The following is a 228,494-nucleotide window of genomic DNA, read 5'->3' as shown; positions in this document are numbered from 1 at the left end:
CGGATGGTAGACGGGCCGGAAATCGCTGCCCGCCATCACCTCGTCCCGGGCGACGGGCGGCGACGGCGGCCCGGTCGGGCGTGTGCTGCGGTGGTCCTGATCATCAGTCCTCGGATCGCATGGAGGGTGGGTCGATCCGGTGCTCGGCCGCCGCGCTGCAGCCTTGCCCGGTGCCAGGGATGCGTGAACCATGCGAGAACTGTTCGGCGAACCCCCGCCGTTGACCCACGGTCGATGTCGCTGCCCGTTGATCGGCGATCACTATAGAGCGATCGTGAGCATTCGCACCCAGAATCTTGTTCGAACGCAAGTATCAAGCCAGGAGCGAGATGTGATTATGCGTCAGTGGCGCGAAACCGGCGCAGGACTGTCGCGGGCGGATCTTGACGGGCGACGTCCGCTGGTGAAGGCTTCCGACCGATGTTCGATCACGGTGACACCAGGGACGGAGCGGTGATGACGGGCCCGGTGCTCGCTGTCGATCAAGGTACCTCGGGGACCAAGGCGCTCGTCGTCTGTCCGGTACGCGGGGTCATCGGCTCCGGATCCGCCCCCGTACGGCCCCGCTACCTGCCGGGCGGCCGCGTCGAGGTCGCCCCCGGCGAGCTGCTGAACTCGGTCGTCGACGCCGGACGCGCCGCGCTGGCGGCGGCCGGCGAGCCCGTGGTGGCGGTGGGCCTCGCCAACCAGGGCGAGACCGTACTCGCCTGGGACCCGGCGACCGGCGAGCCGCTGACCGACGCGATCGTCTGGCAGGACCGGCGCGCCGAACAGCTCTGCACCGAACTGGCCCCGCACGCAGCGGCATTGCGGGAGACGACCGGCCTCCCGCTCGATCCGTACTTCGCCGCCCCCAAGATGGCCTGGATACGCCGCCACCTGACCAGGCGCGGCGTCGTGACCACCAGCGACGTGTGGCTCGTGCACCGCCTCACCGGCGCCTTCGTCACCGACGCGGCGACCGCCGGCCGCACCCAGCTGCTCGACCTCGACACCACCCGCTGGTCGGACGTGGCACTCGACGCCTACGGCCTCACGGGCGAACGGCTGCCGGAGGTCGTCGACGCGGACACCCACGTCGGCACCACCACCGCCTTCGGTCCCGAACTGCCCCTGACGGGACTGCTCGTCGACCAGCAGGCCGCCCTGCTCGCCCAGAGCGTCACCGAGACCGGCACCGCCAAGTGCACCTACGGCACCGGCGCGTTCCTGCTCGCGCAGACCGGCCCGCGCCCCCTGCGCAGTACCTCCGGGCTGGTCGGCTGCGTCGCCTGGCGGCTCGCCGGCCGGACCAGCTACTGCCTCGACGGGCAGGTGTACACGGCCGCCTCCGCCGTGCGCTGGCTCACCGACCTCGGGGTGATCTCCGGCGCCGCGGACATCGACAGCGTGGGCGGGAGCGTCCCGGACGCGGGTGGCGTCACCTTCGTCCCGGCGCTCGCCGGGCTCGCCGCTCCGTGGTGGCGGGGCGACCTGCGGGGCTCCGTCACCGGTCTGGGCCTCGACACCACCGCCGGGCACCTGGTGCGCGCCCTGTGCGACGGCGTCGCCGCCCAGGTGGCGGAACTCGCGGACGCCGTCGCCGCCGACCTCGGCGCCCCGCTCGCCGCCCTGCGCGTCGACGGCGGGCTGACCCGCTCCGCGCTGCTCATGCAGGCCCAGGCCGACCTGCTCGGGATCCCCGTCGAGGTGTCGGCGCTGCCCGACGTCACCGCGCTCGGCGTTGCCGCCGTCGCCCGGCTCGGACTCGACCCCTCGCTCACCCTCTCCGAGGCCGTCCCGCAGTGGAAGCCGTCCGCCGTCTACGAGCCGCGCGCCGACCCGGCGGACGCGGCCGGGCGCCGTACGCGGTTCCGCGCGGCGGTGTCGGCGCTGCTCGCGGAAGCACCGGCGTGAGCGTCACCGCCGTCACCACCGCCGCGACCACCTCCGCCGCAACCACCACCGTCACCACCGGCGGCGCCCTGCCCGGCGGGGAGTACGACGTCACGGTCGTCGGCGCCGGCGTGGTGGGCTCGGCGATTGCCCGCGAACTGGCCCGGCTGCCCCTGCGGATCGCCCTGGTCGACGCGTCCGACGACGTCGGCAACGGCACCTCGAAGGCCAACACCGCCATCCTGCACACCGGTTTCGACGCGGTGCCCGGCACCCTGGAGTCCCGGCTCGTCCGGGAGGGACACCGGCTGCTCTCCGCGTACGCCGCCGAGAGCGGCATCCCGGTGGAGCCGCTCGGGGCGCTCCTCGTCGCCTGGGACGAGGAGCAGCGGGCCGCGCTGCCCGGCCTCGCCGACAAGGCCGTCCGTAACGGGTACCGCGCGGCACGCATCGCCCCGGCCGAGGAGGTCCGGGCCCGCGAGCCGGAGCTCGGGCCCGGTGTGCTGGGCGCGCTCGACGTACCGGGCGAGTCCGTCATCTGCCCCTGGACGACCACCCTCGCGTACGCGACGCAGGCCGTGCGCGCCGGTGTCGCCCTCCACCTCGGCTGCCGTGTGCACCACATCACCCCGGGCGACGTGCACACCCTGGCCACGAGCCGGGGCCCGCTGCGCACCCGGCACCTGGTCAACGCGGCCGGCCTGTACGCCGACGAGATCGACCGGCTCCTCGGTCACGCGGACTTCACCGTGACACCCCGCCGCGGCCAGCTGATCGTCTTCGACGAGCTCGCCCGCGGCCTGGTACGGCACATCCTGCTCCCGGTACCGGGCGCCCTCGGGAAGGGGGTCCTCGTGGCGCCGACGGTGTACGGGAACGTCATGCTCGGTCCGACCGCCGAGGACCTCGACGACAAGACGGACACCGGATCGACCGCCGAAGGGCTCGCGCTGCTGCGGGAGAAGGGCCGGCGGATCCTGCCGGCCCTCCTGGACGAGGAGGTCACCGCCGTCTACGCCGGCCTGCGGGCCGCCACCGGCGACGACGACTACGCGATCCGGGCCCACCCCGCGCAGCGGTACGTCACCGTGGGCGGGATCCGCTCGACGGGCCTGACGGCCTCGATGGCGATCGCCGCCCACGTGGTGGAACTGCTCGCCGACGGCGGTCTGCCGGTGGCGGGCGCGCGGGACCTGGAGCCGGTCCGGATGCCGAACCTGGGCGAGGCGTTCCCCCGGCCGTACCGCGACGCGGAGTTGATCGCGCGGGACCCGGAGTACGGCCGGATCGTCTGCCACTGCGAGCGCGTGACCCGCGGGGAGATCCGCGACGCGCTGGCCCAGACCGTACCGCCCGGCTCGCTCGACGGCCTGCGGCGGCGCACCCGCGCACGGGGCGGCCGCTGCCAGGGCTTCCACTGCGGGCCCGCCGTCCGTGCGCTGTTCGAGGAGGCCCGCAGGTGAACCGCGACCGCACGGTCGACGTCCTCGTCGTCGGCGCCGGCCCCGCCGGGCTGGCCCTGGCCGCCCGCCTCGCCACCGCGGGCGCGGGCCACGTGGAGGTCCTGGAGCGCGAGGAGGACGCGGGCGGGGTGCCCCGGCACTGCCACCACGGAGGCTTCGGGGGCCCCGTACGCCCCTGGCTCACGGGACCGGCATACGCACGGCGGGCCGTGCGGGCGGCGGTCGAGGCCGGGGCCACCGTCCGTACCGGTGTCACCGCCACCGGCTGGGCGGGCCCGCTGTCCCTGGAGACCACGAGCCCGGCGGGCCCGGAGCGGATCACGGCCCGGGCCGTCGTCCTCGCCACGGGCGCCCGGGAGCGCCCCCGCAGCGCCCGGCTGGTGCCGGGCTCCCGCCCGGCCGGTGTGATGACCACCGGGGAGCTCCAGCAGGCGGTGCACCTCTACGGCCAGGACGTCGGCCGACGGGCGGTGGTGGTGGGCGCCGAGCCGGTGGCCCGCCACGCCGTACGCACCCTGCGCCGGGCGGGTGCCGAGGTGGTGGCCGTGGTCACGGAGCGCTCCCGCGGCGCCGCCGTGCCGGGAGTCCCGCTGCTCACGGCCACGACGGTGGGCGAACTGCGCGGCCGGGGCCGCCTGTCGGGCGTGGCCGTGCGCCACGAGGACGGCCGCTCGGGGGTCCTCGCCTGCGACACGGTCGTCTTCACCGGCGACTGGATCCCGGACCACGAGCTGGCGCGCCGCGGCGGCGTCGCCCTGGACCCGGGGACGCGCGGTCCCTCCGTCGACGCGTCCTTCCGTGCGTCGGTGCCGGGGGTCTTCGCGGTCGGCAACGCCCTGCACGGCGTCGAGCCCGCCGCCGCGGCCGCGGCGGCGGGCGCCGCCGCCGCGGTCCCGGTCCTGGACCACCTCTCGGGTGCGCCGTGGCCGGAGCCCGGTCCGCCGCTGACCGTCCGGGCCCCGCTGCTGTGGGTGGCCCCGAACCGCCTCACGTGCCCCACGGACCTCGCGGGGCGGCCGCTGCTGCTGCGGTCCGGGGAGCCGCTGACCAACCCGGTGGTGACGGCCGCCCAGGACGGCCGGCTGCTGTGGAGACGGCGCCACCCGGGCCGGGTGTCGCCGTCGCGGTCGCTGCGGCTCGCACCGGGATGGACGTACCGGGTCGATCGGGCGGGCGGTCCGGTCGTGCTGGGCCTCGGCTGACGGCGGCCCGCCCGGTGCGCCCACCACGCGGCGACGGCCACGGGGGCCGATGATGGGTGGTGTCCCGGTACCGATCACCGGAACCGATCACCGGGACCGAGGTGGGTTGCCGATGCGCCGCAGCACCCCCGACGACGCCGGGCGCCGAAGCCGACGGCCTCAGCTCCTGCGACGACCGCTCGGTACGTGGACGGCCGTGGGGGTCACGGTGGGCGTCCTCGCCGCCGCCAATGTGGCCGTGCACCTGTGGTCGGGCCTGTGGGGCGTACTGACGGCCCTCGTCGTCAGCGGCCTGCTGCTCGGTGTGCTCCGCGCGGCGGGCGGGACCCTCGCGGACGCCGGCCTGGCTCCCGGCACGTACGCCCGCGGTGCCCGGTGGGCGCTGGCCCTGATCGGCCTGGTCGGTGTCGTCTACCTGGCCGGGGCCCTGCTGCCGGCCACCCGGGGGCTGTTCGAGGACCAGCGGTACGCCGGGATGGACGGGGGCGAGGTGCTGCTGCGCGCCATCGTACTGGTGCCCCTCGGCACGGTTCTGGTGGAGGAGATCGCCTTCCGCGGCGTGCTCTACGGTCTGGTGCGCCGCGCCCGCGGGGCGGTGTGGGCGACCGTCGTGTCGAGCCTGCTGTTCGGGCTGTGGCACGTGCTCCCGTCGCTGCATCTGGCGACCGCGAAGCCGGCCGTGGGCACGGTCGTCGGCCAGTCGGCGCTCGGAGCCGTTCTGGCGGTGCTGGGTGCCGTGCTGTTCACGACGGCAGCGGGCGTCCTGTTCTGCGAACTGCGCCGCCGCAGCGACAGCCTGCTGGCTCCGATCGGCCTGCACTGGGCGGTCAATGCGCTCGGCTACCTCTTCGGCTTCCTGCTCCGCTGACCGAACTGCGCCGGCCGCCCGCGCTCACTGCGGCGGCGAGACGATGTTCCTCAGCCGGTCCAGGTCCTGCGCCGTGAACCCGTCGGGCCGCATCACGGCGTTCCACGCATCGACGTACGCGGCCTTGTACGTGTGACCGTGGCCGTCCGGCACACCCGTGGAGAACGGCAGGTCGGCGGTGACCTGCCAGAAGGTCACGAACGGGATCCACACCATCGCGCCGAGCACGTCCGAGCCGGGCGCCTCCCCGATCCAGTCGGGCTCGGACAGGGCCAGTCGCGGGCTCCACCAGACGATCGGGTCGGACGGGTGCATGAGGTAGAGGACCCGCGTGCCGTCCCACGGCCGGTCCGCCGGAGGCATCCCGGCGGCCGGATCGTCGGTGAACCGCACGGTCCGGCCGTCCCGGAAGACGGGCTCGATCTCGGGACTGCCCGGGTCGCGGTCGTCGCTGAACTCGCGGAACAGGGTGTTGAAGTTGGGCGGGCCGGCGAACAGCGTGCCGGCGGTGCGGTTGCGCAGGTCGTACTCCCCGCTGAAGGCCGTCTCGCCGCCGAACGACCCCAGGCTCTCACCCGCCACGAACAGCCGCGGGCGCCGGTCCTGCGGCAGCTTGGACCACTTGTCGTAGACCGCGTCGAAGAGGTCGCGGCCGGCCTCGCGCGCCTTGGACTGGTCGACGAGGTACGACATCCACGAGGGCAGGTACGAGTACTGGATCGCCACGCTGGCGGAGTCGCCATTGCCGAGGTACTCGAACGAGTCCACGGCGGCGGGATCCACCCAGCCGCTGCCCGTGGTGGTCATCACGAGCAGGTTCTCGCGCTCGAAGCCGCCCGCCCGTTCGAGGTCCGCGACGGCCCGCTCCGCCCGGGTCTCCGTGCTGTCGGAGGTCTCCAGTCCGGCGTAGGCCCGGACGGGCTCCTGCGCCGTGCGGTGGGTGAACGCGCCGATCTCCTGGGCCGTCGGTCCCTTGCCGGTGAACGCCCGGCCCTCCCTGCCCAGCGAGTCCCAGGGCACCAGCGAGCCGGGCCCGCCCGAACGCAGGGACGACGTGGGCTGGTGCACGCCTTCCGGGGTTTCGGTGTCACGCAGCGAGAAGGCCTCGTTGGCGGCGTTCACGAAGCCGGACAGCAGCAGCCCGGAGAACGCGGCCCACGCCAGCCCCACCACCAGAATCCAGCCGACCACCCGTGCCGCCCGCCGGCCGATCCAGCGCCCGAGCAGGTCGGCGGCCCAGTGGTAAAGGGCCCGTAGTCCCCGCCCGGCCATGAGCAGGAGCAGGAAGACGAGAGCCGCGACGAACGGGCAGGCGACAACGGTGAGGACGTTGTGGTCGGTGACCCCCATGAGTCGGCGGATCTCGTGCTGCCAGTACTGGCCGAGCCCGAAGGCGACGCCGAAGAGCACGACCGCGCCGACCGCCAGGACCGGCCAGGACCGGCGCGAGGGCGTACGCGCGTCCCGGTCGGCGAAGGCGCGCCACACGAAGGCGGCGACCAGGCCCAGCCCGTAGCCGATGGCCGCGCTGATGCCGCACACCAGACCCTGGAGTACGCCGCCACGGGGGAGCAGTGACGGGGTGAAGGACAGGCACGCCAGCAGGAGCGCGCCCCAACAGCCGGGCAGCGTCAGGCGGGGCAACCAACGGTACGTGCGCGGAGCCGGTCCGTCCGAGGAAGGAACCGGCTGGTCATCGGTCATGGCGACCTCCGTGGACATCGTCCCCCCGCCCGGTCCCTCCTGCCATCCGGAGCCGGCGGCCCCGGCCGTTCACCCCTCGCCGGGGGGCCGTTCGGACGGAGCGGGAGGGGTCCACTGCGCTCCGGTGCGCAGCCGGAACGCGGCGACGGCGGCCTCCACGGTGGGGAAGAAGTGCCGGGGATCGATGGTCCGGGTGAGTTCGTACCGCTCGATCTTGTGCCGCACGGGGTCCTTGAGCTCGGCGAACACGAGGTGCACGTCCTTCGCGTTGAGCGCCTCGTCGAGCTCCTCCAGGATGTCGGCGGCGGTGGTGTCCACATCGGTCATCGGCTCGGCGGCGACCACGATCCAGCTCGGCCGCGGATCGGCGGCCGCCAGCCGGCGGACCTGGTCCCGGAAGGTCTTGGCGTTGGCGAAGAAGAGCGGTGCGTCGAACCGGTAGATCACCAGGCCCGGCAGCCGGTCGGCCCGCGGGTACGAACTGACGTCGTGGTAGCCCTCCAGGCCCGGCACCCGTCCGAGCACGGTGGCGTACGGCCACCAGGCGCGCCGGAAGACGTTGAGGACCGACAGGGCCACGGCGATGGCGATCCCGGGCAGCACACCGAGCAGGGCCACGCCGGCGAAGGCCGCGAAGCACAGCAGGAACTCCGCCCGGCGCTGGCGCCACAGCCGCACGGCCCCCGGGATGTCGGCCAGCGACAGCGACGCGGTGATGACCACGGCGGCCAGGGCCGGCTGGGGGAGGTTGCGGAACAGGCCCGGCGCCAGCACGAGCATGAGGACGATGAGCGCCGCTCCGACGACGCCGGTGAGCTGGCTCCTGGCCCCCGCCCGCTCCGCCACCGCCGTCCGGGACCCGCTGGTGCTGACGGGGAAGCCCTGGAAGAGCGCGGCCGCCAGGTTGGCCGCGCCGACGCCCGCCATCTCCTGGTTGCCGCGTACCTCCTGTCCCGTACGCGCCGCGAAGGCGGACGCGTTGGAGATCGTGTCGGCCAGGGACACCAGAGCGATGCCCAGCGCACCGCCGAGCAGCGGCACGAGGTCGGCCGCCCGTACGTCGGGGATCGTGAACGGCGGGAAACCCTCGGGCAGTACGCCGACCAGGCCGACGCCGTGTGCGCCGAGGTCGAGGACGGTGGTCGCGGCGATCGCCAGGACCACCATCACGAGCACCGCCGGGATCTTCGGCAGGAAGCGCTGCAGGACCAGGATCAGGGCGATCCCGCCGAGGCCCACGGCGGCAGCGGCCGGCACCGTCGCCCCGTCGGCGAGTTGCTGCACCAGGCCGACGCACTCGCCGATCAGGCTGTCCGCCTCGACCTTGAAGCCGAGCAGCTTGGGCAGCTGGCCGACCAGAATGGTCAGGGCCAGCCCGTTCATGTAGCCGATCATCGTGGGTTTGGAGATCAGGTCGGCGATGAAGCCGAGCTTCGCCACCGAGGCCAGGATCATGATGGCCGCCACCATGAGCGCGAGCATCGACGCCAGCGCGACGGCCCGGTCGGGGTCCCCGTCGGCCGCCACGAGCGGCAGCACGGTCGCGGCGATCATCGGCCCGAGCGAGGAATCCGGGCCCAGCACCAGGATCCGGGACGGACCGAACACCGCGTATCCGAGCAGGCAGAGGATCGTCGTGTACAGGCCGGTGATCGCCGGCAGGCCCGCCAGCTCGGCGTACGCCATTCCCTGCGGCACCAGCAGCGTGGTCAGGACGACCCCCGCGACCAGGTCCTTGGACAGCCATGCGCGCCGGTACGACGAGACCGCGCGGATCCCCGGCACGGAGCGCAGGCGGGCGAGCACCCCGTGGCTGTCCGCCTGTCCGGTCACGGACCTGGTCACGGACCCGCCTTCCTCAGGCGGCCTTCGACCGGCGGGCCACGAGCTTGCCCAGTTCCCACACGAGCAGCAGCGCGAGGGCGGCCAGCAGCGCCCAGCCGAACTGCCGCGCGTCGATCTCGGTCGTCCCGAGGATGCGCCGGAAGCCGTCCAGCTGGGTCACCAGCACGGACAGCGCCACCTGGGCCAGGGCGACCCAGTTCATCTGCTTGCTGTCGAAGGTCGACGTCGTCAGCACGGAATCCGTCTCGCTGCGGCACTCGAACGCCGCGACGATCAGGCACAGCGAGAAGGCGGTGAAGGCGATCGACTGGCCCGTCGCGGTGCTCCCGTAGCGGCTCTCGCCGAGCTGGATCAGCCCGAGCAGGAGGACGGTGATGGCCAGTCCGCCCAGCCCGACCGTGACCAGCACGGGCCGCGTCAGCACCGATTCCCCGCGCGGCCGCGGTCTGCGCCGCATGAGTCCGGCGCTCTCGCGGTCGAAGCCGAGCGCGAAGCCGAACGAGGCGTTGACGACGAAGTGGATCCACAGCACCTGCGGCGGGGTGAAGGGCTCGCCCGCGGCGATGTTGAAGACGGTGGCCCCGAGGAACGTCAGCACGAAGGTGACCAGCAGGAGCAGGACGAACCGGATGTACTTGGTCAGGTTGTCGTAGATCGTCCGGCCCTGCTCCACGGCGTAGACGATGGTCGCGAAGTTGTCGTCGGAGAGGATCATGCGACCGGCGTTCTTCGCCACGTCCGTGCCACTGCCCATGGCGATACCGATGTCGGCGGCCTTGATGGCGGGCGCGTCGTTGACGCCGTCCCCGGTCATCGCCACGACCTCGCCCTTCTTCTTGAGCGTGTTCGCGAGCAGCACCTTGTGCTCCGGCGCGACCCGCCCCACCACCCCGATCCCCTCGATGCGGGCGAGCTGTTCCTCCTCGCTCATGGCGGCGAACTCGGAGCCGAGCACCGCCTCGCCGGGGATGCCGATCTGCCGGGCGATCGCCGCCCCGGTCGTGACGTCGTCCCCGGTCACCAGGCGGACCCGGATGTGTGCCGCCTGCGCGTCGGCCACCGCGGCCCGGGCCTCCTCACGGGGCGGATCGACCATGCCGACGAGACTGGTCATCCGCAGCCCGGTGACGTACGCGAGCAGGTCGCCGTCCGGATCGAAGCCGTCCGGGTCCAGGTCACGCATGGCCGCGGCCATCACCCGGCGCCCCTCGCCGCCCATCCGCTCGCTCTCCTCCTCCGCCCGGCGGAGCAGATCGGCGTCCCAGGGGACGCTCTCGCCCGCCGCGAGCGCGGTGGCGGCCCGCGCCATGACCGCCGGGCCCGCTCCCTTGACGAAGCAGCGCACGACCGGCCGCCCGGAGGCGTCGACCGCCGAGTGGAAGGTGGCCATCAGCTTGTACTCGGGGTCGAACGGGAGGGTGGCGAGCCGGGGCAGCGCGTCCCTTGTGGCATCGGTGTCCAGGCCGGCCTTGTGCGCGAGCACCAGCAGCGCGCCCTCGGTGGGATCGCCCACCACCGCGCCGTCCACCAGCTTGGCGTCACTGGCCACCACATAGGGCAGGATCGCGTCCTCGATCCCGGCGGCGGACCCGGCGGCGTGATGGACCTTGCCCTCGAGTCCGTAGCCCGTGCCCGAGACCGTGTACCGGTCGGTCGGGCTCAGCACCTCCACGGCGGTCATCTGGTTCATCGTCAGGGTGCCGGTCTTGTCCGAGTTGATCGCCGAGGTGAACGCCAGTGTCTCCACCGACGGCAGCTCCTTCACGATGGCGTTCCGCTTCGCCAGGTTCAGGCTCCCGACGGACAGGATCGCCTGGGTCACCGTCGGCAGGGCCTCGGGGATCGCCGCGATGGCCAGCGAGACGGCGCTGACGAACAGCACGTCCCAGGCCTGGTCCCGCTGGCGTCCCAGGGCGAACATCACGACCATGGTGAGGCCCGCCGCCGCCGTGATCCACAGGGTCAGCCGGTCGAGCTCCCTGGTCAGCGGCGGCACTTCCTTCTCGGTGGCCGCCAGCATCCCGGAGATCTTGCCGAGCTCGGTGTCCGCACCGGTCGCGGTGACGACCATGACACCGCTGCCGTGGGTGACCGGGGTGTTCATGAACGCCGTGTTGGTCCGGTCGCCGGGCGAGAGACGGCTGCCCGCCAGCGCGCCGGTCTCCTTCGCGGCGGGCACGCTCTCGCCGGTGAGCGCCGACTCGTCGATCTGCAGGGCGCTGGCCTCGACGAGACGTCCGTCGGCCGGCACCTGGTCCCCGGCGGAGATGAGCACGACATCTCCCGCGACGAGCAGTTCGGCGGGGATCTCGGCCTCCGTGCCGTCCCTGCGCACCCGCGCCGTCGCCTTCATCATCGACTTCAGCGCGTTCATGGCGCTCTCGGCCTTGCCCTCCTGGCGCAGACCCACGACCGCGTTCAGCAGGGTCAGCACGATCAGCAGGATCGCGGTGGTCCACTCCTGGATGACCAGCGAGACGATCGCCGCGGCCACGAGGACGAGCTGCATGTAACTGCGGTACTGCGCGAGGAACCGGCGCCAGGCGGGAGTGCGCTGCTCCTCGGGCAGCGCGTTCGGGCCGTGCGCGGCCAGGAGTTCGGCGGCCTGCGCGGCGGACAGGCCGACCGCGGGATCGACACCGAACGCCGCCACGACCTCCTCGGGGGAGCGCGCGTACCAGTCGGCCCCGGCATTCCGGGACCGTTCCGCCGGGGAATCCGACCGCACCGTCATGGTTGTGCCTCCGATCCGGGGCCGCGGACGCATCCGGGCCGGCCGTGCGCAGTCCGAGGGCCGCTAGCGACGCTTCTTCCTGCCCCTGCCCCTGCGCCTCCCCCTGCCCCTGGCCCTGCCCTCGTCCCCGTGCCCGCCGGACCGGGCCCCCGACGGATGCCGGGCGGCGTACGGATCGGCCGGCGCCCCGGCGGGGGCCTCCCGCTCCAGGCCCCGTTTCGCGACGAGGAGGTCCTTGCGCGCCTCCTCCGCCACCTCGGGGAACTGCGGATCGATCTCCATCAGGGTGTGCGCGAGGATCGCCGCCGCGGAGATGCGCGCGAACCACTTCCGGTCCGCCGGTACGACGTACCAGGGCGCCCACTTCGTACTCGTGGCCGACAGCATGTCGGAGAAGGCGTCCTGGTAGTCGTCCCACCGGCGCCGCTCCCGGACATCGGCGGCGGAGAACTTCCAGTTCTTCTCCGGCAGGTCGAGCCGCTTCAGGAAGCGGGTGCGCTGCTCCTCCTTGGACAGGTTCAGGAAGATCTTCACCACCTTGAACCCGTTGTCCGTGAGGTAGCGCTCCCAGCGGTTGATCTCGCGGTAGCGGCGGTCCCAGAGGCCCTCGCCGAGCGCGCGGTCCGGCAGTTTCTGGCGCAGGAGGACCTCGGGGTGCACCCGTACGACGAGGACCTCCTCGTAGTGCGAGCGGTTGAAGATGGCGATCTCGCCGCGCGAGGGCAGCCGCCGGGCGTAACGCCACAGGTAGTCGTGGTCGAGCTCCTCGGCGGACGGCACTTTGAAGCTGCTGACCCGGACTCCCTGGGGGTTGACGCCGCTCATCACGTGGCGGATCGTCCCGTCCTTGCCGCCGGCGTCCAGCGACTGGAGGCAGAGCACCACGCCGTACGTGTCCTGGGCGGCCAGCCGTTCCTGGTACTCGGCGAGCAGCGACACCCCGGTCCGCAGCAGCTCGACGCCCTCCCGCTTCTTCATGCCGGCCTTGTAGCGGGGGTCGAAGTCCCGCGCCAGGTGCACCTTGGATCCCGGTGGTACCCGCAGCGGCTCGATGAAGTCAGCGATGCGTTCGGCTCTGTGGTCCGCCATCAGCCCTCGGCCTCCCCATTGCACGCCGGGCCGGGAACGGCGCGGAAGGCGGCGGCGAGCGCCTTCCGGGACCGGCGCTCGGCCAGGATCGGGACGTAGTTCCTGACCCGGGCCCCGCGGAAGAAGTCGTAGGCGGCCTTGACCGCCGCCTCTACGGCGGCCTGGTCGGCCGCGGGGTAGGCCGTCCTCAGCCGCAGGACCGTGTCCCGGACGGACGCGAGTTCCTCGGGCGTGGGCTGCACCTCGGCCGGTGCCGGTGCCGGCACCGGTGCTCCGGGGTCGTCGAGGGCAAGGCCGGTACCGGCCCGTTCCGCGCCGCCCTGGAGCGCTTCAGATGGCATGTCCCACGACCTTCGGACCGTCGATCCGCACATTCCCGCCAACGGATGTGTCTCGTGGTCATTCTCTGCTCAACCCGACAAGATCGCCCTCTGTCGCAGCGAATGTGTACTCAGCGTGCGGCGAGCCGCTCCATGAGGGCGGCGCTGCGCGCCAGCACCTCGCGCTCCTCGGCGGTGAGCTCCAGCTCGATGGCCTGGGCGAGCCAGCCCGCACGGCGCCCGCGCTCGGCGGCCCACCGCCAGCCGCTCTACCGCTACCTCGGCGGCGCCGACGCCCGCCTTCTCCCGCTGCCGATGATGAACATCGTCAACGGCGGCGCCCACGCCGACAGCCCGCTGGACTTCCAGGAGTTCATGATCGCGCCGATCGGTGCGCAGACCTTCGCGGAAGCCGTCCGGATGGGTTCCGAGGTCTTCCATACGCTCCGTCGCGATCTGCTGGCCGCCGGGCATGCCACGGGCGTCGGTGACGAGGGCGGCTTCGCGCCCGCACTCCGTACCGCCGAGGAGGCACTCGACTTCGTCATCGCGGCCGTCGAGCGCACCGGCTACCGGCCCGGCACGGACATCGGCCTGGTCATGGACCCGGCATCCTCGGAGTTCTTCCGGGACGGCATGTACGTGTATGCGGGTGAGGGGGTGCGCCGCACCCCCACCGAACACGCCGACTACCTGGCCAAGCTGATCGACGCGTACCCGGTCGTCTCCATCGAGGACCCGATGGCCGAGGACGACCTCGACGGCCGGCGGGAGCTCACCGCCCGCGTCGGTGACCGCTGCCAGCTCACCGGCGACGACGCGTTCTGCACCAACGAGAATCTGCTGCGCGAGGGCATTCGTACCGGTGTCGGCAACTCCGTCCTGGTCAAGGTCAACCAGATCGGCACCCTGACCGAGGCCCTCGCCACGGTCGCCACCGCGCACCGCGCCGGCTGGACCGTCGTCATGTCGCACCGTTCCGGCGAGACGGAGGACACCGCGATCGCGGACCTGGCGGTGGCGACGGGCTGCGGCCAGATCAAGACGGGCTCGCTGTCCCGGTCCGACCGTACGGCGAAGTACAACCAGCTCATCAGGATCGAAGAGGAGCTGGGCGCATCCGCGCGGCGGGAGTCCCGCCGATCACTCCGCCGTGGCGGCGGTGTCGCACTCCGCGGCGCCGCCTCGGATGACCTCCGTGCACAGGGCGGCTTCGACCTTGCCCAGCAGGCGGGTCAGCTCGGTGCGTTCGGCGGCGTCGAGGCCGTCCAGGGTCTGGCGTTCCAGCTCGCCCCAAGCCCTGCGGACCTCGACCAGCAGCCCGCAGCTGGCATCCGTCGCCTCGACCAGCGAGGCCCGCCGGTCCGCGGGGTCCGGGCGGCGTCGCACGTGGCCGGACTGCTCCAGGCGCTGGAGCATCTTGGTCACCGTCGACGGGTCGAGACCGACCGCCTTGATCAGTTCGGACTGGCGCACGGCCCCGCTGTCCCAGAGGTGCATCATCAGGAACTCCTGCCCCGGGTGCAGCCCCAGGTCCCGCAGGACCCGGCCCGCGGCGATCCGGTGGAGTCGGGCGACCCGACTGATCGCATGACTCACCGGCCCGTCCAGCACCGCGCTGGGCGCCGCCGCGCACTGCGAGACGGCGCGCGGCTCCTGTACGGATTCCGCGGTCATGGGGGTGCTCCTCCTGGTCGGTCCGTCCGGCAGGTCCGGAGGGGGTTCTCGACGTGATTCTACCTACCGCCCACATTTTACTTTGGTCGGCCAAGTAATGAGGTACGCTGCTGTCCGGAGCCAATCATTGGCCGGCCAACTATCAATGTGAGGCAAAAATGACCAGCGCTTTCGAACCGGTTCACGTCGCCGGCGCCGCCCTCTCCAACCGGATCGCCCTGGCCCCGATGACCCGCAGCCGCGCGGGAGCGGGCGGCGTCGCGACCGGCCTCGTCGCCGAGTACTACACCCAGCGCGCATCCGCCGGTCTGATCATCAGTGAGGGGATCCAGCCCTCCGTCGTCGGACAGGGCTACCCCTTCACCCCCGGCCTGCACAACACCGAGCAGGTCGCGGCCTGGCGCGAGGTCACCGACTCGGTGCACGCGGCAGGCGGCCGGATCTTCGCCCAGCTGATGCACTCCGGCCGCATCGGCCACCCGACGCTGCTGCCCGACGGCCTCGTCCCCGTGGCCCCGTCCGCGGTGGCCGCCCAGGGGCAGCTCTTCACCGGCGAGGGCATGAAGGACTTCGTGACACCCCACGAACTGACCGGCGCCGAGGTACGGCAGACCGTCGCCGACTTCGCGGAGGCCGCCCGCAACGCCGTGGAGGCCGGCTTCGACGGGGTCGAGCTGCACGGCGCCAACGGCTACCTGATCCACCAGTTCCTGGCCCCCGGCTCGAACCTGCGCACCGACGAATGGGGCGGCCCGGTGGAGAACCGGATCCGCTTCGCCGTGGAGGCGGTCAAGGCCGTGGCCGCCGCGATCGGCGCCGAGCGCACCGCGCTGCGCGTCTCGCCCGGCAACCCGTACAACGACATCTCCGAGCCCGACCCGCAGGCCGCCTACGAGGCGCTGGTCAAGGAGATCGACGGACTCGGCCTGGCCTACCTGCACGTCCTGGAGTACGGCCCCGAGGCACGCGAGGCCACCCTCGCCCTGCGCAAGCAGTTCTCCGGACCGTTCGTCCTGAACCCGGCCACCGAAGGCCCCACCGACCACCGCGCCCTCACCCTGATCGAGGACGGCGTCGCCGACCTCCTCGCCTTCGGCGCGCTCTTCCTGGCCAACCCCGACCTGCCCGATCGCCTGCGCACCGAGGGCCCGTACAACACCCCGGACCCCACCACCTTCTTCGGGGGCGACGCCCGCGGCTACACCGACTACCCGACGCGCTGAGCCGTCCCGGGGCTCCGGCAGGATGACCCCGTGAAGCTCATACCGGGAAGCCGTGACAGCGCAGCCCGCCTCGCGGCGGCCGCGGCCGCGCTGGTGACCGTGGGCGCGGGGCTGGGACTGCGGTCCGTGGCCACGGGGAACGTGGCGAAGTACGGCGGGGACGCGCTGTACACCGTCCTGCTGCTGACCCTCGTCGTTCTCGTCGCGCCCCGGCTGACGCCCCTGCGGGCGGCCGCGACCGCGCTGGCCGCCAGCTGGGCCGTCGAGTTCCTCCAGCTCACCGCCCTGCCGGCAGACCTCTCCCGGCACAGCACCGCTGCCCGCCTGGTGCTCGGGTCCACCTTCAACGCGCCCGACCTGTTCTGGTACGTGGCCGGCGCGGCGGTCGGCTGGCTCCTCCTCACGGCGCTGCGCCCGTCAGGAGCGCGTGAAGAGCCGGCCGGCGGGACACTCGTCCCGCCGGCTCCGGCCTCGCGCTCCTGGCCGGCGCCTTGAGGTCGGTGTTCAGCCGGAGGACGTTGACGCGGGGCTCTCCCATGAAGCCGAGCGTGCGGCCCTCGGTGTGCTGCTGCACCAGCTTCTCGACCTGCTGGACGTCGAGGCCGTTCTGCTCGGCGACCCGGTGGACCTGGAGCTCGGCGTAGGCCGTGGAGATGTTCGGGTCGAGGCCGGAGCCGGAGGAGGTGGCGGCGTCGGCCGGGACGTCCTGCGGCCGCACCGTGTGGCCGGCCGTGGTGTTGTCCGCGATGACCGCGGCCTTGGCGTCCTCGACCAGCTCGACCAGCTCCGGGTCGATCGAGGCGAAGCCGAGCGAGCCGGGCAGGATGCCCTGGGCCCGCTGGAGGGCGTAGAGGAACAGGACGCTCACCGCCGAGAAGGCGAGGACGCCGCGCAAGTAGGCGGGCCAGCGCATCTCCGCCGACGGGTTGGCTCCGATGGCCCTGTAGATCCGCTTCTCCGGCCTGTAGTGCTTCTCGGAGGAGTGGACCCGGGCCATGTGGTCGCCCGGTGGACGGTAGGCCGGCGCGAGCGCGGCGATCAGTGCGAGGAGCTGGAGCACACCAGCGATTTCGGGGCTCATAGCGGTGCTCAGAACATCTCCGGGTACACGAGGGCGAGGATGAGATATCCGAGCAGGGAAACGGCGACCGCGAGACCGACGATGTTTTCGACGTTCACAGCTTGGCCACCCCTCGGGCGATGAGAGCCACCAGTGCGAAGATGACGAGATGGAATCGGCCGTGTGGCCGAAGATGAGCAAACCGCGGGTCCGGCCGGGCCTCAAGACCCTTTGACGCACTCCCTGAGGGGCTCGCGCGTGCTACCCGTCAGTGGGACAGGAGGGCGTTGAGGCGGGCGGCCTGGCGCGTCAGGTGATCGCGTTCGGCCAGGTTGGGGGCCCTCCGGGCCGCCTCGGCGTACAGCAGTGCCGCCGTCGCCGGGTCGCCGTCGCGCTCGTGGAGGTACGCCGCCACCGCGGCGTGGCGCGGCACGGAGTCGTCCAGCGCCGCGAGCGCGGCCAGCCCGGCGCGCGGGCCGTCGGCCTCACCGACGGCCACCGCCCGGTTGAGCCGGACGACCGGGCTGTCCGTCAGCCGGGCGAGCTCGTCGTACCACTCGACGATCTGCACCCAGTCGGTCTGCTCGGCGGTGGGCGCGTCGGCGTGGAGCGCCGCGATGGCGGCCTGGGCCTGGAACTCGCCCAGCCGGTCGCGGGCGAGGGCCATCTGCAGGATCCCGATTCCCTCGGCGATCGACGTGGTGTCCCAGCGGCCGCGGTCCTGCTCGGCGAGCGGCACCAGGCTGCCGTCGGGCGCCGTCCGGGAGGCCCGCCGGGCGTGGTGGAGGAGCATCAGCGCGAGCAGCCCCGCCACCTCGGGGTGGTCGATCGAGGCCGCGAGCTGCCGGGTGAGCCGGATGGCCTCGGCGGCGAGGTCGACATCGCCGGAGTAGCCCTCGTTGAAGACCAGGTAGAGGACGCGCAGCACGGTGGCCACATCACCGGGCCGGTCGAACCGCACGCCGGAGACCGTGCGCTTGGCCCGGCTGATGCGCTGCGCCATGGTCGCCTCGGGCACCAGGTAGGCCCGGGCGATCTGACGGGTGGTGAGCCCGCCGACGGCGCGCAGCGTGAGCGCGACCGCCGACGACGGCGTCAGCGACGGGTGGGCGCACAGGAAGTAGAGCTGGAGGGTGTCGTCCACCGCGGGCGCGGGCCCGGGCGGCGGCTCCTCCTCGGCGAGGTCCTCGCGCCGGCGCCGGGCGCTGTCCGACCGGGTCGCGTCGAGGAACTTGCGCCAGGCCACGGTGACCAGCCAGCCCTTCGGATCCCGCGGCGGGTCGGCGGGTCGGCTCCGGACCGCTTCGATCAGCGCTTCCTGCACGGCGTCCTCGGCCGCCGCGAAGTCGGCTCCGCGGCGGACGAGGACGGCGAGGACGCCGGGCGTGAGGCTCCGGAGCAGTGCCTCGTCCATGGCCGAGGTCACTCGGTGATGGTGGGATGCGATCCCAGGAACGGACGCAGCTCGAGCCACTCGTGGATCGGCTTCCCGCCCGCGCCCGGCGCGGCCGAGAGCTCTCCGGCCAGCTCGACTGCGCGCTCGTAGCTGTCCACGTCGATCACCATCCAGCCGGCGATCAGGTCCTTTGTCTCCGCGAACGGGCCGTCGGTGACCGGCGGGCGGCCCTCGCCGTCGTACCGGACGAAGGTCCCTTCCGGGGCGAGGGCCTGGCTGTCGACGTACTCGCCGGTCTCTTCGAGCCTGGCCGCGAAGTCGTTCATGTACTGCACGTGGGCCGAGATCTCCTCGGGCGTCCACTTCTCCATCGGCACGTCGTTGACCGAAGCCGGGGCGCCGCGGTAGTGCTTGAGCATCAGGTACTTGGCCATGATGGTTCTCCTCGGTACTGGTGCGACCACCATTGTGGTGGCCTTCACCCCGGGGACGAAGCCGGCCACGGGTTCTCGACATCCCCGTCCGAAGTTTTTTCGAGGAAGATCCGAAAGAGACGGGCTAGCCGCCGATGTCCCGGCTGTGGAAGTCCGCCAGGGTCTCGCGCCGCATGAGGAGGCGGGCCCGGCCGTCGTCGACCGCGACGACCGGTGGGCGGCCGACCATGTTGTAGCCGGAGGCCATGGACACCTGGTAGGCGCCCGCCACCGGTACGGCGAGCAGGTCGCCGGGGTGGACGTCCCCGGGTAGTTCCACGTCGGCGGCCAGGATGTCGCCCGCCTCGCAGTGCCTGCCGACCACCGTCGCCACGCACGGCTCGGTGGGGGAGCGGCGGCCGACGAGGCGGGGCGCGTACCGGACCCCGTACAGCGCCGGCCGGGGGTTGTCGCTCATACCCCCGTCCACGGCGACGAACACGCGCTCGCCCGTGCGCTTGACCGCGAGGACCCGGTACAGCGCCACCCCGGCCGGACCGGCGACCGCGCGGCCGGGCTCGATCGCCAGCCGGGGGACGGCGAGACCCGCCGCCGCACAGCTCTGGGTCAGCTCCGTACGGAGTCTGCGGGCCAGGGCGGTGAGGTCCAGCGACGGGTCGCCGGGACGGTACGCGATGCCGTGGCCGCCGCCCATGTCCAGCTCGGGCAGGACGATGCCGTGGGCGTCGCGGACGCGGGCCATCAGCCCCACCATGCGGCGCACGGCGGCGACGTACGGTTTGACCTCGGTGATCTGGGAGCCGATGTGGCAGTGCAGCCCGGTCAGTTCGAGCTGCGGCAGGCCCAGGATCCGGGCGATGGCGTGCTGGGCGGAGCCGTCGGACAGGGCCAGGCCGAACTTCTGGCCGTCGGTGCCGGTACGGATCTTCTCGTGGCCGCCGGCCATGATGCCCGGCACCACCCGGACCATCACCTTCTGCGCACCGCCCGTGCCCACCGCCGCGGCCAGCCGGGCGATCTCGGACGGGCTGTCGATGACGATCCGGCCCACCCCGAGCCGGAGCGCCGCCTCGATGTCGTGCGGGGACTTGGCGTTCCCGTGCAAGGCGATGCGGTCCGCCGGGAAGCCCGCGGTGACGGCGAGTTCGAGCTCGCCCGCCGAGCAGACGTCCAGGCCGAGGCCCTCCTCGTCGACCCAGCGGACCATGGCCCGGGACAGGAAGGCCTTCGCGGCGTACAGCACGTCGGCGTCGGGGAAGGCGTCCCGGTAGGTGCGGCAGCGGGCCCGGACCTCGCCCTCGTCCAGCACGTACACGGGGGTGTCGAAGCGGTCGGCGATCTCGGCGAGCGGCACCCCGCCGACGGCGAGCCCACCGTGCGGCAGGCAGTGCGCGGAGGCCGGCCAGACGGACAGGTCGTCCGCGCCCGCGGTGACCTCGGACGGAGCGGCAGTGGTCATGGAGTTCCCCCTCAGGCGGTGCGGACCGGGAACCGGTCCGGCTGGTGAGTCGCAGCGGTCGCAGCGGCCGCGGCCGTCGTCGTCGCGGGAGCCGACAGCGTCGGATCGACGGTGATCAGCTCCGCGCCGAGCGGCTCGCACAGGTCGCGCAGCAGGGACTCGGACAGCCGGATGTACCTCTGGCCCCCGCCGAGGGTCGCGGCCAGCCGCTCCGGGCGGGTGAAACCGACGGCCGTACGTACCCCCAGCGGGGTGCGGAACAGCCGGACCACCGCGCCGGCGCCGGTTCCCGGCCGGACGGGCACGTACAACAGCCCGGCCGGGGTCCGTTCTTCGGGCTCGGGGTCGTCTTCGTACTGGAACAGACACATGGGGCTCTCCCTGGGGAACCGCGAACGATGGACGGGCCCCGGGCGGCGCGGGGAGGCGGTCCGGGGCACGTGATCGAAGCTATCCCCGTCCACGGGCCTTCCGTGCGGTGTCCTGACGCCACCTTGACGGACATCGGCCGACTCCATACACATCGCTGACGGCGGCCGGGCCGCGGCGTCAGGAACCCGTACGGGTTTCCCGTCGCGGCGTCAGAAGCGCGTCAGCGCACCGCCCGCCGGTCCGCCACCGCCGTTTCATGGACTGCGGGAGCCGACAGGAGCAGAGGGGCGGGCAAGCGTGCGAGGACGAGTGGTGGCGGGGACCTGCGGTTCCCTCGGAAGCCTGACGGCACTGCACCGGGCGGCCGCCGAGGCCCGGGCTCGGGACGCGGAGCTGTGGGTCGTACTCGCCTGGCAGCCGCCGCTCGGCGGACCGGGTTCCAGGGGTTCCGCCGGCGGTACGCCGCTGCTCGCAGGCTGCCGCGACGCCGCGGTCGAGCGGCTGCGCGGGGTCCTCGACACCGCCTTCGGCGCGAGCCGGCCGGGGGTGCACCTGGCCGGGCTGACGGTCCGGGCCACCCCGGGCGCGGCGCTGGTGGACACCGTCCGCGACCCAGGTGACCTGCTCGTCGTCGGTACGGGCTCACGCGCCCCGTTGCTCCGCGCGCTGCGCCCGTCGGTGGCGCGCTACTGCCTGGCCCACGCCCCCTGCCCGGTCCTCGCCGTGCCGCCCAGCCCGCTCCAGGCCGACCTGGACGCCGTACACCGGCGCAACGTGTGGCGCCGGCCGCTGGACGCCGGGGACCTGGCCGGGTGAGCGCCGGGCCCCGGCGGCCCCTCGTACGGGAGACCCCCTGGAAGGAGACCCCCTAGAAGCGGCTCGCCCGGTGACGGGCGCGGCGGTTGCCGCCGCGGTGGACGAGCAGCAGGGCCAGCACCATGGGTGCGATCAGGAGGGCCATCGTGGTCATGGGAGTGCACTCCTCTCCTCGTGGTCCGTTGCTCCTGCACGTGTGACCGCTCGGGGGTATCCGAAACCCCTGGATCACCCCGATGCGCGCGGAATCAGCCCATCCGGATATCGGCGTCCCGCCGGGTTCCACGGCGCTTCCCGGACACCTGCCGAGGTGGGAGGGCCACGAGCGGCCCAGGGGTGGCACGGGAGGAGCGCCGGGGTCAGGCCACGCGCCCCCGCACGCCTCCCGCGGAGACGTTCCCGCACGGTGGTAGCTGGGCAGCCGCTTGATGCTGATCGATCGTCACGTGAGGGGAAGCCGATGACCAAGGTCCTGGTGCTGCACAGCGTGTGCCTCGTGAGGTCCGCTCTGGCCGCGTTGCTGAGATCCGAAGGCGACTTCGAGGTCACCTCCTCCGGCTGGCGGGCCGCCGCGCGCCAGGCGGAGTTCTTACGACCCGATGTGGCGGTCGTGGACCTCGACTGTCCGGGGGTCTCGGCCGCCCTTCTCGCGGACGCCGGGGCCACCCGCCTGCTGCCCGACTCGTCCGCGCCCCTGCTCGTGCTCGCCCGGGCCGACACGCCCGGCTCGCTGCGGCGCGCCTTCCGGACCCGGGCGCGCGGCTACGTCGACAAGGACGGTTCGCCCGCGCGGCTGATCCGGGCCATCGGCAAGGTCGCGGCGGGAGAACGCTTCATCGACGCCGCACTCGCCTCGGCCTTCATGGAGGCCGACCCCATGCCGCTCAGCCCCCGCGAGCTGAGCGTTCTGTCGCGGGCCGCCGAGGGGGACTCGATCGCGGAGATCGCCCACGCCCTGCACCTCGCCAGTGGGACCGTACGCAACTACATGGCCGCCGTGACCCGGAAGACCGGCGCCCGCAACCGGATCGACGCCATCCGGATATCCCGGCGGGCCGGCTGGGTCTGATCCCCCGGACCGGGTTCTCCCGGATCCCGCCTCACCGTTGCGCGTTCCACACACCCACCAGATCCCGGTACAGGGGTGACCTGGCCGGGAGTTCCGCATGCGTGCCGCACACCGCCCGGGTCCCGTCGAGTACGAGGACCCGGTCGGCCCTGGCGGCGGAGGAGATGCGGTGGGCGACCACCACCAGGGTGCTGCCGGGGCGCTCGGCGAGCGCCCGCTCGGCGCGTTCCTCGGCCCGGGGGTCGAGGTGACAGGTGGCCTCGTCCAGCAGCAGCAGGGGGGCGGGGGAGAGGTAGGCGGCGGTGAGGGCGAGGTGCTGCCGCTCGCCCGGGGAGAGCCGGCCCGGGTCGACGGGTGCGTCCAGTCCGCCGAGCCGGGCCACGAGCGCGTCGGCGCCGAGGGCGGCCGCGGCCCGCTGCACCTCGCCCCCGGTCACCGGGCCGGGGCACAGGTGGGTCAGGTTCTCGCGGACCGTGCCGGTGAAGACGTACGCCTGCTGGGGCAGGAGGGTCCGGCGGACGTCGGGACCGTCGGGGCCGTACCCCGGGGCGCCGCGGGCCGGGGCGCCCGCCACCCGGACGGTGCCCCGGCCCGGCGGCAGCATGCCGGCGATCAGCGCCGTGAGGGTGGACTTGCCGATCCCGCTCGGCCCCACCACGGCCAGGTGTTCGCCCGGCCCGACCACCAGGTCGAGGTCGTCGATCACCGGGTGGGCCCGGGGGCCGTAGGCGAAGCGCACCCGATGCAGTTCGACGGCGGGCGTGGGCGTGGGCGCGGACATGGTTGTGGGCGGGGGTGTGAGCGGGGCCTGCGCCGGCTGCGCGGGGACCGGGGCCGTCCGTGCAGTGCCCGCATCCGTCCCCGTACTCGCCCCCGCCCCCGTGTCCGCCGGTTCCGGATCGCAGAACCGGTCCAGCACCACCAGGAGCCGGGTGCCCGCCGCGCCCACCGCCGTCATCAGCGCGTCCAGGGCGGGGAGCAGCGACTGCAGGAGGTAGGTGAGGGCCCCGGCCACCGCCCCCGTGCTCACCCCGCGCCCGAGCAGCCAGGGCGTCGCGGCCAGCAGCACGACGACCGGCAGCCGGCCCGCGACGCCCAGGGTCAGGGTGCGCAGGGCCGTCCACCGCGCGAGGCGCCCGGTCAGCCGCTCCTGCTCGGCGACCAGCAGTTCCACCCGGGCCCCCGCGCTCGCCCCGCCACCGCACGCGACGATGTCGCGGAGCCCCGCCGCCAGTTCGCCCGTGCGCGCGGCGAGCGCCTCGTCGCAGTCCAGCGCCGCACGCTGCACCCGTGCCATCGGGCGCAGCGTGGCCAGGAAGGCGACCGTGCCCAGGAGCAGGGCGGGCACCACGAGGGGCAGCAGGACGGGATCCAGCGCGGCGAGTCCGAGCAGCGCGCCCAGGGCGGTGAAGACGAACGACCGGGCGATCAGGACCAGTCCGGCGAAGGAGTCGCGGGCCATCTCGGTCTGCTGTGTGAGCCGGGAGACCGCGCCCGAGTCACCGGCCCGCCCGGGATCGGCGACGGCCCGCCCGATCGCCCGGCGCACGGAGCGCCGCACCAGAGCGTCCCGCAGCGGTTCGACCAGGTCCGCGAGCCCGCCGAACACCCCGCGCAGGGCGAGGGCGCCCAGCAGGGCGCCCGCCGCGGCCACGGCGAGCCAGCCGATGCCGGTTCCGGTACGGCCGGCCAGGAAGCCGTCGTCGAGGGCGCGGGCCACGGCGTACCCGCCGAGGAAGGTGTGCGCGGACTCCAGCAGGGACCAGAGTGCGAGCCGGCGCAGCGGCCGGCGCCGCCCGCGCAGGAAACGGCGGCCCTCGCGGGACACCCGGCGCCAGGAGCCGTCCCCGCTCATCGGACCGCCTCCCGGCCGGGCGGTTCCGCGGCCGGTTCCGCATTCGGTTCCGCGACCGACTGCGCGGCCGGTTCCGCATTCGGCTCCGCATTGGGCTCCGCGACCGGCTCTCCGGCCGACTCCGACACGTCACCGAACACCGCCCGGTAGTCGGGGTCCCGCCACAGCTCCGCGTGCGTACCGGTCGCCCGGACCCGCCCCGCGTCGAGCCACACCACGAGGTCCGCGCGGGCCGCCGAGGAGACGCGGTGGGCGACGACGAGACGGGTGCCCGGGCGGACGTCCCGGGCCAGGGCCCGCTCCACCTCCCGTGCGGTGACGGTGTCCAGGCTCGACGTCGCGTCGTCCAGCACGAGCAGCCGCCCGGCACGCAAGAACGCCCGTGCCAGGCCTAGGCGTTGCAGCTCGCCACCGGACATCGGGGCGTCCGCGAGCGCGGTGTCGTACCCCTCGGGCAGGCGGCGGACGAAGGCGTCGGCCCCGGCCGCCCGAGCGGCGGCGCGCACGGCCTCCGGGCCCGGCGCCGGACCGCCGCCGAACGCGATGGCGTCGGCGACGCCCTCCCCGAACAGGGCCGGTCGTTCGAAGGCGTGGCCGACCTCGCGGCGCAGCTCCTCGCCCGATAGTTCGTCGAGCGGCACGCCGTCGAGCAGGACGCGGCCCTCGTCGCACGCGGTGAGCCGCCCCGCGACGGCGGCCAGCGTCGACTTGCCGGAGCCCGAGCGGCCGACGACGGCGGCGGTCACGCCGCCGGGGATCCGCAGGTCCACGTCGCGCAGCAGCACCGTGCCCGCGCGCACGACCCGTACCCCGCGCAGCTCCAGCGTCCCCGGCCCGCTCCCCGGCAACCGGCGTTTTCCCTGCGGGAGTTCGGGCAGCTCGAAGAGGGCGGCCGTCCGGCGGGCGGCGGCCCGGCCGCGCACCACGGCCGCGAGCCGCCCCGTCACGGCGCCGACGCCGGCCGCGAGGCCCGCGTAGCGGACCGCGGCCAGGAGCCCTCCTACCCCGAGGGCCCCCTCCGCGAGGCGGACCCCGCCCACGCCGAGGACGACGTAGAGCAACAGCGGCATGAGGGCGCTCGTCCGTGCCATGGTCGCTCCGTAGATCCGCCACGTCCGCCGCCCCTCGGCGCCGAGCTCCGGCAACCGGTCCAGTACGCGCGCCTGTTCGCGCTCGGCGGTGCCCGCGGCGGCGATGGTACGGGCGCCCCCGAGGGCCTCGACGAGGCGGCCGGCCATGGCGAGCTGCACCTCCTGGTAGCGGCTGACGCTGGCCCCCGAGTCACGGGCGAACGCCCTCAGCAGCAGCGCGAGCAACGGGATCCCGGCGAGGAAGGCCAGCGCGGTCCACACGTCGACCAGGATCAGCGCCACGAGTCCGCCGAGCGGGGCGAGCAGGGCCACGAGCGCGCTCACGGCGGCCGCCGGTACGGCGCCGGCGGTGGTGGCCTGCGCTGTCAGCCGCGCGGAGAGGTCACCGGCGCGGTGGCGGGCGGCGTGGTGCGGCGCGGTGCGCAGCAGCCTGGCCAGTCCCAGGCGCCGCAGCCATGCGGTGGAGCGGACGTCGACACCGCCGGCGAGCCGGGCCGTCGCCGCGTCGAGGAGCACCTCGGCGGCGATCACCGCCGCGCACCACACGGTCCAGCGGGCGCCGCCGGGGTCCTGTCGCAGCAGGAGGTCGAGGGTGTGGCCGAGCACGGCCGGTTCGGCCAGGGCCGCGCCGGCGGCGGCCACCGAGCAGACGGACACGGCGGTGAGGCGGCCCGCGCTGTGCCGCGCGGCCGCCCGCAGAGCCCGGTCGGCGCCGCGGGCGGCCGCCGCCTCGCCGGTGGGATCGGGCGCAGTCATGGGCGCAGGCTCCAAGGGTGTGATGCGGGCCCGGGCGGCGAACCGCCCGGGCCCGGGAGGACCTGATCAGTTACAGGTCGTGATGCTCAGGCTGCTGTCACCGCAGAGGAGCAGGCTGGCGCGGCTGCCGCCACCGCCACCGTGCGCGGCCTCGGTGGTCTCTTCCTTCGGGGTGTCCATCGACTGCAGGTCGAGAAGCGTCATGTCCGTTTCCTCTTCACTGTTGTGTTCCGATGGGTCACGGCCCCCGCGAGGGGGACCGGCTCTGGGGCCGCCGCGGCCGACCGCGGCGACGGGAGGAACGGCAGGTGCGCGCGCCCGCCGGGCGCGGCGCTGCCGAGGGCGAGGAGAGCGCCGGCCGTGCCCGTGGACAGGTCCATGGACAGGCGCATCATCTGCTCGCCGGGGAAGGCCAGGAAGCCCCGGTACGGGACCGCGTGGCGGGCCAGGGCCTCCACCTGCCGGGCGATGTCCTCGGGGGCGGAGCCCGGGCCCGGCGTCGTGGTCCGTGCCAGGTGCAGGATCATGCCGGCCGCGCCGCGGAACAGGCCGGGCTGCGCGTAGAAGGTCGCCTGGGCGGAGCGGACGATCTCCGGCCGGGCCCGTTCGAAGCGGTCGTCCCGTGCGTGCTCCAGCCAGTCGTCCAGCACCATGCCGATGCCCACGCTGCCGCCGCCGAGGTAGGGCATCGTGCGCCACCCCTCGTCGACCTGCAGGGTGCCGAAGACACTGGTCACGCAGCGGTCGAGATCGCGGTGCAGCGCCCGGCCGGCCCGGAGCAGGAACTCCTGGTCGCCGGTGCGTTCGTAGAGCCGCAGATGGAGCAGGGCGGGTCCGCTGTGACCGTGGAGCAGGCCGGCCCGTTTCGTCCCGGCGGAGCCGGAGCCGGAGCCGGAGCCGGAGCCGGAGGTCGAGTCCGCGTTCTCCGCGAGGAGGTCGGCGCAGCGCAGGGCCGCGGCGCGTAGCTCCCCCTCGCCGGTGGCCCGGCCCAGGGAGTCCAGGGCCAGCCCGATGCCGGCGAGGCCGCCGTGCAGGTCGGGTCCGGCCGACTCCCACGGCTGGCCCAGCAGTTGCTCGGCGAGGGCGAGCGCGCGGTCCCGGTGCCCCAGCCGCTCCAGGGTCCACGCGAGACCGGCGAGACCGTCGTAGAAGCCCAGCGGCATGCCCGAGGCCGGCTCCTTCGTCCGGGCCAGCAGCCATTCCTCGGCCTCGGGCCACGGGTCGGCGCCGGTCTCGGCCAGCGCGTACAGCACACCGGCCGCTCCGTGGCCGAAACAGGTTCCGCCGCCCGCGGCCGCGAACTGGGCCGGGTCCCCGGGGAAGAGGCGGTCCTCGCGGTCGAAGGTGGCGCTCGCCCGCAGCGCGGCCGTCATCGAGGCGCGGGCGGCTTCCCCGTCGCCCGGCTCGACGGGCAGGTAGGGGCGGCGGAGCAGCACCGCACGACCCGCGGCACCGGTCCCCGCACCGGCCCCGGAAGCGCCGTCGCCACCGGCGAGGATCTCCCGTACCGCCTCGTCCAGGAACTCACGTGGAACGGGGAACTGCTGGGCGGCGATGTCCGCGAGGTGCGCCGCCTTCGCCCGGTCCATCACCAGCAGGCTGGTCAGCGGCAGGAACAGGGCCAGGCGCAGACAGGCCAGGGCGTACCGGTCGACGGCGAATCCGCGCCGGTCGGCCGGGGCGACGAAGGCCGGGTTGGCGACGGTCTGGCGGAGGTTCTCGTCGGCGTGGGCGGCGGCCTCGAAGTCGAGCAGTGCGACCGAGGGTTCGCCGGTCTCCTCGTCCTCCGCGACCATGATGTTGAACAGGTGCAGGTCGTTGAAGACGATGCCGCGGGCGTGCACCGCCCGGACGGCCTCCGTCACCCGCCGATGGACGTCCAGTGCCCACCGGGTGTATTCGGCGAGTTCCGCAGGGTCCGGGTCCGCCTCGATCAACGGGTGCCGGCGGGCGAAGTAGGTGTTGAGGGGCTTGCCCTCCAGGTGCTGCATCACCAGGAAGTGGTGGTCGCCGACGGTGAAGGTGCCGTGCACCGAGGGCACGCAGTCCAGTCCGGCCAGTTGCTCCAGGGCCCTGCGTTCGCGGTGCAGCCGGGTCACGGCGTCCGCCCCGTCGGCGGCCAGCCCCGCGAAGGGGCGCCCCTCCTTGAGGACGACCGGTTCGCCGGTGCGGACGTCCCGGCCGGCGTAGACCCCGCCCCCGTTGGAGAAGTGCAGGGCCCGTTCGACCGTGTACGGGAGACCTTCGAGGGTGACGGCGGCCCGCCGGGCCAGATGGGGGGCCAGGAACGCGGGCAACTCGACCCATTCCGGCGGCTGGAACACCGGACCACGTGCGTCCGGTACGAGCCGGCCGTCCGGGGCCTCGATCGCCGGGACCAGCTCGCCCCGGTCGTCGTAGCAGTGCCGCAGGGTGAAACTGCCGTAACGCAGGTGCACGGGACCGTCGTTCCAGCGCAGGTCGCTCAGGATGTACGGGCCGGGCTCGCCGGTGAGCAGCGCGTCGAGCTCCTCGGCGATCAGGCGGCACTGCGCCTCGTCCGCCGGGTACACGGTGAGGAACTTGCCGCTCGCCGCGCGGTCGGCGTACTTCGCGTTGCGCAGGTGCAGCAGGTAGCGGCTCGGCACGAACTTGAAGGCGATCCGACGGTCCACGCAGTAGCGGTGGACCCGTTCGAGGACGGACTCGGCGTTGTCCAGGCACGCCGAGACGTGGATCTTCCAGCCCTGGGAGGGCAGCCGGGCGTCCAGGGGCCGCAGCGCCAGCCAGTCCCCGCTGCGATGTGTCTGCCACCCCGCCGGTACGGGGGCGAGCGCGGCCGGGTAGCTCTCCTCGGCCCGCCGGTACGGCGCGTCGTAGAACCAGCGGTCGGCGTCGCAGAAGGCGGCGTACCCCTTGTTCACTCCTGCTCCCTCGGTCGGTGACGTCCCAACGCTGTCACGCGGTGCGAGGGCCGCGACAGTCACGGCTGTCACCGATGGGGTGTGCAGTACGCACGAGTCAACAAGCCCCGGACGAGGGCGGGCGGGTCAGTCCTTGCTCGCCGGCTGCCAGCCCATTCCCCAGCCGTACTCGAGGTCGGCGGCCTGCTGCTTGAGGATGCCGGGCGGCAGCAGGAGGTACTTGGCCTCACGCCGGACGATCAGTTCGCCGCGCACGTTCTCGATCAGGGCGATCGCGGCGACCGGAGAGGGAACGGTGCACTCGTCGAGGAGCACCTCGATCGGCGGACCGACGGGCGGGTACAGGGTGGCGACCCCGCGAAGGCCCGCGAAGCTGGTGGCCCCGGAGTAGATGACCACGAACACCAGGAGCCGCTTGATCTCGGCCGCGTGATCGAGGTTGATCATGAGGTTCTCGCCGGCCTCGCTCGCACCGGTCCGGTCGTCGTGGTCGAGCTGGACGTAGGGCGGCTGGTCGTACGAGCCGAACTGGTTGTTGATGGGGTGGACGATTCCCTTCGTTCCGTTCTGGAGCTCCCAGAGGCAGGAGAGGTCGAGGTCGACGTCCTCCAGCCGGACGGCGTCCCTTCCCTTCCTCATCCAGCCGCGCGGCGGCTGGGCGGTGCTCCATGTGAGATTGACCCGCATGCGCCCGGTGGTGGCCCCCTGCTTGGTCAGCGAGACAGCGGGCGCCGCCTTCGTCAAAGTGATCTTCGACAGCTGCACCGGCCGGGCCGGCGCGGGCACCACGGGTGCGGGTGCGGACGGCAGGGGAACGGGCACCACGGGCGCGGGCGCGGGTGCGGACGGGGCGGGATCGTCGACCGTGATCCCGAAATCGGTGGCGAGCCCCGCGAGGCCCGAGGCGTATCCCTGACCCACCGCCCGGAACTTCCATGCACCACCCCGCCGGTACAGCTGCCCGAGCACCAGCGCGGTCTCCGTCGTGGCACCCGTGGCGTCGAACCGCGCCGTCTCGGCGCCGCTCTGCGCGTCCAGCACGCGTACGAAGAGGCCGGACACCTGGGCGAAGGTGCCGTCGGTGGAAGCCGCGAGCACCACTCTGCCGATCTCCTGCTCCACTGCGGTCAGTGCGACCCCGATCGTCTCGATCGCTGCTGTGCCGTCCTGGCGCCTCCCCTCGTGGCGCACGGCTCCACTGCGGTGGACGGGCTGGTTGTAGAAGACGAAGTCGTCGTCCGACCGCACCTTGCCGGCCGCCGTCAGCAGCAGGGCCGACACGTCCACATCGGGCGCTCCGGTACCACCGCGCCAACCCAGTTCCACCCGGACCGTGTCACTCGGCACCGGTACGTTGGCACCCTTCTGCAAGGACATGTGGGTCCCCCTTCCGAGACGTCTCCCACTCCCGCAGCGTACGAGGATCGGGCGCGCCTGCCGCCCCGAAGGCGGCGATTGCCTCTGTTCCGGGGGAAGTTGTGGGGTTCGGTTCGTCCGGCGGCCTCAGGCCTCGCGGTCCATGACGCGGCGGGCGGCCTCGGCCTCCGCCGCCGGCGGAGACAGTTCATCGAGCGTGTCGAGCTCGTCGTCCGAGGCCAGTTCCCGCTCCCAGGCCGCCGCGAGTCTCTCCTGCTCCTCCTGTGGTCGGCCCGTCACGGCCTCCCGTCGGTGCGGTTCCAACGCCGCGAGGAAACGCCCGACCGCATCCGTCGGCATGCCGTACTCCTTCTTGCTGTGGGGGAGGGGCAGCGGCGGTCGCGATGCCGTGCCCGGCCCAGAATGGCGAACCGGCGCGGCGCCGGCGGCCCGACACGGCGGGCCGCCGCCCTAAACTTCACTCTCTCCGGCCCCCGGATCAGCCCCGGCCGATGAAGGCGAGGCCCGCCGCCCCGGGGCGCAGGTCCGGCGGAAGCGCCAGGTGGGCCTGGCGCAGGGCCTGTGGCAGGGGCACGCCCCGGCGCAGGTGCCGGTCGTAGGTGTCGGCCAGCAGGCGTCCGGCCAGTTCGTCGTCGATGGCCCAGAGGCCGCCGACGACCTGCGAGGCTCCGGCCACCAGGCAGGACAGCGCGGCGGCCGTGGTGTCGGCGCGCTCGGTGGACTTGGCCGACCAGCAGCAGCCGAGGACGACCACCCGGGGCAGCCCGAGCCGCAGCAGCGCGGCCGGCGAGGAGGGGCCGTCGGGCAGCAGCATGCGGTACTCGAAGCCGTCGCTCTGCGTGCCGTGCACACTGACGGTGAGGATGTCGTACGGGGCCGCCTCCAGCGCGTCGTGGAGCTCGGCCAGCGAGTGCACCCGGGTGAAGCGGATGTGCCCCTGGGCGTCCAGCTGTTCCAGGGCCCGGGCTTCGAGGCGGGAGCCTTCGAGCTCGGTCTCGTCGAAGATCCCGATCACCCGGGGAACGACGACCGCCGGGGCGGGCCGGGTGCGCAGCGCCGCGCCCGCGGACATGCTGATCGTCAGGTCCGCGGCGCCGTGCGGCGCGAGTTCGTTCCAGGGCATCGCCCACGTGACGGAGTCGGGGACCACGAGGATGCGGGCGCCCGCGGCATCGGGATCGAGGTCGGCGAAGAACAGGCCGGAGATCCGCCGGACGGCCTCGGCGGGAGCGTCCTCGGAGTCCTCGCCCAGACACTGGGCCAGCGCCTTGCCGTCGGCCGCCGAGACGCGGGTGCGCCGCACGAGCGGAACCGGGTGCGAGGGGCGGAGCGTCACGACCGTGAGGCAGTGCTCGCCGACTTCCGCACCGGTGACGTTCACCCAGACCACGTGATGCCCCGGGAGGGCGTGCGTGATCTCGGCCGGCGTCACCGGCGCCGTGGTCCGCGCCAGGAAGTCCACGAGCGTCATGTCCGCGCGGGCGTCGGTGTCGTAGGCACCGCTGTCCTGGGGGCGGCCGACGGCGGTGCCGCCCCGGAACTCGCCGCGGAAGTCGGCGAGTTCGGCGACGATCTCCGCGTCGTGGCCCGCCTCGTGGAGATCGACGGCCCTCATCAGCAGACCCGTGAGGAGCAGCTCGACGTCGGTGACGGTGCGGGCGGCGAAGAGATTGTCGGCGCAGAGCCGGGACAGGCACTCCCGCAGGGCGTTCGCCGAGGGCAGCAGGCCGCCGTTCACCCGTGCCGCCTCGGCGAACAGGCGCATCGCCGACCTGAAGGGGCCGGCGGGCAGCTCCTCGGCGCTCTGCCCGTACCATCCCGACGCCCCGACGTGGTCGCCCCGGAGGGCGGCCTCGGAGGCGTGGGCCATGGCGCTGTCATGCGGTGTGGTGCTCGCCAGCGCGGAAGCCACCATCTGATGCGCACGGTCCTTCGGGCCGATCACGGCCGCCGCCCGGGAGAACTCCCGCTCCGCGGCCAGCCCCTCGTCGATCCGGCCGCCGGCGATCAGCAGGCGGGAGCGGTAGAAGGTGACGAGGGCCCGGTAGCCGGGTGTGTCGGCGGCCGCCGCCAGCGCCTCCACCGCGCCCCGGAGGCGCTCGACGTTGCCCGTCGTGTGCGCGGCGTAGGCGACGGCGCCCAGGATCTTCGCGCGGCGGATCCGCCGGCCGCTGCGGCCCACCTCGTGGAGCAGCGCGCGCAGGACGGCGTCGACCGTGAGGGATCCGAGGACGTGCAGCTGCTGCTGGCTGGAGATCGCGGACACCAGGTACAGGATCGTCCGGTCCGGCCCTCCCGGCGTCAGCGCGGCGGCGATCCGGCGGCACTGCGCGGCTTCCTGCGCACGGCCCAGTTCCTCGAAGTGCCCGCCGGTCTCGTCCAGGAGCGACGCCAGGAGGCGGCGGGTGAGCGGCTTGGGCGAGGCGCGGGCGTAGTGCTGATCGACGGTCTCGACGATGTGGTCGAGTCCGACCGAGTACACCGGCCGTCGGTCCAGCACCTGGTAGAGCCTGGTGATGGCGCGGACATCGGTGGCGTCGACGTCCGCCAGGTCGGTCACCAGGTCCACTTCCAGGTGGCGGCGGACCGCGGTGACGACCAGCGACTCGAAACGGCTGCGCCAGGTACCCATGGCGTGGCGGTCAGACTGCGTCGGTGTTGGTGTTGGTGTTGGTGTCGGTGTCGCGGAGTGCGGCCCGGTCGACGCTCTGCGCGGGAAGGATCGTCCGCCGGAGCAGTCGCTCGATCTCCTCCACGGTCGCCTCCCCGTCGAAGCGGATCTGGCCGTGCGGGCCGATGGCCTCGACATACATCCTGGCGCGGTCGTCGGGGCGGCCGGCCCGACGCCGGGACGCGAGCGAGCGGATGGCTCCGGCCAGGTAGGCGATGGTCTGCGGGGCCTGCAGCAGGGCGATGACCGTCGCGGTCCCACCGATGAAGTCGCCGTCGAGCCCCCACTGGGAGCTGCGCCGGCCGCGGGTCGGCGTGGCGTGCCCCTCGGTGACCAGGAGCTCCGCGAGCTCACCCGGAACGCTCATCTTGATGGTGTCGCTCATGTACGCCCTTTCACCGAGCGGGCCGACCGCACCGATCGGGGTCCGGGGCGGATCCCTCAACCGGCTTGTTCCCAGTGCAGTATGGCCCGGCAGCCGTCCTGTCATCCGGCATTCCGGAATTCCCGTTCCGCCTCCCCGGCCGCCGCCGTGGCCCGCACCGCACGCACCGGGAGAGGTGCCCGGGCCGTCCCGTCCGGATCCCGGTGGCCGAGCCCGCGGCGACTCTCGGGCCGTCCGGTGGGCCGTACACTCGGCCCATGGGTCGCACACATTCCTCGAGGCAGTGCCTGCAGCAGGCCGCCTTCCGGATGCGCCCGGCCGCCGGGGTCACGACCGTCGTCGACCCGGCCGGAACGGCCCTCGCCGCGGCGCCCAAGACGCGCCGTACGGCCCTGCACGGCCACGGCTAGCGCTTCGCGCCTCCGTCTCCTCCGCTCCACATCACCACAGCAGCTTCCCGGCATGCCGCCGGCGCTGCCGCCTGGCTACGGCCGCACGCCCGGGCCCGAGCCCCCTCGAAGGGATCATTGTGAAGCTGAGCGCATTGCTGGCCGGGCAGGAGTACCACGTTCTCCAGGGTCATCCGGAGACGACGCTGATCACCGCGGGAACCACCTTCGACGCGGACCGGGTGATGCCGGGCTCGCTCTTCATCGCCGTACCCGGACACCGGGAAGGCGGCCCCGGTGCCGTCTCGCCCGCCCTGGCCCGGGGCGCCGCCGCCGTACTCGTGGACGGCGGTGAACCCGGCCTGCCGGCCGCGGCGTGGCCCCCGGGCACCTGCGCCGTTCGGGTACCCGATACGCGGACGGCCGCCGCGGTGGTGAGCTCCCGCTACTTCGGCGAGCCCGGGCGGCACATGGACATGGTGGCGATCACCGGTACCAACGGGAAGACCTCCGTCTCGTACATGGTCGAGTCCGTCCTGCGGATCGCCGAGGGCTCCAGCACGGGGGTGATCGGAACCGCCGGAAGCAGGATCGGCGACGAGCCGATCCCGATGCCGCCCTCGGTGCTGACCACGCCGGAATCTCCCGACCTGCAGTACCTGCTGGGGTGCATGCGTGACCGCGGGGTCGCCGGCGTGGTGCTCGAGGCCACCTCGATGGCGCTGCTGACGCACCGGGTCGACCGTACGTTCATCGACGTCGGGGTCTTCACCAACCTCACGCAGGACCATCTGGACGACCACGGGACGATGGCGGACTACCGGGACGCCAAGCTGCGGCTCTTCCAGGGCCTGTGCCGGCGTGCGGTGGTCAACGCCGACGACCCGGTGGGCGCGGGCATCGTGTCGATGATGCCGGGTGCGGTGACCACGTACGCCCTGGACCGCCCGGCCGACTACCGGGCCACCGACCTGGTGGTGACCGCCTCGGGTACGCGGTTCACCCTCCACCACGACGGACGCGCCTACCCGGCCTCGATCCCCGTCCCCGGCCGCTTCTCGGTGGCCAACGCACTGGCCACCGTGGCCGCCTGCCACGTGCTGGGGCACGAGCTGGGCCCCCTGGTCGACGCGCTCGACCGGATGCCGCCGGTCCCGGGCCGGATGGAACGCTTCCGGACCCCGCTGGGCACGTCGGTGATCGTGGACTACGCCCACTCGCCGGATTCCCTGGACAAGGTCCTGACCACCATCCGGGGCTTCGCCCGCGGCCGGGTGATCACGGTCTTCGGCTGCGGCGGGGACCGCGACACCACCAAACGGGCCGAGATGGGCCGGATCGCCGGGACCCATTCCGACCTCTGCGTCCTGACCTCGGACAACCCCCGCAACGAGGACCCCGAGGCCATCCTGGACCAGGTGTCCCGCGGCCTCACGGCGACCGGCACCCCCTTCCGGCGCTACGCCGACCGCCGCCGGGCGATCGCCTTCGCCCTGTCCGAGGCGGGCCCCGACGACACGGTCCTGATCGCCGGCAAGGGCAGCGAACCACACCAGATCGTCGGCGAAGAGCTGCTTCCCTTCAGCGATATGGCCACGGTGCGCGAGCTGGCCCAGATCTAGGTTGTCGACTTCCAGCCCTGCTCGTGGAGACGTTCGAAGCCGTCGAGGAGGAGGTCCAGCGCGAACTCGAACTCGAACGCGTCGTCGCAGCCCGGGCCGATGACGGAGCCCCGGTCGTGGGCCACCGACCGGGCCAGCTCGGTGACGTGGGGGTAGCGCCGGGCCATCTCCTCGTACGCGGCCGCCTGCGCCCGCTCGTCCTGCGGTGCGGTGCTCGCCGGGTCGTCGAACAGCTCCTCGGTGAAGCCCAGCACCCGGCTGCCGAGGGCGTGCATCACGTGGTGGGTGAGGTCGAGGGAGAAGCCGCCGGCCCGAAACATCGCGATCACGGAGTCCAGGTACGCGAGTACGGCCGGGGTCGGGCCGGTGCGTGAACGGATCACCTGGGCCGCCCAGGTGTGCGCGAGAAGGGCGCCGCGCGCGCCGAGGATCCGCCCGCGGACCGCGCTCTTCCAGTCGGATCCCGGGGCCCGGCCCCCGATCCCGGCGACGACGACCTCCACCATGCCGTCCAGCAACTCCTCCTTGTTGGCCACGTGCTTGTAGAGCGCCATCGGTACGACACCCAGCTCCTGGGCGAGTCGGCGCATGCTCAGCGCCTCGATGCCGGAGCCGTCGGCGAAGGCGACGGCGGCGCGCAGCACCCGGTCCCGGCTCAGGGGGGTCCGGCGTGGTTCCTGCGGCAACTCGGGCATGTGGGCTTCTCCCTCGATCCGTTCCCGGGGCGGCGGCGCGGGTGGTATCCCGCCTTGACGAGTGTACGGCGTACACCTAGGGTGGGCGGCAGCTGCCAGGTGTACGCCGTACACCTTTCAAGGGGGTCTGTTCCGCATGAGCTCAACCAGGAGAACCGCGGTCGTCGCGGGTGTGCTGTTCCTCGTCACCGAGGTCGCCGCGATCGGCGGCCTCGCGCTCTACCGTCCTGTCCTGCACGACGCCGGATACGTCATCGGTCCCGGCGCCGACACCCGGGTGTTCCTGGGGGCGTTGTTCGAGTTCGTACTCGTCCTGGCGGTCATGGGCACCGGGGCGGTGCTGTATCCCGTCCTGCGGAAGCGGAACGAGGGGGCCGCCGTCGGCTACGTCTGCGGCCGCCTGCTGGAGGCCGCCGTCATCGTCATCGGCACCATCGGCGTGCTGTCGGTCGTGACCCTCAGGAGGCAGGCCGAAGGGGCGGTCGGCGCCGACGACGCCTCCCTCGTCACGGCCGGCCGGGCGCTGGTGGCCTTCCACGACTGGACGTTCCTGTTCGGGCCGAACTTCGTACTGGGCGCCAACACCCTGGTGCTGGCCGCCCTGATGTACACCGCGCGTCTCGTGCCGCGGTACATCGCGGTCCTCGGACTGGTCGGCGGGGCGATGATCTGCGCCTCGGCGACGGCCGTGCTGTTCGGGATCTACGAGCAGGTCTCGGTGGCGGGGTCGCTGGCCGCCGTGCCCGTGTTCGCCTGGGAGCTGACGCTGGCCGTCCGGCTGCTCCGCAAGGGCTTCGACGAGGGCGCCGACGAAGGCGCCGGCACCTTCGCCGACGAACGCGCCGGCGAAGGTGTCCGCGTCGGGTGACCGTTCTCAGGACATCCGGGCCACGTTCCACAGCGGCAGGCTCCGGAAGAACTCCACCGCCTCCGCGCGCCAGTACGGTCCCCAGGACGCGGCCTCGGCGGAGGCCTCCTCCGCGTACCGCCGGATCTCCGCCTTGAGCCGCCGGTCCACGCCGGCGCCGCGGGCGATCTCCCTGATCCGGCCGAGGGTGGCCTCCGAGCAGCCGGGATCGCCGAGCGCGGCCTCGACGAGGGCCGCCTCGGCCCCGGTCACGGAGGTCAGGAGCGCGCGGACCGCGTAGGTGCGGCGGCCCGAGCGGATGTCGGACCCGGTGGACTTCGCCTCGTCCGCCGGGTCGTCGCCGAACGGGCCGAAGAGGTCGAGGAAGTCGTCGCGCATCTGCTCGCCGATGCCCACCAGCCTCGCGTACCGGTGCAGTCGGGCACGGTGCGGTGCCGGGTCCCCGCCCGCGGCCAGCAGCCCCATCGTCAGCGGCGCGAGGATCGAGTAGCGCGCGCTCTTGAAGTCCGTGACGGTGTGCAGGAACTCCTCGTCGGGCAGCGCGTGCGAGTCCCGCTCCAGGTCGGCGAGCTGCCCGGCCACCGTCTCCGCCGCCGTGCGTGTGTGTACGGCGAGCAGCGCCTGGCGCAGCTCGGCGGGAGCCTCGGCCTCCAGCAGGACCTGGGTGGACAGGAACGCGGCGAGGTCCCCGGCGAGTATCGCGAGCCCGAGGGCGGTTGCGCCGTGGTCGGGGAACTCCCGGCGGTAGGCGTAGTACGTCGAGGGCCCGCCACGGCGCAGCGGCGCGTCGTCGATGATGTCGTCGTGGACGAGCCCGTGCGTCTGGAGCAGTTCGATGCTCAGCGCCGCCTCCGCGAGCCCCGGCACCTCGTCGGTGGTGACCAGCCGGGCCGCTTCGTACAGCAGGACGACCCGCAGCCGCTTGCCGCCGCGCATCGAGAACTCCCGCAGGAGCTCCAGGCAGCGGGGAACGTACCGGCTCGGCACCGGGACGTCGAAGCGCTCGCCGAGGCCGTCGAAGTACTGCTCGAAGCGGGAGTCGAAGCGCGTCCGGTGCAGGGCGGCGCGTTCGAGGGCGGCGGTGACGTTGGCATGCATGAAGATCAGTATCCCTACGGCTCCCGGCGGCGGAGCATCGCGAGGTGACCGGCAGGGTCGCACAATGGAGGCCGGTGAGCGGGAGGGGTGCGGCATGGCGGACGAGCAGGCCTCGGTGCGGGTGGAGCGGGACGGCCCCGTGTACACGGTGATCCTGAGCAGGCCGGGGGCGTGCAATGCCGTGGACGGTCCGACGGCCGGGCGACTGGCCGAGGCGTTCCGGGCGTTCGAGGAGGACGACGACGCCGCCGTCGCCGTGCTCTGGGGCGAGGGCGGCACGTTCTGTGCGGGAGCCGACCTCAAGGCCATCGGCACCGAGCGCGGCAACCGGGTCCTCGCCACCGGCGACGGGCCCATGGGGCCGACCCGGATGCGGCTGAGCAAGCCGGTGATCGCGGCCGTTGCGGGGCACGCGGTGGCCGGCGGCCTGGAACTGGCGCTCTGGTGCGATCTGCGCGTGGCCGAGGAGGACGCGGTGTTCGGCGTGTTCTGCCGCCGCTGGGGCGTCCCGCTGATCGACGGCGGTACGGTCCGGCTGCCCCGCCTGATCGGCGAGAGCCGCGCCATGGACCTGATCCTGACGGGGCGTCCGGTCGGCGCGACCGAGGCCTACGGGATCGGACTGGCCAACCGGCTGGTCCCCACGGGCCGGTCGAGGGCGGCGGCGGAGGAACTCGCCCGCGAGATCGCCGGGTTCCCGCAGATCTGCCTGCGCCACGACCGGTTGTCCGTCCTGGAGCAGCACGGTCTGCCCGAGGCGCAGGCGCTGGAGGGGGAGTACCGGCACGGCCTGGTGCCGCTGGAGGCGGGCGAAACGCAGGCGGGCGCGGGCCGGTTCGCCTCCGGTGCGGGTCGGCACGGCGTGTTCGGGCAGTGACCGGCCGGCCGCGGCGTCATCCGTAGCCGCCCCACGGCTGCCCCGCAGAGCGCCCGGAGTGTGACCCGGATCACCGTCCGGGGAAAACCTGCTGCCCCGGCCGCGCGTCTAGCAGGTGTGAAACGGGTTGGGGCGGCAGCGCCGCAGGAACTGGACGAGGAACGTCTCCTACGACGGGTGGCCCGGGGAGACCGGGCCGCCTTCGAGGAGCTGTACCGGCGCACGTCGCCGTGGCTGGCGGTGCGGCTGCGCCGCCGCTGCGCCGACCAGCAGATCGTCGCCGAGGTCATGCAGGAGACGTACCTCGCGGTGTGGCGGGCCGCCGGCTCCTTCGCCGGGAGCGGGAGCGGGACCGGCGGAACAGCCGTCGGCTGGCTGTGGACCATAGCGGCCCGCCGCCTCGTCGACGCGTTCCGGCGCAGGGCCCACCACGCGGAACCGCCGCCCGCCGCGGCCCCCTACGCCGTCGCGCCCGCGGCCGAGGAGGAGGCGCTGGTCGCCACCGTCGGCGGTGACGTCGGGGACGCGCTGCGGCGCCTCGCGCCGGAGCTCAGGGACGTACTGCAGGCCATGGTGCTCGACGGACTCTCCGTCCGCGAGACCGCGGTTCTGCTCGGACTGCCGGAAGGAACGGTCAAGACCCGCGCCCGCCGGGCCCGGACGGCTATGCGGGAGGCGCTGGCATGAACGTGGAACACGCGTCGGCACGGCTGATCGACGGGTACGCGCGCGGCGGGACGGATCTCGCCGCCGACGAGCTGTGGGCCCTGGAGGACCATCTGGAAGGCTGCCGGGTCTGCCGTGACCGGCTCTCGGACGCCGTCACGGCCGGGGCGCCCGCCGTGGCCGCCCTGACCGAGGCCGTCTGGTCCGACCTCCGACACGACATCGCCGCGGCCACCCCGGCGCCGCCGCGCCGGCTGCGCGCACGGCTGTCGGCCTGGACGACGCCCGCCATGACGCCGTGGCTCGCCATGGTGCTGGCCGTCACCCTGCTCGCCCTGCTGCTCGACGTGACGGGGCCCGGCTCCGGTGCCGGCTCCGCTGTCGGCTCCGGCCAGGTGTCCCTGATGCTGCTGCTCGCCCCGGTCCTGCCCGTGTGCGGAGTGGCGGCCTCCTGGTCGCGCGGCCTGGACCCGGCGTACGAGCTGACGTCCTCCACCCCGAGGGCGGGTCTGCAACTCGTGCTGCGGCGCACGGCCTCCGTACTCGCCGTCGTGATCCCCACGCTGCTGGCGGGGGGATGGGCGACGGGGGTGACGGCCGCTCAGTGGCTGCTGCCCTGCCTGGCCTTCACCTCGGTGACCCTGGCGCTCGGCGGGATCATCGGCGTGAGCCGCGCCGCCGCCGTGCTGGTGGCCGTGTGGGCGGCGGTGGTCGTGGCGCCGACCCTGGCCACCAGCCGTACGGCCGTCGCCCTCGGGACGGACGGCATGCCCGTGTGGGGGCTGGTCCTCGCGCTCGGCGTCACCGTCGTGATCGTCCGCAGGAGCGCCTACACCACGCCGGGAGCCCACCGTTGACCCCTCCGAGGACAAGGAACCGCATGAAGCCCACAGTCAGCAGGGCCGACCTCGCACCCACGGCCTACGCCTGGCAGATCCGGGCGACCGGACTGAAGGTCAGGGCCGGCAGGAAGCGGATGGCCGTCGACGGGCTCGACCTGTCGCTGGGCACCGGAGTGCACGGTCTGCTCGGGCCCAACGGCGCGGGCAAGACCACTCTGATCCGGGCGCTGGCCACCGTGCTGCGTCCCGCCGGAGGCGAGCTGGAACTGCTCGGCGAAGCCGTCGGCGGACTCGGTGAGCACCGCGCGCTGCGCCGCCGGATCGGCTACCTGCCGCAGGAATTCGGCTACTACAAGCGCTTCACCGTACGGGAGTTCGTCGAGTACATGGCATGGCTGAAGGAGGTCCCCACGGCCGACATCCCCGGCGCGGTGCAGCGCGCCGTGGAGCGGGTCGGCCTCGCCGACCGGGCCGACGAGCGGATGAAGGCCCTCTCCGGCGGGATGGTGCGGCGGGCCGGCATCGCCCAGGCCATCGTCAACGATCCGGCGATCCTGCTCCTGGACGAACCGACGGTCGGCCTGGACCCGGCACAACGCCTGCGCCTGCGCGAACTGCTCCAGGAACTGGGCACCGACAGCTGTGTGGTCGTCTCCACCCACCTGGTGGAGGACGTCGCCGCAGCCTGCACCGATGTCGTGCTCTTCGCCGAGGGACGGCTGGTCTTCCAGGGCACCCCGGGCGAGCTGGCCGCGGCCGGCGGCCCGGAACACGAGGGCGACAGCCCCCTGGAACGCGGCTACTCGGCGCTGCTGGTCGACCCCGCACGGACGAGGGGCGCCTGGTGAACCTCCGTATCCTGGGCATCGAGCTGAGGCGGTCCGTCGCCCCCTGGGCCGGCATCGTCTTCCTGGCGACCGCACTCGCCTTCCTGTACCTCGTTCCCGGACCGTGGTGGACGGGCACCGCGCTGTGGACGGCCCAGTGGACCTCCATGGCCCTGTGGACCCGGTACCCGCTGGTCTTCCTGTGGCCGCTCGCCGTGGGACTCGGGGCGCTCCAGGGCCTGCGCGACCACCGCTCGAAGATGTCCGAGCTGCTGATCAGCACCCCGCGGCCGGCCCGGCACCGCGCCGCCGCCCTCGCGGCTACGACGGCCTTCGCCCTGGTGTCGTCCTTCGCACTCCTGGTCCTGCTGGGCGCGGTGCGGGTGCTCGCCGGCGACGCCACGTACACCCACCTCGGCTGGCTGCCCATCTCCCTGGTGGGGGCGCTCGCGCTGACCGCGGGGGCCGTCCTCGGCATGGGGATCGGGCGGACGGTGCCCTCCGCCCTCACCCCACCCGCGCTGGCCGTGGGCGCCTTCCTGCTCACCAACCTCCTGCGGCAGACCTCGGACACCGCGACGCCGGCCGCAGCCGTGCCGAACCGCCTCTCGCTGCTGTCACCGGCGGTGGCGGAGGCGCGCGAATCGCTGCTCACGCTCTCCGCCCCCGTGCACCTCGGGCAGACGATCTGGCTGCTCGGCATGGCCGTGACGGGCTTCGTGCTGCTGGCCGCGGCCACCCCGCGCGCCCGGCTGCTCGCCCTCACCCCCCTGCTGGCGGGCGCGGCCGTCGCCCTGCTCCAGTTCCCGGCCGACCCCCGCGCCACGTACGTCGTCGACCGGGAGGCTGCGAGGCTCGTGTGCGAGGGTCCGGTGTGCGTGACGACGGCCCGGCGGGCGCGGATGGAGACCCTGGAGGGTCCCGGCGCGCAGGCGCTGCGCCTGCTGCACGGGGTACTGGGCGACCGGGCGCCCGCCGGCCTCCGCGAGACCACCGTCCCGCGGGCGCTCGGCGACCCGCCGCAGCGGTCGCGCGAGTACGTGCTCGTCGACTTCGACGACGCGGTGATCGGCGACGCCGAGGGCGAGGAACTGACCCGGGCCCTGGTCGGCCAGGGCATCGCCCCGCTGTGCCGCCCCCGCAGCGACACCGAGAGCGGCACGCTGGAGGAGGCCGCCGCCCAGAGCATCGCGGCCGCCTGGGTCCTCGGGGAGCTCCGGCCGCTCGAACGGACCATGCACGACACGAGCCAGCAGGCCGCCGTGGCCGACCCCGTGTGGAAGAAGTTCATGGCGCTTCCCAGGGCGGAGCAGCAGCAGGGGATCAACGCCCTGCACGCCGCTGCCGTCTCCTGCACGGGCGACCCGCTCGGCGCGCTGACCGGCGAGGCCTCCCGGTGAGATGGCTGACGCTGTACGCCCGCTCGCGGCGGGTCCCCGCCTCGTTCGCCGCGGTGCTGATCAGCGCGGTGGCCGTGGGGGCACTCGCCCGGATCGGGGGCGGGCCGTTGGATCCCCGGCTGTCCACGCTCGCCCTCGCCGCGGGCGCGACGGCGCTCGCGGTCGGACTCGGCGGGCAGGACCTCGCGCTGGACCGCACGGCCGCGATCCGCTGGATACCCCGCAGGGCGGTGCACGTGCTGCTCTGCGGGGTGCTGATCGGCGGGGTGCTGCTGGCGGTGCAGACGATGGGTGGGCAGCCGGCCTCCACCGCATTCGTCGTGCGCAACAGCGCGGGGCTGATGGGGCTGGTCGCCCTGGGAGCGGCCTGGTGCGGGGGGCCGTACGCATGGATCCCGCCGTTCGCGTCGCTCTCGCTCTCCTTCGTCGTCCCGCTCGCTCCCGACCCGGCTACGCAGGTGCTGACCTGGATGCTGCTCCCGCCCGGCACGACGGCCGGCGCCTGGACGGCTCTGGTCCTGGCCCTCGCGGGTACCACGGCCTACGCGGTCGCGGGCCCGAGGCGCTAGGCCGTCTCTTCCGGATCTTGCCGGGCCCGCGCTGCCCGGCACCGCACCTCGCCGCACTGCCGGGGCAACCGAGTACGTCCAGTACACGGCAGCCCCGGCAGCACGCCGAGGCACGGCACCGGACGACGCGGACCTGACCGACAAGATCCGAAAGAGACGACCTAGGCCGGTGGGCGGCCGGGTTCCCGGGCCGGGCGGGGTGTGGTGCCTGCCACAGCCCGGCCCGGGAACCCGGCCGCCCACGGCCCCGACTCCTGGTGCGCAACGGCTGCCGGCCCAAGTCATCGGAAGGGACCATCGGATGAATCGCAGGAACGTGCTCCGCGCCCCGGTCGTGGTGGGGGCCGCGGCCACCCTGGCGGGTGTGTCCGGGGTGGCCGCCGCGGCGGAACCCCGGTCCGCCGGGAAGCCGGCGGGGCCGTTGCGCGTGCACGTCGTGATGTACGAAGGGGTGGAGGAGCTCGACTTCGCCGCGCCCTACGAGGTGTTCTGCGCGGCCCGCTTCTTCACGGACCGGGAGGTCGAGGTCCGCTACGTCACGGCCGGTGGTCCGGGTACCGTACGCGCCGCCTACGGCACGAGGGTGGCTGTCGACGGCGCCTGGGATCCGCGCACGGCCGACGTCCTCCTGGTACCCGGCGGAGGTTACGCGCGCCCCGACGCTCCCGGGGTCCGGGCCGAGATCCGCAGCGGCGTTCTGCCCCGGAAGCTGGCCGCGGCGGTACGCCCCGGCCTCACCATCGGCGCGGTCTGCACGGGCACCATGCTGCTGGCCGCCGCCGGGCTGGCCACGAACCGGCCCTGCACCACCCACCACAGGGCCCGCCCGGACCTGGAGAAGCAGGGCGGGCTCCTGAAGAACGCCCGGGTGGTCGACGACGGCGACCTCGTCACCGCGGGCGGCATCACATCGGGGCTGGACCTCGCGCTGTGGCTCGTACGCCGCGAACTGGGCGCCGACGCGGCGACGGGCGTGGAGGCCATGCTCGAGTACGAGGCCCGCGGCACGGTGTGGACCCCGCCCCCGGTTCCACGGCGGTAGCGGTAGCGGTACCGGCAGTCGCAGGTCAGCGGTGGAGGCGCAGGGTCCAGTCCTCGGGGACCCGGTCGGCCGGGCCCGGGGACGGCTGGTCCGCCGGGCGGTCGCTCGGCGGTGTCAGCCGGGGGCCGGAGTCGTACAGGGCGTCGGTGTCGTAGTTCCAGAACCACTCCTCGCCCGGCTCGAAGCTCTGCACCAGCGGGTGGCCGGTGGACTTCCAGTGGGCGGTGGCGTGCTGGGCGGGGGAGGAGTCGCAGCAGCCGATGTGGCCGCACTGGGCGCAGCGCCGCAGGTGGAACCACCAGCCGCCGAGCTCGTCGCACTCGACGCAGCCGGTGCCGGTGGGCGGGGCGCTCGGGTCGATACCGTTCATGTCGGTCATGCGGGCTCCTCGGCGGTGGCGGTCGCGGCAGTCTCGGTTGCCGCGGTCTCGGTTGCGGGGTCCGGGGCGGTCAGCGGCAGCAGCACCTGGAAGCGGGTGTCGCCCGGGGCGGACTCGACCTGGAGGCTGCCGTGGTGCTTGTTGACGACGATCCGCCAGGAGATGTCGAGGCCGAGCCCGGTGCCCTCGCCGACCGGCTTGGTGGTGAAGAAGGGGTCGAAGATGCGGCTGCGGATGTCCGCCGGGATACCGGGTCCGCTGTCTCGGAACTCGACCAGCAGACGGTCGCCCTCCCGCGCCGTGCGGACCGTCAGCGTGCCCTCGCCGCCCGTGCTCCCGATGGCGAAGACGGCGTTGTCGATGAGGTTGGTCCACACCTGGTTGAGCTCCGCCGGGTAGGCGGGCACGTCGGGCAGGGAGCGGTCGTAGTCCTTGACCACCCGCACCCGGGAGCCGATCTTGCCGGACAGCATCAGCAGGGTGCTGTCGAGGAGTTCGTGGACGTCGACGACCCGGTACGGGGCGCGGTCGAGCTGCGAGTACTGCTTGGCCGCGTCCACGAGGTGGGAGATGCGGGTGGTGGAATCGTCGATCTCGTCCATCAGCAGCTCGGTCTCGACCGTGTAGTTGAGCCAGCCGATCGCCGACGGCAGGATCTCCTCGGCCACGGTCGCCGCGACCTGGTCCAGCCAGTCCGTGTCCAGTCCGGCCTGCACGAAGGCCGGCGCGATCCGCCAGCCCTCCGCGATGTCGTGGTCGTCGAGCCAGTCGGCGAGCTCGTCCTCCCGGTCGGAGGCCTCCAGGGGGCTGAGCGCCGTCGCCTTCGCGACGCGTTCGACGGTGCGCTCCTGGATCTCGATGAGGTCGGCGATCACCTCGCGCGAGTACTGGCCCTGGGAGATGTGGGCCAGCTTGTGGCGCATCTTGCCGACCCGTTCGCGCAACGTCGCCGTGGCCCGGACGGCCGCGGCCGCCGGGTTGTTGAGCTCGTGGGTGAGACCGGCGGACAGCGATCCGAGCGCCAGCAGCCGTTCACGCTGCCCGATCGCCCGCTGGGTGTTCTTGGAGCCGAAGAACAGCCCTTCCAGCAGGTGCGCCGCCATCGGGAACCACTCCTGCATGATGTCCGCGAACGACTGCGCGGGCAGCACGAAGAACCGCGTCGGCTCGGTGACCCGCATCGAGTTGGTGTACGTCTGCGGCACCTGGTCGCCGAGGTACGCCTGCATGGCTCCCGCGTACACGCCGCGCTGCGAGGTGCGGCTCACCTCGACGTCGTCGCCGCCGACCCGGCGGAACAGCACGACGGTGCCCTCGATCATCACGTAGAAGCAGGTGGCCGGGGAGCCCTCGGTGTACACGGGGCCGGCGTCGAACCGCTCCACCCGCCCCTCGGCGCACAGCCGTCCGAGCTGCTCCGGGGTGAGCTTCTCGAACAGGAACAGTGAGGCGATCTCCTGCGGGCTGCACGGCATGACCTGTGCGCTCATGACTGCTCCAGATACCGGTGGACGAGCATCACGGCCATGGCTCCCTCGCCGACGGCGGACGCGACGCGCTTCGCGGACTGGGCGCGCGCGTCGCCCGCCACGAACACGCCGGGAATGTTGGTTTCCAGGTGGTAGGGCGGCCGGTCCAGTTCCCACTCGGCCGGCGGCCGACCGTCCGGGGTGAGGTCCGGTCCGGCCAGGATGAAGCCGTGCCGGTCGCGCAGCACCGTCCCGTCCAGCCAGTCGGTCAGCGGAGCGGCGCCGATGAAGACGAACATCCACTGAGCGTCGACGAGTTCGGTGGCACCGCTGTCCACGTCCCGCAGCGTCAGCTGCTCCAGGTGACCGTCGCCGTGCGCGGCCTCGACGACCGTCCGGGTGCGCACCGTGATGTTCGGCATCTCCTGGATCTGCTGGATCAGGTAGTACGACATCGACGAGGCCAGGGACTCGCCGCGCACCAGCAGCGTCACCGACTTGGCGCCCCGCGCCAGGTACATCGCCGCCTGCCCGGCCGAGTTGGCACCGCCCACGATGTAGACGTCCTGGCCCTGGCAGGAGGCCGCCTCGGTGAGGGAGGAGCCGTAGTACACCCCGCAGCCGGTCAACTGGTCGCAGCCCGGAGCGTGGAGCTGCCGGTACGACACACCCGTCGCCAGGATGACGCTGTGGGCGGCGATGGTCGAGCCGTCCGAGAAGTGGACGACGCGGGCCGCGCCGTTGACCTCCAGCCCCGTGACCTCGCGCGCCGTGAGGATCTCGGCGCCGAACCGGCCGGCCTGGCGGCGGGCGCGGTCCGTGAGCTGGGCGCCCGACACGCCGTCCGGGAAGCCGAGGTAGTTCTCGATGCGGGAGCTCTGGCCGGCCTGACCGCCGGTCGCCGACCGCTCGACCAGTACGGTGCGCAGCCCCTCCGAGGCCCCGTACACCGCCGAGCCGAGCCCGGCCGGGCCGCCGCCGATGACCACGAGGTCGTAGAACTCGGCCGTCGGCGTCGTCGCGAGCCCCACGTGGGCGGCCAGCTCGGGCGCCTCCGGCTCGATCAGCGCGGTGCCCTCCGGCGTGACCACCAGGGGCAGCCGCTGCCCGTCCGCCCCGGCCGCCTCCAGCAGGCGCTGCCCCTCCGGCTCGTCGGAGGAGTACCAGCGGTACGGCACCTGGTTGCGGGCCAGGAACTCCCGTACGTCCGAGGAGCGCGCCGACCAGCGGTGCCCGACCACCTTGGTCGCGGGCACCGGCCGGTAGTCGCTGGTGCGCCAGGCCGTGATCAGGTCGTCCAGGACCGGGTAGAGCTTCTCCTCCGGCGGGTCCCAGGGCTTGAGCAGGTAGTGGTCGAGGTCGACGACGTTGATCGCGTCGATGGCCGCGTTGGTGTCGGCGTAGGCGGTCAGCAGCACGCGCCGCGCACCCGGGTACACCTGGAGGGCCTGTTCGAGGAACTCGATGCCGTTCATCTGCGGCATGCGGTAGTCGGCCAGGATCACCGCCACCAGGTCGCCCCGCAGCTTCAGCTCGCGCAGCGCCTCCATCGCGGAGTCGCCGGACTCGGCGCGCACGATCCGGTACTCGGCCCCGTAGCGGCGCCGCAGGTCACGGGCGATGGCCCGGGAGACCCCCGGGTCGTCGTCCACGGTCAGGATGACGGTCCGCGCTGTGTCGGCGGCCTGTGCCATACGTCGTCTCCACCCCGAGTGCTCTGGGCGGGCGGCACGGCGAGCCGCCCGGCGCCGGTTCCCGCCCATCGTATGGTCGATCCTGCGGGAGCGCTCCGGGACGGCGCGGGTGGTGCGCTCCCGGTACACACCCGGTCGCTCCTGGTCAACAGCCTGCGGCGGCCTGCCTCGGGCCGGGCAGGGGCCGGGGGACGCCCGGCCACCGGCTCACGCGCCGGCGTCGACGATGCGGCCGTCGCGCAGCTCCACGACCCGGTCGGCGAGTTCGATCAGGTTCGGGTCGTGGGTGGCGACCAGGATGGTGACCGACTCGCTGCGCACCACCGCGCGCAGCAGTTCCATGACCGAGCGGCCGGTCTCCGAGTCCAGCTGGCCCGTGGGTTCGTCGGCGATGATCAGGTCGGGGTCGTTGGCCAGGGCGCGGGCCACCGCGACGCGCTGCTGCTGGCCGCCGGAGAGTTCGCCGGGGCGCTGCTCGGCGTGGTCCGCGAGCCCGACCAGGGCGAGCAGGGTCCGGGCGCGCTCCTCGCGGAGCCTGGCGGGGACGCGGCGCAGCCGCATCGGCACGCCGACGTTCTCGGCGGCGGTGAGCACGGGTATCAGGCCGAAGGACTGGAAGACGAAGCCGATGCGGTCGCGGCGCAGGGCGAGCAGGCCCGGCTCGTCGAGGTCCGCCAGGTCGGTGCCGTCGAGGGTGATCCGGCCGCCGGTCGGGGTGTCGAGGCCCCCGACGAGGTTCAGCAGGGTGGTCTTGCCGGAGCCCGACCGGCCCCTGAGGGCGGTGAGCTCGCCGCGGCGGACCTCGAAGGACACGCCGCGCAGGGCGTGCACGGCCTGCGGCCCGCTGCCGAAGCTGTGGTGCACGTCGTCCACCACCACGATCGGCGAGCCGTCGCCCTCCCGCACCGCCGTCGCGACCGTGGCCGGTTCCTGTTCCTGGTGGTCCCTCATCGCGTCTGTTCCCCCGTCGCGTTGTCCGTATGGGGCGCCCGGCCCCTCGTCCCGCACACCCTGCTGTTGCAGCTTCCTGGTCGCATTTGCGCATCTGTCGCACCAATCACGCAAGACCCTTCCCTCAATCGAGCATTTCTGAAAACATCGTCCGCTATCCGGTACCGAGGGTCCGGACGGGGGAGGAATTCAAGACGTGCTCGGCTTCGTCGTGCGCCGACTGCGCGGGCGATGGCCGCTCGCGGTCGCCGTACTGCTCACCGTACTGATCACCGCGACCACGCTGACCGCGCTGACGGCGTTCACCCGAGGGGTGGGCGAGGAGGGGCTGCGCAGGGCCCTCACCGGCGCCGAACAGCCACGGACCACGGTCGTGATCACCAGCGGCCGTCCCGCCTCCTCCCGCGCCAAGGACGACGAGTCCGTACGGACCTTCGCGCACGAGGTGTTCGGACGGCTGCCGGTGGCCGCCGAGAGCGTGGCCCGCAGCCGGTCCTACGGGCTCCCCGGCGCCGCCGGATCCGGCCGCGACGCCGACCTGACCGTGCTCGCCGCCCTGGGCCGGGACCACGTACAACTGCTCGCCGGCGAGTGGCCCGCTCCGGTCGCCGCACCCACCGGTACGCCCGCCCCCGCGGCCCCGACCCAGGTGGCCGTGCCGCGCGCGGCGCTCGTACGGCTCGGCCTGGCCGAATCCGCACTGCCCGCACCGGTCCGCCTCGACGACCGGTTCGGCGGGCCGCCGTTGACCGTGCTGGTCACCGGCGTGTACCGGGCCGCCGACCCGGACGCCGCGTACTGGCGGCTCGACCCGCTCGGCGGCCGTGAGGTCCAGGCCGACACCTTCGCCATCTACGGCCCGCTGCTGGTGGACGACAGCGCCTTCACCACCGGCGGCCTCCTGCAGAACCACCGCCTCACGCTGCTGACCCCGGACCTGCGCACGGTCAGCGGCTCCGAGGCCGAGGCCGTCCGGGCCGCGACCGAACCCGCCGGCGCCGCCCTCGAACGCGCGAGCTCCCTGCGGACCGCCACCGAACTGCCGAAACTGCTGGCCGAGCTGCGGGCCGGCACGGTCGTCGCCCGGTCCACCCTCCTGATGGGCGCGCTCCAGCTCGCCGTACTCTCCACAGCCGCCCTGCTGCTCGTCGCACACATCCTGACCGTCCGGCAGGAACCGGAGCGGGTCCTGCTCACCGCGCGCGGAGCCTCCCGCCGCCGCCTCGGCGCGCTGACCGCGGCCGAGTCACTGCTGCTCGCCCTGCCCGCGGCCGTCCTGGCCCCCCTGCTCACACCGCCCCTGCTCCGGCTGTTCGGCCGGTTCGGCCCGCTCGGGCGGGTCCACCTGGAGATACCGGGCACCTGGCTGGTCTGGCCGGTGGCCGCCGGCTGCGCCCTGGCCTGCGTCCTGCTGACCACCCTGCCCTCCGTCCTGCGCGGCGCCTCCGCCGCCGTACTGCGCCGCGTGGGCAGCCGGCAGGCCCTGGTGACCGGCGCCGCCCGCTCCGGCGTCGACCTGGCCGTCGTCGTCCTCGCCGTCCTCGGCTACCAGCAACTGGCGCAGTACGGCGGTACGGACGTCCCCGCACCCGACGCCTCCGGGCTCGGCGTCGACCCGGTCCTGGTGGCCGCCCCGGCGCTGGCCCTGTGCGCGGGCACCCTGCTGGTCCTGCGGCTTCTGCCGTTCGCCGCGCGCGCCGGAGGACGGCTGGCGGCGCGCGGCCGGAGCCTGGCCCCGGCCCTGTTCGGCTGGCAGCTCGCCCGACGGCCCGGCCGGGCCACCGGGCCCGTGCTGCTGCTCGTACTCGCCGTCTCCAGCGGGATCCTGGCCCTCGGCCAGCACGCCGCCTGGTCCGCCTCCCAGCGCGACCAGGCCGACTTCGCGACCGCGGGCGGCCTGCGGATCTCCGGCAGCAGCATGTCCCCCATGGGGCAGGGCGGACGCTATGCGGCCCTGCCCGGCGGCGACCGCCTCGTCCCGGTGGTCCGCCGCGAGCAGAAGCTGCCGGACGGACAGCCCGCCGACATCGTCGCGCTGGACGCCGCCAAGGTGGGCGAACGGGTACCGCTGCGCGCGGACCTGCGCGACGGCCACACGATGCGCGAGCTGTTCGCACCGCTCGCCGCGGGAACCGAACCCGCCCCCGCCGGCCCCGGCGTCGCCCTGCCCGGCTCTCCGCGCCGCATCGACCTCGCCGTGTCCGTACGGTCCTCCGGCATCAGCTGGGCGGCCGTGAGCCTGCTGCTGCGCGACCGGTTCGGAGCCACCTACGGAACGGCCTCGGTCACCCTGCCCGCAGGCGGCGACGCCACCCTGCCCTTCCTCCTGGACGCGCTGACCGGCGCCCCGGTCGGATCCGCCGCCACCCCGCTGACCCTGGCGGGGATACGCCTCTCATACGCCGGGGACGGCGACCATCCGGGCGACGGCAGCCAACTGACCGTGCGCGGGATCGCCGCCTCCGACACCGCCGAAGGGGCCGCCGCGAACATCGCCGTACCCCCCGCCACCGGCGGCTGGCGCTCCTCGCCCCTGCAGGGGACGGGCTCCCCGCGCGCCCCCGAGCCGACCCCGGTACCCGACGGCTCCACGGAACTGCTGCGACTGCGCTACTGGGGCGGCTTCGGCACCCTGCAGGGCGTGAACACCGTGCTGTTCCCGGCGCCGGCCGCGCCGCCCGCCGACGCCGTCGCGGCCGTCGCCACCACCCGCTACCTGCGGTCCCTGGGCGCCTCCGTGGGCGATACGGTCCCCGTCACGCTGGACGGCGCCAACGTCCCGATGCGGATCACCGCCTCCGTGGACTCCCTCCCCGTGGCCGGCCGGTCGGCGCTCGCCGTCGACCTGCACGTACTCGGCCGGTTCCTGCTGGAGTCCACCGGCCGGCAGCCCGCCTCGCCCACCGAATGGTGGCTGCCCGCGGCCTCGGCCGCCGACCCGGTACCGGCCCGCGCGGCGGCCCGGCTGCGCGAGGGCGCCCGTATCGAACGCGTCCAACTGCGCGAGGAGATCACCGAGCGGCTGCTCGACGACCCGCTGAGCGCCGGCCCGCAGAGCGCGCTGGCTGCCCTCGCCGCCGCCTGCGCGGTCCTGGCGGCCATCGGCTTCGCGACCTCCACCGCCGCCGAACGGCGGGTGCGCGGCCGGGAGTTCTCGGTCCTGCTCGCCCTCGGCACCCCGCGCCGCTCGCTGGCCCTCGCGTCCGCCGCCGAGGGCGGGGTACTGATCGCCATCGGGACCGCGGTCGGGACCGGGCTGGGGATCGCCCTCATCCATCTGATGGCACCCCTGGTCGTACTGACACCCGCCGCCGGGCGGCCCTTCCCGCCCGTACATGTGGACATGCCGCTCTGGCAGACCGTACTGACGGTCGCCGCCATCGCAGCCGTACCCCTGCTGTCGGCCGCGCTCAGCGGCCCCCGGGGCCGCGACATCGCCGCCCGGCTGCGTCCCGTGGAGGAGATGTGACCACCCCGCCGTCCGCCACCCCGCCGTCCGCCACCCCGCCGTCGTCGAGCGCCGCGACGTCGTCGGCCGCTGCGTCGTCGGCCGCCGCACCGCGGCCCGCGCCCTGGGTCCGGACCCGGTTGCGGGCGGCGCCGCTGGGCACCGTGCTCGGGGCCGCACTGGCCTTCGTGGCCGTGCTGCTGGCCGCCGCGCTGCCGCGGGCCCAGGACCGGGGCGCCGACCAGGCCCTGCGATCCTTCCTCGAGCACAGCGGATCGGCGAGGACCAGCCTGCAGGTGACCGCGCCCGCCCCGGAGACCGGCCAGAGCGCCCAGGCCCTGGACGCCACCCTGGAGAAACTCCTCGCCCCCACGGGCTCCACCTTCCACGTGGACCCCGACGAGACGGTCCACGGCACACGCACCACCAAGCGGCAGCCGCTGCTGAATCCGGAACTGTCCCGCCCGTCCGGCATCCCGCCCGCCATGGACCTCCTGCACGTCCGCGAGGCGGAGTCGCACGTCGAGCTGGCGCAGGGGCGCTGGCCGAGCAGCACACCCACCGCCCCGCCCCGGGGCGCCCCCGGGGAGATGGCGCCCCTGGAGGTCGTCCTGTCGCAGAAGGCAGCCGCGACCCTCGGTGCCCGCGTCGGATCGGTCCTGAAGAGCGCGACCCGCGTCGACGGCACACCGTCCGTCGAGGTCGTCGGCCTCTTCGCGGTCCTCGACGAGACCGACGACTTCTGGGTGGACAACCTGGGATGTATCGCCCGCGCCTGCGAGCACTACGACGGGGAGAACCTCTCCTGGCACGCCGACGCCCTGGTCGGAACCGGGGATCTCGACCGGATGGCCACCTGGAGCCGCACCGCCGAGGACTTCTGGCGGCTGCCGGTGGACGTCGGCCGCCTGCGGGCCGACCGGCTCGACGCCACGCGGGAGGAGGTCGCCTCGTACATCGCCGGACCCACCGCCGCCGGCCTCGCCCGGGAGACCGGCCGCGCCCGGCTGCACACCACCTCGTGGCTGCCCGAGCTGTTCGAACAGGCCCGCGTCCGCACCCAGGCCGCGGCGCCGCTCGCCGCGATCGGACCCGCCGGGGTCGGCGGCGTCGCCTTCGTCGTCCTGTGCCTGGCCGGCGCGCTCGCCGCCGACCGGCGTGACGCCGAACTGCGGCTGCTGCTGGCCCGCGGCGGCTCGCGCGCCGCCATCGTCGGCCGGCTCCTCGGCGAGGGCGCCGTCACCGTGCTCCCGGCGGCCGCGGCCGCCACCGCACTGGCCGTCCTGCTGCTGCCCACGCCCCGGCTCGCACCCGCCCTGCTCTCGGCCGCGGCCGTCGCCCTGCTCGCCCTGCTGGCCTTTCCCGTACGGGCGGCCGTACTGCTGTCCCCGGCCCGCCCGGCCGGGCGGTGGCGCAGGCCCGTGGCCGAACTGCTCGTCCTCGTCGCCACCGCCGCCGCCGTACTGGAGGTCCGCCGCCGCGGGGTCGCCCCGCCCGGCAGCGACCTCGACCCGCTGCTGATCGCGGCCCCGCTGCTGCTCGCCCTGTCCGGGGGGCTGCTGCTGGCCCGGCTCCAGCCGGTGGTGACCGGCCGGCTCGCCCGGGCGGCCGGCCGCCGCTCCGGACTGGTCGGCTTCCTGGGACTGGCCCGGGCCGCCCGCGGCCCGGCGTCGACCGGCACCCGGGCCCGCGGCCGCACCGGCCCCTCGGTCCTGCCGATGGTCGCGCTGCTCCTCGCCATCACCACCGGGGGATTCGGCGCCGCCGTCCTGGAGTCGGTGGACTCCTCCCGGCTGGGAGTGGCCCGGCTGACCGTCGGGGGCGACGCGGCGATCTCCGCCTACGGCAAGTCCCCGCTCCCGCAGGGGCTCGCGAAGGCCGCGGGCGAGCTGCCGGGCGTACGGACCTCCGTACCGCTGTGGATCGACCACGACTCTTCGGTCCTCGGCACGGCCCAGCGTTCCAGCCAGGTCACCGTCGTCGTTGCCGAACCTGCCGCGTACGCGGAACTGTCCCGGGTCCTCGGCTGCGGTTCCTTCGACCCCGCCCTGCTGGCCACCAGTGGCACACAGCCCGCCGACGCCCCGGTGCCCGCCCTGTTCAGCGCGGGCCTCGCCGGACAGGCCGCGCAGGGCGGCACGTACACGGTGCTGCCCGGAGAGGGCGGCCAGCTCCGGGCACGGGTCGTGGGCGTGATCGACTGCACCCCGGCCCGTCCGGCCCGGGACGCCGCGACCGTGGTCCTGCCGGCAAGCGCCGCGACGACGGCCCTCATGGGCGGCGCCGACCGCCCCAACCGGTGGTTCGGCCTCGGCCCCGTCGACGGGGACCGGCTGCGCGCGCTGGTCCGCTCCAGGCTCCCCGCGCCGTCCGCGACTCCCGCCCCGGCCCCGGCGCCGATCCCGGGTTCCGGTTCCGCCACGGGCCCGGCCCCGATCCCGGCCGACGAGGTGTACCCCGTCAGCACCAGCGCCGACGCCGTCACCGAACTCGGCGCCGATCCGCTCCAGCGCTCGGCACAGCGCCTGTTCTGGGCCGCCGTCGCCGGGGCGGCGGGCTTCGCGCTGCTGGCCGTACTCCTGACGCTGATGCGGACCGTCCCGGAACGCGCGGCGCTGCTGGCCAGGCTGCGCACCATGGGGCTGCGCCGCAGGCAGGGCGTGGCGCTGATCCTCGCCGAAACCCTGCCGCAGACCCTGGCCGCGACGCTGGGCGGAGCCCTGGTGGCGGCGGCCGCCGTGGCCCTGCTGGGCCCGGCGATGGACCTGTCCACGCTGGTCGGCGCGCAGGTGCCGAACGGAGTACGGCTCACGGCGGGGCCCGTACTGACCCAGGCCCTGGGCCTGGCCGCCCTGGTCGCCGCGGCCGTGTGCGTCGAGGCGGCGACATCCGGGCGACGGCAGATCACCACCGAGTTGAGAGCGGGAGACCAGCGTTGAACACCGACCAGCCGACGTACGAGGAGCTCCGCCGCCGGGCGACGGCCGCCGCGGAGCCCCGCACCCCGGCGGCGGACGCCGCGATCGCCTGTGACCGCCTGGTCCGCATCTTCAGCCAGGACGGCATCGAGGTGCAGGCCCTCCAGGGGCTGGAGCTGACGGTCGACCAGGGCGACCTGATGGCCCTCGTCGGCGCCTCGGGCAGCGGCAAGTCCACCCTGCTGAACATCCTGGCGGGCCTGGACGTCCCGACGGCGGGCAGCGCGGCGGTCGCCGGCTACGACCTGCTGGAACTGTCGGCGCGGGACCGGCTGCGCTACCGGCGCGAGGCGGTCGGCTTCGTCTTCCAGCAGACGGCCCGCAACCTGCTCCCCTTCCTGACGGCCGCCCAGAACGTCGCCCTGCCCATGCAGTTGAAGGGCGACAGCCCCCGCCGCGGCGCGGGCGCCCGCCGGGCCGCCCGGGTCGCGGAGATCCTGGAGGCCCTCGGGATCGGCGACCTGGCGCACCGGCGCCCGGCGGAACTGTCCGGCGGCCAGCAGCAGCGCGTCGCGATCGCCGTGGCGATGGCGAACGACCCCAAGGTGCTGCTCGCCGACGAACCCACCGGCGAACTGGACTCGGAGACGGCCGGGGCGGTCTTCGAGACCTTCCGCACGGTGAACAAGGAACTCGGCGTGACGGTGGTCATCGTGACGCACGACCCGATGGTGGCGGGCGAGGTCCGCCGCACCGTCGCGATCCGCGACGGCCGCACCAGCAGCGAGGTCCTGCGCCGGCTCGTCACCGACGAGCACGGCGAGGAGTCGATCAGCGAACGCGAGTACGTCGTCCTGGACCGCTCGGGGCGCGTCCAGCTCCCGCCGAAGTTCCTGGAGGCCCTGGGCATGGAGCACCGCGTGGCGGTCGACCTGGCCCCGGACCACATCGAACTGCGCCCGGACCGGAGCTAGGTCGTGTCTGCCTGGAAGATCACGCCGGATGCCGGCGTACGGCCCGTGCGATCAGGTCGTGGATCAGGAACTCCCCGGGGAGACGGTTCTCCTTGAGGCGGTCGAGGTCGTCCGGGCCGAACCAGCCGTAGGCGCAGTGCTTGGACCGTTCAAGCGCGGGACGGTACAGGTCGCCCTCGACCTCGACGAGATAGTCGGCCTCATGGCGGAGTCCGGCGCCGTCGTCCCCGGTCCAGGTGGTGGCGCCGAGGGACCGCCGCACATGGCGCAGGCGCCAGCCGGTCTCCTCCTCGACCTCTCGTGCGAGCGCCTCCAGGAGCGTCTCCCCGGCCTCGACATGGCCGCCCACGATGTCCCAGGAGTCGGGGAAGAGACGGCGGTCCGGGCTCCGCTTCTGCGCGAACGCCTCGCCGTCCTGGTTGAGGATGACGGCGCCGACGGTCCAGATCTCGCCGGGTGCGGGAACGGGCAGCACGATGGCGGGGTCCACGCTGAACGACGGCTGACGGGTAGGCATGGGCGACAGCTCAGGGTTCCCGGCCGGCGCCGGTGGTGGACGGCCGGGTCTCGAGGGCCCAGGTGTGGTGCCGGACGGTGTCGGGCTCCGCGCGGCCGGCGAGGATGTCGCAGAGCAGTTCCGCGCAGGCCCGCCCGTACGCCGCGGGGCGCAGGTCGACCGCCGTGACGGGCGGGTTCGCGCCCCGGTTCGCGACACCGTCGACGCACGACGCGACCAGCAGGTCGATGCCGGCCGTGCGGCCGAGGGCGGCCGCGGCGCGCAGGGCTCCGGGGGCCGCACCGTCGGGCGCGCACAGCACGGCGTCGATCCCGGGGTCGGACGCGAGCAGCCCGCGGGTGGCGGCCTCCGCGTCGGCCGCGGTCGCGGCGAACGGCACCGTACGCAGGGCGACTTCGGTCCCGTACGAGGCACCCCAGGCGGCAGCCGTCCCGCGCAGGGCCGCCGCCCATGCTGAGGCGCCCGCGGGGGCCAGGAGGGCGGGGCGGCGGGCGCCGCGATCGCGCACGTGGTCCAGGAGGGCGGTCAGCGAGGCGACGTTGTCGCAGACGACCGCGCCGGCGGGGGCGGGGGAGGGGCCGAGGTAGCGCTCACCGGTGACCACCGGGACGCCCGCGTCGAGCAGCCCGGGGACCGCGCTGTCGCCGACCTCGGGGTCGATCACGAGCAGCCCGTCGACGCGCGAGGCGAGGGGGCCGGAGGCGGCGCCGGCGGGGGCGAGCAGGACCACGTCCAGGCCCTCCTCCTGGGCACGCTCGACGGCCCCGAAGGCCAGGTTCATGTAGTAGTCCAGCCGGGTCGCGGTCTGCGGCAGGTGCAGTCCGATGGCTCCGGTGCTGGCGCGGCGCAGTCGGCGGGCGGCGCTGTTGGGCCGGTAGCCCAGCTCGTCCGCGATCCCGCGGACCCGGTCCCGGGTGGCCTCCGCGACGCGCCCGGAGCCCTGGAGTGCGTCGGAGGCGGTGCTCTTGGAGACGCCGGCGGCGCGGGCGACATCGAGCAGGGTCACGGCAGGTGGGGTCACGCGCCGCATTCTAGAGGGTCGCCCCGACCTTGCCGGAACGTTCCGGCAAGGTCTACATTCATGCGGTGCCGGAACGTTCCGGCGTACCCCCCTTGACTCGTCGACTCCGACGGCAGGCTGATCGCCCGGACCCGCAAGAACCACATCCCCGCCTTCCCCGGCTACCGCGAGGACCTGTGCTTCCGCCCCGGCGACAGCGGATTCCCCGTCGTCGCCCACGAGGGGGCCCGCTTCGGCTTCCCGACCTGCTGGGACGAGTGGTTCCCCGAGCTGGCCCGCGCCTACGCGCTGGCCGGCGCCGAGATCCTCGTCCACCCCACCGCCATCGGCTCCGAGGTGGACCTGCCGGACTTCGACACCCGGCCCATGTGGGAGCACGCCATCAGCGCCAACGGGCTGGCCAACGCCCTCTTCATGATCGTGCCCAACCGCGTCGGAACCGAGGGGCGTTCCACCTTCTACGGGTCCTCCTTCGTCTCCGACCCGTACGGCCGCGTCGTGCTGCGCGCCCCGCGCGACCGCGAGGCCGTCCTCGTCGCCGACCTGGACCTCGACCAGCGCCGGGACTGGCTGGAGTTCGGCCTCATGCGCACCCGCCGCCCCGAGCTGTACGGTCGCCTCACCGAACGCCTCGATGCCCCCCGCGCCCCCCTGCCCCGGAGCTGACGCGAAGCCCCCGGGCGCGGGGCGGGGGCGTACGGACCTCCTTGCGTGAACGGAACCGCCGCGGACCGGGGTCACTGTGGTGCGACGGCTCCCGAGTCCGGGGACTGCTGGAGTCCGGACGCGTCGACCGCCTCGAAGTCCGAGCCCTTGAAGTTCTTGAGCCCGTCGAGTTGGGAGTTGTCCCAACGGGGGCTCTCCTCGCCGGTGATGTACCAGGGTGATCCGTTGTCCGCGACGATGGCCCCGTACTTCTTGAGCGCCTCGGCCACCGCCCTGGCCTGAGGGGCCAGCTGTGAGGTGTCCACCGAACTCTTGAGGCGCAGCCGCAGTCCCATCGGGGGCAGTGAGCTGTCCGAGGCCGCGCCCGCCTGGTGCCGCGCGGGCCAGAGGTAGCTCCGGTCGGAGCGGGGGACGGTGATGCGGATCGCGTGGTCGATCCGCCCGCCGGCGGCCTCGTCGTAGCGCACCAGGCCGGGGAGGACGGCCAGGCCCGCGGCGTCGGCCGACGTCCACCCGTCGGGCCGCAGGGCGTTCGACCGCAGGTCGAAGATCGCACCCGAGCCGGCGTGCCAGGCGTTGCGGCCCTGCCGCTGGGCGTCGAAGAGCTCGTAGGACTTGCACCGGTCCCGGTCCCAGACGATGACATGACGGTCTCCGTCGCTCGCCGGGCCGTTCTCGATCCTGGCGTCCGGCGGGATCCGGTACCCGGACGTGTCGCTCTCCTCGGCGTAGTCGAGGGTCACCTTGGATTCCGGCACCGTCGTGTCCGAGACGGTGACGGGGATGCCGAACGGCAGGCCTTCCACCAGTCCCGATCCGAAGTCCGGGTGGAGCGGTTCGGCCGCACCGATCGAGGCGACGTACCGGTCGGAGCCCGGGTGCACGGGGAGGCTGTCCACGGGCGCGTGCCAGAAGCTGTCCGGTGGCGCCGTGGGGCATGAAACCGCCTGTCTGCCCGGATCGGCGGCCCCGGACAGCAGGCACGCGGTGGCGGCCGCCGCGGCAGCGGTGATCGCGGGGATTCCGTGGCGTGAGTGCCAAGCCCTGGTGTGCTTCATCGGCATCGATCGTCCTCAGGCCGGTCGAGCGACTCGGTCCGCCCGAGCGGGATGTAAAGAAATGACCCATTCGGGCCGTTCTGTCCATGCTACGGCCGGGGTGGTCGGGCCGCCCCGGCGCCGCCCGCCCCGGCCCCTCCGGGCTCGCCCGGTGGTGACCTACGGCGAGGCTCCGAACGTGATGGGCCCGCCCCGTGCTCCGCCCCCTGTACGGACGTGCCGGGATGGATCGCCATCACGTCGGTCCCCCTGTCGAACGCCGTGCTCGGCTCCGCCGGTTCGCGCCGCGGGCGGTGTGCGATGCGCCACTTGCGGGGGTGGCGGCGCCACGGGCCGACGGGCTCGCCGGCCCGTCGGTGTGGCGCAAACCGGCTGGTGGCCAGCGCAAACGCCGATTCCGGCCGGATTGGCGGGCGTATCCAGCGAAAGCGACAAATAGGGCAATCTCTGAGCATTTCTAGCGCAACCGGCTTTCCCGTCATTACCGACTTGATGGTGTGTCAGCCACAAACGGGCGGGACATAATCGGCCCCGGTCGTCTCCGGAAGCAGTGGAGCCATCGGGGCACCGACTGACCTCCCGGCGGAATCCCCGTACCGGACCGACCACCCCCGAGGCGCCGTACATGTCCCTGGCCAGCCGCACCCGACTCGCGGCCCTGCTCGCCGCGTTCTCCGTCGGCGTCGGCGGCGTGACGACCTGGGCCTACGGACAGGGGACCGGGACCGGGGCCGAGGTGCAGCCGACGGCCCCCGAGGTGGTGCTCAGCCCGAGCGTGACCGAGGGCTCCGCCCTCCAGGTCGTCGCACACCCCGACGACGACCTCTTCTTCATGAACCCCGACCTGAGCCGCTCCATAGCGACGGGCATCAAGGTCACCACCGTCTACCTGACCTCCGGCGAGTCGGACGGCAGGAACGAGGCCCACAGCCCGCACCTGCAGGACGCCGCCGGACCCGCGGACCGCGCCGCCTACGCGGAGGCCCGGCAGAACGGCATACGCGCCGCCTACGCGCAGATGGCCACCGGGGACCGTACGAGCGCCTGGCAGCGGAAATCCGTACCCACCGCCGGGGGCGGCAGCGCCGAGGTGGACGTCCTGGTCTCCCGGCCCCAGGTCAACCTGGTCTGGATGGAGCTGCGCGAGGCCCGCAGCATCTCCGGGGACAACCCGGACAGCCTGCGCGGCCTGTGGGACGGCCGCATACCGGCCCTGGGGGCCCAGCTGACCTCCGGAACCCCGGTCAAGGACCCGTTCACCTACACCAAGGACCAGGCCGTGGCGGCGATCGCGGGCGTGTTCGAGGCCTACCGCCCGACGACGATACGCACGCAGGACCCGACCCCCGGCCGGGCCGAGGGCGGCGGCGCCTTCCTCGACCACCAGGACCACATGTACGGCGCCCGCTTCGTGCAGGCCGCCGCCGAGCGCTACGCGAAGACCGCGGACCGCCCGCACTTCTCGGTCCAGAACTACGTGAGCTACCCGAACAGCTCGCTCCCCCCGACGCTCGACCCGCAGACGGCCGAGGAGAAGCTCGGCTACCTCGAGACCTACGCCTGGATGGACCACCAGGACTGGTGCGGCAGCCCGGCCGGCTGCGGCGACCGCAAGACCGCGACGCGGCCCGCCGGGGCCGGCTGGAGCCAGACCATCCGTTACAGCCGCGGCGACGGCACCTCCTGGATGGCGGAGGGAGTCTCCGGGCGGCTGTGGGCCTTCGCCGCCCTCGACGGCCGGATGGCGTACTGGTCGCGCAGAGGCCCGCAGGCCCCCTGGCAGGGCCCCGAGTTCCTGACCGGCGACGGCATCGACTCCGGCGCCTCGGCCGTCCGGCTCTGGGACGGCCGGATCGCGGTGTTCGCCACCCGCACCACCCTGGGCGCGACGCCCCAGGACTACGGCCGGGAGATCGTGTACGCCGTCCAGAGCGAGGTCGACGGCGGATTCGGCCCGTGGCAGTCGCTGGGCACCCCGGACACCGTGGACCGGTCCGGCACCTCGGCGATCAGCGGACCGTCCGTCGCCGTGGATCCGGAGGGCCGGATGACGGTGTACGTACGCGACTCGCGGCGTACGCTCCGGGCCCGCGAGCAGACGACCCCGGGCGGCGAGTTCGGCGCGTGGCAGGCCCTGGGCGGCGCGGGCCTCCAGGGCGACCCGGTCACCGCGACCGACGCGTCGGGCCGGCGCCACGTGTACGCGGCCACGGCCGGATCGGTGCTGGCCTGGGTCCGGCCGACGCCGGGCGCCCCGTACGGCGGCCCCTTCGCGACCGGACTGCCCCAGACCACGGGATCGCTCTCGGTGCGGCCCGAGGGCGACGGCGTCCGGGTGTTCTTCCGCCGGCCCGGCCTCGGTACCGTCGCCACGAGCCTGACCCGTGTGGACGGGGCGGCCGCGCCGGAGTCCTCCCCGGTCGCCGAGGCCGGCGGCCTCGGCGGTTACGGCGCGGTGGGCATCGCGGGCGACCTGCTCGCCGGCCGCGCGGGCGCGGGGACGGTCGGCGTGGCGGGCCTCGGCGGTCCGCAGGCCTGGCAGGAATCCCGGATGCTGTACACGGGAGCCCCGGCGGGCATCGCCGAAGGGGCCGGTACGGCCGTCGCGGCGGCCCTCGGCCTGGACGCCGATCTGCACGTCATCACGACCCTTCCGGCGGGCGGCTCCGGGCCGCTCGGCAGCCGGACCCCCGACCCGTGGCACCGGGCGGTCCAGCCCCGGACGCTCGCCCAGGCCGGACGCCCCGGCTCGGCCACCGCCGGGGGCCAGCCCCCGCGATGACCTGCGCCGCCCGGTGGCAGGGCGGATCGGGGCGGGTGAGGATGACGGTCGGACCACCTCGCGGATCGGGGCCGTACCCTCCCGGGCCGACGGACGATCGGGCTTCCATGACCCTTCTTCGCCTTCCGTGCCGCTGCGTGCGCGGGAGATCCACAAGGAACCGTTCCGCGGCCGCCCTGACCTGCATAGCCGCCCTCGGCGCCCTGACGGCCGGGTGCAGGAACGACACGGCGCCCGCCTGGGAGTACCCGGAGCTCGGGACGACCCTGAGCTCGCTCTCCCGTGATCTCGACGAGCGATGCGGCCCGACTGCGACCCCCGCGGGCTGCGCGAAGCATCTCGACGCACTGACCGTGCCGACGGAGCGGGCCTTCGGCGAGGTCCTGGATCACAAGCTGCTCGACGTCCGGACCGTGGCCGCGATGAACGACCTGGACCGGGCGCGGGAGCAGCGCTTCACCGCCGGACGTGAGGCCCGGTCCCGGCAGGAGCCGCACTACCTCCCCTTCCGGCGCGCCGTGGCGGCGGAAGAACTCGCCTACCAGCGCCTGATCACCGAGCTGGAGCGCCTGCGCACCGCTCCGCCGCCCGCCGACGGAACGGATCCGGTCTGATCGACAGGACCTCCCCTACGACCGCGACGGCGGCGTGGGGAGCGGCTTGCCGTCCAGTGCCACCAGGGACAGGACGACGATCGAGCCCGTCCAGGCCAGCGGTGCGACCGACGAGGGCAGGCCCGCCCGGTTCACCTTCTCGGGCAGCTCCCCGAGCGAGTTCCGCTTGGAGAGGACCCAGTCCAGCACCCGCCCGGCCTTCGCCGGCTGCCCCGTGCCCGCCCACGCGAGGGCGAAGAACGCGGTACTGGGCGTCCAGGCGTACGCACCCCAGGGCGCCGTCGGATCGTTGCCGGGGGTGAGGCCGCCGCTCGGCAGGAGCAAGGCCTCGTAGGTGCTGTCCAGCGCCCGGGGCAGGTCGGCCGGGGCCGAGTTGAAGGGCGGCGCCATGAAGGCCACCGCACTGTCCCGTCCGTGCTTCCCGTCGACGGTGCGCTGATAGCCCAGCGGGGCGAACCGCTTCGCAATCCCGGCCGAGAGGCGCCCGGCGGCGCGGGTCCAGCGGGCCGCGTCCCCCGGCCGGTTCTGCTCGTCGGCGAGGTCCGCGGCGGCGTTGAGCCCGGCCAGCAGGGGCGCGGCCGTACCGATGTTCGCGGTGGTCGTCATGACCTCCCAGTAGTCCGGGGAGGCCGGAGGCAGGCCGTCCGCCCCCAGCGAGGCCGCGGCGCGGTCCGCCGCCTTGCGGATCATCGGGTACAGGCCGGCCAGCCGGGCACCGCGGGTGGGGACGGGCGCCGTCCGGTACCACTGCCAGGTCGCCCAGGGGACCCAGCCATTGGCGTCGAGCTGCCACCTCCTGGCGTCCGGCGGGCCCGATCCGTCGAGCTTCGTCCGCGCCTCCCAGGTGCCGTCCTCGCGCTGGGTCGCGGCGCTGTAGCGCAGGATCCGGTAGGCCTCGGCATCGTGCCCGGTGTGCGCGAACGCCGCGGAGGCGAAGCTGGCGTCGCGCGGCCAGGAGTACATCCAGCCCTGGGACCACCCCGCCGCCATCGCCCCGTTCGGCCGGAGCAGTCCTCGCATGGCCAGCAGGGCCCGCTCGGCCGCCGCGCGCTGCCCGGGCGAGCTGCCCGGCACCCGGCCGGCGGCCAGCCAGGCGCGGCTCTCGGCGATCTGCAGCCGGGCCGTCGGATCCTCCGCGGCCACCACGGCGGACGCCGTCCGGCCGGCGGGGAGGTACCTCCACCGGCCGGAGAGCAGCCGCAGTACATGGCTCCGCCCGACGTACCGGGCACCCTCGGCGACGGCCGGCGGGACCCCCTCGGCAGCGGTGGCGTTGGCCAGGAGGCCGACGCTGGGGGCGACGAGCATCGACAGCGGCGCGTAGTTCCCCTCGGCATCGCCGTGGCTCTGGTGCCCGACGGGCCGGACGAGGAACACCGGCCGGTCCTCGCCCCCGGGGCGGCCGACCGGGCTGCCGGCGACGCACACCGGGAGGGCGACGCTCGCGAGGGACGCGATGACGGCCGCCCACCGCACGAGCCGGGCAGCAGGCATCGCCACTCCTTCTGTCGGGCTTCCGCGCACGGCCCCCGGGGCTCCCATCGTGGGACAGCGGAGCGGAGCCCGCCACGACACACCCGCCGCCCGGGTGACCGCAGGGCCGAGGGGCCGAGGGGCGGCGGCGCGGCCCCGGGTTCTCGCACGGAGTAGTGGAGCAACGGTCCCGGCGGGGGGCGAACACCCCCCGTGCGGCAGGGGACGAGGAGCCGGGTACCCGTTCGGGCGAGCCCCTCGCGGATGCCGACCGACGGCGGGCCGTGCACATTGGGGTGACCGGAACGGCCGCGCGTCGCTGCGAAGGACAGGTGAATGAGCACTGCTTCGACCGAGGGCAATCGCCGGTTCGTCCGCCGGCTCCTGCCGGTCGCGGGCGGCTGCCTCGCGGCGGCGGCCGGGGCGCTGATCGCCGTCGGCTGCTTCCTCGGCCTCTACGTGCGGCCCACCTCGGACGACTGGTGCGCCGCCTGGAAGTCCCGGGACCTCGGGGTCCTCGGCATCACGCACGACTTCTACACGACCCAGAACGGCCGGATCACCAACGCCTTCCTGAGCGGCATCGTCTACGGAGACGGACTCGCCGGCGTGAAGATCCTGCCGACCGTCATCGTCGTCGCCCTCACCGCCGGTCTGGTCCTGCTCGGGATCCGGTTCTTCCGGCAACTCGGTCGCCCACCCCGCGTGCTGTTCCTGATCGCCGGCTCCCTGGCCGTGCAGGCGCTGGTCTACTTCGGCGGAACACGCACCTATCAGGTGCTGCTCTGGGCGCCGGCCACGATCTCCCACACCCTTCCGAGCGTGATCGGAGTGTGGGCACTCCTGCTGGCCGTGTGGACCGTCCGCCAACCGCGGGCCGGCATACGCGCGGGCGGTTTCGCCACGGCGTTCCTCATCGGGTTCGCGATCGGCACCCTGAGCGAGTCCTTCGCCCTCGTCAGCGGCCTCCTCGCGGGCGCCCTCGCCCTGCTGACCCTGCCCCCCTTCAAGCTGGCGCGGACCTGGCACCCGTTCACCTGGTGCCTGTTGTGGTGTGCCGGGCTCGTCTGCGGTCTGACCGTGCTCTACACGTCCCCCGGCGCCCGGTGGCGCCGGGCCCAGCAGCCGGCCCGGGAGTCCATGCTCTCCGCGGGCGAACTCCGCGCCACCTACGAGGACTGGCTGCGCATGTGGGACTCCGTCACCGGGCAGTGGGCCTACCTGGGAGCCGCCGCCGTCGGGATCCTGCTGGGCCTCGCGGCGGGGATCGGCGCGTCCGCGTCCGGGAAGCGGGAGGCGGGCCGCGCCGTCCCGCGGCGGGGCGTCCCGCGGGGGATGCTCGTAGCCCTGTTGCTGCTCCCGGTGCCTGTGATCGTGCTGGGGTCGTTCGCGGTGGTGCTGGGCCTGCGCAGCGGCTACGGACCGACGGGGTGGACGTACGCCCGTACCTGGACGAACTACCTCGTACCGATGGAACTCGCACTGTGCGTCTACGGCGTGCTGCTGGGCGCGTGGGCCCGCCGGTACCTGGCGCAACGCGGCACCGCGGCCGTGGCCCTGCCGGTGGGCGTCGTGGCCGCGACCGGACTGGCGCTGGCCTCGCTCGCCGTGCTCGTCCCGAACGTCAAGCAGCTGACCACGGTCACGGTCACCCGGGCGGTGGTCTGGGACGCCCAGAACTCCCGCATCCGGACCGAGGCCGCGGCCGGCGCCACCGACCTCGGCTACCGGCCCATGTACATCGGAAACCTGGCCGAGCCCTTCTACACCTCCGACTACGCACGGGACTGGGTCGCGGCCTGCATCTCCGACTGGTACGGCATCGACCGGATACACCGCCTCTGAGCCGCCGAGCAGGTCGCCGGGATCGAGGGAATGCGCATGCGTCCGCACAGCGGTTTGCGCATACTCGCCAGGCACCTGAAGCGTGCTTCCGGGCCGAACCGGGACGCGCGCCCACTACGACGGAGGGAAGCCCTCGTGACGGTCAGGACGACGGACACGCCGGAGGACCGGCGCGTCCACGGGCTGGTGGCGGCGCAGGAGAAGGCCATCGCACTGTTCGCCGAGGTGGAGGCGCGCGGGCTCGTGGTGCCGGGGCGCGGGGAGCGCGAGGTCAGCGACCTGATCCGCGATCTGGCCAACGAGATGTTCGGCACCACGAAGCACTGGCACAAGCGGATCATCCGCTCCGGCCCCAACACCCTGCTCCCGTACCGGGAGACCCCGCCGGACCGGCTCATCGGCCCCGACGACATCGCCTTCGCCGACTTCGGACCGATCTTCGAGGAGTACGAGGCGGACTTCGGCCGGACCTACGTCTTCGGCGACGACCCGCACAAGCACCGGATGCTCGCGGACCTGCCGCGCATCTTCGACGCCGGACGGGCCCACTTCGCGGCCCGTCCCGGCATCACAGGCCGGCAGCTGTACGCCGAGGTCGAGCGGCTGGCCGCCGAGGCCGGCTGGACCATCGGCATCTGGCACGCCGGCCACCTCGTCGGAGAGTTCCCCCACGAGACCAACGACGGCGCCGAGGCCGACTCCTACATCACCCCGGGGAACGACACCCCGCTGCGCCGCACCGACCGCGCCGGCCGGCCCTGCCACTGGATCCTCGAACTCCACCTGGTGGACCGTGAGCGGGGCTTCGGCGGTTTCCACGAGCAGCTCCTCGACCTCGCCTGACGTTCCCGCACGCGTTCAGTACACGTCGCGGGCGTACCGCTTCGCCGCGGAGAGCTGCTTCAGATACGCGGCGGCCTCGTCCGGGTCGAGGCCGCCGTGCGTCATCGCGATCTCGCGCAGCGCCCGGTCCACGTCCTTCGCCATCCGGCTCGCGTCACCGCACACGTAGAAGTGGGCGCCGTCCTGGAGCCAGGACCAGAGCTGGGCACCGTGCTCGCGCATGCGGTCCTGTACGTACACCTTGGCGCGCTGGTCGCGGGAGAAGGCGAGGTCGAGCCGGGTGAGTGTGCCGTGCCGGTGGAGTTCCTCCAGTTCCTGACGGTAGTAGAAGTCGGTGGCGCGGCGCTGTTCGCCGAAGAACAGCCAGTTGCCGCCGCGGTGACCGAGCGCCCGGCGGTGTTCCAGGAAGGCCATGAACGGGGCGATGCCGGTCCCCGGGCCGACCATGATCGCCGGGGTGTCCGCGCCCGCGGGCGGGCGGAAGTGCGCCGAGCTCTGGACGAACAGCGGTACCGGCGTGCCCGGCTCGGCGTCCGCGAGGAAGGCGGAGGCCACGCCCTTCCGGGGGTGGCCTCCCGGCCCCTCGTAGCGCAGGACCGAGACGGTCAGGCCGACCTCGCGCGGGTCGACGAGCGGGCTGGAGGAGATGGAGTAGAGCCGCGGCCGGAGGCGCCCCAGGCGCTCGGCCCACTCCTGGGCGCCCAGCCGGACCGGGTACTCGGCCAGCACGTCGACGGGCCCGCGCCCCCACGTCCACCGGGCGAGGCCGTCCTTGTTGTCGGGGCGGGTCAGCTGCTTGAGCCCGCGGTCGCCGGTGTGCTCGGTGATGAAGCGCAGCAGGTCGGGAGTGAGCCGGGTGATGTCCAGGTGCCGGTGGAGCGCCTCGGCGAACGGCATGGGGTCGCGGCCGGGTACGACGACCTCAGCGTGCGGGGAGAGGCCGGTGGCGGCCAGCCATTCGGTCACCAGGCCGGGGCAGTTGACCGGCTGGACCCCGAGCGCGTCGCCGGGCTCGTACGCGGGACCGTCCTCGCCCAGGCCGAAGGTGAACCGGCGGACCTCCTTGGTGGCGCCGGGCAGGCCGAGCAGCCGGTTGCCGGACAGGCGCGCGGTGTACGGGGAGTTCCGGTCCGCCGCGCGCCGCGGCCGCTCTGCGGCCGCCGGAACGGGAGCGGCCGCGAGCGCCTCGCGCACCTGCGCCAGCCACCGGCCCGCGGGTTCCTCGTAGTCGGGCTCGCAGTCCACCCGGGGCAGGAGTCGATGGCCCCCGAGCTCTTCGAGGCGCTGGTCGAGCCGGCGGCCGTGGCCGCAGAAGGCGTCGTAGGAGGAGTCGCCGAGCGCGAGGACCGCGTAACGGACGTCCTGGAGGCGGGGTGCGTCGGCGGCGCCCAGGGACTCCCAGAACGCGGCGCCGTTGTCCGGTGCGTCACCGTCGCCGAAGGTGCTGGTGACGACCAGCAGGTCCGTGCCGGGTGTCAGGGCGGCGGGCGTGCGGTCCGCCATGCCGTGCACGCCCGCCGGGGTGCCGCCCTCGGTCAGGGCCGCCGCGACGGTGGCGGCGAGGTCCTCGGCGTTGCCCGTCTGCGAGGCCCACAGGACCACGGTCTGCCGGGTCGGCCGGTCCTGGGCCGCGGGGACCTCCGTCGCGGCGACGAGGGGAGCGGTGACCGGGGGAGCGGTGGCCAGGGCGGTCGCCGTACGCGCGTACGTGCCGGCGAGGACCCCGTCGACCCACAGGGCGTGCCCGGCCTCGAAGGGGGCGCCGGCGGGAAGCGACGGGACGCCGCTGCCGGGCGGGGCACAGGCGAGTCCGGCGAGGAAGCCGGCGAGGTACTGGCGCTCCCGGTCGGAGAGGGCGGGCGGCGTGCGGTCGTCCAGCCCGAACAGGGAGCTGAGGGCGGCGGCTGCCGGGGCGGCCGCCGCCGGCGGGCGGGACGGCGTCGTGACGGCCCCTTCCGGCGGGGTCGGGGCCGGCGCGGCGGCAGCGGGCCGGGCCGCCGCGGGAGCCGCGACCGGGCCGGCCGGGGGCGGCACGGGAGCCAGCGTCCTGGTCAGGGTCACCGCGCACATCTTGAGGCCGGGCTGGAAGGAGATCGGGTCGACGGCGTCGTCGGTGACGGCGTTGACGCTGAGGTACTCCCCGAACAGGTCGTTCCAGTGGAAGGGGGCGAAGCAGTTCCCGGGCCGTACCCGGTCGGTGACGACGGCGGGCAGCACGGCCCGCCCGCGCCGTGAGGCAACCTCCACCCCGTCGCCCTCCGCGATCCCGAGAGCGGCCGCGTCCTGCGGGTGGACCTCCACGAACGGCCCGGGATTGAGCCTGGCCAGCTTGGCGACCTTGCCGGTCTTGGTCAGGGTGTGCCACTGGTGCTGCAGACGGCCCGTGTTGAGCACGAACGGGTAGTCCTCGTCCGGGAGTTCGCCGTCCGGCAGATGGGGGCGGGCGAAGAACACCGCCCGTCCCGTCGCCGTCGGGAAGACCAGCCGCGGGCGGCTGCCGTCCGCCCGCTCGGCCGGGGTCCGGCTGACGCCGTCATTGAGGTAGCGGACCGGATTGCGGTCCGGCCCGCCCGGGCCGGCCGGCCACTGCACCGGCCCCGAGCGCAGCCGCTCGTACGTGACCCCGCGCAGGTCCCAGCCGGTGTTCGGGTTCCAGGCCTGCCGCAGCTCCTCGAACACCTCCTCGGCGCACGTGTACGTGAAGGCCTCGGCGAACCCCATCGCGCAGGCGACCTCGGCGATCAGCCGCCAGTCGGGAAGGGCCTCGCCGGGCGGGTCGACCGCCCCCTGCACCAGGGTGAGACTGCGCTCCGAGTTGATCATCACTCCGTCCGCCTCGGCCCAGAGGGTGGCGGGCAGCGCGATGTCGGCGTAGGCGTTGGTCTCGGTCTCCGCGAACACGTCCTGGGTGATGACCAGTTCGGCGGTCTCCAGCGCCTTGATGACGGTGCTGCGGTTGGCGACGGAGGCCACCGGATTGGTGCAGATGATCCAGCACGCCTTGATCTCACCGGCGGCCATCTTCTCGAACATCTCGATGGTGCCGCGCCCGACGTCGGTGCGCAGCGTCCCCTTCGGTATGCCCCACAGCTCCTCGACACGCTCACGGTCCTCCGCCACCAGGACCGAGCGCTGCCCGGGCAGCCCCGGCCCCATGTAGCCCATCTCCCGTCCGCCCATCGCGTTGGGCTGGCCGGTGAGGGAGAAGGGGCCGCTGCCCGGGCGGCAGATGGCGCCGGTGGCGAGGTGCAGGTTCACCAGGGCGTTGGTGTTCCAGGTGCCGTGCACGGACTGGTTGAGGCCCATGGTCCAGCAGCTCATCCACTCGCCCGCCTCCCCGATCCAGCGGGCGGCCAGCCGGATGTCGTCCTCCGGGATGCCGGTGATCGCGGCGACGCGCGCGGGCGCGTAGTCCTGCAGGAAGGCGGGCATGTCCTGCCAGCCCTCGGTGTGCTCGGCGATGAACCCGGGGTCCGTCCAGCCGCCCTCGACGAGCAGGTGCAGCAGGCCGTTGAGCAGGGCCAGGTCGGTGCCCGGCCGGACCTGCAGGAACAGGTCGGCCTTGTCGGCGGTGGCGTTGCGCCGGGGGTCGACCACGATGAGTCTGGCGCCGGCCATCTTGATGCGGTCCATCATCCGCAGGAAGAGGACGGGATGGCAGTCGGCCATGTTGGAGCCGATGACGAAGAAGACGTCCGCCCGCTCGAAGTCCTCGTACGAGCCGGGTGGCCCGTCGGCGCCGAGCGAGAGCTTGTAGCCGCTGCCGGCGCTCGCCATGCACAGCCGTGAGTTGGATTCGATCTGGTTGGTCCGCAGGAAACCCTTGGCGAGCTTGTTCGCCAGGTACTGGGCCTCCAGGGACATCTGGCCGGAGACGTAGAGCGCCAGCGCGTCGGGACCGTGCGCGTCGAGGATCTCCTTGAGGCGCGAGGCCGCCCGGGCGACGGCCGCCTTCACCGGGGCGGCCGCGGGCCCGGCGCCCCGCTCGCCGCGGACCAGCGCCGTCTCCAGCCGGCCGGGGGCCGCCAGCATGTCGGCGTGCGTGGCGCCCTTGGTGCACAGGCGCCCGGCGTTCGCGGGGTGCCGCTTGTCGCCGACCGCCCTGGACACCGTACGGCGTCCGTCGCCGCCCGTGGTGATGTCCAGGACGATTCCGCAGCCGACGCCGCAGTAGGAGCAGACCGTACGCACCTGCTGCCCCGTCGCGGCCTTCGTCTCCGCCACAGCAGACCCCCTCGCGCCACCGGCCGACACCGCTTCGTTCCGGCCGCCGCGGCCGTGTGCAGGTCGATCCCGTTGCGGACCAAGGTAGGAAGTGCCTGTTGCGCGCGTGTGACGGGCGGTGCCACCCGGGGGTTACAAGCCGCTGCGCCAAGATCGCGTCGGACGGTGAGGGACGGTGCTCAGCAGCTCAGCAGCTCAGCAGCTCAGGGCGTGTCGAGGCCGGCGGCTTCTCCTCCTGGGGTCACCGGATCCACTTGTCGCAGTACTCGACGCGGATCTCGCGCGCGTTGCCGAGGATGCCGGCGTGGGCATGGAGTTGGGTGCAGAAGCGGGGGTAGCGCGGGTGGACCGGTACGTAGCCCGGGCCGTTGCGGGCGACATCGATGAAGTGCCGGGCGGTGTCCCGGAACACCTTCGCGCTGCCCGTCATGAACAGGGTCTCGGCGTGGACGTGCTGGTGGAACAGGTCCCGGTTCTCCCGGTAGCGCCGTGACTCCTGGTAGATCAAGGGGTCGTCGGCGAGAGTCGGCGCGGGCAGCGTCACCGTCTGCCGGCGCCCCGGGTCGAGCCGGGCGCGGACGTCCTTCCAGCGGGACGGGGCGAACTGCAGCGAGTGGTGCAGCAGTACGAGGTCCAGCTGCCGTGTGCCGGCTTCCGGCGGTTCGTGCGCGGGGGCGGGGTTACCGCGCATCGGCAGGTGGATCAGCGAGCGCGGGGAGGAGGCGGCGAGCGTCCACAGGCCGCCGAACAGCTTCGCCGCCGGCTGGTCGAGGTAGGCGTCCAAGTGGCTGTCGTGATCGACGAGTACGGCGCCGAGCAGCGCCCGGGCCGGTCGGATGACCTTGAACTCCACCGGGCCGAGCCGGGCCCGGTGGATGGTGACCGGCAATTTCACGCGCCACGTCGCGTCTTGGCATCGGCGCCCGCCCGGGGGACGCCGTCGACGGCCAGGCAGATGCCGAAGACCCGGTCGTGGCCGGTCCAGCCGTTCACCCGGCCCCGGTTGTTGCTGATCTGGACCCGCTTCCTCGCCGGGTCCACGGAGGACACCAGGTGCAGATACACCGTCCCGGCGACACGGGCGAGCACGATGTCCCCGACCTCCAGCTTCGACGGGTCGGCCGGAGCGACCACCACCCGCTGGCGACTGCGTATCAACGGAACCATCGAGGAGCCGGTGGGCCGGAACTCCACGGTGGCTCCGCCGCCGACCCTGCCGGCCACTGCGTTCATTGCACCCATTCGAGGATGCTGGCAGATCGGGCCGCAGGGGCCCATCGATTTATCTCCCGGTCCGGGTACGGCCGCTTCCCGGTGTGTCTGCGGCGGTCCCCTCCGGGCGGGCGGTATGGATGGTGGGCCGGTGTAGGGGACAAGAGTGGGGAGTGGCGCGTGGCGGCCATGGTCGGACTGTTCTGGGTCACTCCGGACGCGGTGTACGTGGGCTCGCCGCCGAACGCCATCGGGGTCGGCGTCCGGCTGACCGCCGACGGGCTGGAGGCCCTGGACCCCGACGGTCACCGGGCGTGGACGTGGGAAGGGCTGCGTTCCGCGGTGGTCGAGGGCGTGCCCAGCGAGAGCCCCGCGGGCCGTACGTCGAAGCTCCTCGGGTCGGTGGTCTCGGCCGCGATCGGTACCTTCCTCGGCGAGGGACCGCCGGAGATGACGCTTCGGATGGAGACGGTCGACGGTTCGCAGGAGGTCACGGTGTACTCGGCGGCGGCCGGAGGCTACATCGCCGAGGAGGCCCGGCTCTCCCAGGACCTGCTCGACCGCTTCGTGGCGGGCACCGCCGACCCGCGGGCCGTTGAGGTGTGGGGCCGGGAGCACTCCCTGGAAGGCACCCCCGAGCCGAGTGCCCGGCAGGCCCTGCTGAACACGTGGGCCCAGGTGTAGCCGGGACAGGCCCCGCGGTGGCGGGATGACCCGCCTGCTCTTCCGGTCGATCGGGGCGTCCTGACCCGCGTACGTCAGGGCGCGGACGACGACTCCTGGAGGTAGGCGGCGATCAGGGCCAGGTCGTTGGCGATGGACAGTACCTCGGTGGGGTCGGCGCCCGGCGTGGAGGCGCCGTTGACGCCTGCGTAGAAGGTGTCGAAGCGGCCGCCGCCCTTGTCCAGGTAGCCCGCGATCGTGATGGCGCCGACGGCCAGCCGGTCGTTGAGGGCGTCCCCGCCGACGGCCGCGCCGGTCTTCGCGAACACCTTCCCCCGGGCCGGACAGCTGCGGCAGTTATCGGCCAGCAGGCCGTCGACACCCAGGACGGGCAGGGCCTCCCGGAACATCCGCGCATCGGGGCCGTGCTGCCAGTACGTCAGCATCTGCACCAGCACCTGCGGTGTGGCCCGGTCGGCGGGGTTGCCGCCCCGGCCGTCCATCAGCTGCGCCTGCTCGCGGTCGACGCCCGCCCGGTCGAGGAAGTCGGCGAGCACCGGGAAGCCGGCCGGACACTGGTTGCTGTCCGCCGTGACGGCCAGCAGACAGATGCCGAGGTTGGCGCCCAGGTTGTGGCTGACCTTCAGGATCAGCTTGGCGTACTGGGCGTACGGCGGCGAGGTGTACGCCGCCACCCGCGGCCGCCCGTCGTAGTCGCGCGGCAGTCGCGCGACCGGGTTGGGGCCCGAGGGGTCCGCCGTGACGTGCACTCCGGCGCGTTCGAGCGCCTCGATCAGGGCGACGCGTCCGAAGGCGGCCGGGTCGCCGATGGGAGAGGTGCGCAGCAGCGGCTCGGCGTCCGCGGCGATCGTTCCCGACAGCCGGATCCGGGTGCCGCCGTCGGTGGCCGTCACCGTGACCGCGGTGGGCTTCCCGGCCGCCACGGTCTTCACCGTCGAGGTGACCCGGTACGGGGCCACCTTCGGCCGCCAGTCCAGCCCGGCGGCCGCGCCGGCCCGGTCCCCGGGAGTGGTCATCAGGTCGATCAGGTTGTCGTTGATGATCAGGGGCGTCGGGGTGGGCACGAGCTCCGGGTCGGGGAGGAACAGCCGGCTGTCGACGATCACGTCGCCGTCGACACGGGTGATGCCGGCGTCGCGCACCTGCCGGGCCAGCAGGTCGATTCCGGCGAGGGGGTTCTCCGGTGTGAGGGTGGCGCCGGGGAAGTCGTTGGCGTAGGTGTGGTCGAGATCGGTGTACGCGACCGTGCCGTCGGGGCGCGTCCTGCCGCCCATGGTGAGGTCGCCCTGGGCCACCAGGTCGAGGTCGCCGGTCAGCGTGGCGCCGTCGCGCTCGCCGACCGCGTAGACGGGGGTCACGAAGCGGTGGTCGGCGCCGAGCGTCTGCCACGGGCCCGAGACGCTGAGCAGTTTGGCCGTGGATCCGGGGATGAAGAACTGCTCGGGGAACAGGCTGTGCACCACGCGGCCGGTGTCCGGATCGGTCTGCAACAGGCCCCACTGGGCATTGCGGTACTCCGGCTTCCGCATGATCGCCGTGATGCGCGGGTCGAGCCCGCCGAGGCCCGTGTCGCCGGACGCGGAAGGCGAGGACGGCGCCGTCGGGGAGGACGGCGTGGTGGTCGGCGGGGGCGGGTCCGTGCCGGCCGCCGTCCCTTGGGCGAGGGCCACGAACAGCAGGGCGGCTCCGGCCGCGGCTGCGGCGCGCCGCAGCCGCGCGGGGTGGATCGGTCCGCTCACAGCGCGCTCCGTTCGTCGCGGCTGTCTCCTCCCGAGGCCAAGCAACAGGGTGGCACGGCCGGGGCGCCGGGGCGCGTCGGGCGGGATTCACTCCTCGGTGGGCAGCCAGCAGCCGTGCAGACCGAGCGGGACCCGGACGGGGATGCGGGCGCGCGCCACCGGGCCGGAGGCGGGGTCCTCGGCGGGGACGACCAGGAACCAGCTCGAGCCGTCGGTACGGTCGGTGGCGAAGGTCAGCCAGTGGCCACGCTCCTCGGAGCCGGAGGAGCCGCCGGGCTCGGGGGCGAAGACCGGCTCGCCGACCGAGAGGTTCCCGGCCGACCAGAGGCGGGAGGTGCCCGTCTCGCTGTCGTACCAGCGCACGGCGTCGTACTCGCCCGGCAGCAGGTCCGTCCGCCCGGTGTCGGTGGCCAGTGCGGTGTACCGGTGGCGTCGGCCGATGCGCCGGTCGTCGACCCGCGGGAACTCCACCCGGGAGTCGTCCAGCAGGGTACGGGCCATGCTCCCCGCGACCGGGTCGATCCGCGCGCGTACCAGGCCACCGCTGATCGGATCGTTGTCCTCCTCCGCACCGCCGACCATCAGCCGGCTCCACTGCACGAAGTCGAGGACCACCGGGGCGTCCGCGCCGGGGCCGTCGTCGTACGCGTTCACCGTGTGCCACACCCAGAACGCCTCGTCGGACGCCCAGCGCAGCGGCCCGCCGTCGCGCGGGATCAGCGCCACGCGGGTGCCGCGTTCGGGGCGCCAGGCCAGGAAGGAACCGCCCGCCATCGCCGCGCCCAGATCGAAGAAGGCCGGAGCGAGGACGAGGACGGCGTAGCGGTCGGTCAGCGCCATGTCGTGGATCATCATCGGCTCGTCCACCCCGTCGACGGGGGTGGGCCCGCGGCCGACCGTGCCGTGGCGGTCGATGACGGACCAGGTCAGGTAGGGCGGCTCCAGGCCGTAGCAGAAGACCACCATCTCGCCCGTGACCGGGTCGATCTTGGGGTGGGCGGTGATGCCCGCGGGCAGGGCCCCGCCGAAGGCCTCGCGGCCGAGCGTCGCCAGCTCGCCGTCGACGCGGAAGGGGCAGGCCGATTCGGCGAGGGCCAACAGGCGGCCGGCGTGCCGGACCACGTTGATGTCGGGCATGTCCCGGAAGGTGCCGGCGAGCTCCGGTCCCACCTGGTCGGCGTCCGGCATGATCATCGATTCGATGCCGCCCCACAGGGCGCGGCCGGCCCGTTCCTCGGCCACCAGGGCGGGGGTGCGTACGAAGCGGTTGCGGTAGCGGGCCCGCCCACCGGAGAGCCGCACGCCGTGCAGCATGCCGTCCCCGTCGATGGGATACAGGTACGAGCCGATCGGCGTGAAGCGCGGATTGGGGCCGTTGCGCAGGTACAGGCCGTCCAGGGTGTCCGGCAGCTCGCCCGTCACCTCCAGGTCCGCGACGTCGACCTCCTCGGACACCGGCGCGAAGGCCCCGAGGAGGTGGGGAACGCGGGTGGGGTCGAAGCGGGGTGGCACGTACGTGTTCACGGGGCCTCCCGGGGTGCGCGGTCCGTCCGCCGGCGTGCTTGTACGCCGGCTTCCAGTGAAACGCGCGTCGGGTGGGCCTGCCAGGCGGTCCGGAATGCGGCCGGTCGCGGGCGCACGCAGGATGGGGAACGAGGCGGGTACCGGCCCGGCACGCCGGGTGGCCTGAACCTCAGGCGGACGTGAAGAGTTCCGCGTGCGCGCCGTCGAGGAGGAACCCGTTGTCGAAGCGGACGCGGACGCTCACGCGCAGCTTCTGCTCCTGGTGGGCGATCCACGCCGGTTCCAGGGAGGCGACGTTCTCCTGAAGTTGCTTCCTGCTCCCTTCCGGCATCTGGTGCCCGAAGGAGTCGAGGAGCGACTTGAGCCGCTCGTACTCGAGGACGTCCTTGCCGCTCTGCCGCTGGTGCTCGTCCACCCGCTCGACGGTGCCCTCGGTGCCGGCCGCGAGGGCCAGGAAACCGGCGACGGTCTCCCCGTCCGGTGTGACCGGACCGGTCGACAGCCTGAGGTCGGCGGCCAGCCGCACCCGGATGCCCACCCGGAGGCCTTCGTTCAACGTCATCGATCCTTCATCTCCCCGCTCGGGGCACGAGCCTATCGGTGACCCCGCCTGGTCGTCAGCCGCGGGCCGTGAGGTGGTCGGCGACGGCCTCGTGGGTCAGGTGGAGGCCCGCGCGCAGGACGGCGTCGTGCCGGGTGGGGTGGGCCGCGCGGTGGGCGAGGTCCAGGCCGCGGGCCCGGTCGAGGTCCGCGGCCACCGCGGCGCGGTCCTCGCCGCGCAGGGCGCCGTCCACGGTCCGGGCGGTGGCCCGGACCAGCGGGGCGAGGTCGGGCAGGGCGGTGTCCGACCCGGGGGACGCGGCGGCTTCCGGCGCGGGAGGCGGGGCGGGGCCGTCGGTCCGGGCGCGCTCGCGGAGTTCCTGGGTGAAGTACTGGAGGGTGAGGGCGGTCCGGGCGGCGAGCCTCAGCCGCTCCTCCAGCCCGTCCGGCGGCCGTGCGGGCGTACGGAGGTACAGCCGGGGGAGCCGGGTGCGTCGAGCCGCCCGTTCGCAGGCCGCGAGGCCGTTCCGCGGTCGCAGCCACAGCTCCGCGTCCTCGGGCGTTCCCCGGGCGGTGGGCGGTCCGCCGGCGCCGAGCCGGGCGGCGACCGTACCGAGGAGGCCGCCGAGGTCGCCCCGGTACGCGTCGAGGCCTGCCGCGGCCGACCGGTACGGGTCCGGCGGCCACAGCAGCGGCCCCAGCAGGACGACGGCGGCGATGCCGACGGCGCTCTCCGCCAGCCGGGCGAGGGCGTAGCCGGGGACGGCGGTCGCGTAGATCACCAGCGCGGTGATCAGGACCTGCTGGTTGGGGGCGCCGTCCCGGTACATGAGGTACATGCCCGCGCAGCCGCAGGCCAGTACGGCGAGGAAGGACACCGAGGCGGCCCAGGACACCGAGGTCACCGAGGAGGCCGTGGGCGGCGGCAGCCAGTGCAGCACGATCGTGGTCAGCGCCACGCCCACGACGACGCCCACGAGCCGGTCCCACCCCCGTCGCGGGGCGTCGTACACGTCCTCGCGGAGGATCAGTACGGCCGGCAGGGCGGCCGGTACCGGGACCGTGCTCGTGCCCCACCACAGGCACAGGAACCAGGGCACGGCGGCGCATACGGCCAGGCGGGCGGCGGAGCGCAGTCGTGCGCGGGGCGGTGGGTCGAGCGGGACGGAGACCGTACCGGGCATGGCGGACATCGTAGGCCTGTGCGGCCGGCCGTGGCGCCATCGACGGGACGGCCGGGCCCGCCTATGATTCCGACGCGCCACGCACCTCGAACACTCATACCCACAACGGGTGATGGCGGCCTCCGGGACCCGTACCGGGAACGCCGCCCTCGCCCGACGAGTTCGGAGGTCCTGTTGAGCACATCCACACGCACCTCGCGCACCTCGCGCAGACTGGCGGCGCTGGCCGTCGGCCTGACCGCCGTCCTGGCAGCGTCGGTCGGTCCGTCCTTCGCCGCGCCGCACACGTCGACCGGCCCGGCGGTGACGCGCACGGCGGCCGCCGCCGCCCCGTCCGTGGTCAACCCGGGCAATCAGGTGTCCCTCCAGTACGACCACGCGTACTTACCGATGACCGCCACCGGCGGCGCGGCCCCCTACACCTGGTCGGCGGTCAACCTGCCCACCGGTGCCTCGATCAATTCCTCGACCGGCCTGATCTCGGGCCTCCTGCGCGGCAGCGGCATCCGTACGGTCACCGTGACCGCCAAGGACGCCGCCGGCGCCGCCGCCTCCACCACCTTCACCTGGCGCGTGATCCGCGACGCCTGCCCCCGCTGCTGACCCGGCGCCCGGCGCCCTCCCGATCGCGGGCAGGGCGCCGGGCGGTGTTCCTCGGGCAGGATGGGCGGATGCGTACGACGGAACCGGTGACGAGGGCGGAGGCGCTGGCCGCCTCGGGCGAACGGCGCATCCTGGGCATCGCCGGGCCCCCCGGAGCCGGAAAGTCGACACTGGCCGCCCGGATCGCGGACGCGCTCGGGCCGGATCGGGCCGTGGTGGTCCCGATGGACGGCTTCCACCTCGCCCAGGCCGTGTTGGACCGCCTTGGCCGCGCCGACCGCAAGGGCGCCCCGGACACCTTCGACGCCGCCGGCTACGTCGCCCTGCTGCGGCGGCTGCGCGCACCGCAGGCGCTCACGGTGTACGCGCCCGCCTTCGACCGCTCCCTGGAGGAGCCGATCGCCGGCAGCATCCCCGTCGCCCCGGACGTACCGCTGGTGATCACCGAAGGGAACTACCTGCTGCACGACGCGGGGGAGTGGGCCTCGGTACGGCCGCTGCTGGACGAGGCCTGGTATCTCGCCCCCGCCGAGGACCTGCGCCTGGACCGGCTGATCGACCGTCACGTGCAGCACGGCAAGGACCCCGCGTACGCGCGTGCGTGGGTGGCCCGCTCGGACGAACCCAACGCCCGGCTCGTCACCCTGGGCCGCCACCGTGCCGACCTCGTCCTCGACGCCGGCTGACGGCGCGACGCCGGGCGCACGCGGCGGCGGGCGCACACGGCAGTCGGGCGCACACGGAGGGTCGGGCGCGCCGTGTGCTCTCGTGCCAACACCCGTGCACGGTAAGGAAAGCGGGGCGGCCGGGGCGTTCGACGTTCACGCCTCCGGGGCGTCAGCCCGACCGAACCTTCTCAGCTGGAGGACATCCGCCGTTCGTACACAGGGGCGGACGGCACTCCGGCGAGCACAGCCGGGCCGCGCCATGGTTCTGACCAGGCGTCACGGTCCACGGTCGGCCCGGGCGCTCGCGGGTGTCAGGGGCCGCGCCAGATGTTGGCGAACGCCGCGTTCTCGATGGTCCGCCTCTGGCGTACGGCCTCCAGTTCCATCACCGCGTCGTTGACGACGGCCAGCACGGTCGTCACCGCCTCGTCGCCCGGGCGCGGTTCGGCCTCGGGGTCGTCGCTGCGGATGCCCACGACCGAGGCGAGGGCGGCGAGGACGGGCTCTTCCTCCTCCTGGCGGCCCAGCGCCCGGCGGCGGGCGGGCGTATCGGCCACCTCCATGCGGTCGGTCCCGAAGGGCAGCAGGCCGCGCCGTCCCCGCGTCAGCTCACCGGCCTCCTCCAGAGCGGCCTGGTACGCCGCGGACAGGTCGCGGCCGCGGCGCCACAGCCACTCGTCGACCCGCTCGTACGGCGTCCGGCGGGTGAGCGCCGCCGCGGCCTCGCCCAGCAGGGGGTCGTGCAGTTCCGGCTGCGTGCCCGGAACGATGCGGTCGCCGTCCAGGGAGACGGCCTGCGCGTCGAGGAGGTCGATCAACTCGGCTCCCGCGAGGGCGAGCGACAGGTCGCCCTGCCCGACGGAACGGTCCGGCGGCGGGTCCATCGCGATGATGAACAGGTCTTTCGCCGTACTCATGAACGGCTCCCCTCGGAGTCATCGGAAGGCGCGGATGCCGGCGGGGCCAGCCGGCCGGTGGGACCGGCTGATCACCTTCCTATGGTCGCACCAACGCCCGCGACGGCCTTCTGGTTCCCGGAACCACCCGGTAGGCCTACAAAGGGCAGTCGAGCCGGCCGCCCCCTCCGCGAGGGAACGCGGGGCCCGCGCCACCCCTCCTACCTGGTGCGCTACCCACTGGTAGCGCTCCGGGCCCGGCGTCCGGACGGGGACGGTGCGGGGGTTGGCTGATTCATGGGTCTGACGAGTGGCACGCTCATGGTGAGCGTCGCGGTGTGCACGGTGCTGCTGTTCGCCCTCACGGTGTGGGTGTGGCCCCGGCTGGGACGGCCGGGCGCCCGGCGTGTGCTGGGGCGCGTCGGGCTGCTCGTGCTCGTGCAGTTGACGGTTCTCGCCTCGGTCGGCGCCGCCGCCAACCGCACCTTCCTCCTCTACGACTCCTGGGCCGACCTCGCCGGTACGAAGCAGCACGCCCCGGCCGCCCCGGGCGGCGCCGTCGTGGAGGTGCTGGGCCGGCAGGCCCCGGAGGTGCCCGGCGGTCGGAACCCGCAGGTGGGTGGGGTGATCGAGAAGGTGACGATCCACGGCGAGCGGTCCCGGGCCGCCGCCGAGGCGTACGTGTACCTGCCGCCGGAATACTTCGACAAGAGCGACGAGCGGCGCAGGTTCCCGGCCGCCGTCGTCCTCACGGGCTACCCGGGCATGGCCGAGAACCTCATCAAGAAGCTGCACTACCCGCGGCTGGCGTGGAGCCTGGCGAAGCAGAAGCGCATGCAGCCGATGATCCTGGTGATGATGCGGCCCACCATCGCCGCGCCCAACACCCAGTGCGTCGACGTCCCCGGGGGCCCGCAGAGCGAGGCCTTCTTCGGCGCGGATGTCGTCAAGGCGGTCTCCAGTACGTACCGCGTGGGCACCTCGCCGCGGAGCTGGGGCATCATCGGCGACTCCACCGGGGGCTACTGCGCCCTGAAGATGGCGGTGCAGCACCCGGAGGCGTATGCGGTCGGCGTGGGCCTGTCGGCGGAGTACAGGCCCGAGATCGACCAGGACTCCGGTGATCTGTTCAAGGGGAACAAGGACGAGGAGAAACGGTCCGACCTGCTGTGGCACCTGGACCACCGGCCGCAGGGGAACTCCTCGTTCCTGGTGACCTCTTCGCTGCGGGGCGAGCCGAACTACGGCGAGACGCAGGAGTTCATCCGCAAGGTGAAGGCGCCCGCGCACGTCTCGTCGATCATCCTCGACAGCGGCGGCCACAGCTTCAACACCTGGCTGCGGGAGATTCCGCCGGCGCTCGTCTGGACGGGCGCACGGCTCGCCGCCGAGTGAGCGCTCCGGCGGGCGGGAGCGAGCCGGGGCGCCCGGGTGCGTCCGCAGGCCTCCGGGTGAGCCGCGTCTCACCTGAGCGCTGCCGCTTGTCTATGCAACGAGTTGCATAGAAAGATCGGAGCATGGCGCTCGACCACGCGATCCTCGTCTCCCTGCTGGAGAAGCCGGGCTCCGGCTACGAGCTGGCCCGCCGGTTCGACCGGTCCATCGGCTACTTCTGGACCGCCACCCACCAGCAGATCTACCGCGTCCTGGCCCGTATGGAGGGCGACGGGCTGCTCGCCGTCCGCGAGGTGCCGCAGCAGGGCCGGCCGGACAAGAAGGAGTACTCCGTCGCCGGCCCCGGCCGCGCCGCCCTCGCCGGGTGGCTGCACGAGCCGATCGAACCCGAGAGCCTCCGCCACGACCTCGCGGTCAAGATCCGCGGCGTGGCCTTCGACGACCCGGCCGCGCTCGTCCAGGAGGTCGAGCGGCACCACCGGGCACACAGCGACCGGCTGGCCCGCTACCTCGCCGGTGAACTGCGCGACTTCACCGGGCCGGAGGCCCCCGCACCGCTCGACGCCGGTCAGGAGCTCCAGCACGTCGTGCTGCGCGGCGGCATCGCGTACGAGCGGATGACGATCGCCTGGCTCGATGACGTCCTCGCCACCCTGCACCGGCTCGGCGGGGCCCCGCCGACCGCCACCGGCTGAACCGCACCCGGCACGACGGCGGGCCGGCACGGCACACGCCACCGCACCACGGCACATCCCACCGCGCACCCGCCCCATCGCCCCTCCACGCGCCCGACCCCAACCCCTCGGAAGGTGAACCTCCATGGCAGACGCCCTGCTCTTCAATCCGCACACCTATGACCCGGCGCACTTCGACCCCGAGACCCGCAGGCTGCTGCGCGCCACCGTCGACTGGTTCGAGAGCCGCGGCAAGCGCCGGCTGATCGAGGACTACCGCTCCCGCGCGTGGCTGGCGGACTTCCTCGCCTTCTCCGCGAAGGAGGGGCTGTTCGCGACCTTCCTGACCCCGGCCACCGCCGCCGGCGAGGGGGAGTCCGACAAGCGCTGGGACACCGCCCGGATCGCGGCCCTGAACGAGATCTTCGGCTTCTACGGCCTCGACTACTGGTACGCCTGGCAGGTCACCATCCTCGGCCTCGGCCCGGTCTGGCAGAGCGACAACGCCGAGGCCCGCGAGCGCGCCGCGCAGCTCCTCGCCGAGGGCGAGGTGTTCGCCTTCGGCCTGTCCGAGAAGACCCACGGCGCCGACATCTACTCCACCGACATGCTGCTGCAGCCCGATGGCGACGGCGGATTCCGCGCGAGCGGCTCCAAGTACTACATCGGCAACGGCAACGCCGCTGGCCTCGTCTCGGTCTTCGGCCGCCGCACCGACATCGAGGGCCCCGACGGCTACGTCTTCTTCGCCGCCGACAGCCGCCACGCGGCGTACCACCTGGTGAAGAACGTCGTCGACTCCTCCAAGTACGTCAGCGAGTTCCGCCTCGACGACTACCCGGTCCGCGCCGAGGACGTCCTGCACACCGGCCGGGCCGCCTTCGACGCCGCCCTGAACACCGTCAACGTCGGCAAGTTCAACCTCTGCACCGCCTCCATCGGCATCTGCGAGCACGCGATGTACGAGGCCGTCACCCACGCGCACAACCGCGTCCTCTACGGCCGCCCGGTCACCGCCTTCCCGCACGTCCGCCGGGAGCTGGCCGACGCGTACGTCCGCCTGGTCGGGATGAAGCTCTTCAGCGACCGCGCCGTCGACTACTTCCGTACCGCCGGCCCGGACGACCGCCGGTACCTGCTCTTCAACCCGATGACGAAGATGAAGGTGACCACGGAGGGCGAGAAGGTCATCGACCTGATGTGGGACGTCATCGCCGCCAAGGGGTTCGAGAAGGACAACTACTTCGCGCAGGCGGCCATCGAGATCCGCGGCCTGCCCAAGCTGGAGGGCACGGTCCACGTCAACCTGGCCCTGATCCTCAAGTTCATGCACAACCACCTGCTGAACCCGGCCGAGTACCCGCAGGTGCCGACCCGTCTCGACGCGGCCGACGACGCCTTCCTGTTCCAGCAGGGACCGGCCCGGGGCCTGGGCTCCGTACGCTTCCACGACTGGCGGACCGCCTACGACGCGTACGCCGCCGTGCCGAACGTGGCCCGGTTCCGCGAGCAGGCCGACGCCCTCTGCGCGTTCGTGGCCACCGTTGCGCCGGACGAGGAGCAGAGCCGTGACCTCGACTTCCTCCTCTCCGTGGGCCAGCTGTTCGCACTGGTCGTCTACGGACAGCTGGTCCTGGAGCAGGCCCGCCTGACGGACCTGGACGAGTCCGTGCTCGACGAGCTGTTCTCCGTGCTCGTCCGCGACTTCTCCGGCCACGCCGTCGAGCTGTACGGCAAGGACTCCGCCACCGCGGCCCAGCAGGACTGGGCGCTCGGCGCGGTCCGGCGCCCGGTCGTCGACGAGGCGCGCGCGGCGCGCGTCTGGGCACGGGTCGAGGCGCTGTCCGGCACGTACGAGATGGCCCCGTAGGAAAGCGGCTCCCGGGGGACCGGCACCGGCACCGGCACCGCGCATCGGCACCGACGTCGGCGCCGCGCGTCCGCCCGCCGGCCGGAGCCGGTTCCCCTGCCGTCAGGCCTGAGCCGTGGGACGTACGACGATGTCGCCCACGTCGACACCGTCCGGCTGCTCGATGGCGAAGGCGATGGCGCGGGCCACCGCGTCCGGCGACAACGCGGTCTCCATCATCCGGTCGATCCGCTCCCGGGCCCGGGGGTCCATGCGCTCCGTGAAGTCCGTACGGACGGCGCCGGGCGACACGACCGTCACGCGCAGGCTGTCCCCGGCCTCCTGGCGCAGGCCCTCGGAGATCGTGCGCACGGCGTTCTTCGTGCCCGCGTACACCGACTGGAGCGGCACGACGCGCAGTCCGGCGGTGGACACGGTGTTGACGAAGTGCCCGGAGCCCTGCTCCCGGAAGACGGGGAGCGCCGCAGCGATCCCGTAGAGGACTCCCTTCAGGTTGACGTCGATCATCTCCTCCCAGTCCTCGACGCGCAGGTCGTCGAGCGGGGAGATCAGCCCGACCCCGGCGTTGCTGACGAGCACGTCGAGCCTGCCGTAGCGCTCTCGCGCCAGGTCGACGAGGCCCAGCAGGTCGGTGCGCCGCGTCACGTCCGTACGGATCCAGGCGGCCTGACCGCCGGCCTTCTCGATCCGGGCGACCAGAGCCTTGAGGCGTTCCGTGCGGCGTGCGCCGAGGACCACCTTCGCGCCCCGCTCGGCGAGCAGGAGAGCGGTGGCCTCGCCGATCCCGCTGCCTGCGCCGGTGACGGCCACGGTCTTGCCTTCGATTCCCGACATGGCGGGAGTCCCTTCGGAAGAGGAATGGGCAGGCCGACGCATGCCCTAGAGTGAAAGTGGAGGCGCCGCCACTTCAACTCAGACTAAGCGGAGGCTCCTCCACTTAACAAGCGGGGGCATGTGAGGGGGAGGAGAGAGCTTTTGATGCCGGCAGACGCAGAACGCCCGCTGAGGGCCGACGCACAGCGCAACCGGGACAAGATCCTGGCGGCCGCGGTGCGCGTGTTCACCGAACAGGGCCTGGAGGCGCACTTCGAGCGCATCGCCAAGGAGGCCGGCGTGGGTACGGGCACCCTCTACCGCAACTTCCCCACCCGGGAGGCCCTGATCGAGGCGGCCTACCGGAACGAGGTCGCCCGCCTGTGCGACTCCGTCCCCACTCTCCTGGAGACCATGCCGCCGTACGAGGCCCTGCACGCCTGGACGCGCCGCTTCATCGACTACGCCACCGCCAAGATGGGCATGGCCGACGCGATGCGAGCCGTCCTCGCCGCGGGGTCCAACCCCTACGCCGACAGCCGCCGGTTGATCCAGGACGCCCTCGCCTCCCTGATGGAGGCCTGCACCGCCGCGAGGGCGATCAGGTCCGACATCACCTCGACCGACATGTTCGCCGCCCTCGCCGGTATCGCCCTCACCTCGGCCGGCCCCGAACAACGCGCCCAGGCCGAACGCCTCCTCGACCTCACCCTGGACGGCCTGCGCCTGCGACGGGAGTAGCGGTGCGGGTCCGGAGGTTGCGCTGCATGCGGCCGTAACCCGCTTGCGGTTGCCTCGGTCGCCTGGACGAAGATGCCTGCGTGAGCAGAGAGACCGACGAGGTAGGCGCTGCGATCGCGGGTGAGTTGCGCCTGATGGACCCCGGCGTGCGCATGTCGCAGTCGCTGGTCCGGCAACTCCTTGACCCGCACTTCGTGGAGGTGGGCGCCTCGGGCCGGCGGTGGACGTACGAGCAAATGCTCGCCGCGCTGCCCGATATGGACGGTTCGACGGAAGAAGGGCCGCGCTACGAGCCCTCGGAGATGACCGGTGTCGTGCTGGCGCCCGGGCTGGTGCACCTCACCTACGAAACCGTGATCGACGGAAATCGGGCACGGCGCAGTTCGCTCTGGCGCCGGCAGGGCCCGGGAGCCCAGTGGCAGATGTACTACCACCAGGCCACACCCTGTCCGAGGCCATAGGCCGGGCCCGCCGAGGCCGACCGGCGTCGGCGGTTCAGCGCCGGTGGGCTCGGTGGGCTCGGCGGGCCGCGCGGTCGCGCCAGCGGCAGAACGTCGCCGCCGGGTCGGTCCAGTACTTCCACGGGAGCGCGTACACGTAGCCGTCGACCAGACGGAACTGCTCCAGCGCCGCGTCGTACCGCTTCTGGCGGGTCAGGAAGTAGGCCAGCAGGTGGCGTACTTCGGCCGTGTTCGGATGGTTCGAGGGGGCCGCGGCGACGTCGGCCAGAGCGGCGTCGACCAGGGACACCAGGTGAGGTGACCGGAAGGCGGCGGAACGCGCGTCCGTGTCACGGTGTTCGTACCAGGCGATCAGCGGCAGCGCGGTGAGCAGGCTGCCGAGCGGTGCGTCGGCCGCTGCCCGCTGGGCGAAGGACATGGCGCGCTCCTCCGAGCCGCGCCACTTCGCGCACCAGTACTGGAGCGCCGCGTAGTGCGCGTCGTAGTGGTGCGGGTCGCGGGTGGTGATCTCCTTCCAGATCCGTTGCATGCCCTCCTCCGGGTAGCCGAGGCCCAGCGCCGCCCATATCTCGTTGACGTAGGGCGTGGGGTCGTCCGGGTTCAACTCGGCCGCGCGTGCGTTCTCCTGCGGTACCCGGGCCAGGGTGGCGTGGAACCCGGCGAACTGCTCGGCGCTGGTGTTGTTCGCCCGGCCGCCGCCGCGCCGGTGCCAGGCCAGATTGACCATCGACTTCGCCCGCACCAGCGCGAGGTCGGCGTCGTCCGGCCCGGCCGTGGCCTCCCACTGGTACAGCCAGCTGTCGGGGCGCGCGGCCCGATGGGAGCCGAGGGCGGCGGCGTAGGCGGAGCGGCGTGCCCAGTCTCCGCGTTCCCGGGTCCCGGCCATCAACCGCGCGGCCGGTTCCCAACTGCCCCGGGCGGCCGCGGCGGCGGCCCGCTCCAGCTCGGGGTCGGGCGCCGCCCGGCCGGTGTGCTGCCTGGACTGCGGAACAAGCCCCGACTTCCGGGCGGCACGGGACGAAGTCCCGCCCGGCGCATCGACGGTGGTGCGGCGGTAGAAGAGGACCGCCACGGCGACGACGAGCCCGATGACGACGATGCGTGTGACTTCCACGGTGGGAGCCCCTGAGGGAGGAGTGATCGAACAAGTGGGGACTCGGGAGTATGACCCGGGGGCGTGGTCCCCCGCAAATACGTTTCCGCTGGTGAGGGCGGCAGCAGGGTCGACGGTCAGGGTGTGCTGGTGGAGCCGTTCCCGAGTGCCTCGGCGAACGCGCGAGCGGCGGTCAGGTCGGCCTCGTCCGGACGCCGCCTGTTGATGCCGCCGATCACCTGGAACGGCGCCCAGGTGTCGAACGCGCGGCAGGTGAAGGTGCCTTCGACCTCGAATCCCTTGCCTTCGAGGAGCCGCACCAACGGACGGGTGAACGGCGCGAGCGTCAACTCCGGCAGGCCGCTGGTCGCGAAGACGAACGCCCGCCCCGAGGACGCCGGCAGAGCGCGGACGTACCCGAGCAGCTCCGGATGCATCCGCTGCGAGAAGACACCGGAGCCGAAGCCCACCAGGTCGTAGCCCGCCGGCTCCGCGGCCGACACCTCCTCCGGCGCGGCCACGCGGGCGTGGAGCACCCCGGCCATCGCCTCCGCCACGCGACGGGTGTTGCCGTGGGATACGGACGTGCATACGAGCAAGGTCTTCATCGGGGTCCCCTTCGGTTGTCGCCTTCCGTGGCTGAGACCGAACAGACCCCGCCGGATGTGACAACCCGCGCCGACCCGGCAGGGTCCTGAGGAGTTCGAGAGGCCTGCGGATCCGGGCCGCCGTCAGACGAGCGCGTCCGCCAGCAGCTTCGCGGTGCGGGCGATCAGCGTGTTGTCGCGCGGCGCCGTCGCCTCCGGCCGGGTCGAGAGGACGGCCAGGACCACCGGCGGGCGTCCCGGCGGCCAGGCGACGCCCACGTTGTTGTTCGTCCCGTACGATCCGGCGCCCGTCTTGTCCGCGACGGCCCAGTCCTTCGGCAGGCCGGCCCGCAGGCGGTCGACGCTGGTGGTGTTGGACAGCAGCCACCGGGTCAGCTGCTCCCGGTCCCCGGAGTCCAGCGCGTCGCCGAGCGCGAGCCGTGCGTACGTCCGCCCGATCGCGCGGGGGCTGGTGGTGTCCGTCACCCGCGACGGCTCCGCCGAGTTCAGCTCGGGCTCCCACCGGTCGAGCCTGGTCGTGCGGTCGCCCAGCGAGCGGCAGAAGCGGGTGATCGCGGTGGGGCCGCCGAGCTCGCGCAGCAGCAGGTTGGCGGCCGCGTTGTCGCTCTGGGCGATGGCGGCGGAGCAGAGTTCCGCCACGGTCAGGCCGCCCGCGATGTTCTCGGGCCGTTCCGTGATCGATCCGCCACCCGCGTCGGTGACGTCCTGGAGCGTGTAGTGGATGCGCTTCGCGAGGTGGGCGCCGTCGTGGTCGAGGTCCCGCAGCACGGCGGCCGCGGCTGCCGTCTTGAACAGCGAGCACATGGGGAACAGTTCGTCGGCCCGGTGGACCACGGTGCGTCCGGTGGCCGTGTCCCGTGCGTACACCCCCAGCCGCGCCCCGTACTCGCGCTCCAGTTCGCGCAGTCGCGCCACGACCTCTCCCTCGCCGTGCGGGGACGCGGCGTCGGCCGCCCCCACCGGCAGGGTGGCGGCCAGCGCCGCCCCCGCCCCCACGGTCAGCAGTGCGCGGCGGGACGGTGATGCGCCCTGGGTCTTCACGTCAGGTTCTCCTCTTCCTGGCCGGCCATGTGAGACCGAAGACGCAAACGTGATCATTTCGGTTCCCGGGCCGAGCGATCGAGCGAGGGAGGGAGGGAGGGAGGGAGGTGTACGAGTGGTTCACCCCGATGGTGTGGACCCCGGCTCGTCAGGCTCCCTGGTGTGCCGCCTCGTGCACCGCTTTCGGCCGTGTTCGTGAACAAGGCCGAATATCACCCACAACCCCGGCAAACCACCTACGGGGCAAGATCACCGCATCGGGGTAATGCCAACGGTTTTCAGGCTCAAGTGGGCGTACCGGCCGTTACTGTTCCCACGGATCTGGACGGATTCCCGAATATTCGCCCCCCTTTTTCCTCGTTCTCCGGTGACGCGCGCACGCGCCGATCACCACCCTTACGAAGGAGAGCTCGCCCGATGACCGTTGACACCAGCCCGGAAGCGCAGCTGGAGCCGCCGCGGCAGTCCAGCCTGAGCACGGCGGCCGCCCGCAACCTTGCCAGTACGACCAAGTCCGCCCCGCAGATGCAGGAGATCACCTCCCGCTGGCTGCTGCGGATGCTCCCCTGGGTGGAGACCAAGGGCGGCACCTACCGGGTCAACCGCCGACTGACGTACACCGTGGGCGACGGGACCATCGAGTTCGTCCAGGACGGCGCGAACGTCCGCGTGATCCCGCGCGAGCTCGGCGAACTGGCCCTGCTGCGCGGCTTCGACGACGACGAGGTGCTGACCGCGCTCGCCGGCCGTTGCGTCCAGCGCGACTTCCGTGTCGGTGAGGTGATCGTCGAGCGCGGTACCCCCGCCGACCAGATCCACCTGATCGCCCACGGCCGGATCAGCCAGACCTCCGTCGGCAAGTACGGTGACGACGTCGCCGTCGCCGTGCTCGCGGACGGCGACCGGTTCGGCGAGAACGCCCTGCTGGACGCCGACGCCACCTGGGACTACACGGCCACCGCCGAGACCCCCGGCATCCTGCTCACCCTCTCCCGCGGCGACTTCGCCTCCGTGCTCGCCGCGGCGCCGCAACTCCAGGCCCACATCGACCGGTTCAGCATGCTCCCGCAGCAGCGCCAGAACCGGCACGGCGAGGCCGAGATCGCGATGTCCGCCGGCCACACCGGTGAGGCGGACCTGCCCGGCGCCTTCGTCGACTACGAACTCAAGCCGCGCGAGTACGAACTCTCCATCGCCCAGACCGTGCTGCGCATCCACACCAGGGTCGCCGACCTCTACAACGGGCCGCACAACCAGACCGAGGAGCAGCTCAGGCTGACCATCGAGGCGCTGCGCGAGCGCCAGGAGCACGAGCTGATCAACAACCGGGACTTCGGTCTGCTCCACAACGCCGCCTTCAAGCAGCGGATCCAGACCCACTCCGGCCCGCCCACCCCGGACGACCTCGACGAGCTCCTCTGCCGCCGCCGCGGCTCCAAGTTCTTCCTGGCCCACCCCAGGACGATCGCCGCGATCGGGCGCGAGTTCAATGCCCGCGGGCTCTACCCGGACCACGTCGACGTCGGCGGGCAGTCGGTCCCGGCCTGGCGCGGGGTCCCGATCCTGCCCTGCAACAAGATCCCGATCAGCAAGGAGAACACCAGCTCGGTGCTCGTCATGCGAACGGGCGAGGACAACCAGGGCGTCATCGGTCTGCGTCAGACCGGACTCCCGGAGGAGTACGAGCCGGGCCTGTCGGTCCGCTTCATGGGGATCAGCGAACAGGCGATCATCTCCTACCTGGTCACCACCTACTTCTCCGCCGCCATCCTGGTGCCCGACGCGCTCGGGGTGCTGGAGAACGTGCAGATCGCCCGCAGGCGGGACTAAGAGGACCAGCCCGACGGCCACGACAGCCAGGACCCGGCCTGTCCTGGCCCGCCGAGCATGCCCGGGATCCGGGACAACCCGCTTACGTCACCAAGGAGTCAAGGATGCCCGATCCTGGGCCTTCCCCTCTGCAGTCGAGCCTGCCTGCCGCCGCGGCCTCCTTCGGGGCCCACATCCTCGCCAACACCCTCGCCGCCGGTGTCGAACCCGCTGCCGGCGCCGGGTCCGTCCAGCCCTCGCCGCCGTCGCCGCCCGCCCTGCCCACGGGGCCGCCCGTACTGACCCCCGCAGCCGCAGCCGCAGCCGTGCCCGTACCCGACGAGAGTGCTGCCGCTGCCGCTGCCGCTGCCGCTGCCGCTGCCGCCGCGCCGGAGCCGAGTGCCGCCGCCCTGGAGCGGATCCTGCGCGGGCCCAGCGGCCTGGGGACGGAGAGTCTGCACTGGGCCCGCAGCGAGGTGGTGGCCGCGTCAGGCGCCGCGCCCGCGGCGTCGGCGCCCGTCGCGGGCAATCCGATCCCGGGCCTCTACTACCACCCGGTGCCGGAGCCCGATCCGGTACGGGTGGAGGGGCTCAGCCGCAGGATCAAGGCCTGGGCGCTGGACGAGGTCTCCTTGTACCCGGAGGACTGGGAGGACCAGTTCGACGGCTTCTCCGTAGGGCGCTACATGGTCGCCTGCCATCCGGACGCCCCCAGCATCGACCATCTGATGCTCGCCACCCGGCTGATGGTCGCCGAGAACGCGGTCGACGACTGCTACTGCGAGGACCACGGCGGGTCGCCCATCGGCCTCGGCGGGCGCCTGCTGCTGGCCCACACCGCCCTCGACCCGCTCCACACGGCGAAGGAGTACGCGCCGCAGTGGGAGGCGTCGCTGCTCTCGGACGCTCCCCGGCGTGCCTACCGCTCCGCCATGGAGTACTTCGTCCAGGCGAGCACCCCCTCCCAGGCCGACCGTTACCGGCACGACATGGCCCGACTGCACATGGGCTACCTCGCCGAAGGGGCCTGGGCGCAGACGGAGTACGTCCCGCAGGTGTGGGAGTACCTGGCGATGCGGCAGTTCAACAACTTCCGCCCCTGTCCCACCATCACCGACACGGTCGGCGGCTACGAACTGCCGGCGGACCTCCACGCGCAGCCCGCCATGCAGCGGGTCATCGCGCTCGCCGGCAACGCCACCACGATCGTCAACGACCTGTACTCCTACACCAAGGAACTGGCCGGTCCCGGACGGCATTTGAACCTTCCCGTGGTGATCGCCGAGCGCGAGAAGTGCTCCGACCAGGACGCTTACCTGAAGGCGGTGGAGGTCCATAACGACCTCATGCGCGACTTCGAGGCCGCGGCCGCCGAGCTGGCCCTCGCCTGCCCCGTCCCGAGCGTGCAGCGCTTCCTGCGGGGGGTGGCCGTATGGGTCGACGGCAACCACTACTGGCACCAGACCAACACCTATCGCTACAGCCTGCCCGATTTCTGGTAAAGATGGGAATTGTCCATGACTAGCATCGATCTCACCGCCGCTGCCGGTACCTCCTCCGTGTTCATCCCCGGCCCGGCGACCCCCTATCAGGGAGACATTGCCCGTTACTGGGACCACGAGGCCCGGCCCGTCAACCTCCGCCTCGGGGACGTCGACGGCCTTTACCACCACCACTACGGCATCGGCGACATCGACCACGCCGCTCTCGGTGACACCGCCGACAGCGCTTATGAGAAGAAGCTGATCGCCGAGCTCCACCGCCTGGAGTCGGCGCAGGCCGAATTGCTCCTTCAGCACCTCGGCCCCATCGAGCGCGACGACACCCTCGTCGACGCGGGATGCGGCCGCGGCGGTTCTATGGTCATGGCCCACCAGCGCTTCGGGTGCAAGGTGGAGGGCGTCACCCTGTCGGCCAAGCAGGCCGACTTCGCCAACCGGCGCGCCCAGGAACTCGGCATCGAGGACCACGTCCGGGCCCGCGTCTGCAACATGCTCGGCACGCCCTTCGAGACCGGGCAGGCCGCGGGCTCGTGGAACAACGAGTCGAGCATGTACGTCGACCTGCAGGACCTGTTCGCCGAGCACTCCCGCGTCCTCGCGGTCGGCGGCCGGTACGTGACGATCACCGGCTGCTGGAACCCGCGGTACGGCCAGCCCTCGAAGTGGGTCTCGCAGATCAACGCGCACTTCGAGTGCAACATCCACTCCCGCCGCGAGTACCTGCGCGCGATGGCCGACAACCGTCTCGTACCGCAGGCCGTCATCGACCTGACCCCCGAGACGCTGCCGTACTGGGAGCTGCGGGCCACGTCCTCCCTGGTGACCGGCATCGAGGAGGCGTTCATCGAGTCCTACAAGGACGGCTCCTTCCAGTACGTCCTGATCGCGGCCGACCGCGTCTGAGCGGACGCCCGTCGGACGCCCACCGAACGCCGGCCGAAGGGGCCGGGACCGTCGCCCGACGGTCCCGGCCCCTTCGGGGTGTCCCGGACGGCCCGGCCCCGATCAGTCCACGAGCACCCCGGGGTTGAGGATGCCCCGCGGATCGAGCGCCCCCTTCGCGGCCCGCAGGGCGAGGGCGAAGGGCTCGGGGCGCTGGCGGTCGTAGTCCGGGCGGTGGTCCCGGCCGACCGCGTGGTGGTGGGTGATGGTGGCCCGGTGGCGGTGCAGGACCTCGCTCGCGACGGCCTTGAGTTCGTCCCAGACGGCCACCTCGTCACCGGCCCGACCGGCCGCGAGGACGGTGAAGTAGGGCGCCGCTCCGTCCGGGTACACGTGCGTCAGACGGCAGTTCACAGTCGCGGGATGTCCGGTGGCCTTGACCGCCGCCGCGCCGACCTCCCTGCGCACCTCGTCGATCAGCCCGGGGATCCGGTCCCAGGTGGCCGCCGTCTCGAAGGTCTCCGCCACGGCGCCCATCCTGGCCAGACCGTCGCGGAGGTAGGGCATCCGCAGGAAGGCCGAGCGCCACGCGCCCACGGCCCCGTCGCCGTCCGGGGACCCGTCCCGGTCGCCGCCGGCCCCGTCCGCTCCGCCGCACCGGCCGCCGTGCGAGCGGGCCAGCGCGACGGCCCGTTCGAGCCGGGCGGCCACCGGTTCGTCCGCCGACTCGAACCCGAGCACCAGTACGGAGCTGCCGTCGTGCGCCGCACCCGACAGCGCGGCCTCACCGGCGTCCAGCAGACGGCAGTTGGCGGGGGAGAGGTCGGACTGCGCAAGGGCGCGCACCGCCCGGAGGGCGCCCTCGAAATCCGCGAAGGCGACCGCGGCGGACGCCTTGTGGCGGGGGCGTTCCTGCAGCCGGACCCAGGCTTCGGTGATGACGCCGAGGGCCCCCTCGGAGCCCAGGAACAGGCGGTCGGGGGAGGGGCCCGCCCCGGAGGCGGGCAGCCGCCACGAGCTGCTGGTGCCGGCCGGGGTGACGACGCGCAGCGACTGCACGAAGTCGTCGATGTGGGTCCGGCCGGTGGCGTAGTGCCCGCCGGCCCGGGTGGCGAGCCAGCCGCCGAGGGTGGAGAACTCGAAGCTCTGCGGGAAGTGCCGCAGGGTGAGGCCGTGCGGTCGCAACTGGTCCTCCAGGCTCGGCCCGAGGGTGCCTGCCTGGATGCGGGCCGCCCGGCCCTCGGTGTCGACCTCCAGGACGCGGCCCATCGCGGTCAGGTCGAGGGACATCACGGCCCGGTGGGCGTTGCCGCGGTACTCGACGCCCCCGGTGACCGAGGAGCCACCGCCGTACGGGACGACGGCGACCTGCCGTTCGCCGGCCCAGTCCAGCAGATCGGCCACGTCCCGGTCGTCCGTGGGGCGGGCGACGAGGTCGGGGATGCGCCCGGGGCGGCCGCGCAGGGCGCGCGCCACGTCCCGGTACGCCTTGCCCATGGAGTGGGCGGCGCGGTCCCCGCGATCGGTGCTCACCAGGTGGGCGAGGCTCCGCGGGGGCTCGGCGGCGGGGCCGGCGATCTCCAGGTCGCTCACGCGGGGCACCGGGAGCGGGCGGCCGAGGGTACCGGGGAGCAGGGCGCCCATCGCGGTGCATTCCGCGTCGTCGGGGTGGGCGTCCGTCCAGCCCCAGCCCCACCAGGAGCGGGTGCGGGAGGTGGGCTGCGGGGTGGTGCCGGCCATGGCGGCGCTCCAGGGGTCGAGGTAATTTACCTAGTGGTAAATTACCTACTGATAATATCGGCTCATGGCAACCCCTTCCTCGAAAGCCGGCACCAAGGGAGTCCCGCGGGAGCACCGTCGCCGGCAGATGCTGGAGGCGGCCACGGAGGAGTTCGGTACGCACGGCTACGCCGCCGCCTCGCTCCCCGCGATCGCCGCACGCGTGGGCGTCACCAAAACGCTGCTGCACCAGTACCTGGGCACCAAGGAGGACCTGTACGTCGCCTGCCTGGTCCCCGTCGGGGACCGGCTGCTGGGCGCGGTCCGGGAGGCGATGGGCGAGGGCGGGACCGCGCCCCACACGCCGCTGCGCGTCCTCCACGGCATCTTCAGCGCTCTGGAGGGCCGGCGGGAGGCGTGGTTCGTGCTCTACGACACCACTCTGCCGCCCGGTGGTGAGGCGGCCCGCCGGGCCTCGGAGTACCGGTCGGCCATCGACCGGCTGGCCGCGGGCGGCACCGCGGAACTGCTGCGCGCGGCGGGCTCCACCGATCCGCTGGACGCGGACGCGCTCAAGTACGTCTGGCGGGACCTGGTCGCCACCCTCGTCCGCTGGTGGGTCAAGCACCCGGAGCAGACGCCGGAGGCCATGACGCAGCGCTGCGCCCGCCTCTTCGCGGCCGCCGCCACCCTCACCCCCGACGGCCGATCCGGCTGACGGGGGCACGCGGCGGGCCGACGGGGTCTACCTGGTGCGCTCCTGCTCGGCCTGCGCGGCCTTGGCGGCCTTGAGCTTGCGCCACACGGTGCCCAGCGCCTCCAGGTCCGTCTCGTCGAGGAGCTCGGTGAAGACCGGGGCCAGGGCGTCCCGCCGGGTGGCGTCGGCCTCGGCGAACACCGTACGCCCCGCAGCCGTGAGCGCGACCTCCACCGACCGGGCGTCGCGCGCCGAGGGCGTGCGGGTGACCAGGCCCCGGGACTGCAGGGCGTCCACGACGCGGGAGACCTGGCTGCGGCTGAGCAGGGTGCTGTTGCCGAGGACGGAAGCGGGCACCGGCTCGGGGCTGGAGGCGAGCCACAGCATGACCTCGAACCAGGACACGGGGAGGTCGTGTGCCTTGACCAGGGCCCGGTCGACGCGATCGGTCATGACGGTGCCGGCCCACACCAGCCCGTAGAAGGCGTAGTCGGCCGTCGGCATCTCGGCTTCGGTGAGCTTCTTCGGCATGTCGGCAGTCTAGAGCTTGCGTGCGCACGCACATAATTTTATGGTGTGTGTGCACGCACATAAATCCCCCGTCGTGAAAGGCCCCGTCATGTCGACCCTCCCCACCACCCCCGGTACCTCCACCCCCACCGTCCTGATCACCGGCACCTCCTCCGGTATCGGCCTGGCCGCCGCGATCGCCGCCGCCCGGGCCGGTTGGCGGACGGTCGCCACCCTGCGTGACACGGGCCGGGCCGACGCCCTGCGCAAGGCCGCCGTCGAGGCGGGCGTGGAACTCGACATCCGGCAGCTCGACGTGGTCGACGAGGCCTCCGTCGCCGCCGCCGTGGACGGCGTGATCGCCGACTACGGCCGACTGGACGCCGTCGTGAACAACGCCGGCGCCGGGCACGTGGGCACCCTGGAGCTCGAAACCGTCGCCGACGTCCGTGAGGTCATGGAGGTCAACTTCTTCGGCGTGCTGAACGTCTCCAAGGCGGCCCTGCCGCACCTGCGGGCCACCGGTGGCCGCCTGATCACGGTCACCAGCGTCGGCGGCGTCGTCGGCCAGCCCTTCAACGAGGCCTACTGCGCCGCCAAGTTCGCCGTCGAGGGGTACATGGAGAGCCTGGCCCCCGTCGCGGGCGCCGTCGGGGTGAGCGTCACCGTCATCGAGCCGGGCGCCGTGGCGACCGAGTTCGTGAACAACATCGACCTCGACCTCGAAGCCCGCATCGCCGCGGCCGGTCCCTACTCCGACGCGCTGCGCCACTACGTCGAGCGCACGGTCGGCCAGTTCCTGACCGGCGCGCAGACCCCGGCCGGCGCGGCCGAGTCCGTCATGGAGGCGCTGACGGCCGAGCGGCCCGCGTTCCGTATCCAGACCTCCGAGTGGGCCCGTGACTTCACCGGGAACAAGCTGGTCGACCAGGACGGCTCGGCGGTCGTGGGCATGACCGCGACCTGGGTGGCCTGAGGGGGCCGGCCCGCCGACCTGTGCTCCGTGCGGAACCGGGTCATCATGGCCAGAGGTGGGCGAGTCCCCCCGTGCGCTCCCGGACCCGGACCGCACGCGGTGGGCCCGGGCCCGCCCGAGCCGGGAGGTGACTCGTACGCATGGACGAATCGCGCAAGGCCTGGATCATGATCGGCGCCGTCGTCGCCGTCATCCTCCTCGACCTCATGGCCATCATCCTGATGAACATCCTCTGGTGATGACCGTGTGACGCTCCGCCGCCGCTCCCGGTCGTACCCGGTGCGGCGGCGGCGTTCGTCCCTACGCCCGCCCGAGCCGCGTACCCATCTCTGACATTCCGTCAATTTCCCTTGCGTACAAGGCCTTTCCGGCCTTCGGTCGCGCAAGGGACCAAGTCTGCCCGGCCTCTTGCCGCGCCACACCGGTTCGCGAATGATGCTCCCGGCGTGTCGGTCGACGGCGTTCCGTCGCGATGCGTCCGTCACCCCTCGCACCCGGTCGGCCAGGAGGCCCGTTTTGCGGACGAACCGTCACATACGGAGATCATTAGTGGTTCTCGGCGCCGCCCTCACGGTGGTCGTCGCCGTTCCCCAGGTGGCCTTCGCGGCGCCGCCCCCGGCGCTCCCCGGCAAGGCCGAGGCCATCGAGCTGACCTACCAGCCGGCCTACGACTACGACACCGACGGCTGCTATCCGACACCAGCCATAGGCTCGACCGGAGTGCTGAACGGCGGACTCAAGCCCACCGGCGCCCTCAACGGCAACTGCCGGGACGCCTCGGACCTCGCCAACACCAACGGCTACTCCCGCTGGACCTGCAACAACGGCTGGTGCGCCGTGGTCTACGCACTGTACTTCGAGAAGGACCAGGCCCTGCCCGGCATCGAGCTCGGCGGCCACCGCCACGACTGGGAACACGTGGTCGTGTGGATCCAGGGCAACGAGGCCAAGTACGTCGCGACCTCCGCCCACGGCGACTTCAACATCCACTCACGCGACCAGATCCGCTGGGACGGCAACCACCCCAAGATCGTCTACCACAAGGACGGCATCGGCACGCACTGCTTCCGCGCCGCGAACACGAACGACGAGCCGCCCGAGAACCACCGCGGTACCTGGCAGTTCCCCACGCTCGTCGGATGGTCGGGCTATCCGGCGACCCTGCGTGACAAGCTCACCCAGGCCGACTTCGGCAGCGCGCACTTCGGCCTGAAGGACGGCTCCTTCGCCTCCCACCTGGCGGAGGCCAAACCGGCGGGCATCCCCTTCGACCCCTACCAGTAACAGCAGCCGACGGGCACCGGCCCCGGCCCCGTACCGCGCGGGACCGGTGCCCGTTCTGCCGTGCCGTCAGCCGGCCCAGATCCTGCGGTACCCCTCGCGGTAACCGGAAGGGTCCCAGGACGTGGCGCCGTCGCTGTTCTCGGCCGTGGCGATGTGCACGGGTGCCACGTAGCCGCTGGCGGGCTGCCCGGCGAAAGCCCGGTTGAACTCGTCGATGATCTGCCAACCCTGCTGATTGAGCGGCTCGGGAACGGTGGCGGCCTGGAACTGCTCGCTGTTGATCCGCTGGAAGGCGGAGGGGTCGCCGTCACCCGCACCGATGTTGAACGGCGGCCCCGCACCCGGTTCGCCGGCCGCCCGCAGGGCCGGGGCCGCGTCGGCGAAGTAGAGGTCGTTGATGGCGACCGAGTACGTCCACTCGTCCTGGAAGCGCGAGAGCAGCGAGGAGACCGCCTGCGGGGTGCGGCTCGCGGCGTCCGGGATGGGGATGTTCTCGTAGGAGAGCAGCCGTACGCCGGGACAGGTGGCGAGCTCCTTGCGGATCAGCTCCGACTTGTTCCGGGCGAACGGGATCGAGTCGTCGGTGAAGAGGACGACACCGGCATCGCCCTTTGACCGGGCGATGATCCAGTCCGCGCTGATCCTCGCCACGTCCTCCACCTTCGTGGTGACGTTGGTGAACAGCCTGGGCTGCTCGCTCGGGCCGGGGGAGCCCACCGCGTGCCAGCCGATGACCGGGATCTGCGCCGCCTCGGCCCGGGCCATCTGCTGCGAGGTCAGCTGGGGATCGAAGCCGCCGATGACGATGCCCGAGGGCGCCAGGGTGATGGCCTGGCTGAGCGCCGCCTGGATCCCGGCGGGGGTGCCGTCCCCGTCGATCACCCGGACCCGCCAGCCGATGGCCTTCGCGGCCTCCTCGACGCCCCTCGCGACGCCCGCGACGCCGGGGTTGGTCATGGTCTGCGCGACGTAGACGATCGACTTGCCGGGCACCGCCGCGGGGCCGGTGGCCGGGCCGTGCCAGGAGGTGTCGGCCTGCTCCGCCTGCGCCACGGCGGCCCCGGCGCCGGCGAGGACGGTGGGGCAGCCCGCCTGCGGTGGCGCGGCGCCGGTGGACGGGCCGCCGCCCCCGCAGCCCGCGACGAGGGCGGCGGTCGCGGTCAGCAGGGCGGCGGCCCGGCGGGTGGTCCTGCGGTGCGGGTCCTTGGGGTACACGGTGCTCCTGACGCGGTGCGCGTACGGACTTTTCTAGGGGGTGCGCAGCCGGCGGCGGGCGGAGTAGCCGGCCAGGCCGACGGCGATGAGCAGGGTGGCGCCGTTGAACAGCGGTGTGGCCCAGAAGTCGGCGCCGAGCTGGCCGATGCCGGCCAGGCCGATGGCGAGGACGGCGACGGCCACGACGGTGCCGAGTGCGTTGACGCGGCCGGGTTTGATCGTGGTGGACCCGAGGAGGGCGCCGACGAAGGCGGGCAGCAGGTAGTCCAGCCCGACGCTCGGGTTGCCGGTCTGCTGCTGGGCGGCGAGGAGGACCCCGGCGAGGCCGGTGACCAGGCCCGATCCGGCGAAGGCGTAGACGGAGTACCGGTGGCTGGGGATGCCGATGATGTCGGCGGTGCGCCGGCTGGAGCCGATGACGTACAGGTAGCGGCCGAGCGGCAGCCGCTCCAGGACCACCCAGAGCAGGGCCGCGAGGGCGATGACGTAGTAGGCGGGAAGGGGCAGGCCGAGGAACCGGGAGTCGTAGAGGCCGGTGAAGGAGGCGGGCAGGCCGTCCGGGCCGGGGACGATCCGGGAGCCGTCGGTGATCCAGCCGGTGGCGGCGTACATCATGCTGCCGGTGCCGAGCGTGGCGATGAAGGAGTCGATCCGCACGTACTCGACGATGACGCCGTTGAGGACGCCGACCAGGGCCCCGCCGAGGACGACGGTGAGGCAGGCCAGCGGCCAGGGCCAGCCCGTGTTGACGATCAGCTGCAGCACCATCACGTGGGCCAGGCCGAGGCCGTAGCCCATGGACAGGTCGAACTTGCCGGTGGCGATGGGGATCGTCGCGCCGAGCGCGAGGATGGCGGGGATGGACTGGTTGGAGAGGATCGAGGAGATGTTGTCCCGGGTGGGGAAGGTGTCCGGCAGGACGAGGGAGAAGACCAGGAACAGCAGGCCGGCGAGGACCAGCAGGCCGTAGGTGCCGATGTGGTGCCCACGCAGGTGGTCCAGCAGGGATCGCGGCGAAGCCGAGGGCGAAGGCGGAAGCGGGGGCGTGGGCGGAGGTGAAGTGGTCATCGGTCCGTAGCGGTCCCGGTGATCGCGGGCATCGCCGAGGCGGTGCGGGTGAGTTCGGCAACGGTGAGGGACGCACCGCTCAGTTCGGTACTCACGCTCCCGCGGACGAACACCAGCGCGCGATGGCACACGTCCGCGACCTCCTCGAAATCGGTGGAGATGAGCAGGACGCCCAGCCCGGAGTCGAGCGCGTCGTCGAGCAGCCGGTGGATGGTGGCCTTGGCGCCGACGTCCACCCCGGCGGTCGGCTCCTCGAGGACGAGCAGGCGCAGGTGCCCCCGGAGCCACCGGCCCACCATCACCTTCTGCTGGTTGCCGCCGGACAGCGTGGCGATCGGCACCTCGCTCCTGCGGGGGTGGACCGAGAACCGGTCGATGAGGGCGAGGGCCTCGGCGCGCTCACGACGGGGGCTGATCCAGTGCGCGGCCGGCGTGCCGGACACCCGGGGGTTCGCCAGGAAGTTCTCCCGCACGGTCATGTCGGCGGCGCAGCCCTCCTCCTGACGGTTGGCCGCCACGAAGCCGACGCCGGCGTCGAGAGCGGCGTGGACCGAACGCGGGTGGTACGGCCGCCCGTCCAGCAGCACCCGCCCCTCCAGGATCGGCCGGGCGCCGGCCAGGGCGCGGCCCAGCTCCATGTGGCCGGCGCCGGTCAGGCCCACCATGCCGAGGATCTCACCGGCCCGCAGGTCCAGGCCGACCCGCCCGGTGGACGCGGTCCGCACCCCGGCGAGGCGCAGCAGGGGCGTGCCTGCGGCGGGCGGTGCGCCGGGCTCCCGGCCGGCATGTGCGGGTCCGGCCGGTGCGTGTTGACCCTCCGGTACGTGACCCACGATCGCCCGCACCAGACGGTCCGGGCTGTGACCGGCGAGCGGACCCCGGTCGACCAGCCGGCCGTCGCGCAGGACGGCGAAGGTGTCGGCGACCTCGTACACCTCGTCGAGCCGGTGGCTGACGTAGAGGATGCCGTGCCCGCGGTCGCGCAGGGTGTGCAGGACGTCGAAGAGCCGCGCGCAGTCCGCGGCGGGGAGGGTGGCGGTCGGCTCGTCGAGCACGATGAGTCCGGCCCGGGTGGCGAGCGCGCGGGCGATGGCGACGAGCGAGCGCTCGGCGGGGCCGAGGCCCGAGATCCTGGCGTCGGGGTCCAGATGGCCGGCGACGATGCGCAGGGCGTCGTCGCAGCGCTGCCGGGTCCGTCGCCAGGAGATCAGTCCGCGGCGGCGGGGATAGCCGGTGCCGAGGGCGATGTTCTCGGCCACCGTCATCCACGGGACGAGACCGAGGTCCTGGTGGATGAAGGACATGCTCCGGGTCGCGGCGTGGCTGCCGAGCGGATGCCCGGACACCGTGACATGGCCCTCGTCGGCGTGGTGGACACCCGCCAGCACCTTGATGAGGGTGGACTTTCCGGCTCCGTTGGGGCCGAGCAGGGCGAGGACACTGCCGCGGTGGATGTCGAGGTCGACCGAGGCCAGCGCGAGCGTGCCGCCGAACCGCTTGCTCAGGCCGCGCATCCGGACGAGTGGTGCGGCACCGGAGCGCGGGGGTGGGCCCGCCCAGGTGTCGGGAGCGTCATGCACAGACTTCTCCGGGGGTCGGCCTCCGAGTTCTTCCCGACGGTACGGGGCACTCTACGGGGACCTGACGGTCCGTCCCCGGCATGTCGCCGCACCCTGTGACCCCAATGGCGCAGCGGCCGGGGGTCATGCCGCTGCCAGGGAGCACTCGGCCCAGATGACCTTGCCGTCGGTGGTGTAGCGGGTGCCCCAGGCCTGGGCGAGCTGCGCGACGAGGAACAGGCCGCGCCCGCCCTCGTCGGTGGTGGCCGACTGCCGCATGCGCGGGGCGCTGCTGCTGGCGTCGTGCACCTCGCAGATCAGGTTGCGGTCGTGGATGAGGCGGACCCGGATGGGCGCGGTCCCGTACCGGACGGCGTTCGTGACCAGCTCGCTGAGCAGCAGTTCCGTGGCGAAGGCGGACTCCTCCAGCCCCCACCGGTTCAACTGGCTGACGCAGGCACCGCGGATCTCCGAGACGAGGGCCGGATCGGCGGCCATGTCCCAGGTGGCGATCCGGTCCGCGGGCAGGGCGTTGGTGCGGGCGACGAGGAGCGCGATGTCGTCGGCGGGGTGCTCGGGCGCCACGGCGTCGAGGACCGCCCGGCAGGTCTCCTCGGGGGCGCGGTCCGGGTGGGTCAGGGCCCGGTTCAGGGCGTCGAGGGCCACGTCGATGTCGCGATGGCGGTCCTCGATGAGCCCGTCGGTGTAGAGGACGAGCTGGCTGTGCTCGGGCAGCCGGATCTCGACCGACTCGAAGGGCAGGCCGCCGAGACCGAGCGGGGGACCGGCGGGCAGGTCCAGCAGGGACACGCTGCCGTCGGGCAGGACCAGTGCGGGCGGAGGGTGGCCGGCGCGCGCCAGGGTGCACTGCTGGGAGGTGGGGTCGTAGATGGCGTACAGGCAGGTGGCTCCGACGATGCCGGTGCTGGCGGAGTCGGGGCCGTCGCCGCCCTCCTCCCGGTCGAGGCGCACCATCAGGTTGTCCAGATGGGTCAGGAGCTCGTCGGGGGCGAGTTCGAGCTCGGCGAAGTTGCGGGCGGCGGTGCGCAGCCGGCCCATGGTCGCGGCGGCGTGCAGCCCGTGACCGACAACGTCGCCGACGAGGAGGGCGACCCGGGTGCCGGACAGCGGGATGACGTCGAACCAGTCGCCGCCCACTCCCGACTCGGCGGGCAGATAGCGGTGGGCCACTTCGACGGCGCTCTGCTCGGGCAGGCCGCGGGGGAGCAGGCTGTGCTGCAGGGACAGGGCGAGGGTGTGTTCGCGGGTGTAGCGGCGGGCGTTGTCGATGCACAGGGCGGCGCGGGCGGCGAGCTCCTGGGCCAGCGAGCGGTCGTCGTCGCCGTACGGGGCGGGGTCCTGCGAACGGTAGAAGCTCGCCACGCCCAGGATGGCGCCGCGGGCGAGCAGGGGGACGGTGATGAGGGAGTGGATGTTGTGCGCGAGCAGCAGCTCGGCGTGCTCGGGATCCTGGGCGAGCCAGCCGAAGGCGGCCTTGAGGTCGGGTTCCAGCACCGGCTGCCGGGTGGCGATGCAGCGCATGTGGGGTGTGGTGGGCCGCAGGCTGATCTGGTCGCCGACCGGATAGAAGGGGCAGTCCTCGCGGATGCCGTGGACCACCGTCCGGTGCATCTCGGTGGTCGGGTGGGGGGACTCCTCGCCCCGCAGCACGGCCTCGGGCAGGTCGATGGTGACGAAGTCGGCCAGCCTCGGGACCGCCGTCTCGGCGAGCTCCCACGCGGTACGGCTCACGTCCAGGGTGGTGCCGATCCGGTTGCTGGCCTCGGCCAGCAGTTCGAGGCGGCGCCGCGCGGCGACCGCGTACTTGCCCACCTCGGGCTCGCCCACCAGCACCAGCCCTCTGACCCCGGCACGGCCGCCCGGATCGCCGGCCGGGGCCGGGGCGGCCCGGGTACGGAGCCCGGGCGGGACGGCGGACGGAGCGGCGTCCGCCGCGCCGGACGGGTGGTGGGTGGGGGCGGGGGCGTGCCGTTCCGTGTCCTCGGGGAGCAGCGCCTCGACCACGACGCCCTGCACCCCGGAGGCGCTCGTCACGGGGCGGCTGACGAGCGTGACCCACCGGCCGCGGGACAGGGGCACCTCGGCGACGGCCCGGCGGTCCGCGGACATCAGCTCCGTGGCCCTCTCCTTGAGGGTCGTCTGATCGCTCTGCTCCAGCTCGCTCTGGAGGAACTCGACCATGCCGACCGGGTGCCCGTCGATGCCGTACTCGCTGGACCGGGCCAGGCTCGCGGCGTCGAGATAGGCCTGCAGCAGACCGCGCTCGCGCGCCGAACTCTGGTCCATCAGCCGCCGCTCGATGGCTTCGGCCGCCTTGCGCACCACGGGGATCAGGGCCGGGTCCGCCTCGGTGTACGGATACCCGAGGCACAGGACGCCCTCGATGTGCCCGCTGAGCTGGTCGCGCAGGGGTATCGCGGTGCAGGCGCTCGCCTGGGACCGCTCGGCGAAGTGCTCGGCGCCGTAGACCTGGCACAGGCGCCGCTCCGCGAGGGTGAGGCCGATGCCGTTCGTCCCGGCGAACTGCTCGGCGAAGACGAACCCGGGGACGATCTGGATCGGGGGGAGGTGCCTGACCATGGACTTCTCGCCGAAGCGGCGCGCGAGCACCATGCCGTGACCGTCGGCGAGGGAGATGTTGGTCCGGCTGCCCGCGAAGATGACCTGAAGCCGGTCGAGCACGGGCTCGGCGGCGCGCAGCAGTGCGGCGTCCGGGTCGACGTCATCCTTGAACGGGAGCTCGGACTGGTCCGGTGACAGCCCCAGCAGCCGGCTGCGCTGCCAGGAGCTCAGGATCGGACTCCGCACGCTCCCCTCGACGGATTCGCCCTGCAGGAATCGGTCACGGGAACGCACGGGGCCGATGCGGTCTCCGACGACCCCCATGTGCATCACTTCCCCTCGCCGGAGCACCCTCGGTCGCCAGATTTGAGTATATTCCTCACATTTCGGCGATGAGCGGGTGGGCAGGCGGGAACCGGTCGGCGGACCCGGCCGTCACAGGACCGCGACGGGATTGACGGGCGAGCCCGTGCCGCCGGGAACGTTCAGCGGTGCCACGACGAACAGGAACGCGTACCGGCCCGCTTCGGCGCAGGCCGCGGACAGCGGTTCGAGGTCGAGGTTGTCCAGCAGTGGCACTCCCATCGCCGTCACCGCGAGGGCATGGACGGGGGAGTGCACCCCCTCCACCGGCGAAGGCCGTACGTCGCTGTCCCCGTCACCGCCGAGCAGCGCGACGGCGCGCTCGGCCAGCAGCGGCAGGGCGTCCACGTGCCAGCCGGCGCTCGCCTCGCCGGGGTTCCAGGGGCCCCGTTCCCGGCGCCGGCGCAAGGCCCCGGAGCGCAGCAGCACCGCGTCTCCGTCCCCGACCGTCACACCGAGCGCCTCCTCCGCGGCGAGCAGGTCCTGTGCGTGCACCGCACGGCCCGGTTCGAGCCATTCGATTCCGAGGACGGCGGGCAGATCGATCAGTACGCCCCGGGTGACCAGGGGGCCGAGCGACGACACGGCGCCGAACCGGGCCCCCGCCGCACCGACGACCCCGCGTGCCGCTCGGCCGTCGTACAGTCGCCCTCCGTAGGCCACATGTGACAGCGCGTCGAGGTGGGTCACGGCCTTGCCGTGGTAGTCCGCGCCGAGGAAGTCCTTGTGCACGGAGGGTTCCGGAGCCTCCACGTCGCCGAGGTCGGACATGAAGTGCAGCGCGGGTCTGGCGTTGTCCGGGCCGGGACGGGTGTCCCAGGGCCGCGCCATCGGTACGGTCGTCCCCGAGCGGACCGTGGCGACGGCCCTGCGCACATGGTCCGCCGTCACCCGGTTCCAGGCGCCGCGGTCGGCCGCGGCCCACCGGCCCCACGTACGGACCGACTCGAACAGCGCGTCGAACTCCCGGCGGGAGACGGCGGGCCCGTTGCCGGGAGTGCCGGCGGGTCGGTTGCCCATGGGGCCAGTGTCCGGCCGATCGCCTCTCCGCGCTGGCCGGTAGGCGATCACCCGGGCCTGGCGTGTCGGTCGCTCGCGCTAGTGTGCGTCCGTGAGCTTTCAAGTCGTCATAGGTTTTGGACCCGCGGGCGCCGCCACTGCCCGGCTCCTCGCCGAACAGGGCCATACCGTAAAGGTCATCACCAGATCGGGCCGAAGCCCGGAACCCGGAATCGAACACATCGCGCTCGACGCGACGGACGCGGAGCGGTTGACGGAGGTCGCGCAGGGCGCGACCGCCCTGTACAGCTGCGCCGCACCCCCCTACCACCGCTGGACCGGCGAATGGCCGCCGCTGGCCGCGTCGCTCTGCGCCGCGGCCGAGGCGACCGGGGCGGTCCTGGTCATGCTCGGCAACCTCTACGCCTACGGCCCGGTGGACGGCCCCCTGACCGAGGAGCTGCCGCTCGCCGCGACCGGCCCCAAGGGGCAGGTGCGCGCCGCGGTCTGGGAACAGGCCCGGACCCTGCACGAGCAGGGCCGGATCAGAGCCGTCGAGGTGCGCGCCTCGGACTTCTTCGGACCCGGCGTCACCGACGGCGGCCACCTGGCCGGCCGGGTCCTGCCGCCGCTGCTGCGCGGCAAGCCGGTCACCACGCTGGGGGACCCGGACGCCCCGCACAGCTGGACGTACCTTCCCGATGTGGCCCGGACGCTGGCCGAGGCCGGGGGCGACGAGCGGGCCTGGGGGCGGGCCTGGCACGTCCCGACCCAAGGAGCACTGTCCGTCAGGGAGATGGTCGACCGTCTGGCCGCCGAGGCGGGAACGGGACCGGTCGCGGTGCGCAGGCTCCCGTCGGCCGTGGTCGCCGTGGCCGCGCTCTTCTCTCCGCTGATCCGCGAACTGAAGGAAGTCCGCTACCAGTTCGACCGCCCGTTCGTCGTCGATTCGAGTGCCTACGAGACGGCGTTCGCGGCGCGGCCCACGCCCGTCGACGAACAGGTCAAGGCGACCGTGGACTGGTGGCGCGAGCGACTGACCACCGACGAGTGACATGGGTGACAGGACAGGGATGGACCACATAGAGGACCCGACGGGACCGCGGCGCGCGGACATCGCCGTCGTGGGAATGGCGTGCCGGTTCCCGGGGGCGCGCGATGTGAATCAGTACTGGCGGCTCCTGACGGCCCCGCAGGCGCAGTTCTCGAGGATTCCGGACTCGCGGTGGCGCACCGCGTCCTTCCTCAGCGACAACTTCCGTGACACCTCCGCGGCGTACACGGACACCATGGCGCTGCTGCCGGACGTGGGCCACTTCGACGCGGCCCACTACGGCATCCCGCCGCGCCGGGCCAAGGCGATGGACCCGCAGGCCCGGCTGCTGATCGACCTCGCCCGTGAGGCGATCCAGGACGCGGGGTGGGAGGCCGACGGCTTCGACCGCGAGGAGACCTCGGTGATCACGGCGCTCACCGAGGGCGGCTACCGCGAACTCAGCACCATGCAGATCCGGATGCGCCAGCTGGCCGGGGGCGAGTTCGGGGCGCGGGCCGCCCACCCCCGCCTGCCGGAGACCGTCCGGGCGGTCGACGGGCTCAACGGCACCTCGGTGGCCGGGCTCCTGCTCAACATGGGGCCGAACACGATCAGCTCGGTCTTCGACCTGCACGGCGAGAGCTACGCGCTGGACTCGGCCTGCTCGGGCGGACTCATGGCCGTGGCCAACGCCGTGCACGCACTGCGTGCGGGCCGCTCCCGCATCGCCCTCGCCGGCGGTGCCCAACTGGTCCTCACCCCCGACCTCCTGGTGGGGCTCTGCCGGATCGGCGCCATCTCGCGCAGCGGCCGCTGCCTGCCCTTCGGCGCGGAGGCCGACGGCTTCGTCCTCGGCGAGGGCGCCGGGGTCCTGGTGCTGCGGCCCCTGGCCGACGCCCTGGCGGCCGGCGACCGGGTCTACGCGGTGATCCGGGGCGTGGGAACGGCCAACGACGGGACCGTGCAGGGCGGGATGCACCCCCAGGCGGCCGGTCAGCTGCGCACGCTGCGCCGGGCCTACCGCGACGCGGGCCTGGCCCCGGGCGCGGTCGGCTACCTGGAGGCGCACGGCACCGGGACCACGGTCGGCGACCCCGTCGAACTCGAGGTCCTGCGCGAACTGCGCGGCGAGGCGGCCGAACCCGCCTACCTCGGCGCCGTGAAGGCGGTGGTCGGGCACTCGCTGAACTCCGCGGGGATCGCCGGGCTCATCAAATCGGTCCTGGCCGTGCAGCGGGGCGTGATACCCCCGCAGCCGGAGAGCGAGGGCGGCCTGTCCGATCGCTCCGCGCTCGAAGCCGCCCGGTTGACCGTCCCGACGGCGCCGACCCCCTGGCCGGAACGCGAAGGGCCCCGCCGCGCGGGCGTGAGCGCCTTCGGCTTCGGTGGCACCGGCGTCCACCTGGTGGTCGAGGAGTGCACCACGGCCGCGGCGGCCCCCGCGGCACCCGAGGAGGGGCCGCACGTACTCCTCCTCAGCGCGCGCGACCGGATCGGACTGGCCCGCTACGCCCGGGAGCTGGCGGACACCCTCGCCGCGGACCGGCCCCCGCTGGCCGCGGTGGCCGACACGCTCGCCCGCCGCGCGCCCCTGACGGAACACCTCGGCGTGGTGGCGCGGGACACGGCCGACGCCATCGCCCGGCTGACCGAGGCGGGCCGTACCGAAGGGCTCGCGGCGCAGCCCGCCACCGGCCCGGTGCCCCGGCCCGCGACGGTGCGGACGCCCCCGTGCACCCTGCCGCCGAGTCCGCTCGCCCCGCGCCGCCACTGGGTCGTGGACGACTCGGCGCGCGACGTGCCCGCCCACGAGGCCGGCACGGCGCCCGCCGCACCCGCCGCCGAGGTCGCACCCGCCGTGCCGCGGCCCGACGGCGCGCCCGCGCCCGCCGTGTCCGCTGTATCCGCCGTATCCATAGCCTCCGTCGTGCTCGAAGAGGTCTCCCGGACCGGTGTCTTCCCGCTCTCCGAGCTGAGCGAGCAGATGCTCCTGGTGGACGATCTCGGCTTCGACTCCCTGATGCTCCAGGAGCTCGAGGTCAACATCGGCAAGCGGATACCCGGCGCCCGGGCGGAGGAACTGTTCTCCCGCGAACTCACCGTCGGCCGGCTGATCGAAGCGCTCGATCCGGACCGGCCGCGGACGGTGGCCCCCGCCGAACCGGCCGTCCCCCCGCCGATCGCCGAATGGGATGCGGGGACGGCCTGCGTGGACGTCTTTCCCGAGGTGGGCGAGCTGGAGCAGCGCCTCGGTTGGATCACCGACAGCGGCGCGCAGAACCCGTACTTCCGGGTCCACGAGGGCAACATCCGCGACACGACCGTCATCGGCGGCCGCCCCTGCCTGTCCTTCGGCAGCTACAACTACCTCGGGCTCTCGGGCCATCCGGCGGTCAACGAAGCCGTACACCGCGCGGTGGACCGGTACGGCACCTCGGTCTCGGCGAGCCGGGTGCTCTCCGGCGAACGGGAGCTGACCGTCGAACTGGAGCGGGCGCTGGCGCAGTTCCTCGGCGTGGGGGACTGCCTGACGTTGGTGAGCGGCCATGCCACCAACGTCACCGCGATCGGACACCTCGTCGGCGCGGGGGACCTCGTCCTGCACGACTCCCTGGCGCACGACAGCATTCTCCAGGGGTGCGCCCTGTCCGGCGCGGCCCGACGCCCCTTCGCCCACAACGACATGGGGCAGCTGGAGCACATGCTGCGGATCAACAGGTCCCGGTTCCGACGGGTACTGATCGCCGTCGAGGGCGCCTACAGCATGGACGGGGACCTCGTCGAGCTGCCCGCCGTGATCGAGCTGAAGAAGCGATACGGCGCCCTGCTGCTCGTCGACGAGGCGCACAGCATCGGCACCGTCGGCGAACGCGGGCGGGGCGTAGGCGAGTTCTTCGGCGTGGACCGGTCCGACGTGGACCTGTGGATGGGCACCCTCTCCAAGGCCTTCGCCAGCTGCGGCGGCTACCTCGGCGGCTCGGCACGGATGGTGCGCTGGCTGCGCCACACGCTGCCCGGCTTCGTCTACAGCGTCGGTCTGACCCCGGCCAACGCGGCCGCGGCGCTGGCCGCCACCGAGCTGCTCACCGCGGAGCCGCAGCGGGTGCGCGCGCTCCGGCGCAACTCCGAGCTCTTCCTCGGCCTCGCCGCCGAAGCCGGTCTCGCGACGGGCGCCAGCGCCGACACCCCGATCGTGCCCTGCATCCTCGGCGACTCGGCGAGGACCCTGCGCGTCGCGGACGCGCTGTTCGCCCGGGGCGTGATAGCCGACCCGATCTTCCACCCCGCCGTGGCGGAGGGGCTGACGCGGCTGCGCTTCTTCGTCACCAGCGAGCACCGCGAGGAGGACATCCGACGGGCCGTGTCGATCCTGGCCGAGGAGGTGGCCGACGCCTAGGCCGTCTCTTTCGGATCTTGTCGGCCGAGTCCGCGGCGTCCGGTGCCATGGGGTTTCCCCAGGCCCGCAGGGCCGAGGGGAAGCATCGCAAGGCGGAGGGTCGTCCTTGTACTGGACGTACCGGGGCGGGCCCGACAACGCGGCGAGGTGCGGTGCCGGGCGTCGCGGGCCCGGCAAGATCCGGAAGAGACGGCCTAACCGATCCACGTCAGATCAGGGTCCGTTCGATGCGGCTGAGCGTGGCGCTCCTGGCGGGATTGCCGTCCCCGCCGGGCTCCGCGGCCGGCTCCGCGCCGTGCCGGTGCTCGGCATCTCCCATCCGCTGGGACAGGAGGTAGGCGATGATCTCCGCCTCCTGCTCCTGGACGTCGTCGTAGGTCGCGCGCAGGAGCATGTCGCGTACGAGTTCGGGGTCGAGGTTGGGGAAGAGCAGGCGCGCAGCCGCCTCGTCCAGCCCGCCTGCGCCGCGGTGGCAGCAGATGATGTGGCCCAGCTCGTGCAAGATGATGTGCTCCTGATGCGCGCCGGTGGTGTTGGCGTCGTAGAAGATGAGGTCCTCGTCGCGGGCGGCGACCCACATGCCGCACGGATGCGACGAGGGCATCTGCATCGGGACCAGCGTGATCGGACGGTCGCGCACCTCACCGAGGTGGCGGCACAGTTCGGCCACGTCGGTCACCTGCGGCAGGCCGAGCTCGGAGATCCGCTGCGCGCCGGCCTTGCGGAGCTTCTTGAGCTGGCTGCGGCGGTCGTGGTCGGCCGACCGCTCCTTCCGGGCGCCCCTCATCCCGACTCGGAGGGGTCGGCGACGGGCGGCAGGCCCTGCATCTGCCGGTACTGGTCCATGATGGCCGTGATGGCCTGGAGGTTCTCCTTCTTCATCCCGGCCGCCCGCATCGCCACGGCGCGGACCCCGGACTGCCGCAACGCCTCGATGGCGGCGAGCTCGCCGAGCACGGACTCGGCGACCTTGTCGTCGAAGAAGTACGCGACCGAGACGCCGAAGAAGCGGGCCAGGGCGGAGAGCAGGTCCGGTGACGGGTTGGCGCGCTTCCCCGTGCGCAACTGCGACAGGTACACACCCCCGACCTTGAGCTCGGGGTTGACGCGCTTCAGCTCGTCGGCGACCTCGGCGTTGGTCCAGTGCTTGCCCTTGGGGCGGACCGTCTTGAACAGGTCGTCGAGGCGCTTCGCGAGCAGGGGGCGTTCGTCACTCCCGCTCTCGGTGCCGTTGTCGGTCCCGGTCATGGTGAACCTTCCTCCCGTCCCCTCCTCGGTATAGCTCTCAGCTATACGCCAGTTTCACAGATTAGCGGCCAGTTGACAATTGACCAGGACTCGGCCAACGTGGGGTCCGGCCGATAGCTGGCAGCTAACTTGGCTCACGGGGGACGCCAAGTTGGTTGCCGGTGACATCGGACTGGCCCGGCCCTCGGGGGATGGGCCGGGCCAGTCCGGGCGGGAGCCACCCGTCCGGCCGCATGCAACAGCGGGGGAAACGGGGATACCCGCCCGGTTTGACGGGGGATGCAAACCGGGCGGGAGTTCTCAACTCGCCTTGCCGAGCTTACTGTAGGCGGCTGCCACTTTGGTGAGCCATGCGAGCTCTGCCGCGAAGTTGTTCGTGTCGCGGTCGTCGAAATCGCCGGCGTCCTTGTTGTCCTGGGGGACGGTGTCGGTCAGTTTTGCCTGCAAGGCCTGCTTGATCTGTGCCGCTTCGGTGAACGCCTGCCGCAGTTCCGCGCTCACCTCCTTGTCCGGATCGCACCCCCCGTTGGTGCTGCGGTCGATGTACGGACGCAAGTCCCGCCAGCCGTCCCGTATTTCGACGACCCGGCGGTGCAGCCGGTAGTCGAGGTCGGACACCGAGGCGCCGGGCGGCTCCAGGGCGATGTCCGGGGAGGACTCGTACAGGTCCCGCCAGAGCGGGTAGAGCGCCCGGTACGACCGGTACGTGCGCGCCCACTCCAGGAGCCGGGTCGCCCCGGGGCCCCACGAGGAGTTGGTCAGGCTCAGCGAGAGCATGACGATGCCCGCGGCGCTGAAGACCGAGGCGGCGACCTTCCAGGCGCCGATGTCCACCCCGCTCGCCGCCGTGAGGATGTTGACCGTCCTGGCCAGGCAGTAGAGGAAGAGGACCACCGCGGTCACCGAGAGCAGCCGCAGCGCCTGGCGCAGCGAGGCGTTGTCGGTCATCCGCGCGTACGGGCCGCACTGGAGGTAGATGGTGACGCACGGAATCGCCTGGGAGACGATGAAGGCCAGGAGATAGGTGAGGAGCAGCGGCTCGCTGGTGCCGTCGAAGTCCGAGGCCGGCCGGGCGGTGCCGTCGGCGAGGAAGAAGAGGGCCGTCAGCAGCACGTCGAGGGCGATGCCGGTGATCAGCCAGTAGCGGGTCTTGCGTACGGCCACCTCGTCCGCCGCGGCCCACCGCAGCAGGATGATCTGCGCGCTGACGCAGAAGGCGACCGCCGACAGGTGCATGAGGAGGACGGCGAGGTTGCCGACCCCCAGCAGGGGCCCGCCGCCCATGGCCAGAGCACCCATGGTGAAGGTGAGGCACTGGAGCAACAGGGTGGCTATCAGCGTGCGGTACGCGCCGTCCTTCCAGCTGCGCCGCGCCTGGCACAGCCGGTAGACGAGCGCCGCGTACGAGGAGAGCGCCGCTATGACGAAGCAGAGGGTTCTGGTGGTGTTCACGTCCTGGATTCCTGCCGGTGCCGCGTGGGGGCGGACGGTTCAGTCGGTCTTCTCGGCGAGGGGGACCTCGAGCCCGATGCTCTCGGCCGCCACGGCGATGGCGTAGTCGAAGAACGCGACCTCGTCGCGGACGCTGTCGTGGGTACGGCTGAAGACCTGGAAGACCAGCAGGCCGATCAGGTTGCTCCACAGCACGATGCCGCGCTCGATGATGTCCGAGAACGGAGCCCCGGGCACTCCGCCGAAGAGCAGCGCGGCCTCCGGCAGGAGCAGCGGCGGACCGGGCACCGCCCGCCGCGGCGGGGCGAGTTCGCCGGCCTCCAGCGCCGAGCGCACGATACCGGCGAGGACCGCGGGGGTGCGCGAGGCCGACGGGACCGTGTCCTGGGGGGCGTGGTAGTCCGGCACGGGCGAACCGTAGATCAGGGTGAACTCGGCGGTGTTGTCGAAGGACCACTGCCGCAGCGCGCGGGTGACCGCGAGGAGCCGGGCGCCGCCGGACGCGCCCGCCCCGATGGCGGCCGCGTCGGCCTGCTCCATCGCCTCGGCCGACGCGTCGTAGGCGTCGATGACCAGGGCGGTCAGCAGATCGTCGCGGTGGGGGAAGACGGCTTCGACATCGGCGACGGGGATACCGCTGTCACGGGACACGGCCTCCAGGGAGAGCCCCGAGGCGCCCAGCTTCACCAGCTGGTGACGCGCGATGTCCTTGATCACCACCGCGGGCGTGATGTCTTCGTCGTCGTTCGAACTGATTGCGGAAACGTCCATGCGGGAACCGTACCCGTCGGCAACTGAGGCCGTGCGTGCGGACTCTGGAACCCCCTGGTCATGCGCAGGGATCCGGCCACCGGGCGGGTACGGAACGTTCCGGGCGAATGCGGTCGACCGGGCGGCTTCAGGTGTCGGACAGCGTGCTGGGCCCGCCCGCCAGGGCGATGCGCAGCCCGTCCGGCCGGACCTCGGCGGAGGTGGCGGCGAGCCCGAGCGGGTACTCCTTCGGTGCGCCCGCCTGCGGTCCGAGGCCGCCCTCGCCGATTCCGAGCCGGTCGGTGGGAACGGAGCGGCCGAACAGGGTCAGTCCGTCGACGGCGAGGGTGACTCTGCCGTCGGCGAGTACGGGGCGCAGCGCGAGGCGGCCGACGCCGCCGGGGCCGACCTCCGCGAGGACCGTGCCCTTCGCCGGGTCGGTGGTGACCGGGCCCACCGCCACGGACGGTACGGCGTCGCGGATCGCGGCGGAGAGGGACTGCGTCGAGACGGTCACCTCGACCTCGGAGCCGCCGACGGTGGTCGTGGCGCCGAGGCGGACGTCGTCCAGCCGGGCCCGGACGCGGACATGGGAGAGCCGGCCGACCCGGGCCTCGTCGCTGCTGATGTCCAGTCGGTGGATGTTCTCGTGCGCCAGGTCCCACAGGGCCCAGCCGCCGGCGACACCGACCGCCACGTCGTCGCCGAGGCCCGGGGCCGCCTTCGCGACGCGGTTCTGGATGACGCCGCGGACCGCGTACTCGGCCACGCCGGTGGCGGCGACGGCCAGCAGGAGCACGGTGGCCGTGACCGTGAGGACCGGATGCCGGCGCAGGGCAGCCGCCCAGGACTTCGGCAGGTTGCCCTTCACCGGCGATCTCCTCGGGCCTGAGCGGGGGCGAGTTCCGATGCGGGACCCGGTACGGCAGGGGCGTCCGGCCCCGCAGCAGCGGGTTTTTCCGGGTCGAGGTGCGGCAGCAGCCGGTCCAGCCAGCCGGGGAGCCACCAGTTGGCGCGCCCGAAGAGGTACATGGAAGCCGGTACGAGCAGCAGGCGGACCACGGTGGCGTCGATGATCACGCTGACGCCGAGGCCCAGCGCCAGCATTTTCACGGCGACGTTCGTGGACAGCAGGAAGGCCAGGAAGACGCTGGTCATGATCAGCGCCGCGCAGGTGATGACGCGGGCGGTGGCGGCGAGGCCGGTGGCGACGGCCAGGTGGTTGTCCTCGTACTGCAGCCAGGTCTCGCGGATCCGGGAGAGCAGGAAGACCTCGTAGTCCATGGAGAGTCCGAAGACGATCGCGAACATCATCATCGGTACGTACGACTCGACGGGCACCTTCTCGGTGACGCCGAACAGCTCGCCGCCCCAGCCCCATTGGAAGACCGCGACGACCACGCCGTAGGCGGCGGCGATGGAGAAGAGGTTGAGCACGGCGGCCTTGAGCGCCACCAGCAGGCTGCGGAAGACGGTGAGCAGCAGCAGGAACGCGGCGGCCACCACCACGGCGATGATCAGGGGCAGTTTGGCCGTCAGGGTGTCGGTGAAGGTCTGCGCGGCGGCGGCCGTGCCGGTGAGGTAGCCGGTGGCTCCGGTACCCGACAGCGCCTGCGGCAGCGTCTCGTCCCGCAAGGTGTGGATCAGGTCGGCGGTGGCCCGCTCCTGCGGGCCGGTGGTGGGTATGACCGTCGTGACGAGCAGGGCGTGGTCCGGGCTGGGGACCGGGGGAGTGACCGAGGCGACGCCCGGTACGGCGGCCAGTTCCTGCCGGAGCGAGCCGGCGAGGTCCTCGCGCAGACTTTCGCTCGCGACCCGGCTGCTGTCGAGATGGGTGACGACGGTGAGCGGGTCGTTGGCGCCGGGGCCGAAGCCCTCGGTGACCAGGTCGTAGGCGCGGCGGTCGGTCCTGCTGGTGGACTGGGCCCCGGCATCGACGTGGCCGAGCTGCATGGACGCGACCGGGATCGCGAGGACGCCGAGCACCAGCAGACCGCTGACCAGGAAGAGCCACGGGCGTCGGCTGACCCCTTCGGCCCAGCGGTGCCAGACGTCCGCCTCGCCGGTGGGCTCGGCGACCGGCTTGCGTACGTGGAGGCGGTCGATCCGGCGGCCGAGCAGACCCAGCAGGGCGGGCGTCAGCGTCACGGACGCGGCGGCGGCCACCAGGACACCGATCCCGGCGGCGACCCCGAGGGCGCCGATGAAACCCACGCCGGAGGCACAGAGCCCGCCCAGGGCCATGGCCACGGTGGCGGCGGCGACCAGCACGGCGCGGCCGCTGGTGGCGACCGTACGGCCGACCGCCTCGGCGGGTTCCGTTCCGGCGTGCAGCAGGGCCCGGTAGCGGGTGGCCAGGAAGAGGGCGTAGTCGATGCCGACACCGAGGCCCATCATGGCGGCCAGGGTCGGGGCGGCCTGCGCGAAGTCGAAGTGCCCGGCGAGCAGACCGAGTCCGGCGAGACCGACGGACAGGCCGATCACCGCCGTCAGCAGCGGCAGACCGGTGGCGGCGACGCTGCCGAAGCCGATCAGCAGCACGAGCACGGCGACGGCCAGCCCGATGGCCTCCGAGGCACGGTCGGCGGACTTGGGCGTGGCCAGCTGCCCGAGCGGGGCCCCGTACTCGACGGTGAGGCCGTCGGCGCGCAGCGGCTCGACGGCGGTGTCGACCCCGGCGAGGTAGGAGGGGGCGAAACTCGCCGGGTTGCCGTCGAAGCGGACGGTCACCTGGGCGGTCCGTCCGTCCGCGGAGAGCGCCCCGGGTGCGGTGAACGGGTCGGCGACCGACAGGACGTCCGGCAGTCCGCCCAGGTCGGCGACGGTCGTGTCGACGGCCGCCCGGTGATCGGCGACCGCACCCTCGCCCGCCTTGATCACGATGGCGGAGGCCGTGCCGCCCGAGCCGGTGGTGTGGGCCGCCAGCAGGTCGCCGCCGGTCTGGGTGCTGGTACCGGGCAGGGAGAAGCTGTCCGCGAAGGTGCCGCCCCAGGTGTGGTTGGCCAGCCCCAGCCCGACCAGTGCCAGCACCCACAGCGCGACGACCCGCCAGGCGTGCTGGCCGCACCAGCGCCCGCTCCGGTGGAGGAGCCCCGGCCCCTCGGCCGATTCAGTGTTCATGGGGCCACTGTGGCCGGTGTGTGTAAGGGGGTGGTGGGCGCATTGTTCGGGGAATGTACGGCCGGCAGGATCCGGAAGGGGCGGCCTAGGCCACGGGTGCCGACGGGAGGGTGACGGTGAAGCTCGCGCCGCCCTCGGGACCGTGCCCCTCGACGCTGATGGCGGCGCCGAGCCGGCGGGTCAGCCGGTGCGCGATGGCCAGCCCCAGGCCGCTGCCGACCGGGCGGGTCCCGCGGTAGCGCTCGTGCAGGGCGCCGTGGTCGAAGGCGATCCGTACGTCGTCGTCGGTGAGGCCGGGCCCGCCGTCGCGGACCTGCAGCTCGGCCCCGCCGCCCGTCGCGGCCGCGTGGACGGCGAGGACCAGGGGCGCGCCCTCGGGCGTGACACGTAGCGCGTTCTGCACCAGGCCGTCGATCAGCTGCCGGACCCGGAAGGCGTCGGTGGCGACGACCAGCGGCCCGTCGGGCCGTTCGAGCCGGAGATCGACACCGTGGCGGGCGCACAGACCGGTCCAGAACGCCGCGGCCTCCGAAAGGACCGCGCACAGGTCGGCCGGGGCCACGTCGAGGCGGAAGTCGTCGGCCTCCAGCCGCGCGAGGTCGAGCAGGTCCGCGAGGAAGCGGTCCAGCCGCCGGGTCTCGTCGGCCAGGATGCCGCCGACCTCGGGTACCCGGTCCGGCTCGATCAGTCCGTCCGCGAGTGCCTCCGCGTAACCCTGGAGCGCCGTCAGCGGGGTGCGCAGGTCGTGGGAGACGGACAGCAGGAACTCCCGCTGCCGGTTCTCGCTGTGGGCCAGCGCCTCGTCCAGCACGTTGAGGGCGCGCCCGATGTCCGCGGTCTCCCGTGGGCCGTCGACCGGGGCCGGTACGCCGCGTTCGCCGTCGGCGAGCCGGTGCGCGATCTGCGCGGCCGTCACGAGCGGACGGGCGATGCGGCGGGCGAGCAGCGCGCCGGCCAGGGCCGCGCCGAGCATGCCGAAGACCAGTGGCGCGATCACGTTGCGGCGGATCTGGTTCGTGTTCTCGGTGACCACCGTGTACGGCTCGGTCAGGACGACCGCGCCGCCCCGTACACCGGGCTGCCCGACCAGCAGGACGTCCCGGCCGCCCAGGATGCCGGTGGTGGAGACCGGCTTGCCCGTCAGCAGGGCCGATCTGGACGCCCTGTCGACGGCCGGGCTCGCCGTTCCGCTCACCGTGCCGTCCGGGGCGATGACCGCGAGCTGAACCCCGTTCGGCCCCGCCAGGACCTGGGCGCCGTTGAACAGCGCCTCGGACAGGACCGGCAGGCGGCTGAGCACCGTTGCCTGCCGCGTCAGCTGGTCGCGTTCGCGCTGCTCCGCGCCGTGTGCGGCGGTCTGCCAGGCGATCAGCCCGGTGAGCGCCACCGCGAGCGCCGCGACCACCGTGGTCAGCACCACGATCTTGCGTGCGAGGGAGCCGCGGCGGGGGCCGTGCACGGGCCGGGGAGCGTTCACGGGCCGGAGGCCGTCGCGCTGTACCCGACGCCGCGGACCGTACGGATCGGGCTCGCGTCGCCGAGCTTGGCGCGCACCTGCGAGACGAAGACGTCGACCATGCGGGTGTCGCGGTAACCGGCGTACCCCCACACCTGGGCGAGGAGCTGCTCGCGGGTGAAGACCTGCCCCGCGTGCCGGAGGAGGTGGGCGAGCAGGTTGAACTCGGTGGCGGTGAGCTCGACCGGCTCGCCGTCGCGGCGCACGGTGCGGCTGACGGGGTCCACGCTGAGCCGGCCCGTGGTGCCGGGTGGCGGACCGGGCGGGCCGGCCGCCCGGCGCAGTACGGTCTTGACCCGGGCGACCAGCTCACGCGGCGAGAAGGGCTTGGTCAGGTAGTCGTCCGCGCCGAGTTCGAGGCCGAGGATCCGGTCGGCCTCCTCGCCCCGCGCGGTGACCAGCAGGACGGGTGTCCAGTCGCCGGCGTCCCGCAGGGCGCGGCAGAAGGCGATGCCGTCCATGCCGGGCAGGCCGATGTCCAGGACGATCGCCACCGGGTGCATACGCCGCGCAGCCGCGAGCCCCGCGGTTCCGTCGGCCTCGACGTGGACACCGAAGCCGTCCCGAGACAGGTAGAGCCGCTGCACGTCGGAGATGTGGCGCTCGTCCTCGACGATCAGCACGAGGCCCTTGGACTGCGTCATCACTGCCTCTCACGCGCGGTTGGCAGCACCGATGCTAACCGCGCCGGGCGACCGTTCCGGCGGGCGCGCCGCCATCCGTACACGACCCGAACAATGCGCCGACGGCGTCGGCGTCCGGAGCGAGCTGCCCGACGCCACGTTCGAGGGCGGGGACGAGGTACGTGTCACCCTCCTCGACGTGGACCTGCGGCGCCGCCGCATCGGCCTCGCGCCGGACGGCTGAGCAGCCGCAGGGCGCCCCGTACCTCCGAACGGGCGCCCGTACCTCCCCCGGACCGGGTGACACGAGTGGTGATCACCACCGATCACCGGTTCAGTGGGGAGCGTGGGCCGACCATCGCAGTCCGTACTCCCGCGTGAACCCCGGTGACCTCCATGGACCACCGGGCCCCCACCGGTGACCCCATGCTCACGGCCAGGTTCACCCCGCCCGCCGTACCCGAGCTGCTGGTCCACCGGCCCGATCTGCTGGGGCGCCTGGCGGCCGGGGCGTGCGGACCGCTCACCCTCATCAACGGACCGGCCGGATCGGGCAAGACGGTCCTCACCGCCCACTGGGCGGCCGACCGCCGCGCGCCGCGCCCCCCGATGTGGCTCACCGTCGAACCCGACGACGCCCCCGGAGCCTTCTGGGCGTACCTCCTGGAGGCCCTGCACCGCGGCGGGGTGACGCTGCCCGCCGAGGTGGGCAGGCCCACCCGCGCCGAAGGGGTCACCCGGTCGTTCCTGGTGCGCCTCGCGGACGGGCTGGCCGCCTCCCCGCAGCCCGCGGTTCTCGTGCTCGACCAGTTCGACACCGCCCAGCCGCCCGCGACCGCCGAGGGACTGGACTTCGTACTCCGGCACGCGGCCGGGGGCCTGCGCATCGTGCTCACCAGCCGATCGGACCCCCTGCTGCCCCTGCACCGCTACCGCGCGGCGGGCGAGATCGTGGAGATTCGGCACGCCGACCTCAGATTCACCCACGAGGACGCCGAGGCGCTGCTGAGCGAGCACCGGCTCGACATCTCACAGTCCGGAATCCGACGGCTGATGGAGCGGACCGAGGGATGGGCGGCAGGGGTGCGCCTGTGCGCGCTGGCGATGCAGCGCAGCGCCGACCCGGAGGCGTTCCTCCGCCAGTTCGCGGCCGACCGCACCACGATCGCCGGATATCTCCTGACCGAGGTGCTCGACGCCCAGCCGCCGCCCACCCAGGACCTGCTGCTGCGCGTCTGCGTGACCGACCGCGTCCACCCCGACCTCGCGGACGCGCTGACCGGCCGGGACGACGGCGCACGGACCCTGGCCGGGCTGGCCCGCGACAACGCGTTCCTGGAGCAGATCGACGCCTCGGCCTGGTACCGGCTGCACCCGCTGTTCGCCGAGGTCCTGCGCGCGCACCTGCGGGAGCGCTGCCCCGGTCTCGAGCCCCGGCTGCACGGGCGGGCGGCCCGCTGGCTGGCCCGGACCGGGCGGCCAACGGAGGCCGTGCTGCAGGGCGCGGCCGCGGGGGACTGGCCGTTCGCGGCCGCGCAGCTGGTCGACAACCTGGCCCTCGGCCGCCTGCTGACCGGCCTGGAGGCGGACCAGCTGGGCCGGGCGTTCGCCGGGATGCCGCCGGGGACGGCAGGGGCGGCGCCCGCACTGGTCGCGGCGGCCTGCCGACTGGCCGCACAGGACCTCTCCGGGGGCGAGGCCGCGCTGCGGCGGGCGGACGCCGCCCTGACGGACTCCTCCGGTCCGGCGGCTCGGCTCGGCCGCGCCTTCCTCGGCGTACTCGCCGGGCGCGCGGCCGGCGACCTGCGGGCCACCGAACGGGCGGCCGGTGACGCCGACCGGCTGCTGGGGGAGCTGCCGCCGCCCCTGCTCGCCGAGCGCCCCGAACTCCGCGCACTGCTGCCGGCGCATCTCGGCGCGGCCGAGCTCGGCTCCGGGCACCTGGACCGGGCCGAGGCCACGCTGACGGCAGCCGTGGCCGCGTGCGGGCCGCCCGGAGCGGAACACCCCGGAACGGAATATCCGCTCTGCGACGCGCTCGGCTCGCTGGCCCTGGTCGCACTGCTCCGCGGCCGGTTGCGGCGGGCGACCGAGCACGCCCGCGCCTGCCTCGCCCTGGCCGAGCGGTCCGCCCTTCCACCCGCGCGGCGGGCCGGTGTCGACCACCTCGTCCTGGCGGGCGTGGCCGTCGAGCAGAACGATCTGCCGGCCGCGCGCTGCCACCTCGACCTGGCGGCCGCGGCGACGGGGCTGCGTCCGGACCCCGCGACCACCGCCCGGGCCGCCGTCATCGGTGCCCGGATCGCGCTGGCGGAGGGCGACGGGGACGCGGCGCTCGCCGTGCTGCGCGCGGTGGCCCCGGCGCGACTGTCCGACCGGGTGGTGGACGAGCTGGCCGTGGCCGAGTCGGCCGTGCACCTGGCACGCGGCGACGCCGAGGCGGCCCTCCAGGTCCTGGACGCACCGGCCGCCGACGGGCCGGAGCACGCGGTGGCCCGCGCCCGCGCCCTGCTGGCGCTGGGCCGCGGGTCGTGCGCGGCGCAGGCACTGGCGGGCGTACCGGGGGCGGCGGACGACGGCGTCGCGATGCCGGTACGGGCCCACGCGAGCCTGCTCCGGGCGCAGCTCGCCGACGCGGACGCAGACGCCGAGGAGGCGCGGCGCCGACTGGCCGAGGCGCTGGCGCTCGCCCGCCCCGAGGAGCTGCGCCGGATGTTCGTCGAGAGCGGTCCCTGGGTGCGCCGCGTCCTCGACCGGGATCCGCAGTCGGCCCGCCTGCATGCCTGGCTGACCCCCGGCGCCCCGGTCCGTACGGCGCGTGCTCCGCGGGCCGACGGGCAGCCGGCGGTGGTGGAGCCGTTGAGCGCGCGCGAGGTCGAGGTGCTCCGCAAGGCCGCGGAACTGCTGTCCACGGAGGAGATCGCGGCCGAGCTGTTCGTATCGGCCAACACGGTCAAGACCCACCTGAAGAGCATCTACCGCAAGCTCTGCGTCACCCGGCGCAGCGACGCCGTCCACCGGGCGCAGGACCTCGGGGTGCTCTGAGCCGGGTGCGGGGGCGGGGGTGTGAGCGTTCTTTCGCCCGTACCGGGCGATGCCGGGCGTCCGGCGGGGACCGACGATGGCGGGTGAAGGCCGGGAGCGGGCCGGGCCCCCTCCGCAGCCCCAGCACCCGACGCCTTCGTTCCGAGAGGAGTGAGGGCTCTCATGCGCTACGAATTCCGCATCTCGGGGGTCGTGCCGGACACACTCGCCGCCAGTTTTCCCGAGCTCGACCGGATTCCGGTACCGGAGCAGACGCTCCTGTTCGGCAGCGTGGCGGACGAGGCGCACCTGTACGGGCTCCTCACCCGCTTCCAGTCCCTGGGTCTGCGGGTGCTCGAAATGCGCCGGCTGCCCGCATGAGGCCGGGGCCGGAGGCCGAGCCGGATCTGGAGACCGGGCCGGATCTGAGACCGGGCGTAGACCACCCGCTTCGGGTGATCACAGGGACCGGGCCGCCGGACGACACTGCGATGTGGGCGCCGAAGCCTGTGACCGACAAGCCGGAGCAGGACGGTCCTGCGCTGCACCGCCAACTGTGAGGTGAATTCCATGGGCCAGCCGACACCGACCGGGGGAAACTGGAACACCGGCCCCGCGCCGGGCAACACTCCGATGTTCTCGGGCGACGACAGCCAGGGCGCGGGGAACGTGGGCACGATGTTCGCCGCGGTCCTCCTCCTGGTGGTCGGTTGCCTCTCGATCTTCCAGGGCATCGCGGCCATCGCGAAGGATGACGTCTACGCCCGGATCGGAAGCTACGTCTTCGAATTCGACCTGACGGCGTGGGGATGGATCCATCTCATCGTCGGAATCATCGTCGTCCTCACCGGAGTGGGCCTGTTCGCCGGGTCGAACCTGGCGAGGGGCGCGGGTATCGCCCTCGCCGGGATCAGCGTGATCCTCAACTTCATGTGGCTGCCGTACCAGCCCTGGTGGTCGATCATCATCATCGCGATCGACGTGTTCATCATCTGGGCGCTGTGCACGAGCTGGACACACTCCACCGAATGACGAGAGGGCAGTGGCGGCACCCGATCCGGCAACGGGTCGGGTGCCGCCGCGTGTGCCGTGACCACGCGGTGACGGTGCCGGTGCCGGCTCCGGGCCCGCGACGACCGCCGGCCTTGCTGATCATCCCTGGTCGGTGGGGCGACGGACGGGCTCAGCAGCACGCCGAGGCACGGCACCGGACGACGCGGACCTGACCGACAAGATCCGAAAGAGACGACCTAGTGACCTGAGTCAGAGATTCGGTGGCAGTAGGCGGCGACTCTGTCGAGGATCTCGTCGGCGGTCTTGGTCCAGACGAAGGGCCGTGGGTGGTCGTTCCAGTCGGCGAGCCAGCCCCGGATATCGCGTTCGAGTGCCTGGACCGAGCGGTGGACGCCACGCTTGAGCTTCTTCTGCGTGAGTTCGGCGAACCACCGCTCCACCAGGTTCAGCCACGACGAACTCGTCGGTGTGAAGTGCAGGTGGAACCGCGGGTGGGCCAGCAGCCACTTCTTGATGTCGGGTGTCTTGTGGGTCGCATAGTTGTCGAGGATGAGGTGGACCTGGAGGCCGGCTGGGACCTCTTTGTCGACCTTGGCCAGGAACTTCTTGAACTCGGCGGCCCGGTGGCGTCGGTGGAGCGATCCGATCACCCTGCCGGTCGCGACCTCCAGGGCCGCGAAGAGGGTGGTGGTGCCGGCCCGGATGTAGTCGTGGCTGCGTCGCTCCGGAACGCCGGGCATCATCGGCAGGACGGGTTGTGACCGGTCCAGGGCCTGGATCTGCGACTTCTCGTCCACGCAGAGGACCAGGGCCTTCTCCGGCGGGTCGAGGTAGAGGCCGACGACGTCACGGACCTTGTCGATGAACAGCGGATCCGTCGACAGCTTGAACGTCTGGGACCGGTGCGGGGCCAGGGCGAACGCCCGCCAGATCCTCGAGACCGCCGACTGCGACATCCCGGTCGCCGCGGCCATCGACCGGGTCGACCAGTGGGTGGCATTCTTCGGTGTCTCCTCGAGGGTCTTGACGATGACCCGCTCGACATCCGCATCGGTGATCTTCCGTGGCACACCGGGCCGTGGCTCGTCATGCATGCCTTCCAGGCCGCGGTCGAGGAACCGGCGCCGCCAGGTCCGCACCGTCTCGGGAGCGATCCCCAGACGGCGCGACACCTCCGCGATCGAATGTCCCTCCGCGGACTCGAGCACGATCCGTGACCGCAACGCCAGGGCCTGAGCCGTCGAACGACGGCGCACCCACCCCTCGAGCACAGCGCGCTGGGCATCGGTCACGGACAACGGCGGGATCTTCGGTCCAGGACGACTCACACCCAACCAACGACGAATCTCTGACTCAGGTCACTAGCGGCGGCGGAGGTTGTCCGCGATGGTCAGGAACACGATCAGGTTCGGCACCTGCTGGGCCTTGGGCGCCGCCCAGGCCTTCGTCCGGCCGGACCGCCAGACGCAGACCATTCCCCCGCGCACGGCCACCTCGCTCACGTCCCGCCACGGCAGCACCTCACCGGAGGCGTTCGTGACGCCGGCGGCGGACAGTTTGTACGGGCCGAAGCCGATCGTCCCGCCCTCCCGGACCAGCTTCCACATCTTCTCCACCTGGGCGCGGGCGACTGCCTCCGCGATCAGCGGGGCCCAGGTGTGCGAGCCCGCGTAGACGTCGGTGATCCGGGCCTTCGCCCCGCCCGGTGCGACCAGTTGGGAGACGTGCGCGCTTCCGACCGGCGTCCGCGTTCCCTTGTAGTCGATCACCTCCTGGACGGTCTCCTGATAGAGCACCACCCGCTCCCAGCGCGCCGCGAACAGCCCGCTGCCGCTCGTGTTCACGACCAGCCCGTGTTCGTACAGGTGCAGCCGCCTGGCCGCCAGGCGGCTGCGGAAGAGCGGGCTCTGGCCCACCGCCCAGGCGGCCAGCACTCCGATCCACAGGGGGAATATCGCGACCCCCCAGTGCACCTTCACCCATAACAGGACGCCACCGCCCAGCAGTGCGGCTATGCCGACCAGGGAGCCGACGATGAACCACATCCGGTACTTCTCCTGGACCCCGACCTCGCTCTCGGGGCGGAAGGTGTGCTCCAGGCTGCCCAGGTGGTGGCGGGTGGCCAGCGCGTTCGCGGCAGGGGAGGGCGACGTCGGTACGGTCGTCATGCGCGGCCTCGGCTTCAAGGTCACGGCGGACCCCGCAAGGTCGCCTGAGCGGGCGGGAGTTCACCGGTCGACCGCGGCGGAGCCGGTGAGTGGCCCCAGCAGCCAACACCACGATCAGCACCCGGGCAAGCCCTTCCGGAGCTCGCTCCAGCACTCCTGTGGTGGGAGAGCCCCGGCCGTCTGCCGGCCCCTGCCCGGCCCTCCACCACCCGGCAGGATCCGGAAGAGACGGCCTCAGGTCTGGATCAGGGCGTGCAGATGCTGGTCGTGCCACCCGTCGGCGTGCAGCAGGGCACTGCGCATGGTGCCTTCGAGGGCATATCCGGCCCGGTCCGCGACGCGGCAGGAGGGCGTGTTGGTCACCGCGTGGCACAACCGCAGGCGGTGCAGACCGAGTTGGTCGAGCGCCCAGCGGCTGACCCGCTCGGTCGCCTCGACGGCAACGCCTGCACCGCGGGCCGCGGGCAACAGCCAGTAGACGATCTCGGCGCTGCCTCCGGCCAGATCGATGTCGCCCCAGCCGATCAGGCCCGCCGCCTCGCCGCCCGGTCGGGCGATGGCCCACATCGCGCTGAGCTCGGCCTGCCATCGCTGGTGCATGCGCTCGATCCGCTCGGCCGCCTCGGCCGCGGAGTTCACCACCAGGCGGTTCCACAGGCGGATCGCCGGGTCCTGGCTCGCGGCCAGCAGGGCGCCGGCGTCACCGGGCTGCCAGGGGCGCAGCTCCCACCCGCCGGGCAGCGCGAGTACGGGCTGTTCCGCCTCGGCCATGCGGCCGGCGGGAACGACGGGCGGTATGGGCGGTATGGGCGCGGAAATGATCATCTCGGCATCCTGCCACACCCCTGTCTCGCCCCCGCAGCGCCCGGCACCCTAACCGTGCACCGGGAAGGACGCCTGATAAGCGAGCCGACCGTCGGCCTCGCCGCCGATCCGCGCGAGGAGATCGTCGAGCGCGAGGTACGCCTCCCAGCGCTCTCCGCCCGTGGCCCGTGCCAGGTGCGAGATCACCAGGTCCTCCAGCTCCGGGACGCGCTTGTTCTTCCAGACCTTGTCGGCGGTGCTCACCAGCAGGTCTTCGAGCGTCGCACCGGGAGCCGTCCACGAGCCGTGGGTCCCGGCGAAGCGGGCCAGGTCCGGCTCGAACCCGTGGGCCAGCAGCAGCTCCCGGCCCGCCTCCTCGTGCGAGGAACCGGGCTCGGACAGTTCGGCCGTGTGGACGGTCTTGCCGATGTCGTGGGTCGCCGCACCGAAGAGCACGGCCGCGCGGTCGACCGCGATCTCCGGATACCGGTGCTCCATCCACTCGACCACTTGCACCGCCACGTGGTGGACGGCCCGCAGATGGGCGGCCAGTCGCGGTGGTGCGTCGAGGGAACCGAGGAGATCCACCACCGCGGGCGGGAGCGGCCGCAGAGGTGGATCGGCGGGAGCGTGCAGGGCCCGGGACAGGGCGCTCGAGGGGGTCACCCGTTCAGGCTACCGATGTGGCGACCGTGGCCGCGGGGTCAGGACCAGCCCAGCTCCGTGTAGCGACGGCCGGCACGGATGCCCTCGATCGCCGCCCCGGCGTACGGCACGATCGGCTGCGGCAGTTCGTCCGCCGGCCACCAGGCCCAGCCGATGCACTTGTCCGGCTCGCGGACCTCTTCCGTTCCCTCCCATCGGTGTGCGCGGAAGACCAGTTGCATACGCGGCCGGGAGCCCGGCGGGTCCACCACGTGCACGGTGTGCACGAGTTCGAGGTCCGCCGCCCCGATCCGCAGGCCGGCCTCCTCCCGGGCTTCGCGGATCAGGCAGGCGATCGCGGACTCCCGCTCGCAGTGGCCGGCGAGGAAGTGGTGGTGCGAGGCGCCGAAGGGCGAGTCGGGATGTCGGAGCCCGAGCAGGACCCGGCCCTCGCGTTCCAGGTAGAGGTGGACCCCGATGACGTTGGGGCAGGCCCGGCCGCCGGCGACCGTGGCGGGCGCCGCTGTCCCGGCCCGGTGCAGGTCGATGACCTGCTGTGTCCACGGACACATCGTCAGGTACGGGGTTGTCGCCGAGTCGAACCAGCGGAGCATGATCCCTTCGCCGAGCGGGAGGGCGTCGGCATCGCCGTCCCAGGCGCCGAGGTAGACCTGGATCCGCCCCTTGTCGAGGCCGTCGGGACTGGTGCAGTCGACCACGGTGAACGGCTCCAGCGGTACCGTCAGGCCCGTCTCCTCCTTCAGCTCCCGCACGATCGCCTCGTGCGCCGTCTCCGTCCCCTCGCGCGCGCCGCCCGGGATGCTCCACGTCCCGGGGTCGCAGATCTCCGGCTTGTTCGCGTCGCGCAGGTGCAGCAGGTACTGGCCGCGCGGGTTGACCAGCAGTGCGGCGGTGCCGTTCGGTTCGGCGGAAGTGGTGGACATGGGCAGGCTCCCCCTCGTCGCGTCCTGCGTATGGGTACATCAGGGGTATGCATGCCCAAAGAACGTAGCCTTCGCGACCTTGACGGCCGGGATGCGGCTTCGTAGGGTCGGCGCGGCCTCACGCGGCCGACCGGCCAGCCGCCGCCCGCCGCCGCCCGCCGCCGTAAGAAGGAGCACCCGGATGTCCCTTCGCCGCCCGCGGACCCTGCTCGCGATGTCCCCCGAGCTGCGGCCCCGTCTGCTGGACGCGGCCGCCGACCGCCGGCTGCGCGAAGTGGCCCTGCTCGAAACGGAGTCGGTGGTCGACGACTTCGGCCGGCCGGACGCGGCAGCCGTCCTGTCGGAGGCGGAGGTCCTGCTCACCTGCTGGGGCGCTCCGGCCGTCGACGCCCGGGTGCTCGCCGTCGCGCCCCGCCTGCGTGCCGTCGTACATGCGGCAGGATCCGTCAAGCAGCTTGTCACCGAAGCCTGTTGGGACCGCGGCATCGTCGTGTCCTGCGCTGCGGCGGCCAACTCCGCGCCGGTGGCCGAGTACACCGTGGCCATGGTCCTAATCTCCAACAAGCGCGTGATGCAGTTGCGCGAGGAGTACCGCAGTGTGCGCGGCCGCCGGCACGACTGGCACCTGCGCTACGCCCACGCGGGGAACTACCGCCGCACCGTCGGTGTCGTCGGCGCCTCCCGGATCGGCCGCCGGGTGATCGAGCTGCTGCGTCCGTACGATCTCGAACTCGTCCTGTACGACCCGTACACGAGCACCGAGGAGGCCGCGCGCCTCGGCGTCCGCCCCGTCGGGCTCGACGAGCTCTGCCGGGTGTCCGACATCGTCAGCCTGCACGCGCCGGAACTGCCCCGGACCCGGGGGATGATCGACCGTCGGCGGCTGGGGCTGATGCGCGACGGCGCGACGCTGATCAACACGGCCCGCGGCTCTCTCGTGGACACGGCTGCGCTGACGGACGAGTTGACCTCCGGACGGTTGCACGCCGTCATCGACGTCACCGAGCCGGAGGTCCTGCCCGCCGAGTCCCCCCTGTACGATCTGCCGAACGTACTGCTCACCCCGCACGTCGCGGGCTCCCTCGGCAACGAACTCCACCGCTTGGCCGACTCCGCGATCCAGGAGATCGCCCGCTACGCCGCCGGCCTGCCGTTCGCCCACCCGGTGCACCGCGAGGACCTCGACCGGACCGCCTGAACGCATGCCGGCGAATACCCCCGGATGCCTCAGGTGCCGATGGCCTGCCCGAAGGTGAAGAAGCCGTCCGGGTCCACCCGCTTCTTGATCTCGACCAGCCGCGGGTAGTTGGCGCCGTAGTACGCCGTACGCCAGTCCGGCAGGTCCGGGTCGATGAAGTTCTGGTACGCCCCCTCGCCGGCGTACGGGGCCATCGCCTCCCGCAGCTCCGCCAGCCAGCGCAGATTGGCCTCCACCGTGGCCGGGGTGTCCTGCTCGGACCAGGAGGTGTCCATGCTGACCAGGCTCAGTGCGTCCCGGTGGACGAACGCGGTGTCGCCCGGAGCCACCCGGTTGATCGCGCCGCCCCACGTGTACAGGGCCAGGCCGCAGCCGTCCGGGTTGCCGCTGCCGGGCCTGCGTTCGAGCAGGGCGAGGACGGTGGCGAGCGCGTCGGCGGGCAACGGCTCGGTGGCGAAGCGGGTCCGTACGGCGAACGCCCCGGCCGAGGTCTCGTGCAGCAGATAGTCCTTGGCCTCCCAGAAGGTGCGGTCGGCGATGTCCTCACGGACCGGGCGGGTCGCCGCGAGGGCCGGGGCGATCAGCTCGCGCAGTTCGCTCGCGGGGCCCAGGTGCAGACCGACGGCCGACACCGTGGCCCCGGCCGCGTCGGCGGCGCTGACGCCCAGCCGGAGGGAGAACTCGTCCGGTGCCTTCCGCGCGATCTCCTGCATCACGGTGAAGACCTCGGGTGCGTCCGCTCCGTCCCACAGCAGCAGGCAGGTGGAGACGCCGGACACCGGCGTCGCCCGGAAGGTGAAGGACAGGTTGATGCCGAAGTTGCCGCCGCCGCCCCCGCGGCAGGCCCAGTACAGGTCGGGGTTCTCCTGGGCGTCGCAGGTCAGCAGTCGGCCGTCGGCGGTCATCAGGGTGGTCCGCACGAGTGCGTCCGCCGTGAGCCCGAGCTTGCGCGAGGTGGAGGAGGAGCCTCCGCCGAGCGTGAGGCCGGCGATGCCGACGGACGCGCCGTTGCCCAGCGCGAACGCCATCCGGTGGGGCTGGATCGCGGCGTACACGTCGGACATCAGCGCCCCGCCCGCGGCCGTGACCAGCCCGGTGGAACCGTCGACGGACACGGTGTTCAAGGCGCTGAGGTCGAGGACCAGGCCGCTGCCGGCCGAGTATCCCGCATAGCTGTGCCCGCCGCCGCGCGCGACGAGGCCGATGCCGCACTCGCGTGCCCATGCGACGGCGCGGCGCACGTCGGCGGTGTTCGCCGCCGCCAGCACACCGCTCGGCGTGGTGCTCGCGTAGCGCTTGTTGAAGGGGGCGACGGCCGGGCGGAATCCGCAGTCGTCCGGGCGCAGCACGCGGCCGGTCACGGCCCGCTCCAGCCGCCGCCAGTCGGAGGCGGAGGCGCCCTGCCTCGCGCTCGCGCTCGTGCGCGAGCCGGGGCCCGGGCCCGGGCTCACCCGACCTCCTCGATGTAGGAGACCCCGGTGGCGGCGTGCGGGCCGTAGCGCTCCCATTCCTCACGCAGCAGCAGGCGGCCGTCCTCGGCCACCTCCGGCGTGTTGACCGTGCGTCCGCAGACGACCTCGCCGGTCGCGAAGACGAGGGTGTAGCCCATGGAGAGGGTGCCGTCGGGTTCGCAGGTGCCGACCGTCCAGCCGCGGCGCACCTCGCCGCCGACGACCTCGCCCCACACCAGATCGCCCTGCTGGTGGTAGACGGCGACGGTCCGGATGTCGCCCTTCGGCTTGCGGAACTTCCGCCCGTCGTAGTTGATCACGGGGTCGGCTCCGGGTGTCGTGCGAGGAACTCGGCCGACATGTCCGGGCCCCACCAGATCGCGTAGTAGGAGAAGTCCTCGTGGTGCTCGTTGACGATGTGGTGCTCGACTCCGCCCCGCACGATCGCGATGTCCCCGGCGGCGAGTTCGTGCCGCCCGTCCTTGCTGACCACCTCGGCCCGGCCGGACATGACGATGAACATCTCGCGTTCGTGATGGGCGTGGGCATCCGTCACGTCGCCGGGGCGCAGGACGCACCAGGCTCCGCGAAAGGGGGTGTCCAGTCCGGGCCACGGATGGAGCAGTTTCAGATCCAGTCCGTGGTCCCGGACCAGGTTTTCCGGCTCACTTCTCCGAATGGTCACGTCGGATTGTTCCTGGTCGGTCAACGTCCCACTCCGATCGACGTCCCTCATTATCACGGCGGCGCGTGACGTCGTTCAGGCTAGAAGGCGGGGACTCCCTCTCGACAGGGGAATTGTTCCCTTGTCGAAGGGGAATTGCCGGTACGGCAGAGATCGCGAATCGGTGGATCAGCCGTGCCCGAGACCGGCATCCCGGGCGAGCACGATGGCCTGCGAGCGATCGGCCACGCCGAGCTTGCCGAATATCACCGAGACGCGGTTGCTGACGGTCTTCGAGGCGAGCACGAGCTCACGGGCGATGGTGGTATTCGACTTGCCCGCGGCGATGCGTTCCAGCACGTCCCGTTCCCGGTTGGTCAGTTGCGGGAACGGATAGTAATACTGCTGTCCGGACGTCGCGCGCATCAGTGCGCCCAGCCGCCCGGCGATCGACTTGTCGATGATGGCCTCGCCGGCCGCCACGGCCTGGATCCCGCGCAGGATCTGGTCCGCGTCGGCCCGTTTGAACAGGTAGCCTCGTGCGCCCGCCTGGAGCGCCGAGGTGATGGCCTGGTCGTCGTCCACGGCGCTGAAGACGAGGATGCCCGTATCGGGCCATAATCGCAGGACCTCGGGAATGACCCGCGCCCCGGCCGCCCCGTCCATCTGTGGGTCGAGCACGAGGACACCGGGCCGGCAGCGGCACATTTCCTCGATCACCTCGTCCGCCGTCGCGGCTTCCCCGACGACCGAAATGCCCCCGGACCGTTCGAGAACGGAACGGACGCCGTGGCGAATTGCGGGCTGGGCGTCGGCGAGAACGACGGATACCGAGGTGAGGACTCGGTGGACGACCGGGAAGTCTTGGTCGGGACGGAGCGGCGCACTCTCTCTTCGTGGATCACTGTGTGACGAGAGTGGCCAGATTAATCTCATGGTGTTCGTTTTCTGATTCATTTCGTACCTTCCCCCCACTTGATCGTGCAAGGCGGTCCATGCTGACCGGCCGGTACCCAGAATGGTCCAGAGGTCCAGCCCACCGCAACGGTGAGGAGTATGGGAAGAAGTGCGATAGTTATACCTCTGAAGGCATCACTATTCGCATATTTTCCGTGGCCTTCGCACATGCATCGACCATTTGAAATCGGGTCGTGTCACGCACCCACGGAACCGACCACTCCGACATCCTGTGCGCGACGCAGGATCGCCTCCCGGTCGCGCCAGTGCGCCCAGAATGCTCCCGTGTATCCGAGCCCGCCCAGACTGGTCAGGAAGGGATTGTCCGCATAGTTGTTGTCGTGCTCGCTGGAGCCCGCCAGCGTCGGCAGCATCACCCGGTAGTGGTCCGCGGGGTCGACGAGTTCCCACAGGAGATCGACGGACCGGCTCCAGCGCCCGGAGGGATCGGCAACCGTGTCGGTGTCCTCCAGCAGATCCGGCGAGAAGTAGCAGACCAGCCGGAAGTTGCCCGACGCGTCGAACATGAACTGCCGCTCGTACTCCACCGGCCCGGAACACCGGGACAGGGGCTTCAGGACGATCGGCTCGGTGGCCGTGTTGGACTGCAGGCCCGGTACCGTCCGCACCCCGTCGCACCGCTCGGCCATCGCGATGCCCAGCGGGGTGTGGGGGAAGAGCCGCAGCCCCAGCGAGAAGCCTGTCACGGTGGCATCCAGCGCCATGAACGCGTCTACGCATTCGCGCATGGTCTGCGGGGTCTCGCCCGGCATTCCGAAGAGTGCCTCGACCATGGTCAGCATGCCGTTCGCGTGGCAGAGCCGGACCAGCCGCTCGGTGTCGGCGAAGGTGTAGTAGGTGGTGCCCTTCTCCGTGATCTTCCAGCCGCTCAGCATGTCGCCCCGCACATGGTCCGAGCCGACGTTCACCCCGCGGCAGCCCGCCGCCGCGAGCAGCTCGGCGAACTCCTCGTCGAACGGCGAGGGCTGGCAGTAGACCCACAGCCGCAACGCGTTCAGCGGGTTCCCGGCGTCGGAATGCTTGCGCCGGACGATCTCGCGCAACAGGTTCTTGGCGTGGGATATGGACAGGTTGAACTCGCTGTCGGTGGTGTGCTGGTCGAGAACACCCTGCGCGGCCAGCGACTGCATCTCGTCGACCACGGCGGCCACGTCCCGCCGGCCCGTCCGGATGCCCTTGGCGTCCGGCTCCACACAGTGCGAACAGCGGTAGGTGCACCCGTTCTTGGTGAGGATCCCGGCCAGCCCGCCGCTCTGGTAGTACAGCAGGTTGTCGACCTTGTGCGGCGTGCCGGAGCGGCGGACGTACATCCCGGACCGGTCCACCTGCCAGGTCCGGTCCTCGAACTGCCCGGCGGACAGCGGCGCCGCCACCGTACGGCGGCCGGGCAGGGTCAGCGCCGGCGGCGGCACCCGGGTCACTCCCTCCGGGGTGTTGCGGATGAGCCCGCCCACCGTGTCCGTGTCACGTCCGGTGACCAGCGCGTCGGCGAGGTCGCAGATGATCTGCTCACCCGGTCCCTTGACGCCGAAATCGATGCCGAAGTAGTCGACCAGCGCGAACGGCATGGAGGAGAAGCCGATGCCGCCGCCGACGATCGGCGCATCGGTCAGCCGCCTGATCTCGGTGATGATCTCCTTGTGCTCTCCGACGAACGGGCGCTGCTCGAAGGCGTAGACGGTATCGGTATTGCGGATGGTGACACCGACGAGCACGGGACTGCGCGCCCCGAAGTACTCGGAGAGGCAGGACTTCCAGTCCTCCCGGTGGAACGTGAGGTCGACCACCTCGACCTCGAAGTCGGCGGCCTCCAACGAGGTCGTGAGCACATCGAGCGCATACGGCGCGATCGGTGGGTGCACCTTGTTGGGATTGACCAAAAGCACCAGGCCTCGGCCCATCGGACTTTCTCCCCCCTGGCCTGCACGCAGGCGAATTGCGTTATCTGACGATGCCGAGGCAGATCCCGAACTCGGGCTTCCCGCCCAGCAGATAGGCGCCGGCCGACTGGAGGATGCGGTCCTGGGCGGTGGCGTGCTGGCACATCGTGGTGGTGTCGCGCATCCAGCGGTCCATCGGCGACGACTGGTGGATCGACCAGGTCTGGAGCAGGTCGCAGAGCCTGCTGACGATCGCCCGCGAGGTGCGGAAGGCGTGCACCCAGGCGATCGGGGACGCGGCGCGCTCCTCGGGAGTGAGGTCGTCCAGGGTGCCGCCGGCGGCCAGCACCTCCCACTGGCGCCGTTGGCTCCCGTACACACCGCCCCGGGTGGCGAGGAAGTCCGCCTCGCACTCGGCGAGCGTGACCTGGGCCCGGAAGTGGTCCTTCCACGCCACGCCGGTCATCCGGTCGACCCGGGTCCGGGCGATCTCCCGCGCGTGGTCCAGCGCCGCCCGGGCCACCCCGAGCGCCACCCCGCACATGCTGCGCGTGAACGCGTCCGGCTGGGCGAGCGGGCCGGGCCGGCCGCGTACCCTGCCGAAGCTGTACGTGTGCTCCTCGGGGACGAAGACATCGGCCATCGTGTAATCGCAACTGCCGGTGCCCCGCATGCCCATGGTGTGCCAGTTGTCGATCACCTCGACCTGCGCCCGGGGCACCAGGAACTGCCGCGACTCGTGCGGATTGCTGCCGTCCGGGCTCGCGTACGGCCTGCCGTCCTCGAAGAGGAACGCACCCGAGGTCACCCAGTCGCAATGGGTGATCCCGCTGCCGAACGGCCAGCGGCCCGAGAGCCGGAACCCACCGGGAACCCGCTCGGCGCGCCCCGTCGGCTGCAGCAGCCCCGCCATGATCGTGTCCGGGGTCGGGAACACCTCCTTGGCCACCCTCTCGTCGAGGAAGGCACTGAAGATGCCGCCACTCGCGCCCATCACCGCGCACCAGGCCGCGGAGGCGTCCCCGTACGCCAGCGTCTCGACGACCCGGGTCTGCTCCATCGTGGTCAGCGACAGGCCGCCCAGCTCACGGCCGAAGGCCATCCGGAACACCCCGGCGTCCCGCAGCAGGTCCACCACGTCGGCCGGCAGCCGCCGCGCCTCCTCGATCTCCGCCGAGCGCTCCCGCAGCAGCGGCGCCAGCTCCTTCGCACGGGCGAGGAGCTCCGCCGCGGTGGCGGGGACCTCGGCCCCCGGGCTTCGGGTCATGGTCATGCGATCGCCCTTCACTTGGCCCTACTTGACGATGCCGAGGCTCATCCGGAACTTGGGCGGCCGGCCCAGCAGATAGGCGCCGCCGGATTCGAGGATCAGGTCCGAGGCGGCGACGTGCTGGCACATGGTCGCGGTGTCGCGCATCCACCGGTCCATCGGCGAGGACCGGTTGATCGACCACGCCTGGAGCAGGTCGTAGAGCCGGTTCACGATCGCCCGCGAGGTGCGGAAGGCGTGCACCCAGGCCAGTGAGGACGCGGCCCGCTCGGTGGCGGTGAGATCGTCCAGCGTGCCGCCGCCGGCCAGCACGTCCCAGTGCCGCTGAGAGCTGCTGTGGACACCGCTGCGGGCGGCGTTGTACTCCGCCTCGCACTCGGCGAGGGTGACCTGTACACGGAAGGTGTCCGCCCACACCGTGTCGGTCATCCTGTCCACCCGGGTGAGCGCGGTCTCCCGGGCGTAGTCCAGGGCGGCCCGGGCCACTCCGAGCGGCACCGCGCACAGGCTGCGCATGAAGGAGTCCGGCTGGGCGATCGGGGTGTCCGTGCGGCCCCGCACCTTGTAGAAGGTGTAGGTGTGCTCCTCGGGTACGAACACATCGGTGATGGTGTAGTCGCTGCTCCCGCTGCCGCACAGCCCGGTGGTGTCCCAGTTCCCGACGACCCCGACCTCGTGGGCCGGCACCAGGAACTGCCGCGACGCGTGCGCGTTGCTGCCGTCCGGGCTCGCCCACGGCTCGCCGTCCTGGTAGATGAACGCCCCGGAGGTCACCCAGTCGGCGTGGGTGATCCCGCTGCCGAACGACCACCGGCCGGTCAGCCGGAAGCCGCCCGGAACCCGCTCCGCGTGCCCGGCCGGCGCGATCAGACCTGCGGTGATCATGTCCAGGCTCGGGAACACCTCCTTGACCACGGAGGGGTCCAGGAAGTTGCTGATCGCCCCGGTCATCGCACCGATCGCGGCGCACCAGCCGGCCGAGGCGTCCCCGTGGGCGAGGGTCTCCACGACCTCGGCCTGCTGCATCGACGTCAGCTCGGGACCGCCCCACTCGGGTCCGAAGCACATCCGGAACACCCCGGTGTCGCGCAGCATGTCCACGACGTCCGCCGGGAGTTGCCGGGCCTGCTCGATCTCCTGCGACCGCTCCCGCAGCCGCGGAGCCAGTGCCTTGGCCCGCTCCAGGATCTCTGCCGCGGTGGTGGGTGCTTCGGTGCCCGGGTTCCGGGTCGTGCTCATGCGTTCCCCCTCGGGTGACGGTGTGGTGCGACCTGTGGGTCGTGCGTGCCCTGTGTGCTCTGTGTGCCCTGTGTGCTCTGTGTCTCGTGCAGGTCCTGTGCGTCCGGTGGGTGTCCTGGTGCGTGCCGCCGCCCGTGCACCGAGGTGCAGGCGGTCACTCGTCCACGTCGAGCAGACCCGCCGGCATCTCGAACGGCGCGTCCGGATCCGGCGGGCCGATCGGTACGGCGTCCAGCTCGACCAGTGCTCCGGCCGCGTCCAGCCGCTCCAGGCAGGTCCGGGTGTCGTCCGCCTCGCACACCACGAAGGAGTGGCGCGCCAGGTAGCCTCCCGGTGGCAGTCGAAGGGTGGTCCCCGGCTCGGCCATCGGCGCGGCGGTCACCAGACCCGGTGCCCGGGCCGGTACGCGCACCGAGCGCAGCAGACAGTCCCGCTCCGGGTAGCCGAACCGGATGCCGGCCACCGCCCGCCGGGTGGGCCTGGTGTCGGGCCGTTGTCCGGTGGCCACGTCGAAGAGCACCTCACCGGGCTCGATGCCGGTGGCGGTCCTGCCGAGGAAGGGGATCAGGTCCCCGCCGAGGCGGCCGTTGATCTCGATGACGAGGGGCCCGCGATCGGTCAGCCGCAGTTCGCTGTGGGTGATGCCGTCCTCGATCCCGAGCGCCTGGTGGGCGCGGGCCAGGGTGCTCAGCAGCTCCCGGTCCGCCAGCAGCGGGTCGGCCGCGTCGACCAGGTGCCCGACCTCCTCGAAGTACGGCTGGTCGCTGCTGTGCTTGCGGGCCAGGAACATCGGCAGGTACTCGCCCTTGTGGACGGCGCCGTCGACGCTGATCTCCGGGCCGGGGGCGTACCCCTCGACCATCGCGCTCGCGCGGTAGGGCCCCGGATCGACCTCGCTCGCGGCCAGCGCGATCCGGAACGCCGCCTCCACCTCGGCCGCGTCGGCCGCGAAGACGACGCCGATGCTCGCGCCCATCGCCCGGGGCTTGATCACCACCGGGTAGCCGATCCGGTCGGCCGCCGCCCTGGCCTGCTCGACCGTGGTGGTCAGCTCGAAGCCCGGCTGGTAGAGGCCCGCAGCGGTGAGCTCGGCCCGGGTGCGCTGCTTGTCACGGCATCCGCGCACACCCGGTACGGACAGCCCCGGCACCCCGAACTCGGCGGCGAGCAGCCCGGCGTCCAGGACGAGCGGCTCGTCCCAGCACATCAGCCCGACGATCCGGCGCCGGTCCGCCACCTCACGGGCGGCCGCCCCCATCGCCTCGGAGTCGAAGACGTTGGCGACGATGATCTCGTCGAAGTAGTCGCGCTGCCAGGTGGGCTTCAGATTGTTGAGCAGCACCATGTCCAGGCCGGCCCCCCGGGCGCGGCGGCGGATCGGCGCGATCAGGTACTCCCGGTACACCTTCAGCCCGCTGCCGATGACCAGCAGGGTGCCCTTGCCGGTACTCATCACACGCCCCCGGTGGCGGTGGTGGTGGTCGCGGTCGTGGTGGGGGGTGTGTCGGCGCGGCGGGTGAGGAGGTCGGTGAGGATGTCGTGTGAGCGGTGGGCGAGGACGCTGATGAGGGAGTCGGCGATGCCGTGGGTTTCTTCGTTGACGCCTTGGAGGTAGACGGCGCCCCAGGCGGATTCGCCGAGGTCGACGCGGTAGTTGCGGCTGACGGTGACGTCGTCCAGGCCGACCCGTGCCGCGAGTTCCCGTACGAGGGCGGGCTTGCGGGGGTCGAAGCCGGTGCCCAGCACCACCAGGTCGCACCGGAGCGGCTCGATCTTGCCGCTCAACCGGTCCCGCAGATCGAGGACGACCTCGCCGCCCTCCGTCCGCGCACCCGCCACTTCGGTCATCGCGCGCACCTCGGAGCGCTGCGGCCCCACCATCTTCTGGCGGTACAGCATCGTGTAGAGCTCGTCGAGGAACGGCGGGGCCAGACCGGCGTAGTTCGTGAACCGCATCTCGTCCAGGAGCTGGGATCGGACCTCGGCCGGGCTGTCGTAGAACTCGTCGACGAAGGACGGGAAGAACAGCTCGTTGACGAACTTGCTGGACTGGTAGTTCTGCAGCCCGATCGAGCGCACCACCATGGTGATGCGACTGGCCGGCAGGTTCTCGTGCAGCGCGAAGAACATCTCCGCGGCGCTCTGCGCCCCACCCACGACCACGACCCGGACGGGCTGGTCCTTCGGTATCTGCGTGATCCGGGTACGGTACTGCGCGCTGTGGATCAACCGGTCCCCGGGGAGACCGGCGAACACCTCGGGGACGCGGGGGTCGCGGCCGCCGCCGATGACCAGGTCGCGGCAGCGGACGGTGTCGCCGTCGGTGAGCCGCACGCTCCAGCCGGACAGGGCGCCGTCCGCGCCGTACAGCGGGTCGACCCGGGCGGCGCGGGCGTCGTAGCGGATCCGCACCCGTTCGAGGGAGGCGGCGACCCATTGGAGGTAGTCGGAGAACTCCCAGCGGAAGGGGTGGAAGGTCCCCAGGTTCACGAACTCGTCCAACCGGCCCTGTGCGTGCAGGAAGTTGAGGAAGGAGAACCTGCTGGTGGGATTGCGCAGCGTGACGAGGTCCTTGAGGAAGGACACCTGGCTGCGCGCCCACGGCATCAGCAGGTCCCGCTGCCACTTGATGTCCGGCCCCTGCTCCAGCAGCAGTGTGCCGTCCGCCAACGCGTCGGATCCGGACTCCTCGATGGCCACCGCCAACGCCAGATTCGCCGGACCCGCACCGATCGCCAGAACACCGACTTCCCGGTCAGTCACTCTTCCCCCTCGATGTCGATTCGGACCATGCCGGCAGCGGCCTCGGCCCGCCGGAGCGCCTCGGTCGAGCTGTCCGCGGCGGCCATGACGATGCCCGCCCGGTGCCACGAGTGGCGCAGCTCCGGGACCGGGTGACCGGGCCCCACGGTGACCGCGGCCAGGAACACGCCGTCCACCTGCCGGGCGTCCTCGACCCCGTGCACCGCGGTCACCCGGCCCGGTGCGGCCGCGATGAACCGCACGGCCGCACCGCCCTTCGCGCGCCGGGGCAGCTCGCCCGGCAGCTCCTCGCCCTTCAGCACCGCGTAGTAGCTGCGCAACAGCTCCACCGGATAGGCCAGTTCGATGGTGTCGACGATGCCTCCGCCGGGCAGTCGCCCTGCGCACTCCACGAGGTACGCGACCCCGTCGGAGACGATCCACTCACCGTGGACGAACCCGTCCCGGAAACCCACCGCCCCGACCAGGCGCGCGGTCCGCTCCACGAGCAACTGCGCGAGCTCCTCCGGAATGTCGGCCGGCACGGTGTGGGCCAGCTCCACCGGGTGGGGCCCCGGGAACAGCTCCTTGCCCGTGACGTTGACGAACAGCGCGCCCCCGTCCCGTACGAGCATCTCGACGCTGTACTCGGGCCCCGCGACGTACTGTTCGGCCAGCATGGACAGCTCCATGGGCCGGTCGGGTACGAAGATGCCCTCGTCCTGGACGAGGCAGTCCGCCCAGGCCTGTTCGACCTCGGCCGCCTCGTGGATCACCCGGGTACCCACCGACGCCTGACGGTTCGCCGGCTTGAGCACGACGGGCCCCGACCGGCCGCGCAGGAACGCCCGGACGTCGTCCGGACCCCGTACGGGGACACTCACCGGGTTCGCGATGCCGACGGCCGCGCTGACCCTGCGCAACAGGGACTTGTCGCGCAGGATCTGCGCGGCGCCGAGACCGGCGCCCGGCAGACCGTAACGCTCCGCGAGCCGGGCGGCGAACGGCGTCGCGTACTCGATCGCCGGGACGACCGCCGCGGGATCGAGCTCCCGGTGGGCATTGAAGAACTCATCGGCCTTCCCCGCGAGGTGGTACTCCCACTCGATGAGGCCGCGTACGAACGCCACCCCCTCGATCTGGTCGTGCACCCGCCGCTTGCGGACGACGTCCGGCTCCTCCACGTAGATCACCGAGTCGTCCGGCTGGAACGCCCCGATCGCGGCGAGCGTGACGCCCACGAACCCGACCACCAGGACCGGTCGGGCCGGTCGGGCCGGGTGGTCCGGTTGACCCGGACGGCCCGGTTGACCCTGGAGGCCCGCTCCGGGCCGCTGCCCGCCGGTCACGAGGTACCCCCGACGACTTCCGCCTTTCCGGCGGGGTCCGCCTCCGGGCCGGTGGCGGCGACCGGTTCGCGTGGCTGTCTCACGCCCGCCAGGGCGAGCAGTCCGGCGACGGCGGTCACCACACCGCACAGCAGCCAGAAGCCGCTGCCGAGCTGGGTCCAGAGCCACACGCCGAAGAGCGGCGCGAGGGCGCCGGCCGCGCCGCCCACCGCCTGCATCGTGCCGATGTAACGGGCCTTCACCGCCTGGGGGAAGGTCGCCGGGTGGGCGAACATGCTCGGGGCGGCGATCATGATCCCCGCCACGACCAGCACCGCGCCCGCGATGGTGAACGCACCGGACCGGGAGGACAGTCCGTAGACGGCGAGACCGAGGGCCTCCACCAGGTGGCCGGTGATCACGCGGACGTGTTTCGGCAGTCTGCTGAGATACGCCGTGATCTTGAGCTCGCACGTGATGAGCACGACGGACGACACCGTGAGCACCGTGCTGTAGAAGCTGGTCGGGTAGTGGTCGGCGGCGAGCTCCAGCGGCAGGGCGATATGGCCCTGGGCGTAGGTGAGCGAGCCGAGCAGGACGGCGGCCAGATAGTAGAGGTACTTCCGGTCGCGCAGCATCGCGGCGTACCCCGAGGCCGTGCGCCCGGCCGGCTCGGCGGTCGCGGTCGCCGTCGCCGGCGCAGCCGCGGACGCAGCCGTTTCGTCGGCCGGTGCCTTCCCCACCTCGGCCCCGCTCCCGGCCTCCTCCTGGACGGGCCTGCGCGGCAGCAGGACGAAGGCCAGCAGGGCGTAGACCAGCGCGGTACCGCCGTCGATCCAGAACAGCAGGTCCCAGTCGACCAGGATCAGCCCGGCGGCTATCAGCGGAGCCAGGGCGGCGCCGACGTTCAGCGCGATGCGCATCATCGAGAACGCCATGACCTGGTACCGGTCCGGCATCAGGTCACTCAGCATCACCGCCGCCGCCGGCCGGTAGGCCTGGGTGAACAGGCCCGCGAGCCCGACGACGACGAGCAGCGGCCACAGCGCACCCGGCCCGCTCGACCAGGAGATCGCCGCCACCAGCGGGGCCGAGCCCGCCATCGCCGTCACGATCGTGGCCCGGGGACCGAACCGCTGCGTGAACTCGCCGCCCAGCATCGTGCCGAAGATCGAGCCCGCGCTGTAGGCGACCAGGGCCAGCCCCGCGGCGGCGACCGACATCCCGCGAAAGGTCAGGTACAGGACGAGGAACGTCTGGACGAACGCGCCGAGCTGGTTGATCAACACGCCGCCGAGGAGATAACGCACCGGCGTCGGGGTCGCCTTCAGCGCCTCGAACACACCGATCGGAGTGTCCTCCTCCGTCTTCTTCATGCCGCTCCCTTCATCAAGGCATCGACGATCCGCCCCGCGACGAGCGGAGCCTGACTGAAACCGGAGCCGCCGCAGGCCGGCCGCGACCACACGGCGGGACCCACCCGGGCCAGTACCGCGCCACCCGTGTCCGCGGCGGTCGCGTAGTGGCACTCCTTCACCGCCGCCACGGCGTAGCGCTCCAGGCCGGACAGCGGCGCCGCCTCGGCCAGCCGGGCCACCCAGGGCGCGTGGTCCTGCGCCGCTCCGTCCGCGGTGCTGCTCACTTCCCGGGACACGGTGTCGGAGCTGATCTTCAGGAGCGCGCCGCCGCCGGGGGGCATCACCCAGGCCCGCCCGTCCGCGCCGAGGCCGCCCGCGGCGGGGGCCGTACCCCACCACCGCGCCGCGTCCGCGGGCGGCCGCAGGTAGACCATGGTCTGGCGGTGCAGTACCACCGGATGTCCGACCAGGTCCCGGGTCCACGGACCGGCCGCCACCAGCACCAGGTCGGCGCCGAGCTTCTCGCCCCCGCTCAGCAGCACGTGCGCGGAGTCCACGTCGACCCCTGCGACCGGGCTGTACGGCCGCACGGTCACCGCTGGATGCGCGGCGAGCCACCGGGCCGCGGCCCGCAGCACCCGGTCCGCCAGCAGGACCCCGCCGTCGGCCTCCAGCACCGCCGCCGAGCCGGTGGGCCACCGCAGGTGCGGCAGGCGCTCCGGGTCGACCGTCCGTACGGGCACACCCGCGGCGGCGCCGGCCGCGCGCACCCGGGCCAACCGCTCCCGGGGCACGGCCGTGACCACCCCCACGCGGCGGTAGAAACCCGCGCCCAGCAGGGTCTCCAGAGCCAGCCACCGCCGGTGGGCGGAGATCATCCGCCCGGTGGCGTCCGCATCGTCCGCGCTGAGGGTGCGAATGACCCGGTGGTGATCGGACGAACTCGACTTCGGGTTGGGGACCGGGCCCCGCTCCAGCAGGGTCACCCGGTGACCCGAACGCGCGCATTCCACCGCGGTCAGCAGCCCGGTGACGCCCGCTCCCACGACGATCACCCGGCGGGAGGGGACCGCCGCCCTCACGGCCCCGTCTCCGCCAGCCGCGGCAACCGTACGGGCGTGACCCGCGTGGCGTCCGGCCGCGCGGGGACCGAGCGGTCCGGCAGTGCCTCCTCGGCCAGATCGATCAGGACCGGGGCCGCGCAGCGCAGGAACACCTCCACCTCGTGGCAGAAGTCGCCCGCGTCCGCGGGACCCACCTCCCACCGGTCGAGCCGCGCCAGTTGCTCGGACAGGGTGAAGGCCACGGAGGTCAGGCTGAACCGGCGCACGTCGTAGGCGGCGGCGAATCGTTCCAGCATGCGCCCGGCCGCCGCTCTGGACGACTCGGACACCGGCAGCGGCCCGCGGCCCGTCCACGCGGCGACCTTGTCCGCCACCCGGTTCCAGGGCTGTACCAGCCGGGTGCCGGTCACGTGTTCCAGGGCCGCGCGATTGAAGTTGGTGCGCTGGAAGTCCGGTCCGGTCGCGGCGAGATAGAAACGGATGAGGTCCCTCGGCACCTCGGCGGCCAGTTCCCGCCCCGTGACCACATGCCCGCGGCTCGTGGAGAACTTGTCGTGATCCAGCTCGTAGAACTCGTTCGTGACGAAGTGCTCGGGCAGCGTGTAACCACCCAGCGCCAGCAGCATGGCCGCCCCCACCACCGCGAAGGCGAAACCGGCGTCGGAGCCGAAGAAGTACGCCACCTGCGTGCCGGCGTCGGAGAACCACAGCTCGTCGTCGGCCGCGAGTACCGCCCCACGCTGCTCGGCCGCGAGCGCGGTGCAGTGCATGCTCCAGGCGATGGTCTCGGCATCCGCGTAGATCACCTGCCCTGCGACTTCGGGGAAGGGGGCGGGGATGCCCCAGGCGATCGGCTGGGTGAGGGGATAGTCCGGGAGCGGCCGGGACAGGATCTCCTCGATCATCTGGGCCAGGCGCGGCCGCATCGTCGCACCGATCCCGGCGAAGTACGCGACGAGCGCCTCGCGATGGTCCTCGAGCGGCAGCACCAGGACCTGCTGCTCCCGCAGTTCGACCGGATCGTCGGGGTGCAGGGTCGAGCGCGGTGAGATCAGGTCGGCCGACGCGATCCAGTGCCCGCAGTTCTCGCACAGCCCTGCGCAGCCTTCGGCGAGGCACACCGGGCAGCCACCGCGTACGTAGGCGTCGGTGAGGTACTCGCCCGTGCGCGGCGCGTACGGGAACGTGACGCCCTGGAGCCGGAGCTTGCCCCTGCTGTGCAGGCGTTCGAAGAAGTGCCGAACCGTCTTCACGTACCGGTCGCCGAACCGGACGAAGCCGTCCGGCTCGATACCGACGGCCGCCAGGGTCTGCTCGACCTGTACGGCCGAGCGGGTGCGCAGGTCCTCGGGCGGTACGCCCAGCCTGCGGGCGGTGGTCACGATGTAGTTCTGCGTGAAGTGCACGCCCGTGCCGAACAGTACGTCCTGCCCGGCGGAACGCGCGTACCTCGCACACACGTCCGCTGCAAGGAAGGGGCCGGCGAGGTGGCCGAGGTGCAGATCACCGTTCGCGGTCGGGCCGGGGGCGATCACCAACGTCCGCTTCATCAAGCCCTCCCGGTGGCGGTGGTGGTGGTCGTGGTGGGGGGTGTGTCGGCGCGGCGGGTGAGGAGGTCGGTGAGGATGTCGTGTGAGCGGTGGGCGAGGACGCTGATGAGGGAGTCGGCGATGCCGTGGGTTTCTTCGTTGACGCCTTGGAGGTAGATGGCGCCCCAGGCGGATTCGCCGAGGTCGACGCGGTAGTTGCGGCTGACGGTGACGTCGTCCAGGCCGACCCGTGCCGCGAGTTCCCGTACGAGGGCGGGCTTGCGGGGGTCGAAGCCGGTGCCCAGCACCACCAGGTCGCACCGGAGCGGCTCGATCTTGCCGCTCAACCGGTCCCGGAGGTCGAGCACCACCTCGTCACCGTCGAGGCGGGCGCCCGCCACTTCGGTCATCGCCCGGACGCTCGACCGCTCGGGGCCGAGCATCTTCTCCCGGTAGATCATCGTGTAGAGCTCGTCGAGGAACGGTGGCGCGACGCCCGCGTAGTTCGTGAACCGCATCCCGTCCAGGAGCTGGGATCGGACCTCGGCCGGGCTGTCGTAGAACTCGTCGACGAAGGACGGGAAGAACAGCTCGTTGACGAACTTGCTGGACTGGTAGTTCTGCAGTCCCATCGACCGGACCACCATCGTCACCCGGCTCGACGGCAGGTTCTCGCGCAGGGCGAAGAACATCTCCGCGGCGCTCTGCGCGCCGCCGATCACCACGGCCCGGACGGGCTGGTCCTTCGGTATCTGCGTGATCCGGGTCCGGTACTGCGCGCTGTGGATCAAGCGGTCGGCGGGCAGGCCCGAGAGGACCTCGGGGACGCGGGGGTCGCGGCCGCCGCCGATGACCAGGTCGCGGCAGCGGACGGTGTCGCCGTCGGTGAGCCGCACGTCCCAGCCGGACAGGGCGCCGTCGTTCGTGTGGACGGGGTCGATCCGGGCGGCGCGGGCGTCGTAGCGGATCCGCACCCGTTCGAGGGAGGCGGCGACCCATTGGAGGTAGTCGGAGAACTCCCAGCGGAAGGGGTGGAAGGTCCCCAGGTTCACGAACTCGTCCAACCGGCCCTGTGCGTGCAGGAAGTTGAGGAAGGAGAACCTGCTGGTGGGATTGCGCAGCGTGACGAGGTCCTTGAGGAAGGACACCTGGCTGCGCGCCCACGGCATCAGCAGGTCCCGCTGCCACTTGATGTCCGGCCCCTGCTCCAGCAGCAGTGTGCCGTCCGCCAACGCGTCGGATCCGGACTCCTCGATGGCCACCGCCAACGCCAGATTCGCCGGACCCGCACCGATCGCCAGAACAGCAACCTCCCGATCAGCCACACTTCCCCCTCGAACACAGAGATCCGACTCGCGGACAAGCAGTAGCGAGGCTAGATTTCCGCCGTTCCCGATCGATAGGGGAACTTGTCCCGTCGACTGGGGAATCTGGGGCGGGGGAACACCGCGGGACCGGGGAAGCGGTCGGGGCCGGCTGCTTGCTGCTCGCTGCTCGCCGGTGGCCGATAGGTCCAAACGGAGGGCGCGGGGCCACCTCTTCGGGGGAACCGGGCGGTCCGACCCAGGCCGAGAGGCCGTCAGCTGCCGAAGGAAAGGGCGACGGCCCCGCTCGGGGCCGTGCGGTGCTCCGGCACCGTTGTGCGGTTACAAGGAGAAGTCACGTGTCGCGTGTTCTGAAGAGTGCGGGTCTCGCTCTGGTGCTGGGCCTGGCGGTCATCGGCGGTGCGTCGTCGGCGTCGGCGGACGCCACCGCGGAGGGCATCGCGGCCGGCTCGCCCGGTGTGCTTTCGGGCAACCTGATCCAGATCCCGATTCACGTTCCGATCAACGTGTGCGGCAACAGCATCAACGTGATCGGCGCGCTCAACCCGGCCGCCGGCAACACCTGCATCAACGTCTGAGACTCGTGAACAGCGGCTCGTCCCGGCCGGAGGCTCGACCGGGACGAGCCCGCACGCGTCACCGCCCTCAGGGCCGCGTGTCGCGCTGTGCGTGGCGTGCGGCGAACACGGCCGGGTCCGGCCCTGGTGGGCCTTGTCGCGGTCCGGCTCGATGACTCCCTCGGCCGCCAGCCGCTCCAGCACCCCGTAGAACGTCCCGATACGCAGCTGCACCTGCCCCTCGGATTTCGGTCGGCCGGTCAGTCGGCCGGTCGCCGGGTCAGGGACCTCCACGACGAGGCCCTCCCACCGGCAGGACATCCGCAGCAGCCAGGCGCCCTCGTGTGGCGGACGGCATTGCCCAGCAGCTCGCTGCTCAGGAGGGAACGGTAGAGGCCGGCCGAGGGGGAGTACAACAGCTTCCCAGCCACCGGACCCGTCCGGCCATCGGCATTTCGGCTGACCCGGCCCACGTGCGAGGCTGGTCCCGCACCCGGGAGGAGACCACACGATGCACACGCCGAGCCGGCCCGAAGACCTCGAACACCCCGAACTGCTCTGGGCCAGGGCGGTGACCATGGCCATGGTGGACACCGCGTGTTCGACCAGCACCGAGTTCGCACTCGACGACGACGGCCTGTGGTGCCACAGCACCGGCGCCGACGGCTGGTGGCGGCTGACCGTACTCGACGGGGGACGCGCGGTGTTCTGCGGGCAGGACCCCGACGGCAGCCACACCCACGTCGGCGGCGAGCAGATCGATTTCCTCGCGGGCGGCCCCGACTGGCTGCCCTGGGAACTCCTGCGGGACGATGCCGCCGGCAACCTCTTCGGCTTCGTCTACTGGTGGGAGGACGGCGCCTGGCACCGGATCCCCTACCCGGACGAGGTGCGGGAGGACGGACTGGAGGGCGCCGCGGCCTGGGTCGGCGCGGACGAGGAGGAATACCTCGGACTGACCGTGTCCTCGTTCGACGTTCCGCGCCAGACGGAACGCAGCCTGATCGAGGCCGTCGCCCGGTTCGGGGCGCTTGCGCGGGAACGCAAGGCCGACGCGGCCGCCGTGGCGGCCCTGTTGGCGGCGGCCCACACCGAAGGCCGGCCGGCCCCGCGTCTCGACGCGGCCCTCGACTTCGCCACGCGCGCGGGCATCCTCGCGTAGGACGACGCCGGGCGCCGAGGCGGAGCACGGCAGGGCCGGAGCCCGTCCGCAGCGGTGGACACGGTGTACGAGCCGCACTCGGCTTCCAGCAGTGGGCGGCCGACGGGACTGTGCCGGGCTGCTGCCGTCGGGATCCGTTGCCCGGGGACGGCGGTACGAGCGCCGGCGCCGAGGGCCTTCCGGGCGTCCCCGGTTCCCGGCCGGGGAGGGGGCCGGGGACACGGGGTGTCCGGGTGCCGTACGGATCCGGGCGGCAGCCCGTCGTGCGGGCGAGCCTGCCGCATGACGCCTGGGGGAAGGGCGGCATGCGGCGGGGCCCGCTCCGGAAGCACTCCACCGCGAGGTGTTCGCTTCCGTATCCACGCGTCTGACCCGGTTTCCCACCCGTAAACGCGTTCTCCTCACGGAGTTCTGAAGAACTGAGAAGACGTCAGGGTCCGCCGTCCTCCCGCGGAGCGCCGACGGCCGGAGCCCACACATCGTGGCGACCGGCCATCCGGCCGTCTGATCGGGCGGCTCCTCAACCTCGGCGTCAGGAAGTACTCTCGCGAGCGTGGTCGAACACGATGCCCTCAGTACCACCCGCGAGGCCTACGACGCTGCTGCGCCCACCTATGCACAACTGTTCCGCGACAGCCTGCGTGACAGCCCCCTGGACCGTGCGATGTTGGGTGTCTTCGCCGAGGCCGTTCGTACGAGTGGGGTCGGCCGGGTCGCGGACCTGGGGTGCGGGCCCGGCCATGTCACCGCCCATCTTGATGAGCTGGGGCTGGCTGCGTACGGTGTCGACGTCTCGCCCGCGATGATCGAGTCGGCTCGACAGGCCTATCCGGGCCTTCGGTTCGACGTGGGCTCCATGGCCGCGTTGAACATCGCTGACAGCGTGCTGGGCGGCGTCCTTTCACGGTGGTCCATCATCCACACTCCGCCCCATGAACTCCCTTTCGTCCTCACGGAGTTCCATCGTGTGCTGGCACCTGGCGGCCACCTTCTGGTCGGTTTCTCGGCGAGCGATGGCCCGGCTCACCCGACGCAGGCCTTCGACCACACGGTCGCGCCGGCCTATCGCTGGTCGCCAGATCACTTCGCCGCGTTGCTGCGCAGGTCCGGCTTGGCCGAGGTGGCCCGGATGGTCCGCGAGCCGCAGCCCACCGACCGACGGCAGTTCCAGGAGATTCACCTGCTCGCACGCAAAGCCTCGTGATCAGGGCCGTACTGTCACGCTGCGCCCGCATGCGGACCGGGGCCCCGGGTAGGCGCGCCGCACAGTCCACCAGGGAAGAAGGTGCCATGAGCCCCGACCGACGACCCGACCTGCCGGCCCCCGTCCCGGAGAGCGAGGACCCGGTCACCCCCGACCTGCCCCCGCTCGGCCAAGCCGCGCCCGACCTGCCCGGGAGCGGCGCTGCGGACGAAGCGGCCCCCGAAGGCCGCCGCCTGGCGGAGGACACACGGGATCAGGAGTGCCCGGACGACGACGCGGCCGTGTCCCCTCCCGAGCCCCCGGACTAGGCCGTCTCTTCCGGATCTTGCCGGGCCCGCGACGCCCGGCACCGCACCCGGCCGCGTTGTCGGGGCGCCCGAGTACGTCCAGTACACGGGCGCCCCTCCGCCTTGCCGGGCACGGCACCGGACGCCGCGGACTCGGCCGACAAGATCCGAAAGAGACGGCCTAGTGCCGCATCAGACAACGTTCGCCCTGTAGTACCACTGGAAAACTCCTCGAACAGTCTCCCCGACGCGGCCGAGGATGGTCCCTTTCTGGCCTCTGATGGGTGCTTGGGCGGACACGGGGTCGGGGTCTGGAGGGGTTCCCTCCCTGCCTTCTCCGGGGGCCGTAACAGTCCACTCCAGCCGTCGTGATATGCCGCCTGACCTGGCCTTTCATGCCCGTCGTTCCTATCATTGGTCTCGGTCGAAAGGGGGGCCGGATGGACCGGACCGTACGCACCGTCGAGGACGTTCTCGCACTATTGGACGGGCTCTTCACCTCTGAATCCGAGGCCGGCCGCTTGGCGACGGGCGACGGAAAGGGCTTCTGGGACCGCTTCTATGCCGACCGGTCAAGGCCGGTCCCGTTCTTCGTGTCCAAGCCGGACGAGAACCTGGCCGCCTATCTCGACCAGGGCCTGATCGCTCCCGGTCGGGTCCTGGACCTGGGGTGCGGGCCGGGCCGGAATGCTCTGTACCTCGCATCGCGCGGCTTCGAGGTGGACGCCGTCGACCTCTCTCCCGTTGCCGTCGCCTGGAGCGAGGACCGGGCCCACGAGGCTGGAGTCGACATCCGCTTCCTGTGCGGTGACGCTTTCGCCCTCCCCGTCACCGAGTTGAGCGGCCCGTACGACCTGGTCGTCGACTCAGGGTGCTTCCACCACCTACCGCCGCACCGCCGCGTCAGCTACCTGGCCCTCCTCGACCGCGTCCTCGCGCCTGGCGGCCATCTCGCACTCACCTGCTTCGCCGCCGGCGAGGCGGGAACGGGGTCGGAACTCGCCGACGCCGACCTCTACCGTGAACGCGAGTTGCAGGGCGGCCTCGCCTACACACCCGAATCGCTGCGCTGGATCTTCTCTGACCTGGTAGAGGTCGAACTGCGCCGCATGCGTGAGGAACCGCCCGAGTCAGCACTGTTCGGCGTGACATTCCTGTGGACCGCGTTGTTCCGTCGGGGCGCGGCTGCGTCAGGCGACGCTCGCCCTGTTCACGACCCCGCGTAGGCGCTCGTCCTGGACATGCTTGTTCCGCCAGACGATGTTGCGGCGGATCACGCTTCCCTGCTCCTTGTGGCTGGCGTGGTCGGTGCCGTCGAGGTGAAGTAGCGCAGGGCGGTGAACTGGGCCTCGATGCGGTTCAGCCATGAGGAGTTGGTCGGGGTGCAGGCGATCTCGACGTTGTTGGCATCGGCCCAGTCCGCGACCCGGCGGCACCGCTTCGTGGTCAGGTGCGGCGAGTAGTTGTCGCACACGATCGCGATGCGCTTCCCGATGGGGTGCAGGGAGCGCAAAAGGAACGACGCCTCGAAACCACCGCCCCGACGAGGAACTCGGCCGCTCCCCGGGGCGGCCTGGCCTGCAAGATCCACCTCGCCGGCGAAGGGCGGCTGCCGCCCGCTCGCCCTGCTGGTCTCCCCGGGCCATTGGGGCGATGCACCCCAGTTCACCGAAGTGCTCGCCCGGATCCTTGTCGCCCGACCCGGCGGCGGACACCCCCGCACCAGGCCGGACCACGTCAGCGGCGACAAGGCGTACAGCTCACGCCGCAACCACAGCCACCGGGCACACGATCCAGAGCCCAGGGACCAGCGGGCCGACCGCAAACGCGCGGCAGCGAGGGCAGCCGGCTCACCGGCTTCGGCAGCGCGCTCTACAAGCGCCGCAGCGAACTCGAACGGACCGTCAACCGGCTCAAACACCACCGGGCCGTCACCACCCGCTGCGACAAACGTGCCTACGTATTCCAGGGGACCGTCGTCGCCGCCTCGATCCGCCTCTGGCTCCGCCCGTGATCCGCCGAATGGCTACTTGCCCGAGCCCGCAGCCGAGGGTGGTACCTCAAGGACGAAGAAGAGGAAGCAGGGTTTGGTCGAAAGGGCGTGGAAGTCGTCGGGGAACAGCTCACGGGCGGCTGGGTCGGGTTGCGGCTCGCTCATGACGGAAAGGCGGAAGCCGGCGGTGGTGAAGGCCTCGGTCATCGCGTGCAGCGGCTTGCGCCAGAACCTCATCGGGGCGGACTGCCTGTTGAACGTCCAGTCGAAGGTATAGCTGGTGGTCGCGAAGTAGTCGGGCCGGGGATCCTTGATCGTGTAGGCCACGAAAGGGTGGTCCACCGACGCGATCAGTCGGCCGCCGGGCCTGATCACTCGCCGCAACTCGGCCAGTGTCGGCCCCCAGTCCTCGAGGTAGTGCAGCACCAGCGACGCGACCACGTCGTCGAACGCACCATCGTCGAACGGCAGGGGGTCGTTCAGGTCGACCGTGTGCAGGGCGACGTCATCGCCCAGCCGCCGTCTCGCCAACGCCAGCATCCCGGCGCTGGCGTCGATGCCGGTGACGACCGCGCCGCGGTCACGAAGCGCGGCGGACAGCGGGCCCGAACCGCAACCGGCGTCCAGGACCTGACGGCCGGCCACGTCTCCGGCGAGGGCCAGCATCGCGGGCCGCTCGTAGTACGCGTTCACCAGGCTGTTCTCGTTCTCCGCCGAGTACGCCTCAGCGAAACTGTCGTAGTCATTCGGCAGGACCGGGTCTGCGGGCTGGGGGAGACCTTCTGGCAGGTTGGCTAAGCGTTCCATCGTCGCAGCCTAGTAGTCACATGATCCGCCGGACAGGCCTTAGCGAGCGTGAGCCGGCTGCGGCCGCCACCCGGACCTACCGTGGCGGCGGGACCGGGTCCACGAACAACCCTTCGACGCCCGCTCACCTCCCTGGAGCTGTTCCACACTGTCTTCGTCCTCCTGAACGAGGAGGTACTTCAACGGAAAACTTGGTCCCACGCCACGTGATCTGCGATGCGCACCCAACCCTCGAACCCACGAGTGACCTTCGCGCCTGCGATACGGACCCTCCTCCCGGACCGGGCGAGGCGATGGGCGCTGGAGGGAGCAGCGGCCGGGGCATGTTGACGATCAGTCAGTACCGGATGGGCGGTGCTAGCCCACCCGGCCCTCACGGCCCGTGATCTCCTGCGGGTCGCGGATCATGAGGGGGAGGGTGCCGTCGTTGGCGAGGGAGGTGGCGCGATCGATGATCGACTGGTTCGAGGTGTGGAGATGGAAGCCCAGCTTGCCCCACGCGAAGACGTCCGCCGAGTGGACGTGGACCTGGTAGGGGACGGGTGCGAGGCCGCGGCGGAGGAGGTCGCAGTTGAGGGCCTCCTGGCCTTCGTTCGCCGCGAACTGGCTCGTGCGGACCCAGCCGATCGGCCGGTCCGCCGGGCCGGGCTGAGGTGCCGCGACCCGCAGGGCGTCCAGCTGGTCCCGGATCGAGGGGAAGTGGCGGAGCGTCACCGGTTCCGGCAGAGCCGCGTCGAGACGGGTGCGGAGCTTGTCGAAATGATCGCCCCCGAAGAGGAACACGATCGCCCGGCCCTTCTGCCCGGCAGGCAGCCGGTTCAGATGCTCGACGAGCTGCGCGATCACCGTGTCGTCGCGCTTGGAGTCGCCGGAGGCGAGACCCGGGGTCGATTCCACCACCATGTTCGGCGCCGACGGGATGGGGCTGATGCCCCGTTCGACGACGAGCGTGACCTTGGGGTGCGAGGACAGCCGCCGGATGATCTCGTCGCGCCGGTCACTGTCGTACCGCGTGTTGTGGTGGGTCTCCGTCACGAACACCACGAGCCGCTCGCCGGCGGGTGCGCCGTGCAGGGCGAGCGCGCTCACGTCCTCGATGTCCACCTGGATGATCCAGTTGGTGGGGTGGTCGATCGTCTGCTGGATGGGCATGCCCCTGCGCTCCATTTCCTCGGATCCGGTGCGTCGTGCATGACGTTCCGGGGCCGAGCGGCGCCGCCCCCGTTCGCGCCGCCCTCACTCTGCTCCCGCCCGGTCCGTCGGACAAGTGCGGGCGGGGCGGCAGTGGTTGCGCGCAGGGGGCGTGCGGTCACGGAACGATCGGTCGGCGGCGCGCGATGCGCCGCCCCGGCCGGGCGGGAGCACGATCCGGCCCGTCATCCATCAGCGAGGGGTCGCCCGGTGCGCCCACGCGCGGTGGCTCCGGCAGTGGCCGGCGCTCTACTGAAGATTTCAGGGTGGGGTCGGTGGGTTGATGGCCAGACCGGTGGCGGTGAGGCAGCTGTCGACCAGGTGGGGCCGGAGTTGGATTCTGCGTAACTCGCGGCGGAGTGTGCGGTCGAGGTCGTCGGGTGTGCCGAAGGCGGTGTTGGCCGTCGCTCTGCGCACGAGTGACCAGACGGCCTCGACCGGGTTCAGGTCTGGTGCGTATGCCGGGAGGCGGATAGTGGTGAGCCAGTCGTGCTCCGCCTCGTACCGCTTCAGCCCGGTGGCGAGGTGGGTGTTGAGATTGTCCCAAACCACCACGATGGGGCCGTCGAGCTGGATGTGCGCACGGACCAGGAGGTCGCGGTAGTCCTGCCAGGAGAAGCTCCTGCGGGCGCCCTTGAGCAGGAGATGGTTGCGGGGACGGTGAATGAGACGGCTCTTCTCACCGGGTTTGTAGCAGCACAGCGCGGCGACCGAGGTCCGGCGGCGGGAACGGCCGCGGACGCGGACGACTGGGGTCTGCCCGCATCGGCCCCAGGTGCGGGCCCGGGGCGGAGTCATCGAGAAGCCGGCCTCGTCCTCGAAGACGATCCAGGCCCCGGACGCCGCCGCGAGACTTTTACCCGTGGCCAGACCTCCTTCTTCCACAGTTCCACCGCGTGCTCGTCACGCTCAAGGGCTCTGCGGGCGGGTGCCTGCCAGGACCAGCCGTGCCGTTTCAGCAGCCGCCATACCGTCGCTACCGACAGGCTCACCCGCAGACGCCGGCGGATCAGCGTCTGGACCCGGGCCAGCGTCCAGCGTTCGTCGTCGAAGCCGTGCGCCGACGGGCCCTTGCCGAGTTCCTCCTCGAGCACGGCGAACTGGGCATCGGTGACGGTCGGGGCGTTTGCCGGACCCGTCGAGCGCAAGCCCTCCATGCCGCCCTCGCGCCAGGCACGACGCCAGCGTTCCACCGACCTCACACTCACCCGCAGATCCTTCGCGATCACCGCGGTCTTCTGACCCGCCGCGAACCGCATCCCGGCCTGAAGCCGGATCCCCTCACGAAACGCCCGACGCTCAGCGGTCAGGCCCCCACCCTCTGCATACCTCACCTCACCGGCATACCGCAGGGATCATGAACCGTCACTACCCGACGACAACGCGAAATCCTCAGTAAGCGTCCGAGCCACGGGGAGACGTCTCGGCGCGGTCGGACTCGCTACGCAGAACACAGAATTCATTGCCCTCAGGATCGGCGAGGACGGCCCAGCCCACGCCGTTGGGCTCCCGCCGATCAGCGACCAGGGTGGCTCCGAGAGCCAACAGCCGCTCGACCTCCTCCTCGCGCGAGGTCGTCGGACGCAGGCACAAGTGGATCCGGTTCTTGACTGTCTTCGGTTCGGGCACCTGGTTGAAGTACAGCAACGGGCCCTCCGGCAGCATCACCTGAGTCTCCCGGTCGCCCGGTCCGTTCTGCGGATGCAGCGGACCACCGGTCACTTCACTCCAGAACCGGGCCAGCTCATAGGCATCCGAACAGTCGATCGCCACGTTCTGCACTACCGAAACCATGCAGCTCAGCCTGCCTCAGCACCGAGCATTGCACCACCGGAATTGCGTCCGGGGCCCACCCGCCCTTGCCAAGCCGATGCGGGGGCGGGTGGACCAGGTCGTCGCCATCGTCCTTCCCGCCCCCGCCCCCGCCCCGCCCCCGTACCGGCGGTCGCCCGGCTACTTGGCGGCTACTTGAGCGCCGAGAACGCCTTGGTGAAGGCCAGCGGCTGCTGGAGAATCGAACTGCACGTCGCGTCGGCGTGGTTGACGGCCCCGGCCGCACACTGCTTGTCGCGCGTGGAGGACCACATGGCCAGGCGGCCGATTCCCTTCGATGCCGCGAACTCCACGAGCTGGGTCGCGTCCGCCACCGTGAAGATCTCGCTCGTGACATCGTTCACGCCGATCATCGGCGTGACGGCCACGGCCTTCCACGCTGCCGCGTCGGAGAGCCCGAGCACGCCCTTGATCTGTGCCTGCGTGGCCGTCGCCGCCTGAATGGCGTACTGGCCCATGTCCCCGCTGTACGCCGGGCCGTAGTCCATCGCCATGATGTTGACGGCGTCGACCCGTACGCCGTTCTTCTTGGCGTCGGCCAGCAGCGCCACGCCCGGCTGGGTGAGGCCCTCGGGCATCACGGGAAGTGTGAAGGCGACGTCCAGGCCCGGGTGGGACTTCTGCAGCCGGGCGATGGCCTGCGCGCGGCGGGCGTTCGCCGCGGTGTCCGGCAGGGCAGCTCCCTCGATGTCGAAGTCGACCTTGGTGAGCCGGTACTGGTCGACGACCTTCCCGTACGCGGCGGTCAGCTCGTCCACGGTGGAGCAGTTCAGGGCCAGTTCGTGTCCGGCGGCCCCGCCGAACGACACCCGAACGTCGCCGCCCTTGGCGCGCAGCGCACCGATCTGGGCGGCGACCTTGTCGCTCGCGAGGTCCGTCACGCCGCCCCACAGCGGCGCGCAGCCGCCGCCGGAGGTGATGAAGGCGAGGTGGAACTCCTTCACGCCGGTCTTCGTCGCGGTGTCGAGCAGGTCGTACGCGGGGTGCAGCGAGGTGTCCACGTACGGGGCGAAGCGTGCGCCGCCGCCCCCGGGCGCGGGCGTGGAGGTGGGGGCGGTCGCCGTGGGGGAGGGCGACTTGGTCCCGGTCGGTGCGGCGGACGTGACGGGCGCGGTCGGTGCCGGGCTCGCGGTGACGGTGGGCCGGGTGGTGGGGCGCCCACTGGGCTGGGCGGTGGCACCCTGGTCGACCGAGCACTTCACCCCGTTGATCAGGCACCCGGTGGGGTCGCCGAGGGTGCCGGTGCCACTCGCGACGAAGCCGACGGTGACGGAGGCGCCGGCAGCCAACTGCGCGTTCCAGGCGGCGGGCTTCACGGTGACGCGGCGACCGGAAACGGTGTGGGCGCCGTTCCAGAGCGAGTCGATCTTCGTGCCGGCCGGCAGGTCGAACTGGAGGGTCCAGTCCGACTGCGCCTGTCCCGTACTGTTGGTGATCACGTACTGGCCGGTGTAACCGCCGCTCCAGGAGCTGGACTTCGTGTACACGGCGCCGACGGAGGTCGCCTGTGCGGTCCCGGTGAGTGCGAAGGCCGCCCCACCGATCACCGCCGCGGCCACGATCGCGCCCGTGACCTTCGCCGTACGACTCGTCCTGCGCCGGTGCCCGACTGTGCTGCCCATCGCGTGCCTGCCTCTGTGTTACTGGGGAGTTGGGGATCCGTGCAGCACGCTAGCCGCACCGAAACGGACATTCGTTCGTTTCGGTGCGCCCCCGATGACTCTTAGGTTCCGCTTAAGGGAGAGGAAAGAGGCACATCAGGAAGGGGCTCCGCAGAGCCCTTCCATTCCCAGGGTTCTGGCTCTCCACCGTCCAGGAGGGTCCGTGCGGACCCGGCTTCTGTTGTCCTCGGTGGCTCCCCGATCGGCACCCCGAGCGCTGCCGGTGACGTTCAGGCCCCGGGGCGCCTCCACGCAGCGGTTTGCTCCCCTGCGTCAAACCGGGCCGCCCAGCACCCGCTTGACCTGCGCGGGTCGATGATGGAGCGACTAGTGCTCCACACGTTCCGCTTGAGGCGGCGGTGGGGAGGGGCTACGGAAGCCGGGCCGGGCCCGCGGCGGCCTGCCGGCGGACCTGTACCCGACCTCCTCGGCCGACAGGGCATGCGGGAAAGCCCGAAGGACGTTCCCGGCCGGAGTGGAGCCCGCTCCGTTCCTCCGTTCCCCGGAAGCGGGTTTCAGCCGTGCGTGGCGTCGATGACGCAGAAGCGGTTGCCGTCGGGATCGGCCAGGACCACGAAGTCGGGGTCCTCCGGGTAGGAGTCCCAGTCGACGTGCCGTGCTCCCAGTGACACCAGCCGAGTCACCTCTGCCTCCTGCTCGGCCGCGTCCGCCGCGTACAGGTCGAGGTGGACGCGCGGGTGCTCCTGTACGGGCGTGACGCTGCGGCCGAGCGCCAGACCCGGCCCGCTCCCGTCCGCCGGGACCAGGACGGTCCAGCCCTCGTCCACCTCGCCGTCGCGGGGTACGTAGCCGAGCGCCCGGCTCCAGAAGTCCGCGGCCCGCCGTACGTCCGAGGCGCCCATGACGATCGTTCCAAGGGTCAACATGATCTGATTCTGGCAAACCCGGTCCCGGTCCCGGTCGTGGCTACGGAGTCACGGGTCGTCCGATCGCCACCATCGCCGCGTCGTCGTCCAAGGTGTTACCGGCCGCGTGCGCGAGCAGATCCGCGCACACCCGGTCCAGCAGCGCCTGCGGAGCCAGGCCCGACCACGCGGCCACCCGCTCCGCCAGCGGGTAGAAGGTGCCCGCCCCGTCGCGTGCCTCCAGGACGCCGTCCGTGTACAGGAGCAGGAGGTCACCCTCGGCGAACGCGAAGGTCTGCGCGGTGACGGCCGAGGCCACGAGCCCGGCGAGCCCGAGCGGCGGCGACGGCCGGGAGACCGCCAGCTGGACGGCGCCGCCCGCCCGGAGCACGAGCAGCGGCGGCGGATGGCCGCAGCTGACGAGGTGCAGCACCGGCTCGGCGTCGGGGATCTCCAGGACGGCAGCGGTCACGAAGCTCTCGCCCTGGTCCCCGGCGCCGTCCAGGTCCGTGGTGACCGCCGCCTCCAGGTAGTTCACCAGGCCCGGCAGCCCGGCCTCCTGGTGCGCGGAGGCCCGGAAGGCGCCCAGTACCAGCGCCGCGTCCCCGACCGCCTCCAGCCCCTTGCCCCGGACGTCGCCGATGATCAGCCGCGTGCCGGTGCCCGTGCCCGTACGGGCGGCGGCGTACAGGTCGCCGCCGATCTGGGCCTCGGCCGCGGCGGCCAGGTACACGGAGGCGACGCTCAGCGGCCCGATCCGGTCGGGCAGCGGCCGCAGAACCACCCCCTGGGCGGTCTCCGCCACCGAGCGGAGCTGCATCACTTCCTTCTCGTGCACCTCGCGCAGGTGGGCGAAGAAGGTCACGAACACCGAGATCATCACGAGCGCAACGATCTGGAAGGTGTGGTTCAGGTCGGTCAGGCTGGTGCGCGCCATCGCGACCACCACCTGGGCCAGCACGGCGACCAGACCGACGAAGCCCGTCATCCACGGCCCCGCGAACGAAGCGGTCACGGCCGGAGCAGCGACCAGGAACGGCCCGAGGTGCACGTCGGGCGGAGCGAGCACATCGACCACGGTCACGAGGGCGATCAGCGCGAACGGGACCGCCAGCTGCGCGGTGCTGACCTTCGCGGACCGGTGGTGACGTGGGTGCGACGGCCGGAGTTCCATCCCTCCTGCATACACCGCACGGCGATCCGGGGCCCCGAAGCCAGGCCGTCGGGGCCCCGCCGGTATCGGACCGGGCGCCGGTTACGGACGGCGGCGGGGCTTGCCGCTCTGGCCGCTCCTGCCGCCCTTGGCCCCCTTGGGGCCGCCGGAACCACCGCGGGGGTTCTTGGCCGCCGGCTTTCCGGACGCCGACCTGCCGGATCCCCCCTTGCCACCCGCTCCCGCTCCCGCACCCGCACCCGTTTCCGGGCGCTTGCGCTTCGCCTTGGGCTGCGGCGGGGTCGGTGCGCGGCCCCGCGTGCTGTTCACGGTCCGGCCGCGGACGATCCCGATGAACTCCTCCACCAGGTCGGTGGTCTCGTCCTGCGGCCACGACAGCGCGACCCGCGAGGCGGGCGCGTCCGCGACCGGCCGGTAGGTCAGGTCCTTGCGGTGGTGCAGACGGGCGAGCGACTGGGGGACGACGAGCACGCCCACCCCGGCCGCCACCAGCTCGATCGCGTCCGCCGTCGTCGCGGGGCGCTCGATCGCGGGCCTGCCCGGCAGCTGCTCCCACTCCAGGGTGTCGTCGAGGGGGTGGAACACGATCTCATCGGCAAGATCCTCGACAGACACCTCGTCCGCCGCGGCCACCAGGTGATCCTTGGGGATCACCACCACCGTGGTCTCGGTGTAGAGGGGGATCGCGCTGAGGTCCGTACGATCCACCGGCAGCCGCACGAATCCGGCGTCGGCACCGCCCGCCCGCAGTACGCCGAACACCTCGGTCGGAGACACCGCGACCAGGGTCAGCGGGACGTCGGGCAGCCGCTCGTTCCAGATACGCACCCACTTGCTGGGTGTCACCCCGGGGACATAAGCGAGCCGGAACGAATGGGGTACTTCCGAGCCTGTCACCCCGCAAGGTTACCGGTCGTGGTCGGAGGTAGCGCACACGCTCGATACTCTTGACACCATGACGTCGCACCAGAACACCCAGACGATGAAGCCCGCGACCGCGGCGAAGAAGCTGGGCGTGTACCTCGAGGCCACCCCCGCAGAGTTCCAGGAGGGTGTCGTCTCGCGCAGCGAATTGAGTGCGCTCCAGGCCGATCCGCCCCAGTGGCTGACGGAGCTGCGCGCCAACGGTCCGCACCCCCGACCGGTGGTGGCGGCCAAGCTCGGCGTGTCCATCGCGGGCCTCGCCCGCGGCGGGGTCACCGAGCCCCTCACCACGGAGCAGATCGAAGCGCTGAAGCAGGAAGCCCCCGAGTGGCTGCAGCGTGAGCGCGCCACCCAGGCCGAGGTCCGCAAGGAGACGGTCCGCATCAAGGAGATGAACGCGGAGCGGGCCGAGAAGGCCCGCGGCCAGAACTCCTGACCTGCGGCTCCACCTCCCGCCAGGCCTGGCTTCCCCATGGGGAGCCGGGCCTGACGCCTTCCCACGCCGGTACGCCCCCGGGCCCCGCCGGCGTCCCCCCGCCTCGCCCCGCCTCGCCCCGCCGGGTCGGCCGACGTTCCCCGGCCTCGCTCCGCCGGGTCAGCCGACGCTTCCGCCGTCCGACCGGAGCAGCCGTACCGCACGGTCGAGCCGGGTCCGCCTGGCCTCCGGCGTGAGCGCCTGGAGCAACGGCAGGATCACCTGGTAGCGCCCGGTCCGGTCGAGCGCCTCGAACGCCTCCCGGGCCTCGGGGTGCGCCTCGAAGGCCGCTGCGAGATCGGGTGGCACCGCCGCCGTCTTCTGCGACTCGTAGGCGTGTGTCCACCGCCCGTCCGCCTGCGCCCTGCGCACCTCGGCGAGCCCGGGCTCACGCATCCGCCCCGCGGCCGTCAGCTCCGCGACCTTGTCCACGTTCACCTGTGACCACAGGCTCCTGGGCCGACGCGGCACGTACTTCTGCAGGTAGTACCGCTCGTCCAGGGCACGTCGCTGACCGGAGATCCACCCGTAGCACAGGCCGATGTCGACGAGCTCGTCATCGGTGACCGATGCGATGCCCGACTTCTTCTTGGCCAGCTTGATCCACACGCCCTCGTGGCGCGTGTGGTGCTCGGCCAGCCACCGCTCGAACGCCTCGGCGTCCGCGAAGCCGATGATCTCCACCCCGCCCAGTTCCTCCATGCGCGCACGCTACCGCCCGCCGACCGGGCCGCACTCCGTCGACACGGCCCGGAAGCGGGGCCGGAAATCACCGGTGCGGCCTCCAACGAGGTCCTGAGCGTGTGGAGTTCGACAACCGCGATCGCGGATCGGCCCGGGGGTGTAAGCCCGGGGGCCGATGTCCGGCCCCGGGGCGGCTGAATACGGTCACGCCATGGACACACCACCGAAGGACAGCAAGAACGCCCGGGCCACCCGGGCCACACGGGCCACCCGCACCCCCGAGATCACCAGCTCCGAGGAGAGCGTGAAGGCCGCGCAGACCACGCGGAGTTCGACACCGGGGCCGCGGGCGGCCCTCACGGCCTGGGGCGGCGCGGTCGTCTACGCACTCGTCGTGGGCCTGCTGATCGGCGGTGTCCCGTACGCCGCCGGACCGCTCCTCGGAGCGGTGCTGCTGTTGGCCGTGACCCCCCTCGTCCCGCTGCTGCGGCGCAGGCCCCTGGCAGTACTGGGCCTGACCCTCCTCGGCGGCATGACCGTCGCGGCAGCCGGCAGGGATGTCGGTCCGGGCCGGTTGCTCGTCTTCCTCGCCTCGGACCTGGTCCTCGGTCTCATCGTCGCCACGCGCCCCCGCCGGGACGCGGTCATCGCCCTCGTCACGGTGTCCGTCGTCGAACTCCCGGCCGTCGGGATGCTGTCGCACGGCTACGACCTGACGAGCACGGCCCTGATCGCGCTCCTGTCCCTGGGCGCCGTCTACATGACCGGCCTGCGGTTCCGTGAGCGCCGTGAGCACACGGCCGAGCTGCGCACGAAGCAGGTGTCCGAGGCCGTGACCGCCGAACGGCTGCGCATCGCACGCGAGTTGCACGACATGGTCGCCCACAGTGTCGGCGTCATCGCCATCCAGGCCGGTGTCGGCAGCCGCGTCATCGACACCCAGCCGGCAGAGGCCCGCGCCGCCCTGCGGGCCATCGAGGCCACCAGCCGCGAGACCCTGTCCGGCCTGCGCCGAACCCTGGTCGCGCTGCGCCGGGCGCAGCCCGACGGCCCCGAGGGGGAGGCTCCGCTCGGACCCACCCCGGGGATCGCGGACCTCGAGGGGCTGGTGGCCACCACCGCCGACGCGGGCGTGCTGGTGGACGTACGGTGGGAGGGGCGGCGCAGTCAACTGCCGCCCGAGATCGACCTGTCGGCGTACCGCATCGTGCAGGAGGCGCTGACCAATGTGGTCCGCCACGCGGGCACCGGGCACTGCCGGGTCACCATCGGCTACGGGGAACAGGAGCTGACCGTGGAGGTCGTCGACGACGGGCGTGGTACGCCCGACGGCATGGGAGGTACGGGATTCGGCCTCATGGGGATGCGCGAGCGCGTCAGCCTGCTGCACGGCCGCTTCAGCGCCGGCCCGCGGGACGGCGGCGGCTTCCGGGTCGAGGCGGCGCTGCCGCTGCCGGTCACCGCGGCGGCGCCGGACGGACTGCGATGAGCGTCCCTTCCGCGGAGGCCGTCCGCGTCCTGCTCGTGGACGACCAGCCGCTGGTCAGGTCCGGCCTGCGGGTCCTCATGGCCGACACCGGCGACCTGGAGGTCGTCGGTGAGGCCGGGACGGGCGGGGACGGCGTCCGCCTCGCCGCCGAACTCCGCCCCGACGTGGTGGTGATGGACATCCGGATGCCGGGCATGGACGGCATCGAGGCCACCCGGCAGATCACCGCGGGGACGGAGGCCGTCAAGGTGCTCGTGCTGACCACCTTCGACGAGGACGACCACGTCTACGGGGCGCTGCGCGCCGGTGCGAGCGGATTCGCCGTGAAGGACATGGCCGTGGAGGAGATCCTCGCAGCGATCCGGGTGATCGCCGCGGGGGACGCCCTGATCGCGCCGGGAGTGACACGACGGCTGATCGCGGACTTCGTCCGGGCGCCGTCCGCTCCCGCGGCCCCGCCCCGGGAACGGACGGCGCAGCCCCTCGCGGGGATCACCGAACGCGAGCGGGAGGTCCTGACCCTGGTGGGGCGGGGCCGTTCGAACAGCGAGATAGCGGCGGAGCTGTTCATCTCGGCGGCCACGGCCAAGTCGCACGTATCGCGTCTGTTCACCAAGCTCGGCGCCCGGGACCGGGTTCAACTCGTCATCACTGCCTACGAGATGGGGCTGGTCTCACCGCCCCGCTGAGGGGCCCGGGCGCCGCGGCAGGCGGCCGCTGAATCGATTCCTCAGGCGGTCACGGTCTCGGGGCGACTCTCGTCCCGGCGCCCGGGGGAGGCGGCGGAACGCGAGGAGAACAGCCCGTCCACGGCAAGGGCGCCGGGGCCGGTGAACACCAGCAGGAGGAAGGCCCAGCAGAACATCGCCGAGGCCTCGCCGCCGTTCTGGAGCGGCCACAGAGCTCCGGGCTGGTGCACGGTGAAGTACGCGTACGCCATCGAACCGGAGGCGACGAAGGCGGCCGCCCGCGTGCCGAGGCCCAGCAGGATCAGGGCGCCGGCGACGAGCTGGATGGCGGCGGCGTACCAGCCGGGCCAGGTGCCGGTCGCGACGGTGCCGCCACCGTGCGCACCGCCGAGGACGCCGAAGAGGGATGCGGCCCCGTGCGAGGCGAAGAGCAGTCCGGTGACGATCCGGAACAGGCCGACGGCATAGGGCTGGGCATGGTCGAGACGTGCGTTCATGGGGGGAGGCTCCTTCGGTAGGGGACGGGTCCCGAAGTCGTGCCGAGGCCCTCGAGCGAGGGCGAGCCATAGGTTAGGTAGGCCTAACCGGGCTGACAAGCGCGACTTCAGGCCACCCGCCGAGGGCGTCACGACGCTACCGCGTGCCGGCAGGGTCGCGCGGCGGGCGCGCGGGGCTTGCGGGCAGCGGGGGGTTTGCGGGGCGCGCGGGGTTCCCCTCCTCGGCGGCGGTGGGCCGCGTACGCGTCTCAGGGCGGGGGAGGGGTCGGGGACCCGCCGGTCCACTCCCCTGTGACGGACCGGCAGGTCCGCGTCTGAGTCCGAGCCTAGGACCCGCCCGGATCCCCGCATGTGCATCGCGCGCAGGTTTCCTTGATCTTGCGTGCAAGGGGTTTGGGCACCCGGCCGTGTGGTTCCCCTGCCGGGCGGCCCTGTCCGCTGGCGTCCCGCGGACCGTTGGGGTCCGCTGGAGGCGTGAGCATCCTCCCTGGCCATGACTGGTGGAACGGACTCCCGCCCGCGGCGGGAGCCGCCGTCATGGCCACCGGCATCATCTCCGTGGGCCTGCACCTGACCGGGCACGAGGCGGTGTCACTGGTCGCGCTGGTCGTCGCCGGGGTGCTGTGGCTGGTGCTGGCCGCCGACTTCGCCTCCCGGCTGCTCAGCGACCGCGGGCGGTTCCGCGCCGAGGCCGACACGCCGTGTGCGCTGACGGCCGTCGCCGCCACCACCATCATCGGGACCCGGCTCTCGCAGCAGGGCTGGCAGACGGCGGCCGCCGTGCTGCTCGCGGTGGCCGCACTGTTGTGGCCCGCCCTGCTCTTCAACGTCGTACGGCACTGGCGGCGGCGCATGCCGGGAGCGGCCTTCCTCGGCTGCGTCGCCACCCAGGGGCTCTCCGTCCTCGCCGCCTCCCTCGCCGATGCCGATCAGCAGGACTGGCTGGCCCGGGCGGCGCTGGTCACGTTCTGCCTCGGGCTGCTGTGCTACCTGGCGGCCCTGTTCCGCTTCGACCTGCGCGAGGTGGTGGGCGGGGCGGGCGACCACTGGGTGGCGGGCGGTGCGCTGTCCATCTCCGCCCTGGCCGGATCCAAGCTCACGGCATCACCCGTATGGACCGGTTCGGCGCACACCACCCTGCGTACCGTCACCCTGGCCCTGCTCGCCCTGTCCCTCGTCTGGTACGTCGTCCTCCTCGCCGCCGAACTGCGCCACCCCCGGCCGCGCTACGACATCCGGCGCTGGGCGACCGTCTTCCCGCTCGGTATGACGGCCACCGCCTGCCTCTCGGTGGCGGACCCGGCCGGGATCGCCTGGCTGCGCCCGCTGGGCGAGGTGCTGCTCTGGATCGCCGTGGGCGCCTGGCTGCTGACCTTCTCCGCACTGGTCGTCTCGCACCTCACCGCCGGGCGCGCGGCGCCGGGCCGCTGACCGACGACCGCTGGCGGCGCCCACGCGCCGAGCCCGTGCGCCCGCGCCGTGTGGCGAGGGCGCCGGCACCTCAGTAGGGTCCCGGCATGGCGTACACATTCCAGGTGACCATCGACTCGGCCGACCCGCACACGCTCGCCGACTGGTGGGCGGACGCCCTGGGGTGGGAGGTGGAGCCGAGCGACGAACCGTTCATCCGTGGCCTGATCGAGGCGGGCCACGCGACCGAGGACGAAACCAAGACCCACCGCGGCACCCTCGTCTGGAAGGCGGGCGCCGCGATCCGCCACCCGGAGGGCCTGGAGCGCGCGCCCCGCGTCCTCTTCCAGCTGGTTCCCGAACCCAAGACGGTCAAGAACCGCGTCCACTTCGACGTCCGTACGGATTCCGACGACCCGCAGGCCCTGGTTCAACGCCTCATCGCCAAGGGCGCCAAACACCTCCACGAGGGCAGGCAGGGCCCCAGCGTGTGGACGACACTGGCCGACCCCGAGGGCAACGAGCTCTGCGTCTCGCACTAGGAGCTGTCCGGCCGGTCATGTGACGGCCTCGTGGTCGGGTTGCTGTCTTGAGCATGGGGCGGGCTGATCGCGGCGATCGACGGGATTCTGCACCGAGTGCGGACCCAGGCAGTGGCGATCCCTTCGACAAGGCCGGCTGCAAGCAGCTGAACACCGTCGAGCGCCGCATCGACAAGCTCGAACAATGGCGCGGACTCGCCACCCGCTACGACAGGACAGCGACCATCCACCGGGCCGCCCGGCGGGAGCGGCGCAGGGAATCCGACCACGCGACGGCGGCGGCACCTCGCACCTGCACCCCGACGCCCCCACCCCTCCTGGAACGGCAGGGCGACACAGGCGGACGGGCGCCCGTCGGCGCGGCAGCCGACGACCATGCCGAGGCTGCCGCCTGGCTCAGCAGCCCGACCCCCGACCCGGCCGCCTGGACGGCCCCCGCCGGCCTCTGCCGACCAGGGCCGCACCTCCTTGCCCCCGAACGTACCCGCCGCCCGGAGGCCGGCGGTCGGCCGGCCATGCCGAGTGGGTTCTCGGGGCTGCAGTAGGGGCAGGGATCGACGCCTTCGGCGAACGGAGCCACCACGGCGGTGATCGCGACGGGGGCGGCGGGACGGGAGGCGCGAACGCTCTCGTGGGAAGGCGACAAGTACGGGGTGAGGCCGCTACGACAGGTGGCCGGGGAGGGGAACGCGTGTGAACGCGGACGAAGACGAACTGCTGACCAGGTCGGCCCGGGAGACCGACGCCTTCGAGGCGCTGGTCGTGGGGCTGTCGCCGCACCTGCACGGCTATCTGGCGCGAAGAGCGCCGAACGCGGCGGACGACCTGCTGGCGGAAGTGTGGCTGCAGGCCTTCGCCGGGCGCGCCGGCTTCGACGCGGCCCGGGGCACGGCCAGGGCCTGGCTGTTCGGCGTGGCCCGGAACGTCCTTGCGGGTCACTGGAGGCGGCTCGGCCAGGACCGGTCCGATCCGCATCCGCCGGAACCGGGCAGCGACCCCTGGCAGGCCGTGGACCAGCGCCTGGACGCCGCGGCCTGCGCGCCACTGCTGCGCGAAACGATCGCCGGCCTGCCGGCGGTGGAACGCGAGCTGCTGCTGCTCGTCGCCTGGGAGCAGCTCACCCCCACCGAGGCGGCGGACGTGGTCGGCATCCCGGCCGGAACGGCCCGCTCGCGGCTCCACCGCGCCCGCGGTCGCCTGCGGACCGCTCTCGGTACCCCCAACTCCTTGAGTCTTTCTGGAGAGATGACATGACGGACCGCACGACAGACCCCCTGGACCTCTTGGACTTCCCCGGCGCCGACCGGCTGCGCGCGGCCGGCGTGGTCGCCGCGCCCGGCCCCGCGGTCGTAGCGGCCGCTCTGTCGGCCGTACGCTCCGCCGAGTCGGCGGAGCGTGAAACCGCGCCCGGGACCGTGCCGCTGCGGCCGCGACGCCCCGGGCGGCGCACCCGCAGGCTTCTGGTGTCGGCCGTGGCGATCGCCGCGATCGCGGCGGGCGTGAGCGTCTACCCGGTCAGCGGCCTGCGGGGGTCGCCGCCCGCGGCGACCGCCAGCGCCGCCGACTTCCTGCGCCGGGTCGCCGCGACGGAGGCTGCGGACACGGCCACGGACGCGCCGTACTGGAAGGCCCACATGCTGGACGCCTACTGGGGCGATCCCCACTCCACGCATCTCGAATATTTCGAGACGCCGTTGGTCAACGACTCGAGTATGTGGGTGTCGTCCGACGCCGTGTTCTCCCAGAAGGGAGCCGACGGGGAGATCGTCAAGACCATCGGGTTCACGCCGCATTGGATCACGCCCGTCAAGGGCGCCCACAGAGAGGGCCTCAGCTGGGAGGAGGTGAAGCGGCTTCCCTCCGACGCCGAGGCACTCAAGGTGGTCCTGGAGGACTTCTTGCCCGGAGGTCCCGGGTCGGACAGCGAGGCCGATACGTTCGCGGCCTACATGGGCACCCTGAACCACCTGCTCGTGCTCGCGCCCCTCGAACCACGTCAGCGTGCGGCCGTGTACGAGGTCCTCGCGGACATGCCGGGGCTCCGGCTGGTCGGGCCGGTCCAGGACAGCACGGGCCGCGCCGGGACCGCCGTGGAAGTGGACACCCGCACCTCACGCATCCGCATGATCATCGACCCCGGGACGGGCGGACCGCTGGAGACGACCGTCCGCTACCGCGGCGGGAAGTACGACGGGAAGATCGCCAAGCGCTCGACCATCCTGTCGGCCGGCCCCCAGCAGAGCATCCCCCCGTACCAGGAACGACCGCCGAAGGGGAGCGCGCTGCCCGATCCGAGCACACCGGCTCCCTAAGGGTGTCCGCAACGTAGCGTCGGCACCCGGAGGGCGTGGCCCGCGGCGTGTCACTGAGGTTGGACCGAGCACGCTTGTCAGAGGAGTGCGCTTTCCTGTCCGTCATGGACCTCACGCAACCGATGCTCAACGAGCTGCTGGACCGGATCGACGCCCCGGGTGGTGTTCTGCACCTGTCACTGGACACCGACCCGCACATGCTCGTGGACAGGCTGGCCGACCGTTACGGGGCACCACGGACCCTGGTCCTGGACGGCTTCACGGACCCGACCGTGGACGAGTCCCGTGGCGCGGCTCTTCTCGCTGTCCTCGAAGGCCGGGGCGAGACGATTCGGGCATGGGCGTACGGAGGTGAGTGGATCGGCGCCGGCACCGCTCGGGACGAGCAAGGGGTCGTCCGGCCGGTGCTGGCGGCCGTGCCGCGGCGGGTACAGGTGCCGGCTGCAGGGGGGACCGGCCGGGACGAGGACTGGGTCGAGCGGCTCGTAGCCATCACCGCCTGGGCCTCGCCCCCGCAGCGGCCGGACGTCGACTGGGCCCAGATCGAGGCAGAGGTGGGCACGCGCCTTCCCGGCGACTACAAACGCATGGTGGAGACATTCGGGGAAGGCGCCTTCGACGGATACCTCACTCTCAACCAGGAGCCGTGGACCCACCTCCGCGAGGACGGCCTGCTCATCTGGGCAAGCACCGAGCACGAGAACCTGTACTGCTGGCGGACCGACGACAGCACCGACCCGGACAGCTGGTCCGTCGCCATCCGGACCTTCGACGACGACGTGGCCCCCTTCGACTGCTCGGCCGCGGAGTTCATCTGCCGCATCCTCCTCGACCCGCACCATCCGTTCACGATGGCCCACTACTTCGACACCCACTGGTTCATGAACTACCGCGACAACGAGTGACCCGACGTGCCGCCATCGGTTGCGCGGGCCCGATGAGTGCGCTGTGCCAGGTTCATTCGGGCGCAGCGGCTGACGGCCCGGCAGCCGGTCCGACATCGATGGCAACCGGCACGCCCGGCCGGACCGCAGCGCGGACAGCCTCGATCACCAGCCTTTGGTCATCTGGCCGCATTGCGGTGAGCGGGAGCTTGAGCTCGGGTTCGCCGGCCTGACGACAGCGGATCACGTACCCGTGGCGCCCCATGTCCTCCACGTCGACGCTGTCGAGGTCGGCCAGCGGTAGCCGCCGGATCGTGATGCCCCGGCGCACGGCGACGCACCCGTCCGCCACCGAGACGGAGACAGTCCAGTACAGGACGAAGACGAAGACAGTGGCCGCCGCCCCGAGCACCGCCGCCCCGCAGCTCCCAGCACCCGCCTCCGCCCTCGCCCGGCCCGCGGCCGCCCCGGCACCGGAGCCGGCCTCCGGCGCCGCACCGCGCCGCGACGGCGGGCACCCAACCGTCGTCATGCTTCCGCGAACGCTTCCCGTACAGCAGCATCAGGCAGCAGACTCACCCTCACGGCCTTCGTCGTGGCCACGTGCGCACCTTGGTCGGAGCACATGGTCAGACGAAGGCCGCCCCAGCGTCCGGCGAATGCCCAGCTGGGCCACCCGGTTCGATACGCCGTTCGAAGTCAGTCAGGCAGCGCCACGGTGAGATCCACCTCTACGAGCTGTCCGGCAAAGCCCAGCTGGGCAACGCCCAAGAGCGTGCTGGCGGTGGTGAACGCCGGCCCCAGGGCAGACTCGGTGAGCCGACGCCATGCGGCTCCGAGAATGTCCCTCTCGTCGCTCCGCACGTAGATCACTGACCGCACTACGTGTTGCGGCTGGGCACTCGCCGCGGCCAGCGCAGTAAGCGCGTTGGCGACCACCTGGTCGACCTGCGTCTCGAGGGAACCGGCACCGATGAGGTCACCGTTCCGATCAAGCGGGCACTGTCCCGCCAGGTAGGCCGTACGCCCTGCCTCTACCACCGTGATGTGGTGGTAGCCGGGCGTCTCATGCAGCTGCTCGGGGTTGATGCGGGTGATCTTCTCAGTCATGTCCGCGAGTCTGCCCAGCGTGGTGCCGGCACGCACCGCAATTTCCCCACCGGCAAGCACTCCGCAGCAACCTGAGGATAAAGAACAAGCTGAGTCCCGCGGCCGACCGGCGGCCAGTCCTCGACGAGCGACGGCGCGGGCCCGTCCACGGCACCAGCCGGCGGGAAGGACCGCGTCCATTGCGCTGCCGTGGCCCGCACGGGCCGGCGGTCGGCGAGGTCCGGCCGAGGACCGTCGTCCAGATCTGACCTACGAACCCACCACGCTTGCACCGTCCACTGGACCGGCTCGGCCGGGAGCGGTCACGGGATATGGAGACTGGTGGTGTAGACGTCCGTACGGTTCTGTGGTGCGTCGGAGTGGGTCTCGGTCAGTACCGCCCGTACTCCCTTGCCGTCCGCCACCAGGCCTTGGTAGTCGCCGAGGAAGTAGCCCCCGGCGAACGGTGCCTGCAGCCAGTCGAAGACCCGCGAGATCCGTCGTTCGGAGCGGCGCCTCACGTCTCCGTGCGGCAGCGTGGCCAACTGGTAGGCGGTGGGCAGGGTGGTGGTGTCGCCGGGCTCGAGGAAGCGCAGGTCGTAGTAGGTGAGTGCGACTGTGCCCCGTTCGTCCACCGCGATCGACGGGGAGAAGGCCGGCACGCCCTGCGGGCTGATCAGCTCGGGGGTCCCCCAGGTACGTCCGCCGTCGGTGGAGCGCACGAGCTGGACGGAGTCGAAGCTTCCGCCGGAGAAGTCCGAGCCCTCGTAGGCCATGTACAGCGTGCCGGTCTTCGGGTCGACGGCCGGGCTGGGCAGAGTGGCCCCGGCGCGCAGCGTCTTGGTGGGGTCGTTCGGATCGACCTCCGGTACGGAGGTGTCCCGGGCCACGGTGATCGGGGCACTCCAGGTCTCTCCGGCATCGGTCGAGGTGACCACCGCGTAGTGGGCCTCGGTGACGGTGCTCAGGTCGCCGGAGTAGGTGATCCGGTCGAAGAAGTCGTACAGGGTGCCGGTGCGGCGGTCGACGACGATCACGTGGCCGATGGTCTGCGTGTTGGGCACGGCGCTGGTGTCGACGAACGGCCGGGCCCTGCTCCAGGTGCGGCCGCCGTCGCGGGTCAGGGAGATGTAGCCCGGACCGTCGAGCGAACCGGGGCCGGGTGGGTCGTTGTCGAGGCGGTCCCAGACCTGGTAGGCGGTGCCCTTGCGGTTCGGGTCGGCGGTGAGGGAGGGCTTGTCGTTGAAGAACGGCTCCTCGTCGACGTGCGTGGTGGTGAGGTTCTGCCAGGTGCGGCCGCCGTCGCGGGAGGTGGCGGCCAGGAGGGCACTGCGCGTGCTCCTCGTGAAGTCCACGCCCTCCCCGCCGGCGTAGACGGTGCCGTCCGGTCCGGTGCTCACCCAGGGGTCGGAGGCCCGTTCGAAGTCCGCGCCGCCCGGTGCGCACAGGCTGAACGGCAGCGTGCTCCGGTGGAAGGTGCGGCCGTCCGTGGTCCAGCTGGCCACCAGGCCACGGGCGGCCCCGTCGTTCCAGCGGTCCTGCTGGAACACGGTGACCACGCGCTTGGGGTCGCGCGGATCGACGGACAGGTACGGCTCGACCTCGGTGCCCGGGTAGACGACGCTGTCGGGGGACCTCGCACCGATGGTGCAGTCCGCGTACGGGTCGCCGTGGGACACCCTGATCAGCGGCGCACCGTCGGGGACGGGGTTCCGGTCCGCCGCCGCGGGAGTCGCGCCGGTGACCGTGGCCAGCAGGAGCGCGGCGGTGGCGACAGCGGTCGGGGGCAGGAGGGCGCGCATGTGGGATCTCCTCCGAGGGCCTGGGCGGCCGGGTGCGGGACCGCCGTCGTAGGGGCGGCCTGGGGCGCGGAGGGGTACGGAATACGGGGGGTGGGCGACTCCGCTTGATCCTTTTCGGCGTGGTGGGTGGCGCTCTTGATGGGCCGAACGGGCGGATCGTCCGGGCGGATCGGGAAGAGCGGGACCCGGTCTCGGCGGGATCGGGTGCCGGCCGGTTTCGGGGCTGCCGGACGGGTGCTTGCGGTCCTCCGGGAGCGCGACGCATCCCGAGGCCGCGAGCAGCGAGACAAGGAGTTCCGGCGGTGGACGAGCCGGAGCGCGACCGCCTGCTGCACATCGCGGGCGGCCGCGGCACCACCCTTCCCGGCCACCCCGCTGTCCGGCGCACCGGGTGGCCAGGTGGCCGGTCTTCGTGCTGCGGTCCCGGGCACTCAGGGGAGGAACGTCACTGCCGGGAAGGCTGGGGACGGCCCGTCGAGCAGGTGTTCCCGACGGTGGCGCAGGTGCTCGTCGAAGAAGGCGAGGGGGTACGCCTGCTGGATCCGCACCGCCTGATCGGGATCGAGGGTGCCGATCACGTCCTGGAGCTGCTGCCCGCTCCATCCGAGCAGCTTCGCCACCTGTGGGAACAGGGCCTCGTTGTCGCCGTACGAGACGTGGGCGGCGCCCTGGGCCTGGATGTTCAGCCGCCAGCCCCGTAGGAGCGACCAGAATGCGGCGGCCGCGGGGTCGGTTGCCCGGGTGAATGCGGCGGACATCATCATGAACGGCCGGTCCAGGTCGCCGGTCAGGGGCGGGTTCATCTGCATCGGGCCGTCGAGGCTCAGCCCGGCCCGGATGCGCTCGTCCGCGAGTGCGGCGCAGGCGGTGGCGGTGGCGCCCTTCGACCAGCCGAACGCGCCCATGCGCTGCGGGTCGAGAGAGCCGAGCAGTCCGGCCGGCAGCTTCCTCCGGGCGACGTCCGGATTGCACCCGGCGGCGAGCTGCTCGACGCAGTCGAGGACGAAGCGCAGGTCGGCGGCGAAGTCCCCGGGCATTGTCGGCGCCTGCGTGTCGCGGAGCGGGACGGCGACCCGACCGTCGGGGAACTCGGTGTACGTGTCGTACTGGTGGGCCACCGTCACAGCCGCGTATCCGTGGCTGGCGAGCTCCTGGACCATGACGGTGTGGTCGCCCTGGTGACTGTGCGCGCCGTGCGAGAACACGACGACGGGCAGCCGTCGGCCCGACCGTCGCACCGGAGCGCCCACGTGGCCGGCCGTCAGCGGCCCCAGGGAGGCCAGAGCGCTCAACCCCGCGTCGGCGAGGAACGCCTGAAACGCGCCGGCCGGCATCCAGGGCGCCACCGGGTACCGCTCGACATCCCGGGCCGGGTACCAGACGGTGGCCATCAGTTCGCGGAAGTGCCCGGGGCCCGCGATGTCGTCCGGACGTGACCGGTCGACGAGGTGCAGCTGGACCGTGCCCACCGGGTGAGGCCCGGTCGGCACAGGCAGCGTGAGCCGCGTCGAGGCGGGGGCGACCGAGGCCGAGTCCGCCCACGCGGGGCCGGCGACGGTGGCAAGAGGCACCGCGGCCCCGGCGGCCAGCGCGGTTCCCAGCATGCGGCGGCGCGTCATGCCCTTCCGGCTGATGAACGGCGTAGTGGTCATGGGTTCCTCCCGTGGTGACGGATCGTCAACCGTGCCGCGACGGCCAGTCCGTGGGCACAGGGGAACGCTGTCACGTGCCCCTCCCGCGCAGCATCGGCCCACAGGTCTACAACCTGGGGCCGATGTGGTCAGCGGTGTCATCCGGTTACGAGGCTGTCCCGATCACCTCGGGCTCGCGTGGGTCCACATGGGGCGGCGTCGGGCTCCGCGGCGAGGAGACCGCGTGGCTCACGTGCTCAACGTCGTACGAGGCCGGTTCGGGCTGCCGTCGGCGAATGACGACAGGGTCGGCCCGGCAGGCAGGGGCCCCGCGCACCACGATCCGCGCACCGGATCCCGCACGTCACCCAGTGGTCGTCGAGAAGATCCAGCAGCCCGAAGGCCAGCCGTACTTGCCCCGCCATGTCCAGGCCCTTTTCGGTGAACACCTCGCCGGCCCGGACGTCGCCCACTCGTCACCGCCACTCGTCACCGCCACTCGTCACCGGCCTCGACGATGCCGCACTCGGCGAGCCACCGCCGTGCTTCCCGTATGGCTTGCACCTCCACACGAAAAGCACGACGAGTCAAACGGCGGGGTACGGTCACCAGTTCGGATATCCGGTGGGCCGGTGTGGCACTTCGAGGGAAGATCCACTGGTCGGTTCGGGTGGGGCGTGAGGGTTGTGATGAGAGACGTGGTGCTGGCTGGACGGTACCGCCTGGCCGAGGAGCTGGGCCGGGGCGCGAGGGGGGTGGTGTGGCGCGGCGTGGACGAGCGGATCGGCCGCCCGGTGGCGGTCAGGGTGCTGCCGCCCGCGTACGGCGAGCCGCAGGCGTACGAGCGGCTGGCCGCCGAGGCGCGGGCGCTGGGGCGGTTGCGGGACCGGCGGGTGGCGGAGCTGTGGGACTACGGCCAGGCAGCGGACGGCACGGTGTACGTGGTGACGGAGCTGGTCGACGGTCATACGCTGGCACACGCCGCCGCCGGGGGCCCGGCCGAGGTGGCCTGGGTGCTGGGCTGGGCGTGGCAGGTGTGCCAGGCGCTCGAGGTCACGCACGCGGCCGGCCTGGTCCATCGCGGTATCAGGCCGACGAACGTGATGCTCGCCGACGGCGGCGCGGTGAAGCTGCTGGACACCGGGATCGCCTGGGCGGTGCACGACGCCGGGCGTCGGCTGCGGCCGGTCCCGGAGGGCGGCGCGACCGGCGTGCAGGCGTACATGGCGCCTGAGCAGCTGACCGCGCCCGCCGCCGCGCCCACCATCGACACGACCACCACCACCGCGCCCGCCGCTGTGGACGGGCGGGCGGACCTGTACGCGCTCGGCTGCGTGCTCCACCGGCTGCTCACCGGCGCGCTGCCCGCCCACGGCGCCGCCGACCGGCGGGTGCTGCCGCCGCCGCCCTCCACGCTCCGGGCCGGGCTGCCCGGTGAGGTGGACGCCCTGGTCCTGGCCTTGCTCGACCCCGACCCGGCCCGTCGGCCGAACGACGCCACCGCCGCGGCCGACCGGGTCACCGACGCGTGGCGGGCGTGGACCCGCGACTGTGACCGCGGCCTGTTCGCGGCGGCACCCCGAACCGGCGCCGCGAAGGCGCCCGCCCCGGGGTGCCTGCCCGCCCTGGAGCGCCTGGACACGCTGGCCGGCCAGCTCCGCAAGCATCCGATCTGGGACCGGCGCATGCCGCAGGTCCGCGAACTGCGGCACCTCGTCGAAGACCTCGCCCAGCTCCCGGGCGGCCCTCTCCACCGGGCCGACCTCGGCGGCCTTCCGCTGGACGGCGCGCAGCTCAGTGGCGTGGACCTGGCCGACGCGGACCTGACCGACGTGAGCCTGACCCACGCCGACCTCACCCGCGCGAGCCTGACCGGCGCGATCCTGCACAACGCGTGCCTGCACTTCGCGGACCTGAGCGACGCGAACCTGGCCGAGGCACACCTGACCTGCACGGCCCTGCCCCGGGCGATCCTGCGCGAGGCGAACCTGGCCGGCGCGAAACTGAACGAGGCGTACCTGTACTGCGCGGACCTGAGCGGCGCCCACCTCGGCGGAGCGAGGCTGCCCGACGCGGACCTGACCTGTGCGAACCTGGCCGGTGCTGACCTGCGCGGCGCGTACATGTACCGGGCGAACCTGAACGAAGCGAACCTGCACGAAGCGGACCTGGCCCACACGTACCTGCACCACGCGAAGCTGAGCAGGGCAAGCCTGCGCAAGGCCGACCTGAGCGGCGCGGACCTGAGCGAAGCGACCCTGTACGACGCGAACCTGGACCGCGCGAACCTGACCGGCGCAACGTTGACCGGAGCGGACCTGAGCGACGCGACCCTGTACGAGGCGACCCTGCACGACGTGGAACTGACCCGTGCGACCCTGACGAAAGCGAACCTTCTCGGAGCGAGACTGACCCGCGCGAACCTGGCCGAAGCGCGCCTGGACCGCGCGGACCTGTGCCGGGCGAACCTGGCCGACGCGAACCTGACCGAAGCCGACCTGAGCGGCACGGACCTGTGCCAGGCGAACCTGACCAGGGCGAACCTGACCGACGCGAGAATGACCGACGCGAGGATGAGCAGCGCCGACCTGACCGGCGCCACCCTGTGCCGAGCGAACCTGTACGACGCGGACCTGCTCAGCGCACAACTGAGCGGCGCAGACCTGAACGGCGCGGACCTGAGCCGTGCGGACCTGCGCCTCGCGAACATGAGCGAAGCAGACCTGACCGGCGTGAATCTGTACCGCGCGGACCTGACCGGCGCACAGCTGAACGGCGCGGACCTGAGCGGCGCGGACCTGCGCCTGGCGGACCTCACCAGAGCGGACCTGACCGGCGCACATCTGACCGGCGCGGACCTGACAGGAGTGCGGTGGTCCCAGGAGACACAGTGGCCCACCGGAGTCACCTGTCCGGAAGGACCTCTCCCTCAGAGCGGTGACGCCGGCCGGCCTTCCTGAACCACCGCGGTGCCCGGTCGACAACGCGGCGGGATCGAGTGGCGGCCACACCGGCCGTACTCAGTGAGGCGGCTCGAGGCGAGGCCTTCAGAACGGGCGGTGGACGTGGCCTTCGGTGCCCGCCCGGATTGCGCTGTTCAGCTCTTGCGGGCCAGCGGTTGCCCGGCGAAGCTCACCCCTGCAAGGCCATGGGCCATGAGGTTGCGAATGTTGCCGTGGTCAGTGTCGTTCGGCGTCGCCAGCACGCTGCGATAGTGCTCACCGAATGCCAGCAGCGCCTCCTGGCCGCTCAGCCCTTCCAGCAGGGCCAGTCCCAGGGTCTTGCAGGAACCCTCGTTCTCACCTGCGGCATTTTCCAGGTCCCCGTTACGGAACGCCTGTGGCTGATAGGCGTAATGCGCGGTGATGAAGGCCAGGGTGGCGGCGAACTCGTGCTCACCCGACGCGAGGCTTGCCCGCAGCGAGTTCAGATCAGTCATGATGCTTTCCCTGGGTTGAGCAGACGGTCCGATTGCCGTCCGTGACCGGATGACGATACTTCCTCGAAGCCAGCCGGCAAGAACCGGGCCACATGTCGGAATGAGCGGCATCTCCGCAGGTCACGATGTGTGTCTGTGTGACCCGCCGAGAGCCGGTTTCGGTCGGGGCCATCGGCCGCGAGGGCGGTGCTGATCAGCAGGCCTGTTGCCGTCCCGTCCTGTGCGGCAGGGAGGCTCGGTCGTGTGCCGTGGCAAGGTCGGACGATGCATCCTTGGAGGATCAATGTGGCGTGAACTCGTGGAGCAGTACGACGACGTCGATGCAACAGACCCTGCGTCCGAGCAGGACTTGCTCGATGCGGAACGCCTGCTGGGAACAGCCTTGCCAACCGGCCTGCGAGCACTGCTTCTCGAATCCAACGGTGTGATGGACGAAGACGGCACAGATGTCATCTGGGGCGCGGAGCAGATGGCCCGGACCAACCAGGAGTTCCGGACGAGGGAGGATTTGAGGGACCTGTACATGCCGTTCGATGCTCTCCTCTTCTTCGGGGACAACGGTGGTGGAGACCAATTCGCCCTTCCGGTTTCGCCGGTGCGTCCTGATGTCTTCGTATGGGACCACGAGAATGACAGTCGGACTTGGGTGGCATCGAGCATGGAGGAGTACCTTCGAAAGGCGCTCGCGCAACCCGGTGAGGACTGGTATCGCTGACCGGCCGGTCCTCGATCCAGCGATAAGGAACACCCCGTGTCCTTCCGTTCGCCGTACGGTGGGCGGAGCCGAAAGACTTCCTGCTTCATAGGCTCGCTTGCCGCGTCCGGCGGACCAACGTCTTGCGAATCGTCTCGAATGACCTCGGCCTGTGGGCAGTTGCTTCGTCCCTACCCACACGCCACCTCCACATGATCAACTGGACAGCTCCTGGCGGCCCGCGACTCGCAGGGCCTAACGTTGATCCATGATCAAGATGCTGTCACGGGTGGAACTGTGCCCGCTCGCCCTTTCCGACCAGGACGAATTCTGCGCGCTCGTGCGGGCCAGCGTCGAGCTGCACCAGCCATGGATGCAGCTCCCCACGACCGCGGAGGAGTTCCGGGTCTGGATGCGCCGCTTCGACGACGGTGCCAACCTGGGATTTCTCGTCCGTGTCCGGGAGACGGGTGCGGCCGCCGGCATGGTCAACATCAACTCGATCATCCGGGGCCGGTACCAGGGCGCGTCCCTCGGATATGCGGCCTTCGCCCCGTCCGCAGGGCACGGCTACATGACCGAAGGTCTCGCCGCCACCCTCCAGTACGCCTTCACCGACCTGCGGCTCCACCGGCTGGAGGCCAACATCCAGCCGGCGAACAAGGCGTCTCTGGCCCTGGTCCGGCGGCTGGGCTTCCACTACGAAGGGGTTTCGCCCGCGTACCTCTACATCGACGGCGGCTGGCGGGACCACGAACGCTGGGCCGTCACCGCAGCGAGTCCCTGGATACCGGATCCGTCCCTTCCCTCTCGGTAGGGCGACTGCCGCTCGCCGGCCGGGGCCGGGGCCGGGGCCGTGGCTGTGGCCTTGTGGCTGCCCCGGTAGGCGCACACCGCCTCCTGCTCCGCCCGATCGACACGACGCCCCCGGAGGGTGTGCACGGCACCGCACCCCGCGGGCCATACCGGCCCGATCCGATGGAAACGGCCTAGGCTGCCTCCGTGAACGTCATCCTCTTCGGGGCGACCGGCATGCTCGGCCGGGGCGTCCTGCGCGAGTGCCTGCGCGACGACTCGGTCGAGAGCGTCCTCGCCATCGGCCGCACCCCGCTCGGCGTCAGCCACCCCAAGTTGCGCGAGTGCGTCCAGGACGATCCGGCCGACCTGGTCTCCGCCGGGGTCGATCCGGCCGCGTACGACGCCTGTTTCTTCTGCCTCGGCGTGTCCTCCGTCGGCATGAAGGAGGAGGCGTACCGGCGCGTCACCTACGACCTGACGCTCGCCGTCGCCCGGCCCCTGGCCGCCGCCAATCCCGGCATGACCTTCGTCTACGTGTCCGGCGAGGGCACGGACAGCACCGAGCGGGGCCGTTCCATGTGGGCCCGTGTCAAAGGAAAGACCGAGAACGACCTGCTCGAACTCCCCTTCCGCGCCTACATGTTCCGCCCCGGCATCGTCCAGCCGGTGCGCGGGGTGTCCTCCAAGGCCCGTATCTCCCGGATGTTCTACGCGGTCCTCGGCCCCCTCGTTCCGCTCGTGCGGCGGGTCGCGCCGAACCTCGTCATCACCTCCGAGGCCTTCGGCCGCGCCATGATCGCCGTCGCCACCCCCGGCACCGAGGTACCCGGCCACATCCTGCGTCCCGCCGACATCAACCGCCTGGGTGCTGCCCCGACCAGGCATAATTGACTACCGGGCACACCCTCCCGCGCGTGAGAATGAGCCATCTCAAACCGGGAGGACCCCATGAGCCAGGAGACCCTGACTCTGCATGACCTGCTGCCCGCACAGGCGCTGGCGGACTCGATCGACGCCGGGTACGTGACCCGCAAGTCGCACCCCGAACTGCCGCTGTCCATCTACACCTACACACGGACGGCCCAGTACGAGCGCGTCTGGAACGAGGTCACCACCCGCTGCCGCGGACTCGTCGCCGACGACACCACCGGCGCGATCGTCGCGCTGCCGCTGCCCAAGTTCTTCAACGTGGGCGAACACGAGTCGGGTCAGCCGTACGCCCCCGCCCTCCCGGACGAGCCGTTCGAGGTGTACGACAAGGTCGACGGCAGCCTCGCCGTCGTCTTCCACTACGCGGGCCGCTGGCGGGTCGCGTCCAAGGGGTCCTTCATCAGCGCCCAGGCGACCTGGGCCCAGCGCCGGCTCGACGGCCGGGACACCGCGGCCCTGCGCCCCGGCACCACCTACCTCGCGGAGATCCTGTACCCGCAGAACCGCATCGTCGTCGACTACGGCGAGCGCCGGGACCTCGTCCTCCTCGCCGCCTTCGGCCCGGACGGCACGGAGGTCCCGCTCGCCGAGGCCGCGTCGCACTGGGAGGGCATCGGCTCCGTCGTCACGGTGTGGCCCGCCATGCCCATCGGCGAGCTGATGGCGCTGGCCGAGTCCAACACCCTGCCCGGCGGCACCACCGCCACCGGAACCCAGGCGGAGGGCTTTGTGCTGCGGTTCGCCTCCGGCGTGCGCGCGAAGGCCAAGCTGTCGGAGTACGTACGTCTCCACCGGGTGCTCACCAAGGTCACCGAGCGGGACATCTGGCGCGCCCACGGTATCCAGCGGTTCGCCGGCCTGCCCGCCAAGCAGCTCGCCCAGGGCCTCGGTTCCACGGTCGCCGAGATCGAGGCCTCGGGCGGCAAGCCGCTCGACGCGCTGCTCGACCAGGTGCCGGACGAGTTCGACACGTGGGTGCGCGAGGTGATCGACCGGATCGAGTCCGAGGCCGCGCTGCGCGAGCGCGCCATCGACGAGGCGTACGCGGGACTCGTGCACCTGGCCGCCGACCGGGGGGCGTTCGCCCGCGCGGTGAAGGCGCTGCCGGACCGGGAGGTCCGGGCCGCGATGTTCCTGCGCCTGGACGGCCGGTCCACGGAACTGGCCGTATGGCGGAACGTGCGGCCGGAGACGTCCGACCCCTTCACGAACGACGAGGAGAACTGACCCGTGTCCGAAGAGACACCCAACCGTACGGACGCCACCGCGACCGACGACGTCATCGCGGACGTCATCGCGGACGCCGCAGCGGCCGTGGCCGCCGCCGAGGAGGCCCCGCTGCCCGTCGTCCACGTGATGACGGGACTGCCCGCCTCCGGCAAGACCACGGCCGCGCGCGCCCTGCAGGCCGAGGCCGGAGGCCGTATGCGCCGCGTCAACCTCGACGACCTGCGCCTCATGCTCGACCTGCCGGACCCGGCACGCGGCCGCAGCTACGCGCACGAGCAGACGGTACTGGCCGTCCAGGACGCGGCGGTCCGCGCAGCGGTCGACGGCGGTTTCGACGTGGTCGTCGACAACACCCACCTGACCAAGCACATCCCCAAGCGGCTCAAGGCGGCCGTCGGCGGTCTCGCGACCTTCGTCGTGCACGACTTCACCGATGTCCCGCTGGAGGAGTGCCTGCGCCGGGACGCCGCCCGGGAGCGTCAGGTCGGCGAGGAGATCATCCGTGTCCTGGCCGAGAAGCACCAGAAGGCGCGCAAGGGCGGCTGGCGGCTGACGACGGAGTGGATGAACGGCGGGGCGAGTGGCGTGGCAGCGCCGCCCGTGACGCAGTACGTGCCCGACCCGGCGCTGCTGGCGGCGGTGATGTGCGACATCGACGGCACGCTCGCACTGACCGGCGACCGGGGGCCGTACGACTTCTCGCGCTGCGAACGCGACCTGCTCAACGAGTCGGTACGGCACGCGCTCGACGCCTTCCGGCGCGCCGACGGCGACGTGATCGTGCTGCTGTCGGGCCGCGGCGAGGAACACCGCCCGCAGACCGAGGCCTGGCTGCGGCGCCACGAAGTGCCGTACGACGAGCTGTGGATGCGCGCGGCGGGCGACACACGCCGCGACGACGTGGTCAAGGCGGAACTCTTCGACACGCACGTGCGCCACCGGTACGCGGTCCGGATATCGCTCGACGACCGGGACCGGGTGGTGGCGATCTGGCGCCGGATGGGCCTGCCCACCTGGCAGGTCAACTACGGCGACTTCTGAGGGGACCGGGCCGTGGCGAGCGTGCTGATCGTGGATGCCGCCAACGTCGTCGGCTCGGTGCCGGACGGCTGGTGGCGCGACCGGCGGGGCGCGGCCGTCCGGCTGCGCGACCTGCTCGCGGGCCGGGGCGGTGACGAGGAGATCATCCTCGTCGTCGAAGGCGCCGCCCGGGGCGTCGAGTCCGTCCCCGGCGTACGGGTGGACCCGGCGCCGGGGAGCGGCGACGACCGGATCGTGGAGCTGGCCGCGGCGTACGCGGAGCGCGGCTGCGTCGTGGTCACGGCCGACCGTGAACTGCGCGAACGGGTCCGGGCGTACGGCGTGGAGTGCGTGGGGCCCCGTGCCGTACGCCCGGTGGACTGACCTGCCGACCGGATACGGGTCAGCGGCAGTACTTCACCTCGGAGAGGTTCTTGACGTAGCGGGCGGAGACCCAGCGCTCCTTGTCGTACGCGACCTTGGGCTGGGCCTCCTGGTTCCATTCGCTGTTCCGCTCGGCCAGGCGGTACCAGATGCCGTTGCCGTCGACCTTTTCGCCGTGCTTCTTGCAGGAGATCTCGACCCGGCTGTTCGGGTACACGCGGCCGAGGGCCTGCGCGTGGGTGCTCGGCCTGCTGCGGACCGTCAGCGGACCCTTCGACACGACCCGGCCGGTGGCGCGCTCGCCGGGGTACACGACGCCCGGCTGCGACCCGCCGACGACGATCTCCCGCGGCCCCTGGTTGTCCGCCGGACCGTCGTCCGCGACGGCGGCGCCCGCTCCGACCAGACCGAGAACCAGGCTTCCGGTGGCGAGAGCGAGGGTGGTTCTGGTGGGCTTCAGCATGAGCCGGCTCCTCTACGAAGACATCCGCCCGGGCCGCGACGCGCGGCGCGGGGTGGCAACCAGGCGGTTGCCAGGGACGACTATGACGAGGAAGGGGTGCATAGCCCCGGTGGCGCACCGCTGTTTAACCCGATATGGCCAATTTGGCCAGCCAGAGTGCGCCAGAAGGGTGTGCCGGGTGCCGCCGCTCGTCCTCCTCCCGGATGCCCTGATCGCGCGATTCGGGGTGCGGGCGGCGGCGGCCCGCGCCAGAGTGGGGGCCATGGGTATCGATGACTACGGCGGCGGCGCCGGCGCACACGAGAGCGGCGTCCTCGTCGTGACGACCAACGACGTTCCCGGCTACCGGGTCGAGCGGGTGATCGGCGAGGTCTTCGGCCTCACCGTCCGCTCCCGCCACCTCGGCAGCCAGATCGGCGCGGGCCTCAAGTCGATGATCGGCGGCGAGCTGAAGGGCCTCACCAAGACCCTGGTGGAGACCCGGAACCAGGCCATGGACCGCCTCATCGAACAGGCGAAGGCGCGCGGCGGGAACGCCGTGCTCATGATGCGCTTCGACGTCACCGACGCCTCCGACGTCGGCACCGAGGTGTGCGCGTACGGCACGGCCGTGGTCCTCGTCCCCGCCTCCACCTGATCCCCGGCAAGCTCTGAGACCAGCGAGCGGACCGGGCTGCCGCTCGGATCCGGCGCCTGCCGCGCGCCGTGCGCCGAGGGCGTCGCGCGCCGTCGTGGGCCGCCGGTACGGTGGTGGCCCGGCGACGAAGGGGCGGCCCGATGAGTCAACGCAAGTCCGCGGCAGAGGTGTTCGACGAGATGGGCGAGCGCTACGAGGAGGTGTTCGGGCGCGTTCCCGGTCAACTGGCCGCCCTGGACTGGCTCACCGCACGACTGACCTCCGGAGCGCGGGTGTTGGACGTGGGCAGCGGTACCGGCCGGCCCACCGCGGAGACGCTGTCCCGGGCCGGCTGCGCCGTCACCGGCATCGACGTCTCGGCGGCCATGGTCGAACTGGCCCGCACCAGGGTCCCGCAGGCCCGATTCGAGCAGGCCGACGTCCGCACCTACACGCCGGAGCGGGCCGATTTCGATGCGGTGTGCTCCTTCTTCCCACTGCTGGTGATGGATCAGCCCGAGGTCGCCGGGGCACTGGACCGCATGGCGTCCTGGGTCGCCCCCGGCGGGTACTTCGTGATGGCCACGGTGCCGGGGGACATCCGGGGGCTGGACATCGAGTGGATGGGCCACGAGGTCACCGTCAGCAGCCTCTCCACCGCCGACCACCTGGCCAGACTCGCAGACCGGGGCCTGGAGGTGCTGCACCACCACACCGCGCACTTCCAGCCCGCCGACGATCGGGCGGGCCCTGAGGAACACCTCTTCTGCTACGCCCGCCGGAGCGTGTGACCGGCCGGGTCGGCCGCCTCGTGGCCGACCCGCCGGACGATGGCGTCGGCGGCAGGTAGCGCGTCCAACTGCCGTACGGGGCCGCGTGCCTCACGGGGAGGCGGGTGTCCTGTCGCTACGGGGCGCCCGCGCGCCCGCCTGCGGCGTGCGGTCCGGACGCAGACCCGCGGCCAGCCCCACGATCACCACCAGCAGCCCCAGCCACACCGCCGGGCCCGGGACCCCGCCGCCCGCGAGAACCCCCGCCCCGGCCGCGGCCAGGGGCGCGACCCCGGTCAACAGCCCGGCGCGGCCGGCGCCCACGGCGGCCACCGTGCGGTACCAGAGGAGGAAGGCCACCGCCGTCACCATGACGGCGAGGTATCCGGTGGCCGCCCACTGGCTCGCCCCCAGCGACATCACCCCGGCCGGGCTCTCGCAGACGACCGTGAGTCCCACCAGCATCAGCGCCCCCAGCCACACCGCGTGCACGGACACCCCCCACGCGCCGTGCCGGCGCAGCACCGGCACCGCGAGCAGGGTGAAGCCGGCCTCGCAACCCAGCGCGAGCGCGGCCCAGCCCACCCCGGCGGCGTCGGTCCGGCCCGTGCCCTCGACCAGTACCGCCCCGGCCACCACGACCGGGGCCGCCAGCAGCACCCGGCGGCTCGGACGCCGCCCTTCCAGGAAGGGGCCGATGAGACCCAGCAGAATCGGTACGGAGGCCACCGCAACGGCGATCACGGCCGGCTCGGCATGCGCCACCCCGCGGACCACGGCCACGTTGAACAGCACCAGCCCGGTCGCCGCGATCCCCGCCAGCCACAGCCACTCCCGGCCGCGCGGCTTGTGGATCGGCACCCGCGCGGCCCGGGCCAGGCCGAACAGCAGCAGCGCGGCGGCCGCGTACCGGACGGCCTGGGTGGCGAACAGCGGGGCGTCGACGAGCGCCCGCGAGACCGTGACGCTGCTGCCGACCAGCGCCATCCCCGCGATGCCCGGCGCCAGGTCCCGCACCGAGGTGGACGGGGGAGCGGGGGCGGGAACGGGAACGGGAACGGAGGAAGGAGTGCGGTGTGTCTGCATGCGGTCCAGCGTGGTCGCACAATGGCCCCATGAGCAGGTCCAAAGACAGCCCCACCAAGAGGTCCAAAAGCCCCAGCGGCTCGGACTTCCTCCAGCTCGACGTCGACCGGGCCCCGCCGGGCGGCCGCACCGAGTGGCTGGCGGGCCGGCTCCGCGCCGCCATCGCGGACGGCACCCTCCCTGTCGGCAGCCGGCTCCCGGCCACCCGCGTCCTCGCCGCCGAACTCCGCGTCTCCCGGGGGCTCGTCACGGAGGCCTACCAGCGCCTCGCGGAGACCGGCCAGGTCAGCGGCCGGGGCCGCGGCGGCACCGTGGTCGTCGCCGCACCGCCCCCGGCGGCCGCGCCGGCACCGGCACCGGCGCGCGGCGGGCTCGTGGACGCTCTGCGCGCCGTACCGTGCCGGATCGACCTCTCGCCCGGGGTCCCCGACCTGACCGCCTTCCCGCGTACGGCCTGGCTGCAGGCCGAGCGCCGGGTGCTGGCCGGGCTCACCCCGGCCGACTTCGGCTACGGGAACCCGCAGGGCGCCCCCGCCCTGCGGGAGGCCGTCGTCGGCTGGCTGGCCCGGAACCGGGGGATCCGCGCCGACCCCGAAGAGGTGATCGTCGTCGCGGGCGTCGCCCAGGCGCTGGCGCTGCTGGCGCACGTCCTGCGGGAGGAGGGCGTGCACCGGGTCGCGGTCGAGGACCCGGGCTCGCTCGGCGCCCGCCAGCAGCTGGAGTACGGGCGGCTGGAAACCGTGCCGGTACGGGTGGACGAGGCCGGGCTGGACGTCGCCGGGCTCCGCGCCAGCGGGGCAGGGGCCGTCCTGCTCACCCCGGCGCACCAGTTCCCGACCGGGGTCGTCCTCGACGGCGAGCGCCGCCGGGACCTGCTCGGCTGGGCGGCTGCCGGGGGACTGGTCATCGAGGACGACTACGACGCCGAGCACCGCTACGACCGGGCCCCCGTCCCGGCACTGCGCGCGCTGCTGCCCGAGGGGGTCTGCTACGCCGGGAGCGTGTCCAAGCTCCTCGCCCCCGCCCTGCGCCTGGGCTGGCTGCTCGTACCGCCCCGGCTGCGCGACGCCGTGACCGCCGCCAAGCGCTACGCCGACCTGGGCAATCCGGTCCTCGCCCAGCTGGTCCTCGCCCGGCTGATGGACTCGGGCGAACTGGAGCGGCACCTGCGCTTCGTCCGCCGCCGACACCGCCGTCGCCGCGATGCCATGCTCCGGGCCGTCGACGGGCTGCTGCCCGGGGCACGGGTGCACGGCGCGGCCGCCGGGCTGCACCTGATGGTCACCTTCGACGGAGCCGACTTCGAGGACACGGCCCTGGCCTCGGCGGCCCTGGACCTGGGGGTGAAGGCCCACCCGCTGTCCTGGCACCGCGTCGAGCCGGGCCCTCCCGGCCTGGTCCTCGGCTATGCGGCCGGCTCCGCGGGCGAGATCGAGGACGGCATCGCCACCTTGGCCATGGCCCTGAGGAGCGTCCTGGGCAGGCCGCCGGAAACCGGTCGGAAAGTTTTTCCGGAACGGCGGCAACCTCCCGGGGGGTCGCGCGTCGTGCGGGGGTGAAGGGCGTGGTCCCGCGCCCTCGACCCGACCGTGGAGATCCACCGTGAAGAACCTGAAGCGTGTCCCCCCGGCCGCCCGCCGGGCGGCCGTCACCGCTGCCGCCGCCGGGGTGGCCGTCGCCCTCGCCGGTCCCGCCTTCGCCGCGAGCGGCGGCTCGGCCGCGCCCTCCCCGTCGGTCAGTGTGCCCGCCGGCGCCTCGCCCACCGCGGGTGCGGTCAAGCCCTCCCCGTCGGTGAGCACCCCGCCGAGCGCGGGATCGGACACGAGGAGCGCTTCCCCCAGCGCCGCGCCCAGCGCTTCCCCCAGCGTCCGCCCGTCGGCCCCGGGTTCGGACGCCAGGCCCAGCGCGTCCCCCTCCGAACCGGCCGCCGCACCCGGCGCGCCGGAGCTCGCGCATACTGGCTCCTCGGCGACCACCATCGCCATGGGCGCGGGGGCCACCGGTCTGGTCCTCGCCGGCGCGGGAGCCCTGTACGCCGTGCGGCGCCGCGCGAACGGCTGAGGAATCCCGTGCTCCAACTCGCACCACCCGTCGGCCCCCTCACGCCCGGCTTCGGCCGGGCGTGGCGGGGCCTTTGGTCGTTGCTGCGCCGCGAGCGCTCGGCCCCGCCCACCTCCCCGCGGTCGCATCCGGACCGGTACCGCTCCCCGCACGGTTCCTCGTACGGGCCGTCGTACGGGCCCTCCTCCACGTACGACCACACGGGCCACGGCGCGGCGCGGCCGCCCACCGTCAGCGAGCTCTACCACGCGCACCGGTTGCGGATGGTCCGCCTGGCGGTGCTGCTCGTCGACGACCTGGCCACCGCCGAGGACGTGGTCCAGGACGCCTTCACCGCCCTGTACCGGCGGCACGGCGAGCAGATCACCGAGGTCGACAACGCGTTGGGCTACCTGCGCACCGCGGTGGTCAACACCTCGCGCTCCGTGCTGCGGCGCAGGCGCACCGTCCGGTCCTGGACCCCGCCGGCAGCGGCCGACATCCCGTCCGCCGAGGATCACGTGGTCCTGGACGAGGCGCACCGCGAGGTGCTCGCCGCGCTCGGCCGGCTCACGCCGCGCCGCCGCCAGGTCCTGGTGCTGCGGTACTGGGCCGATCTCAGCGAGGCGGAGATCGCGACCACCCTCGGGATCAGCCGGGGAGCGGTGAAGTCCAATGCGAGCCGCGGCCTGGACGCCCTGGAGCGGATTCTGGAGGGACGGATATGACGCGTGACGGTGAAGGCCTCGCCGAGCGCCCTGTCGAGCGGCGGCTGCGGCAGGCCCTCGACGCGCGCGCGGAGAGCATCGACGTCCGCCGGCTGCGGCCGGCGGACCCGCCGGGTCCGCTGCCGGGACGGCTGCGCATCGCCGGGCTGCGGCGGTTCGCACTGCCGCTGGCAGGTCTGGCGGCCGCCGCGGCCGCCGGGGTCGGCTACCTGGTACTGGCCCCGGATCCGGCGCCCGGACCGGTGCTGCCGGCCACCCCGCCGAGGATCACGGCCCCCGGCCCGTCCTCGGAGCACCCGGCGTCGCCCACACCGCAGCCGTCCCCCTCCGGGGCGCGGAGCCCGGGCGTGGACGCATCGGGGAGCCCGGCGGCTTCCCCGCCCCCGGGCCGGTCGGTGAGCCCCTCGGCCCCGGTCTCGCCCAGGGCGTCGGGCGCGGCGCCCCCGTCGGCGAGCCCGTCGGCGACTCCGTCCGGCGCGCGCGGGAGCGTCGTGACCTCCTCGCCGCGGCGCTAGGGAGAGATCGGCTCCCGGGGCTCGGCTCCCGGAGCTCCGCGCTCGGAGCTCCGTGCTCAGCGCCGGAGGTTCTCCACCGCCGCGACCAGCGGGGCGAGTTCGGGATTGAGCGAGGCCTCGTCCAGGGCCTCGCGCAGGGCGGTGTCGTTGGTGGGGCGGGCAGCGGCCAGCAGGGCCAGGCCCGCCTCGCTGACGTCCGTGTAGATGCCGCGCCGGTCGGTGTCGCAGATGTAGCGGTTCAGCAGGCCGCGGTCCTCCAGCCTGCTGACCAGCCGGGTCGTCGCGCTCTGGCTGAGGATCACCGAGTCGGCGACCTGGTGCATCCGCAGGTGCCCGCCCGGTCCGCTGTGCTGGCGGCTGAGCACGTCGAGCAGTGAGTACTCGCGCACGCTGAGGCCGTGACCCGCCTGCAGCGCCCGTTCGATGTGTGCCTCGATCCGCCCGTGCAGGAGGGAGAGGGCGCACCAGCCCTGGGAGAGGGCGGTGAGCGCGCTGTCCGTGGCCGTCATGGGCTCCTCCATCGAAGCGTCCCGGGCTGGGGTGTGTGACTCCCAGGATAGTCCACACGCGCAATAGCCCGCGCTTGCAAATAGCCCGCGTATGCAATTAATGTGGACGCATGCAATCGGCGGCCGCAACCAGCGGCGACCGTCCTGAACGGCGCTGATCAGCCCTGATCGGCCGCGATCCTGCCGCTGCCGCCCCTGCATCCGGCACCACCCCCTCCCCTGAAGGACACCTCCCGCCATGCCTCTCGCACTCCTCGCCCTCGCCGTCGGGGCCTTCGGGATCGGCACCACCGAATTCGTGATCATGGGCCTGCTTCCCGAGGTCGCCGGTACCTACGGGGTGTCGATCCCCACGGCCGGCTTCCTGGTCACCGGCTACGCCCTCGGCGTCGTACTCGGCGCGCCGCTCATGACCGTGCTCGGCACCCGCATTCCCCGCAAGCGCATGCTGATGCTGCTCATGGGCTTCTTCATCGTGGGCAACGTGCTCTCCGCCCTCGCCCCCGCATTCGGCGTCATGCTCGCCGGCCGTGTCGTCGCCTCCCTCGCCCACGGCGCCTTCTTCGGCATCGGCGCGGTCGTCGCCGCCGAACTCGTCGCCCCCGAGAAGAAGGCCGGCGCGATCGCCATGATGTTCACCGGACTGACGGTGGCCAACGTGGTCGGCGTCCCGCTCGGCACCCTCGTCGGGCAGACCCTCGGCTGGCGCGTCACCTTCCTGATCGTCGCCGCGCTCGGCGTCGTGGGCCTGCTGGGAATCGCCAGACTGGTACCCGAGCTGCCCCGCCCCGAGGGCGGCGTACGGATCCGCCGCGAGCTCGCCGCCTTCCGCAACGTCCAGGTGCTGCTCGCGATGGCGATGACCGTCCTCGGCTTCGGCGGCGTCTTCGCCGCGATCACCTACATCACCCCGATGATGACCGACGTCGCCGGCTTCGCCGACTCCTCCGTCACCTGGCTGCTCGTCCTCTTCGGCCTGGGCATGGTCGCAGGCAACCTCATCGGCGGCCGGTACGCCGACCGCGCGCTCATGCCGATGCTGTACGTCGCCCTGGGCGCCCTGGCCGTCACGCTCGCCGCCTTCACCCTCACCGCCCACACCAAGGCGGGCGCGGCCGTCACCGTCGTACTGATCGGCGCCCTCGGCTTCGCCACCGTGCCGCCGCTCCAGAAGCGCGTCCTCGACCAGGCCGCCGGGGCGCCCACCCTGGCCTCGGCCGTCAACATCGGCGCCTTCAACCTCGGCAACGCGCTCGCCGCCTGGCTCGGCGGGCTCGTGATCGCCGCCGGCCTCGGCTGGACCGCCCCCAACTGGGTCGGCGCGGCACTGGCCGCCTCCGCCCTGGTGCTCGCCCTTCTCTCGGGCGCACTGGAGCGCCGCACGGCGGGACGCACGGCCCACGGCGACCGGGGCACCGTCGTAGCCGCCGGAGTGCCCGGGACCTCCCCGGCCGTACCCGCCCACCACTGACCCACCCCGCACCCCCGTACGCACCCCCGCAAGGAGATCCACCGCATGTCCACCCCCACCCCCACCCGCACCGCCGTCGCCCCCCTGACCACGCAGGACGCCGAGCTGCTCGTCGCCACCGCCACGGCCGCCGCCGAGGCGGCAGGGGCCACCGTCAGCATCACCGTCCTCGACGCGGGGGGCCACCTGCTCGCCTTCCGCCGCGACGACCGGGCCGTGCTGATCTCCGGCGAGACCAGCACCCGCAAGGCCTTCACGGCGCTCCAGCTGAATGCGCCCACCGCCGACCTCGTCGAAGCCGTCCGGCCCGGCGGCCCCTTCCACACGCTGCCCACCGCACTCGACCGTCCGCTGCTGTTCATCGCGGGCGGGCTGCCCGTCCACCGCGACGGCCGTCTCATCGGCGCCGTCGGCGTCGGCGGCGGCGCCCCCGACCAGGACCACGGCTTCGCCGTGACCGCGCGGGACGCCCTCGTCCGAGACCGCCGGGTCGCGCCCCCCGGTCCCCCGTGCCACGTTGGTACGGGGGACACAGGCGCATGATGACGACACCGAGGCGGCACAAGAGGGTCCACACCATCGCGACGGCCACGGTCGCCGCGCTGGTCACCCTCGCCCTCCCGGGCTGCACGGCCGCCTCGGACGAGGCGCGCGCCCCCGGCGCCGCGGACTCCTCCACCGCCTCCGCTGCCTCCGCCGCCTCCTCCGCGACGGCGGCGCGCCCGGCCGAGGCCGCCCCCACCCCCACGCCGACCCCGTCCTACCCGCTGTCCACCGCCCCGCGCACCATCCCGGCGGTACGGGAGCACGAACCCGCCCGCGGCCCCGGATGGAAGCCCACCCCCGATGCCCGTGTGGTCGTCGCGCCGGACGACACCGCCGCCCTGTCCGACGAGGCGAAACTGCTCGCCGGTGAACTGAGCATCGGATACGGGGAGTCGGCGGCGCCGCGGGCAGGGGACGTGGAGCTCTCCCTGGACACGGGAGCAGCCGGAGGCCCCGAGTCGTACACCCTCGACGTCAAGGACGGCCGGGTCCGCATCAACGGCCCCGACCAGGCCGGCGTCTTCTACGGCACCCGCACCCTCAAGCAGGCGGTCAAGAGCGGCGGTTCGGCCCCCGAGGGAACGGTGCGCGACGCTCCCGCCAAACCGCAGCGCGGCCTCAACCTGGACATAGCCCGCAAGTTCTACACCCCGGACTGGATAGAGGACCGGCTGCGCGAGATGGCCGACCTCAAGCTGAACCAGCTGGGCCTGCACTTCTCCGACGACCAGGCCTTCCGGATCCAGTCCGACACGCACCCCGAGATCGTCTCCACCCCGCACCTCACCAAGGCCCAGGTCCGCGAGATCAACGCGCTCGCCGCCCGGCTGCACATCACGGTGGTCCCCGAGATCGACTCGCCCGGCCACCTCGGCGCGGTCCTGCGGGCCCACCCCGACCTACAGCTCCGCGACACACAGGGGCGAGCGGTCAAGGGCGCCGTGGACATATCGAACCCGGCGTCCGCCAAGCTCGTGGACGAGCTGCTGCGCGAGTACATTCCGCTCTTCCCCGGCGGGTCCTGGCACCTGGGCGCCGATGAGTACCAGGCGCTGGTCTACCGCGACCCGCAGGCCTCCTTCCCCCAGCTCGCGCGAGCGGCCCAGCAGCGGTACGGGCCCTCGGCGCGGGTCCAGGACCTGGCGACGGGCTGGCTGAACGACCGCGCGGACGTCGTCCGGCCGTCGGGGAAGGCGCTCAAGGCGTGGAACGACGGATTCTTCGCGGGCGGGGTGACGAGCGCCGCCAAGGACATCCAGGTCGAGTACTGGACCGGCAAGGAGACGGGCGCCCGGCCGCCGCTGGAGTACCTGCGCGAGGGCCGCAAGGTCGTCAACCTCAACGACGAGTTCCTCTACTACGTGCTGGGGCAGCCCAACCAGTTCACGTACCCCACCGGTAAGCGGATCTACGAACAGTGGACCCCGCTCGTCCTGCGCGGCACCACCCCCGTCCCGGCCTCGTACGGGCCGCAGATCCTGGGCGGGCGCCTCGCCATCTGGAGCGACCTGGCCGGCGCCCAGACCCAGGCCCAGGTGGCCGCGGGCATCCAGGCTCCGCTCGCCGCGTTCTCCCAGAAGGTGTGGGACTCCCGCGCGCCCCAGCTGCCCTGGTCCGACTTCAAGGCGCTCGCCGACCGCCTCTGACCCGTCCGGGCCGTCTCGTCCGGGCCGTCGCCGAGGGTCGGTTTCCTACGGGCGGTCTCCTACGGGTGGCCGGCGCGGCCCGGGCGCTGCCCGCGACGCCGCAGCCACTGGATGGCCGGCGGCAGGGCCAGGATCACCGCCGCCGTCCAGACGGCGGCGAAGACCCAGATCAGGAGCCGGGAGACGGTGACCGACGCCGCCACGAACAGCGCCGCCGCCAGCGCACCGAGCAGCCAGGCTGCCACGATGCGCTGACGCCGGTGCGACGTGGACCGCAGGATCCGGTCGAGCGAACGATCACCCTTGAGTTCGGCCTCGATCGCGGAGAGGGCGCGCTGCTCGCGATCGGAGAGTCCGGCTCCGTCCATCACGACGTACCTCCGCCGGCTGCTGCCGTCGGGCGCGGGTCGCAGCCTCTGGCCTGGGAATACCCGGCCTGACGCGGTCCAACCCCCGCGGGACGCGGTGATCGCGGGCCGCGGTCACCAGATGGAGTTGACCCACTCCGGGTGGTCGATAAACGGGTTGCGGTTGTGCTGGTACACGTCGAATATCACCTGGTTGCGGCGCTGCTCGAAGGCGTCCGGCGGGTCCATCTGGTTCCACTGCTTCAGCAGGCTGATCCGGCCGAAGAGGGGCGCGGAGCCGTTGTTGACCTTGTCGTTCATCTCCAGGTCCGCGAAGCCGTCACCCCCGTCGTAGCGGACGGCCATGTAGAGCAGCATCCGCGCCACGTCGCCCTTGACCGCGTCGCGCGGCTCGAAGGAGTCGCCGTCGGTCAGGCTGCCCGGCGCCTCGCTCACGGGGCTGCCGCCCTTGTCGAAGTCCTTGTTGCCCCGGGTGCTGTTGACGGTGACGTCCTCGGGGCGCAGGTGGTGCAGGTCGGTGCCCGGACCGGTGGCGGTGCCGAAGTCGCCGTGGCTCTTGGCCCAGACGTGCTCGCGGTTCCAGTCGTTGACCCCGCCGCCGTTCGTCGCCTTGGACTGGGAGCGGCCGGAGTACACCAGGATGACGTTGTTGGAATTCGCCGGGTCCTGGTCGGTGACCTTCAGGGCGTTCCACACGCCGTCGTAGGTCACCTTCGACTGGGTCTTGATGATGTTGTGCAGGGCGGTCTTCAGCGCGGCCCCGGTCTTGCCCTGGGCGCTCGCGTAGTAGTCCGCGTACGGGTCCACCGCGGCTGCGGCGGCCGTCGGGCTCTCGGGTGCGGTCGTGCGCTGCTGGCCGGCGGACGCGGCCGCCGGTACGGCGAACAGGGCGGCGGCGGCGAGGGCGGCCGCCCACGGTGTCAGGCGCGAGATTCTCATCGGGTGGGGGGTACCTCTCCATACGCACCGTCCCCGCCCGGGGAATTGGCGGAGTGTCAGTGGCAGAGAGAGGGTCACATTGTCATGTGCCCAACAGGTGAAAACCACGTGTCGGAACTGGGGGATCTTCGTGTGTGCCGGCTGTCCGCCGCGGGCAGGGTAGCGGTGGCCCCGGGCGGGGCCGGACCGACCATGACCAGCCCTATCTGGAGCAGCCCATGGCAGTGAAGATCCTCATCGTGACCGGCGACGCGGCCGAATCCCTGGAGGTCCTGTATCCGTACCAGCGCCTGCGCGAGGAGGGGTACGAGGTCCACATCGCGGCGCCGCAGGTGAAGAAGCTGCGGTTCGTGGTGCACGACTTCGAGGAGGGGTTCGACACCTACACCGAGAAGCCCGGCTACACCTGGCCGGCCGATCTGGCCTTCGTGGACGTGGTCACCGAGGACTACGCGGCCCTGGTCGTCCCGGGCGGCCGGGCGCCGGAGTACCTGCGCAACGACCCGGAGGTCCGCCGGATCCTGGCCGCCTTCGCGGAAGCCGACAAGCCGATCGCCCAGATCTGCCACGGCCCGCTGATCACCGCGGCGGCCGGCGGGCTGACCGGCCGCCGGGTGACCGCGTACCCGGCGCTCGAACTGGACATGAAGGCCGCCGGGGCCGAGTTCGAGGACTCGGAGACCGTGGTCGACGGCACGCTGGTCTCGGCCAGGGCCTGGCCCGACCACTCGCGCTGGATGCGGGAGTTCCTGACCGTGCTGCGGAGCAAGGCCCCGGTGGTCTGAGCGGTGTCGCACGGGCGGCCGTGACCCCCTGCGCCAGGGGATCACGGCCGTCGGGTCGTGCGGGGTGAAGGCCGATTTCAAGCCGGTCGGGAGAGCGTCACCGACTCGGCGACCGTCAGCCGACGGGGGCGACCGCCGGGGCCGGCTCGTACTTGTAGTTCGGACCGAAGTTCTTCTTCACGGCCGCCTCCCAGGAGCCGTCCGCGACCATCTTCTTCAGCGCGTCGTTGATCTTGCGCTGGAGGTCCTTGGAGCCCTTCTTGACACCGATGCCGTAGTTCTCGTTGCTCAGGTTCTGGCCGAGCAGCTTGAACTTGCCCTCGTTGCCCTTGCGTGCCGCGTAGCCGGCCAGGATCGCGTTGTCCGTGGTCATGGCGTCGACCCGGCTGTCCTGAAGCGCGACGACGCAGTCGGAGTAGCCGCCGAGCTCCAGCAGGCCGGCCTTGGGGGCGAGGTTCTTGCGGAGGTTCTCGGCCGACGTGGAGCCGGTGACCGAGCACAGGCTCTTCGAGTTGAGGTCCTCGGGCTTGTTGATCGAGGCGTCGCCGGCGCGGGTCAGCAGGTCCTGGTGCGCGACGAAGTACGGGCCGGCGAAATCGACCTTCTCCTTGCGCTTCTCGTTTATCGAGTAGCTCGCGACGACGAACTTGACCTCGTTGTACTGGATCAGCAGCTCGCGGTCGTTGCTGTAGACCTGCTTGAATTCGATCTTGTTGGCCTTGTAGCCGAGCTCCTTGGCCACGTAAGTGGCGACGTCCACGTCGAAGCCGGTGAAAGTGCCGTCGGTCTCCCGCATTCCGATGCCGGGCTGGTCGAACTTGATGCCGATGGAGAGGGTCCCGTCCCCCTGGTCCCCTTCGTCGCCGACGCACCCGGAGGCGGTCAGGGCGATTGCGATCACTGCGGCGACCGCACCGGCCTGGGGAACCTTCATGCTGCACTCTTTCCTGAGGAACGCGGGGCGCGTCACCGGGATCGCCGGGGGGCGTGTGGAACCGCGCGAAAACGGGTAACGCGGGGACGCGTGTACGAGGAAGCTAGGAAGTGGACGGGCGCAGCGTCACTACATTTGAGGAAAACTTGAGGATAACAATCCGGTTCTGTGGCGCATTCTGCGGCTGACCTGGGGCGGAGCGGGAAAAAAGGGCAGCCTCCCCTTTTGTTCGCACCGCGCGCCTGCCCGAATTCGACACTCATGTATTTCCAACCGGTTTGGGTGATTTCCCCCACGATGGCCAATTAGGTCGAATCGGCTGGTTTCGCCGAATCGGCCAGTTCCGTCGAACTGGCCGGGAACGGACGGTCGTCCGGAGCGGGCCGGGGGCTCGTGGGATCATGGACGGGCAATGCCCGTGAACGAAGGGGGAGTTCGGTGACCGGTGTACGCAAGGGCCTGGCCAAGGTGGAGTTCGCGCTGCGATGGGATCCCAGCCCGGCCGGCACGCCTGCGAACGACCTCGACATAGTGGCGGCGGTCTACGGCGCCGCGGACCTCCACGGGGCCCCCGTCCAGTTCGTTCACTTCGGCAGCCGGTCGCCCGACGGGACCATCGCGCTGAACCGGGACAGCCACACCGGCCAGGGCTTCGGCTTCGACGAGGTGATGACCATCGAGCTGCACCGGATGGCGCCGCAGGCGGATCGGGTGCTGGTCGGCGTGGTCATCCAGAAGGCCGACGGGGGCCCGGCGGGCCGTACGAAGACCTTCGCCGACATCGCCGGTACCGGATTCCGGATCCGCGAGGGTCACACCGACCTCGCCCAGGGGGACTTCGCGGCCGTGGCCGCCGCGACCGCTGCCACCGTCGCCGAGTTCACCCGTGACGCGTCCGGCGCCTGGTCCTTCGACCTCCGGCTGCGGGGCTCCGATGCGGACCCGGAGGAATTCGCCCGGACCATGGGCGCACTCGGCTGAGGCCGACCGCCCGGGCCGACGCGGAGCCGCACGGATCGGCTCACGGGGCAGTGGCCAGGGGTCGCACGGGTTCGGGGGCCGCACAGATCGGGCGGCGACCACTCCTGGGGTGAGTGGTCGCCGCCCGATCCGGGTGGCGCGCTGCCGCCGTCCCCACGAGGCAGCGCGGGCAGGTCGCCGTCAGGTCATCAGGACGGCGGCCCGCCGGTTCAGGGGGCCTGACCGGCCGGCGGCCGGGCGGGGTGGGAGGGCGCGAGGCCCAGTGCCGGGAGCATGACGGCGTCGACGAACCGGACCAGGTAGTCGGCATCCGCGTACCGTCCTTCCAGCACCGGACGGATCCGGAGCACGCCCATCAGCTGGGCGGGCAGGAACTCCACCGCCGGGTGGTCCGCGGCGATCTCGCCGCGTGCCACGGCCCGTCCGACCATCTCGGCGAACGCGGCCAGCTCCGGCTCGACCAGCGCCTCGCGCAGGGCGGCCTGGAGTTCCTCGTCGCTGAGTACGGCGTGCCCGAGGGCCTGCGTCAGCCGGGTGTCCCTGCCGGAGGTGCCGGCCGCGATCCTGGCCGCCTCGCGCAGATCGCCCGCCAGTGAGCCGGTGTCCACGGCGACGAGGGTGCCCCGCCGGCCCGCACGAAGGGCGGCGGCGACGAGCTGGGGCTTGGTCTTCCACTGCCGGTAGAGCGTGGACTTGCCGCAGCTGGCCCGGGCGGCGACGCCCTCCATGGTCAGGGCCTCGTAGCCGTGCTCGCGCAGCTGCTCCAGTACGGCGTCGTAGAACTCCTGCTCACGCTCCGGGGTGATCTTGGAGCGGCGCGCGGGGGTCGGTGTCGACGTCATGGATGCGGCTCTCCTCGGGGGCGCCTCGACGGCAGGTTCCACTACGGAAGTGTACGGGAACGCAACCGTATCGGTACACCAGCGTATCGATACGCCAATGTATCGATACACTGGCGTGTCGCTGTGCGCGTAAACAGGAAGAGAGACCGGGGGATGACCTCCCACACCACACCTGCCGAGCCGGCAGCCGGACCGAGAGCCGCGCGCCGCCGCCTCATACGCGAGCTGCTGCTCGTCGCGGGTTTCTTCGCCGTCTACAAAGCGGGCCGGCTGCTCTCGACCGACCGCACCGAGGAGGCCTTCCGCAACGCGGGGCGAATATGGGACGCCGAGCGCGCCCTGCACCTGCCCGGCGAAGGCCTCCTGCAGCGGTTGCTGCTGCACGGGGACGCCCTCGTCACCACCGCGAACACCTACTACGCGGGAGTCCACTTCCCCGCGACCGCGCTCTTCCTGATCTGGCTCTACGTCCGGCGCCCCGCCCACTACCTGTGGACGCGCCGGGTCCTCGCCGGACTCACCGCAGCCGCCCTCGTCCTGCACCTGGCCTTCCCGCTCGCGCCCCCGCGCCTGCTCGACGCCGCGCAGCTCATCGACACGGCGCAGGTCTACGGGCCCAGCGTCTACCGGGCCGCACCGGCCGAGGACACCCTGGCCAACCAGTTCGCCGCGATGCCCTCACTGCACTTCGGCTGGGCGCTGATGCTCGCGCTGGGCATGATCGCCGCCACCTCCTCGCGGTGGCGCTTCCTGTGGCTGCTGCACCCGCTGCTGACCCTCGTCGTGATAGTCGGCACCGCCAACCACTACTGGCTCGACGCCGTCGTGGCCGCCGTCCTCCTCGGGGCGGCCCTGCTGCTCGTCCCGCGGCCGCGCGCGGACGACGACCCGGACGACGAAACCGGACCCGACCCCGAGGCGGCTCGGGAGAACGACCCCGACGGACCCGTACGGGGTCTGCCGAGCCCGCGCAGCGCGGACGCGGCCGTAGGAGCAGGACAATGAACGACACCACCCTCGCCGTCGGGCTCTGCCTCGCCTCGGCCGTGGCCTACGCGGCCGCCGCCGTCGCCCAGGAACGGCTCGCCCGGGCCGCCGTCGCACGCACCGCCGGGGCCCTGCTGGGCTCCGGCGCCTGGTGGTGGTCGGCCGGCCTGAACGCCGCCGCCGCACTGCTCCACGCGGCGGCCCTGCGCTACGGCCCCCTCACCCTGGTGCAACCGCTCGGCGCGCTCACCCTCGTGGCCGCCGTCCCGCTGGGCGCGCGCAGGTCCGGCCGCCGGGTGGCGGCCACCGAATGGCGGGGCACCCTGGCCACCGTCGCCGGGCTCGGCCTGCTGCTGCTCCCGGCCTCCGGGCCGGCCCCCGACGACACCCTCACGCTGGTCGAGGCGCTGGCCGTCTCCGGCGCGACCATCGCCGTGATCATGATGCTGACCGCGGTCAAGGACCCTCGCTCGGGACTGCGCCACGCCACCGCCTCCGGCCTGGCCTCCGCGGCCGCCTCCGCCCTCACCCAGACGGTGGCCGTGGCGGCCGGGCGCGGCGGAGCCCTGCTCAGCGTGCGCGTCGTCTCCGTGGCCGTGCTCGTGATGGTGTTCGCGGTCGGCGGGATGCTGCTGTCGCAGCGGGCCTACCGCGGCGGCGGACTCGGCGCCCCGCTCGCCGTGGTGAACCTGGCCAACCCGCTGGCCGCCGCCGCCATCGGCATGGTCCTGCTCGGCGAACGGCTCCAGGGCGGACCGGCGGGGCTGCTGCTGGCGGCCACCGGAGCGCTGCTCGCGGCGCGCGGAGTGGTCCTGCTCACCCGGACGCCCTCCGCCACGGCGGAGGGTCCGGGCGTCGGCGCCGCCGCGGGTTGCGTCGCGGGTGCCGAGCTCCCCGTACCGGTCGGCCGCGTGACGGTCTGAGCTGCGGAGAACCGATTCGCTCCCGGTCGCGTCCTCCGGGGAGAAGGCCCGAACGGCTGAACGACTGAACGACTGAACGACCGGGAGACCGGCCGAGCGAAGCGGAGTGACTGGACATGGGGATCGTCAGCTGGATCATCCTGGGACTGCTGGCCGGCGGCATCGCCAAGGTCCTGCTGCCCGGCCGGGACCCCGGTGGCCTGATCGGCACCACCCTCATCGGTGTCGCCGGAGCCTTCATCGGCGGCTGGCTCTCGGCGAAGGTCCTGGACAAGCCGATCCAGACCGAGTTCTTCGACCTCGCCACCTGGGGCTCCGCCATCGCGGGATCGCTGGTCCTGCTGATCGGCTACCGCATCCTGTTCGGCAACTCCCGGGACTGACCCGGTTCCCGGCGGGCCGCCCCGGCCCGCGCCCGGTTCCTCGTACGTCTCCCGCCCGGCCGTAGTCTCCGGATCGTGCCCGACGGCGCGACCGGGCCGACCACCGGGCGGGTTCCAGTCGATGTCCACCGACCGCCGTTTCCCGCTGCCGGCCGTCCTGGTCGCTACCTGCGCGCGGGCACGGGCGTGTGGCTCCGTGCGACTCGCGGATTACCCTGGCCGCACCACCGCGATGTACGAGTCCAGTTCGAGTGCGAGCAGCGAGGAAACCGGTACCCGATGAGTGTCACCCCCGTCCCCACAGCCGACCTGTACGACGAGCACGGCGAGTCCCTCGCCATCTGCACCACCGGGTTCCGCCAGTTCGGCGGCCGCCGGCTCTTCGCGGGCCCCGTACGCACCGTCCGCTGCCACGAGGACAACGCGCTGCTGCGCACCCTCGTCCACACGCCGGGCGAGGGTGCGGTCCTCGTCGTGGACGGCGGCGGCTCGCCCCGCACCGCCCTCGTCGGCGACCTCATCGCGGGCGCGGCCGAGGCCAACGGCTGGGCCGGACTGGTCATCAACGGTTCGGTCCGCGACAGCGTCGCCCTCGGCGGGCTCGACCTCGGCATCAAGGCGCTGGGGACGGTCCCCCGCAAGAGCGGCAAGACCGGCGAGGGCGCGGTCGACGAGCCCGTCACCATCGGCGGCATCACGTTCCGCGCGGGCGACACCGTCCACGCGGACGACGACGGCGTGGTCGTCCTGCCCCGCTGACGCGCCGCGCGGACGGCCCGACCGGGCGGATCAGAACCGGCCAGGGCCGAAGTCCCGGCCCTGGCACGGCCGTCGCGGGCCGGGTTTCACTGCGGGTCCATGAGACGACGACACCGGATCACCGGTCTCCTCGGCGCCATCGCGCTGACCGCCGCCACCCTGGCCGCCGCCGCGGCGCCCGCGCACGCCGGGACCCCGGCCGCCGACCCGCCGCCCGCGGAGTTCGGGACCGACTGGCACGACCCCCTCACCGCAGCCCCGCCCGTCACCCGGCCCGCCACCCGGTCCTGCCAAGTGACCCTCGCGGAGGCCCGGTTCCGTGACTTCACCCCCTACCGGGGCAGCTACGCATCGCCCACCGGCTGCGGCGCCGACGGCTGGGCCAAGGTGGTCCTCCGCCTCGAAGGCAAGGTCAAGGGCCGCCAGTACGACCGCCTCGGCCACCTCTCCCTCGGCGGGGTGGAGATCCTGCGCACCTCCACCCCGCAGCCCTCGCCCGACGGCATCACCTGGTCCGTCGAGAAGGACGTCACCCGCTACCGCGACACCCTCGCCCGCCCCCAGCCGGTCGAGATGCTCATCGGCAACGTCGTCGACGACACCTACACCGGCGTCATCGACGTCCGGGTGACCCTGACCTTCTACGCCGCCGACGGCCGCACCCGGGCCCCCGACACCCCCGACCGCGTCCTGCCCCTCACCTCCCCGGCGGTCACCACCCCGCGCAACACGGAGCGCCTCCTCGCCGAGGTCTACGCCACCGGCTCGGGCGGCGGCTGCGAGGAGTACTGGTACATGACCACGCCCGACGCGGCCCCGTACTCCTGCAAGGCCACCGACGGCCCGCACCGCGAGGTCCGGGTCTCGGTCGACGGACAACTCGCCGGCATCGCCGCGCCCTTCCCCACCGTCTGGACCGGCGGCTGGTCCAACCCCTTCCACTCGTCCTGCACGGCTCCTCCGGCGTCGACGACGCCGACCTCGCCAAGGCCGTCGCCGCAGGAATGACGAAGGTCAATATTTCCACCCACCTCAACAAGCTCTTCACCCGCACCGTGCGGGACCGTCTGCGAACGGCCCCCAACGTCGCCGACCCGCGCACGTACCTGGGCCCCGCACGGGACACGGTCGCGGCCGAGGTGGCCCGTCTGTTGGGAGTCCTAGCCGCCCGCTGACCACGAGACCGACCCCGAACCGCAGGAGGCGGTTCGGCGCCTTCACCACCTTCAGGCTGGCAGAGCGGGGCCAGGGCCGCAGCTGAGGCGGCGTGGGTGAGGGTGCGGCCGGTGGCACGCGGTGCGCCGTTCGAGCCGCTTGAGCTCGAGGTCCCTGCCGCACACCGTCGCGGTGCCCGCCACGTCCAGCCCGCAGCCGAGACCGGACCGGAGGCGGCGCAAGGCGGGCCCGATTCGGGAGCCGCCACCGACCTCGCCACGATGGAGCAGAGCCGCCGGACGTTCGAGGCCGCTGCCCGCATGGCAGCCAAGCTCCAGGCCCCGGCGTGGACCACTCTTCCGGAGGGCTCCCCGGCCTGGCCTCCGCCGGGCAGCTGTCCACAGTCGGGGCGGACCTCTTGCAGCTGGACGGCCAGGAGCTCCTCGCGCGCCGGTACGTCGAGCGGCGCGCACAGCTGGAAGGACTGTTCGCCGAGCGCGCCCTGACGGCCCCATGGACGTTGTGCCCCATGACGACGGGCCTGGCCAAGGCGCGGGAATGGTTGGAGTCCTGGACGGGCGTGTCCGGGGTGAAGGGTTTGGTGATCAAGCCCCTGACCAGCCGATATCTGGGCAGGTGTCGGGGGTGGACCAAGATCAGAAGACGGGGCACCACTGAGGCGATCACTGGCACCCTGACCCGCCCGCTGCTCCTCGGTCTCGGCCGCCACGACGCAGCGGGCTGACTGCGTGGGGCCGGTGTGGCGGCGCCGTACTCGCGCACCCACGTTTTGCAGACCTGCCACCCGCAAGCGGCCGGGCATTGCGCCAGGCCAGGCGGTGGTCGGACCTCTCGTCAGCGTCTCCAGCGGCGCCCCTCGGGTCCGGTGACACCGCTCCTCGGGTCATCGATCGACAGGGGGACACAGCCATGCCGGGCCCGGAAGGTCGGCGGCCCTCTTGCAGGACCGCATAGAACGTAACGGGGGGCGAGGGCGTGGCGGCAGGACAGGTTGTCCGGTGCCCGGAGCGGGACGCTGCAGTGTCGCGGGGTCAAAATCTTGAAGACATCTTCTAAATTGGCTGTAGAGTGGAGACGTCGGCGTGGTCGCGATGGTGACCACTCGGGCCAGTGGCTCGACGTCGCGTCGGCGATCCTCCCTGTGGTGCGGGCTTTGTTGAGGAGTGGCCATGAATAAGGGGCATGTGTGGACGAATTTCGCGGGTGATCAAAGCTGTCGCCCAGCGGTGTTCGAGAGGCCTGGGGCTCCGGCGGAGGTAGCGGAGGCTATTGGCCGTGCGGCAGCGGCCGGCCGTACGGTCCGGGTGGCGGGAGCCGGGCATTCCTTCACCGACGGCGTGTTGACCGATGGAACCCTCCTGTCGCTGGAGCGCATGAATCGCGTGCTCGACATCGACCCGGCGACCGGTCTGGTACGTGTCGAGGCCGGAATATCGCTGGGAGCGCTCAGTGCGGTGATGTACGACCACGGTCTCGCGTTCGCGAACCTCGGCGACATCGATGTGCAGTCGATCGCCGGCGCGACAGGGACGGGCACCCACGGCACCGGCATTACGCTGCCGAACCTGTCCGCAGGCTTGAAATCGATTCAACTCGCCCTCGCCGACGGCAGCATCCTGGAAGTCGGTGAGGGCATGGATCCCGACGCCTGGCGGGCCGCGCGGGTGAGCATGGGTGCCCTCGGTGTCGTCACTGCAGTGACGCTGCAGGCCGTGCCGGCTTTCACTCTCAGTGCCGAGGACACGACTGCGCCGTTGGAGACGGTTTTGCGCAGCCTCGACGAGCGCGTCGACAGCAACGACCACTTCGGCTTCTTCGCCTTCCCGCACAGCGAGCTGGCCATGACGAAGACCTGGAACCGGACCTCGGCCGCACCCCGTCCGCGATCAAGAGCCGGGGCATGGTGTCATGACGTGCTCCTGACGAATCATGCCTACTTGGGTGTGTGTTTGCTCGGTCGAGCACGTAGAGGGTGGATTCCGGCGCTGAACCGGCTGGCCTCGGCCTATTCAGGAACGACCAGGTACGTCGACCGTTCCTACCGGGTATTCGCCACGCCACGCCGCGTACCCCTCACCGAGATGGAGTATGCAATCCCGCGTGAGTACGCCGCCGAGGCGGTGCGGACCGTCATGAAGATCGCCGAGAGGCGCGAGTTCGATGTGCCCGCTCCGCTGGAGGTCCGCTTCGTCGCCTCCGACGATGCCTACCTCAGTCCGGCGGGCGGCCGTGGGACCTGCTACATCGCCGTGCACCAGTTCGCGGGCATCCCATGGGAGCAGTATTTTCGGACCGTGGAGCAGGCCATGATCGACTTCGGTGGACGGCCGCACTGGGGCAAGCGGCATTTCCTCAACGCCGAAATGCTGCGCCGCCAGTATCCACACTGGGACCGCTTCCAGGCAGTGCGAGCCCGCCTCGACCCTCACGGGGTGTTCACCAACGATCACATCAGGCGCGTCCTGGGCCGCCCGGTCGGTGCAGGTGAACCGGCATGAGCCCCTCGGTCCCGCTTCTGCACCAGCATTTCCCGGCGCTGCGCGAGGCACTGCCTCACCTACGCCTGGGATCGGCTCCCACACCTGTGCGTCGCCTGCCGGGACTGTCCACTGGAGCCGCGCCCCTGTGGATGAAGTGCGAGGGCGCCTTCGGCGATGGTGGATGGGGCGGCAACAAAGTACGCAAACTTGAATGGCTGCTGGCTGACGCCCTCCGTCAAGGCCGGCGCACAATCCTGACCGTGGGCGGCCTGGGAACCAATTGGGGATTGGCGACCGCCTTGTACGCACGCGACCAGGGCCTGCACACGGCACTCGCCCTGATCGACCAGCCCGTCGACGACCACGTACGCGCGCAGCTCGCACGCCTGGAGCAGAGTGGTGCGACCCTGCACTTCACGCACACGAAGGCGAGAACCCTCGCGCTGGCGCCCTTCCTGGCCGCCCGCCATACGACTGGCGGCCGACTGCCTTACTTCATCCCACCGGGTGGTTCGTCACCCATCGGCGTACTCGGTTATGTCGAGGCAGCACTGGAAATCGCCGACCAGGTACGTTGCGAAGCTCTCCCCGAACCGTCGCACATCGTCACCGCCGTCGGATCCGGAGGCACGGCAGCGGGACTGCTGCTCGGCCTCCAACTGTGCGGCCTGCACAACACCAAGGTGGTCGCCGTCGTCGTCAACGACACGCTGCGACTGGACCCACCCAGCCTCGTCCGGCTGGCGTGCCGCACCAAGAAGGTACTCGTGTCGCTCGGAGCGGACCTTCCGCCGACCGACATCCGCAGGAACGGCCTGATCGTCGTACGGGACTGGCTCGGGCCGGCTTACGGCCACGCGACAGAGGACGGAGAACACGCACAGCAACTGGCCGCGGATACAGAAGACCTCATTCTCGAACCCGTCTACACCGCCAAGTCGATGGCCGCCCTGCTCGCCCTGAACGCCATAGGACGCTTGGGGGCCGGCCCCGTCCTCTATCTGGACACGAACGGACCACGATGAAAGCACACAGCACACCTGCCAGTGACGTCCAACTCGACGGCGCCCGGGGCGACGTGTCCACCCACGGCAATCCGGTTGCCGATCCCGGCCGGACGGCTCTCGACGTTGTTACACCCGAGCTGGTCGCCCGCCTCGTACGCGGCGTGGTGACCGGGACGCGCCACGCGGTCTCAGGCGCCTCGGGCACTGCGGGCCTCACCGCCAGCTACTGCCCGTTCACCGGGGGAAAGCTTGCTGACCTGCCCGTATCGACCCCTGCGGACGTGGACACCGCCTTCGCGCGGGCCCGCGACGCCCAGCAAGCCTGGGCCGCCACCCCGGTCCGCCATCGGGCCGCGGTCCTCCTCCGCTTCCACGACCTGCTGCTGCGTCGGCAGTCGGAGGCCCTGGACATCATTCAGCTGGAGACCGGCAAGACACGGCTGCACGCCCACGAGGAGATCCAGGGCGTCTGCGTCGCCGCCCGCCACTATGGGCGCAACGCGTCCGCCTATCTGCGCCCCAAGGCACACCTGGGAGTCATCCCGTACCTCACCAAGGTCACCGAGCTGCGCCAGCCGCGCGGGGTCGTGGGCCAGATCGTGCCCTGGAACTACCCGCTGGGGCTCTCGGTCGGGGACGCATTGCCCGCCTTCGTCGCCGGAAACGCCGTGGTGATGAAACCGGACAGCCAGACCGCGCTCACCGCCCTGTGGGCGCGCGAGTTGCTGATCGAGGCCGGCCTCCCGGCCGAGGTGTGGCAGGTCGTCGTCGGCGAGGGCCACGTCATCGGCCCCGCCGTCGTCGAACGCGCCGACTACGTCTCCTTCACCGGCTCCACCCGCACCGGCCGCGAGGTCGCTCGCAGCGCCGCTGCCCGGCTGGTGGGCTGCTCTTTGGAACTCGGCGGCAAGAACGCCATGCTGGTGCTCCACGACGCGGACCTGGACAAAGCGGCGGCCGGCGCGGTCCGCGCCTGCTTCAGTTCCGCAGGCCAGCTGTGCGTCTCCATAGAGCGGCTGTACGTACACGCATCACTGGCGGACGACTTCCTGAGCCGCTTCGCCGCCCGGACCAGGGCCATGCGGCTGGGTACCCCGCTGGGGTACGGCGCAGACATGGGATCCCTGGTCTCCAGACGCCAGCTGGAAACCGTCACCCGCCACGTCCAAGACGCCGTCGACAAAGGGGCCACGGTGATCACCGGTGCCCGCCACAGGCCCGAGATCGGCCCGCTGTTCTACGAGCCCACCATCCTGGAAGGCGTCAGCACACGGATGGCGATCCACGAGGAAGAGACCTTCGGCCCAGTAGTCTCCGTCTACCGGTTCGCCGACGAGGACGAGGCGGTCGCGCTCGCCAACGCCTCCATGTACGGACTCAACGCCAGCGTCTGGTCCACCGACGGGCGCCGCGCCCGGGCGGTCGCCGCCCGCCTCCGGGCCGGAACGGTCAATGTCAACGAGGGCTACGCCGCCGCCTACGGCAGCGTCCGCTCCCCGATGGGCGGCATGGGCGACTCGGGCCTGGGCCGCCGCCATGGCTCCGAAGGCATAATGAAGTACACAGAAGCGCAGACCATTGCTCACCAGCGCCTGCTCCCGCTCGGCCCCGCCTTCGGCATGAACGATGAGAAGTACGCGTCGTTCCTCAGCCGAAGCCTGCACGCGATGAAGGCGCTCCACTTCCGCTGACGCTCAGCCACGGCTCCGGTGTGAGGCTCCCTGACGACGCGCCTGGGCCATCACTTTCGGATCTTGTCGCGCCTGCGCCGTGCAACACCGCACCGCGCGGCGCTGTTGGAACACCCCGGTACGTCCAGTACGGGGAGACACCTCCGCCTTGAGGTGCACGGCACCGGGCACGCGGGCCCGGCCAACAAGATCCGCAAGAGAGGGCCCCGGGCCCTTTCCCAGCCAGCACTACTCACACAGCACGCCGTCGCCGAGCACGATCCACCCCGGCCGAGGCAGCCGATGGAGGTACCAATGTCATCAGAGAAGCACGCCTATGAGCAGACTGCTCACTCCGAAGCAGCTGAGGCCGGGGACGTCCCTGCCCTCGACTACGACGTCATCGTCATCGGCTCCGGCTTCGGCGGATCCGTGTCGGCGCTACGCCTCACCGAAAAGGGCTACCGCGTGGGTGTCCTGGAGGCCGGCCGCCGCTTCACCAACGAGACCCTGCCGAAGAATTCCTGGGACCTGCGCAGCTACCTCTGGGCCCCGGCGCTGGGCTTCTATGGCATCCAGCGCATCCATCTCCTGGGCAAGGTGATGGTGCTCGCCGGCGCGGGCGTGGGTGGCGGGTCGCTGAACTACGCGAACACCCTCTACGTGCCGCCCGCAGCGTTCTTCCGGGACCCGCAGTGGGGGCACATCACCGACTGGGCGCAAGAGCTCAAACCGTACTACGACCAAGCGCAGCGGATGCTTGGGGTGCGGCCCACCCGGACCATGACCCCCTGTGATGTCCACCTCCAGGACGTGGCCGAGAAGATGGGAGTCGGCGATACCTTCCGCATGGCCTCCGTAGGGGTGTTCTTCGGTGACGGTGAGGACGCCGGTGGAGCGGTACGCGTCGATCCCGGCCAGTCTGCCCCGGACCCGTACTTCGGGGGCGTGGGACCGTCCCGCAAGGCGTGCACCGAGTGCGGTGAATGCATGACAGGTTGCCGTTACGGCGCCAAGAACACCCTCAATGAGAACTACCTGCACCTCGCCGAGAAGTCCGGCGCGGTGGTGCACGCGATGACCACAGCCGTCGCGGTCGCCGAGGAGCCCGGTGGCGGTGGCTACCGTGTCACCACCGTCCCTACCGACCAGCGCCGCAAGGGGCGGCAAACGGTGCTCCGCGCACGGCAGGTTGTGATCGCGGCCGGCACCTACGGCACCCAGACACTGCTGCATCGGATGCGGGCCACCGGCCTGTTGCCGCGCATCTCGCCCAAGCTGGGTGAACTGACCCGTACCAACTCCGAGGCGCTGGTGGGGGCCACGACCTCGGACCGGCTCTACCGCAGGAAGCACAGCGGCCCCAAGGTGGACTTCGGTAAGCGGGTGGACTTCAGCAGGGGAGTGGCGATCACTTCCTCCATCCACCCCGATGAGACCACTCACATCGAAGCGGTGCGGTACGGCAAGGGCTCAAACGCGATGGCCCCGCTGTCCATCCTCCAAATCCCGTACGGGGGAAGACTGCCGCGCTGGGTGCAGTTCATCGGAGCCAACCTGCGCAGGCCCGGCGATGCGGTCCGCATGATCAACTACCGCCGTTGGTCGGAGCGGACCATCGTCGGACTGGTCATGCAGACCCACGACAACTCGCTGACCACCTGCCTCAGGCCCAAAGGGCTGGGTAAGGGCCTGCTCACCGCACGGCAGGGGCACGGCGAGCCCAATCCGGACCATATTCCCGAGGCCGCAGAGGGCGCCAGACTGCTCGCGCGATCCATCAACGGCACCGCGAGCAGCAACGTTGGCGAACTGATGGGAACCCCCCTGACCGCGCATTTCCTCGGCGGCTGCCCGATCGGCCAAGACGCGGAGCACGGCGTCATCGACCCGTACCATCGTCTCTTCGGCTACCCCGGCATTTCGGTGGTGGACGGAGCATCCGTCTCGGCCAACCTGGGCGTGAATCCCGCGCTGACCATCACCGCGCAAGCGGAACGGGCAATGGCGCTATGGCCCAACAAGGATGAGCAGGATTTCCGTCCCGAGCAAGGCAGACCGTACCTGAGGATGGCACCGGTCGCTCCCGTTTGCCCGGCAGTGCCCGCTGATGCCTTTGGGGCATTGCGGCTGACGGTCATGCTGCCGGTGCCCCTGGTGCCGCCGCGGCGGGATCGCGGTGCAGGGCCCGGTGAGGCAGGCCCTGCCCCCTCGGCCCAGGCATAGTGGGGGACGTGGTGTCACGGCATGGGGTCCGGGGCCTGATGGTGGCCGCGGTGCTGGGCGAGGTTCGCTGGTTGTTGGGGTGTCCGGCTGGGACGTGGTGTGGAGGCAGGCCGGGATGTCGTGATGGCTGAGTGGTTGTTGTCTTTCCGGGCATGATGGATGTGTTTCCGCTGGTCAGGTATAGGGTCGGCGGTCCCGCGGCAGTGATGACGTGTCGTGTCGTTGCTCGGGTGGAGGTCGGGGATGCCGTCGGTCGTGGGGTTGCTGGAGCAGCGTGAGCTCACCGCTCGCCGCCGCGTGGACGAGCTGCGGCAGGAGGCCGACCGCATCCACGCCGAGCTGGACGTGGCCGAGCAGGAATGGAACGAGTGGGTCATCGCCCGCTCACGCGTCGGCGAAGTGCTGGCCCCGGGCGCCGACACCTCCACGTCCGAGGACCAGTGCCAGCCCGGCGGGCAGCCGCTTCGTCCCGAGTCGGCGGACGCGGCGAAGCCGAAGTCCGTGGTGCCGATGTGGCGCGCGGGGCTGTCCTGGGCAGCGTTGTCGGTGGACTACCAGCGCATCCTGCAGGCCCTCGCGGACGGGAGCCGGCTCGGTCAAGGACCTTTGACGTGCCAGAAGATGGCCGCCTGCTTCGGTCTGGACCCGGTGCCGGGGAAGGTGGAAGCCTTGCGGTCGAAGGCGAAGCGGCTGGTGGCCCGGGGTTGGCTGGTCGAGTCGGCGCCGGGCCGTTTCACGCTCGCGAAGGACGTGGCCGGGCAAGGCGGCGGGTCATGAGCGTCGTCATCGACCAGTAGATCATCGCCTCCGCGCTGCTGGTGGAGCGCTCGAAGTCGCGCACGAGGCGGCGGCTTCGCATCAGGTGGGCGAAGAACCGCTCCACGATCCACCGCTTCGGCAGCACGACGAAGCCGCGCATGTCGTCGCTGCGCTTGACGATTGCGAGGACCAGGGCGAGGACGGCGAGGCTGTACTCGACGAGGCTGCCGGTGTAGCCGCCGTCGGCCCAGATCAGGGCCAGCCGGTGGTGTGCGGCGGCGACCTGGGCGAGTAGGACCTGGGCGGCGGCGCGGTCGCCGATGTCGGCGGCGGTGACCATCACCGCGAGCAGCAGGCCGAGCGTGTCGACCACGGCGTGCCGCTTGCGGCCGTTGATGAGCTTGCCGCCGTCGAAGCCGCGGCTGTCGGCTCCGACGACGGCGTCCGCCTTGACCGACTGGGAGTCGATCACCCCAGCGCTCGGCTCCGGATCCCGCCCGGCCTGCTCGCGCACCCGGCGGCGGAGTCGGTCGTGGAACTCCTTGACCAGGTCGTGGTCGCGCCAGCGCCGGAAGAACGCGTAGACCCGGTCCCACGGCGGGAAGTCGCCCGGGATAGCCCGCCATTTCGTCGCGTTGTCGACGAGGTAGCGGATCGCGTCCAGTATCGCGCGGTGGCAGTAGGCCTCCGGCTGGCCGCCCCGACCACGCAGCCAGCCCGGCACCGGCAGCAACGGCCGCACCACCTTCCACTCGGCATCCGACATGTCGGTCGGGTAGCGGCGCTCGCGCGCTGTGTGGTCGCCGGCGTTCCCGAACCTGTGAGCCAGGCAGTCACACGCAGGAGTGGCCGAAGTGGCCCCCGCCTCCGTGATGCCGTAGAAATGCGACAACAGGGCCTCCTGCCGGGCTTGTTGTCGTAGACACCCTTCGAGCTACCAAGAGGCCCTGCTTTCGTGCCCGGCGACCTCAACGACCACCCGATCGAGACTCCGCTTCGCCCGGCCCCCGGGGCAGGAAATCAGATCGCGGCTGCAGCCACGTAGGACCGAGCCCACGCCGCGAACCGAGGTTGTTGCCGGTGGTCGGCAAGTTGAGCGAGCAAGGACTCGATCTCGGCAGCGTCACCCTGGTCGAGACGGAACAGCACGTCGCGGTAGACCGGGCCGAGGCGCAGGACCGGGGAGGCGGCGGCGTCGAACGCGGCAAGGAGCCGCTCTCGACTGGCCATGCGCTGCACCAGCGGCAGGATCTCCGTGTCGACTGCTTCCCGGAAGGCCTCACCCAGTGCCTCCGACTCGGCCGGGAGGTCGGCCGCCCACCGTGTGCAGAAGGGCTTCGGCCGATCCGGGGCCCACGCGAAGTCCGCAGGCGGCATCACATAGCACCACGCGACAGAGCTCGCGCTGTCCATCCGCCTCGGGTTCGGCTCGTTCAGGGTGATCCACCGCCAGTACGTGCGCAGGGCGTACTTGAACGTCATGTCGAAGACGTCACGGACCGGATCGACGCGGTGGACGTTGAACTCGAGGATGAGCAGGTCGTCGTCGGGCAGGGCCAGGGCGAGATGGGAGCCGGCCTTTCGGAAGCCGTGTGGCCGTAGAGCTGGCGCCGCGTGAGCGCGGACGAAGTCTCGCATGGCGTTCATGCGGGCGAACATACCGTTGCCCTCCGACACCCAACATCTCGATGAGCCCCGCCGGGTCACTCAATCGAAGATCCTGTCGACCGGCATCCCTCAAGATCGGAAAGAAAACAGCGACTGAGATGGACGGCCTGGCGAGGAGCCGGTCGCCTGATGTCTGGCGCCGGTCGGCAGCCCGCTTCCGCGGCTGTGAGACGGGCCTGGCCTGATGCCGTTCGTGCCACAACGGCTGTGTACGGGGGTGAGTTCAGTGGTCATCATGGCCGGCAAGCCGCGACGCTCCTGTCGCTGATGATCGCTGCACCCGTTCCGACCCGGCATCCATGAGCGATGAGCCAAGGTGCCACGTCCCACCGCCAACCACGCCGAGCTTGTGGCGACCCGTGAGTCCTGCGCATTGTTAGGGCAGTTGCACCACGTTGCACCCTGCCGCGGTGATGCGGCGAGTGATGGAACGTGCTTCTCTCTCGTAGATCGAGAAGACAAACGGACCGGGAACGAGGAGAAGCCGGCACATTTTTGCCCCGGCGAGAGCGATCACCCGTTCGAGCGCTGGCAGCTTTACACCCGAGCGATATCCGTTGTCCAGATAGACCGGCGGCTCAGGGTGCCCCAGGAGTTCAGCCAGGTGGGCCAAGGCGTTGCGATGTGGTTCCATACGCCACATGTCATACGGGTAACACCGCAAATAGATCACAGCGAGGCCGGCGTCCTGAGAGGTGTGATAAAACGCCATGACGTCCCTCCCGATGGAGGTGAAGGATCTGCGGAGGGCGGCGCGCGACACTGCGTGCAACCGATTGGCCACCGCGCGTAGCAGTTGCGGGGCTGTGCTAGAGGGGCGGCACCTCTCAACCCTAACTCCTAATATTGAAGATGTCTACAACATTGCTAGACTGGAAGTATGCCCAACCCTGAGAAGCGCTACGCCAAGGGCGCGCGCCGCCGAGAAGAGCTCCTGAACGCCGCACTCGAGGTCCTGGCGGAGCAAGGTATCGCGGGCCTCACTCACCGCGCAGTTACCGAACGCGCGGGGTGTCCATTCACTTCCGTCTCCTACTTCTTCGGCACGATCGACCAGCTGGCCGTCGAAGCGATACAGCTCATCGCGGAGAACCTCAATACCCATCTGGAAGTCCTCGCTCAGCGCTTCGAGGGCGGCAGGGCCAGCCCGGCGGAGGTTGCTGCCGAATTCTCCAAGCTCTTGACCACGTACTCGCAGGCCCTGGAACTGGCCCGCTACGAAGTACTCCTTCACGCTGTGCGGAACCCGAGTCAGTCCGACGCGCTGGCCGGCGTCGTTCGGAGTATGGAACATGTTGCCGAAGTGGCCTTGCGATCAGCAGGTGCCAGGCGGCCAGCGGCTGGCGCACGCGCATTTGCAGCCCTGGCCGAGGGACTGAACCTGTACCACCTTGTCGGCCCTCGGGCCGACGACGTTGAGGCGGCGAGCGCTGCATTCCGCGCCCTGTTCATAGCGTTCGCCCTGGACGATCAAGAGCATTCTGCGTGGGAAGAGCACCTCAAGGCCAAGCCCTCAGTCAACCGCTCTGGATGAATGCCGAGTACTGCGCGGACTGCACGAGGTGGCACGAGTCGGGTGCGCGCAGTCGCCGGCAAGACCTGACCCGCCCTGGGCACCCCGAACACCGGGGCTGGCTCACGCACCGTCAAGTTGGTCCGTCGTACGTCTGACCAGCACAACCTGCTCTTCCAGTGACAAGTTCCACCGCCGACTCTTGCCCAACGCGTCTGTCCCTCACGCTTCAGAGTCGTCACCAGCTCCCCGAAAGCGCGCCGGGCTGAGCCCGACGAAGAGGGATGGCTGGGAGCGCTCCAACGCCGTGATCACATCAGCAATCACCAGTTGCGGGCGTCGCTGGTTTTGCGTCCCGGGAGACGGAGACACCGCAGTCCTGATGTCGCCCACAGCGGCTTCGCCGCGCTCCGGTGACAGCTGGCCCGAGTGGGAAGGGGTCGGGGTTCGGCGGTGAGCGCTCCTGGAGTGCTGTCTCGACCTCGCTCGAACCGCTCTTGGACTGCCCTGATGAGACGGAGGCAAGATTTTGCCCGCCCTGCGCGGGGTCACCCACCACCACGGCCACCAGCAGACCCCGGACCCCACCCCACCCCCTGCCGGACCGGATCCGCACGAGCCCCCTCCGCCTTCCGGGCGACTTCAGGTTCGCTGTTTGTTGGGGTGTCCGGCTGGGATGTGGTGTGGGGAGTGTGCTGTGTGCCGGGTTCCGTGTTCGGGTGGTTTCGGTTCGGGCTGGGCGGGCAGCGGTACCCGGTGGTTCGGGCCCGGTGTCGGGTCTCAAGGACCGCGCCAGGGCATGGGTTTCTGGCGCCGGTCGGCAGCCCGCTTCCGCGGCTGTGAGACGGGCCTGGCAACGGGCGGATTTCGGGGTCGAGTTCAGTGGTCATCATGGCCGACAGGCCGTGACGCTCCTGTCGCTGATGATCGCTGCACCCGTTCCGACCCGGCGGCCATGAGCGATGAGCCAAGGTGCCACGTCGCACCGCCAACCACGCCCAGCTCGCGAGGTGTCGTGCAATCCGTAAGGGATCGCGGGGCCACGGTGATGCACAGGGGGGCGTGCTTCGGCCCAGCTGGCGATCGGGCGAGAGGGACCCCTCAAAGACTTGAAGAAGCCTTCAATATTTGGCTACTCTACCGCCATCCGCTCCAACAGCAGCGGGTCGGCATCGCAGGATGCACCTCACGACCGTGGGGCGAAGCTCTGGACGTCGCGAGGGGTCCTCCACCGGTCCGAGCCGCGGGGTGCGGCCTCTGATCTCCCCAGCAATGCGTTGCTGCGCCAGCCTGGCCACCCGCACCATGCGGCAGCGCGCCACCCCGCACCGACCCTTGGCAGGGGCGGGTCGTGCTGCCAGGGCGCGACCTTCGACCTGCACGTGGATGAGCTGGAGCAGCTCAACTGGGGGAGTCACCCGGGCCGGCCTCGGTAAGGCATGCGGCTGATGGTCGATATCGGCGCCCGAAGGAAAGTGAACTCATCATCCGGGCTGAGTCATTTTCCCTGCCAATGTGGGCGGTTCGCCATCTTGCGCCCAACCTGTGGCGTGCCACAGTGGGAAAATGCCGCGGCCGATCTTCGAATACTGTGCGACTAGAAGTCGGAGGTCGATGAATGCTCAAGAATTATTACGAGACCGTGCGCGCTAAGCGACTGTACCGCCAGATTCGTTCGCTCGGCAGCCGTGTCATTCGGAAAGGGTTCTGGGAGAAGCAGCGGCTTCCCACCAAAATATCTATATCCCTGCTCGTTCCTGTTCTGCTCGCCGTGGCTTTTGGCGGCCTGCGGCTGCGAGATAATCAAGCTGAATGGCGGTCGGCTTCGACCGCAGAGCAGACTGCCAGGCTGGTTCAGGCGGCAACGCTTGTGGCCCATCATCTCGAGCGCGAACGAGACCTATCTGTGAGTCCGCTCATTGCAGGCAAGCGAGACGGTGGCCTGGTTGGAGATCTTTATCGGGTCACCAGTGCTTCCATATCCACTCTCAAGCAACATACAGAAGTGGCGCCGAGTACAGGGAGATTGCATGATCGCCTTGTGGAGGTGGACCGTCTTCTGTCCGGACTTCCTGAAGTGAGAGCGCGGGCATACCTTGCTCCCGGGGTGGATACGGAGGAGGCGTATTCGGATATCGTGACATCCCTCCTTGCTCTGACCAATGAGTTGAGTCTAGGTACCGGAAGTAGTGTCACCTCGGATGCGCGAGCGGTGTATGCGATCGCTCTGGCCAAGGAAGCGATTTCGATCAATCGGGCGATTGTCATGCATATGCTGCTGGATGTCCGTAATTCCGGTGACCCGGTCACTCGCCACACCCAAGCGGCCAGGAGTGTCGGGTATCAATCGCTTGCGCAAATAGCCAGAAAGGAGCTTTCGAGTTCCTCGGGGGGCGAGTTCGAGGCGAGTCCGCGCTCGGATCTCACCTCCCCCGGGATGGAGCAGATGGTGAGGCACGTAGGGGCCGGCCTGAGCAACCAGCAGCTCGCCTCCCAAGGGGTCACCCCTGATCGCTGGATGGAGGGTGCAGGCGTTCAATTCGACGAAAGTTGGGAAATCGAGAGTATGCTAACTGCCAGAGCTGTCCATTTTGCGTCGGACAGCACACGGGAAGCAAAAGAGGCTCTCATTGACGAAGTGCTTGCCATGTTGCTTGCTCTCCTGATTACCGCAACGCTTGCCCTGGCGATGGTTCGCTCTATGGTTTCCAGGTTGACAATTCTTCGTGACTCCGTCCATCGCATCGCAAATCAGTCCTTGCCTGATGTTGTCGCTTCCCTCTCCAGTGTGACGTCTGAGGCTATTGACACTGTTATTGCACCGATTTCGGTTGATGGGTCGGATGAGATAGCAGAGCTGGCCAGAGCGTTTGACGGCCTGCATTTTCAAGCGGTTGATCTGGCCGCAGGGCAAGCTCTTCTCAGGGGCAATATAAACGCAATCCTGGTAAATATATCACGTCGAAATCAGCATTTGGTCACGCGGCAAGTTGGCTTGATTTCGGAACTGGAAAGAACTGAGATGGACGAAGCTCGGCTTGAGCGTCTATTTGAGGTCGACCACCTGGCCGCTCGCATTTTGAGGAATGGAGAGAATCTGCTTGTACTCGGGGGTGATGATTCGGCGGGGCGGCGCCTGGTGCCTGGGGCAGTTCCTTTGATCGATGTGCTCCGCGCTGCCATCTCGGAGGTGGAGAGTTACTCTCGAGTTGAACTGAAGGATATCCCCAATGTGCGAATAGAGGGCGCGGTAGTCATTGATCTCATGCACCTGATAGCCGAGCTGCTTGAGAACGCTACGAAGTTCTCCGTTGAGAATTTCAAAGTCCTGATGACTGTGATTCTTTACCCTGATCGACGATTGGCCATTGAGATTCTCGACAGGGGGGTAGGTATTGCGCCGGATGTGATTAAGGGTCTGAACGATAAACTCAGGATGCCGCCTGCGGTTGATGTAGGGGTCTATTCCCACATGGGACTCTTCGTGGTCGGGAGGCTGGCCTCCAGGCATGGAATGCTGGTTCAGCTCTACCCGTCAAACGGTGCGTCCGGTACGCGCGCCGTCGTTGTTGTGCCCACACGTGCCTGGATCATTTGAGCTCCGTCTGCGGCGTCGACTGCAACGCCTGCGCCGGCTTGGCCTGGGACACGCAGCGCCGCCGCGGGCTTCGCCTCAAGGAAGCAGTGCTCGGCTGGTCCCGGGGCCAACTTACCGGCAAAATCCACCTCGCTGCGGACCGTAAGTGCTGTCCGCTCACGTGAGTTACTGGTGCCGGACGAGCAGTGGGTGTTGTTCCGGCGGGTGGTACGGACGACAGAGGTCACAACGTCCACGTCCGCAGGGTGGCGGATGGCGTCGAGCGGGTAATCGCGAGGCCTTGGCCGCGATGGATTTTGTGGGAACGTCGGGCTGCACCTGACGGTAGCTGCCGCGAGTGTTCGGCCCGAGCTGGCAGACAGCCTACCGAAGCCTCGCCCAGTCGAGGCGGGCCCGGGTCTGGGTCCGCCTCCACCGCGTCACCCTCGACGAACTCGGTGCCCGTGGCGAACTGGACTGATCGCGCAGCGCGAGCCGCTGGGCTCACAAGGCCGGCTGGTCTCCAGATGGAGACCGCGGACGTTGCAGCCCTGGGTGGCCAGCACGACGGCGGTGTGATTGCCCGATGGCTGACCGGCCGATCCTCCCAGGCTGCCGGCGTGGGTGTACCGATCGAAGTGGGTGAAGCGCTGGCCTGGGTGAGCCCGCAGCGGATCGGTGGTTCGGCAGCGGAGCTAGCCGCACGTGGCAAGCTGTACCTGCACCGGCGGGTGTTCGCCACGTTGCTCCGCATCCGGGTCAGCCAGGGCGAGCGCGTGCTGCGGCAGCGGCAAGTGCCGAAGTTGATCCCTTCGCTCCCTGCGTTGCTTTCTGCGACCTGGCTGGCGCGGGTGGACCCGCATGGTTCCGCAGTACGCATCGAGGTTCTGGCCTGATGAACTGCGGGTTGTCGTAGGTGGTGGTTCGGCTTCGTGATGTCAGTGCCGTGGCTGCCCACACCGCCTGGAGCGCGCCGCCACCGCCTTGGCCGCACACCTCAAGCAGCCCAGCAGTCTTCACCGGCTGCGTCCACACCGACACCACCATCCATCTGACCTGTGTGCCCTTCTCAGCGCCGGGCAGCGGCAGAACCTGCACAACTGCGGCCACACCGCCGCCTCCCTCGCCCCGAGAGGCCGCTGGCCTCCCTGCTGCCCCGCACCCGCCCCCAGCCAGTGCTCCTGGATCGCATTGCTACCTCCTTGGGCTACGCGAGCCTGTTCGGCATCGACGGGGCAGTGCGTCCCCCGATTGGGTCCTCGGCGCGAGGCGCGCAGTCAGCACCGCGCCCGACGCTGCGGGACAGGGCCTGGCCCGCTCGCCGGGCCGGATCGGCTTCGGGAGCAATGGCGGCGACGAGTTCGCGGTAGAACGACGTGCGAAAAGGCGTGTCCGCACTGTCCGTTGGCCACGGAAGCTTGTCTCACGCACCCAGACCAGTGCGGCGCAGACGGCAATCTTGTAGATGTCTTCTAGATTGGATGTAGAGTGACCATGCCGGCGTGGTCGCGACTGCCCCGACCCGTCGGGGAAAACCGTGCCGAGCCTGACGTGGAACCGCAGGGCATGTGCGCTCCAGCACCGGACCGGCTGACAAGCATTGGATTGGAGTCCTCTGTGATCTCGTTAACAACCGCAACACGCGCAAGTTCCTTGCGCAGGATGGTCGCCGCCCTGGCGATAGCCCTGTTATCCCTGGCGGCAGGCCTCACCTCCCCGCCGAGCGCCCATGCCGCCTCGGCGTCGACAGAGTCTTGCCGGGCGGGGGAGGAGAGCCTCGACTGCATGAGACTCCACCTGAGCGGTTCGGGAGGCTTCGTGCTCGCGCTGCACCCGGGCGCTCTGTCGAACCAACAGGTCGTGGTCGACAGGATGGACAACGGACAGAACCGCTTCTGGAAGCTCAGTGTGAACCGGGCGGACGCGACGTTCGAGATCGTCAACAAGTCGACCGGCACTTGCGTAGGCAGCCAGCCGACCGCCGAGCGCTACGACGTGCTCGTCACCGCGAACTGCCAGAACAAGGGCTCACAGCGTTGGTACTTCAACCCTGGCCCCGGCAACAAGTTGATGGTCCGCAACGTCGATTCCGGCAAGTGCCTGGCCGCCTTCGGCGCCGATGTGCGCAACTCCCGGGTGGGTGACCCCGTCATCGCCACACCGTGCCAGCTCGAAGCCCGCGGCCAGCTCTGGTTGGTTGGATCGGGACCGTACTCCGCGGTCTGGGACCTGGCTATCGACCACGCGGCGAACACGTGTCAGAAGTCAACGGACACCTGCACGTGGAATGCGGAGAGCGAGGCCCCCGCGGCCCCGCTGCCAGGTTCCTGCGGGTCGAAGGTGTGGTACAACGACACGCCTTACCCGCTCGACCACGTGTTCACCAGGACCAAGACGACCGGCTACTCCAACGAGGTGGGCAGCGAGTTGGAGGTCGGGTTCGAGACGGGGGCCGTCGGCTCGCTGATCGCCAAGGTCACGGCCAAGCTGAAAGTATCCGCCAAGGTCGTGTGGTCGAACTCGCACAGTGAGGCCGAGCAGACGAAGTTCACTGTGAAGCCCGGAGAGTACGGCTGGTACGAGTTGGCGAAGGTCGCCCAGAAGGTGACGGGCACCTGGACCTTCGGCATCGGCGGGCTGCACACCTGGACGGTGCGTGACACCGTTACGGTCCCCCTCGAGCACGCCAACGGCCTGACCACCATCTACGTCGCGAAGTCCAGCCCCACTCCGCCCCGCTGCAGCTTCTGAGTGACTGTTGTCGTTCCGGTCCTGTGCGGTGTTGGGCGAACGGGAGTCTCGTTCGGGTGATCGCGGCGGGTGCGCGCATGAGAACAAGGCCTCTTGGCGGCTCGGTAGATTCCACGCCAACGAGTGTGCCAAGAGGCCCTGTTGTCGCAATTCTGCGCGTTCGTGCAGGCCGGGTCCGGTCCGGGCGCCCCGTCGCGTGACTGCCTCGCAAACCAGTTCGGGAACGCCGCTGGTAACGGGATGCGCGAGCGCCGCTATCCCACAGGCATGACAGACGTGCAGTGGGCCGTGGTCTGTCCGGTACTGCCACTGCAGGGACGCGGTGGGCAGTCGGAAGCGTACTGCCGCCGGGCGATGCTGGACACGGTCCTCTATCTGGTCGACAACGGAACGAAATGGCGAGCCATGTCGGCGGCGCGGGCACGGACAGCCGCGGCTTCGACGGCGGCAGGCCTATCAACGGGCGTAAGCGGCACGCGGTGAAGCCGCCCCACGAGCATCGTGCTCATGCCGGGAACCTCAACCGAGCGGCAGGCTGGGGACGTTCGAGACCCCGATTCGGTTCGGTAAAGCGACTGTGTCATTTAATACAGTCAGTCGACATGGTCACTCGACAATGTCGACTGTACGTTGGCGGGAACCGATGTCTCGAACTGAAAGGCGCGCTCATGACTCAGCCGCCCGTCCTCACGGCCCAGGCGATACCACAGCGCCCGGCCCTGCCCCTGGTGGGCCACGCCCTCGCGCTCCCGAAGGGGTTCGATGCCACGACCCACCTGATGAAGGAGGTCAAGGAGCTCGGCCCGATCTACAGGCTCCGCGTCTTCGACACCGAGGCCGTGGTCGTGGGCGGCCTGGATCTGGTGACGGAACTTGCGGACGAGTCCCGCTTCCGCAAGAACGTGCACCCCGACCTGGTCGAGATCCGGCAGTTCGCGGGGGACGGCCTGTTCACCGCTTTCAACCACGAGGCGAACTGGCAGAAGGCCCACGACATTCTGATGCCGGCGTTCTCGCTGGGTGCGATGCGCGACTACCACGCGACCATGCTGAGGGTCGCCCGCTCTTTGATCGGCAAGTGGGACCAGGCTGCCGGCCAGCGTACGGTGGACATCCCCGAGGACATGACCCGCCTGACCTTCGACACCATCGGGCTGTGCGGCTTCGACTACGACTTCGAGTCGTTCCGCCGGGACGAACTGCACTCCTTCGTCGAGGCCATGGCACGGGCCCTGGCCTTCACCCAGACCAAGGGCGAGTCCATCCCGGGAACGGTGCGGTTCAGGCGCAAGCAGTCCGAGCAGTTCCGCCAAGACATCAGGCTAATGACCGACCTGGTCGACGAGGTCATCCGGCAGCGCAAGCAGTCCGGAGATACAAGCACCGGCGACCTGCTGGGCCGGATGCTTCACACCCCGGATGCCAGGACGGGCCGGCCGCTCGACGACGTGAACATCCGCAACCAGGTCATCACGTTCCTCATCGCCGGGCACGAGACGACCAGCGGTGCCCTGTCCTTCGCCCTGTACTACCTGACCAAGCACCCCGAGATCCTCGCCCGTGCTCAGGCCGAGGTGGACGCGCTGTGGGGAGACGAGGAAACTCCGGACCCCGACTACGGCGACATCGGCAAGCTCACCTACATCCGCCAGGTGCTCAACGAGAGCCTCCGGCTGTGGCCGACCGCGCCCGGCTACGCCGTGGAGCCCTTGGAGGACACCATCATCGGCAGTAGGTACGCCGTCCGCAAGGGCGAGACGCTGATGGTCCTCACCCCCGCCCTGCACCGTGACCCCGCCTGGGGCGAGAACGTCGAGCTGTTCGACCCCGAACGCTTCACCCAGGAACAGGAAGAGAAGCGCCCGGTCCACCTCTTCAAGCCGTTCGGCAACGGCGAACGCGCCTGCATCGGACGCCAGTTCGCCCTCCACGAGGCCACGCTGCTGCTCGGCCTCCTCGTCCACCGCTACCGGCTGATCGACCACACCGACTACCAGCTGAAGATCAAGCAGACGCTCACACTCAAGCCCGACGGCTTCACACTCAAGCTGACCCGGCGCACCACCGAGGAGCGCCGTCGGCCCGCCGTGACGGCGAGCGAGGCGGCAACCGGGCGGGGCGTGAGCGTGACCCGGCGGGCCTCCGGCGCCGCGCTCACCCTGCTGCACGGCTCCAACCTCGGCACCTGCGCCGGCATCGCCCGCGACCTGGCCACCGACGGCGATGACCACGGCTTCGCACCGTCCGTGGCGCCCCTCGACGCCCACGCCGGCAAGCTGGATCCCGCCGGCGGCCCGCTGGTGATCGTCGCCGCCTCCTACAACGGCAGGCCCACCGACGATGCTGCCGAGTTCGTGGCGTGGCTGGAGGGTCTGGAGTCCGGCTCGCTCGCCGGCCTCCCGTACGCCGTGCTCGGCGTCGGCGACCGCAACTGGGCCGCCACCTACCAGCGCGTCCCCACCCTCATCGACGAGCGCCTGGCGGCGGCCGGAGCCGTCCCCCTTCTCGAACGCGGCGCCGCCGACGCCTCCGGCGACTTCGCCGGAACGGTGGACCGTTGGGCCGGGGAATTGTGGACAACGCTTCTCGAGCGCTACGGCCACGCCCCAGGCGAGGTCCCGGCGCCCGCGGAGTTCGACGACAGCCAAGGGCTCTATGAGCTGGAGGACGCCACCGACTCGGTCACCGGCGGCCTCGCCGCGCGGCACGGCGTCCAGCCGATGGAAGTGCTCGACGCGTACGAACTCGTCGACACGAAACACGAACTCGGCCGCTCCAAGCGGTTCCTGCGCCTGCGGCTGCCCGAGGGCGTCACCTACCGCACCGCCGACCACTTGGCGATCCTGCCCAGCAACCCCGACGCCCTCGTCCAGCGCGTGGCCGACCGCTTCGGCCTCGACCTGGACCGCACCATCCGCCTGCGCGCCCGCCGCCGCAGCCGCAACGCCCTGCCCGTCGACCGCCCGCTGACCCTGCGCCGCCTGCTCACCGACTTCGTGGAACTGCAGGACGCCGCCACCCCCGAGCAGGTCGCCGTCCTGGCCGAGCACACCACCTGCCCGCCCGAGAAGCAGCCCCTGGCCGCACTTGCCGCGGCAGACCCGGAGACCATCCGCGAGCAGGTGGCCGTCGCCGGCCACAGCCTCCTGGGCCTGCTGGAGAAGTACCGCGCCTGCGAGCTGCCCTTCGAGCACTTCCTGGAGCTGCTGCCGGTTCTGCGGCCCCGCCACTACTCCGTCTCCTCGTCCGCGGCCGCCCAACCCGGTGAGGTGGACCTCATGGTGTCGCTGCTTGCCGCACCTCACCGTAGCGGCGAGGGCACATTCCAGGGCATCGCCTCGCACTACATCCAGACCGTGAACCCCGGAGACACCCTGCAGGCCCGGGTGCTGCAGGGCAGCGAGTCCTTCCGCCTCCCCGAGGACCCGTCGGTGCCGGTGATCCTGGTCAGCGCGGGCACCGGCCTCGCGCCCTTCCGGGGTGCGGTGCTCGACCGGGTGCACAGTGGGTCGACGGGAACCCTGTTGTGCTACTTCGGCTGCGACCATCCGGATGTCGACTACCTCCACCGCCAGGAGTTCGAGGCGGCGGAGGCGGCCGGCGCGGTCAGCATGCGGCCCACCTTCACGCACGCTCCCGAGCACGGTGCCCGTTTCGTTCAGGACCGGATCGCGCGCGAGAGCGACGAGGTCTGGGCCGCGCTGGAGGCCGGCGGCAGGGTCTACGTCTGCGGGGACGGCCGCCGCATGGCGCCCGCGGTGCGGGAGGCGTTCATGGCGATCTACCGCCAGAACTCCTGCGCCGACGACGAGGAGGCCGCCGCTTGGCTGGCCGCCACCACCGAATCCGGTCGCTATGTCGAGGACGTCTGGGCCGGCTGACCCCCGCCCATCGACTTTCTCAGACCACACGGCCACGGACGTGCAGGCGTCCGTGGCCGGTGTGTCGGTCCGCTACGCGTACGCCTCGCCACGCCGGACCGGCGGAGGCGTGCGCGGTACGGCGAACGGACGTCGGCGTTCCTTACTGGGTCTGGACGGCCGCGAGGTTCAGGCCCCCTCCGGCCAGGGCGACGGTCGCGGAGACCAGGGCCTGGAGGCCGGCGCTTTCGGCGGGTCCGTTCGGCGCGTAGAGGCGCTGCATCGTGAGCCCGTCGAAGCCGGCGAGGAAGAAGCGGGCGATCAGGTCCGCCGGCTGGACGAGTTCGAACCCGCTCCGGGACGCCGTCTCGGTCACGATCCGCACCGTGACCTCGTTAACCTGTTGGTAATGAGCCTGGCGGGCCTCGCTGAGACCGGGGGTGCGCAAGGCGAGCAGGGCCAGTTCCGTGAGCAGCTGGTGCCCGCTCGCCTCCTCCTGGACGGTGCGCCAGAGGGCGCCGGCCAATGCGGCGATCGTCTCCTCGAAGCCAGCGTTTTGCGGAGCCGCTTGCTCGACCTGCGCTATCAGGTCCGCGGTGAGCTGGTCCATGACCGCTCGGTACAGGCCCTCCTTCGTGCCGAAGGTGTAGTGGACCGTGGCCTGGGCGACGCCGAGTTCGGCGGCGATGGCACGCGTGCTCCCGACGGCGACGCCCTCCCTCGCCATAAAGGCGATAGCCGCTTTGATCAGCTGGGGACGGCGCTCGGCCGCAGAAACATGAGCCATGCGGCCACTATATCGACTTAGTCGATCGAACCAGTCGGTAAGGACGGCGTCCCGCACTGCCCCTGATGGGCCCGAGCGCCGGCGGGACGGGAAGTGGCCCCGGGTTCCTCATGGACGGCGCGCGCCCCGACGTATCGGCTCCTCCGCTTCTACCGTCAGGGGTTCCGCCGGGGCTGGGGCTGTCGGCCTGGGCAACCGAGGTGACCCTGGCGACCGGCGGCACGTTCACTTCGCCCGCCGGGGGAACCTGCGCGCGGAAGCCGCGTTCGCCCTGCGGGGCTCCCGATCGGACCATCGCATGGCTTCACGGCTTCCGCCGACTACGGATCCGATGGGAACGACGCGAGGACATTCACGAAGCTTCCTCGGCCTCGCCAGCTGCCTCATCACCCACCGCCACGTCCAACGGCTTTGTCAGGACCTCTAAGTGATCGGCTTCTTGGCGGTGCCTGCGGACGGCCGCGGAGGTGCCGACGTAGACGCACTCCGCGGCCGGGCATGACTCCCAGTAGCCGCTGTCCAGAGCTGCCTGCCGGATGGTCGTCGCACCGTCCGGGCCGAAGTCGTGCTCGGCGAGGAGTCGGGCCACGGAATTGTCGTACCGGACAGCCATAAGGGCGGCCTCGGCGATCTTGTCGTGGCCGGGCGCGAAGAAGGAATCGATTCCGACTTCGGCTCCGCAGCCACACCAGCAGGTTCCTGTTGGTGCGAGACGGGCGTCCTCTCCAGTCATGACCTCACGGTAGACCCATGTCGCGCCCCGGTATGGTTTTAATCACCCTATTTCGTGTTGTTCGGGGCGTCGTCCGACGGGGTCCAAGCGGCGGCGCGAGCGGGCCCCGGCCGGCGAACGCCGGTTTCCTGAGGGGGTGACTCCCGCCTCTCATTGTTACCATTATTTCGGCATATCCTACGAGTCTAGGTATGGGCGTCGTGGCGGATGGAGCGTTCCCTGCCGACGTGACGAGCATGGTGGGGCGCCGGTCGGAGATCGCCGGAGTGAAGCGCCTGCTCGCCGACTCGCGTCTGGTGACGCCGACCGGCACCGGAGGCGTGGGAAAGACGCGCCTGGCACTGCAGGTCGCGCGTGACGTGCGGCGGGCGTTCCGTGACGGGGTCTTCTGGGTGTCGTTGGCGGAGGTCGGTGAGTCCGGCCAAGTCGTCCTGACCGTCATGGACGCCGTGGGCATGCGCACGATGGGTCCCGACGCCGCAAGGGCGCTGACCCGTCACCTGCGGGACAAGCGACTGCTGCTGGTCCTCGACAACTGCGAGCACCTGGTGGAGGCGTGCGGGGAGGCGGCGGCCGACCTTCTGGCGATGTGTCCCGGAGTCCGCGTGCTGGCCACCAGCCGTGAGGTACTCGACATTGCGGGCGAACGTGTCTTCGCGGTGCCGCCTCTGCCCGTACCCCTGGAGACTTCCCCGGGGAGCCACGGTGGGATCCGAGCCGACTCGGTCGCCCTGTTCGTCGACCGGGCAGCCGCTGCCGCCCCCGGCTTCGAGGTCACTCCCGACAACGAGCAGGCCGTGGCCGCACTGTGCAGGCACCTCGAGGGTCTGCCCCTGGCCATCGAACTTGCCGCGGCCCGCGTGCGGTCACTCTCCGTCGAAGAGCTCGTCCGCCGCCAGGACGAACGCTACGAACTCCTCACCCGCCGGCGGCGCCGCGGCTCCGCATCCCGACACCGATCCCTTCGATCCACCGTCGACTGGAGCTTCGAGCTCTGCTCGCCCGAAGAACGCCTTCTGTGGGCCCGCTTGTCGGTTTTCGCCGGAGGCTGCGACCTCACCGCCGCTCAGAACGTCTGCTCGGACCGGAAACTCAGCCGCGAAGCCGTGCTCGAAGCCGTCGCCGGTCTCGTGGAGAAATCGATCCTCACGCGTGAGGAAGTCCACGGACGCGTGCGCTACCGCATGCTCGAGACCCTCCGCCAGTACGGCCGGGAACACCTCGCCCGAGCCGGCGAGACTGACGGTCTGCGGCGCCGTCACCGCGACCACTACCTGCAGCTGGCCGAGCACGTCCACGACCAGTGGTTCGGCCCTGGACAGGTCATCCTCTTCGCTTCCGCGCGCCGGGAGCACGCCAACCTGCGCGCGGCTCTGGAGTACTGCCTCACGGAGCCTGGCGAAGCACCCCACGCCCTCCGGATGGCTGCCTCCTTGTGGACCTACTGGATCGTGTGCGGCCTGGTACAAGAAGGCGCGATCTGGCTGGCGCGAGCCCTGGCCGGCAGCCCGGCGCCGGGCCCGCACCGGGTCGACGCCCTTTGGGCGGCCAGCCTCGTGAGCAACTACAGCGGAGATCGGGGCAGGCCGGCGGAGCGCGCGGCTCTCGCCATGATCGAGGAGTGCCACCGGCTGGCCACGAGCCTGCGAGACCCGGCCCGCATCGCCCACGCAACCTACCTGTGGGGATACATGCAACTGCTCGGAGAGGACCCGGTCCGCGGGTTCCTCGTCCTCGGTGAGGGAGTCGAGTTGGAGCGAGCCCTGGGTGAGCCCAACCCCCACCTGCGCCATGCCCAGCTCCTTCTCGCGATCGCGGGCAGCCTGGCCGACCTCGACCACGTGGTGCGCACCGTCGGCGAGGAGTGCCGCACAGCCTGCCGGGACGCCGGCGAGCAGTGGCTGCAGTCCTGGAGCCTGCTCTACCTCGGCCTGTCCGCCGTGATCCAAGGGCGCTGCGAGGACGCGGAGGCATACCTCAGGGGGGCCGTCCGGCTCCAGCATCCGTTCCGCCAGCCGCTCGGCGTCGGCTGCGCTCTGGAATATTTGGCGTGGAGCGCGGTGAAGTCGGGCGATCCCGACCGCGGCGCTCGGCTCTTCGGCGCCGGCACCGTGTTCCTCGAACCACTCGGGCTCGACTTCGGCAACCTGACCAGGGAACAGTGGGTCGAGCGAGGGGACCGCTCCGGCATCGTCCGGACAGCCGTGGACGCCCTGGCTGAGCGGGCGTACCGGCTGGCCTACCAGAGCGGAGCGCGGCTCACCCAGGACGAAGCCGTCGCGTACGCCCTGGGAATTCGGGAGACTACGTCCCGGAACACGGTCCAAGTGCCGAAACGGCCCGAGGTTCTCACCCGGCGAGAGCGACAGATCGCCGAGCTGCTGGCCGAGGGCAAGTCCAACAGGGACATCGCTGAGCAACTGGTCATCTCCCAGCGCACCGCCGAGACGCATGTCGCCAACATTCTCAGCAAACTCGCCTGTACTTCCCGTGCCCAGGTCGCGACCGTGATCACCGGACAGAACCTGACCGGTCACCTGCCCGAGCAGGACGACCAGGACCCCGCGGCCGCCAAATAGATCCCGTACGGGATCCGGACGGCCACCGTCCCTTGCGGCGGCCGGGGCTGGGCGTAGCCCTGCCGCTATTTTTTGCCTCTGCACGGCGACCTGGAGTGATATCGATTACGGGTCGTAGCCACCGCATGGGCGCGAATGAACTCAGTAGCCGGCTACGTAATTCTCGCGATGTGGAGAACCAGGCGCGCTGCCAATGGTGGAGAAGCAGGCCACCCATCCGTTGGTCAACCCCGGCGCTCGACCCATGCATCCCCCCGGCCTGCCGGAGCCGTGGTTCCACCGCACTCCCTGAGATCACTGGCAGGTGAACGACATGGTTATGCACGTACGACAGCAAGCCAATTCTCTGCACACCGCGCTCTACCTTCGGTGCTACCCCCACGACCCGACCGGCATGGAGTTCCACCGTCGCGCGATGCGACGGCTCGCGCAGTGGTACGGCCTGCCCGCACCGTCGGAGTACGTGGACAACGGTCTGCGGTCCCGCGACGGCCTGCCGCAGTTGGAGAACCTGGTGTGGCAGATCGCGCGGGGCCGGATCGACATGCTCCTCATCCCGGGCCCGTTCGTGTTCGCACTGGATGACCGTGAGGCCGCGGACGTGGCCCACCGGCTGCGTCGGCTCGGCTGCCGTCTGCTTGAGCTGCCGCACAGCCGACCCGTCAGGGTCGGCCCCCTGACGCGGCCGGTCCCACTCGGCGGTGCCCGGCCGGCGATGGCGCCCAGGCAGCGGCAAGAGGTCGTCTCATTGCTCTCCCGCGAAAGGCCCCCACGTCCCACCTCTGCGGACGGCTGGTGACGGCAGGGTCAGGGCACCCCCGTCCGTCGGACGTGGTCTTACGATCCAGTTGGCCGGCGGTACCGATCTTCCAGGCGAGGCCGCGGGCAGAGGCCGTCACGGCCCGCAGGCCGTGCTGGGCCGTCCTTGGAAGGGTCGCCGAGGTGGAACAGCACCGCGGTGACCCGGCCCCTGGCGTTCTTGGGATCTGGCGCCACCGAGGCCGTCCGGTCGCCCTCCAGAAGCCGCTGCGCTCCCTCGTGCACGGCCCCACTCGGCATGCACGTACTGCGCGCAGGGCAGTGGGCCCGTCCCGGTGCCTGTGCGGCGCGCACCGATGGCGCGAGGTGCCCGGGCGGTCACGGCGCGACCGAGTCCGGCCCGGGTGGATCACGCGGACCGCACGACAGTGAGCCGGATCCGAATGTTGAAATCTGCTCGTTACCTTCGTGGTATTGCGTGGAAGTTCAGTCATTGGTTACGGTCCATTTCCACAACCAAGTGCCCAACAATCCAAACACACTGTGGAAAGTTGGGCATCCACCCTGGTTCCTGGGAGTGTTGATGAGGCTGTTCGGCTATCTGGATCGTCTGTCCGCACGACCGGGCGAGGAGCTTTCCGTGAGGGTGAGCGGAGACGGTGGCGAGGTCGCGATCGACCTGGTGCGGCTGGTGCACGGTGACGCCAACCCGCAGGGTCCCGGCTTCATCGTCGAGGACGTACCGTCGGTCGCCCGGCAGACAGCGGTGGTGGCCGAGCAGGAGACAGCAGCAGGCTCCTGCCTACTGGCGGACCGGGTCTTTTCCGCAGACACCACCCGGCTCTCCGCGGAGTTGCTGGTCTGGCCGACCACGCCGGGGGCAGGCCGGGAGCAGGGGTTGTTCAG

The 228,494-nt window shown here is 71.9% G+C and carries 199 protein-coding genes and 10 pseudogenes (2 of these 209 running past the window's edge); 102 read left to right on the top strand and 107 right to left on the bottom strand.

The genetic code is table 11. The features are described 5' to 3' along the window. On the bottom strand, positions 1 to 36 hold the 5' end (the start) of the coding sequence (locus tag OG373_RS05265) for a hypothetical protein (RefSeq protein WP_405436226.1). The gene continues 945 nt to the left of window position 1, outside the view; 36 of the gene's 981 nt are visible here — the first part of the coding sequence; it begins with the start codon at positions 34 to 36; its stop codon lies off the left edge, out of view. A gap of 420 nt (positions 37 to 456) precedes the next feature. Between OG373_RS05265 and OG373_RS05260 the strand changes: the two genes are divergently transcribed. The 4 genes from OG373_RS05260 (at position 457) to OG373_RS05245 (ending at position 5,408) form a co-directional block, all read left to right on the top strand. After that, on the top strand, positions 457 to 1,896 hold the full coding sequence (locus OG373_RS05260) for an FGGY family carbohydrate kinase (RefSeq protein ID WP_405443943.1): 1,440 nt from the start codon (positions 457 to 459) through the stop codon (positions 1,894 to 1,896). Then, entirely contained in the window at positions 1,893 to 3,338 is a 1,446-nt protein-coding gene (locus OG373_RS05255; RefSeq protein WP_405436224.1) for an FAD-dependent oxidoreductase, read from the top strand. The genes OG373_RS05260 and OG373_RS05255 overlap by 4 nt, the downstream gene beginning before the upstream one ends. Continuing rightward, positions 3,335 to 4,540 (top strand): NAD(P)/FAD-dependent oxidoreductase, encoded by a 1,206-nt coding sequence (locus OG373_RS05250; RefSeq protein ID WP_405436222.1) that lies wholly within the window; start codon positions 3,335 to 3,337, stop codon positions 4,538 to 4,540. Before OG373_RS05255 ends, OG373_RS05250 begins: the two co-directional genes overlap by 4 nt. A gap of 112 nt (positions 4,541 to 4,652) precedes the next feature. Next, positions 4,653 to 5,408, top strand: coding sequence for a CPBP family intramembrane glutamic endopeptidase (locus OG373_RS05245; protein ID WP_405436221.1), 756 nt, complete (start codon positions 4,653 to 4,655; stop codon positions 5,406 to 5,408). A 24-nt stretch (positions 5,409 to 5,432) separates the two neighbouring features. Here OG373_RS05245 and OG373_RS05240 read toward each other — a convergent pair whose 3' ends face one another. The 6 genes and pseudogenes from OG373_RS05240 to OG373_RS05215 form a co-directional block, all read right to left on the bottom strand. Continuing rightward, positions 5,433 to 7,112, bottom strand: a complete 1,680-nt coding sequence (locus tag OG373_RS05240; protein ID WP_405436219.1) for an alpha/beta hydrolase — start codon at positions 7,110 to 7,112, stop codon at positions 5,433 to 5,435. Between the two features lie 69 nt (positions 7,113 to 7,181). Next, positions 7,182 to 8,945: a SulP family inorganic anion transporter gene (locus OG373_RS05235; RefSeq protein ID WP_405443941.1), complete on the bottom strand. Its 1,764-nt coding sequence runs from the start codon at positions 8,943 to 8,945 to the stop codon at positions 7,182 to 7,184. Between the two features lie 25 nt (positions 8,946 to 8,970). Then, positions 8,971 to 11,691, bottom strand: coding sequence for a cation-translocating P-type ATPase (locus tag OG373_RS05230; protein WP_405436217.1), 2,721 nt, complete (start codon positions 11,689 to 11,691; stop codon positions 8,971 to 8,973). A gap of 63 nt (positions 11,692 to 11,754) precedes the next feature. Beyond that, positions 11,755 to 12,780, bottom strand: a complete 1,026-nt coding sequence (locus OG373_RS05225; protein ID WP_405436215.1) for a polyphosphate kinase 2 family protein — start codon at positions 12,778 to 12,780, stop codon at positions 11,755 to 11,757. Then, a complete protein-coding gene (locus tag OG373_RS05220; RefSeq protein ID WP_405436213.1) occupies positions 12,780 to 13,121 on the bottom strand; it encodes a three-helix bundle dimerization domain-containing protein in 342 nt (113 codons plus the stop codon). Before OG373_RS05220 ends, OG373_RS05225 begins: the two co-directional genes overlap by 1 nt. A 110-nt stretch (positions 13,122 to 13,231) precedes the next feature. Then, positions 13,232 to 13,351: pseudogene (locus tag OG373_RS05215) on the bottom strand (MarR family transcriptional regulator); the annotation flags it as partial. Between OG373_RS05215 and OG373_RS05210 the strand changes: the two are divergent. Then, positions 13,347 to 14,255 (top strand): annotated as a pseudogene (locus tag OG373_RS05210) (phosphopyruvate hydratase); the annotation flags it as partial. The pseudogenes OG373_RS05215 and OG373_RS05210 overlap by 5 nt on opposite strands. Here OG373_RS05210 and OG373_RS05205 read toward each other — a convergent pair. Next, positions 14,244 to 14,777: a MarR family winged helix-turn-helix transcriptional regulator gene (locus OG373_RS05205; RefSeq protein WP_405443939.1), complete on the bottom strand. Its 534-nt coding sequence runs from the start codon at positions 14,775 to 14,777 to the stop codon at positions 14,244 to 14,246. The pseudogene OG373_RS05210 and the gene OG373_RS05205 sit on opposite strands and share 12 nt — an antisense overlap. 158 nt (positions 14,778 to 14,935) lie before the next feature. On the opposite strand from OG373_RS05205, the gene OG373_RS05200 reads away from it, so the two are divergent. Beyond that, entirely contained in the window at positions 14,936 to 16,000 is a 1,065-nt protein-coding gene (locus OG373_RS05200; protein ID WP_405436211.1) for an alkene reductase, read from the top strand. A gap of 30 nt (positions 16,001 to 16,030) precedes the next feature. Further along, positions 16,031 to 16,495 carry a DUF2809 domain-containing protein gene (locus OG373_RS05195; protein ID WP_405436210.1) on the top strand — a complete coding sequence of 155 codons (465 nt, stop codon included), beginning with the start codon at positions 16,031 to 16,033 and terminating at the stop codon, positions 16,493 to 16,495. Here the strand turns inward: OG373_RS05195 and OG373_RS05190 are convergent. The 7 genes and pseudogenes from OG373_RS05190 to OG373_RS05160 all read right to left on the bottom strand — a co-directional run. Then, positions 16,401 to 16,745: pseudogene (locus OG373_RS05190) on the bottom strand (potassium-transporting ATPase subunit C); the annotation flags it as partial. The gene OG373_RS05195 and the pseudogene OG373_RS05190 sit on opposite strands and share 95 nt — an antisense overlap. A gap of 39 nt (positions 16,746 to 16,784) precedes the next feature. Continuing rightward, positions 16,785 to 17,081 (bottom strand): annotated as a pseudogene (locus OG373_RS05185) (potassium-transporting ATPase subunit KdpA); the annotation flags it as partial. 8 nt (positions 17,082 to 17,089) lie between these two features. Then, positions 17,090 to 17,179, bottom strand: coding sequence for a K(+)-transporting ATPase subunit F (gene kdpF / locus OG373_RS05180; protein ID WP_405436208.1), 90 nt, complete (start codon positions 17,177 to 17,179; stop codon positions 17,090 to 17,092). A gap of 149 nt (positions 17,180 to 17,328) precedes the next feature. Continuing rightward, positions 17,329 to 18,474, bottom strand: a complete 1,146-nt coding sequence (locus OG373_RS05175; RefSeq protein WP_405443938.1) for an RNA polymerase sigma factor — start codon at positions 18,472 to 18,474, stop codon at positions 17,329 to 17,331. 8 nt (positions 18,475 to 18,482) lie between these two features. Next, positions 18,483 to 18,890, bottom strand: coding sequence for a YciI family protein (locus tag OG373_RS05170; protein WP_405436206.1), 408 nt, complete (start codon positions 18,888 to 18,890; stop codon positions 18,483 to 18,485). Positions 18,891 to 19,014: 124 nt separating this feature from the next. Next, positions 19,015 to 20,349: a diaminopimelate decarboxylase gene (gene lysA, locus OG373_RS05165; RefSeq protein ID WP_405436203.1), complete on the bottom strand. Its 1,335-nt coding sequence runs from the start codon at positions 20,347 to 20,349 to the stop codon at positions 19,015 to 19,017. Positions 20,350 to 20,360: 11 nt separating this feature from the next. After that, positions 20,361 to 20,720: an SAV_915 family protein gene (locus tag OG373_RS05160; RefSeq protein WP_405436201.1), complete on the bottom strand. Its 360-nt coding sequence runs from the start codon at positions 20,718 to 20,720 to the stop codon at positions 20,361 to 20,363. A 298-nt stretch (positions 20,721 to 21,018) separates the two neighbouring features. Here OG373_RS05160 and OG373_RS05155 point away from each other — a divergent pair, with 298 nt between their 5' ends. Next, positions 21,019 to 21,537: a universal stress protein gene (locus OG373_RS05155; RefSeq protein WP_405436199.1), complete on the top strand. Its 519-nt coding sequence runs from the start codon at positions 21,019 to 21,021 to the stop codon at positions 21,535 to 21,537. 460 nt (positions 21,538 to 21,997) lie between these two features. Continuing rightward, positions 21,998 to 22,606, top strand: coding sequence for a LuxR C-terminal-related transcriptional regulator (locus tag OG373_RS05150; protein WP_405436197.1), 609 nt, complete (start codon positions 21,998 to 22,000; stop codon positions 22,604 to 22,606). A gap of 31 nt (positions 22,607 to 22,637) precedes the next feature. Here OG373_RS05150 and OG373_RS05145 read toward each other — a convergent pair whose 3' ends face one another. From OG373_RS05145 to OG373_RS05110, 8 genes are all read right to left on the bottom strand, one after another. Further along, a complete protein-coding gene (locus OG373_RS05145) occupies positions 22,638 to 24,461 on the bottom strand; it encodes an ATP-binding cassette domain-containing protein (RefSeq protein WP_405436195.1) in 1,824 nt (607 codons plus the stop codon). Then, the gene (locus OG373_RS05140) at positions 24,458 to 26,308 is read right to left on the bottom strand and encodes an ATP-binding cassette domain-containing protein (RefSeq protein ID WP_405436193.1); all 1,851 of its coding nucleotides are present in this window, start codon (positions 26,306 to 26,308) and stop codon (positions 24,458 to 24,460) included. Before OG373_RS05140 ends, OG373_RS05145 begins: the two co-directional genes overlap by 4 nt. A gap of 66 nt (positions 26,309 to 26,374) precedes the next feature. After that, positions 26,375 to 26,512 carry a SapB/AmfS family lanthipeptide gene (locus OG373_RS05135; RefSeq protein WP_030389872.1) on the bottom strand — a complete coding sequence of 46 codons (138 nt, stop codon included), beginning with the start codon at positions 26,510 to 26,512 and terminating at the stop codon, positions 26,375 to 26,377. After that, positions 26,509 to 29,211: a class III lanthionine synthetase LanKC gene (gene lanKC, locus OG373_RS05130; RefSeq protein ID WP_405436190.1), complete on the bottom strand. Its 2,703-nt coding sequence runs from the start codon at positions 29,209 to 29,211 to the stop codon at positions 26,509 to 26,511. The genes OG373_RS05135 and lanKC overlap by 4 nt, the downstream gene beginning before the upstream one ends. A 126-nt stretch (positions 29,212 to 29,337) precedes the next feature. Then, complete coding sequence (locus OG373_RS05125) at positions 29,338 to 30,588, bottom strand: TerD family protein (protein ID WP_405436188.1); 1,251 nt, start codon at positions 30,586 to 30,588, stop codon at positions 29,338 to 29,340. Between the two features lie 126 nt (positions 30,589 to 30,714). Then, the gene (locus tag OG373_RS05120; protein WP_397727849.1) at positions 30,715 to 30,927 is read right to left on the bottom strand and encodes a hypothetical protein; all 213 of its coding nucleotides are present in this window, start codon (positions 30,925 to 30,927) and stop codon (positions 30,715 to 30,717) included. Between the two features lie 139 nt (positions 30,928 to 31,066). After that, positions 31,067 to 33,220, bottom strand: coding sequence for a CHAT domain-containing protein (locus tag OG373_RS05115; protein WP_405436185.1), 2,154 nt, complete (start codon positions 33,218 to 33,220; stop codon positions 31,067 to 31,069). 10 nt (positions 33,221 to 33,230) lie between these two features. After that, on the bottom strand, positions 33,231 to 33,644 hold the full coding sequence (locus tag OG373_RS05110; protein ID WP_405436184.1) for a hypothetical protein: 414 nt from the start codon (positions 33,642 to 33,644) through the stop codon (positions 33,231 to 33,233). A gap of 257 nt (positions 33,645 to 33,901) precedes the next feature. On the opposite strand from OG373_RS05110, the gene OG373_RS05105 reads away from it, so the two are divergent. Together OG373_RS05105 and OG373_RS05100 are read left to right on the top strand one after the other, a co-directional pair. After that, positions 33,902 to 34,054 (top strand): hypothetical protein, encoded by a 153-nt coding sequence (locus OG373_RS05105; RefSeq protein WP_405436182.1) that lies wholly within the window; start codon positions 33,902 to 33,904, stop codon positions 34,052 to 34,054. Between the two features lie 119 nt (positions 34,055 to 34,173). Next, positions 34,174 to 35,655, top strand: coding sequence for a UDP-N-acetylmuramoyl-L-alanyl-D-glutamate--2,6-diaminopimelate ligase (locus OG373_RS05100; protein WP_405436180.1), 1,482 nt, complete (start codon positions 34,174 to 34,176; stop codon positions 35,653 to 35,655). On the opposite strand, the gene OG373_RS05095 is transcribed toward OG373_RS05100, so the two are convergent. Further along, complete coding sequence (locus tag OG373_RS05095) at positions 35,652 to 36,350, bottom strand: TetR/AcrR family transcriptional regulator C-terminal domain-containing protein (RefSeq protein WP_405436178.1); 699 nt, start codon at positions 36,348 to 36,350, stop codon at positions 35,652 to 35,654. The genes OG373_RS05100 and OG373_RS05095 overlap by 4 nt on opposite strands. 136 nt (positions 36,351 to 36,486) lie before the next feature. Between OG373_RS05095 and OG373_RS05090 the strand changes: the two genes are divergently transcribed. Further along, complete coding sequence (locus OG373_RS05090; protein WP_405436176.1) at positions 36,487 to 37,218, top strand: DUF4386 domain-containing protein; 732 nt, start codon at positions 36,487 to 36,489, stop codon at positions 37,216 to 37,218. A 6-nt stretch (positions 37,219 to 37,224) separates the two neighbouring features. Here the strand turns inward: OG373_RS05090 and OG373_RS05085 are convergent, their stop codons facing one another. Beyond that, on the bottom strand, positions 37,225 to 38,316 hold the full coding sequence (locus OG373_RS05085; protein ID WP_405436174.1) for a polyprenyl synthetase family protein: 1,092 nt from the start codon (positions 38,314 to 38,316) through the stop codon (positions 37,225 to 37,227). A 94-nt stretch (positions 38,317 to 38,410) separates the two neighbouring features. On the opposite strand from OG373_RS05085, the gene OG373_RS05080 reads away from it, so the two are divergent. From OG373_RS05080 to OG373_RS05050, 7 genes are all read left to right on the top strand, one after another. Further along, a complete protein-coding gene (locus OG373_RS05080; protein WP_405436173.1) occupies positions 38,411 to 39,193 on the top strand; it encodes a crotonase/enoyl-CoA hydratase family protein in 783 nt (260 codons plus the stop codon). 177 nt (positions 39,194 to 39,370) lie between these two features. Beyond that, on the top strand, positions 39,371 to 39,880 hold the full coding sequence (locus OG373_RS05075) for an RNA polymerase sigma factor (RefSeq protein WP_405436171.1): 510 nt from the start codon (positions 39,371 to 39,373) through the stop codon (positions 39,878 to 39,880). Beyond that, positions 39,877 to 40,716, top strand: a complete 840-nt coding sequence (locus OG373_RS05070) for a zf-HC2 domain-containing protein (protein WP_405436169.1) — start codon at positions 39,877 to 39,879, stop codon at positions 40,714 to 40,716. The genes OG373_RS05075 and OG373_RS05070 overlap by 4 nt, the downstream gene beginning before the upstream one ends. Before the next feature lie 23 nt (positions 40,717 to 40,739). Continuing rightward, complete coding sequence (locus tag OG373_RS05065) at positions 40,740 to 41,549, top strand: ATP-binding cassette domain-containing protein (protein ID WP_405436167.1); 810 nt, start codon at positions 40,740 to 40,742, stop codon at positions 41,547 to 41,549. Further along, on the top strand, positions 41,546 to 42,928 hold the full coding sequence (locus tag OG373_RS05060) for a hypothetical protein (protein ID WP_405436165.1): 1,383 nt from the start codon (positions 41,546 to 41,548) through the stop codon (positions 42,926 to 42,928). The genes OG373_RS05065 and OG373_RS05060 overlap by 4 nt, the downstream gene beginning before the upstream one ends. Further along, on the top strand, positions 42,925 to 43,497 hold the full coding sequence (locus OG373_RS05055; RefSeq protein WP_405436163.1) for a hypothetical protein: 573 nt from the start codon (positions 42,925 to 42,927) through the stop codon (positions 43,495 to 43,497). The genes OG373_RS05060 and OG373_RS05055 overlap by 4 nt, the downstream gene beginning before the upstream one ends. A 301-nt stretch (positions 43,498 to 43,798) precedes the next feature. After that, a complete protein-coding gene (locus OG373_RS05050; protein WP_405436162.1) occupies positions 43,799 to 44,539 on the top strand; it encodes a DJ-1/PfpI family protein in 741 nt (246 codons plus the stop codon). Positions 44,540 to 44,564: 25 nt separating this feature from the next. Here OG373_RS05050 and OG373_RS05045 read toward each other — a convergent pair whose 3' ends face one another. The 4 genes from OG373_RS05045 to OG373_RS05030 form a co-directional block, all read right to left on the bottom strand. Further along, complete coding sequence (locus tag OG373_RS05045; RefSeq protein WP_405436160.1) at positions 44,565 to 44,918, bottom strand: UBP-type zinc finger domain-containing protein; 354 nt, start codon at positions 44,916 to 44,918, stop codon at positions 44,565 to 44,567. Further along, a complete protein-coding gene (locus tag OG373_RS05040; protein WP_405436158.1) occupies positions 44,915 to 46,408 on the bottom strand; it encodes an ATP-binding protein in 1,494 nt (497 codons plus the stop codon). Before OG373_RS05040 ends, OG373_RS05045 begins: the two co-directional genes overlap by 4 nt. After that, entirely contained in the window at positions 46,405 to 48,081 is a 1,677-nt protein-coding gene (locus tag OG373_RS05035) for an FAD-dependent oxidoreductase (protein WP_405436156.1), read from the bottom strand. The genes OG373_RS05040 and OG373_RS05035 overlap by 4 nt, the downstream gene beginning before the upstream one ends. 207 nt (positions 48,082 to 48,288) lie before the next feature. Next, entirely contained in the window at positions 48,289 to 49,032 is a 744-nt protein-coding gene (locus OG373_RS05030; protein ID WP_397727816.1) for an ABC transporter ATP-binding protein, read from the bottom strand. Positions 49,033 to 49,228: 196 nt separating this feature from the next. Between OG373_RS05030 and OG373_RS05025 the strand changes: the two genes are divergently transcribed. From OG373_RS05025 to OG373_RS05015, 3 genes are read left to right on the top strand one after another with little or no spacing between them, the layout of a single operon-like run. Further along, on the top strand, positions 49,229 to 52,501 hold the full coding sequence (locus tag OG373_RS05025) for an FtsX-like permease family protein (RefSeq protein ID WP_405436154.1): 3,273 nt from the start codon (positions 49,229 to 49,231) through the stop codon (positions 52,499 to 52,501). Next, positions 52,498 to 55,419: a hypothetical protein gene (locus OG373_RS05020; RefSeq protein ID WP_405436152.1), complete on the top strand. Its 2,922-nt coding sequence runs from the start codon at positions 52,498 to 52,500 to the stop codon at positions 55,417 to 55,419. The genes OG373_RS05025 and OG373_RS05020 overlap by 4 nt, the downstream gene beginning before the upstream one ends. Continuing rightward, positions 55,416 to 56,372, top strand: coding sequence for an ABC transporter ATP-binding protein (locus OG373_RS05015; protein ID WP_189969161.1), 957 nt, complete (start codon positions 55,416 to 55,418; stop codon positions 56,370 to 56,372). The genes OG373_RS05020 and OG373_RS05015 overlap by 4 nt, the downstream gene beginning before the upstream one ends. Before the next feature lie 19 nt (positions 56,373 to 56,391). On the opposite strand, the gene OG373_RS05010 is transcribed toward OG373_RS05015, so the two are convergent. Next, on the bottom strand, positions 56,392 to 56,889 hold the full coding sequence (locus OG373_RS05010; protein ID WP_405436150.1) for an NUDIX hydrolase: 498 nt from the start codon (positions 56,887 to 56,889) through the stop codon (positions 56,392 to 56,394). A 10-nt stretch (positions 56,890 to 56,899) separates the two neighbouring features. Then, complete coding sequence (locus tag OG373_RS05005) at positions 56,900 to 57,910, bottom strand: LacI family DNA-binding transcriptional regulator (RefSeq protein WP_405436149.1); 1,011 nt, start codon at positions 57,908 to 57,910, stop codon at positions 56,900 to 56,902. 108 nt (positions 57,911 to 58,018) lie between these two features. On the opposite strand from OG373_RS05005, the pseudogene OG373_RS05000 reads away from it, so the two are divergent. Further along, positions 58,019 to 58,576, top strand: a pseudogene (locus OG373_RS05000) (nitrilase-related carbon-nitrogen hydrolase); the annotation flags it as partial. Between the two features lie 71 nt (positions 58,577 to 58,647). Here the strand turns inward: OG373_RS05000 and OG373_RS04995 are convergent. Then, entirely contained in the window at positions 58,648 to 59,475 is an 828-nt protein-coding gene (locus OG373_RS04995) for a hypothetical protein (RefSeq protein ID WP_405436147.1), read from the bottom strand. A 784-nt stretch (positions 59,476 to 60,259) separates the two neighbouring features. Between OG373_RS04995 and OG373_RS04990 the strand changes: the two genes are divergently transcribed. Together OG373_RS04990 and OG373_RS04985 are read left to right on the top strand one after the other, a co-directional pair. Next, positions 60,260 to 62,416, top strand: a complete 2,157-nt coding sequence (locus tag OG373_RS04990) for a PIG-L family deacetylase (protein ID WP_405436145.1) — start codon at positions 60,260 to 60,262, stop codon at positions 62,414 to 62,416. Positions 62,417 to 62,553: 137 nt separating this feature from the next. Next, positions 62,554 to 63,030, top strand: coding sequence for a hypothetical protein (locus OG373_RS04985; RefSeq protein WP_405436144.1), 477 nt, complete (start codon positions 62,554 to 62,556; stop codon positions 63,028 to 63,030). Positions 63,031 to 63,045: 15 nt separating this feature from the next. Here the strand turns inward: OG373_RS04985 and OG373_RS04980 are convergent, their stop codons facing one another. After that, positions 63,046 to 64,524, bottom strand: a complete 1,479-nt coding sequence (locus OG373_RS04980; RefSeq protein ID WP_405436142.1) for a hypothetical protein — start codon at positions 64,522 to 64,524, stop codon at positions 63,046 to 63,048. Positions 64,525 to 64,839: 315 nt separating this feature from the next. On the opposite strand from OG373_RS04980, the gene OG373_RS04975 reads away from it, so the two are divergent. Together OG373_RS04975 and OG373_RS04970 are read left to right on the top strand one after the other, a co-directional pair. Continuing rightward, positions 64,840 to 66,348 (top strand): hypothetical protein, encoded by a 1,509-nt coding sequence (locus OG373_RS04975; protein WP_405436140.1) that lies wholly within the window; start codon positions 64,840 to 64,842, stop codon positions 66,346 to 66,348. Between the two features lie 135 nt (positions 66,349 to 66,483). Further along, positions 66,484 to 67,191 carry a M24 family metallopeptidase gene (locus tag OG373_RS04970; protein WP_405436139.1) on the top strand — a complete coding sequence of 236 codons (708 nt, stop codon included), beginning with the start codon at positions 66,484 to 66,486 and terminating at the stop codon, positions 67,189 to 67,191. A gap of 15 nt (positions 67,192 to 67,206) precedes the next feature. On the opposite strand, the gene OG373_RS04965 is transcribed toward OG373_RS04970, so the two are convergent. The 3 genes from OG373_RS04965 to OG373_RS04955 form a co-directional block, all read right to left on the bottom strand. Next, positions 67,207 to 71,415, bottom strand: coding sequence for a molybdopterin-dependent oxidoreductase (locus OG373_RS04965; RefSeq protein ID WP_405436137.1), 4,209 nt, complete (start codon positions 71,413 to 71,415; stop codon positions 67,207 to 67,209). Positions 71,416 to 71,656: 241 nt separating this feature from the next. Next, the gene (locus OG373_RS04960; protein ID WP_405436136.1) at positions 71,657 to 72,310 is read right to left on the bottom strand and encodes a hypothetical protein; all 654 of its coding nucleotides are present in this window, start codon (positions 72,308 to 72,310) and stop codon (positions 71,657 to 71,659) included. Continuing rightward, a complete protein-coding gene (locus OG373_RS04955) occupies positions 72,307 to 72,648 on the bottom strand; it encodes a S26 family signal peptidase (RefSeq protein ID WP_405436134.1) in 342 nt (113 codons plus the stop codon). The genes OG373_RS04960 and OG373_RS04955 overlap by 4 nt, the downstream gene beginning before the upstream one ends. Before the next feature lie 159 nt (positions 72,649 to 72,807). Here OG373_RS04955 and OG373_RS04950 point away from each other — a divergent pair, with 159 nt between their 5' ends. After that, entirely contained in the window at positions 72,808 to 73,311 is a 504-nt protein-coding gene (locus tag OG373_RS04950; protein WP_405436132.1) for a hypothetical protein, read from the top strand. Between the two features lie 74 nt (positions 73,312 to 73,385). Here the strand turns inward: OG373_RS04950 and dacB are convergent, their stop codons facing one another. The 4 genes from dacB to OG373_RS04930 all read right to left on the bottom strand — a co-directional run bounded on the left by dacB (position 73,386) and on the right by OG373_RS04930 (position 78,298). Further along, entirely contained in the window at positions 73,386 to 75,050 is a 1,665-nt protein-coding gene (dacB, locus tag OG373_RS04945; RefSeq protein WP_405436131.1) for a D-alanyl-D-alanine carboxypeptidase/D-alanyl-D-alanine-endopeptidase, read from the bottom strand. Positions 75,051 to 75,137: 87 nt separating this feature from the next. Then, the gene (locus tag OG373_RS04940; protein WP_405443936.1) at positions 75,138 to 76,562 is read right to left on the bottom strand and encodes a carotenoid oxygenase family protein; all 1,425 of its coding nucleotides are present in this window, start codon (positions 76,560 to 76,562) and stop codon (positions 75,138 to 75,140) included. A 181-nt stretch (positions 76,563 to 76,743) separates the two neighbouring features. Next, positions 76,744 to 77,136 carry a hypothetical protein gene (locus OG373_RS04935; protein WP_405436129.1) on the bottom strand — a complete coding sequence of 131 codons (393 nt, stop codon included), beginning with the start codon at positions 77,134 to 77,136 and terminating at the stop codon, positions 76,744 to 76,746. A gap of 55 nt (positions 77,137 to 77,191) precedes the next feature. Next, the gene (locus OG373_RS04930; RefSeq protein WP_405436127.1) at positions 77,192 to 78,298 is read right to left on the bottom strand and encodes a hypothetical protein; all 1,107 of its coding nucleotides are present in this window, start codon (positions 78,296 to 78,298) and stop codon (positions 77,192 to 77,194) included. Between the two features lie 174 nt (positions 78,299 to 78,472). Here OG373_RS04930 and OG373_RS04925 point away from each other — a divergent pair, with 174 nt between their 5' ends. Both OG373_RS04925 and OG373_RS04920 read left to right on the top strand, forming a co-directional pair. Continuing rightward, positions 78,473 to 78,901: a putative Ig domain-containing protein gene (locus tag OG373_RS04925; RefSeq protein ID WP_405436126.1), complete on the top strand. Its 429-nt coding sequence runs from the start codon at positions 78,473 to 78,475 to the stop codon at positions 78,899 to 78,901. A gap of 68 nt (positions 78,902 to 78,969) precedes the next feature. Beyond that, complete coding sequence (locus OG373_RS04920; protein ID WP_405436124.1) at positions 78,970 to 79,587, top strand: nucleoside/nucleotide kinase family protein; 618 nt, start codon at positions 78,970 to 78,972, stop codon at positions 79,585 to 79,587. 293 nt (positions 79,588 to 79,880) lie between these two features. Here OG373_RS04920 and OG373_RS04915 read toward each other — a convergent pair whose 3' ends face one another. Further along, the gene (locus OG373_RS04915; RefSeq protein ID WP_397727784.1) at positions 79,881 to 80,486 is read right to left on the bottom strand and encodes a GPP34 family phosphoprotein; all 606 of its coding nucleotides are present in this window, start codon (positions 80,484 to 80,486) and stop codon (positions 79,881 to 79,883) included. A 276-nt stretch (positions 80,487 to 80,762) separates the two neighbouring features. On the opposite strand from OG373_RS04915, the gene OG373_RS04910 reads away from it, so the two are divergent. From OG373_RS04910 to OG373_RS04900, 3 genes are all read left to right on the top strand, one after another. Next, entirely contained in the window at positions 80,763 to 81,860 is a 1,098-nt protein-coding gene (locus OG373_RS04910) for an alpha/beta hydrolase (RefSeq protein WP_405436122.1), read from the top strand. A gap of 122 nt (positions 81,861 to 81,982) precedes the next feature. Continuing rightward, positions 81,983 to 82,555: a PadR family transcriptional regulator gene (locus tag OG373_RS04905; protein WP_405436120.1), complete on the top strand. Its 573-nt coding sequence runs from the start codon at positions 81,983 to 81,985 to the stop codon at positions 82,553 to 82,555. 124 nt (positions 82,556 to 82,679) lie between these two features. Further along, on the top strand, positions 82,680 to 84,404 hold the full coding sequence (locus OG373_RS04900) for an acyl-CoA dehydrogenase family protein (protein WP_405436118.1): 1,725 nt from the start codon (positions 82,680 to 82,682) through the stop codon (positions 84,402 to 84,404). Positions 84,405 to 84,506: 102 nt separating this feature from the next. On the opposite strand, the gene OG373_RS04895 is transcribed toward OG373_RS04900, so the two are convergent. Then, positions 84,507 to 85,238 (bottom strand): SDR family oxidoreductase, encoded by a 732-nt coding sequence (locus OG373_RS04895; RefSeq protein WP_405436116.1) that lies wholly within the window; start codon positions 85,236 to 85,238, stop codon positions 84,507 to 84,509. A 144-nt stretch (positions 85,239 to 85,382) separates the two neighbouring features. Between OG373_RS04895 and OG373_RS04890 the strand changes: the two genes are divergently transcribed. Both OG373_RS04890 and OG373_RS04885 read left to right on the top strand, forming a co-directional pair. Then, positions 85,383 to 85,958, top strand: coding sequence for a TetR/AcrR family transcriptional regulator (locus tag OG373_RS04890; RefSeq protein WP_405436114.1), 576 nt, complete (start codon positions 85,383 to 85,385; stop codon positions 85,956 to 85,958). Between the two features lie 134 nt (positions 85,959 to 86,092). Next, the gene (locus OG373_RS04885) at positions 86,093 to 86,419 is read left to right on the top strand and encodes a DUF4440 domain-containing protein (protein WP_405443934.1); all 327 of its coding nucleotides are present in this window, start codon (positions 86,093 to 86,095) and stop codon (positions 86,417 to 86,419) included. 34 nt (positions 86,420 to 86,453) lie between these two features. Here OG373_RS04885 and OG373_RS04880 read toward each other — a convergent pair whose 3' ends face one another. The 3 genes from OG373_RS04880 to bla all read right to left on the bottom strand — a co-directional run bounded on the left by OG373_RS04880 (position 86,454) and on the right by bla (position 89,161). Next, entirely contained in the window at positions 86,454 to 87,533 is a 1,080-nt protein-coding gene (locus OG373_RS04880; RefSeq protein ID WP_405436113.1) for a hypothetical protein, read from the bottom strand. A 116-nt stretch (positions 87,534 to 87,649) separates the two neighbouring features. Continuing rightward, on the bottom strand, positions 87,650 to 88,120 hold the full coding sequence (locus OG373_RS04875; protein WP_405436111.1) for a flavodoxin family protein: 471 nt from the start codon (positions 88,118 to 88,120) through the stop codon (positions 87,650 to 87,652). A 123-nt stretch (positions 88,121 to 88,243) separates the two neighbouring features. Next, positions 88,244 to 89,161 carry a class A beta-lactamase gene (bla, locus tag OG373_RS04870; RefSeq protein WP_405436109.1) on the bottom strand — a complete coding sequence of 306 codons (918 nt, stop codon included), beginning with the start codon at positions 89,159 to 89,161 and terminating at the stop codon, positions 88,244 to 88,246. A gap of 417 nt (positions 89,162 to 89,578) precedes the next feature. Here bla and OG373_RS04865 point away from each other — a divergent pair, with 417 nt between their 5' ends. The 3 genes from OG373_RS04865 (at position 89,579) to OG373_RS04855 (ending at position 93,375) form a co-directional block, all read left to right on the top strand. After that, positions 89,579 to 90,991, top strand: coding sequence for a family 2B encapsulin nanocompartment shell protein (locus tag OG373_RS04865; RefSeq protein ID WP_405436107.1), 1,413 nt, complete (start codon positions 89,579 to 89,581; stop codon positions 90,989 to 90,991). Positions 90,992 to 91,095: 104 nt separating this feature from the next. After that, positions 91,096 to 92,472 (top strand): family 2 encapsulin nanocompartment cargo protein terpene cyclase, encoded by a 1,377-nt coding sequence (locus OG373_RS04860; protein WP_405436105.1) that lies wholly within the window; start codon positions 91,096 to 91,098, stop codon positions 92,470 to 92,472. A 15-nt stretch (positions 92,473 to 92,487) separates the two neighbouring features. Further along, positions 92,488 to 93,375, top strand: coding sequence for a geranyl diphosphate 2-C-methyltransferase (locus OG373_RS04855; protein ID WP_405436103.1), 888 nt, complete (start codon positions 92,488 to 92,490; stop codon positions 93,373 to 93,375). A gap of 102 nt (positions 93,376 to 93,477) precedes the next feature. Here OG373_RS04855 and OG373_RS04850 read toward each other — a convergent pair whose 3' ends face one another. After that, positions 93,478 to 95,094: an FAD-binding oxidoreductase gene (locus OG373_RS04850; protein WP_405436101.1), complete on the bottom strand. Its 1,617-nt coding sequence runs from the start codon at positions 95,092 to 95,094 to the stop codon at positions 93,478 to 93,480. Between the two features lie 64 nt (positions 95,095 to 95,158). Here OG373_RS04850 and OG373_RS04845 point away from each other — a divergent pair, with 64 nt between their 5' ends. After that, positions 95,159 to 95,791, top strand: a complete 633-nt coding sequence (locus OG373_RS04845; protein WP_405436099.1) for a TetR/AcrR family transcriptional regulator — start codon at positions 95,159 to 95,161, stop codon at positions 95,789 to 95,791. Between the two features lie 27 nt (positions 95,792 to 95,818). Here the strand turns inward: OG373_RS04845 and OG373_RS04840 are convergent, their stop codons facing one another. Further along, positions 95,819 to 96,301, bottom strand: a complete 483-nt coding sequence (locus OG373_RS04840; protein ID WP_405436097.1) for a MarR family winged helix-turn-helix transcriptional regulator — start codon at positions 96,299 to 96,301, stop codon at positions 95,819 to 95,821. 88 nt (positions 96,302 to 96,389) lie between these two features. Here OG373_RS04840 and OG373_RS04835 point away from each other — a divergent pair, with 88 nt between their 5' ends. Continuing rightward, positions 96,390 to 97,256 carry an SDR family NAD(P)-dependent oxidoreductase gene (locus OG373_RS04835; protein WP_405436095.1) on the top strand — a complete coding sequence of 289 codons (867 nt, stop codon included), beginning with the start codon at positions 96,390 to 96,392 and terminating at the stop codon, positions 97,254 to 97,256. A gap of 516 nt (positions 97,257 to 97,772) precedes the next feature. After that, the gene (locus OG373_RS04830) at positions 97,773 to 98,540 is read left to right on the top strand and encodes an NPP1 family protein (protein ID WP_405436093.1); all 768 of its coding nucleotides are present in this window, start codon (positions 97,773 to 97,775) and stop codon (positions 98,538 to 98,540) included. Positions 98,541 to 98,606: 66 nt separating this feature from the next. Here the strand turns inward: OG373_RS04830 and OG373_RS04825 are convergent, their stop codons facing one another. The 5 genes from OG373_RS04825 to OG373_RS04805 form a co-directional block, all read right to left on the bottom strand. Continuing rightward, on the bottom strand, positions 98,607 to 99,755 hold the full coding sequence (locus OG373_RS04825) for a substrate-binding domain-containing protein (protein WP_405436091.1): 1,149 nt from the start codon (positions 99,753 to 99,755) through the stop codon (positions 98,607 to 98,609). Positions 99,756 to 99,788: 33 nt separating this feature from the next. Then, positions 99,789 to 100,823, bottom strand: coding sequence for an ABC transporter permease (locus OG373_RS04820; protein WP_405436089.1), 1,035 nt, complete (start codon positions 100,821 to 100,823; stop codon positions 99,789 to 99,791). Continuing rightward, positions 100,820 to 102,403 carry a sugar ABC transporter ATP-binding protein gene (locus OG373_RS04815; protein ID WP_405436088.1) on the bottom strand — a complete coding sequence of 528 codons (1,584 nt, stop codon included), beginning with the start codon at positions 102,401 to 102,403 and terminating at the stop codon, positions 100,820 to 100,822. Before OG373_RS04815 ends, OG373_RS04820 begins: the two co-directional genes overlap by 4 nt. Before the next feature lie 123 nt (positions 102,404 to 102,526). Then, on the bottom strand, positions 102,527 to 105,289 hold the full coding sequence (locus tag OG373_RS04810) for a SpoIIE family protein phosphatase (RefSeq protein WP_405436086.1): 2,763 nt from the start codon (positions 105,287 to 105,289) through the stop codon (positions 102,527 to 102,529). 111 nt (positions 105,290 to 105,400) lie between these two features. Continuing rightward, complete coding sequence (locus OG373_RS04805; protein WP_405436084.1) at positions 105,401 to 106,348, bottom strand: cyclase family protein; 948 nt, start codon at positions 106,346 to 106,348, stop codon at positions 105,401 to 105,403. A gap of 91 nt (positions 106,349 to 106,439) precedes the next feature. Here OG373_RS04805 and OG373_RS04800 point away from each other — a divergent pair, with 91 nt between their 5' ends. Continuing rightward, positions 106,440 to 107,381, top strand: a complete 942-nt coding sequence (locus OG373_RS04800; RefSeq protein WP_405436082.1) for an NAD-dependent epimerase/dehydratase family protein — start codon at positions 106,440 to 106,442, stop codon at positions 107,379 to 107,381. Between the two features lie 19 nt (positions 107,382 to 107,400). Beyond that, entirely contained in the window at positions 107,401 to 110,760 is a 3,360-nt protein-coding gene (locus tag OG373_RS04795) for an aminotransferase class I/II-fold pyridoxal phosphate-dependent enzyme (protein ID WP_405436080.1), read from the top strand. A 208-nt stretch (positions 110,761 to 110,968) separates the two neighbouring features. Here the strand turns inward: OG373_RS04795 and OG373_RS04790 are convergent, their stop codons facing one another. The 8 genes from OG373_RS04790 to OG373_RS04755 form a co-directional block, all read right to left on the bottom strand. Continuing rightward, a complete protein-coding gene (locus OG373_RS04790; protein WP_405436078.1) occupies positions 110,969 to 111,547 on the bottom strand; it encodes a toxin in 579 nt (192 codons plus the stop codon). Further along, the gene (locus OG373_RS04785) at positions 111,544 to 112,008 is read right to left on the bottom strand and encodes a helix-turn-helix domain-containing protein (RefSeq protein WP_052870825.1); all 465 of its coding nucleotides are present in this window, start codon (positions 112,006 to 112,008) and stop codon (positions 111,544 to 111,546) included. Before OG373_RS04785 ends, OG373_RS04790 begins: the two co-directional genes overlap by 4 nt. A 300-nt stretch (positions 112,009 to 112,308) precedes the next feature. Then, positions 112,309 to 113,460 (bottom strand): MAB_1171c family putative transporter, encoded by a 1,152-nt coding sequence (locus OG373_RS04780; protein WP_405436076.1) that lies wholly within the window; start codon positions 113,458 to 113,460, stop codon positions 112,309 to 112,311. Positions 113,461 to 113,499: 39 nt separating this feature from the next. Then, positions 113,500 to 114,231: a TetR-like C-terminal domain-containing protein gene (locus OG373_RS04775; protein WP_405436075.1), complete on the bottom strand. Its 732-nt coding sequence runs from the start codon at positions 114,229 to 114,231 to the stop codon at positions 113,500 to 113,502. Between the two features lie 127 nt (positions 114,232 to 114,358). Continuing rightward, on the bottom strand, positions 114,359 to 115,081 hold the full coding sequence (locus OG373_RS04770; RefSeq protein ID WP_405436073.1) for an LmeA family phospholipid-binding protein: 723 nt from the start codon (positions 115,079 to 115,081) through the stop codon (positions 114,359 to 114,361). Then, entirely contained in the window at positions 115,078 to 117,330 is a 2,253-nt protein-coding gene (locus tag OG373_RS04765; RefSeq protein ID WP_405436071.1) for an MMPL family transporter, read from the bottom strand. The genes OG373_RS04770 and OG373_RS04765 overlap by 4 nt, the downstream gene beginning before the upstream one ends. Positions 117,331 to 117,415: 85 nt before the next feature. Beyond that, positions 117,416 to 118,807 (bottom strand): ATP-binding protein, encoded by a 1,392-nt coding sequence (locus OG373_RS04760; RefSeq protein ID WP_405436070.1) that lies wholly within the window; start codon positions 118,805 to 118,807, stop codon positions 117,416 to 117,418. Further along, on the bottom strand, positions 118,804 to 119,490 hold the full coding sequence (locus OG373_RS04755; protein WP_405436068.1) for a response regulator transcription factor: 687 nt from the start codon (positions 119,488 to 119,490) through the stop codon (positions 118,804 to 118,806). The genes OG373_RS04760 and OG373_RS04755 overlap by 4 nt, the downstream gene beginning before the upstream one ends. A gap of 19 nt (positions 119,491 to 119,509) precedes the next feature. Here OG373_RS04755 and OG373_RS04750 point away from each other — a divergent pair, with 19 nt between their 5' ends. The 4 genes from OG373_RS04750 to OG373_RS04735 all read left to right on the top strand — a co-directional run bounded on the left by OG373_RS04750 (position 119,510) and on the right by OG373_RS04735 (position 123,525). Further along, entirely contained in the window at positions 119,510 to 119,713 is a 204-nt protein-coding gene (locus OG373_RS04750) for a hypothetical protein (protein WP_405436067.1), read from the top strand. A gap of 152 nt (positions 119,714 to 119,865) precedes the next feature. Further along, positions 119,866 to 122,514, top strand: coding sequence for a LuxR C-terminal-related transcriptional regulator (locus OG373_RS04745; RefSeq protein WP_405436066.1), 2,649 nt, complete (start codon positions 119,866 to 119,868; stop codon positions 122,512 to 122,514). 162 nt (positions 122,515 to 122,676) lie between these two features. Continuing rightward, the gene (locus OG373_RS04740) at positions 122,677 to 122,874 is read left to right on the top strand and encodes a hypothetical protein (protein ID WP_189744317.1); all 198 of its coding nucleotides are present in this window, start codon (positions 122,677 to 122,679) and stop codon (positions 122,872 to 122,874) included. A 189-nt stretch (positions 122,875 to 123,063) separates the two neighbouring features. Next, positions 123,064 to 123,525 (top strand): hypothetical protein, encoded by a 462-nt coding sequence (locus OG373_RS04735; RefSeq protein ID WP_397727715.1) that lies wholly within the window; start codon positions 123,064 to 123,066, stop codon positions 123,523 to 123,525. 218 nt (positions 123,526 to 123,743) lie between these two features. Here the strand turns inward: OG373_RS04735 and OG373_RS04730 are convergent, their stop codons facing one another. The 5 genes from OG373_RS04730 to OG373_RS04710 all read right to left on the bottom strand — a co-directional run bounded on the left by OG373_RS04730 (position 123,744) and on the right by OG373_RS04710 (position 128,068). Further along, complete coding sequence (locus OG373_RS04730) at positions 123,744 to 124,841, bottom strand: IS630 family transposase (RefSeq protein WP_405436064.1); 1,098 nt, start codon at positions 124,839 to 124,841, stop codon at positions 123,744 to 123,746. Between the two features lie 27 nt (positions 124,842 to 124,868). Further along, positions 124,869 to 125,675: a DUF6585 family protein gene (locus OG373_RS04725; protein ID WP_405436062.1), complete on the bottom strand. Its 807-nt coding sequence runs from the start codon at positions 125,673 to 125,675 to the stop codon at positions 124,869 to 124,871. 234 nt (positions 125,676 to 125,909) lie between these two features. Then, entirely contained in the window at positions 125,910 to 126,500 is a 591-nt protein-coding gene (locus tag OG373_RS04720) for a GNAT family N-acetyltransferase (RefSeq protein ID WP_405436061.1), read from the bottom strand. A gap of 48 nt (positions 126,501 to 126,548) precedes the next feature. Next, complete coding sequence (locus OG373_RS04715; protein ID WP_405436059.1) at positions 126,549 to 127,145, bottom strand: HD domain-containing protein; 597 nt, start codon at positions 127,143 to 127,145, stop codon at positions 126,549 to 126,551. 38 nt (positions 127,146 to 127,183) lie between these two features. Then, the gene (locus tag OG373_RS04710; RefSeq protein WP_405436057.1) at positions 127,184 to 128,068 is read right to left on the bottom strand and encodes an NUDIX domain-containing protein; all 885 of its coding nucleotides are present in this window, start codon (positions 128,066 to 128,068) and stop codon (positions 127,184 to 127,186) included. A 181-nt stretch (positions 128,069 to 128,249) separates the two neighbouring features. Here OG373_RS04710 and OG373_RS04705 point away from each other — a divergent pair, with 181 nt between their 5' ends. After that, on the top strand, positions 128,250 to 129,266 hold the full coding sequence (locus OG373_RS04705; protein WP_405436055.1) for a hydroxyacid dehydrogenase: 1,017 nt from the start codon (positions 128,250 to 128,252) through the stop codon (positions 129,264 to 129,266). A 29-nt stretch (positions 129,267 to 129,295) separates the two neighbouring features. On the opposite strand, the gene OG373_RS04700 is transcribed toward OG373_RS04705, so the two are convergent. From OG373_RS04700 to OG373_RS04635, 14 genes are all read right to left on the bottom strand, one after another. After that, positions 129,296 to 130,717: an FAD-binding oxidoreductase gene (locus tag OG373_RS04700; protein WP_405436053.1), complete on the bottom strand. Its 1,422-nt coding sequence runs from the start codon at positions 130,715 to 130,717 to the stop codon at positions 129,296 to 129,298. Then, a complete protein-coding gene (locus OG373_RS04695; protein WP_405436052.1) occupies positions 130,714 to 131,037 on the bottom strand; it encodes a hypothetical protein in 324 nt (107 codons plus the stop codon). Before OG373_RS04695 ends, OG373_RS04700 begins: the two co-directional genes overlap by 4 nt. Further along, complete coding sequence (locus tag OG373_RS04690) at positions 131,034 to 131,402, bottom strand: cupin domain-containing protein (RefSeq protein WP_397727701.1); 369 nt, start codon at positions 131,400 to 131,402, stop codon at positions 131,034 to 131,036. The genes OG373_RS04695 and OG373_RS04690 overlap by 4 nt, the downstream gene beginning before the upstream one ends. A 168-nt stretch (positions 131,403 to 131,570) precedes the next feature. Beyond that, positions 131,571 to 132,317 (bottom strand): response regulator, encoded by a 747-nt coding sequence (locus tag OG373_RS04685; protein WP_405443932.1) that lies wholly within the window; start codon positions 132,315 to 132,317, stop codon positions 131,571 to 131,573. A 218-nt stretch (positions 132,318 to 132,535) separates the two neighbouring features. Further along, positions 132,536 to 134,260, bottom strand: coding sequence for a tryptophan 2-C-methyltransferase (gene tsrT / locus OG373_RS04680; protein WP_405436049.1), 1,725 nt, complete (start codon positions 134,258 to 134,260; stop codon positions 132,536 to 132,538). A gap of 40 nt (positions 134,261 to 134,300) precedes the next feature. Continuing rightward, positions 134,301 to 135,512 carry an acyl-CoA dehydrogenase family protein gene (locus OG373_RS04675; RefSeq protein ID WP_405436048.1) on the bottom strand — a complete coding sequence of 404 codons (1,212 nt, stop codon included), beginning with the start codon at positions 135,510 to 135,512 and terminating at the stop codon, positions 134,301 to 134,303. A gap of 21 nt (positions 135,513 to 135,533) precedes the next feature. After that, positions 135,534 to 136,748: an acyl-CoA dehydrogenase family protein gene (locus OG373_RS04670; RefSeq protein WP_405436046.1), complete on the bottom strand. Its 1,215-nt coding sequence runs from the start codon at positions 136,746 to 136,748 to the stop codon at positions 135,534 to 135,536. Positions 136,749 to 136,902: 154 nt separating this feature from the next. Next, positions 136,903 to 138,201, bottom strand: coding sequence for an ATP-grasp domain-containing protein (locus tag OG373_RS04665; RefSeq protein ID WP_405436044.1), 1,299 nt, complete (start codon positions 138,199 to 138,201; stop codon positions 136,903 to 136,905). Further along, positions 138,201 to 139,511 carry a lysine N(6)-hydroxylase/L-ornithine N(5)-oxygenase family protein gene (locus OG373_RS04660; protein ID WP_405436043.1) on the bottom strand — a complete coding sequence of 437 codons (1,311 nt, stop codon included), beginning with the start codon at positions 139,509 to 139,511 and terminating at the stop codon, positions 138,201 to 138,203. The genes OG373_RS04665 and OG373_RS04660 overlap by 1 nt, the downstream gene beginning before the upstream one ends. Further along, positions 139,508 to 140,731, bottom strand: coding sequence for an ATP-grasp domain-containing protein (locus tag OG373_RS04655; protein ID WP_405436041.1), 1,224 nt, complete (start codon positions 140,729 to 140,731; stop codon positions 139,508 to 139,510). Before OG373_RS04655 ends, OG373_RS04660 begins: the two co-directional genes overlap by 4 nt. Before the next feature lie 104 nt (positions 140,732 to 140,835). Then, entirely contained in the window at positions 140,836 to 142,194 is a 1,359-nt protein-coding gene (locus OG373_RS04650; protein ID WP_405436039.1) for an MFS transporter, read from the bottom strand. Next, a complete protein-coding gene (locus OG373_RS04645; protein WP_405436037.1) occupies positions 142,191 to 143,258 on the bottom strand; it encodes an NAD(P)/FAD-dependent oxidoreductase in 1,068 nt (355 codons plus the stop codon). Before OG373_RS04645 ends, OG373_RS04650 begins: the two co-directional genes overlap by 4 nt. Beyond that, complete coding sequence (locus OG373_RS04640) at positions 143,255 to 144,790, bottom strand: class I tRNA ligase family protein (RefSeq protein WP_405436036.1); 1,536 nt, start codon at positions 144,788 to 144,790, stop codon at positions 143,255 to 143,257. The genes OG373_RS04645 and OG373_RS04640 overlap by 4 nt, the downstream gene beginning before the upstream one ends. Further along, the gene (locus tag OG373_RS04635; RefSeq protein WP_405436034.1) at positions 144,790 to 146,094 is read right to left on the bottom strand and encodes a lysine N(6)-hydroxylase/L-ornithine N(5)-oxygenase family protein; all 1,305 of its coding nucleotides are present in this window, start codon (positions 146,092 to 146,094) and stop codon (positions 144,790 to 144,792) included. The genes OG373_RS04640 and OG373_RS04635 overlap by 1 nt, the downstream gene beginning before the upstream one ends. A 338-nt stretch (positions 146,095 to 146,432) precedes the next feature. Between OG373_RS04635 and OG373_RS04630 the strand changes: the two genes are divergently transcribed. From OG373_RS04630 to OG373_RS04610, 5 genes are all read left to right on the top strand, one after another. After that, entirely contained in the window at positions 146,433 to 146,672 is a 240-nt protein-coding gene (locus tag OG373_RS04630) for a chaplin (protein WP_189966006.1), read from the top strand. Between the two features lie 490 nt (positions 146,673 to 147,162). Further along, complete coding sequence (locus OG373_RS04625) at positions 147,163 to 147,813, top strand: hypothetical protein (protein WP_405436032.1); 651 nt, start codon at positions 147,163 to 147,165, stop codon at positions 147,811 to 147,813. A gap of 553 nt (positions 147,814 to 148,366) precedes the next feature. Next, positions 148,367 to 149,017: a class I SAM-dependent methyltransferase gene (locus OG373_RS04620; protein WP_405436030.1), complete on the top strand. Its 651-nt coding sequence runs from the start codon at positions 148,367 to 148,369 to the stop codon at positions 149,015 to 149,017. Between the two features lie 86 nt (positions 149,018 to 149,103). Further along, positions 149,104 to 149,325: a hypothetical protein gene (locus tag OG373_RS04615; protein ID WP_405436028.1), complete on the top strand. Its 222-nt coding sequence runs from the start codon at positions 149,104 to 149,106 to the stop codon at positions 149,323 to 149,325. 419 nt (positions 149,326 to 149,744) lie between these two features. Continuing rightward, positions 149,745 to 150,530 (top strand): class I SAM-dependent methyltransferase, encoded by a 786-nt coding sequence (locus OG373_RS04610; protein ID WP_405436027.1) that lies wholly within the window; start codon positions 149,745 to 149,747, stop codon positions 150,528 to 150,530. On the opposite strand, the pseudogene OG373_RS04605 reads toward OG373_RS04610, so the two are convergent. Continuing rightward, positions 150,495 to 150,817, bottom strand: a pseudogene (locus OG373_RS04605) (transposase); the annotation flags it as partial. The gene OG373_RS04610 and the pseudogene OG373_RS04605 sit on opposite strands and share 36 nt — an antisense overlap. Between OG373_RS04605 and OG373_RS04600 the strand changes: the two are divergent. Beyond that, positions 150,736 to 151,318 (top strand): annotated as a pseudogene (locus OG373_RS04600) (IS5 family transposase); the annotation flags it as partial. The pseudogenes OG373_RS04605 and OG373_RS04600 sit on opposite strands and share 82 nt — an antisense overlap. A 12-nt stretch (positions 151,319 to 151,330) precedes the next feature. Here the strand turns inward: OG373_RS04600 and OG373_RS04595 are convergent. From OG373_RS04595 to OG373_RS04555, 9 genes are all read right to left on the bottom strand, one after another. Then, positions 151,331 to 152,104 carry a class I SAM-dependent methyltransferase gene (locus tag OG373_RS04595; RefSeq protein ID WP_405436025.1) on the bottom strand — a complete coding sequence of 258 codons (774 nt, stop codon included), beginning with the start codon at positions 152,102 to 152,104 and terminating at the stop codon, positions 151,331 to 151,333. Between the two features lie 357 nt (positions 152,105 to 152,461). Next, a complete protein-coding gene (locus OG373_RS04590) occupies positions 152,462 to 153,256 on the bottom strand; it encodes a hypothetical protein (protein ID WP_405436023.1) in 795 nt (264 codons plus the stop codon). 300 nt (positions 153,257 to 153,556) lie between these two features. Then, positions 153,557 to 154,093, bottom strand: coding sequence for a transposase (locus OG373_RS04585; protein WP_397739878.1), 537 nt, complete (start codon positions 154,091 to 154,093; stop codon positions 153,557 to 153,559). Further along, positions 154,090 to 154,629 carry a winged helix-turn-helix domain-containing protein gene (locus OG373_RS04580; protein WP_405436021.1) on the bottom strand — a complete coding sequence of 180 codons (540 nt, stop codon included), beginning with the start codon at positions 154,627 to 154,629 and terminating at the stop codon, positions 154,090 to 154,092. The genes OG373_RS04585 and OG373_RS04580 overlap by 4 nt, the downstream gene beginning before the upstream one ends. Positions 154,630 to 154,687: 58 nt before the next feature. After that, positions 154,688 to 155,089, bottom strand: a complete 402-nt coding sequence (locus OG373_RS04575) for a VOC family protein (protein ID WP_405436020.1) — start codon at positions 155,087 to 155,089, stop codon at positions 154,688 to 154,690. A gap of 170 nt (positions 155,090 to 155,259) precedes the next feature. Next, a complete protein-coding gene (locus OG373_RS04570) occupies positions 155,260 to 156,750 on the bottom strand; it encodes a cellulose binding domain-containing protein (RefSeq protein WP_405436018.1) in 1,491 nt (496 codons plus the stop codon). Positions 156,751 to 157,304: 554 nt separating this feature from the next. Then, positions 157,305 to 157,676, bottom strand: coding sequence for a VOC family protein (locus tag OG373_RS04565; protein ID WP_405436016.1), 372 nt, complete (start codon positions 157,674 to 157,676; stop codon positions 157,305 to 157,307). 40 nt (positions 157,677 to 157,716) lie between these two features. Further along, positions 157,717 to 158,829 (bottom strand): PP2C family protein-serine/threonine phosphatase, encoded by a 1,113-nt coding sequence (locus OG373_RS04560; protein ID WP_405436014.1) that lies wholly within the window; start codon positions 158,827 to 158,829, stop codon positions 157,717 to 157,719. Positions 158,830 to 158,910: 81 nt separating this feature from the next. Continuing rightward, a complete protein-coding gene (locus OG373_RS04555) occupies positions 158,911 to 159,726 on the bottom strand; it encodes a LysR substrate-binding domain-containing protein (protein ID WP_405436012.1) in 816 nt (271 codons plus the stop codon). 58 nt (positions 159,727 to 159,784) lie between these two features. Here OG373_RS04555 and OG373_RS04550 point away from each other — a divergent pair, with 58 nt between their 5' ends. Further along, positions 159,785 to 160,189 carry a DUF5997 family protein gene (locus OG373_RS04550; protein ID WP_405436011.1) on the top strand — a complete coding sequence of 135 codons (405 nt, stop codon included), beginning with the start codon at positions 159,785 to 159,787 and terminating at the stop codon, positions 160,187 to 160,189. Positions 160,190 to 160,348: 159 nt separating this feature from the next. Here the strand turns inward: OG373_RS04550 and OG373_RS04545 are convergent, their stop codons facing one another. Then, entirely contained in the window at positions 160,349 to 160,930 is a 582-nt protein-coding gene (locus OG373_RS04545; protein WP_405436009.1) for a YdeI family protein, read from the bottom strand. A 193-nt stretch (positions 160,931 to 161,123) separates the two neighbouring features. Between OG373_RS04545 and OG373_RS04540 the strand changes: the two genes are divergently transcribed. Then, the gene (locus OG373_RS04540) at positions 161,124 to 162,401 is read left to right on the top strand and encodes a sensor histidine kinase (RefSeq protein WP_405436008.1); all 1,278 of its coding nucleotides are present in this window, start codon (positions 161,124 to 161,126) and stop codon (positions 162,399 to 162,401) included. After that, on the top strand, positions 162,398 to 163,090 hold the full coding sequence (locus tag OG373_RS04535) for a response regulator (RefSeq protein ID WP_405436006.1): 693 nt from the start codon (positions 162,398 to 162,400) through the stop codon (positions 163,088 to 163,090). The genes OG373_RS04540 and OG373_RS04535 overlap by 4 nt, the downstream gene beginning before the upstream one ends. Before the next feature lie 41 nt (positions 163,091 to 163,131). Here OG373_RS04535 and OG373_RS04530 read toward each other — a convergent pair whose 3' ends face one another. After that, positions 163,132 to 163,587, bottom strand: a complete 456-nt coding sequence (locus tag OG373_RS04530; protein ID WP_405436005.1) for a DoxX family protein — start codon at positions 163,585 to 163,587, stop codon at positions 163,132 to 163,134. A 474-nt stretch (positions 163,588 to 164,061) separates the two neighbouring features. Between OG373_RS04530 and OG373_RS04525 the strand changes: the two genes are divergently transcribed. From OG373_RS04525 to OG373_RS04505, 5 genes are all read left to right on the top strand, one after another. Then, positions 164,062 to 165,018, top strand: coding sequence for a tellurite resistance/C4-dicarboxylate transporter family protein (locus OG373_RS04525; RefSeq protein ID WP_405436004.1), 957 nt, complete (start codon positions 164,062 to 164,064; stop codon positions 165,016 to 165,018). Between the two features lie 86 nt (positions 165,019 to 165,104). After that, entirely contained in the window at positions 165,105 to 165,539 is a 435-nt protein-coding gene (locus OG373_RS04520) for a VOC family protein (protein ID WP_405436002.1), read from the top strand. Positions 165,540 to 166,232: 693 nt separating this feature from the next. Continuing rightward, positions 166,233 to 166,793 carry an RNA polymerase sigma factor gene (locus OG373_RS04515; protein WP_405436001.1) on the top strand — a complete coding sequence of 187 codons (561 nt, stop codon included), beginning with the start codon at positions 166,233 to 166,235 and terminating at the stop codon, positions 166,791 to 166,793. Then, positions 166,790 to 167,851: a CU044_5270 family protein gene (locus tag OG373_RS04510; protein ID WP_405436000.1), complete on the top strand. Its 1,062-nt coding sequence runs from the start codon at positions 166,790 to 166,792 to the stop codon at positions 167,849 to 167,851. The genes OG373_RS04515 and OG373_RS04510 overlap by 4 nt, the downstream gene beginning before the upstream one ends. A gap of 104 nt (positions 167,852 to 167,955) precedes the next feature. Next, complete coding sequence (locus tag OG373_RS04505; protein ID WP_405435998.1) at positions 167,956 to 168,756, top strand: hypothetical protein; 801 nt, start codon at positions 167,956 to 167,958, stop codon at positions 168,754 to 168,756. Between the two features lie 52 nt (positions 168,757 to 168,808). On the opposite strand, the gene OG373_RS04500 is transcribed toward OG373_RS04505, so the two are convergent. From OG373_RS04500 to OG373_RS04485, 4 genes are all read right to left on the bottom strand, one after another. Then, positions 168,809 to 169,147, bottom strand: a complete 339-nt coding sequence (locus OG373_RS04500) for a hypothetical protein (protein ID WP_405435997.1) — start codon at positions 169,145 to 169,147, stop codon at positions 168,809 to 168,811. Positions 169,148 to 169,434: 287 nt separating this feature from the next. Next, on the bottom strand, positions 169,435 to 169,845 hold the full coding sequence (locus OG373_RS04495) for a RidA family protein (protein ID WP_405435995.1): 411 nt from the start codon (positions 169,843 to 169,845) through the stop codon (positions 169,435 to 169,437). A 302-nt stretch (positions 169,846 to 170,147) separates the two neighbouring features. Next, a complete protein-coding gene (locus OG373_RS04490; protein ID WP_405435994.1) occupies positions 170,148 to 171,626 on the bottom strand; it encodes a sialidase family protein in 1,479 nt (492 codons plus the stop codon). 431 nt (positions 171,627 to 172,057) lie between these two features. Then, positions 172,058 to 173,278: an alpha/beta hydrolase family protein gene (locus tag OG373_RS04485; RefSeq protein ID WP_405435992.1), complete on the bottom strand. Its 1,221-nt coding sequence runs from the start codon at positions 173,276 to 173,278 to the stop codon at positions 172,058 to 172,060. Between the two features lie 680 nt (positions 173,279 to 173,958). Here OG373_RS04485 and OG373_RS04480 point away from each other — a divergent pair. Continuing rightward, complete coding sequence (locus OG373_RS04480; RefSeq protein WP_405435990.1) at positions 173,959 to 176,217, top strand: serine/threonine-protein kinase; 2,259 nt, start codon at positions 173,959 to 173,961, stop codon at positions 176,215 to 176,217. Between the two features lie 137 nt (positions 176,218 to 176,354). Here the strand turns inward: OG373_RS04480 and OG373_RS04475 are convergent, their stop codons facing one another. Next, positions 176,355 to 176,696, bottom strand: a complete 342-nt coding sequence (locus tag OG373_RS04475; RefSeq protein WP_405435988.1) for a HopJ type III effector protein — start codon at positions 176,694 to 176,696, stop codon at positions 176,355 to 176,357. Between the two features lie 298 nt (positions 176,697 to 176,994). Between OG373_RS04475 and OG373_RS04470 the strand changes: the two genes are divergently transcribed. From OG373_RS04470 to OG373_RS04445, 6 genes are all read left to right on the top strand, one after another. Continuing rightward, positions 176,995 to 177,411 (top strand): SMI1/KNR4 family protein, encoded by a 417-nt coding sequence (locus OG373_RS04470; protein WP_405435986.1) that lies wholly within the window; start codon positions 176,995 to 176,997, stop codon positions 177,409 to 177,411. Positions 177,412 to 177,658: 247 nt separating this feature from the next. Next, positions 177,659 to 178,207: a GNAT family N-acetyltransferase gene (locus OG373_RS04465; protein ID WP_405435984.1), complete on the top strand. Its 549-nt coding sequence runs from the start codon at positions 177,659 to 177,661 to the stop codon at positions 178,205 to 178,207. A 185-nt stretch (positions 178,208 to 178,392) separates the two neighbouring features. Continuing rightward, complete coding sequence (locus tag OG373_RS04460) at positions 178,393 to 179,079, top strand: epimerase (RefSeq protein ID WP_405435978.1); 687 nt, start codon at positions 178,393 to 178,395, stop codon at positions 179,077 to 179,079. Positions 179,080 to 179,136: 57 nt separating this feature from the next. Beyond that, positions 179,137 to 180,345: an RNA ligase gene (locus OG373_RS04455; RefSeq protein ID WP_405435976.1), complete on the top strand. Its 1,209-nt coding sequence runs from the start codon at positions 179,137 to 179,139 to the stop codon at positions 180,343 to 180,345. Between the two features lie 3 nt (positions 180,346 to 180,348). After that, positions 180,349 to 181,389 (top strand): AAA family ATPase, encoded by a 1,041-nt coding sequence (locus tag OG373_RS04450; protein ID WP_405435974.1) that lies wholly within the window; start codon positions 180,349 to 180,351, stop codon positions 181,387 to 181,389. Positions 181,390 to 181,401: 12 nt separating this feature from the next. Beyond that, positions 181,402 to 181,752, top strand: a complete 351-nt coding sequence (locus tag OG373_RS04445; protein ID WP_397727631.1) for an NTP pyrophosphohydrolase — start codon at positions 181,402 to 181,404, stop codon at positions 181,750 to 181,752. 19 nt (positions 181,753 to 181,771) lie between these two features. Here the strand turns inward: OG373_RS04445 and OG373_RS04440 are convergent, their stop codons facing one another. Next, positions 181,772 to 182,215 carry an SH3 domain-containing protein gene (locus OG373_RS04440; protein ID WP_405435972.1) on the bottom strand — a complete coding sequence of 148 codons (444 nt, stop codon included), beginning with the start codon at positions 182,213 to 182,215 and terminating at the stop codon, positions 181,772 to 181,774. Between the two features lie 262 nt (positions 182,216 to 182,477). Between OG373_RS04440 and OG373_RS04435 the strand changes: the two genes are divergently transcribed. Next, on the top strand, positions 182,478 to 182,852 hold the full coding sequence (locus tag OG373_RS04435; protein WP_030389243.1) for a YbjQ family protein: 375 nt from the start codon (positions 182,478 to 182,480) through the stop codon (positions 182,850 to 182,852). Between the two features lie 140 nt (positions 182,853 to 182,992). Continuing rightward, positions 182,993 to 183,622 carry a class I SAM-dependent methyltransferase gene (locus tag OG373_RS04430; protein ID WP_405435970.1) on the top strand — a complete coding sequence of 210 codons (630 nt, stop codon included), beginning with the start codon at positions 182,993 to 182,995 and terminating at the stop codon, positions 183,620 to 183,622. Between the two features lie 90 nt (positions 183,623 to 183,712). Here OG373_RS04430 and OG373_RS04425 read toward each other — a convergent pair whose 3' ends face one another. After that, positions 183,713 to 184,687: a DMT family transporter gene (locus tag OG373_RS04425; protein ID WP_405435969.1), complete on the bottom strand. Its 975-nt coding sequence runs from the start codon at positions 184,685 to 184,687 to the stop codon at positions 183,713 to 183,715. 29 nt (positions 184,688 to 184,716) lie between these two features. On the opposite strand from OG373_RS04425, the gene OG373_RS04420 reads away from it, so the two are divergent. From OG373_RS04420 to OG373_RS04405, 4 genes are read left to right on the top strand one after another with little or no spacing between them, the layout of a single operon-like run. Beyond that, on the top strand, positions 184,717 to 186,246 hold the full coding sequence (locus OG373_RS04420) for a PLP-dependent aminotransferase family protein (RefSeq protein ID WP_405435968.1): 1,530 nt from the start codon (positions 184,717 to 184,719) through the stop codon (positions 186,244 to 186,246). 43 nt (positions 186,247 to 186,289) lie between these two features. Further along, a complete protein-coding gene (locus OG373_RS04415; protein ID WP_405435967.1) occupies positions 186,290 to 186,748 on the top strand; it encodes an LPXTG cell wall anchor domain-containing protein in 459 nt (152 codons plus the stop codon). An 8-nt stretch (positions 186,749 to 186,756) separates the two neighbouring features. Beyond that, on the top strand, positions 186,757 to 187,455 hold the full coding sequence (locus OG373_RS04410; protein WP_405435966.1) for an RNA polymerase sigma factor: 699 nt from the start codon (positions 186,757 to 186,759) through the stop codon (positions 187,453 to 187,455). Beyond that, positions 187,452 to 187,970 (top strand): hypothetical protein, encoded by a 519-nt coding sequence (locus tag OG373_RS04405; RefSeq protein ID WP_405435965.1) that lies wholly within the window; start codon positions 187,452 to 187,454, stop codon positions 187,968 to 187,970. Before OG373_RS04410 ends, OG373_RS04405 begins: the two co-directional genes overlap by 4 nt. A 56-nt stretch (positions 187,971 to 188,026) precedes the next feature. On the opposite strand, the gene OG373_RS04400 is transcribed toward OG373_RS04405, so the two are convergent. Then, complete coding sequence (locus OG373_RS04400) at positions 188,027 to 188,479, bottom strand: MarR family winged helix-turn-helix transcriptional regulator (RefSeq protein ID WP_405435963.1); 453 nt, start codon at positions 188,477 to 188,479, stop codon at positions 188,027 to 188,029. 238 nt (positions 188,480 to 188,717) lie between these two features. Here OG373_RS04400 and OG373_RS04395 point away from each other — a divergent pair, with 238 nt between their 5' ends. From OG373_RS04395 to OG373_RS04385, 3 genes are read left to right on the top strand one after another with little or no spacing between them, the layout of a single operon-like run. Further along, positions 188,718 to 189,950, top strand: coding sequence for an MFS transporter (locus tag OG373_RS04395; protein WP_405435961.1), 1,233 nt, complete (start codon positions 188,718 to 188,720; stop codon positions 189,948 to 189,950). Between the two features lie 45 nt (positions 189,951 to 189,995). Beyond that, on the top strand, positions 189,996 to 190,493 hold the full coding sequence (locus OG373_RS04390; RefSeq protein ID WP_405435959.1) for a heme-binding protein: 498 nt from the start codon (positions 189,996 to 189,998) through the stop codon (positions 190,491 to 190,493). Further along, positions 190,490 to 192,142, top strand: a complete 1,653-nt coding sequence (locus OG373_RS04385; protein ID WP_405435957.1) for a beta-N-acetylhexosaminidase — start codon at positions 190,490 to 190,492, stop codon at positions 192,140 to 192,142. Before OG373_RS04390 ends, OG373_RS04385 begins: the two co-directional genes overlap by 4 nt. Before the next feature lie 59 nt (positions 192,143 to 192,201). On the opposite strand, the gene OG373_RS04380 is transcribed toward OG373_RS04385, so the two are convergent. Beyond that, the gene (locus OG373_RS04380) at positions 192,202 to 192,510 is read right to left on the bottom strand and encodes a DUF3040 domain-containing protein (protein ID WP_397727611.1); all 309 of its coding nucleotides are present in this window, start codon (positions 192,508 to 192,510) and stop codon (positions 192,202 to 192,204) included. 114 nt (positions 192,511 to 192,624) lie between these two features. After that, entirely contained in the window at positions 192,625 to 193,449 is an 825-nt protein-coding gene (locus OG373_RS04375; RefSeq protein WP_405435955.1) for an endonuclease I family protein, read from the bottom strand. A gap of 218 nt (positions 193,450 to 193,667) precedes the next feature. Here OG373_RS04375 and OG373_RS04370 point away from each other — a divergent pair, with 218 nt between their 5' ends. Beyond that, positions 193,668 to 194,234, top strand: a complete 567-nt coding sequence (locus tag OG373_RS04370; protein ID WP_397727607.1) for a DJ-1/PfpI family protein — start codon at positions 193,668 to 193,670, stop codon at positions 194,232 to 194,234. Positions 194,235 to 194,349: 115 nt separating this feature from the next. Here the strand turns inward: OG373_RS04370 and OG373_RS04365 are convergent, their stop codons facing one another. Next, positions 194,350 to 195,168 carry a glutamate ABC transporter substrate-binding protein gene (locus OG373_RS04365; RefSeq protein WP_397727605.1) on the bottom strand — a complete coding sequence of 273 codons (819 nt, stop codon included), beginning with the start codon at positions 195,166 to 195,168 and terminating at the stop codon, positions 194,350 to 194,352. Positions 195,169 to 195,606: 438 nt separating this feature from the next. Between OG373_RS04365 and OG373_RS04360 the strand changes: the two genes are divergently transcribed. Next, positions 195,607 to 196,149, top strand: a complete 543-nt coding sequence (locus OG373_RS04360) for a TerD family protein (RefSeq protein ID WP_405435954.1) — start codon at positions 195,607 to 195,609, stop codon at positions 196,147 to 196,149. Between the two features lie 209 nt (positions 196,150 to 196,358). On the opposite strand, the gene OG373_RS04355 is transcribed toward OG373_RS04360, so the two are convergent. After that, positions 196,359 to 196,991 carry a TetR/AcrR family transcriptional regulator gene (locus OG373_RS04355; RefSeq protein WP_405435953.1) on the bottom strand — a complete coding sequence of 211 codons (633 nt, stop codon included), beginning with the start codon at positions 196,989 to 196,991 and terminating at the stop codon, positions 196,359 to 196,361. Positions 196,992 to 197,144: 153 nt separating this feature from the next. On the opposite strand from OG373_RS04355, the gene OG373_RS04350 reads away from it, so the two are divergent. The 12 genes and pseudogenes from OG373_RS04350 (at position 197,145) to OG373_RS04295 (ending at position 209,379) form a co-directional block, all read left to right on the top strand. Further along, positions 197,145 to 197,996 carry a phosphatase PAP2 family protein gene (locus OG373_RS04350; RefSeq protein ID WP_405435951.1) on the top strand — a complete coding sequence of 284 codons (852 nt, stop codon included), beginning with the start codon at positions 197,145 to 197,147 and terminating at the stop codon, positions 197,994 to 197,996. Continuing rightward, positions 197,993 to 198,901 carry a DMT family transporter gene (locus OG373_RS04345; protein WP_405435949.1) on the top strand — a complete coding sequence of 303 codons (909 nt, stop codon included), beginning with the start codon at positions 197,993 to 197,995 and terminating at the stop codon, positions 198,899 to 198,901. The genes OG373_RS04350 and OG373_RS04345 overlap by 4 nt, the downstream gene beginning before the upstream one ends. A gap of 116 nt (positions 198,902 to 199,017) precedes the next feature. After that, on the top strand, positions 199,018 to 199,284 hold the full coding sequence (locus OG373_RS04340; protein WP_030390536.1) for a GlsB/YeaQ/YmgE family stress response membrane protein: 267 nt from the start codon (positions 199,018 to 199,020) through the stop codon (positions 199,282 to 199,284). Positions 199,285 to 199,563: 279 nt separating this feature from the next. Beyond that, the gene (gene rraA / locus OG373_RS04335; RefSeq protein WP_397727597.1) at positions 199,564 to 200,043 is read left to right on the top strand and encodes a ribonuclease E activity regulator RraA; all 480 of its coding nucleotides are present in this window, start codon (positions 199,564 to 199,566) and stop codon (positions 200,041 to 200,043) included. A 99-nt stretch (positions 200,044 to 200,142) separates the two neighbouring features. Continuing rightward, positions 200,143 to 200,982, top strand: a pseudogene (locus OG373_RS04330) (peptide-N4-asparagine amidase); the annotation flags it as partial. After that, positions 200,979 to 201,218 (top strand): annotated as a pseudogene (locus OG373_RS04325) (class II fructose-bisphosphate aldolase); the annotation flags it as partial. The pseudogenes OG373_RS04330 and OG373_RS04325, both read left to right, overlap by 4 nt. A gap of 326 nt (positions 201,219 to 201,544) precedes the next feature. Then, positions 201,545 to 201,943, top strand: coding sequence for a hypothetical protein (locus OG373_RS04320; protein WP_405435946.1), 399 nt, complete (start codon positions 201,545 to 201,547; stop codon positions 201,941 to 201,943). A gap of 445 nt (positions 201,944 to 202,388) precedes the next feature. Then, positions 202,389 to 203,717, top strand: coding sequence for a D-arabinono-1,4-lactone oxidase (locus OG373_RS04315; protein ID WP_405435944.1), 1,329 nt, complete (start codon positions 202,389 to 202,391; stop codon positions 203,715 to 203,717). Beyond that, complete coding sequence (locus OG373_RS04310; RefSeq protein WP_328787102.1) at positions 203,714 to 204,724, top strand: pyridoxal-phosphate dependent enzyme; 1,011 nt, start codon at positions 203,714 to 203,716, stop codon at positions 204,722 to 204,724. The genes OG373_RS04315 and OG373_RS04310 overlap by 4 nt, the downstream gene beginning before the upstream one ends. Further along, entirely contained in the window at positions 204,721 to 206,397 is a 1,677-nt protein-coding gene (locus tag OG373_RS04305) for a succinic semialdehyde dehydrogenase (RefSeq protein ID WP_405435943.1), read from the top strand. The genes OG373_RS04310 and OG373_RS04305 overlap by 4 nt, the downstream gene beginning before the upstream one ends. Positions 206,398 to 206,691: 294 nt before the next feature. Next, positions 206,692 to 208,602, top strand: a complete 1,911-nt coding sequence (locus OG373_RS04300) for a GMC family oxidoreductase N-terminal domain-containing protein (RefSeq protein WP_405435941.1) — start codon at positions 206,692 to 206,694, stop codon at positions 208,600 to 208,602. A 243-nt stretch (positions 208,603 to 208,845) separates the two neighbouring features. Further along, positions 208,846 to 209,379 (top strand): hypothetical protein, encoded by a 534-nt coding sequence (locus OG373_RS04295; protein WP_405435940.1) that lies wholly within the window; start codon positions 208,846 to 208,848, stop codon positions 209,377 to 209,379. On the opposite strand, the gene OG373_RS04290 is transcribed toward OG373_RS04295, so the two are convergent. The 3 genes from OG373_RS04290 to OG373_RS04280 form a co-directional block, all read right to left on the bottom strand. Beyond that, positions 209,336 to 210,127 (bottom strand): IS5 family transposase, encoded by a 792-nt coding sequence (locus tag OG373_RS04290; RefSeq protein ID WP_405435938.1) that lies wholly within the window; start codon positions 210,125 to 210,127, stop codon positions 209,336 to 209,338. The genes OG373_RS04295 and OG373_RS04290 overlap by 44 nt on opposite strands. A 254-nt stretch (positions 210,128 to 210,381) precedes the next feature. Further along, positions 210,382 to 211,008 (bottom strand): hypothetical protein, encoded by a 627-nt coding sequence (locus OG373_RS04285; protein ID WP_405435936.1) that lies wholly within the window; start codon positions 211,006 to 211,008, stop codon positions 210,382 to 210,384. A gap of 397 nt (positions 211,009 to 211,405) precedes the next feature. After that, complete coding sequence (locus tag OG373_RS04280; protein ID WP_405435935.1) at positions 211,406 to 211,741, bottom strand: hypothetical protein; 336 nt, start codon at positions 211,739 to 211,741, stop codon at positions 211,406 to 211,408. A 168-nt stretch (positions 211,742 to 211,909) separates the two neighbouring features. On the opposite strand from OG373_RS04280, the gene OG373_RS04275 reads away from it, so the two are divergent. The 6 genes from OG373_RS04275 (at position 211,910) to OG373_RS04250 (ending at position 222,751) form a co-directional block, all read left to right on the top strand. Further along, positions 211,910 to 212,563, top strand: coding sequence for a TetR/AcrR family transcriptional regulator (locus OG373_RS04275; RefSeq protein ID WP_405435933.1), 654 nt, complete (start codon positions 211,910 to 211,912; stop codon positions 212,561 to 212,563). A gap of 1,597 nt (positions 212,564 to 214,160) precedes the next feature. Then, positions 214,161 to 216,140, top strand: coding sequence for a nitrate- and nitrite sensing domain-containing protein (locus tag OG373_RS04270; RefSeq protein WP_405435931.1), 1,980 nt, complete (start codon positions 214,161 to 214,163; stop codon positions 216,138 to 216,140). A gap of 506 nt (positions 216,141 to 216,646) precedes the next feature. Then, positions 216,647 to 217,015: a hypothetical protein gene (locus tag OG373_RS04265; protein ID WP_405435930.1), complete on the top strand. Its 369-nt coding sequence runs from the start codon at positions 216,647 to 216,649 to the stop codon at positions 217,013 to 217,015. Between the two features lie 889 nt (positions 217,016 to 217,904). Next, positions 217,905 to 218,870, top strand: a complete 966-nt coding sequence (locus OG373_RS04260) for an RICIN domain-containing protein (RefSeq protein WP_405435928.1) — start codon at positions 217,905 to 217,907, stop codon at positions 218,868 to 218,870. Between the two features lie 240 nt (positions 218,871 to 219,110). Next, entirely contained in the window at positions 219,111 to 219,353 is a 243-nt protein-coding gene (locus OG373_RS04255) for a transposase (RefSeq protein WP_328787092.1), read from the top strand. A gap of 185 nt (positions 219,354 to 219,538) precedes the next feature. After that, the gene (locus tag OG373_RS04250; RefSeq protein ID WP_405435926.1) at positions 219,539 to 222,751 is read left to right on the top strand and encodes a bifunctional cytochrome P450/NADPH--P450 reductase; all 3,213 of its coding nucleotides are present in this window, start codon (positions 219,539 to 219,541) and stop codon (positions 222,749 to 222,751) included. 142 nt (positions 222,752 to 222,893) lie between these two features. Here the strand turns inward: OG373_RS04250 and OG373_RS04245 are convergent, their stop codons facing one another. Beyond that, on the bottom strand, positions 222,894 to 223,517 hold the full coding sequence (locus tag OG373_RS04245; protein WP_405435924.1) for a TetR/AcrR family transcriptional regulator: 624 nt from the start codon (positions 223,515 to 223,517) through the stop codon (positions 222,894 to 222,896). Between the two features lie 284 nt (positions 223,518 to 223,801). Between OG373_RS04245 and OG373_RS04240 the strand changes: the two are divergent. The 4 genes and pseudogenes from OG373_RS04240 to OG373_RS04225 form a co-directional block, all read left to right on the top strand. Further along, positions 223,802 to 223,944 (top strand): annotated as a pseudogene (locus OG373_RS04240) (IS5/IS1182 family transposase); the annotation flags it as partial. A gap of 542 nt (positions 223,945 to 224,486) precedes the next feature. Continuing rightward, the gene (locus tag OG373_RS04235; RefSeq protein ID WP_405443930.1) at positions 224,487 to 226,829 is read left to right on the top strand and encodes a LuxR C-terminal-related transcriptional regulator; all 2,343 of its coding nucleotides are present in this window, start codon (positions 224,487 to 224,489) and stop codon (positions 226,827 to 226,829) included. Between the two features lie 313 nt (positions 226,830 to 227,142). Beyond that, positions 227,143 to 227,628 (top strand): hypothetical protein, encoded by a 486-nt coding sequence (locus OG373_RS04230; RefSeq protein WP_405435923.1) that lies wholly within the window; start codon positions 227,143 to 227,145, stop codon positions 227,626 to 227,628. Between the two features lie 438 nt (positions 227,629 to 228,066). Continuing rightward, a protein-coding gene (locus OG373_RS04225) for a N,N-dimethylformamidase beta subunit family domain-containing protein (protein WP_405435921.1) crosses the window boundary here: on the top strand, positions 228,067 to 228,494 show its start. Its footprint extends 1,912 nt past the window's final position; only the first 428 of its 2,340 coding nucleotides appear in the window; its start codon is at positions 228,067 to 228,069; its stop codon lies off the right edge, out of view.

The organism is Streptomyces avidinii (assembly GCF_045161815.1).
GTDB classification, from domain to species: Bacteria; Actinomycetota; Actinomycetes; order Streptomycetales; family Streptomycetaceae; genus Streptomyces; species Streptomyces avidinii.
Note: the sequence above shows the minus strand (reverse complement) of the source record. Positions and strands in the feature narration are given on the sequence as shown.

Excerpts from the sequence above, each read along its gene's own strand:
- OG373_RS04530 (WP_405436005.1), bottom strand. The coding sequence starts at position 163,587 with ATGAACGCACGTCTCGACCATGCCCAGCCCTATGCCGTCGGCCTGTTC.
- OG373_RS05120 (WP_397727849.1), bottom strand. The coding sequence starts at position 30,927 with ATGCCGACGGATGCGGTCGGGCGTTTCCTCGCGGCGTTGGAACCGCAC.
- OG373_RS05240 (WP_405436219.1), bottom strand. The coding sequence starts at position 7,112 with ATGACCGATGACCAGCCGGTTCCTTCCTCGGACGGACCGGCTCCGCGC.
- OG373_RS04720 (WP_405436061.1), bottom strand. The coding sequence starts at position 126,500 with ATGATCATTTCCGCGCCCATACCGCCCATACCGCCCGTCGTTCCCGCC.
- OG373_RS04805 (WP_405436084.1), bottom strand. The coding sequence starts at position 106,348 with ATGGGCAACCGACCCGCCGGCACTCCCGGCAACGGGCCCGCCGTCTCC.
- OG373_RS04845 (WP_405436099.1), top strand. The coding sequence starts at position 95,159 with ATGGCAACCCCTTCCTCGAAAGCCGGCACCAAGGGAGTCCCGCGGGAG.
- OG373_RS04990 (WP_405436145.1), top strand. The coding sequence starts at position 60,260 with ATGTCCCTGGCCAGCCGCACCCGACTCGCGGCCCTGCTCGCCGCGTTC.
- OG373_RS04545 (WP_405436009.1), bottom strand. The coding sequence starts at position 160,930 with ATGGAGGAACTGGGCGGGGTGGAGATCATCGGCTTCGCGGACGCCGAG.
- OG373_RS04860 (WP_405436105.1), top strand. The coding sequence starts at position 91,096 with ATGCCCGATCCTGGGCCTTCCCCTCTGCAGTCGAGCCTGCCTGCCGCC.
- OG373_RS04710 (WP_405436057.1), bottom strand. The coding sequence starts at position 128,068 with ATGTCCACCACTTCCGCCGAACCGAACGGCACCGCCGCACTGCTGGTC.
- OG373_RS04310 (WP_328787102.1), top strand. The coding sequence starts at position 203,714 with ATGAGCCCCTCGGTCCCGCTTCTGCACCAGCATTTCCCGGCGCTGCGC.
- OG373_RS05110 (WP_405436184.1), bottom strand. The coding sequence starts at position 33,644 with ATGAGCGACACCATCAAGATGAGCGTTCCGGGTGAGCTCGCGGAGCTC.
- OG373_RS04305 (WP_405435943.1), top strand. The coding sequence starts at position 204,721 with ATGAAAGCACACAGCACACCTGCCAGTGACGTCCAACTCGACGGCGCC.
- OG373_RS04650 (WP_405436039.1), bottom strand. The coding sequence starts at position 142,194 with ATGAAGAAGACGGAGGAGGACACTCCGATCGGTGTGTTCGAGGCGCTG.
- OG373_RS04540 (WP_405436008.1), top strand. The coding sequence starts at position 161,124 with ATGGACACACCACCGAAGGACAGCAAGAACGCCCGGGCCACCCGGGCC.
- OG373_RS04920 (WP_405436124.1), top strand. The coding sequence starts at position 78,970 with ATGCGTACGACGGAACCGGTGACGAGGGCGGAGGCGCTGGCCGCCTCG.
- OG373_RS05105 (WP_405436182.1), top strand. The coding sequence starts at position 33,902 with ATGGGTCGCACACATTCCTCGAGGCAGTGCCTGCAGCAGGCCGCCTTC.
- OG373_RS05070 (WP_405436169.1), top strand. The coding sequence starts at position 39,877 with ATGAACGTGGAACACGCGTCGGCACGGCTGATCGACGGGTACGCGCGC.
- OG373_RS04280 (WP_405435935.1), bottom strand. The coding sequence starts at position 211,741 with ATGGCGTTTTATCACACCTCTCAGGACGCCGGCCTCGCTGTGATCTAT.
- OG373_RS05220 (WP_405436213.1), bottom strand. The coding sequence starts at position 13,121 with ATGCCATCTGAAGCGCTCCAGGGCGGCGCGGAACGGGCCGGTACCGGC.
- OG373_RS04250 (WP_405435926.1), top strand. The coding sequence starts at position 219,539 with ATGACTCAGCCGCCCGTCCTCACGGCCCAGGCGATACCACAGCGCCCG.
- OG373_RS04435 (WP_030389243.1), top strand. The coding sequence starts at position 182,478 with ATGGGTATCGATGACTACGGCGGCGGCGCCGGCGCACACGAGAGCGGC.
- OG373_RS04640 (WP_405436036.1), bottom strand. The coding sequence starts at position 144,790 with ATGAAGCGGACGTTGGTGATCGCCCCCGGCCCGACCGCGAACGGTGAT.
- OG373_RS04350 (WP_405435951.1), top strand. The coding sequence starts at position 197,145 with ATGACCTCCCACACCACACCTGCCGAGCCGGCAGCCGGACCGAGAGCC.
- rraA (WP_397727597.1), top strand. The coding sequence starts at position 199,564 with ATGAGTGTCACCCCCGTCCCCACAGCCGACCTGTACGACGAGCACGGC.
- OG373_RS04315 (WP_405435944.1), top strand. The coding sequence starts at position 202,389 with ATGAATAAGGGGCATGTGTGGACGAATTTCGCGGGTGATCAAAGCTGT.
- OG373_RS04570 (WP_405436018.1), bottom strand. The coding sequence starts at position 156,750 with ATGGGCAGCACAGTCGGGCACCGGCGCAGGACGAGTCGTACGGCGAAG.
- OG373_RS05205 (WP_405443939.1), bottom strand. The coding sequence starts at position 14,777 with ATGACCGCGGAATCCGTACAGGAGCCGCGCGCCGTCTCGCAGTGCGCG.
- tsrT (WP_405436049.1), bottom strand. The coding sequence starts at position 134,260 with ATGGGCCGAGGCCTGGTGCTTTTGGTCAATCCCAACAAGGTGCACCCA.
- OG373_RS04765 (WP_405436071.1), bottom strand. The coding sequence starts at position 117,330 with ATGAACACTGAATCGGCCGAGGGGCCGGGGCTCCTCCACCGGAGCGGG.
- OG373_RS04345 (WP_405435949.1), top strand. The coding sequence starts at position 197,993 with ATGAACGACACCACCCTCGCCGTCGGGCTCTGCCTCGCCTCGGCCGTG.
- OG373_RS05095 (WP_405436178.1), bottom strand. The coding sequence starts at position 36,350 with ATGCCCGAGTTGCCGCAGGAACCACGCCGGACCCCCCTGAGCCGGGAC.
- OG373_RS04560 (WP_405436014.1), bottom strand. The coding sequence starts at position 158,829 with ATGGAACTCCGGCCGTCGCACCCACGTCACCACCGGTCCGCGAAGGTC.
- OG373_RS05260 (WP_405443943.1), top strand. The coding sequence starts at position 457 with ATGACGGGCCCGGTGCTCGCTGTCGATCAAGGTACCTCGGGGACCAAG.
- OG373_RS04465 (WP_405435984.1), top strand. The coding sequence starts at position 177,659 with ATGATCAAGATGCTGTCACGGGTGGAACTGTGCCCGCTCGCCCTTTCC.
- OG373_RS04705 (WP_405436055.1), top strand. The coding sequence starts at position 128,250 with ATGTCCCTTCGCCGCCCGCGGACCCTGCTCGCGATGTCCCCCGAGCTG.
- OG373_RS04675 (WP_405436048.1), bottom strand. The coding sequence starts at position 135,512 with ATGACCATGACCCGAAGCCCGGGGGCCGAGGTCCCCGCCACCGCGGCG.
- OG373_RS04375 (WP_405435955.1), bottom strand. The coding sequence starts at position 193,449 with ATGAGAATCTCGCGCCTGACACCGTGGGCGGCCGCCCTCGCCGCCGCC.
- OG373_RS04275 (WP_405435933.1), top strand. The coding sequence starts at position 211,910 with ATGCCCAACCCTGAGAAGCGCTACGCCAAGGGCGCGCGCCGCCGAGAA.
- OG373_RS04425 (WP_405435969.1), bottom strand. The coding sequence starts at position 184,687 with ATGCAGACACACCGCACTCCTTCCTCCGTTCCCGTTCCCGTTCCCGCC.
- OG373_RS04725 (WP_405436062.1), bottom strand. The coding sequence starts at position 125,675 with ATGACGACCGTACCGACGTCGCCCTCCCCTGCCGCGAACGCGCTGGCC.
- OG373_RS04585 (WP_397739878.1), bottom strand. The coding sequence starts at position 154,093 with ATGACTCCGCCCCGGGCCCGCACCTGGGGCCGATGCGGGCAGACCCCA.
- OG373_RS04260 (WP_405435928.1), top strand. The coding sequence starts at position 217,905 with ATGAGACTCCACCTGAGCGGTTCGGGAGGCTTCGTGCTCGCGCTGCAC.
- OG373_RS04520 (WP_405436002.1), top strand. The coding sequence starts at position 165,105 with ATGGCGTACACATTCCAGGTGACCATCGACTCGGCCGACCCGCACACG.
- OG373_RS05140 (WP_405436193.1), bottom strand. The coding sequence starts at position 26,308 with ATGACTGCGCCCGATCCCACCGGCGAGGCGGCGGCCGCCCGCGGCGCC.
- OG373_RS04300 (WP_405435941.1), top strand. The coding sequence starts at position 206,692 with ATGTCATCAGAGAAGCACGCCTATGAGCAGACTGCTCACTCCGAAGCA.
- OG373_RS04840 (WP_405436097.1), bottom strand. The coding sequence starts at position 96,301 with ATGCCGAAGAAGCTCACCGAAGCCGAGATGCCGACGGCCGACTACGCC.
- OG373_RS04795 (WP_405436080.1), top strand. The coding sequence starts at position 107,401 with ATGGACCACATAGAGGACCCGACGGGACCGCGGCGCGCGGACATCGCC.
- OG373_RS05160 (WP_405436201.1), bottom strand. The coding sequence starts at position 20,720 with ATGTGTCTGTTCCAGTACGAAGACGACCCCGAGCCCGAAGAACGGACC.
- OG373_RS05035 (WP_405436156.1), bottom strand. The coding sequence starts at position 48,081 with ATGGCACAGGCCGCCGACACAGCGCGGACCGTCATCCTGACCGTGGAC.
- OG373_RS04390 (WP_405435959.1), top strand. The coding sequence starts at position 189,996 with ATGTCCACCCCCACCCCCACCCGCACCGCCGTCGCCCCCCTGACCACG.
- OG373_RS04930 (WP_405436127.1), bottom strand. The coding sequence starts at position 78,298 with ATGCCCGGTACGGTCTCCGTCCCGCTCGACCCACCGCCCCGCGCACGA.
- OG373_RS04385 (WP_405435957.1), top strand. The coding sequence starts at position 190,490 with ATGATGACGACACCGAGGCGGCACAAGAGGGTCCACACCATCGCGACG.
- OG373_RS04890 (WP_405436114.1), top strand. The coding sequence starts at position 85,383 with ATGCCGGCAGACGCAGAACGCCCGCTGAGGGCCGACGCACAGCGCAAC.
- OG373_RS04855 (WP_405436103.1), top strand. The coding sequence starts at position 92,488 with ATGACTAGCATCGATCTCACCGCCGCTGCCGGTACCTCCTCCGTGTTC.
- OG373_RS04405 (WP_405435965.1), top strand. The coding sequence starts at position 187,452 with ATGACGCGTGACGGTGAAGGCCTCGCCGAGCGCCCTGTCGAGCGGCGG.
- OG373_RS05030 (WP_397727816.1), bottom strand. The coding sequence starts at position 49,032 with ATGAGGGACCACCAGGAACAGGAACCGGCCACGGTCGCGACGGCGGTG.
- OG373_RS04340 (WP_030390536.1), top strand. The coding sequence starts at position 199,018 with ATGGGGATCGTCAGCTGGATCATCCTGGGACTGCTGGCCGGCGGCATC.
- OG373_RS04495 (WP_405435995.1), bottom strand. The coding sequence starts at position 169,845 with ATGACTGAGAAGATCACCCGCATCAACCCCGAGCAGCTGCATGAGACG.
- OG373_RS04550 (WP_405436011.1), top strand. The coding sequence starts at position 159,785 with ATGACGTCGCACCAGAACACCCAGACGATGAAGCCCGCGACCGCGGCG.
- OG373_RS05170 (WP_405436206.1), bottom strand. The coding sequence starts at position 18,890 with ATGGCCAAGTACCTGATGCTCAAGCACTACCGCGGCGCCCCGGCTTCG.
- OG373_RS04235 (WP_405443930.1), top strand. The coding sequence starts at position 224,487 with ATGGTGGGGCGCCGGTCGGAGATCGCCGGAGTGAAGCGCCTGCTCGCC.
- OG373_RS04665 (WP_405436044.1), bottom strand. The coding sequence starts at position 138,201 with ATGAGTACCGGCAAGGGCACCCTGCTGGTCATCGGCAGCGGGCTGAAG.
- OG373_RS05135 (WP_030389872.1), bottom strand. The coding sequence starts at position 26,512 with ATGACGCTTCTCGACCTGCAGTCGATGGACACCCCGAAGGAAGAGACC.
- OG373_RS05050 (WP_405436162.1), top strand. The coding sequence starts at position 43,799 with ATGAATCGCAGGAACGTGCTCCGCGCCCCGGTCGTGGTGGGGGCCGCG.
- OG373_RS04790 (WP_405436078.1), bottom strand. The coding sequence starts at position 111,547 with ATGAGGGGCGCCCGGAAGGAGCGGTCGGCCGACCACGACCGCCGCAGC.
- OG373_RS04610 (WP_405436027.1), top strand. The coding sequence starts at position 149,745 with ATGGACCGGACCGTACGCACCGTCGAGGACGTTCTCGCACTATTGGAC.
- OG373_RS04740 (WP_189744317.1), top strand. The coding sequence starts at position 122,677 with ATGCGCTACGAATTCCGCATCTCGGGGGTCGTGCCGGACACACTCGCC.
- OG373_RS04910 (WP_405436122.1), top strand. The coding sequence starts at position 80,763 with ATGGGTCTGACGAGTGGCACGCTCATGGTGAGCGTCGCGGTGTGCACG.
- OG373_RS05040 (WP_405436158.1), bottom strand. The coding sequence starts at position 46,408 with ATGAGCGCACAGGTCATGCCGTGCAGCCCGCAGGAGATCGCCTCACTG.
- OG373_RS04935 (WP_405436129.1), bottom strand. The coding sequence starts at position 77,136 with ATGACGTTGAACGAAGGCCTCCGGGTGGGCATCCGGGTGCGGCTGGCC.
- OG373_RS05080 (WP_405436173.1), top strand. The coding sequence starts at position 38,411 with ATGGCGGACGAGCAGGCCTCGGTGCGGGTGGAGCGGGACGGCCCCGTG.
- OG373_RS04955 (WP_405436134.1), bottom strand. The coding sequence starts at position 72,648 with ATGAACGCAGTGGCCGGCAGGGTCGGCGGCGGAGCCACCGTGGAGTTC.
- OG373_RS04785 (WP_052870825.1), bottom strand. The coding sequence starts at position 112,008 with ATGACCGGGACCGACAACGGCACCGAGAGCGGGAGTGACGAACGCCCC.
- OG373_RS04365 (WP_397727605.1), bottom strand. The coding sequence starts at position 195,168 with ATGAAGGTTCCCCAGGCCGGTGCGGTCGCCGCAGTGATCGCAATCGCC.
- OG373_RS04475 (WP_405435988.1), bottom strand. The coding sequence starts at position 176,696 with ATGACTGATCTGAACTCGCTGCGGGCAAGCCTCGCGTCGGGTGAGCAC.
- OG373_RS05085 (WP_405436174.1), bottom strand. The coding sequence starts at position 38,316 with ATGCATGCCAACGTCACCGCCGCCCTCGAACGCGCCGCCCTGCACCGG.
- OG373_RS04820 (WP_405436089.1), bottom strand. The coding sequence starts at position 100,823 with ATGACCACTTCACCTCCGCCCACGCCCCCGCTTCCGCCTTCGCCCTCG.
- OG373_RS04395 (WP_405435961.1), top strand. The coding sequence starts at position 188,718 with ATGCCTCTCGCACTCCTCGCCCTCGCCGTCGGGGCCTTCGGGATCGGC.
- OG373_RS05175 (WP_405443938.1), bottom strand. The coding sequence starts at position 18,474 with ATGGACGAGGCACTGCTCCGGAGCCTCACGCCCGGCGTCCTCGCCGTC.
- OG373_RS04745 (WP_405436066.1), top strand. The coding sequence starts at position 119,866 with ATGGACCACCGGGCCCCCACCGGTGACCCCATGCTCACGGCCAGGTTC.
- OG373_RS04565 (WP_405436016.1), bottom strand. The coding sequence starts at position 157,676 with ATGTTGACCCTTGGAACGATCGTCATGGGCGCCTCGGACGTACGGCGG.
- OG373_RS04245 (WP_405435924.1), bottom strand. The coding sequence starts at position 223,517 with ATGGCTCATGTTTCTGCGGCCGAGCGCCGTCCCCAGCTGATCAAAGCG.
- OG373_RS04265 (WP_405435930.1), top strand. The coding sequence starts at position 216,647 with ATGGAGACCGCGGACGTTGCAGCCCTGGGTGGCCAGCACGACGGCGGT.
- OG373_RS04370 (WP_397727607.1), top strand. The coding sequence starts at position 193,668 with ATGGCAGTGAAGATCCTCATCGTGACCGGCGACGCGGCCGAATCCCTG.
- OG373_RS05200 (WP_405436211.1), top strand. The coding sequence starts at position 14,936 with ATGACCAGCGCTTTCGAACCGGTTCACGTCGCCGGCGCCGCCCTCTCC.
- OG373_RS05225 (WP_405436215.1), bottom strand. The coding sequence starts at position 12,780 with ATGGCGGACCACAGAGCCGAACGCATCGCTGACTTCATCGAGCCGCTG.
- OG373_RS04875 (WP_405436111.1), bottom strand. The coding sequence starts at position 88,120 with ATGAAGACCTTGCTCGTATGCACGTCCGTATCCCACGGCAACACCCGT.
- OG373_RS05010 (WP_405436150.1), bottom strand. The coding sequence starts at position 56,889 with ATGCCTACCCGTCAGCCGTCGTTCAGCGTGGACCCCGCCATCGTGCTG.
- OG373_RS05115 (WP_405436185.1), bottom strand. The coding sequence starts at position 33,220 with ATGGGTACCTGGCGCAGCCGTTTCGAGTCGCTGGTCGTCACCGCGGTC.
- OG373_RS04575 (WP_405436020.1), bottom strand. The coding sequence starts at position 155,089 with ATGGTTTCGGTAGTGCAGAACGTGGCGATCGACTGTTCGGATGCCTAT.
- OG373_RS04835 (WP_405436095.1), top strand. The coding sequence starts at position 96,390 with ATGTCGACCCTCCCCACCACCCCCGGTACCTCCACCCCCACCGTCCTG.
- OG373_RS04285 (WP_405435936.1), bottom strand. The coding sequence starts at position 211,008 with ATGAACGCCATGCGAGACTTCGTCCGCGCTCACGCGGCGCCAGCTCTA.
- lysA (WP_405436203.1), bottom strand. The coding sequence starts at position 20,349 with ATGACCACTGCCGCTCCGTCCGAGGTCACCGCGGGCGCGGACGACCTG.
- OG373_RS04885 (WP_405443934.1), top strand. The coding sequence starts at position 86,093 with ATGGACCCCGGCGTGCGCATGTCGCAGTCGCTGGTCCGGCAACTCCTT.
- OG373_RS04290 (WP_405435938.1), bottom strand. The coding sequence starts at position 210,127 with ATGTCGGATGCCGAGTGGAAGGTGGTGCGGCCGTTGCTGCCGGTGCCG.
- OG373_RS04400 (WP_405435963.1), bottom strand. The coding sequence starts at position 188,479 with ATGACGGCCACGGACAGCGCGCTCACCGCCCTCTCCCAGGGCTGGTGC.
- OG373_RS04915 (WP_397727784.1), bottom strand. The coding sequence starts at position 80,486 with ATGAGTACGGCGAAAGACCTGTTCATCATCGCGATGGACCCGCCGCCG.
- OG373_RS04980 (WP_405436142.1), bottom strand. The coding sequence starts at position 64,524 with ATGCCTGCTGCCCGGCTCGTGCGGTGGGCGGCCGTCATCGCGTCCCTC.
- OG373_RS04430 (WP_405435970.1), top strand. The coding sequence starts at position 182,993 with ATGAGTCAACGCAAGTCCGCGGCAGAGGTGTTCGACGAGATGGGCGAG.
- OG373_RS04230 (WP_405435923.1), top strand. The coding sequence starts at position 227,143 with ATGGTTATGCACGTACGACAGCAAGCCAATTCTCTGCACACCGCGCTC.
- OG373_RS04775 (WP_405436075.1), bottom strand. The coding sequence starts at position 114,231 with ATGGACGTTTCCGCAATCAGTTCGAACGACGACGAAGACATCACGCCC.
- OG373_RS04810 (WP_405436086.1), bottom strand. The coding sequence starts at position 105,289 with ATGGGGGTCGTCGGAGACCGCATCGGCCCCGTGCGTTCCCGTGACCGA.
- OG373_RS05230 (WP_405436217.1), bottom strand. The coding sequence starts at position 11,691 with ATGACGGTGCGGTCGGATTCCCCGGCGGAACGGTCCCGGAATGCCGGG.
- OG373_RS04490 (WP_405435994.1), bottom strand. The coding sequence starts at position 171,626 with ATGCGCGCCCTCCTGCCCCCGACCGCTGTCGCCACCGCCGCGCTCCTG.
- OG373_RS04455 (WP_405435976.1), top strand. The coding sequence starts at position 179,137 with ATGAGCCAGGAGACCCTGACTCTGCATGACCTGCTGCCCGCACAGGCG.
- OG373_RS04735 (WP_397727715.1), top strand. The coding sequence starts at position 123,064 with ATGGGCCAGCCGACACCGACCGGGGGAAACTGGAACACCGGCCCCGCG.
- OG373_RS05150 (WP_405436197.1), top strand. The coding sequence starts at position 21,998 with ATGACCAAGGTCCTGGTGCTGCACAGCGTGTGCCTCGTGAGGTCCGCT.
- OG373_RS04535 (WP_405436006.1), top strand. The coding sequence starts at position 162,398 with ATGAGCGTCCCTTCCGCGGAGGCCGTCCGCGTCCTGCTCGTGGACGAC.
- OG373_RS04975 (WP_405436140.1), top strand. The coding sequence starts at position 64,840 with ATGAGCACTGCTTCGACCGAGGGCAATCGCCGGTTCGTCCGCCGGCTC.
- OG373_RS04485 (WP_405435992.1), bottom strand. The coding sequence starts at position 173,278 with ATGACCACTACGCCGTTCATCAGCCGGAAGGGCATGACGCGCCGCCGC.
- OG373_RS04625 (WP_405436032.1), top strand. The coding sequence starts at position 147,163 with ATGCACACGCCGAGCCGGCCCGAAGACCTCGAACACCCCGAACTGCTC.
- OG373_RS05245 (WP_405436221.1), top strand. The coding sequence starts at position 4,653 with ATGCGCCGCAGCACCCCCGACGACGCCGGGCGCCGAAGCCGACGGCCT.
- OG373_RS04270 (WP_405435931.1), top strand. The coding sequence starts at position 214,161 with ATGCTCAAGAATTATTACGAGACCGTGCGCGCTAAGCGACTGTACCGC.
- OG373_RS04670 (WP_405436046.1), bottom strand. The coding sequence starts at position 136,748 with ATGAGCACGACCCGGAACCCGGGCACCGAAGCACCCACCACCGCGGCA.
- OG373_RS04755 (WP_405436068.1), bottom strand. The coding sequence starts at position 119,490 with ATGACGCAGTCCAAGGGCCTCGTGCTGATCGTCGAGGACGAGCGCCAC.
- OG373_RS05045 (WP_405436160.1), bottom strand. The coding sequence starts at position 44,918 with ATGACCGACATGAACGGTATCGACCCGAGCGCCCCGCCCACCGGCACC.
- OG373_RS05065 (WP_405436167.1), top strand. The coding sequence starts at position 40,740 with ATGAAGCCCACAGTCAGCAGGGCCGACCTCGCACCCACGGCCTACGCC.
- OG373_RS04905 (WP_405436120.1), top strand. The coding sequence starts at position 81,983 with ATGGCGCTCGACCACGCGATCCTCGTCTCCCTGCTGGAGAAGCCGGGC.
- OG373_RS05090 (WP_405436176.1), top strand. The coding sequence starts at position 36,487 with ATGAGCTCAACCAGGAGAACCGCGGTCGTCGCGGGTGTGCTGTTCCTC.
- OG373_RS04850 (WP_405436101.1), bottom strand. The coding sequence starts at position 95,094 with ATGGCCGGCACCACCCCGCAGCCCACCTCCCGCACCCGCTCCTGGTGG.
- OG373_RS04295 (WP_405435940.1), top strand. The coding sequence starts at position 208,846 with ATGCCGTCGGTCGTGGGGTTGCTGGAGCAGCGTGAGCTCACCGCTCGC.
- OG373_RS04380 (WP_397727611.1), bottom strand. The coding sequence starts at position 192,510 with ATGGACGGAGCCGGACTCTCCGATCGCGAGCAGCGCGCCCTCTCCGCG.
- OG373_RS04255 (WP_328787092.1), top strand. The coding sequence starts at position 219,111 with ATGCGCGAGCGCCGCTATCCCACAGGCATGACAGACGTGCAGTGGGCC.
- OG373_RS04510 (WP_405436000.1), top strand. The coding sequence starts at position 166,790 with ATGACGGACCGCACGACAGACCCCCTGGACCTCTTGGACTTCCCCGGC.
- OG373_RS04615 (WP_405436028.1), top strand. The coding sequence starts at position 149,104 with ATGAGCCCCGACCGACGACCCGACCTGCCGGCCCCCGTCCCGGAGAGC.
- OG373_RS04895 (WP_405436116.1), bottom strand. The coding sequence starts at position 85,238 with ATGTCGGGAATCGAAGGCAAGACCGTGGCCGTCACCGGCGCAGGCAGC.
- OG373_RS04420 (WP_405435968.1), top strand. The coding sequence starts at position 184,717 with ATGAGCAGGTCCAAAGACAGCCCCACCAAGAGGTCCAAAAGCCCCAGC.
- OG373_RS05145 (WP_405436195.1), bottom strand. The coding sequence starts at position 24,461 with ATGAGCGGGGACGGCTCCTGGCGCCGGGTGTCCCGCGAGGGCCGCCGT.
- OG373_RS04900 (WP_405436118.1), top strand. The coding sequence starts at position 82,680 with ATGGCAGACGCCCTGCTCTTCAATCCGCACACCTATGACCCGGCGCAC.
- OG373_RS04440 (WP_405435972.1), bottom strand. The coding sequence starts at position 182,215 with ATGCTGAAGCCCACCAGAACCACCCTCGCTCTCGCCACCGGAAGCCTG.
- OG373_RS05125 (WP_405436188.1), bottom strand. The coding sequence starts at position 30,588 with ATGTCCTTGCAGAAGGGTGCCAACGTACCGGTGCCGAGTGACACGGTC.
- OG373_RS04865 (WP_405436107.1), top strand. The coding sequence starts at position 89,579 with ATGACCGTTGACACCAGCCCGGAAGCGCAGCTGGAGCCGCCGCGGCAG.
- OG373_RS04505 (WP_405435998.1), top strand. The coding sequence starts at position 167,956 with ATGGACCTCACGCAACCGATGCTCAACGAGCTGCTGGACCGGATCGAC.
- OG373_RS04590 (WP_405436023.1), bottom strand. The coding sequence starts at position 153,256 with ATGCCCATCCAGCAGACGATCGACCACCCCACCAACTGGATCATCCAG.
- OG373_RS04685 (WP_405443932.1), bottom strand. The coding sequence starts at position 132,317 with ATGAGATTAATCTGGCCACTCTCGTCACACAGTGATCCACGAAGAGAG.
- OG373_RS04595 (WP_405436025.1), bottom strand. The coding sequence starts at position 152,104 with ATGGAACGCTTAGCCAACCTGCCAGAAGGTCTCCCCCAGCCCGCAGAC.
- OG373_RS04355 (WP_405435953.1), bottom strand. The coding sequence starts at position 196,991 with ATGACGTCGACACCGACCCCCGCGCGCCGCTCCAAGATCACCCCGGAG.